The sequence below is a fragment of the Streptomyces sediminimaris genome (assembly GCF_047049295.1).
Taxonomy (GTDB): Bacteria; Actinomycetota; Actinomycetes; order Streptomycetales; family Streptomycetaceae; genus Streptomyces; species Streptomyces sediminimaris.
This window is the reverse complement of sequence record NZ_JBJWOT010000001.1, coordinates 2,623,206-2,848,456: the sequence shown is the minus strand read 5'-3', so window position 1 is coordinate 2,848,456 and position 225,251 is coordinate 2,623,206. Positions and strand designations below refer to the sequence as shown.

Sequence of the window (225,251 nt, the reverse complement as noted above, 5' to 3'; positions counted from 1 at the left end):
ACGACGTGCTCACGTCCGTGCTGGTCCCAGCGGCTCACCTTGCTCGTCCTGATCTCCAGCATGCTGCCTCGCCTCCGACTCAGGAGTGTGCAGCAAGACCAACATCAACAGGGGTTTCTTCACCGTGCGTTGGCCGATCCGTGAGCGGCTCCGCGCGGCCCGGGCGGGTCCCCGGCGCCCGCGCTCAGCCGATCGTCCGCGGCAGCCGCAGGCTCAGCAGCCCGGTCAGCGCCACACAGGCCAGCTGCACCAGCAGCGTGATGACCAGGGCGTTCTGCATTCCGTGGCCCGGCACGAGGGAGAGGAAGAGGGTGCCAAGGGCGGCCACCCCGAGCGCCAGGGCCGACTGCTGTGTGGTCATCATCACGCCGCTGCCGACCCCGGCCCGCGCGGGCGCCACCTCGGAGAGGACGACCCGGAAGATGATGGGGAGCTGGAGCGCCTGCCCGGCCCCCGCGAGTGCCGCTCCGGGAAGCAGTTCGGTGAAGCCGAGGTCCGGCCAGGAGCGCCAGGCCGCCAGCGCCATCAGCCCGACGCCGAGCCCCTGGACCAGCGCACCGGCGGTCACGACCCGGGTGCCGTACCGGGCGACGAGCCGCGGTCCGGCGAGCGAGACGAAGAAGAAGACGACGGCCATCGGCGCGAGCGCCAGCCCCGCCGGTACCGGTCCGAGTCCCGCGCCCCGCTGCAGGGCGACGGCGATCACGAACATGAAGCCGCTGAAGCCGATGGAGAAGGGGACGATCAGCACCAGGCCGCGGCGCAGCGAGGTGAGGGCGAACAGGCTCGGCGGCACCAGGGGCGTACGGCCCCGCCGGTCCGCCCGGCGCTCGACCGCGTAGAACGCCGCCGCCACGGACGGGAACGCCGCCAGCGACAGCCACGTCCACAGCGGCCAGCCCGCCGAGCGGCCCTCGGTGAGCGGGGCCAGCAGCGCGAGCAGGGACGCGGTGAGCAGGACGGTGCCGGGGCCGTCCACCGGCTCCGGGTGCTGCGAGCGGGTCTCGGGCACCCCGCGCACGGCCAGGACCAGGCCGAGGACGACCACGGGCACGTTCACCAGGAACACCGAGCGCCAGCCGGTGCCCCAGACGTCGGCGGCCACCAGGATCCCGCCGAGGATCTGTCCCGCCACCATGGACAGCCCGGCCGTGGCGCCGTAGAGCCCCATGGCCTTGGCGCGGCGCGGTCCCGCGGTGGCCGACTGGATGGTGGCGAGCACCTGCGGCAGCATCGCGGCCGCCGCGGCGCCCTGCGCGACCCGGGCCGCGACGAGGCTCCAGGCACCGGGCGCGAGCCCGCACGCCAGCGAGGTCAGGCCGAAGGCGGCCATGCCGCCGAGGAAGAAGCGGCGCCGCCCGAACAGGTCGCCGAGCCGTCCGCCCAGGACGAGCAGGACGGCGTAGGCGAGCCCGTACCCGGCGACGACCAGTTCGAGGACGGACTCGCTCGCGTGGAGGTCCCTGCCGATGGTCGGCAGGGCCACATTGACGATGAAGAAGTCGACGAGGGGCAGCGCGGCTGCCAGCAGCACGGTGAAGAGTCCGAGGCCGCCGAGCGTGGGTGCCGGGGCCGCTGTCCGGACGGTGCGTGTAGCGATGGTTTCGGTCACGTCGTCGAGCCTGCGGCCGTCCTCAGGCTGGTACCAGAGTCTTCTTATCCTGGTAGCAGGAGTACCTGGCAACAGGATCCGCGAGGCGGCAGTCTGGAGGCATGACGACCATGGCCCAGGACCGGGCGGTACCCGCCCCCGCCACCCCCGCGACCCGCGACGCCGGTTCGGTGCGGCGCCATGAACTCGCCGCCTTCCTGCGGCACCGCCGCGAGCACATCACCCCCGAGCAGGTCGGCCTGCCCCGCGGCCGGCGGCGCCGCACGCCGGGCCTGCGCCGCGAGGAGGTCGCGCAGCTCGCCGCCGTCGGCGTCACCTGGTACACGTGGCTGGAGCAGGCGCGCGACATCCAGGTCTCCGTCCAGGTCCTGGACGCCCTGGCCCGCACGCTCTTCCTGGACCCCAGCGAGCGCGCCCACCTGTTCCAGCTGGCCGGGCAGGCCGACCCCACCCCCGCCGTGGACTGCCCGTCGATCACGCCCGGGGTGCGCGCCATCCTCGCGCAGATGGAGCCGGTCCCGGCCTGCGTGCAGAACAGCCGCTACGACATCCTGGCCTACAACCGCACGTACGGCCTGCTGCTGTGCGACATGGACGCGGTGCCGCCCGAGGACCGCAACTGCATGATCCTGTCGTACACGAACACCGAGTGGCGCTCCTCGATCGTCCACCTCGCCGACGCCCAGCGTCTGATGGCCGCCCGGTTCCGCGCCACGATGGCGGGCCATCTCGCCGAGCCCGCCTGGAAGGTGCTGCTGAAGCGGCTGCGCGCGGAGTCCCCGGACTTCCGCGAGATGTGGGACCGCCACGAGGTCGTCTCCCACCGCTCCAAGCGCAAGGAGTTCGACAACCGCTACGTGGGCCGCATCACGGTCGACCACACCGACCTCTGGCTCGGCCCGGAACTGGGCCCGCGGATGGTGACGTACGCGCCGGCGGACGAGGTGTCGCGGGAGCGTCTGGAGAAGCTGCGGCAGATCGCCGTGGAGAGGTCCGCCGCCCAGGCGGGGTGAGCGCGGGCCTTCAGGGAGGCGGGCAGGCCCACCGTGCGACCGGCTCCCGCCGCGCCCGCACCGGCCGGCCTACGCGGAGACCCCCGCGGCCTCGCGCACCTCGACGGACTCCAGCCGCTCGGCCGTCCGCTCGGCGGTCCCGCGAGCCCACCGCCCACTGGAGACGGCCCCCAGCACCAGCACCGCCGCGCCGCACACGACCAGCACCCACCACCCCGGCACGGAAGCCGGCACGAACGCCCGTTCGTACGACGAGGAGCCCACGCCGGAGGCCAGCAGCGCTCCCACGACGGCGACGCCGAGCGTCTGCCCCAGCTGCCGGCTGGTGGAGGCGACGGCCGCGGCGACCCCCGCCTGGGCGCGCGGCATCCCGGACACCGCCGTGTTGGTGATCGGGGCGTTCACGAAGCCGAACCCGATGCCGAAGACCACGTACCCCGCGAGGAGCGTCACGTCCGACGTCTCCGCGTCGAACGCCGCGAACAGCACCGCGCTCGCGGTCATCGCGATCCCCGCGATCACCAGCGGCAGCCGCGGCCCGCGACTGCCGACCAGCCGCCCGGACACCGGCGCGCACAGGAACATCGGCACCGCCATCGGCAGCATCCACAGGCCGGCGTGCAGGGCGCTCAGCCCCCGTACGTTCTGCAGGTACAGCGTCGACAGGAACAGGAAGCCGCCGAGCGCGGCGAACGCGCTGACCGCGATCACCGTCGCGCCGCTGAACGGCACGGAGCGGAAGAAGCGCAGGTCGATGAGGGGTTCCTCGCGCCTCGGCTCGTACCACAGCAGTCCGGCCAGCGCGGCCGCCGCGAGCAGGGCGAACGGCAGGACGGAGCCGAACGCGGAGTCCGGCGCCTCGATGATCGCGTACGTCAGGGAGCCGAACAGGGCGATGACCAGCAGCTGCCCGACGGGGTCGGGGCGGCGGGACCTCGGCGCGCGGGAGTCGGGCACGAAGCGCAGGGTGAGCAGCAGCGCGGCCAGCCCCACCGGCAGGTTGACCCAGAAGATCGAGCGCCAGCCGACCGACTCCACCAGCAGGCCGCCGATCACCGGGCCCGCGGCCATCGATATGCCGACGACCGCGCCCCACACGCCGATCGCGCGGGCGCGCTCGCGCGGGTCCGTGAAGGTGTTGGTGATGATCGACATCGCGACCGGGTTGAGCATCGAGCCGCCGACCGCCTGGACCATGCGGAACGCGATCAGCGCCTCCAGGCTGGGGGCGAGGGAGCAGAGCAGCGAGCCGGCGGAGAAGACGACCAGGCCCGCCATGAAGACCTTCTTGCGGCCCACCCGGTCACCGGTGGAGCCCGCGAGCATCAGCAGCGAGGCGAGGACCAGGGTGTAGGCGTCGATGGTCCACTGCAGGCCCGAGGTGGTGGCGTGCAGTTCGCGCTGCATCGACGGCAGGGCGACGTTCAGGGCGGTGGTGTCGAGGCTCACGATCAGCAGGCTCATGCAGCAGATCGCGAGCACCAGCAGACGTCGTCGGGGGCTGAGCTCTGGCATGGGGACATCGTACGACTGTTTCGATAGTGCGTCTAACTAATGACCCATACAAGATCACGGCCCCGGCTCCGGGCCGAGTGCGCCACAATGGATGCTCGCCCTGCCCGATCACCGCCGCACGCCCGTCCGGAGCCCGCTGATGCCCCACCCGCTGTCCATCGGTCCGCACACCGTCACGCCGCCTGTCGTGCTCGCGCCCATGGCCGGGATCACCAACGCGCCCTTCCGCACCCTGTGCCGGGAGTTCAGCGGTGGCAAGGGCCTGTTCGTGAGCGAGATGATCACGACCAGGGCGCTGGTCGAGCGCAACGAGAAGACCATGCAGCTCATCCACTTCGACGCGAGTGAGAAGCCCAGGTCCATCCAGCTCTACGGCGTCGACCCGGCCACCGTCGGCAAGGCCGTCCGCATGATCGCGGAGGAGGACCTGGCCGACCACATCGACCTGAACTTCGGGTGCCCGGTGCCGAAGGTGACGCGCAAGGGCGGCGGCTCGGCGCTGCCGTACAAGCGGAACCTGCTGCGCGCGATCCTGCGGGAGGCGGTGTCGGGCGCCGGCGGCCTTCCCGTCACCATGAAGATGCGCAAGGGCATCGACGACGACCACATCACCTACCTCGACGCCGGGCGGATCGCGGTCGAGGAGGGCGTGACGGCCGTCGCGCTGCACGGGCGCACCGCCGCCCAGCACTACGGCGGCACGGCGGACTGGGAGGCGATCGCCCGGCTCAAGGAGCACGTCCCGGAGATCCCGGTGCTCGGCAACGGCGACATCTGGTCGGCCGGGGACGCGCTGCGGATGGTGCGGGAGACCGGGTGCGACGGGGTGGTCGTCGGACGGGGCTGTCTCGGGCGGCCCTGGCTGTTCGCGGACCTGGTGGCGGCCTTCGAGGGGCGCACCGAGGACGTCGCGCGGCCTTCGCTGCGCGAGGTGGCCGACGTCATGGTGCGCCACGCCACGCTGCTCGGTGAGTGGATCGAAAGAGGAGCGGCGGCCCGAAGTGCCACCGTTGAGGGCGGTGGTGGGAGACGGGTGAGCGAGTCCAGGGGCGTCGTCGACTTCCGCAAGCACGTGGCCTGGTACCTGAAGGGGTTCGCGGTCGGATCCGAGATGCGCAGGCGGCTCGCGATCACCTCGTCCCTGGCCGAACTCCGAGCCGGGCTGGACGAGCTGGACCTCGACCAGCCCTGGCCGGCCGGCGCGGACGGGCCGCGCGGCCGGACCTCCGGCAACAACCGGGTCGTCCTGCCGGACGGCTGGCTGAGGGACCCCTACGACTGCGCGGGCGTCGGCGAGGACGCCGAGCTGGACACCTCGGGCGGCTGAGCCCGCCGCGGGCTCAGCCCTTCGTCGGGTGCGGGGTCGAGCCGTACGCCGTCAGGAACTTGTCCCGGAAGGCGCTCATCTTCCAGACCGGGGCGTCGTGGGCGGGGCGCAGGCCGTCCGACCAGCCCCAGCCGTCGATCTTGTCCAGGACCTTCGGGTCCTTGGCGACGATCGAGATCGGGACGTCCCGGTTGGCGTGGTCGCCGCTGACGCGGGCGATGGGCTGGTGGTCGCCGAGGAACACCAGCACGGTGTTGTCCTTGCCGTAGCGCTCCAGCCACTCGGTCAGGGCGGTCACCGAGTACTGGACCGACTTGCCGTACTCCGCCTGCGACTTGGGCGAGCTGGTGATGATGTCCGACGGCTTCCTGCCCGCGTCGTGGATGGCGTCGAAGACCTTGCCGTCGCCGAGCCGGTCCCAGGGGACCATCTTCGGGATCGGCGCCCACGGCTGGTGGCTGGAGGTCAGGATGACGAACGACATCAGCGACTTGCCGTCGGCCGGCTTCCTGCTGTGCACCCGCTGCTGGAACTGCTCCAGGGCGTACTGGTCGGGCATCGTCGACCAGCTGAACTTCGGCCCCTTGTAGCCCAGCTGGAAGGCGTTGTAGACCTTGTCCAGGCCGTACCACTTCGCCTCCGGCCAGCCCTTCTGCACCCCCGGCATGACGCCGACCGTGTCGAAGTCGCCGGTCTTCCGGAACGCCTTGGTGAGCGTGAGGTGCTCGCCGTCGCCCGCGGTGACGGTCCGGTAGCGGTTCTGGTTGTTGATCCACAGGCCGGACATGGTCGTGGAGTGGCCGAGCCAGCTGCTGCCGCCGTACGTCGCCGAGGTCAGCCAGCCGCTCCTGGCGTGGAAGCCCGCCTTGGCGAGGGCCTTGGTGCGCGCGTCGAGCGTGGCGTCGACGCCGGGCGCCTCGACCGGGTCCTCGATCGCGCTGCGGCCGTAGCTCTCGATGAAGGTGAAGATCATGTCCTTGCCGCGCAGGTCCGGCACCAGCTGGCTCGGCGGCGTCGCGCCGAAGGTGTCCGCCCGCGCGGTCTTGCCGAACGCGGCCTCGTCCCGGATCGCGTCGCGGACCCGCGCAGCCCGGTACTCGAGCATCGTGACGGTGTGATCGGCGGACAGCGGGACACCGGCGTTCTGCAGGTTCAGACTGGCGCAGACCATCCAGAGGGCGCTCAGCACGAGCAGGGCACGGGTCGAGCGGCCCCGGTTGCGCCCCACCACCGTGCCGACGCGGAGCACCGCGAGGACCATCACCGCGAGGACGAGCACGACCAGCAGGACGGCGCCGAGCGCCGCGAGCCGGGCCGTTCCCCTGCCGAGCAGGTCCCCGAGGTAGGACTGCGCGTCGGTCAGCAGCGGCCAGTCCAGGATCACGTTGAAGCCGCGGCCGAGGTACTGGTAGAAGCCGATGTCCAGCAGGTTCAGCACGGTCAGCACGCCGAGCGTCAGTCCGAACAGCACCCCCACGACCAGCCGCGGCCGGCGCGGCAGAGCGGTCAGCACGGCCGCCCCGAGCAGCGCCTCCACCGGCAGCCGCAGGAACTCGGCCGTGCGGAAGGTCTCCCACCGGTTCGGCATCACCAGCGCCGCGACGACGACCGCGAGCGCGAGGGCCGTCACCACGATGCCGATGACCCGAGCGGGCCGGGGGTGCGCGGCCCGCCACCGCCGCCAGGCACGCCGGGGGTGGGGACGGGGAAGCGCGCGGAGGCGGGCGAGGAGGGTCGGGGCGGGCGGGCTCACCCTGGAGGCGAGAACCAGTTCCTTGCCGGGTTCCCGTGTTCCGGTCGCCTCGGAGTCCTTGCCCGGCTCCCGCGTCGCGGTCGCCACGGACTCGTCCTCGGGTGCCCCTGCCGTATCAGCCGTCTGGCGCGTGCTCGTGTCGTGAGACAACCCCAAGGTCCTTCCTGCGAGGCCCGGAAAGCGGAGCGGCGGGCCACGCTGGGGAGGCTGGGACCCGCCACCAGTCCGTACGGGCCCCCCGGCGCCCTCGTTCAGGGGCCGACGGCAAACACCCGGCAAACGGTTCGCGCAGGTGCCTTCAGGGGCTCCCGGGCCGCCCGCGGCCTACGCGCCCCCCACGGCGGTGAGCAGCGCCAGCGGGGCCGCCGCCGAACGGGACTCCCGCACACACGCGTGCGGATACGGCACCGGCTCCGTGTGCGTGTCCCGCCCGTACCCCGCCAGCACCTCCGGCAGCCGGTGCCCGGCGGCCGTCGCCGCGTCCACCAGCGCGTGCGCCACCGCCCGCGCCTCGTCGTGCAGCCCGTAGCGCGCGAGCCCCAGCGTGATCAGCGCGTTGTCGTGCGGCCACACCGATCCCCGGTGGTAGGACAGCGGGTGGTACGCCGCCTGACCCGCGGCCAGCGTCCGCACGCCCCACCCGGAGAAGAAGTCCGGCTCCAGCAGCCGCCGCCCCACGGCCTCCCCGTACTCCTTGTCCAGCAGGCCCGACCACAGCAGGTGCCCCGCGTCGGAGGCCAGCGCGTCGACCTGGCGGCCGTCGCCGTCGAGGGCGAGCGCGAAGAAGGAGCGCTCCGGCATCCAGAAGTCCCGCTGGAACCGGTCGCGCAGATCGCCGGCGGCCTGCTCCAGCAGGGCCGCGTACGTCTCGTCCGCCCACGCCGTGCGCGCGAGCCCCGCCGTCCGGCGCAGCGCGTCATAGGCGTAGCCCTGTGCCGCGGCCGCCGTGACGGCCCCGCTCGCCCGCGTCCCGTCGGCGGAGCAGATCGCGCCGGGGGAGTCCTTCCAGTTCTGGTTGGCCAGGCCCCCCTGGTCGGCGCGGTAGACCAGGTAGCCGCGCGAGGTCAGCCCGCCGTGGTCCAGCATCCAGCCGACCGCCGCGCGGGCGTGGGACTCCAGCCGGCGGGCGAGCGCCGTGTCCCCGGTCTGCTCGACGTACGCCCCGAGCAGGACGAGGAACAGCGGCGTCGCGTCCACGGAGCCGTAGTAGCGCCCGTACGGCACCTGCCCGAAGTGCGCCAGCTCGCCGTGGCGCACCTCGTGCACGATCTTGCCGGGCTGGGCCACCGCGTCCGCGCCGGTCTCGGTGGCCTGCGCGGCGGCGAGGGCGGGGAGCGTGGCCGCGGCCAGCTGCGGGCGGTAGGGGAGGGCGAAGAGGGAGGTGAGCAGGGCGTCGCGGCCCAGCAGGGTCAGGAACCAGGGCGCGCCCGCCGCCGGCACCCGCAGTTCCTCGCCGTCCGGGCCGGCCGCGGTGACCTGCAGGGAGGCGAGGTCGGCGAGGCCGCGGGCGCAGGCGGCGGCCAGTTCGGGCCAGCCGGTCGGGAAGGCCACGCCCTCCACGAACTCGCCCTCCAGCGCCAGGAGCCGCTCGTTGGCGGCGCTCGGGGACGCCGGGACGGACGGCTCGCCCGCCGCCCCGTGGGGGCGGGCCGCGACGCGCAGCAGGAGCTCGGTCGTGCCGTGCGGCCGCAGTTCCAGCGTCCACACCAGGCGGCGGGCGCCGGTGCCGGTCTCCTCGACGCCGTCCGGCGCGGGCTCGGCCGTCACGGTGGTGCTCGAGCGCCACTCGCCGCGCCGGTAGCCGAACTCCACGCCGTCGCCGAGGATCCGGCGGGAGCGGACGGCGCCGGTCTTGGCGTAGGTGCGGTAGTCGGAGCGCAGCTCGAACTGGTCGGTGAAGTCGGCGTCGGCGGTGACCGCGAGGCAGACCGTCGTCGGCACCGGGCGGTTGCTGGTCACCCGCAGGGACTCCACGAACGCGCCATCACCGAGGGCCTGTTCACGGAAGACCGTGTACGCGGGCGGCTCCTGGCGGCCGCCGCGCGGGACCAGCACGCAGCGCGTGGTGTCCCCGTCGGCGACCGGCGTGAGCGTCTGGGGCACCGCGCCGTCGACCGTCAGCTGCCAGCGGCTCAGATGCCGGGCGTCCCGCACGAACAGCCCGTCGGGCGGGCCGGATCCCCGCACCCCGCTGATGTCCCCGCCGTCGCCGACGGCCGCGAACGTCGCGCCGTGCACGAGCAGATGCTGTCGGTCCGTCATCCCCGGTCCCCTCCCGTGACTGCCCTGTCTGCGCTGTCGAACGTGCCGGCGCCCGCCGGGGACACGCCGTGTCCGGGGCGCTCGTGGAGCAGATCCAGCGCGAGCGCCGCGGTCCAGCCGAACCCGCTCGCGCCGTATGCCGCGCCGGTGTACGGATCCACGTACTCCGCGAACCCGGAGCCGCCGGCGAGGTCGAGGACGGCCTGCCGCAGCGCGTCGGCCCGTGCCCGCTCGCCGTGCGTGCGCAGCCCGCGCTCCAGCAGCCAGCCGGTGTTGAACCAGGCGGGCCCGCGCCAGTAGCGGTGCCGGTCGAAGGCCTCGCCGAGCAGGTCGTGGCTGGGCACGAGCCGGGTGCTGTCGCCGACCCCGAAGTGCGGGCCGCCCAGGGTGCGCAGCAGCGCCGCCACGACGTCCCGCGGCAGGCCGGGCAGCAGCAGCGGGACGAGGCCGGTGACACCGCGCTCGGGGATCAGGTCACCGGCGGGCGAGCGCAGGTCCCGGCAGAGGAACATCCCGCTCGCCGGGTCCCACAGCCGCTCCACCAGCGCCGCCGTCAGACGTTCCGCGCGCGCGTGCCGGGCCGTCGCGGGGACGCCCAGTTCCTCGGCGATCCGGGCGAGCGCGTGCTCGGAGGCGATGAGCAGGGCGTTGAAGGAGGGGTCCTCCACCGCGAACCGCCCCTCCGGCCGCCGCCCGCGACCGCCCTCGGCCGGGGCCCCGCGGACCGCCCCCTCGTCCCCGTCGGCGTACCCGCGGTCCCGGTAGTCCGCCGCCAGCCGCACGTACCGCCCGTAGTCCAGGTCCGTCGGCCGGTCCTCGGCGGCCCCGTGGTCGAGGTCGGCGCGCCGGAAGGAGCGCGCCGGGGCGGGCGTGACGCGGCTGAGCGGGACGTCCCAGCAGGGGCTGTTGTCCATGCCCTGCTCCCAGGGGTGCACGACGCACGCGAGTCCGCCCCCGCCGAGGTCGCGCCGGTGCAGCAGATAGCGGTGCCAGGCGGCGAGCCGCGGATGGACCCGGGCCAGGAAGCCGCGCGCACGGGACAGCCCGGGGTCGGCGCGGTGCACCAGCCAGGCCGCCAGCGCGTGCACCGGTGGCTGCACGATGCCGGAGGTCTGTACGGTGCGCGGGGCGCCCGCGGCCCGCCCCGCGGTCGAGGAGCGCCAGAAGTCGGGGCTCGGGAAGTAGGCGTCGAACGGCACGGAGGGGTTGAAGACGATGTGCGGCACCCGCCCGTCCCCCCACTGGGCGCCCAGCAGCGTCTCCAGCTCGGTCTGCGCCCGTAACGGCGACACGTGCCGCAGCCCGATGGCGATGAACGCGGAGTCCCAGGACCACTGGTGCGGGTACAGGCCGCGCGAGGGGACGGTGGACGTGCCGGTCCAGTTGGCGTCCAGGACGCGCACGGCCCGGTGGTGCAGGGAACCCGCCGCCGGCGGAGGATCGTATGCAAAAGAGGGCTGCACGGCGTGGCCGGCGAGTTGGGCGGTGCGATCCACGCGGGGCTCCCCGAAAGACGTTCCGGCCGGCTCGTCCGGCCGCGGCCATCGTAGAGTTACGTCTAGTTAACACGCAAAACCCACTATGTAATGCACGCTTGGAAAGCACAAGGGGGTGCTCATGACGGGACGGGGACAGGCGCGCGCCGGCGATCTGCTCGAACTGGTGCGAAGCGGACGCGCGACCACACGCGGGGCGCTCCAGCGGGCCACCGGGCTGTCTCGGGCCACCGTCGGCCAGCGCCTGGACCGCCTCTTCCGCGCGGGCTGGCTGCGCGAGGGCGCCGGCGGCCCGGTCGGCTCGCCCCTCGGCGGGCGCCCCTCCATCACGCTGGAGTTCGACGAGGAGCACGCCGCCGTCCTCGCCGCCGACCTCGACACCCGGCACGCCCGCGCGGCCGTCCTCGACCTCGGCGGCGAGATCCTCGCCGAGCACTCGGGGACGCTGGTGATCGAGGACGGCCCCGAGGCCGTGCTCGGCGAACTGGGCCACTGGTTCGCCGAGTTGCTGGAGAAGGCCGGGAAGCGGGCGGAGGCGGTCTGCGGGATCGGGCTCGCGGTGCCCGGCCCCGTCGACAGCGAGACCGGCCGGGTGGTGCAGCCGCCGATCATGCCGGGCTGGGACGGCCACGACATTCGGGGCCGGCTGGCCGGCGCCTTCACCGAGCGCACGGGCGCCGGGCCGGTGCCGGTGCTGGTGGACAACGACGCGAACCTCATGGCCTACGGCGAACAGCGCGCCGGATACCCCGACTGCCCTGCCTTCGTCCTGGTCAAGGTGTCGACCGGCATCGGCGCCGGGGTCGTGGTCGGCGGGGCGCTCTACCGGGGCGTCGACGGCGGCGCCGGGGACATCGGGCACATCCGGGTGGGCGGGGAGGCGCTGTGCCGGTGCGGCTCCCGCGGCTGCCTGGCCGCCGTCGCCAGCGGGGGCGCCGTCGCGCGGCGGCTGCGGGAGGCCGGGGTGCCGGCGGCCTCCGGCGCGGACGTACGGGACCTGCTGGCGGCCGGGCACCCCGAGGCGGTCGGGCTGGCGCGGGAGGCCGGGCGGCGGGTCGGGGACGTGCTGGCGACCGTCGTCACGCTGCTCGACCCCGGGGTGCTGATGATCGCGGGGGATCTGGCCGGAACCCCCTTCCTCACGGGCGTGCGGGAGCTGCTGTACCAGCGGGCGCTGCCCCGCTCCACGGCCCGTCTGGAGGTGGTCACTTCCCGGCTGGGGGAGCGGGCGGGGCTGGCGGGGGCCGGTGCGCTGGTCGTGGAGCACCTGTACGCCCCGGATCGGGCGGAGGAGCGGCTGCGGGCGATGGGTGTGTGACGTCCGTGTTTCCGTCCCGTCGGCTGTCTCGGGAGCCGTCCGCATGGTGGTATCCGGGCTCCTGTGAGAGCGTGATTCTTGCCACCCTTGATAAGGGTTGCGCTCAGATGAGCGGATCTTGAGCGGCTGCACTTCGCGAAGGGGTGGCACTGGGTGCCACCCCTCGATCGTTCAGCGACCGAAATCAGACGGGCTGAAGGTCGCTCATGTGAGCGACGAAATCGTGCCCGTGGGCACTGCCGTGTTCAAGAAGTGAAAACATCCGGGCCGCTTCGCTTGCCAAGCTTTGACTTTCGATCCGCTGGCGGACGAGTGGTTACAGGCGCATGACGCGTGCGTGGACGTACCCAGACGCCTTCGATCTGGGTATGTTCCTCGCCGTCAGGGCAGCCACCGCCTCCTCGAGGGAGTCGAGACCGTGTCGGAAAACAAAGAACCTCACGTAGCGAAGTTCGTCTACGACTTCACCGAGGGAAACAAGGACCTCAAGGACCTTCTGGGTGGCAAGGGCGCGAACCTCGCCGAGATGACCAACCTGGGACTCCCCGTTCCCCCCGGTTTCACCATCACGACGGAAGCCTGCAAGGTCTACCTCGACAGCGGCGAGGAGCCGGCGGCACTGCGTGACGAGGTGAGTGCGCACCTCGACGCCCTCGAGGCCCGTATGGGCAAGAAGCTCGGCCAGGCCGACGACCCGCTGCTGGTCTCCGTCCGCTCCGGCGCCAAGTTCTCCATGCCGGGCATGATGGACACCGTCCTGAACATCGGGCTCTCCGACACGTCCGTGCAGGGCCTGGCCAAGCAGGCCGGCGACGACCGCTTCGCGTGGGACTCCTACCGCCGCCTCATCCAGATGTTCGGCAAGACGGTCCTCGGCGTCGACGGCGAGCTCTTCGAGGAGGCCCTCGACAAGGCCAAGGGCGCCAAGAAGGTCACGGTCGACACCGAGCTGGAGGCCGCCGACCTCAAGAAGCTGGTCACCGCCTTCAAGAAGATCGTCAAGAAGGAGGCGGGCCGGGACTTCCCGCAGGACCCGCGCGAGCAGATGGACCTCGCCATCCACGCGGTCTTCGACTCCTGGAACACCGACCGCGCCAAGCTCTACCGCCGCCAGGAGCGCATCCCGCACGACCTCGGCACGGCCGTCAACGTCTGCTCGATGGTCTTCGGCAACCTCGGCCCGGACTCCGGCACCGGTGTCGCCTTCACCCGCGACCCCGCCTCCGGCCACCAGGGCGTCTACGGCGACTACCTGCAGAACGCGCAGGGCGAGGACGTGGTCGCGGGCATCCGCAACACCGTCGCGCTCGCGGAGCTGGAGCGGATCGACAAGAAGTCCTACGACCAGCTGATGCAGATCATGGAGACCCTGGAGAACCACTACAAGGATCTCTGCGACATCGAGTTCACCATCGAGCGCGGCCGGCTGTGGATGCTGCAGACCCGCGTCGGCAAGCGCACGGCGGGCGCCGCCTTCCGCATCGCGACCCAGCTGGTGGACCAGGGCCTGATCGACGAGACCGAGGCGCTCCAGCGCGTCACCGGCTCCCAGCTCGCGCAGCTGATGTTCCCGCGCTTCGACGAGGAGGCGAAGACCGAGCAGGTCGGCCGGGGCATCGCCGCCTCGCCCGGCGCGGCGGTGGGCAAGGCGGTCTTCGACTCCTACACCGCCGTCAAGTGGTCCCGCTCCGGCGAGAAGGTCATCCTGGTGCGCCGCGAGACCAACCCCGACGACCTGGACGGCATGATCGCGGCCGAGGGCATCCTGACCAGCCGCGGCGGCAAGACCTCCCACGCGGCCGTCGTCGCGCGCGGCATGGGCAAGACCTGTGTGTGCGGCGCCGAGGAGCTCGAGGTCGACACCAAGCGGCGGCGGATGACCGTGCCCGGCGGACGCGTGGTGGAGGAGGGCGACCTCATCTCCATCGACGGCTCCAGCGGCAAGGTCTACCTGGGCGAGGTCCCCGTCGTCCCGTCCCCGGTGGTGGAGTACTTCGAGGGCCGGATGCACGCCGGCGCCCAGGACGCCGACGAGCTGGTGGAGGCCGTGCACCGGATCATGGCGTTCGCCGACCGCAAGCGCCGGCTGCGGGTGCGCGCCAACGCCGACAACGCCGAGGACGCGCTGCGCGCCCGCCGCTTCGGCGCGCAGGGCATCGGCCTGTGCCGCACCGAGCACATGTTCCTCGGCGACCGGCGTGAGCTGGTCGAGCGCCTGATCCTGGCCGACACGCAGGAGGAGCGCGAGGAGAGCCTGAAGGCCCTGCTGCCGCTGCAGAAGCGGGACTTCGTGGAGCTGTTCTCGGCGATGGACGGCCTGCCCGTCACCGTCCGCCTGCTCGACCCGCCGCTGCACGAGTTCCTGCCGGACATCACCGAGCTGTCGGTGCGGGTGGCCCTCGCGGAGTCGCGCCAGGAGTCCCACGAGAACGACCTGCGCCTGCTGCAGGCCGTGCACCGGCTGCACGAACAGAACCCGATGCTGGGCCTGCGCGGTGTCCGCCTCGGCCTGGTCATCCCCGGCCTGTTCACCATGCAGGTCCGCGCCATCGCGGAGGCGGCCGCCGAGCGCAAGGCCGCCAAGGGCGACCCGCGCGCCGAGATCATGATCCCGCTGGTCGGCACCGTCCAGGAGCTGGAGATCGTCCGCGAGGAGGCCGACCAGGTCATCGCCGAGGTCGAGGCGGCGACCGGCACGCGGCTGAAGCTCTCCATCGGCACCATGATCGAGCTGCCGCGCGCCGCCCTCACGGCGGGCCAGATCGCGGAGGCGGCGGAGTTCTTCTCCTTCGGCACCAACGACCTCACCCAGACCGTGTGGGGCTTCAGCCGGGACGACGTGGAGGCGAGCTTCTTCACGGCGTACCTGGAGAAGGGCATCTTCGGCGTCAGCCCGTTCGAGACGATCGACAGGGACGGCGTCGGCTCACTGGTCGAACTGGCGGCGAAGGCCGGCCGGGAGACCCGCCCCGACCTGAAGCTCGGCGTCTGCGGCGAGCACGGCGGCGACCCGGAGTCGGTGCACTTCTTCCACGAGGCGGGCCTGGACTACGTCTCGTGCTCGCCGTTCCGGATCCCGGTGGCGCGCCTGGAGGCCGGACGCGCGGCCACCCAGTCGGAGGGCAGCGACCACCGCTGATCCTCCCCCGGCCCCGGAGCCGCCGCCCGTCCCCGACCCTCAAGACCGATGGGCGGCGGCTCCGGACCACGAAAGGAGGGGCGGCACCTGTGCGGAGGTGCCGCCCCTTCGTGTTCCGCGTTCCGGAGCGCTCAGAAGACGCCCTGGGTGTTGACCGGTCCGACCCGGAAGGTGCCCGAGCAGACCTTCCAGTGCGCCGGTATGAGCACCGCCTTGTACGAGGCCGGCGGGTAGATCCGCAGATAGCTGCCGGTGGGCTCGCAGGGGCCGCCGACGGGGCCGTTCGTGGTGCGCATGACCGCGGAGGCGGAGCGGCCGGGGGCGAGCACGACGGTGGCGTAGGAACGGCCGCTGCGGGTGGCCGCCGGGCCTATCTGCCGGTGCTGGGAGTCCAGGACGCTGACGCCCGGGTAGCCGCGCAGAGCGCAGCTGCCGCGGCCGGTGTTGGTGAACCTGATCGGCTGGTACAGCGAGCCCGCCGCGCCTTCCTTGCGGCCCAGCGAAAGATGCAGGTCTCCGACCGTGCAGGTGGGCACGGTGCGCGCCGGGGTCCCGGTCCGCGGGGCCGCGGACGCGCTCCAGGTGAGTCCGGTGGTGGCAAGGGCGGCGAGGGCGGCGGTCAGCGACACGGCGGTGCCGCGCCGGAAGAAGTGTCGTGAGCGCGGAAACATGGTGATTCCCCCTTCATCGGCTGAATGGGTGAATGGTGGTCATTGGGTTCGATGCGCCCCCGGCGGGAAAAGTTCGGCGTCACGGCGAACGGCGTCCGTCGCGCCGGGAAAGAGGAAAAGCACCGTCGAGCGCGTGAAGGGAGTCAGGCCATGCCCGGCTGGACCAGAGAGGACATCCCCGACCAGAGCGGCCGCGTCGCCGTCGTCACCGGGGCCAACAGCGGACTCGGGTACGTCACCGCCCGGGAACTGGCGCGCAGGGGCGCGCGGGTGGTGCTCGCGTGCCGGAGCGAGGTGCGGGGGAACGCGGCGGCCGGCGAACTCGCCGGTGAGGTGCCGGGCGCGGACGTCGCCGTCGGCCGGCTCGACCTCGGCGACCTCGGCTCCGTACGGGAGTTCGCGGAGCGCTTCCCGCACGGCCGGCTCGACCTGCTGGTCAACAACGCCGGGGTGATGGCGCTGCCGTACGGGACGACCGCGGACGGGTTCGAGACCCAGTTCGGCGTCAACCACCTGGGGCACTTCGCGCTGACCGGGAGGCTGCTGCCACTGCTGCTGGCGACGCCCGGCGCCAGGGTCGTGACCGTCTCCAGCGAGATGCACGCGCTGGCCAACGTCGACCTCGACGACCTCAGCGGCGAGCGCCGCTACCGGCGCTGGATCGCCTACGCCCGCTCCAAGTCCGCCAACCTGCTCTTCACGCACGAACTCGCGCGCCGGCTGACGGCGCACGGCGCGGACGTGGTGGCGGCCGCGGCCCACCCCGGGTACGCGGCCACCAACCTCCAGGGCACCGCACCCCGCATGGAGGGACGCAGGCTCGTCGGGCGGGCGATGGAGATCGGCAACCGGGTCTTCGCACAGCCGGCGCGGACCGGCGCGCTGCCCGTCCTGTACGCCGCGACGGCCCCCGGCGTGCGGCCGGACTCCTTCACCGGGCCCTCGTTCCTGATGTGGCGCGGGGGGCCCGCGCCGTCGTGGCGGGCGCCCTGGACGCTCAACGACGCGATGGGGGAGCGCCTCTGGGCCGCCTCCGAACGGCTGACGGGGGTGACGTACGACCGGCTGAAGGCGTGACGTGAGCCGGCGCGCGAAGAGGCGCCCTTCGGGCCCTGGCGCCGCTGTCCGCCACCGGTTCCGTACCGGCCGCCGAGGCGGCGTCGGCCGAGGAGCCGGGCAGCGGACCGCGGCGGCGATCCCACCGGTGGACGGGAGCCGTCCGAGGGACGGGGTGACCCGCGCGCACTCGTCACGGGCCGGGCCGGAACGGTCGGTGACCGGGGCGGTCGGCCGGGGTGGTCGGCCGGGGTGGTCGGCCGGGAACGGCCGGTGTGGTCGGCCGGGAGTGGCCGCGCGGTCGGCCGGGGCGGTCGGCCGGGAATGGCCGGGGTGGTCGGCCGGGAGTGCCCGGGGTGGGCCGCGGCCGGTTACGCCGCCCGCGTCTCGTACGCCGTCGTCCGGACCGCGTACGTCGCCACCCGCACCGACTCGTCGTCCAGGCACTGCCCCGACGCCAGGTCGAAGCGCTGCTTCAGCAGGGGCGAGGCGACGTACGGGCGGCCCTGGTGGGAGCCGGTCAGGCCGCGGGAGAGGACCGCCGCGCCGCCGAAGGGGTCGCGGTTGTCCACGGCGTACAGCTCGCCGCTGCGGTCGCGGAACAGGGCGGCCTGGCGGCCGTCGGGCAGCAGCGCGGCCACACCCCGGCCCGGGACCAGCCGGGTCAGGTCGCAGACCGTCAGCCAGCCCTCCTCCAGTTGCAGTTGGATCTTCAGGTCGGTGGTCTCGGGTGCCAGGGTCATCGCTGGGCGCTTCCTTCCAGGAGGTCTTCGGCGGGACGCATGCCGATGGACAGCAGCGGCAGGTCGGGCTTGATCTGGTCGCGCTCGGGGACGAAGCCGACGACCGGGTCGGGGGTGTCCGGCGCGTTCACGAAGGACACGAACCGGGCCAGCTTCTCGGGGTCGTTGATGGTGGTGGCCCACTCGTCGGCGTAGTTCGCCACGTGCGCCGCCATCAGGGACTCCAGCTCCTCGCAGATGCCGAGGGAGTCCTCCACCACCACCTCCCGTACGTGGTCCAGGCCGCCGGCGATGCGCTCCAGCCAGGTCGAGGTGCGCTCCAGGCGGTCCGCGGTGCGGATGTAGAACATCAGGAACCGGTCGATGAGACGGATCAGTTCGGCGTCGGAGAGGTCCTGGGCGAGCAGGTCCGCGTGGCGCGGGGTGGCGCCGCCGTTGCCGCCGACGTACAGGTTCCAGCCGCCCGCGGTGGCGATGACGCCGAAGTCCTTCGACCGGGCCTCCGCGCACTCGCGGGCGCAGCCCGACACCGCGGACTTGAGCTTGTGCGGGGAGCGCAGCCCCCGGTAGCGCAGCTCCAGGTCGATCGCCATACGGACGGAGTCCTGGACGCCGTAGCGGCACCAGGTGGAGCCCACGCAGGACTTCACGGTGCGCAGCGCCTTGCCGTAGGCGTGGCCGGACTCGAAGCCCGCGTCCACCAACCGCATCCAGATCAGCGGGAGCTGTTCGACGCGGGCGCCGAACATGTCGATCCGCTGACCGCCGGTGATCTTCGTGTAGAGGCCGAAGTCGCGGGCGATCTCGCCGATCACGATGAGGCCCTCGGGGGTGATCTCACCGCCGGGGACGCGCGGCACGACCGAGTACGAGCCGTTCCTCTGCAGGTTGGCCAGGAAGTGGTCGTTGGAGTCCTGCAGCGCCGCCTGCTCGCCGTCCAGGACGTAGCCGCTGGCGCCGATCGTCGGGGCGAGGGAGGCGATGATCGAGCCGACGGCCGGCTTGCAGACCTCGCAGCCGTCGCCGCCCCGGGCGCCGTCGCGGCCGTAGCGGTCGAGGAGGTCCTGGTAGGTGTTGACGCGCAGGGCGAGGACGATCTCGTAGAGCTCCTCGCGGGTCTGGGAGAAGCAGCCGCACAGGCCCTTGTCGACCTCGACGCCCGACGCCTCCAGCTCGGCGTCGACCAGCTGTCCCAGCACCTTGACGCAACTGCCGCACGTCGTACCGGCCTTGGTGCACTTCTTCACCTCGGGCACGGTCGTGCACCGGTGCTCGGTCACCGCGCCGCGGATCGTGCCCTTGGTGACGTTGTTGCAGGAACAGATGATCGCGTCGTCCGGCAGCGCGGTCGGGCCGAGCTGGACGGGCTCGCCGGCGCCGGCGGGCAGCACCAGCGACTCGGGCTCGACGGGCGGGACGGAGCCGGTGAACGCCTTCAGCGTGCCGTAGGCCTCCGCGTCGCCGACCAGGATGCCGCCGAGCAGGGTGCCGTCGCGGCCGACGACCAGCTTCTTGTACAGGCCGGCGCGGGAGTCGGAGTAGACGACGTCCAGGCAGCCCTCGGTGGCGCCGTGCGCGTCGCCGAAGGAGGCCACGTCCACGCCGAGCAGCTTCAGCTTCGTCGACAGGTCGGCGCCGGTGAAGGACGCCTCGTCCTCGGCGATCGTCGCGGCGGCCGTCTCCGCCTGCTCGTAGCCGGGGGCGACCAGGCCGTACACCCGGCCGTCGGAGGCCAGCGCGCACTCGCCGATCGCGAAGACGTGCGGGTCGGAGACGGTACGGCACTGCTCGTCCACGGCGATGCCGCCGCGCTCGCCGACGGTGAGGCCGCAGTCGCGGGCCAGCTGGTCGCGGGGGCGGACGCCGGCGCTGAACACCACCATGTCCGTGGCGAGTTCGGAGCCGTCGGAGAGCTTCATGCCGGTGACCGCGCCGTCCCCGCCGACCACGATCTCCTGCGTGCCGACGCCCGTGTGGACGCTCAGGCCCATCTCCTCGATCGTGCGCAGCAGGGCCGCGCCGCCGCCCTCGTCGACCTGGACGGGCATCAGCCGGGGCGCGAACTCCACGATGTGGGAGGTGAGTCCGAGGCCCTTCAGGGCGCCGGCCGCCTCGAGCCCCAGCAGACCGCCGCCGACCACCGCGCCGACCGTAGCCCGCGACGTCGCGTACTCCTCGATCGCGAGCAGGTCCTCGATCGTGCGGTAGACGAAACAGCCCTCGGCGTCCCTGTTCGGCACCGGCGGCACGAAGGGGAAGGAACCGGTGGCGAGGACGAGGGTGTCGTAGTCGAAGGTCCTGCCGGACCGGGCGGTGACCTTCCGCGCCTCGCGGTCGATCGTCTCGGCCGGGTCGCCGACGTACAGCTCGATGCCGTGGTCGGCGATGAACTCCAGGTCGGTCATGGAGAGTTCCTCGGGTGTCCGGCCCGAGAAGTACGAGGTGAGGGCGACGCGGTCGTAGGCGGGACGCGGCTCCTCGCACAGCACGACCACGCGGTGCGTGGCGGTCAGGCCGCGGGCGGCGAGCGCTTCGAGGAAGCGCTGGCCGACCATGCCGTGGCCGACGAGCACGATCGTGGGGGTGGCCTCCGGGGCGGCGGTCATCAGGAGCCTCCATCGTTGGTGAGCAGGTGGAGCAGGGGGCCGTCGTCGGGGAGCGGCTCTGTTCCCTCCCAGGCGCGGGCGAGCGCGCCGACGGTGCCGAGTTCGCCGACGAGGACCCCGCCGACCAGGCGGTCGTCGCGGACGACGACCTTGCGGTAGGTGCCGCGGGTGGCGTCCGTGAGCTGGACGACGTCGTCCCCGGGACGCGGCTCCGTCTCGCCGAACGCGGCGAGGTCGAAGAAGCCCTCACCGGCGAGCGTCAGCCGGGTGAGTGAACGGGTGCCGGTGTAGCGGGCCTCGGCGCGGCCCGAGAGCAACTCGGCGAGCACCTCGGCCTGTTCGAGCGCCGGGGCGGCGAGTCCGTACACCGTGCCGTCGTGCTGGACGCAGTCGCCGATCGCCCGGATGCGCGGATCGGACGTGCGCAGTTCGTCGTCGACGAGGACGCCCTGGCGTACCTCCAGGCCGGCGGTCTGCGCGAGACCGACGCGGGGGTGGACTCCGCAGGCCAGGACGACGAGGTCGGCGTCGAGGGTGTAGCCGTCGTGCATCTCGACCGAGCGGACCGCGCCGCCGACGCAGCGCACGTCCCGTACCCGGCACTCGGTGTGGATCTCGACGGCGAGGCCGGTCAGGTGCCGGCGGACCAGCTGCGAGGCGGCCGGATCGAGCTGGCGCTCCATCAGCCGCTCGGACTGCTGGGCGAGGACGACCTGCGCGCCGCGCAGGGCGAGCGCGCGGGCCGCGGAGACCCCGAGCAGCCCCCCGCCGATGACGACCGCCCGCACCCCCGGCCGCACGGCCCTGGACAGGCCGAGGCAGTCGCCCATGGTGCGGAACGCGTGCACACCCTCGGGCAGCACGTGGTCCGGAGTGAACAGACCGCGCAGCGGCGGCAGCACCGGGTTGGAGCCGGTGGCCAGGACCAGGGTGTCGTACGCGGTCTGCGAGCCGTCCGCGAGGTGTACGGCTCGCACCTCGCGGTCGATGCCCGTGACCCGGCCGCGGACCAGTTCCGCGGGCGCGGGCAGCGCGATGACGTCCGGGCTGTAGCGCCCGGCCAGCACCTCGGCGAGCAGCACCCGGTTGTACGGGCGGTGCTCCTCCTCGCCGATCAGCGTCACGGGCGTGCCGAGCTCACCGAGCCGCCGGGCGAGCCGGACGCCCGCGAGCCCGGCGCCGATCACCACCACACGCGTATTCGAGGTCATGTCCAGGAGCGTGCGGTGCCGGTGTTACCCGGCCGCATCACGTCTGTTTCCCGCGAGGAACGCTGCCCTCAGTGCCGGCGCGGGGCGGGTGTGAGGGTTCGGGGCACACGCCGGGGGCCTGGTGTGAGGCCGGGGCGGGGGGCGGGCGGGAGGATCCCGGGCGGGCATCCGGAGGGCGGTGGGTGAGGCGCGGACCGGTGAGCCCGCGGGCACCGCGTGCGGGCCGGGCCCGCGCCGGCGCTAGCGTGGCCCGGTGACGACTCAGGTGATCGTGCTCAACGGCGGCTCCAGCTCCGGCAAGTCCGGGATCGTACGGTGCCTTCAGGCGGTCCTGCCCGAACCGTGGCTGGCCTTCGCGATCGACACGTTCGTCGAGCAGCTGCCCCCGGCGCTGCGGGACTCGCTCGGCGGGATCGGCTTCGCACCGGACGGGCAGGTGAGCGTCGGCCCGGAGTTCCGGGCGCTGGAGGCGGCCTGGCGCGAGGGCGTCGCGGCGACGGCCCGCGCGGGCGCCCGGGTCCTCGTGGACGACGTCTTCCTCGGCGGCGCCCACTCCCAGCGGCGCTGGCGCACGGCCCTGGACGGCCTGAACGTGCTCTGGGCCGGTGTGCGCTGCGCGCCCGGGACCGCCGCAGGCCGCGAGATCGCGCGAGGCGACCGCGCGCACGGCATGGCCGAGAAGCAGGCGGACCTGGTCCACCGGGGCGTGACCTACGACGTGGAGGTCGACACCACGCACACGGAGGCACTGGAGTGCGCGCGGACCATCGCGGCGGCGGTCGCCGTCAGCGGCTGCCCGTGAGGTGGGCGAAGACGACGACGTTCCCCTGGTAGCCGGTGGCGCGGGAGTAGCCGCCGCCGCAGGTGATCACGCGGAGCTCCGGTCGGCTCGCGGGCCCGTAGACCTTCCGGTCGGGGAAGTGCTCGGTGTCGTACACCTCGACCGCGTCCACCGAGAACACGGCCGTCCGGCCGTCCCGCCGGTCCACCTCGACGCGGCTGCCCCTGCGGACGGCGCCGAGGTCGTAGAAGACGGCGGGGCCCTCGGCGTTGTCGACATGGCCGGCGACCACGGCGGTGCCGCGCTCGCCGGGGGTGGTGCCGGCCTCGTACCAGCCGGCCAGGTTCTTCCTGGCGGCGGGCGGCACGCCGAGGGTGCCGGCCCGGGTGAGCGCGAGGCCCATGAGGGGGGCGTTCACCCCGATCGACGGGATGCGGATGCGGCTCGGCGGCGAGGGCGGCAGCGCCCGCGCGGCGGGCGGTTCGCCGCCCCGGCCGGTGCGGGCCTGCGCCGCCGAGGGCTGCGGCGGGGCGTCCGTCCGGGCGTCCGTGGTGAGCAGCCACGCGCCCGCGCACAGGGCGGCCACGGTGACGGCACCTATCGCGATGTCGCTGACGCGGCGCACACGTGCCTCCTGCAGGACGGGAGCGGGCGGACCCGTTCGGTGGACCCGTTCCCCCCTCCGGGCCGCGAGGGGCGTCGGGCCCGGAGGGGGAGGGACAAGCGGTACCGGTGGACGGACAGCGGAGGGTGTCCGTCAGATCCCGTCGCCTCTCGCCCGGCGATGCAGGAGCCAGGTACCGCCCGCGGCGGCGACGGCGAGGGCCGCCACGCCGGCCGCGGTCTGCACGGGATCGGGGCCCAGAGCGCCGCCGACCCCCGTCTTCACACCTCCGTGGGGCGCCTGCCCGCGCGCCTCCGCCGCCAGGGTCACCACCAGGTCGCCCTTGACCTGCCGGCCGCCCTCGGCGCACTGCGCGACGATCTCGTAGGTCCCCGGCTGCGCGCTCGACGGCACCCGGAACTGCCCGATCGCCTCGTCCTCGTGCGCGCTCGGCGCCAGCGTGAAGGGGCCCGCGCCCAGCGCGCCCGCGTCGCCCGCCGCCGTACCGGCCGCGCAGTCCGCCGTGTTCACCGTCACCTCGCCGCCGGGCAGGGCCGAGGACGGGAAGACGTCCAGGCTGCCGGTGCCGCCCGCGTACGCGGGCGCGGCCACGGAGCCCGCGGCGGCGACGGCGAGCGCGGTGCCGGTCAGCAGACGGGCGGTACGTCGCATCGGTGCTCCTTCGAGCTGTCGAGCTGTCTATCGGTGTCCTCTGTCCCTCCGAGGTAAGTGGCACCGGGCCGGGACCGCTTGCTGAAGGTGCGTCAGAAATGTGCTGAACGGGTGTCAGACCGGCGGCCCGGCAAGCCGCTCGGGCGGACTTCCCGCAGGTCACCGGCGTGTGCCCGGCGCGTGCCGGAAGAGCACCCGTTGGGCTCAGGGCGCGCGTGTGAACGGGTGACCCGGCGATCACGGCGAGGGCTTGCCCCCCCCGCCGGCAGCCAACAGGCAGCAGGCGGGAGGCAGCAGGCGGCAGACAGGCGTCGTCGGTTCCGGCGGAGGCTCAGTGCACGTTGACCGCGCTCCAGGCCGCCCCCACCGCGGCGTACTCGGTGCTCCCCGCGCCGTACAGGTCCCTCGCCGCGTCGAGCGTCGCCGTGCGGGCCCCCGCGTAGTCCGTCGAGGACGTCATGTAGACCGTCAGCGCGCGGTACCAGATCTGGCCCAGCTTGTCGCGGCCGATGCCGGTCACCGGCTTGCCGTCGTAGGTGGGGGAGTCGTACCTGACGCCGTTGACGGTCTTCGCGCCGCTGCCCTCGGCCAGCAGGTACGCGAAGTGGTTGGCGACCCCGGAGGAGTAGTGGACGTCCAGCTTGCCGACGGAAGGGCTCCAGTAGTCGGCGGACTGGCCGTCCCGGGACGGCTTGTCCATGTAGCGCAGGGCGTCCCGGCCGAAGCCGGAGCGGACGATCTTCTCCCCGATCAGGTAGTCACCGGGGTCGGAGGAGTTGTCGGCGTACCACTCCACCAGCGTGCCGAGGATGTCGGAGGTCGCCTCGTTCAGGCCGCCGGACTCGCCCGAGTACGTCAGCCCCGCCGTCTTGGAGGTGACGCCGTGCGTCATCTCGTGGCCGGCCACGTCCAGCCCCACCAGCGGTCCGAACGTCGTACCGTCGCCGTCGCCGTACGTCATGCAGAAGCAGCTGTCGTCCCAGAAGGCGTTGTTGTACCTGTTGCCGTAGTGGACGCGGTTGTAGGAGCCCTTGCCGTCGTTGCCGATCCCGTTGCGGCCGAAGACGTTCTTGTAGAAGTCCCAGGTCATGTCGGTGCCGTACTGCGCGTCCACCGCGGCCGAGGCGCGGTCGGCGCCGGTGCCGTCGCCCCAGTGGTCGTCCGCGTCGGTGAACACCGTCGACGGGGCCCGGCTGACGCAGATGGTGGTCAGGATGCACAGGTCCGACTGGTTCGCGGCGTCACCGGTGTACGTGCCCCCGCGCGTCGGGTCCTTGAGCTGGTACGCCGAGCCCGACTGCGTCGTCCGCAGCGGCACCGTGCCGCTGTAGAGCGACCTGCCGTCGCCCGTCGCCGTCTCGATGTCGTTCCAGGCGTCGATCTGGGCGCCGGTACGCGCGTCGGTGAGGACGGTGCGGGAGACCGGGTTGCCGAGCGAGTCCCGCGCCGCGACGTCCGTCCGCCAGGCCAGCCTGGGCCTTCCGTGCAGGGCGTCGACGACCAGCCGCGGCTCGGCGGTGAGCTTCTTCAGCGTCTCGCCGAGGTTGACCGCCCGCAGCGCGTTCGCCGCGAGGCCGGCGGCCCTCGGCGCCGGTATGGAGGGGTGGGTGGAGGCGAGGGATATCGTGCCGCGCGTCGCCCTGTCCGCGCCGCGGTAGGTCCCGTCGGGCGCCAGGTGCACCACGAAGTCGCCGCCGAGGACCGGCAGCCGGCGGTACGTCCGGTCGTAGCGCACGTGCTGCGTGCCGTCGCCGTCGACGACGACGTCCCGCACCTTCGTGCCCTCGTCGGAGGTGAGCCCGAGGCCCGCGGCGTGCTCGAGCAGCGCCGAGGCGGCGTTCCGGATCGCGCCCGCCCTGGTCGGCCGGTCGTCCGCGACGGCGGCGGGGGAGAGCGCGGCGGCCAGCAGGCCGGCGCTGGTCACGGCCGCGCCGAGGGCGGCGAGACGACGGGAGCCCCGGACGTCGATACGTATCCGACTCATGCATCTCCTCGGAAGGGCGCCAACGGGCGCGTGGGGGAAGGCGCTTGTCGACTCAGATTTAAGGGGCCATGACAGATCGGGGTCCATAGCGCGGACGAGGAGGTATGTGTGGAGAGAGAATCGTTTTTGTGAGTCTCCCTTTCTTCGTCTACGGCACCCTGCTGCCCGGCGAGGCCAACCACGACCTGTTCCTGCGCGGCCGCACCCGGGCCGCGGAGCCGGGCCGGCTGAACGGCGCGGTGCTCTACGCCGGACCGGGCTTTCCGTACGCCGTCGAGGAGCGCGGCGGTGTCGTGCACGGCGCGCTGGTGACCGCACGGCCGCGGGAGTACGAGGAACTGCTCACCGACCTCGACCGGCTGGAGGAGTACGCGCCCGGCGACCCGCGCAACCTCTACGAGCGCGTCGGGCGCGAGGTGCGCCGCGCCGGCGGCGGCCCGCCCGTGCGCGCCTGGGTCTACCTGGCCGCCCCCGCCGTCGCCGCGCGCCTGCGCGCCCGCGGCGAGCTGATCGACGGCGGTGACTGGCGGCTCAGGTGAGGGTGCGGTCCGCGGCCCGGCCGCCCGGCCGCGGCCGCACGGCCTCCAGCCGCACCGCGCACACCTTGAACTCCGGCATCCGCGAGGTCGGGTCGAGCGCCGGGTTGGTCAGGGTGTTGGCGCGGCCCTCGCCCGGCCAGTGGAAGGGCATGAAGACGGTGTCCGGACGGACCGAGGCGGTGATGCGGGCCGGCGCCACCGCGCGGCCCCGGCGGGAGACCACCGCGACCGGGTCGCCCTCGGCCGCCCCGAGCCGTGCCGCCAGCCGCGGGTGCAGCTCCACGAACGGGCCCGGGGCGGCGGCGTTCAGCTCCGCCACGCGGCGGGTCTGGGCACCGGACTGGTACTGGGCGACGACCCGGCCGGTGGTCAGCAGCACCGGGTACTCCTCGTCCGGCTCCTCGGCGGACGCCCGGTGCGAGACGGGGGCGAACCGGGCCCGCCCGTCCGGGGTGGCGAACCGGTCGAGGAACAGGCGCGGGGTGCCTGGGTGGGCGCCGGCGGACCCCTCGTCCGCGGGCCCGCCCCCGGGGCACGGCCAGAACACCCCGTTCTCCTCCGCCAGCCTGCGGTAGGTGATCCCGGAGTAGTCGGCGGGCCCGCCCGCGCTGGCCCGGCGCAGCTCCTCGAAGACCTCCTCGGCGTCGGCCGGGAAACCCTTCTCCACGCCGAGCCGGTCGGCCAGGTCGTGCATGACCTCCAGGTCGCTGCGCACCCCCTCGGGGGCGCTGACCGCCTTGCGCCGCAGCAGGACGCGCCCCTCGAGGCTGGTGGTGGTGCCGGTCTCCTCCGCCCACTGGGTCACCGGCAGGACGACGTCGGCGAGGGCCGCGGTCTCGGACAGCACGACGTCGCAGACGGCCAGGAAGTCCAGCGACCTGACGCGCTCCTCGACATGCGCGGCCCGCGGCGCCGACACCACCGGGTTCGACCCCATCAGCAGCAGGGACCGGATGTCCGTGCCCAGGGCGTCCAGCAACTCGTAGGCGCTGCGGCCCGGTCCGGGCAGGCTGCCGGGGTCCACGCCCCACACCTCGGCGACGTGCCGCCGCGCCGCCGGATCGTCCAGCTTGCGGTAGCCGGGCAACTGGTCGGCCTTCAGGCCGTGCTCGCGTCCGCCCTGCCCGTTGCCCTGCCCGGTCAGGCAGCCGTACCCGGACAGCGGGCGGCCCGCCCGGCCGGTGGCCAGGCAGAGGTTGATCCACGCGCCCACCGTGTCGGTGCCCTTGGACTGCTGCTCGGGCCCGCGCGCGGTCAGCACCATCGCGTTCGCCGGCTCGCAGAACAGCCGCACCGTCTCGCGCAGCAGGGGGACGGGCACCCCCGTGACGCGTTCCACGTACTCGGGCCAGTGCGCCATCGCCGCGGCCCGCGCCTCCTCCCAGCCGGCCGTACGCTCCCGGACGTACGCCTCGTCGACCCGCCCCCCGGCCACGACCAGGTGCAGCAGGCCGAGCGCGAGGGCGAGGTCGGTGCCCGGGCGGGGCGCGAGGTGCAGGTCGGCCTGTTCGGCGGTCTTCGTACGGCGGGGGTCGACGACGATCAACGTGCCGCCGTTCTCCCTGAGTTCGCTGAAGAACCGCAGCGACGGGGGCATGGTCTCCGCGAGGTTCGACCCGACGAGGATCACGCAGCCGGTCCTCGGTATGTCCTGAAGCGGGAAGGGCAGCCCCCGGTCCAGCCCGAACGCCCTCGTGCCGGCGGCCGCCGCCGACGACATGCAGAAGCGCCCGTTGTAGTCGATCTGCGAGGTGCCGAGCACCACCCGGGCGAACTTGCCGAGCGCGTACGCCTTCTCGTTCGTCAGACCGCCCCCGCCGAAGACCCCGACCGCGTCCGGGCCGTGCTCCGCGCGGGTGCGGCGCAGCTCCCCGGCGATCCGGTCCAGTGCCTCGTCCCAGGTGGCGGGCGCGAGGGTGTCCCCGGAGCGCACCAGCGGCGAGGTCAGGCGCACCCGGGACGAGAGCACCTCGGGCGCCGTACGGCCCTTGCCGCACAGCGCGCCCCGGTTCACCGGGAAGTCCGGGCGCTCGCTCACCTCGACCGTGCGCCCCCCGGTGCCTGAGAGGCCCGGGAGCTGCCCCCGCGGTACGGGCGTGAGGTTCATCCCGCACTGCAGGGCGCAGTACGGGCAGTGCGTGGGCGTCGCGGAGGTCTGCATGGCGTCCAGCGTGCTGCGGCCGTGTTTCGTGCGGTCCGGCCCCCTGTTACGCCGGCGGCACGACGGCCTCCCCGCCCCCGTCCGGCCGGCGTGAGGGGCGCCGCGCCCGCCGCGTCACCGGGTGCTCGCCAGGGCCTCGGGCACCGCCGCCTCCTTCGGCCCGAGGAAGCGCGGGTCCGGCTGGAACAGCGCGTCCAGGGCCGCCTTGCCGGCCGCGAAGATCTCCCGGGTGCCGCCGTAGTACCAGGTCACGTCGTGCTTGTCCTGGACCCCGACGCCGTAGGAGCGCACGCCCGCCGCCTGGCACAGCGCGACCGCCCGGCGGATGTGGAAGCCCTGGCTGATCAGCACGGCCCGGTCGACACCGAAGATCTTCCGGGCGCGCACGCAGGAGTCCCAGGTGTCGAAGCCGGCGTAGTCGCTGACGATCCGCCCGTCGGGGACGCCGTGCCGGGTCAGGTAGGCGCGCATGGCGTCCGGCTCGTCGTAGTCCTCGCGGCTGTTGTCGCCGGTCACCAGGACGACCTCCACGCGGTTGTCGCGGTACAGCTTCGCGGCCGCGTCCAGGCGGTGGGCGAGGTACGGGGAGGGCTCGCCGTCCCACAGGCCCGCGCCGAAGACGACGGCGACCTCGGTGCGCGGTACGTCCGCGGTGGTCCGCAGCCGGTCGCCGGTGACGACGTACAGCCACGTCGCCGGCAGCAGCGCCAGTACGCATCCGGCCATCACGGCCTGGACCAGCCGCCGCCGCCCGGCCCGCGTGCGTGGCGGACGCGGTGGGCGCAACGTGGGTCGGCGCATCGGACGGTCCCCTCCCGGGCGGCTCGGGCAGCCCGTGTCGACAGTCAGAGACGTCCTGTCACCCCGCGCGGTTCACGTCCGGGCGGAGTGACCCTTTTCCTCCGGCTTTCACCCGGAGGGTGAACGTCCGGGTGGCGTGAGCTCACGTCGCCCGCGGGCCGCACCGTGAGCGGCCGGAAAACGCCCGTCATGCCCGCGCAACGGGTCCGCAACCCGCGGCACCGATCATCTGTGCATGACGCCGTCGAACCCTCCTCGCGACGAGTCCATGACCGAGCCCGGCGCGGCCGCGCGGTGCGACGCGGCCCACCTGGGCAGCACCGCCCACCTCATGGACCGGATCGGCACCCAGCTCGCCGGGCAGCTCAGCCTCGTCTCCCCCAGCGGCAGGCGGCGCCCGGGCCCTCCCGCCCTCGTCGTCGTGGCGCACGGCAGCCGTGACCCGCGCGCGCTGACGACCGTCCGGGCGCTGCTGGACCGGATCCGGGACGAGCGCCCCGGCCTGCCCGTCCACCTCGGCCACATCGAACTGAACCAGCCGCTGCTGTCCGACACCCTCGCCTCCCTCGGCACCGGCGAGGCCGTCCTCGTCCCGCTCCTGCTCGCCCGGGGCCACCACGTCAAGCGGGACATCCCCGAGACGGCCGCCGCCTCCGGCGTGCACGCGCGCGTGGCCGGCGCCCTCGGTCCGCACCCGCTGCTGGTGCAGGCCCTGCACTCCCGTCTCGTCGAGGCCGGCTGGCGCACCCCCGCCGACGAGGCGGCCCGCCGCGAGAGCGCCGTGGTCCTCGCCGCCGCCGGCTCCCGCGACCCGGAGTCGAAGGTGGACACGGGCCGCACGGCCCAGCTGCTGGCCGACCGCCTGGGCGTCCCGGTGGTCCCCGCCTACGCGAGCGCCGCCGCCCCGACCGTCCCGGACGCGCTGCGCGCCCTGGCCGCGAGCGGCCGCGGGCGGGTCGCCGTCGCCTCCTGCTTCACGGCGCCGGGCCGCTTCGCCACCGAGTGCGCCCGGACGGCCCCGTGGATCGCCTCGGCCCCGCTGGGCACCCATCCGGCGGTGGCCCGCCTCGTCCTGCACCGCTACGACCAGGCGTCGGCGCGGCCCGCCGCGGTGGCACCGCCCGGGCTCGCCTCGGCCTGAAACGGTCACCGACGTCCCGATTGTCGGTCCCGAGCCTTACTGTCGGGTGCATGGAAGGCATCGCAGGCATCGCACCGCAGGCTTACGAGAACCACGTCCCGCCGCCCGGGTACGACACGTCCGCGGTGGAGCGCTGGGCCCCGGAGCCCGACAAGCGCCCCGGACGCACCGCCTTCCAGCGCGACCGCGCGCGCGTGCTGCACTCCGCGGCCCTGCGCAGGCTGGCCGGCAAGACCCAGGTGGTCACCCCCGGGACCCGCAGCCAGGCGTGGGACGCCAGTCCCCGCACGCGGCTGACCCACTCCCTGGAGTGCGCCCAGGTCGGCCGCGAGCTGGGCGCGGCCCTGGGCTGCGACCCGGACCTGGTGGAGGCCGCCTGCCTCTCCCACGACCTGGGCCATCCGCCCTTCGGGCACAACGGCGAGCAGGCGCTGAACGAGTTCGCGCAGGACTGCGGCGGCTTCGAGGGCAACGCCCAGTCGCTGCGGCTGCTCACCCGCATCGAACCCAAGCGCTTCACCGACGGCGGCTCCCGCTCCGTCGGCCTCAACCTCACCCGCGCCACCCTCGACGCGGCCGCCAAGTACCCGTGGCCGCGCGGCGCCCACCCCACCGACCCCGGCTCCGGGAAGTTCGGCGTCTACGAGGACGACCGGCCCGTCTTCGACTGGGTCCGCAAGGACGCCCCCGGCCCCCGCGCCACCTTCGAGGCCCAGGTCATGGACTGGTCGGACGACGTGGCGTACTCGGTGCACGACGTCGAGGACGGCCTGCACGCCGGCCACATCGACCCCGGCTGCCTGCACGCCGAGCCCGAACGGCAGGCGGTCTTCGCCGTCGCCGTCGGCCGCTACGTGCCCGCGGACACCGACCCCGCCGAGCTGTCCGCCGCCCTCGACCGCCTCCAGGCCCAGGAGTGGTGGCCGCACGGCTACGACGGCTCGGCGGTCGCCCAGGCCCGCCTGAAGGACGCCACCAGCCAGCTCATCGGCCGCTTCTGCCTGGCCGCCGAGGCGGCCACGCGCGCGCGGTGGGGCAGCGGGCGCCTCACCCGCTACGGCGCCGAGCTCGTCGTCCCGCACGAGACGCGGCTGGAGTGCGCGGTCCTCAAGGCCGTCGCCGACCGCTACGTCATGCAGCGCGCCGAGCAGGAGCGGCTGCGGGCCGACCAGCGGATCGTGGTCGCCGAGCTGGCCGCGGCGCTCACCGCCCGCGCCCCGGACGGCCTGGACCCGCAGTTCCGCGCCCTGTTCGGCCGGGCCGGCGACGACCGCGCCCGCAAGCGCGTCGTCGTCGACCAGATCGCCTCCCTCACGGACGCCTCGGCCCGGTCGCTCCACGCCCGTCTGACGGGGCATCCATGAGACCGACGGGGCGCGAGTGACACCGAACACGCCCGAATGTGACCCTCCGTGGCCTGATCGGGCCACTCCCTCTTCCCCCATCACGCTGCGTGCGGGACGCTCGCATGTGGCGGCACCCGCTGTGTTATCCGAGGGGACACCCCTCAGACACCCCGTAGGAGGCATCAAGTGGTCGACGCGGATCAGACATTCGTCATCGTCGGAGGTGGCCTCGCCGGCGCGAAGGCGGCCGAGACGCTCCGGGCGGAGGGCTTCAGCGGGCGGGTGATACTGATCTGCGACGAACGCGACCACCCCTACGAGCGCCCCCCGCTCTCCAAGGGCTACCTGCTCGGCAAGGAGGAACGCGACAGCGTCTTCGTCCACGAACCCGCCTGGTACGCCCGGAACGACATCGAACTGCACCTCGGCGAGACCGTCGAGGCCGTCGACCGCTCGGCGAAGACGGTCCGCTTCGGCGAGGACGGCACCGCCGTCCGCTACGACAAGCTGCTGCTGGCCACCGGCGCGGAGCCGCGCCGGCTGGACATCCCGGGCACCGACCTCGCGGGCGTCCACCACCTGCGCCGCCTCGCGCACGCCGAGCGGCTGAAGGGGGTGCTGGCCGCGCTCGGCCGGGACAACGGCCACATCGTGATCGCCGGGGCGGGCTGGATCGGCCTGGAGGTCGCCGCGGCGGCCCGCGAGTACGGCGCCGAGGTGACCGTCGTGGAGCCCCTGGCGACCCCGCTGCACGCGGTCCTCGGCCCCGAGCTCGGCAGCCTCTTCGCGGACCTGCACCGCGAGCACGGCGTCCGCTTCCACTTCGGTGCGCGGCTGACGGAGATCGTGGGCCAGGACGGCATGGTGCTGGCCGCCCGCACGGACGACGGCGAGGAGCACCCCGCCCACGACGTCCTGGCGGCGATCGGCGCGGCCCCGCGCACCGGCCTCGCGGAGGCGGCCGGCCTGGAGATCGCCGGCCGTGAGCACGGCGGCGGCATCGTGGTCGACGAGCGGCTGCGCACCTCCGACCCCGACGTCTACGCGGCAGGTGACGTCGTCTCCTTCCCGCACGCCCTGTTCGGCACCCGGCTGCGCGTCGAGCACTGGGCCAACGCCCTCAACGGCGGCCCGGCCGCGGCCCGCTCGATGCTCGGCCGGGACGTCACCTACGACCGGGTGCCCTATTTCTTCTCGGACCAGTACGACCTGGGGATGGAGTACAACGGCTGGGCGCCCCCGGGCTCGTACGACGAAGTGGTGATCCGGGGGGACGCCGGAAAGCGTGCATTCATCGCCTTCTGGACCAGGGACCGCCGGGTGCTGGCCGGGATGAACGTCAACGTGTGGGACGTCAAGGACCCCGTCCAGCGGCTGATCCGCTCGAAGGCACAGGTGGACACCGAGGCGCTGGCGGACCCGCACGTTCCGCTCGAAAGCCTCGTCTCTTAGGTGTCAGTCCATCCCCGTAGAATTCACGCGTGGCAGGACGGATCAACGACGAGGACGTGAAGGCGGTACGGGACGCGGTCCCGATCGACGCCGTGGTGTCCGAGTACCTCCAGCTGCGGAACGCGGGCGGCGGCAACCTCAAGGGGCTGTGCCCGTTCCACGACGAGAAGTCGCCGTCCTTCCAGGTCAGCCCGGGCAAGGGACTCTTCCACTGCTTCGGCTGCCAGGAGGGCGGCGACACCATCACGTTCGTGATGAAGGTCGACCACCTCTCCTTCTCGGAGGCGGTCGAGCGCCTGGCCGCCCAGGCCGGCATCACGCTGCGCTACGAGGAGGGCGGGTACAACCCGGCCCACCAGCGCGGTGAGCGCATCCGCCTGGTCGAGGCCCACAAGATCGCCGCGCAGTGGTACATGGAGCAGCTGGCCACCAGCCCCGAGGCCGACACCGGCCGCGCGTTCCTCGCCGAGCGCGGCTTCGACCAGGCGGCCGCCGAGCACTTCTCCGTCGGCTACAGCCCGCAGGGCTGGGACCACCTCACCCGCCACCTGCGCGGCAAGGGCTTCACCGACAAGGAGCTGCTCCTGTCGGGTCTCGCCCAGGAGGGCCGCCGCGGTCCCATCGACCGCTTCCGGGGCCGGCTGATGTGGCCGATCCGCGACATCGGCGGCGACGTCGTCGGCTTCGGCGCCCGCAAGCTGTACGAGGCGGACAACGGCCCCAAGTACCTCAACACGCCCGACACCGCGATCTACCGGAAGTCCCAGGTCCTGTACGGCATCGACCTGGCCAAGAAGGAGATCGCCAAGGCGTCCCGCGCGGTGGTCGTCGAGGGCTACACCGACGTCATGGCCTGCCACCTGGCGGGCGTCACGACGGCGATCGCCACCTGCGGCACCGCCTTCGGCGGCGACCACATCAAGATCCTGCGCCGGCTGCTGATGGACAACGGCAGCGCTCGGGTGATCTTCACCTTCGACGGCGACGCGGCCGGCCAGAAGGCGGCCCTGCGCGCCTTCGAGGACGACCAGAAGTTCGCCGCCGAGACCTACATCGCCATCGCGCCGGACGGCATGGACCCCTGCGAGCTGCGCCTGGCCAAGGGCGACGACGCGGTGGCCGACCTGGCCGAACCCCGCACCCCGCTCTTCGAGTTCGCGCTGCGCCAGATCGTCGACCGCTACGACCTGGACACGCCGGGCGGGCGGGCCGCCGCCCTGGACGAGGCGGTCCCGGTGGTGGCCAAGATCAAGGAGTTCACCCAGCGGCGCGAGGTCGCGGTGCAACTGGCGGGACTGGTCGGCATCCGCGACGAGGAGTACGTCGTCGACCGGGTCGGTCACAGGAGCCGCAGGAGCGGCGGGCGGTCGCGTCCGGCGCCCTCCCGCGGCCGTCAGGGATACGAGATGGCCGCCCCGCGCACGGCTCCGTCCGGTCCCTCCCTCACCCTGCGCAACCCCGTCTACATCACCGAGCGCGAGCTGCTGAAACTGGCGCTGCAGCGTCCCGAGCTGGTGTCACCGATCTTCGACGCCTTCGGGGTGGACGAGTTCACCGCCGCGCCCTACGCCGCGGTGCGCCAGGCCGTGCTCGACGCGGGCGGTGTGGAGTACGGCGTGCAGGACCCCCAGAACTACCTGCACCAGGTCCGTGAGGCGGCGCCCGACGAGACCGTGAAGGCGATGGTCACCGAGCTCGCGGTCGAACCCATCAGGCGCAAGAACGTCGACGAACCCTATGCGGGCGCCCAGCTGGTCACCGTCCGGCGCCGCGCCGTGGAGCGGCGGGTGGCGGAGATCCACGTCACCCTCACCCGGCTGGGCCAGCACAGCGACCCCGCGCAACTCGCCGCGGTGCAGAACGAACTGTGGGTGCTCCAGCAGTACGACCAGGCCCTGCGGGAGCACGGCGCCGCCGCCCTCTGAGCGGACGCGTACGGCACGGTAACCGCCCGGTCACGGCACGATTGCAAAAAGTCACCGCACGCCCCTCGTGGCGGCGATGTGTCGTACCCCACACTGGGTCCGGTGCCTGAGTCCTCGGAGCGCGGCCGATCCGTCCCGCACGGGTCCCACAAACCCGCGGTTCCGCTCATCGCGTACGGGACGGACAGCGGCGTGGCCGCAGACTCCGCCCCCGAAGTACCGCTGCCGCTCACCTCTGCAGCGATCATCCTGGAGGTCGCCCCCGTGCAGACCCAGACCCTCACCCAGACCGACACCGGTACGGACACGGAGCCGGACGCCGAGAACGGCGTTCTGGTCGCGGTCCCCCCACAGGCCCGTGTCGTGCACCACCCCGAGGCGGACCCGGAGGGCCCGTCCGAGCCGGCCGAACCGCCCGCCGGGGCGCTGGAGGCCGTCTCCACCGAGCCGGTGGAGACCCCCGTCGTGGAGCGGGTCCGCGCCGACACCGGCGGCCCGTCCTCCGACCTGTTCCGCCAGTACCTGCGCGAGATCGGCCGTATCCCGCTGCTCACCGCGGCCGAGGAGGTCGAGCTCGCCCGCCGGGTCGAGGCCGGCCTGTTCGCCGAGGAGAAGCTGGGCAACACCCCCAACCTCGCCAGCCAGTTGGCCCTCGACCTGGACCGCCTGGTGGTCATGGGCCGGATGGCCAAGCGGCGCCTCATCGAGGCGAACCTGCGCCTCGTGGTGTCCGTGGCCAAGCGCTACGTCGGCCGCGGCCTGACCATGCTCGACCTGGTCCAGGAGGGCAACCTCGGGCTCATCAGGGCGGTCGAGAAGTTCGACTACGCCCGCGGCTACAAGTTCTCGACGTACGCCACCTGGTGGATCCGCCAGGCCATGTCCCGGGCCCTCGCCGACCAGGCCCGCACCATCCGCGTCCCGGTCCATGTCGTCGAACTCATCAACCGGGTCGTCCGCGTCCAGCGCCGCATGCTGCAGGAGCGGGGCTACGAGCCGACCCCGGAGGAGGTCGCCGCCCACCTCGACCTGCCGCCCGAGCGGGTCAGCGAGGTGCTGCGGCTGGCCCAGGAGCCCGTCTCCCTGCACGCCCCCGTGGGCGAGGAGGACGATGTGGCCCTCGGTGACCTGATCGAGGACGGCGACGCCGCCTCGCCGGTGGAGTCGGCCGCGTTCCTGCTGCTCAGGGAGCACCTGGAAGCCGTGCTGTCCACGCTGGGCGAGCGGGAGCGCAAGGTCGTCCAGCTCCGCTACGGCCTGGCCGACGGCCGCCCGCGCACGCTGGAGGAGATAGGCCGCATCTTCGGCGTGACCCGGGAACGGATACGGCAGATCGAGTCCAAGACCCTGAACAAGCTCCGCGACCACGCCTTCGCGGACCAGCTGAGGGGATACCTGGACTGAGCCGGGGGCCGCCTCCCTGCGGCCCCCGGCCCGGCTGATCGACCGGCCCGGCTAGTCGACCTCGGCCACCGCCTGGGCGAACTGCGCCTGGTACAGCCGCGCGTACGCCCCGTCCGCGGCGAGCAGTTCGCCGTGCGCGCCCTGCTCCACGATCGACCCGTTCTCCATGACCAGGATCGTGTCCGCGTCCCGGATGGTCGACAGCCGGTGCGCGATCACGAACGACGTGCGCCCGTGCGCGAGTTTGGCCATCGCCTTCTGGATGAGCACCTCGGTGCGGGTGTCGACGGAGCTGGTGGCCTCGTCGAGCACCAGGATCACCGGGTCGGACAGGAACGCCCGCGCGATGGTGATGAGCTGCTTCTCACCGGCGCTGACGCCCGAGCCCTCGTCGTCGATCACGGTGTCGTACCCGTCGGGCAGCGTCCGGATGAACCGGTCGGCGTGCGCGGCCCGCGCCGCCTCCTCGATCTCGCCCCGGGTCACCTCCCGGGACGCCCCGTACGCGATGTTCTCCGCGATGGTGCCGCCGAACAGCCAGGTGTCCTGCAGCACCATGCCGATCCCGGACCGCAGTTCGTCCCGGGACATGGCCGCGACGTCGACGCCGTCGAGGGTGATCCGCCCGCCGGAGACCTCGTAGAACCGCATGAGCAGGTTCACCAGGGTGGTCTTGCCGGCGCCCGTCGGGCCGACGATCGCGACGGTGTGCCCCGGTTCGGCCTTCAGGGACAGGTTCTCGATCAGCGGCGTGTCGGGGTCGTAGCGGAAGGAGATGTTCTGCAGCTCCACCCGCCCGCGCAGTTCCTCGGACCGCAGGCCCTGCACCGGATCCGGCTCCTGCTCCTCCGCGTCCAGGAGTTCGAAGATCCGCTCGGCCGAGGCGACGCCCGACTGCACCAGGTTCGCCATCGACGCGACCTGCGTCAGCGGCATCGAGAACTGCCGCGAGTACTGGATGAAGGCCTGCACGTCGCCGATGGACAGGGCGCCCGAGGCGACCCGCAGCCCGCCGACGACCGCCACCAGCACGTAGTTGAGGTTCGACACGCACATCATCAGCGGCTGCATGATCCCGCTGTTGAACTGCGCCCTGAACCCGGCCTCGTACAGCGCGCCGTTCTGCTCGGCGAACTGCCGCGCCGACTCCTCCTGCCGCCCGAACACCTTCACCAGCGTGTGGCCGGTGTACATCTCCTCGACGTGGGCGTTCAGCGCACCGGTGGAGCGCCACTGCTGCACGAAGTGCGGCTGCGAGCGCTTGCCCACCCGGGTGGCGACGACGAACGACAGCGGCACGGTCACCAGCGCGACCAGCGCCAGCAGCCACGACACCCAGAACATCACCGCGAGCACACCGATGATCGTCAGCAGCGAGTTGATGAGCTGGCCCATCGACTGCTGGAGCGTCTGCCCGATGTTGTCGATGTCGTTGGTCGCCCGGGACAGCACCTCGCCGCGCTGCCGCTTGTCGAAGTACGACAGCGGAAGCCGCGACAGCTTCGTCTGCACCTGCTCGCGCAGCCGGAACATGGTGCGGTTGACCGTCCGGTTGACCAGCCGGGTCGCCACCGCCATCAGCAGACCGGCGACCGCGAACGTGCCCAGCGCCAGCAGCAGTACACGGCCCACGGCGTCGAAGTCGATGCCCTGGCCCGGCGTGAAGTCGGTGCCGCGCAGCATGTCGGCGACCTGGCCCTGGCCCCGCGCCCGCATCGCGTCGAGGACCTGCTGCTTGCTCGCCCCGGCCGGCATCCGCCGTCCGATGATGCCGGAGAAGACCAGGTCGGTGGCCCGGCCGAGAATCTTCGGCCCGATCACGTTGAGACCGACGCTGATCACCACGCACAGCAGCAGCACGCCGATCGTCAGCCGTTCCGGCTTGAACTGGGCGATCAGGCGCCTGCCCGACGCCTTGAAGTCCATCGAGCGGTTGTCGGGGCCGCCGCCCTGGCCCATCATCCGCGCCATCGGCCCGGCCATCAGGCAGCCTCCGCTTCCGTCAGCTGGGAGAGCACGATCTCCCGGTACGTCTCGTTGCCGGTCATCAGCTCGTGATGGCGGCCGGTGCCGACGACCCGTCCCTCGTCGAGGACCACGATCCGGTCGGCGTCGCGGATGGTCGCCACCCGCTGGGCGACGATCACGACGGTCGCCTCCGCGGTCTCCTCGGCGAGCGCGGCCCGCAGCGCCGCGTCGGTGGCGTAGTCGAGGGCGGAGAAGGAGTCGTCGAAGAGGTAGATCTCCGGGCGCTGGACGAGCGTACGGGCGATGGCGAGCCGCTGGCGCTGACCGCCCGAGACGTTGGTACCGCCCTGCGCGATGGGCGCGTCGAGCCCGCCCTCGAGCCTGGTCACGAAGTCCTTGGCCTGCGCGACCTCCAGCGCGTGCCACAGCTCCTCGTCCGTGGCGTCCGGGTTGCCGTAGCGCAGGTTGGTCGCCACCGTGCCCGCGAACAGGTACGGCTTCTGCGGTACGAGCCCGACCGTCTTGGCCAGCAGCGCCGGGTCGAGCGCGGCGACGTCCGTGCCGTCGACGAGGACCTCACCGGCCGTCGCGTCGAACAGCCGGGGGACCAGCCCGAGCAGCGTGGACTTGCCGCTGCCGGTCGAGCCGATCACGGCGGTCACCTCGCCGGGCCGGGCCACCAGGTCGATCGACCTGAGCACGGGCTCCTCGGCGCCGGGATAGCGGAACCCCGCGCCCCGGATCTCCAGGTGCCCGTGCCGGCGCAGCTCCGTGACCGGGGCCAGGGGCGGCACCACGCTGGAGGAGGTCTCCAGGACCTCCTGGATCCGCTCGGCGCACACCTCCGCGCGCGGCACCATCATGAACATGAAGGTGGCCATCATCACGGACATGACGATCTGCATGAGGTAGGCGAGGAAGGCGGTCAGATCGCCGATCTGCATCCCGCCGCTGTCGATGCGGTGCGCGCCGAACCACACCACCGCGATCGACGACAGGTTCACCACCGTCATCACGATCGGGAACATCAGCGCGAGCATGTTGCCGGTCTTCAGCGCCATCTCGGTGAGATCGGCGTTGGACTTGCGGAACCGGTCCTTCTCGTACTCGTCCCTCACGAAGGCGCGGATGACGCGGTTGCCGGTGATCTGCTCGCGCAGCACCCGGTTCACCGTGTCCAGCCGGGACTGCATGGACCGGAACAGCGGCCGCAGCCGCCGCACGATGAGCGTCACGCAGATGCCCAGGGTCGGCACCACCGCCACGAGCACCGCGGACAGCGGCACGTCCAGGCCGAGCGCCAGCACGATGCCGCCCACGCACATGATCGGCGCGGACACCATCAGTGTGAACGTCATCAGGGCCAGCATCTGGACCTGCTGTACGTCGTTGGTGGTACGGGTGATCAGCGAGGGTGCGCCGAAGTGCCCCACCTCGCGGGCGGAGAAGGACTGCACCCGGTCGAAGACGGCGGCCCGCACGTCCCGGCCGAGCGCCGAGGCGGTCCGGGCGCCGAAGTAGACGGCACCGATGTTGCACACGACCTGCACCAGCGAGATGCCGATCATCAGGGCGCCGAAGGAGAGGATGTAGCCGGTATCACCCTTCACGACACCGTTGTCGATGATGTGCGCGTTCAGCGTGGGCAGGTACAGGGTGGCGCAGGTCTGCAGGAACTGCAGCAGCACCAGCAGGGAGATGGGTTTCTTGTAGGGCCTGAGGTAGGCCCGCAGTAGTCGTATGAGCACACTACGTCTCTCGGAGTCGGCGACGGGGCGGGCGGCTTGCTGCCCGAGGCTCCTATCGTCCGACACTCCACCCGTGTTACCTCAACCGATTAAGCCGACAGCAGTGCGCTTTACCGTCTTACGGGCGGAAAGCGCCGGGGTGCGTCTGGTCCCGGACGGAGATGAACTGCTGCCGCACCGCCTGACCCACCGCCAGTTCGTCACCGGGCTCGCGGATCTGCGCGGCCGCGCCCTGCCAGGCCGGCGGGGTGCGCGGGTCGAGGGTGCCCTGCGAGGCGCCGAGCGCCCAGGCCGCCTGCCGAGCGGCGCCCATCGCCGCGTAGTCCGCGGGCTGCACCACGACGACCTGCGCCCCGAACAGCATCGGCGCCACCGCCTGCACGGCGGGCAGCTCCGCGGCGGCCCCCAGCAGGAAGACCCGTCGCACCTCCACGCCCCGGCCGCGCAGCACGTCCAGCGCGTCCGCGAGCCCGCACAGCATGCCCTCGAACGCCGCCCGCGCCAGGTGCTCCGCCTTCATCGACTCCCGCCGCAGCCCGGCGAGGGTGCCCGCGGTGTGCGGCAGGTTCGGCGTCCGCTCACCCTCCAGATACGGCAGGAGTACGAGTCCGTGCGAGCCCGGCGTCGACTTCAGCGCCAGGTCGGACAGGCTCTCCAGGTCGGGCAGCCCGAGCAGTTCGGCGGTCCCGCGCAGGGCCCGTACGGCGTTGAGCGTGGTGACGACGGGCAGGTGCATGCCGGTCGCGTCGGCCAGGGAGGTGATCATCCCGGTGCTGTCGTAGAGGGCCTCGGGGTGCACCGCCATCACCGACCCGGAGGCGCCCAGCGACACCACGGCGTCACCGAGCCCGATGCCCAGCCCGAACGCGGCGGCCATGGTCTCGCCGGTCCCCGCGGAGATCAGCAGCCCCTCGGGAGTCGTACCGGCCGGCTCGGCCGGCCCGATCACCTCGGGCAGCATGACCTGGTGACCGAGCGCCAGCTCGACCAGATCGGGCCGCCAGGCGCCGGTGGCCGCCGACCAGTACCCGGTGCCGGAGGCGCCACCGCGATCGGTGGTCCTGCGCACCGGCCGCCCGAGCAGCTGCCACACCAGCCAGTCGTGGGCCTGCATGAGCATCGCGGTGCGCAGGGCGGCGTCGGGCTCGCTCTTCGCCAGCCAGCGCAGTTTGGTCACCGGCTGCGCGGCCCCCGGCACGCAGCCCACCGCCTGCGCCCACGCCTCGCGCCCGCCGAGCGCGTCGATCAGATCCGCCGCGGCGACCTGCGCCCGCTTGTCCCCGCCGACCATCGCGGGCCGTACGGTGCCGCCCTGGGAGTCCAGCGGCACCAGCGCGTTCGCCTGCGCCGACACGCCGATGGCCTGAACGCCTTCGAGGAGTCCGCCGCCGGCCGCCTCGCCGAGGGAGAGCAGCCAGGCCTGCGGGTCGACGTCGGCGGGCCGTCCTCCCCCGCCGTCGCCCTCGACCGGATGCGGGGCGTACCCCTGCCTGAGTACGGCACCCGTGTCCGAATCACAGACGACGATGCGAGTGAAATCGGGCGCACTGTCCAGCCCGGCGACTATCCCCATGACGAAAATTCTATGGGCCGGGCGGCGCGGGGGCGCGTGGCCTCACAGGCCCCTCGCAGCCGGGGGGAAACGATGGGCCGCGGACGAAGGCGCGACAGCACCCGGGCGCGGCCTACGTGCTGCTGGTGCCCCAGTCGTCCCGCGCCGCGCCGTCGGTCCCGCGGTCGCGCAGGGAGCGCACCCGCTGCGCCACCGACTCCGGGACGCGGTCTCCGACCTTGTCGCTCACCACGTGGTACGCCTTGCCCGCGAACTCACGGCCCTGCTGCGCGGCCGACTCCGCGGTGTTGCGGACGGCCGGGTTCTGCGCGACCTGACGTGCCGACTTCTTCAGCTGCTCGTAGCGCTCACGCCCGGCGCGCGTGCCCAGTACGTAACCAAGAGCCAGTCCGACGACGAACGTCAGCTTGTAGCGCATGGCGGCCACCCTTTCCTCGTGCAGGTCTCTGGCGCGGTGTCGGTGCCGGGGGAACCGATTGGCGGAGCACCCCCCTGCTTGCGCTAATGTATGTGTCGCAGCGAGCGCCCGCCCTCTGGCGAATACCCAGGCAGGTACGTTCGATGCAACGAGGCATTCCTCCGTAGCTCAATTGGCAGAGCAGCCGGCTGTTAACCGGCAGGTTACTGGTTCGAGTCCAGTCGGGGGAGCTCGGTCCTCCGTAGCTCAATTGGCAGAGCAGCCGGCTGTTAACCGGCAGGTTACTGGTTCGAGTCCAGTCGGGGGAGCATGCTGAACGAGGACCCCTGAGGGGTCCTTTTTCATGTCCGGCCCCGCGCCCGGGAACCGTGCAGGTCACGGCGGAGTCCTCAAGGGCAGGCGAAGTCGACCATACGAAGCAGGAGATCGTATGAGCGGCTATGCTGCGGCAGACGGCGCGCACAAATGTGCGCGACACGCCGCTATGGGGCGGTAGCTCAGCCGGTTAGAGCAGCGGACTCATAATCCGTCGGCCGTGGGTTCGAGTCCCACCCGCCCCACCAGTGCAGGGTCGTGACCCGCGGAAACGTCTCTTCTGAGGTGTTGGAACGGCAATTCGGGCTCATCGGACTGAACGCTGCTCGTGAGCTCGGCGGCGAGGTGACGGATGGGGGCGGGCATTGCGCTGACCTGCGCGAATGCGCCGGAGCGTGGTGGGGGAGGGGCCCCAGGAGCGGCCTCAGCGAAGAGCCGGAGGCGTATGTGAGGACGCTGTGGGCGCGGGTACGGCGAAGTCTGTCTTCGAGGTCACCTCGGGGCGGGGTGCACGGTGCGGGCCCAGTGCTCCATGGGTGCCCGACGCGCATCCGAAGTGCGTCCTCGGCCACCCGGGACCGAGAGCAAGGGGTCACCAGCCAGGTTGACGAACGGTTCGGGCCGCGGTGAGTTCCCGGTTGGCCAGTCAATCCTGCGGCTCGGGCGCCCGGGCTTTGGCTGAGTTCTCGACAGGCCGTTGCCATGGGGCGACCCTGTGCCTCATCGCCGACTGCGCGGCTGTGCAGGCTCTACTGCCTGAGGTCCATCGTGCGGACCGGCTGTCCCGTGGTGCGGGCGATGGTGTCGAAGCCGTGGTCGCAGTGGAGCAGTGTGAGCCCCGCTTCCTCGGCGGCGGCAGCCACCAGCAGGTCGACGGGGCCTGCGCTGCGGTGCTCACCCTTGGCGGTCAGCTGTTCCTGGACGACGCGGGAGCGGCGGTGGACGCCGTCCGGCACGGGGCACCAGACGTAGTGGGCGTCGAGCGCCGCCTTCAAACGCGTACGGTCTGCGGCCGAACGGGCTGAGTAGAGGAGCTCGAGTTCGGTGATGTCGCAGATCGCGACGAGGCCGGCGCCGATCCTGTCATCCCAGTCGGCCGTGTTCTGGCGGAGCAGGACGCGGGCGAGCGCGGAGGTGTCGATGAGGTAATCGGCGACGGTCACTCATGCGCTCCGGCGTCGGGGGTGACGCCGGCCGTGCTCGTGGGCCGGTACCTGCCCTTGTCCAGGAGAAGGTCCATGTCCAGCGCGCCGTCGGCCACCAGCGCGCGGGCTTCGTCGAGTGCGCGCAGACGCCGGTAACGGGCCGTGACCTCCCGCAGGGCGGTGTTGATGGTCTCGCGCTTGGTCGTGGTGCCGAGTTCCTTGGCCGCTTCTTCCAGGGCCTCGTCGTCGAGGTCGATCACGGCGCTGCTCGACGACGGCGACCTGGACGCCGCCTGGCGCGAGGCGGCCGACCGCGCGGACGACCGGCAGTGGGAGCGACTCGCCGGCCTGTCGCGCGAGATGCGTCCGGCCGAGACACCCGGCGTGTACCTGCGGCTGGTCGAGCGGTCGACGGGGTCGACCGGGGACCGTGCCTACGAGCATCTGGCCGGGTCGCTCCTGGCGGCCCGTGACTGCCGTCAAGGGTTGAACCCGTCACGGCCGTGGACACGACCGCCGAGGTCCCGGGACAGCGGAAGCCGGGCGTGCCGCCGGGCGGAACCGTCCGTGTCAGCCCTCGAAGCCCTGGTCGCGCAGGATCTTGTCGATGCGGGTGCGGTGGGCCTCCTGCCAGGCGTCGAGGGTCTCGTCCGCCTCCTTCGCCAGCTTGGCCCGGGCGGCGGCCAGGGCCTCCCGCGCGCGGGCGGAGGGAACGACCACGATGCCCTCCTCGTCGGCGACGACGATGTCGCCGGCGTCCACCGTGACGCCGGCGCAGCGCACCCGGGCATTGAGCGGCTCGACGGCCTTCTTGCTTCCGGGAATGGGGATCACCCCCCGGGCGAACACCGGGAAGCCCAGGTCCCGGACCTCGGCGAGGTCGCGGATCAGCCCGTCGGCGACAAAGGCCGCGACGCCCCGGCGCTGTGCGACGGCGCACACGTTGCCGCCGGCCAGCGCGTAGTCCAGGTCACCCGACTCGACGACGATGACGGCGCCCGGTGCGGCGCGGTGGATGGCCGCGTGCAGCATGAGGTTGTCGCCGGCGGGGCACCGCACGGTGAACGCCGGCCCGGCCACGCGCGGCACCGGCGACCACAACGGCCGGATGCCGATGTCCATGACCTGCTCGCGGCCCAGGACGTCGGCGAGGGTGGTGGTCGGAACGTCCGCGAACGGGGAGGCGGCGGCTTCGGTGGCGTCTGTCATGGCTCCTCTGTCCTTCATCGTCGCTGTGGCTGCGGACGCGCGGCCGCGTCCTTCTCCGGGCTGTAGAACTGCTGCTCCCAGGTCGCGCCGCCGTCCTGCGTCGACAGTACGGTGCCCTCGTCGCCCACGGCCCACCAGTGCCGGTCGGAGGCGACGTGCACGGCCCACAGGGACATGCCCGAACGGGTCGGGGCGGCCTGCCAGGAGGCCCCGCCGTCCCGGGAGATCAGCACCGTGTCGCTGCGGCCCACGGCGCAGCCGACGCGGCCGTCGGGAGCGAAGTGCACGGCGTTGAGGCACTGGGTCGTTTCGCTGTCGTGGCGGCGCCAGTGGGCGCCGCCGTCCGCCGTGCCGAGGACGGTGCCGTCGTCACCCACGACCCAGCAGGTCCGGGCGTCGACGACGTGCAGGCCGACCAGGTCGTCCGTGGTGCCGACGGACTGCGTGCGCCAGGTGGCGCCCGCGTCGCGCGTGGCCAGGACGGTGCCGCCGGTGCCCACGGCCCAGCCGGTCCGGTCGTCCGCGAACGCGACCGTCCACAGGGCGGCCCGGCCCGGCGCACCGGCCTGGTGCCGCCAGGTCGCCCCGCCGTCGTCGGTGGCGAGGATCGTGCCCTGGTCGCCCACGACCCAGCCGGTGCGCCGGTCGGGGCGCACGTGCACCGAGAGCAGGTCCCTGATGGTGCCCGTCTCCTGGGCCCGCCAGGTGGCGCCGGCGTCGCGGGTGACCATCACGGTCCCGCCCCGGCCCGCCACCCACGCCGTGTCGGCGTCCGGTGCCGTGATGCCGTAGAGGTTCGTGGCCGGGCCGATGGGACGTGGACTCCACCGCCCGCCGGATCGGGAGGAGAGGACGGTGCCGCCGTCGCCGACCACCCAACCGCCGTCGGCGCCCGGGAAGATGTGCACGCCGTAGAGGTTCTTGCCGGTGCCGGAGACATGCGCCCGCCAGGTCTCCCCGCCGTCGTCGCTGCCGAGGATCAGACCGCCGTCCCCGGCGGCGCTCACCGCCTTGCCGTCGGGCGAGACCCACACGTCCTTGAGGCTGTCGGTGACCAGGCTGTCCTGGCCGCTCCACCGGGCGCCGCCGTCCGAGGTTGTCAGTACGGTGCCCGAGTCCCCGACGGCCCAGCCGAGTTCGCCCGACGCCGTGAACGCGACGCCCCACAGGGCGGCGTCCGTCCCGCTGTCGCGGCGGGACCAGGTGGCCCCGCCGTCGTGGGTGACCAGGATCGTGCCGCCGCGGCCGACGGCCCAGGCGGTGCCGGCGTCCACGGCGTGCACGTTCGTGAGGGTGACGGTGGCGGGGTAGGACCGGCGGTGCCAGGTGGTGCCGCCGTCGGTGGTGGCGAGGATGACGCCGTGGTCGCCGACCGCCCAGGCGTGCAGGCCGTCGTCCAGCCCGTGCACGGCGTGCAGGTCCTCGGTGGCAGGGATGTCCTGGCGGTGCCAGGTGGTGCCGCCGTCGGTGGTGGCGAGTAGCGTCGCGGCGGTGCCGACGGCCCAGCCGCGCGGCGCCGCCAGGTGGACGGCGTGCAGGTCCTCGGTGGCAGGGATGTCCTGGCGGTGCCAGGTGGTGCCGCCGTCGGTGGTGGCGAGGATGACGCCGTGGTCGCCGACCGCCCAGGCGTGCAGGCCGTCGTCCAGGCCGTGCACCCCCCACAGCACGGTGCCGCTCGAGATGCCGCCGCCCCGCCAGCCGGCGCCCGCGTCGGTGGTCACGGCCACGGCGCCGCCCTGTCCCACCACCCAGCGCACCGGCCCCGCGCCGTGCACGCCCACGAAGTCCTGGTGCATGCCGTTGAGTTGAGGGTGCCAGGTGACGCCGCCGTCCTCGGTCGCCAGGACCAGCCCGTCGTCGCCGGCCGCCCGGCCGCGCATCGCGCCGGGCGTGAAGGCGAGGGCCACGATGTCCTTGCCGGTGCCGCTGGACCGGGCGGAGAAGGTGCGGCCGCGGTCGGCGGAGGCGAGGACCATGCCGTCGTCGCCGGAGACCCGGACCGTGTTCCCGTCCGGTGCCGCCCACACGCCGTAGACGTCCAGTTCGGTGCCGCTGTCGGCCCTGGTCCAGGTGGCGCCCGCGTTCTCGGTCCACAGCACGGTGCCCTCGCGCCCCACGGCCCAGCAGCTGGCGGGGGAGACGGCGAAGACGCCCCGCAGATCGGCCGCTGTGCCGCTCTCCTGGACCGTCCAGGTGCTGCCGGCGTCCGTCGTGGCGAGGATCCGGCCCTTCTTGCCCACGATCCAGGCCACCCGGTCGTCCAGCGCGAAGCAGCGGGTGAAGTGGGCGCCGGTGCCCGTTCGCTGCGGCTGCCAGGTGCGTCCGCCGTCGGCGGAGGCGAGGACGGTGCCGCCGTCGCCGACGGCCCAGCCCGTCCGGCCGGTGGGCGCGAACGAGATGCCGTAGAGGTTGCGTTCGGTACCGGAGTCCTGCCGCCGCCAGTGCCGGCCGCCGTCCTCGGTGTGCAAAATGATCCCGTCGCGGCCGGCGGCCCAGCCCCGCAGCGTGTCCACGAACGAGACCGCACGCAGGTCCTTGTCCGTGTCGCCCTGGGGCGACCATCCGCGGCCGCCGTCGCGGGTCGCGAGGATCATGCCGCCGTCCCCGACGGCCCACCCGTGGTCCTCGTCCACCAGGCAGACACCTTGGAGGTTCACACTGCGCGGCGCGATGTTCCACATGGTCATGGCGGAGCCCTGCCAACCCTTGCGTAGGTGGTGTTCGGAACGGAGACCTTGATCCGGCCGCCGAGGGCTCAGCCGGCCGCGGTCACTTCCCCGGCGTCGGCGTCCGTCTCGTGGGCTGTGCCGGAGGAGGAGCGTCTGCGCAGGCCGCGGGAGACCACGGCCGGCATCGCCGCGCCCAGAGCGGCGAACGCCACGGCCAGGACCACCCACCCGCGCGCTCCGTGGTCGAGCACCAGCCAGGTGAAGACCGCGGGGGCGAGCATCTTGCCGATGTCGGCGCCCATCGCGTGCGTGGCCTGGTACTGGCCCTGGGCGTGGTCCGGGGCCAGTTCGAAGGCGATGCCCCAGCTGCCCGCCGCCTGGCGCACCTCGCCGAGGGCGTGGGCGACGGCGCCCACCACGAGGAGCAGACAGGCCGGCACCAGGGCGGCCCCGTCGCTCAGCGCGAACACCAGACAGGCGGCCGCGACGCAGCCCGCACCCTGGAAGCTGGCCCGCGCGGCGGCCGCCGGGTGGTCCGCGCCACGGGCAGCCCGGGTCTGGACGGTCACCACCAGGATGGTGTTGACCAGCAGGATGGCCGCGCTCATCCACCGGGGCGCGCCCGTGTGCCGCAGCACCCACAGGGGCAGCACCACGTCGAGCAGGATGGCGTGCGTGGTCAGCAGCCCGTCCAGGGCGGCGAAGGCGAGGAACGGTACGTCCCGCAGCACCGCGACCGCGGAACCGGCGGAGGACGGCACCGGCGGCACGGGCGGCTCTTTGATCGTGAGCAGGCCGGTGACCAGGAAGGTGACGGCGATGAAACCCACCGCGCCCTGGTAGGCCGCGCGTGAACCCACCGCGAGCACCAGTCCGGCGAGGCACGCCCCGACCGAGACGCTCGCGTTGGAGGCCGCACGCACCTGGGCCAGGACGGTCACCCGGTCCCCGGAGGGGATGAGGCCCGCGATCATGGCCTTGCGCGCGCTGCGGCCGGACCGGTAGGCGATGTTCTGGGCGGAGATGATGACCAGGTAGGACCAGAACTCGTCGGCGAACAGCAGCGCGCAGGTCAGCGCGGCCAGTACCAGGAACGACCACATCTGCACGGTGCGCGGGCCGGCCCGGTCGGCCAGATGCCCGAGCGGGATGCTGCACAGCAGGACGATCGCGGCGGCGACGCTCACACTGAGGCCCAGTTGACCCACCGTCAGATGCAGGACGGTGACGGCGTAGATCGCGCTGAGCGCCATCCACAGTCCCTGGCCCAGGGTCATCACCATGGTGATGACGGTGAGGAGGCGCGCGGGACCGGGCGGAGGCAGGAGGGATTTCATCCGATGACGCTCCTCGCTCTTTCTCTGCCCGCTCTTCTCTCCCGGCGAGGCTAGGTCACCTCCCGGGCCGCCGAGGCTTGCGCTCACAAAGGGACTTAACCGCGAAAAGACCGTTCTGCTCGTGAACCGCATGCCGCGCAGTACGAGACCTATGAGCAGAAGGGGATTTGCTTGTTTTAGGAGCAGTGCGCTCGCAAGGGACCGGCCCGCCCGGGCTGCGGCTAGCGTCGATCCGGCTTCCCGTCACCGGAGTTCGGACCGACATGACCACAGCACTCGACCGACGCCTGGGCGCCGGCCTGCTCCACCACGCGAGCGCCCTTCCCGACCGCGTCGCCCTCACCATCGGGCGCCGCGACTACACCTACGAGGAGACCGTGGCCACCGCGCTGCGCTGGGCCGCCGCCCTCGTCGAGGCGACCGGCGGCCGCCCCCGCCGGATCGGGGTGTTCGCCCAGCGCAGCGAGGTCTCCTACCTGGGTGTGGCTGCCGCGCTGTTCGCCGGCGCCGCCTTCGTCCCGCTGAACCGGAAGTTCCCGCCGGCGCGGACCCGTGTCATGCTGGCCCGCGCCGAGGTCGACGCCGTCCTCGCGGACGCCGCCTCGGCCGCTCAGCTCCCGCAACTGCTGGAGGGGTCGGACCCCTGTCCGGTCGTTCTGCTGCCTGATGCCGAACGGGCGGAGGTGCCCGGCCTCGACGACTCGTACCGGGTGCTGGACGCGACCGACCTCGCGGCGTTCGCGGCGCCGGCCGAACTACCCGAGCCCGCCCCCGACGACCCGGCCTACCTGCTGTTCACCTCGGGCAGCACCGGCGCGCCCAAGGGGGTGCCGGTCACCCATGCCAACGTGCGCGCGTTCCTCGACGTCAACCAGGACCGCTACCGGCTGACCCCCGATGACCGGCTCACCCAGACCTTCGACCAGACCTTCGACCTGTCGGTCTTCGACCTGTTCATGGCCTGGGAGAACGGCGCCCGCGTGTGCTCCATGGACCCCATCGAGCTGCTCGCGCCCTTCAAGTACCTGGAGCGCAACGGCGTCACCGTCTGGTTCTCGGTGCCGTCCGTCGCCGCCGTGCTCCGCCGGCGCGGGGTGCTGCGACCCGGCACGATGCCGACGCTGCGCTGGAGCCTGTTCTGCGGCGAGGCGCTGCCCCGGGCCACCGCCGAGGCCTGGCAGGCGGCGGCGCCGTACTCCACCGTGGAGAACCTGTACGGGCCGACCGAACTCACCATCGCCTGCACCGTCCACCGCTGGGACCCGGTGGCCGGTCCCGCCGAGTGCGTCCACGACAACGTGCCGATCGGCCGGCCCTACCCGGGGCTGACCGCCGTGGTCGTCGACGAGCGGCTGGCCGACGTGCCGGACGGCGAACCGGGCGAGCTGTGCCTGGCCGGGCCGCAGACCACCCCCGGTTACTGGCGGGCGCCGGAGCTGACGGCCGAGCGGTACTTCGAACGCGACGGACTGACGTACTACCGGACCGGCGACGTGGTGCGGCACCTGGACGGCCGGTACGTCTGCCTCGGCCGCAACGACCAGCAGGTCAAGATCGGCGGTCACCGGGTCGAACTGGGCGAGGTCGAGGCCCTGCTGCGCCGGGCCGGGGCCCTGGAGGCAGTGGCGCTGCAGTGGCCGGACCCCGGCACGATCACCGCCGTGGTGTCCGGCGCCGGCGACACGGCGGCGCTGACCGACGCCTGCACGGCAGGGCTGCCCGTCTACATGGTGCCGAGGTCCGTGCAGGCCGTCGAGGAGATGCCGGTCAACGCCAACGGCAAGGTGGACCGGGCCGCGCTGCGCCGGTGGCTGGCGGAGCGGGCGGCCGACCACGGCTGACGCCCGCCGCACCGCCGAACGTCACCCGCACATGACCAATCGCAGGAGGGGAACCATGAGCAGCGTCGACGCCCTCGTCGCCCGCACCCTGGGCATCACCGAGGACCGGGTCTCCGACGCCCTCGAATATCAGTCGATCCGGGAATGGGATTCGCTCGGCCACATCTCGTTGATGGTGGCCCTCGAGGAGACGTACGGCGTGACGGTCGACGACGAACTCACGCTCGCCCTGCGCTCGGTCGGGGCGATCCGTGAGTTCGCCGAGGGCCGTGCCCCCGTTCCGGCGACCGCCCCCGGGCAACGGCACACCGTGCACCGTGGGCTGGACGGCGTCAGCTTCGACCGGACCACCATCACCCGCATCGACGGCGCCGAGGGGACCCTGGAGTACCGCGGCTACAGCATCCACGACCTGGCCGAGCGCGCGTCCTTCGAGGAGGTGGCCCACCTCCTCGTGCACGGCGAACTCCCGGACGCCGCCGCGCTGTCGGCCTTCGAGAAGGAACTGCGCGCCGCCCGCGCGCTGCCGGCCCCGGTGCTCGACCTGGTCCGCTCGCTGGCGCACGCCCACCCCATGGACGCGTTGCGCACCTGCGTCTCCGCGCTGGGCGCCCTCGAGACCCGGCGGGCGGCCGGCGCGGACGAGACGTACGACCAGGCCCGTGACACCGGCATCGCGCTGATCGCCCGGATGCCGATGCTCGTCGCCGCCCATCACGCCGTCCGCAGCGGCCGCGAGCCGTCCGTCCCGGACGAGGAGACCTCCTACGCCGAGGCGTTCCTCACCGTCCTGCTCGGCGAGCGGCCCACACCGGCCACGGTGCGGTTCCTGGACAAGGGACTCATCGTCCACGCCGACCACAGCTCCAACGCCTCGGCGTTCGCGGCCCGCGTCGCCATCGGCTCCCGGTCCGGGATGGCCGCCGCGGTCACCGCGGCCGTCGCCACCTTCGCCGGTTCCGTGCACGGGGGTGCCGCCGAACGCGTGATGCGGCTCCTCGACGACGTGGGCTCGCCCGAGCGGGCCGAGCGGTACGTGGCCGACCTGCGTGGCCGGGGCGAGCCGGTGATGGGTTTCGGCCACCGGGTCTACCGCACGGAGGACCCGCGAGTACGCCACCTGCGGTCCACCGTCGTCGAGCTGAGCCGGGAGCTGGGCGACAGCCGCGGACTGGACATCCTCGACGCCGTCGCCGAGGCCATGCGGCCCTACGGCCGGCACGGCCTCGCGCCCAACGTGGACCTCTACGCCGGCCTCGCCTACCGGCTGCTGGGCCTGCCCGACGACCTCGCGGCGGCGCTGTTCGCCGTCGGCCGCGGTGCCGGCTGGGTGGCGCAGGCCCTGGAGCAGCAGTCGAACAACGTCCTCATCCGGCCCCTCCTCGACTACGTCGGGCCGCGCGGCCTGGAGTTGCCGGCGGCCCGGGAGGCGGCGGCCCGATGACCACGCCGATCAGGACCCGGCTCGCCGGGCGGGCGGTCGAGTTGTACGGCCTGCCCGAGTGCGCCGACGCGAACGGCTTCGACCTCGGGGCCGTCCCCTACACCGGCCGCGTGCTGATGGAGTCCCTGCTGCGGGCGGGCGACGCCGCGGCGGCCGCCACGCTCGGCAAGCGGCTGGCGGCGGGGGAGGAACCCGGCCTGGAGATGCCGTTCCGGCCCGCCCGCATCCTCGTGCAGGACTACACCGGCATCCCGCTCCTGGTGGACCTCGCGGCGCTGCGCGACCGGGTGGCCGAGCCGCGCCGCGTCAACCCCGCGCTGCCCGTCGACGTGGTCGTCGACCACTCCGTACAGGCCGATTTCGCGGGGCGGCCGGACGCGCTCACCCGCAACGAGGCGCTGGAGACGCGGCGCAACCGGGAGCGGTACGCGTTCCTGAAGTGGGCCGAGGGGGCCTTCGAGGGCCTGCGGGTCGTCCCGCCGGGCAGCGGCATCGTGCACCAGGTCAACCTGGAACGGCTGGCGACCGTCGTCGCGCCCGGACACGGTGACCTGCTCCACCCGGACACGGTGATCGGCACCGACAGCCACACCACGATGGTCAACGGCCTCGGCGTCCTCGGCTGGGGGGCCGGAGGCCTGGAGGCGGAGGCGCTGATGCTGGGCCTCGCCCAGCCGATCCGTGTCCCGCCCGTGGTCGGGGTGCGGCTGACCGGCGCGGTGCGGCCGGGCACCTCGCCGACCGACGTGGTCCTCGCCCTGACCGAGCGGCTGCGCCGGGCCGGCGTCCGCGGCCTGATGCTGGAGTTCACCGGCCCGTCGGCCGCCGCGCTGCCGGCCCCCGACCGCTGCACCATCGCCAACATGGCGCCCGAGTACGGTGCGATGTCCGCCTTCTTCCCGGTGGACGAGGAGACCCTGGACTACCTGCGGCGCACCGGCCGCGCCGAGCGGGACACGGTCCTGGTGGCGGAGTACTGCCGGCGCCAGCGCCTGCTGCGTACGGGCGACGAGCCCCGGTTCGGGCGGGTGATCGAGTTCGACCTGGGGGAGGTCGGGCCCAGCCTGGCCGGGCCCAGCCGCCCCGACCAGCGGATCCCACTGGGCGAACTGCCCGGCTCCTTCGCCGCCTTCCACCCGGCCGCGCCCCGGACGCACGGCGGTGTCACCGACGGCGACCTCGTCATCGCGTCCGTCACGTCGTGCACCAGCACCTCCAACCCGAGGGCGATGCTGGCGGCCGGACTGCTCGCCCGGCGGGCGGTGCGGCGCGGGCTGACCGTGCCCGGACACGTGAAGACGAGCCTGTCGCCCGGCTCCCGGGCCGTGACCCGCTATCTGCGGGACGCGGGGCTCCTCGACGACCTGGAGAAGCTCGGCTTCCACGTCGCGGGGTACGGCTGCATGACCTGCAACGGCGGCAGCGGCCCGCTGAACGAGGGCGTCGGTGAGGCCGTCGACGACGCCGGCCTCACCGTCGCCGCGGTGCTCAGCGGCAACCGCAATTTCGAGGCCCGGGTGCACGCCCAGGTCCGGGCCGGTTACCTGGCCTCGCCCGCCCTGGTCGTCGCCCTCGCCCTCGTCGGGCACGTCCGTGCCGACCTCGACCGCGAGCCCCTGGGCACCGCCCCCGACGGCACTCCCGTCCTGCTGCGCGACCTGTGGCCGGACGACGCCGAACTGCGCGCCCTGGAGGTGGAGTTCGTCACCCCCGAGGTCTTCGCCGAGGACACCGGCGGGCAGCCGGGCTGGGCCGCACTCACCGCACCGGAGGGAGAGGTCTTCCCCTGGGACGAGGACTCCACGTACATCCGTCCCCCCGCCTATGCCGACGCCCGTCCGCGCTCCGGTCCCCTCACCGGCGCCCGCGCGCTGCTCGCGCTCGGCGACGACGTCAGCACCGACCACATCTCACCGGTCGGTGCCATCCCGGCCGGCTCCCCGGCCGGCCGGCACCTGAGTGAGCGCGGGGTGCGCGACTTCAACTCCTACGGCTCGCGGCGCGGCAACCACGAGGTGATGGCCCGCGGCACCTTCAGCAACCCCCGCCTGCGCAACCACCTGGTCGGGGACGGCGAGAGCGGCGGCAGGACCCTGCACCTGCCGAGCGGCGAGCGCCTGCCGGTGTACGAGGCCGCGTGCCGGTACGCCGCCGAGGGCACCCCGCTGATCGTGCTGGCGGGCCGCTCCTACGGCATGGGCTCCTCCCGGGACTGGGCGGCCAAGGGCCCCTGGCTGCTGGGGGTACGGGCGGTCCTCGCCGAGAGCTTCGAGCGCATCCACCGCGCCAACCTCTGCGCCATGGGCGTTCTGCCGCTGCTGCTGCCCGAGGGCCACGGCTGGGCCGGCCTCGGGCTCACCGGGCGGGAGGAGTTCCACCTGGCGCTGGAGCGGGTGCGGGAGACGGGTGAGGCGGAGGTCACCGCCGGCGGCGTCACGTTCACCGCGCGGGCCGACGTCCGGTCCGCGGGCGAGTGGGACGTCCTGCGGGCCGGTGGCACCCTGCCGTACCTGCTGGGCCGGCTGCGGGAGGGAGAGACGCGGTGAACGGTCAGCTCCTCGACGAACTCGGTCTGCGCTCCGCCGCGGAGGCCGACGCGCTCGCCGCCGGCGAGAAGGCCTTCGCGCCGGTCCACGTCGGCACCCGGGACCTGCCGATCGGCGTCCTCCTCGAACTGCTCGGGCGGCACGAGGACCTGGTGCCGCCGCGCACCGGGCACCTCGGCAACTGGGAGGACATCGCGCTGGGGCGGTCCGGGCCGATGGACTTCAACACCGCCGTCTGCGGCGCCGGCCACGGCTATCCGCTGATCTACGGCTTCACCCGCACCGAGGCCGACACCGACGGCGGCGACGAGGCCTACCAGCCCGGCTCGCTGATCGAGCAGGGCAAGCGGGACATCCTGGCGCTGCACACCTGGGACGGACGCCGCTTCGTCCGGCGGGACCGCAGCCGGCCGCTGTTCTGCCCGCTGACCCGGGCGGACGTGGACGGCGAACTGGTCCCCCTCGTCGACCTGCACTGGCGCCGGATGCTGAAGATCCCCGGCTACCGCTTCCGGCAGTGGGCCACGGTGCTGGTGGACCGCGCTCCTCTGGTCACCGACATGCTCACGCTGCTCGTCGAGCAGTCGGACGCCACCGCCCGGCAGGGCACCAGGCTGCCGGAGCTGATCAGCCATGCCGTGCGGCTGGACGGCGAGGTGTCCCGCTGCACCGTGGTGCGCGACGGCACGGGTTACCTGCTGGACGGGCACCGCTACCCCTCGGCCCGCGCGCTCGCCGAGGCCGCGCTGGTGCTGGTGCGTTCCCTGGCCGAGCCGGCCGCGTTCTTCGAGCAGCTGCCCGCGCTGCCCCCGGTGCTGCCGGTGATGTCGCTGCAGCTGACCAATGTGCTGTTCGGCCTGCTGGGCACCCACCGCCCGGACCGCCCGGCCGGCACCCCGGAGAGCCCCTTCGTCACCCATCTGCACTGGGGGGCGCGGGCCATGGCGGGCTGCCCGCCCCGGCGCAGCGGCTACCTGACGCGCCGCTCGACGGTCCGCTCGCTCAGGGCGATCACCGCTCCGCTGGTACGCGGCTTCGACGAGGCCGCCCCGGTGGCTTTCGTGCTGCTGCCGGCCCAGGTCTTCATGCTCTGCCCGCCGAGCACCTCGCCCGCCGACGGCGAACTGCTCACGGGCCTGTTCCGGGCCGTCCTCGCGGCCGCTCCGGACGGCGCCCACGACGTCGCGCTCGACTGGCTGCGCGAGCACCGGGACCGGCTCTCGCCGTATCTGCGGGGACGCTTCGCGAACGGTGCCGGGGTGCCCGCGGACGGCACGTCGCGCGACCCGGCGGTGCCCGTGGAGCCGGAGGGCTTCCGGGAACTGACGTTCCGCCAGGCCTGCATGGTGGTCGGGGCGTTCGAGGAGGCGCTGGGATGAGACTGCGCCACCACACCGTCCGCGTCGCGCTCAAGGAGCCCTTCGTCAGCAACACGGGCACCACCACCGAGGTACTTCAGAGCGTCGTCGAGCTGACCTGGCGGGGGCTGACGGGCCACGGCACCGCGCGCGGCGCTCGCGCCGCGGAGATCGACGCCTGCGCCCCCGTACTGGCCCGGGCGTCGTCGCCGTACGAACTGCGGCACGTCCTCGGCCGGCTGACGGACGCCGGTGTGGGCCCCGTGGCCCGGTCGGCCGTGGACATGGCGCTGCACGACCTGCTCGGCAAGGCCTGTGGTCAGCCTCTGCACCGGCTGCTGGGGCTTGACGGGCTGCCCGTCGGGCCCACGGCGCTGTCCATCGGCGCCTGCCCGGACGGCGAACTCCTCGCCCGGGGCCGGGCGCTGGCCGACTGGCCGGTTCTGAAGCTGAAGTTCACCCCGGACGACGACGGCAGCCGCGCCGGGCTGCTGCGCTCGGTGTACGGCGGGCGCATCCGGGTCGACGGCAACGGTTCCTGGACCCCCGGCCGGGCCCTGGGCGTCGCCCGCGCACTGCACCGGTACGGCGTCGAACTCCTCGAGCAGCCCGTGCCACCCGGCGACGTGGAGGCGCTGCGGTACGTCCACGAGAACTCACCGGTGCCGGTCTACGCCGACGAGGAGTGCTCCGGTCCCGAGGACGTGCCGCGGCTGACCGGCCGGGTCAGCGGCGTCAACGTCAAGCTGGTCAAGTGCGGCGGGCTCCTCGCGGCCCGCGAGACCGTCACGCTCGCCCGGCGCGCCGGACTGCGGGTCATGCTCGGCTGCAAGCTGGAGAGCGCCCTCGGGGTGACGGCCATGGCCCAACTGGCGCCGCTCGCCGACGAACTGGACCTGGACGGCCATCTCGGTCTGCTCGGTGACCCGTTCACCGGCGCGACGGTCGACCGTGGTGTGATCGGCCTGCCGACGGCCCCTGGCCTCGGCGCCGTCATGAACACCGTGAACAGCACGAACTACGGAGACAACTGACATGCGACTGCGCTGTGCCGTGCTCGACGACTTCCAGGACGCCGCGCTGCGGTCCGCCGACTGGACCCCTCTCCAGGACCGGGTCGAGGTCGTCGTGCACCGTGAGCACGTCGTCGGCGACGACGAACTCGCCGCCCTCCTGGCCGACTTCGACATCGTCGTGACGCTGCGTGAGCGGGTGCGGTTCCCGGCCTCACTGCTGGACCGCCTGCCGCGGTTGAGGCTGCTCGTCGCCTCGGGGATGCGCAACTCCGTCATCGACTTCGCGGCCGCGGAACGGAACGGGGTGACGGTCTGCGGCACGGCGAGTTCCCCCACCCCGCCGGTGGAGCTGACCTGGGCGCTGCTGCTCGGCCTCGCCCGCGGCCTGGTGACCGAGAACAACGCCCTGCGTGCCGGCGGTCCCTGGCAGCAGACCGTCGGCGCCGACCTGCACGGCCGCCGCCTGGGGCTCCTGGGCCTGGGCAAGATCGGCAGCCGGGTCGCCCGGGTGGGTCTCGCCTTCGGCATGCGGGTGGGCGCCTGGAGCCAGAACCTCACCAAGGAGCGTGCCGACGAGGTGGGCGTCGAACTCGCCTCGTCCAAGGAGGAGTTGCTGGTGAGCAGTGACTTCGTCTCCGTCCACCTGGCCCTCGGTGACCGTACCCGCCACCTGCTCGGCGCCGCCGAGCTCGACCTCCTCGGGCCCGGCGGCCATCTGGTCAACACCTCGCGTGCCGCCATCGTGGACCAGGAGGCACTGCTCGCCGCCCTGCACGAGGGCCGCATCGCCGGCGCGGGCGTGGACGTCTTCGACGTCGAACCCCTCCCCGCCGACCACCCGATGCGCACGGCTCCCCGGCTGCTGGCCACTCCGCACCTCGGCTACGTCTCGCAGGCCAACTACGCGACGTACTACGGCCACGCCGTGGAGGACATCCAGGCGTTCCTCGCGGGCGAGCCGGTACGCCGCCTCGGCTGACGCAACTCCCCAAGTCCGTATCCCCGTCCCACGGAGGTCCATGTGAGCCCGCAACGCCGCATGATGAAGCTCGGCGCCTTCCTGCCCGCACCGGGCCATCATGTCGCCGCCTGGCGGCACCCCCGCGCCCGTCCCGACGGCGGACTCGACTTCGACTACTACCGCGGCCTCGTGCGGACCGCCGAGCGCGGCCTGTTCGACATGGTCTTCCTCTCCGACGGCGCCGGGGTGCGCACCAAGTACCGGGACGCGGAGGAGCTGAGCCGGCAGGGCCGCATGGTGCACTTCGAGCCGCTGACCCTGCTGTCGGCGCTCGCCGTGCACACCACCCGTATCGGTCTGGCGGCCACCGCGTCGACGACGTACAACGAACCCTTCACCGTGGCACGTCAGTTCGCGTCCCTCGACCATCTCAGCGCGGGCCGCTCGGGCTGGAACGTGGTCACCTCGGCGACCGACGCGGAGGCCCGCAACTTCAATCTGGAGCGGCAGCCGGAGCATGCGGCGCGGTATCGCCGGGCGCGGGAGTTCATGGAGGTGGTCACCGGGCTGTGGGACAGCTGGGAGGACGACGCGTTCCTGTACGACAAGGAGTCGGGGCGTTTCTTCGATCCGGGCAAGCTGCACGTCCTGGGGCACGAGGGGGAGCACTTCCGGGTGCGGGGGCCGTTGAACGTGGCGCGGCCGCCGCAGGGTCACCCGGTGATCGTGCAGGCGGGCTCGTCGCCGGACGGGCAGGACTTCGCCGCCCGCTGGGCCGAGGTCGTCTTCACGGTGCAGCAGACCCTGGACGGGGCGCAGACCTTCTACCGCGGGCTGAAGAAGCAGGCCGCCGACCACGGCCGTGACCCGGACCAGGTGAAGGTACTGCCCGGCGCGTTCATCGTCGTGGGCCGCACCAGGGCGGAGGCCGAGGACAAGTACGCCACCCTCCAGGGCCTGGTCGATCCGGTCGTCGGCCTCGGCATGCTGTCGTACCAGCTCGGCATGGTCGACATCTCCGGCCACCCGCTGGACGGTCCGCTCCCCGAACTGCCGGCCACCGAGGGCTCGACCAGCAAACAGCGGCTGATCTACGAGAAGGCCCGCCGTGAGGGGCTCACCATCCGCGAGCTGTATCTGTCCGTCGCGGCCGGGCGTGGCCACCGCTTCCTGCTCGGCACGCCCGAGACCATCGCCGACGAGCTGGAGGAGTGGTTCGTGCAGGAGGCCGCCGACGGCTTCAACATCATGCCGGACTACCTGCCGGACGGCCTCGACGACTTCGTCGCCCTGGTCGTGCCCGAACTGCAGCGCCGCGGCCTGTTCCGCACCGCCTACGAGGGCGCCACCCTGCGCGAGAACCTGGGGCTGCGCCGGCCGGCGTTCCGCTCCGCGGCGGGGGCCACCCCGTGACCGTCGAGGCGACCGCCCTGCGCTCGGTGCTGCGCGCGCACGCCTCGGGCGTCACGGTGCTCACCGCCCGGGGCCCGGCCGGACCGGCCGGTGTCACCATCACGTCGTTCACCTCGCTCAGCGCCCGCCCGGCCCTCGTCTCCTTCGCACTGGCCGACACCTCCAGCACCTGGGCGCTCGTCCGGGACGCGCAGTGGTTCGGCATCCAGCTGCTGGGCGCCCACCAGACGGAGCTGGCCGAGCGGTTCGCGACGCGGGGTGCCGACCGCTTCGCCCCGCCCACCGGGTGGCACCCGGGCCCGCACGGGGTGCCGTTGCTCGACGGCTGCCTGGGCTGGCTGGTGTGCGCACGGCGGCACCAGGTCGGGGTCGGCGACCACCAGCTGGTGGTCGCCGCCGTCGAACACGTGCGGGAGGGGGCGCCGGGGGAGAGCCTCGTGCACCTCCACGGGCGGCTGCAGCCGGTCACCTCCACCACCGTGTCAAGGATCTGAACCCATGCCGAAAGTCCTGCTCTTCTCCCGTCAGCCGCTCACCGGTCGCCCCCTGCACGAATGGCTCGACGACACCGCCGCCGGCGTCGTCCTGGTCACCACGCCCCGGGCCGTCGAGGGCGCCGAGGACGTGCTCGCCGAGGCCTTCCCGATGCACCGCCTGGTGCCCGACTACCACTCCTGGGCCACCGAGCAGATCGCGGAGGAGGCGGCGCGCACCTACGCCGTCGACCTGGTCGCCAGCACCAGCGAGAGCGATGTCCTGCGGGCCGCCCGGCTGCGCGCCCGGCTCGGTCTGCCCGGCCAGGGCACCGCTTCGGCCACCGCCTACCGCGACAAGGTCGTCATGAAGCGGATCGCCCGGGAGGCCGGGATCCGGGTCCCCGCCTTCGCCGCGGTCGACAGCCCGTCGGACCTGTTCGACTTCCTCGACGCCGAGGGACGGCCGGCGGTCATCAAGCCCCGTTTCGGCGCGGGCTCGGAGGGCGTCGCGGTGCTGCGCGGGCCGGACGACGTCACCGCGTTCCTGGCCCGGCAGCGCACGTCGGACGTGCCCTACCTGCCCGGCCAGTGGATGGCGGAGAGCTTCGTTTGGGGCGACTTCTTCCACGTGGACGGAATGATGCGGGACGGGGCCGCCCTGTACGCCTGGCCGTCGCAGTACGACAGCGGCGGGATCGCCCAGCGCCTGCAGGACCACTCCCACCTGAGCAGCGCCATGCTCGACGCCGGCGACCCGCGCTTCGGCCCGCTGATGCGGCTGACGCACGACGTGCTCGCCGCGCTGCCGGGCTCCCCGACCGCCCTCGCCTTCCACCTGGAGGCGTGGATCGGAGCCGACGGCGAGCCGGTGCTGTGCGAGATCGCGAGCCGGGCCGGGGGCGCGCTGATCGCCGAGGCCCATGAGCGGGTGTTCGGCGTGCACCTCGCCAAGGAGGGGCTGCGGGCGCAGTGCGGCAGCGCGCTCACCCTGACCGGGCAACCGCCGGCCCCCGCGGAGCTGTCCGGCTGGACCCTCCTGCCTGCGGGCCACGGCGCCTTCGTACCGCCCGCGGACCCCTGTCCGGTGCCCGCGGCGGACCTGACGGTGCGGCTGGCGCCGGGGGCGGTGGGCCGCGGGGTGGAGCACCTCACGCAGTCGGCCGCCGACGCGCTGGTGACGGCGGGGTCCGCGGCGGAGGTGCGCAAGTACCAGGAGGAACTGGCCCAGTGGTGGTACGCCGCCGCCGGCTGGGTGCCGACCGCTTCGGCGACGCCCTGATGCGCTACTGAAATGAGTTGCCATGACTGAGCACGTACTGGTCGTAGGGACGGGCCGCGACTTCCCGGCCCGGCTGCGCGCCGCCCGGCCCGGCACCGAGACCTCGGTGATCGTCCACCTGGACTACCTGCACAAGGTGCGCGAACCGGGCGGCAACGCCCGGGTGATCGGGGTGCGCGGCGACGCCCCCGACGAGGAGTGGATCGCGCTGGCCGCCGCCGCCCACGCCCGGCATCCCTTCACCCGGATCGCCACCTTCGGCGAGCGGGACCAGGACCACTACGCGGCGATCGGCGAGGCGCTGGGCCTGGACTGCCACAGCGTCAAGACGGTGTCCCTGGTGCACGACAAGGAGGCCATGCGGGACCGGCTGGCCGAGGCCGGCGTCGACGCCACCGCGCACGCCCGCGTCGCCGACGTGGACGCCCTGCGGGCCTTCGTCCGCTCGCACGGGACCTGTGTGGTCAAGCCGGTCTCGGGGGCGGGCAGCGCCGGGGTCGCCAGGGTGGACGCCGGCAGCGACCTGGCCGCCGCCTTCGACCGGGCCGGCGGCAGCTACCTGGGCCTGAGCAACCCGGGCGTACTGGTCGAGGAGTTCATCGAGGGAACGCAGTTCAGCGTCGAGGCGGTCTCCGAGCGGGGCGAGCACCAGGTGGTGGCGATCACCCGCAAGTACTCCGACCCGGCGGCCTTCGTCGAACTCGGCCATGTCTCGCCCGCCGGTCTCCCCGAGGAGCGGGTACGGGAGATCCACGCCTGCGTCGACGGCGTCCTGGACGCCCTGGGCGTGGCCTTCGGCGTCACCCACACCGAGGTGGTGCTGGGCACGGCGGGCCCGCGGGTGATCGAGACGCACGTGCGGATGGGCGGTGACGAGATCCCGGCGCTCACCCTGGACGCCACCGGCGTGGACCTCGACGAGTGCGCGCTGCGCCAGACGCTGGGGGAGCGGGTGCTGCCGGACGTACGGGCCGCGCTCGCGGTGCCCCGCGAGGCGCGCTTCTCGGCGATCTGGTTCGCGGTGCTCGGTGCCCGCGGAGTGCTGGGCGAGGTCACCGGGCTGGAGGAAGCCCGCGCCGTGCCCGGGGTGACCGAGGTCGCTGCGAGTGTCCGTGCGGGTGCCGAGGTCGGCGGTCTGACCTCGTCGGACTCACGGGTGGCGTACGCCCGTGCTCTCGCCGGGACCGCCGAGGACGCCCTCGAAGCGGCCCGCGGCGCGGTCGCCCGGCTGGAGTTCGGGCTCCGGGTGCGCGACGCGGGTGGCCCGGCGGTGTGACGTCCGGACCACCCGCACCGGGTGCCGCCCGCCAGGCCGGCGGGCGGGCGGCACCGTCAGGCGTTGGAGTAGTGGTGCTCGGGCCGGCCGCTGTCCCCGTACTTCAGGGTGAGGCGCAACCGGCCCTGTTCCTCCAGGTACTTGAGGTACCGCTGGGCTGTGGACCGGCTGACCCTGGCCTGTTCCGACACCTCTTGTGCGGACACCGGGCCACCGGCCCGCGAGACGATCTGCCGGATCAGCTCGGCCGTACGCTCCGTGTATCCCTTGGGCATCGGGGCGGCGGCGGCCGAGGCGCGCAGGGTTCCCAGCACCCGGTCGATCTTGCCCTGGTCCAGCGCCGTGTCGTCGAGGGCCCCGCGCAGTTGCGCGTAGGCCTCGAGCTTGCCGCGCAGGCCCTCGAACGTGAACGGTTTGACGATGTAATGCAGTACGCCGGCCCGCAGGGCTTCCTGGACGGAGGCGGGCCGGTTGTTCGCGGTCACCATGATCACGTCGACCTCCGGGCCCTCGCGACGCAGCCGGCGGGTGAGCGACAACCCGCTCTCGTCCGGCAGGTAGTGGTCGAGGAGCAGCAGGTCGATGCCGCCGTGCTGCACGCAGGAGAACGCCGTGGCCGCGTCGTGCGCCCGCCCCGCCACCCGGAAGCCGGGCACCCGGGAGACGTACCGCGCGTTGATCCCGGCGACGTGGAAGTCGTCGTCCACCACGAGGACGTCGATCACGACGCCTCCCGTTCCCCGGCGCCCGCCCGCGAGGGGAGCCGGACGGTGAACACCGCGCCGTACCCCTCCCGTCCCGTGACCGTCACGGTGCCGCCCCGCTCCCGCGCGAGGCCGGCGACGAGGGCCAGGCCCAGACCGCGGTGGCGGTCGTCCGTGTGGCGTTTGGTGGAGGCCCCGTCGGTGAAGATCCACCGCCGCTTCTCCGGCGGCACTCCGGGCCCGTTGTCCGACACGCGCAGTTCGGTGAGGTTCTCCCGCTCGCGCAGATCCACCTCGATCCGGGGTCCGCCGGGGACGGCCGGGCGATGATCGCGGAGCGCGTCGACGGCGTTGTCGATCAGGTTGCCCAGGATGGTGACCAGATGGTCCGCCCGGTCCTGGCGCCGGTGAAGTGACGAGTCCTCACTGACCGACAGTCGTACACCCCGCTGCGCCGCGACGACGGTCTTGCCCACCAGCAGGGCGCGTACGGGCAGTGCGCCCACCCGGTGTGTGACGGTCCCCCAGTCGTGCCCGGCCAGTTCCAGCAGGCCGACGAGTGTGTGCAGGGCATTGCGCCGTTCGTGTTTTCGTATGTCCTCGCGTATGGGTGGCGGTGTGCACAATGCAGGCGTGCGTTCGGACATGAAACCCCCGTTCCGGTCAATCCGATGCATGGGAATCGGTCAGCGTGGCCGATTCGCGCATCGCTCAGCAGGCGGGCGTGGAGCAGTGGTTGACCGTTTGACCACGCCGGAGTGCGGCTGTTGGCCGCACTCGGCATTCATTGATTCCGACGCGCGCGGGCAGCGGCAATCCAGCTTTGGCAAAGAGATTTGTTTACAAGAGATTTACCAAGGGGAGCTTCCGGGAGAATTCCGGTCACAATCCGTAGAGGACCCTGTCGCGCAGCGCGTCCGGCGGACCGGCTGTCACGCCGGGGCGTCCAGCAGCGCCAGCACCTCGGCCGCAGCCGTCGTGCCGGGGGGCCGCCCCTGCGCCGCCGAGGCGTTCGCCAGCCGCAGCAGCGTCTCGTTGACGGGCGTGGGCACCCCGTGCGTGCGCCCCAGGAGCACGAACTCACCGTTGAGGTAGTCCGCCTCGATGGAGCCGGCCCCGCGGGCCAGGCTCTGCCACGCCGACCCCAGCGCGCGCTCCCCGTCCGGTACCGGTCGCGGCTCCACGGTGCCCCGGCGCAGCGCGGCCAGTTCGGCCGCGTCGGCGAAGTCGATCCCGGCCGCCTTCAGCACCGCCGTGCCCTCGGTCCGTACCCGCTCGGCCAGCTCCCCGGCGGGAGTGCCGGCCGCCACCGGTCCGCACAGGGCCTCGACGGTCTGGGTGAGATTTCCCAGCAGCTTGGCGTACTTGAAACGCATCACGTCCGTCACGACCGGTGCACGGAACACCGACCCCTCCAGGTCGGCGGCGATGCGGCGGGCGGTGCCGTCGGCACCGGACGGGTAGCGGCCGAGGAGCAGCACCCCGGTGTACGGCCCGCACGCCGCGGTGACCGAGCCCGGGCGCAGGAACGAGGACGGCAGAACCACGCACATGCCGTACACCCGGCGGAACAGCCGCAGCGCCAGCCGCTCGTTCTCGACGCCGTTCTGCGCGCAGACCAGAGGCAGCGACTCGCCCGCGAGACCGCCGCCCGCGACCGGCCGGCCCGCCCACCGGGCCAGCGCGGCCGCCGTGTGCTGGGTCTTGACGGCCAGCACCAGGACGTCGTCCGGGCGCAGCGGGAGGTCCTCGGGTCCGTCGGCCACCGGGACGCGCAGGTGACGGGTGCCCTCGGGGGTGGTGAAGCGCAGCCCGTCCGCGCGCAGGGCCGCGCCGTGGGCGCCGCGCGCCACCAGGACGACGTCACGGCCGCTCTCGTGCAGCCGGCCCCCGATCGAGCCGCCTACCGCGCCGGCCCCGACGACGATGTACCGCATCGCTGCTCCTCGTTCCTGCCCGGCGGACCTCTCCGCCGGCGCCTCGCCCGCCGTCCCCGTGCCCGCCGTCACGTCGCCCACCGGACCGAGGCCGCGTACCACTCGGCGAGCTCGCCCACGTGCCGTTCGACCTCGTCGGCGTCCCGGCCCGTCACGACGTAACCGGCCAGGTACACCCCGGACTTCTCGCCGCCCTCGTACCGTGTGCCCACGCTGCCGCGCAGCCGCTGCTCGACGACGTACGACGGCGGCGCGGCGGAGGGCAGCCCGGCGAGCGTGCCGGATGCGGGGTAGAAGACCACCCAGCCGGCAGACCGTCCCGGGGCCGCCCCGTTCACCTTACGCACGGGGTGCGCGGCGCCCTTCACCTGGGCCAGGAACCACTCCTGGTCGAGGTCGAAGCCGGTGGCCGCGCGCACGGCCGGGCTGGTCAGGGCGCCGCCCGTGCGGCTCGCCACCTCGCACAGGACCAGCTCGTCCGCCGGAGTGCGGAAGACCTCCAGGTGGAAGGCGGTGCACCGGGGCGTCGGCAGCCGGCCGAGGACGTGCCGGGCGTAGCCGGTGAGCCGGTCCACCAGCGGGTCGTCCCGGGTCAGCTGCACCGACCCCAGGTGGACGCCCGCACGGTAGGACAGACAGTCGTTGAGGTAGCGGGAGACGAACAGGGCACGTGGCTCGCCCGCCACGACCAGCCCGTCCACGACGTACATGACGCCCTCGACGAACTCCTCCACCTGCGCGTGCTCGGGCAGTCCGGCGGCCAGCAGCGCGGCCAGGTCCGCGTCGTCGCGCAGCACGTGGGTCCCGGTGGAGCCCGAGCCGAAGGCCGGCTTCACCACCACCGGGTAGGGGTGTGCGCGCAGGAACGCGACGAGATCCAGCGGCATGCGCACCGGGGCGAACTCCGGTACGGACACGCCCCGTTCCCTCAGCAGCGTCTTCATCAGCACCTTGTCCCGGAAGGCGAGCGCGCTGGCGAGGTCCTGCCCGGGCACGCCCAGCAGCTCACGCAGCCGGGCCGCGCGCAGCACGTCCGCCTCCGACCGGGCCACCACCACCGCGGGTGCCCCGGCGAGCGCCGCCCGCTCGACGTCGCCGCCGGTGGCGTAGGCGGTGAAGGAGCGCGCCCCGGGGACATGGCGGTACTGCGGATACCGGCGGGCGGACACCAGTAGGGACGGCCGGACGCCGGCCTCGGCGGACCACTTGTCGTACGGCGTGTCGGCATAGTCGCTGTCGACGAGAACGAGGACGGAAGCCGCCTTGTCCATCGGTTCACCTCCGGTTCGCAGGCCCCTGAACAGTAGGTCAAGTACGCGCTCCGCAAACAGTTTTGGGAAAGGCCTCGGCGTAATGGGCACAACGAGTTTTTCGAGGGGAAATCTCGTTGTGCCCACAACCGTGGCCCGGTCCGTCCCCTTGGCTACCGTCCCTTTCGGGTCGCGTATGCAAAGGGGGATTCGGAATGACGCGCACACCGCGCCGCACGCTCCGTCTCGGTGCGTTTCTGGTGGCACCCGGCTACCACATAGCCTCGTGGCGCCACCCGCATGCCCACGCCGACGGGGGACTGGACTTCGGGCACTACCGCGACCTCGTGCGGACCGCCGAGCGCGGCCTGTTCGACATGGTCTTCCTCTCCGACGGGGTCGGTATCCGGATTCCGTTCCGGGACGCGGAGGAGCTGAGCCGGCAGGGCCGCATCGTGCAGTTCGAGCCGCTGACCCTGCTGTCGGCGCTCGCCGTGCACACCACCCGTATCGGTCTGGCGGCCACCGCGTCGACGACGTACAACGAACCCTTCAACCTGGCGCGGCGGTTCGCGTCCCTCGACCATCTCAGCGCGGGCCGCTCGGGCTGGAACGTGGTCACCTCCGTCACGGACGCGGAGGCCCGCAACTTCAATCTGGAGCGGCAGCCGGAGCATGCGGCGCGGTATCGCCGGGCGCGGGAGTTCATGGAGGTGGTCACCGGGCTGTGGGACAGCTGGGAGGACGACGCGTTCCTGTACGACAAGGAGTCGGGGCGTTTCTTCGATCCGGGCAAGCTGCACGTCCTGGGGCACGAGGGGGAGCACTTCCGGGTGCGGGGGCCGTTGAACGTGGCGCGGCCGCCGCAGGGTTACCCGGTGATCGTGCAGGCGGGCTCGTCGCCGGACGGGCAGGACTTCGCCGCCCGCTGGGCCGAGGTCGTCTTCACCGCCGCGCCGGACGTCGACCGGGCGCGCGCCTTCTACCGGAGCATCAAGGAGCAGGCCGCCGGACACGGACGCGACCCGGGACAGGTGAAGGTGCTGCCGGGGATCTTCCCCGTGGTCGGCCGCACCCGGGCGGAGGCCGAGGACAAGTACGCCGCCCTGCAGGAACTCGTCGACCCGGTCGTCGGCCTCGGGCTGCTCAAGCTGCTCCTCGGTGACGTCGACATCTCCGGCCATCCGGTGGACGGTCCGCTGCCCGAACTGCCCCGCACCGAGGGCTCGACCAGCCGCCAGCGGCTGATCTACGACAAGGCCCGCAGCGAGGGCCTGACCATCAGCGAGCTGTATCGGTCGATCTCCGGCGGGCGTGGCCACCGCATCGTCATCGGCACCCCCCGGTCCCTGGCCGACGAGCTCGAGGAGTGGTTCACCACCGGGGCCGCCGACGGTTTCAACGTCATGCCCGCGGTCCTGCCCGACGGCCTCGACGACTTCGTCGCCCTGGTCGTGCCCGAACTGCAGCGCCGCGGCCTGTTCCGCACCGCCTACGAGGGCACCACCCTGCGCGAGAACCTCGGTCTGGACCGCCCCTCCTGGGGCGCGGCACGGGCCTTGACGGCCACCGCCCGCGCGGCCGGCCCCGGCCCCGCCCCGGCTGCCCACGCCAGCCCCGCCACCGCCGACTAGGAGCCGACGATGCCCTCCTTCGGTCGTCCGCTGACCGAGATTCCCCCCTCGCCGCTGGTCGCGGTCGAACGGCTGCTGCGGGCCCACGGGCACCGCACGCCGGTCGGGCTGCACCAGGGGAAGACCGTGTTCCCGCCGTGTGCCGACCCCCGGGTCTGGGAGCGCGCCGAGTTCGGGATCGAGCCGCACCAGCACGCGCCGCCCGCCGGTGTCGCCCTGCTGCGCGAACGCCTCGCCGCCGCGGCGGGAGCACGCCGCGGCACCCCGGTCGACCCGGACCGCATCCTGGTGACCGCCGGAGCCACGCACGCCATCGCCGTGGTGCTGCGGGCGATCCTGCGGCCCGGAGACGACGTGCTCGTCCTCTCCCCGCAGTGGCTGTTCGCCACCGGCCTGGTCCGCGCGGCGGGCGGGGTGCCCCGCGAGGTCCCGGTCTTCCTGGAGCTGTCCGACCCGGCCACGGCACCCGGCTTCGACTTCCTTTCCGTCGTCGAGGCCGCCGTGGGCCCCCGCACCCGCGCGATCTACTTCAACAACCCCAACAACCCCACCGGTTACCGTCTCGACGAGACTCAGCTGGCCCGCCTCGTCGACCTGGCCGAGCGGCACGACCTGTGGCTGATCGCCGACAACGCCTACGAGAACTACGACTTCTCCCCCGACGGCTTCCTCGATCCGGCCACCGTCGGCGGGGCCGACGAGCGCACCTTCGCGGTGCACTCGTGCAGCAAGACGTACGCCATGCCCGGCGCCCGCGCCGGCCACCTGATCTCCCCGCCCGGCTGCACCGAGACGCTGACCAAGTGGTCGCTGCACACCCTGTACTCGGTGTCCACGGCCGCCCAGTTCGCCATGTACGAGGCCCTGTCCACCTCGCCGGCGGAGCTCGCCGCCCGCCGCCGGCTCGCCGCCGAGGCCGGCCGGCTCGCCCACGAGACGCTGGAGATCCCGCACACCGCACTCGCCGGCGGCCTCTACACCTTCCTCGACCTGCGGGCGTACGGCAGCGACGAGGAGTTCGTCCGCCGCTGCGCCGAGGAGGGCGTCGGGCTCGCGCCCGGCAGGGTCTTCGGCGAGCACTGCACGGACCGGGCCCGCCTGTGCTTCACGGCCGCGCCCCCGCAGGACCTGCGCGAAGCCGTCCACCGCATCAACAAGGTCTACCGGGAGGCCACCGCATGAGCGCCGAACTGACCGCGCCGCCCCGGACCGGCGCCCTCGCGCCCTACCTGTGGCGCCACGAGTCGCCGGCCCAGCTCGGCCTGAAGATCAACGCCTACCGGGGCTACGAGATCGAGGGACTGGCCAAGGCGCTGCGGGCGCCCGACCTGGTCGACAGCCCCGTCGAGTGCGTGATGGTCGGCGACTCCTACTTCATGACCCACCTCGGCCGCTCCACCACCGTCATGTCCCGGGCGGCAGAACGTGACTGGGCCCTGTCGACCATGGTCGGCCTGGTCGTCGAGGTGCGGGAGGCGATGGATCGCGAGTTCGCCCGGCCCCGGACCCCGTTCCTGCTCGCCGACCTGCCCGACGGCACCACCGCGGACCCCGCCGCCGCCCACGCGGCGGCCGCCCGGTTCGCCGGGGCCGGCGCCGACGCCGTGAAGATCGAGGTCGGCGGCCCCGACCAGCTGCGCTGCGTGGAGACGGTCGCCGCCACCGGCCTGCCCACCCTCGCCCACCTCGGCTACACGCCTCAGCTCACCGGCCTGGGCCGGCACGGGGAGGCCGTGGACGACGCCCTGGAGCTGTTCGCGCAGGCCCGCCGGGCGCGGGACGCGGGCGCCTGCGGCCTGATCGTGGAGATGGTGAGCGAACCGGTCAACCAGGCGCTGAGCCGCCCCCACCCGGCCGGTCTGCCCGTCTACTCCGTGTTCAGCGGCCGGGCCCGCTGGGGCGGGCAGAGCCTCAACCTGTGGGACGCCGTGGTGCGCCCCGCCAAGCAGGGCCGCTACTTCCCGCCGACGGCCACCCTCGACGCCGCCGACGTGCCCGGGGCCTACACCCCGGACCTCATCGCGGACCGGATGCGCGAACTGATCCGGCTCACCCTCGCGGGCTGGTTCCCGCTCTCCCCGCGTACCGCGCTCGACGCCCGTCAGGCCGCGCGGATCACCGGCACCGATCCCTGGAGCGTGTCATGACCGTCACCGACCCGGCGTCCGCCACCACGGTCTTCGACGAGCTCGAATCGGCCGTACGGACCTACTGCCGCCGCTTCCCGGCCGTCTTCACCCGCGCCTCGGGCCACCGGATGTGGGACGAACAGGGCCACGAGTACATCGACTTCCTCTCCGGCGCCGGCGCGCTCAACTACGGCCACAACCCGCCCGCGGCGAAGGCGGCCCTCGTCGACTACCTGCTCGCCGACGGCCCGGCCCACGGCCTGGATCTCCACACCTCGGCCAAGGCCCGCTTCCTCGAGCGGTTCCGGGACGTCGTCCTCGCGCCCCGCGGGCTCGGCCACCGCGTCCAGTTCACCGGCCCGACCGGTACCAACGCCGTCGAGGCCGCCCTCAAGACCGCCCGCAGGGTCACCGGCCGCACCGACGTCATCGCCTTCACCGGCGGTTTCCACGGCCTGTCGCTCGGCGCGCTGGCCGCCTCCGCCACCGCCTTCAAACGCGGCGCCGCCGGCGTACCGCTCGGTCATGTCACGCGCATGCCCTACGACGGCTACTTCGGCCCGGACACCGACACCGTCGACCACCTCACCCGGCTCCTCGACGACCCGGGCAGCGGCATCGACAAGCCCGCCGCCTTCGTCGTCGAGACCGTGCAGGGCGAGGGCGGGCTGGCCTCCGCGAGCCCCGCGTGGCTGCGCCGGCTCGCCGAGGCCGCCCGCGCCCGGGACATCCTGCTGATCGTCGACGACATCCAGGCCGGCTGCGGCCGCACCGGGACCTTCTTCAGCTTCGAGGAAGCGGGCATCGTGCCGGACCTGGTGTGTCTGTCGAAGTCCATCAGCGGTTACGGCCTGCCCATGGCGCTCACCCTGGTCCGCCCCGAGCTCGACCTGCTCGGCCCCGGTGAGCACAGCGGCACCTTCCGCGGCAACAACCTCGCCTTCGTCACCGCTGCCGCCTGCCTGGAGCACTGGGCCGACCCCGCCTTCACCGCCCGGGTCCAAGGCCGTGCCGCCCTGCTGGAGCGCCTCCTGGGCGACCTGGCCCGGACACACCGGGACCTGGGCTGCGCCGTGCGCGGCCGAGGACTGATCCGAGGGCTGGCCTTCGCCGACGACGGCCTCGCCGACCGCGTCTCCCGGGCCGCCTTCGACCGGGGACTGCTGGTGGAGACCTCGGGCGCGCGGGGCGAGGTCCTGAAGATCATGCCGCCCCTGGTCATCGACGAGGACGGCCTGCGGCACGGCGTGGCGCTCCTCGCCAGCGCCATCGACTCGTCCTCACCGGAGGGGGAACAGTGACCGTCCTCAGCGAGCACGCCCACGAACCGGACGCCGGCGACGGCGAGCCCGGGCACGTCGACGAGGCCGTGCTGCGCCGCATCGCCGACGCCTGGCCACGCCGCGCGACCATCCGCACCGACCTCGACCGGGTCGCCGAGCCCGGGGAGTACGACGAGTCGCTCCCCGACTACCCGCAACGGCTGCTGCCGTTCGCCCGGCACCCGCTCTTCCTGGCCGCCACCCCCGAACAGCGCCAAAAGGTGCTGACGATGGCCTGGCTCGTCTACAACGAGCGCGTCATCGCGGCCGAGGAGTACGTCGCCAACCCCACCTTCACGATGATCATGCACGGTGCTTTCCCGGGTGCCGAAGGCGTGCATCTCAAGCGGGCCGTGCAGCAGACTCACGTCGACGAGGTCTGGCACACGTACATGCACATGGTCGCCATGCAACGCACCCGGGAGATCCGGGCGGTCACCCGCGAGCCGCGCTACCCGCACACCGTCACCTACCGCAGGCTCCTCGAGGCCGACGCGAAGGCGAGCGAGCAGTGGGAGCGGGACCTGCTCAAGCTCGTCTGGACGACCGTCTCCGAGATCAGCGTCAACGCCTACCTGGAACTGCTCTCCCGCGACGAGTCGGTGCAGCCGCTGCACGCCCTCGTCCCCCGGCTGCACGCCCGCGACGAGTCCGCGCACTCCTCCGTGATGGTCGAGGTCGCCAAGGCGCTCTACGTCCACCTCAACGAGGAGCAGCGCAGGGCGTTCACCGACAACCTGCCCAAGGCCCTGCACGCCTTCGTCGCCCAGGACTTCGAGGTGTGGCCCGGCATCCTCGAGCACGCGGGCGTCGAGCGCGCCGCCGACATCGTCGCCGACTGCCGCGCCCAGGCCGGCAACGGACTGCTGGTCCGCGATTTCTCCGGTGTACGGCGGATCGTCCGGGAGATGGAGCTGGAGGACCGCGTGGACTTCGACTTCGGAACGGACTGACATGAGGCTGAGCCGGCTCCCCGCGGGCGGTGGCCGACTGGCCGCTGCCGCCCTGGTCCAGTCGCTGGGCATCGGCCTGTTCATGGCGTCCTCGGTGGCCTTCTTCACCCGCCAGGTGGGCCTGACGGCGAACCAGGTCGGCGTGGGCCTCGCCGGTGCGGGAGCCGTCGCGCTCGCCGTGTCGCTGTTCAGCGGGGAACTCGCCGACCGCTACGGCGCGCGGAACGTCCTCGCGGTGCTGTACGCGGCCCGCGCGGCCTGCTGCGTGACGTACGCGTTCGTGACCTCCTTCTGGCAGTTCCTGGGCGTCACCCTGCTGGCCGTCGCGGTGGACCGGGCCGCGCCGCCCGTCCTCCAGGCCCTGGTCGCCGGGTCCGTGCCGGTCCAGCGGGAGCGGACCCGGGTGCTCGCGACGATCAACGTGGTGCGCAACGTCGGGCTCGGTGTCGGCGCGATGGCCGCGGGCGCGGCCCTGGTCCGCGACACCCTGCTCGCCTACCAGCTCACCCTCGGGACGATCGGCCTCGCCTTCCTCGGGGGCGCGGCCCTCGTGCTGCGGGTCCGGGAGAGCGGGCGTCCGGCAGCCGGGGAGCGGGCCAGGTGGGCGCTGCCGTACCCGCGCTACCTCGCGCTGACCGGGCTGAACTTCCTGCTCACCTTCTTCGACGCCCTGCTGCTCGTGGCGATGCCGGTGTGGGTGCTGGAGCACACGGACGCGCCGCGGGTCACGGTGTCCGTCCTGTTCGCTTTGAACACCGGGCTGGTCGTCGTCCTGCAGATCCCCGTCAGCCGGTTCGCCGACGGGCTGCGGCGCACCAGCCGCCTGCTGGCCTGCGCCGGAGCGGTGCTCGCCGCTGCCGGTCTGTGCTTCGCGGCGGCCGGTGGCGCGAGCGGCTGGGTCGCGATCGGCTGGCTGGGCGCGGCCGTCGTCGCGCTGTCGCTGGGGGAGGTCATGGCCAACTCCGCGGGCTGGGAACTGTCCATCGCGCTGGCACCGGTTCCGGAGCGCGGCCGCTACCTGGCGGTCTTCAACCTGGGGCTGTCCGCGGAGCGGGTGCTCGGGCCGGTGGTGGTCACCGGTCTGCTGCTGGGCTCGGGGCGGCTCGGCTGGGTCGGGGCGGCCGTGGTCTTCCTGTTCGCGGGGGTCGCCGGCGAGCGGGTCGCCCTCGGCGCCGGGGCCCGCGTCCCGGCACCCGTCGAGACCTGAGCCGGGCGCGGGGAACCGGGCGGCGGGGCGGGGCACGGCAGCAGTCGCGTCCCGGGGGAACGAAACGAAGTGCAGGCAGCGGACGGAAGGATGGGTCGGACCATGCGGGTGGGTTTCGCCGGACTCGGAGCGATGGGCGGCGGAATGTGCCGCCGCCTGGCGGACACCGGGCACGAGGTGAGCGTCTTCGATCTCGATGCGGAAGCGGTGCGCCGTGCCGCGGCACACCCCGGTGTCACGGCCGTGCCGGCCGTGCCGGACCTGGCCGCCCCGGTGGTCGTCACGATGCTTCCCGACGGGGCTGCCGTCCGGCAGGTTGCCGAGGCGGTGCTGACCGAGCTCGAACCAGACGCCCTGATCATCGACACCGGCTCCTCGGCACCTGCCGACACCCTCGAACTCGGCCGCAGGGCCGCCCGGTTCGGCGTCGCCGTGGTGGACGCCCCGGTCTCCGGCAGCCCCGCCGCCGCCCGCGCGGGCGAACTCACCCTGATGGCGGCGGGCGACACGGACGTCCTCGACCGCGCCGAGGAGGTGCTGTCCGCCCTCGGCCGGCCGCACCGGGTCGGGCCGCCCGGCGCCGGCCACGCGCTGAAGGCGCTCAACAACCTGCTGTCGGCGGTCAACCTGGCCGCGGTGGCCGAAGTCATGCTCGCGGGGCGGGCGTTCGGCCTGGAGCCGGCTGTCATGCTGGAGGTGATCAACGCCTCCACCGGCCGCAACCACGCCTCGCAGACCAAACTGCCCGACCACGTGCTGACCGGCACCTTCGACTCCGGCTTCGCGCTGCGGCTGATGCTCAAGGACATCCGTATCGCCGCCGGACTCCAGGCCGACGCGGGCGGACCGGCGCCGCTCGGCACCGCGTGCCGGGAGCTGTGGGAGCGGGCCGGGGCGGAACTGCCCGCGGGCGCCGACAACGTCGAGGTCGTGCGCTGGCTGGAAGACGCCGCGGGACGGGAGCTGCGGGCATGAGCGGCACCCGGCGCATCGCGATCATCGGCGGCACCCCGGCCGCCCTGCGCAAGGCCCGCGCCGCCGGCTTCGAGGTGGTCTGGATCCACCAGCCGGGGGAACTGGCCGCGGAGGGTCTCGCCGAGGTCGGCGAGGCCCTGCTGACGGACTACCGGGAACCGGACGCCGTCGTCGCACTGCTGCGTGCGCTGCACGGCCGGAGCCCCGTCGAACGGGTCGTCTCGATGATCGAGGACGGGCTGGAGACGGCCGCGGCGGCGACGACCGCCCTGGGCCTGCCCGGCGCCGGACTCGACATCGTACGGGTCCTCCAGGACAAGCTGGCCTTCAGGACCCTGCTCGGCAGGCGCGGAGTGGACGCCACCGTGGCCCGGCTCGGCCACGGCGAGGACGACCTGCGCGCCTTCGTCGAGACGTACGGCCCCGCGGTGATCAAACCCCGGTACGGCTCCGGCAGCATCGGTGTGCGACGGGCGCACGGGCCCGCGGACGTGCCCGCCGTGGCCGCGTGGGCCCGCGACTTCGGGCTGCACACCTTCCTGATGGAGGAATACCTGCAGGGGCCGGAGATCAGCGTCGAGGCGTTCTCCTACGGAGGACGCCATGTCGTCCTCGCACACACCGCGAAGGAGACCCTCGACTCCCTCGTCGAGATCGGACACGTCCAGCCCGCCGGGCGGGCACCGGAACTCGCCGCGCGGGTGGACGACCTCGTGGTGCGCATGCTCGACGCCGTCGGCCTCCGGGACGGCCCTTCCCACACGGAGATCAAACTCACCCCGGACGGCCCGCGTCTCGTGGAGTCCCACAACCGGCGCGGCGGCGACCGGATCGCCGACCTCGTCCACGAGGTGTACGGCGTCGACATCGACGCCCTGGCCTACCTCTGGTACGCGGGCGCCACCGAGCCGGTGCTGCCCGGCGCCCCCCGGTGCGCGGCGGCCATCCGGTTCCTCACCGCCGAGCCGGGTGTCGTCGAGTCCGTCGACGGGGCCGAGGCCGTACGCGCCGCCCCGGACGTCGTGGACCTGCACATCGGAGTCTCACCCGGGGACACCGTCCACCCCATCGCCTGGTCGTACGACCGCTGCGGGCTGCTCATCGTCCGCGCCGCGGACGCCGACGAGGCGCGGCGCAGGGCGCGCGAGCTGGCCTCGTCGATCACGATCCGGACCGCTGCCCGGGAGGCGGCCGGGCAGGTGCGTCCCATCACGGCGGTGGCCCCCCGCCCGGACCGGCTGATCGGGCCGGCGCAGACGGCGGAGGACATCATGACGACGCGGGAGAGGGGCTGAGGGTTCATGGGCAGGCTCTACGCGTCACTGACCCCGGCGCTGCGGTCCTTCGTCACCCGCGCTCCGATGTTCTTCGTGGCCAGCGCACCACTCGCCGCCGACGGCCGCGTCAACGTGTCGCCGAAGGGCGGCACGGACACCTTCGCCGTGCTCGACGACACCACCGTGGCCTATCTCGATCTCATCGGCTCCGGCGCGGAGACCATCGCGCACCTGAAGGAGAACGGCCGGATCACCCTGATGTTCTGCTCCTTCACCGCTCGCCCGAAGATCGTGCGGCTGTACGGCGAGGGCCGTTGCGTCTTCCCCGGCACGCCCGAATGGGACGGGCTCGCCGGGCACTTCGGCAGCCATCCGATCCCGCGCTCCGTCGTCGTGGTCTCCCTCGACCGCATCGCCGACTCCTGCGGCTTCACGGTTCCGGAGATGACCCTCGTACGGGAGCGGGACCTGCAGGACCAGTGGGGCGAACGCAGGACGCCGGCGCAGCTGGAGGAGTACATGCGCCGGAAGAACTCCCTCAGCATCGACGGCCTCCCGGCCCGGCCGCACCGCGGCTGAGCCGCGTTCGGGAGATCACGCCGCGGGCGTGGGACGGGCGGCCGGCCTCACGGCCGGCCGCCCGTCCGGTGTCGGGTGACGATCGGTGTCCGATCGGTGCCCCGGCTAGAAGGCCTTGTTGTCGCAGCCCATCTTCGAGCCGAGCTGGGAGCTCTGGGCCGCCGGGTCGCCCTCGCCGTTGAGGCCGTTGCCGAGGACGCCGTCGAGCAGCCCGACCGCTCCGAGGATGTCGATGTTCAGGTCGTGGGACCGGCAGGTGGTGCTCTGCTGGACGCTGAACTGGCCGCCGCCCCGGCCCGTGCCGTCGGCGTGCGCGGTGCCGGCGGCCAGGATGCCGACGCTGCCGAGGGCGGCGAGCAGGACGGCGGCCTTGTGAAGCTTGTGCATGTCATCTCCGGTGAAGACGTAGATGCGAGACGCGAAGGATCGACTCCTTACAGCCACCGGAGATTAGTGACAAACGACCTAAATTACCCCAGGGCGCGCCGGTCCACATCCCGGACGTCGGCGGCGTTCCCGGGACGCGGCCTCGGCGGATGGGCCGACGCCTCCCCAACGGGCTTGCCCGCACCCTCGGTTGAGGGAGCGCCGTGGTGAGGACGGTCCTCGGGCGGGGGCGGCACCCGGGTGGCTCGGCGGCGAGGTGGGTTACGCCGTTTCGCCGCGCAGGCCGTCCCGCAGCCGCCGGAGGTCGTCGGCGTGGCGGCCCAGACCGTTGAGGCGCAGCCGGGCGGCCTCGGTGCGCGGGCTGGGGTGGAGGGTGAAGGCCAGGTTGAGGGACTCCCGGAGCATCCAGAGGTCGTAGGCCAGCAGGCGGGCCGCGTGGGCCTGGACCGCCACCAGGTCCGGCTCGGTGAGGTGCAGGTCCTGCAGCCGGGCGCGCAGGCGGTGCAGGGTGATGCTCTGCCGTCCGCAGGAGCGGGCGGTCTGGCTGGAGACGGGGCTCGGTTCGCCGCAGGCCGCCACCGCCGCGTCGGCCGGCGCCTGCGCGGTCACCGCCTCGTCCAGGACCGCGAGCAGGGCGTCCCGCTGGGCGGGGCGCGAGGGGCGGGCCGGGGCGGCGTGGTGATGGAGTCGCGCCAGCGTCCGCATCGCTCGGTGCCACGGGACGGTGCCCGGGGGTGGCCGTCTGCGCATGGTCTCAGTGTGCGCCTCCGGGGGCGGTCCTCGGCAGACGTGGGTGTGGGGCGGGTGCGGGGGCGTGGGTGAGGCCGGGCACGGGCAGGATCCGGCGTCCCGTCTCCCGTACGGGCCGGATGGGCCTCCGCGGTAGTTCTCGGGCGGGTGCGGTGGCGCCCGGGGCAGGGTGCGCCCGGGGACAGGGTGCGCACGGGATGGGCTCGGGTGGGGCCGTCCTGGTGGCCGGTTCGTGCGGGTCGAGCAGGTCGGGCCGGGGCGGGCGCCGCGCCCCGGCGAGTGCCTCGAGCCGCCGAAGACTCTCGGCGCAACGCGTGGGCGGCGTCACCAGGCCGCCCTGCTCGACGATCGCTTATCGGCCAAAGAACGATTGTTGAACGGTCGGCGTGTTACAGCGGGCGGGGCGCAGGAGAAGAAGAGAGGGGAGGCGCCTAGGGGGCGTCTCCTCCCCGGGGAGTAGCGGACGGCGGGCCCGCTCCTGCCGCGGAGGCAGGGTGCGTGCCTCCGCGGGCACGATGTGCCGGAGGGCCGCGCGGACCAGGCTGGTGCACATCAGCCAGTAGGCCGAGAGGCCCGAGGAGGGCGTCATGAACCGCCAGATCCGCGTCCGCGTCAGCCGCCGGCCCAGCACGCCCCGCGACACCCCGATCGACCGCAGGACACCGTCGGGACGGGTGCTGCCGTACTGACCGGACGCACCCCGCAGGTCAGCCCGCGCGGTGCGTGATCGCGGTGCGCAGGGCCAGGCGCAGTTCCTCGGGCGGGTCCGTGCCGTTGGTCGTCGCGAGGGCCGTGACCACCGCGGCGACCGTGCGCAGCTTGGTATTGGACAGCTGCGAGGCCTCGCGCAGGATGTTCCACGCCTCGTCCGAGGTGCAGGAGTGGGTGGCCATCAGCACGCCGCGGGCCTGGTCCACGACCGGACGGGAGACGATCGCCTGGCGCAGCTGCCGGACCTCCTCGCGCAGCGAGCGCAGCTGCTCCTCGCGTTCCTGGGCCACCGCCGAGGCGGCGGGTGTGCCGGAATCCGGGGCGGACGGGGATTCCGAGGCGGCCGAGGTGTCCGGGGACAGCAGCGGATCGGCGGTGTCCAGGCCGGCGAGCTCCAGGATGCGACGCGGCTGGCCGTTCCAGTGGACGGTCCGTATCGGAATGCGGTGCCGGTGGCCGTAGTCGCTCAGCAGGTCCAGGAACTGCAGGCCCGCGGTGTCCATGAAGACGACGCCGCTCATGTCCATGTCGAGTCGGCCGGTGCCGGCCGGCAGGCTCCGCAGAGTTCTGGCCAGGGTGTCCGCGCACCCGTTGACGAGCTCTCCGCGCGGAATGAGAACAGCCCGGCCCGCGTCCATGCGGCCGTCGATGACCAGGGTGTCCAGCCGCGCCACGAGGGGTGTGTGCGTCGCTGAGGTCATGTCTCCGCCTCGGTGGTTCCCGACTGTGTGCGTCGCGTTCGTCACGTTCATCACGCTCTCACGCTGCCGACGCGTATGTCCTGCCGCCGCCGTCTTCCGGCCGGGGAGCCACCTGACGCTCCGCTCCGCGGGGACTCGGCGGTGCTTCCCGTCGCAGTGCCCCGGGTCACGCCTCGTAAACCCCGGCCCGGGGAATGCCTGCCGCCCCGCTGGGTACATGGGCCGTACAGGGACCCGGGGTCCGGCAGCCGGTGGGACAGGAGACGCCGTGGACATCCGGCCCCCGGACCGTGATCGCAGCCGGCCGGAAGCACCGTGACCGGAGCCGACCGCCGCGACACCGTCGACGCGGTGGGCGCGGGGGCGCCCACGGCGCCCCGGACGCTTCAGGACGGCAGGAGAATCGTGTTGCAGCAACGACCGCAGACCCTGCGTCGGCCGCCGGCTCCGTCGCGACCGGAGCCACGGACGACCGGGGTGTTGACGTCATGACCGCGACCGGGCTCCGCACGGGGCCGCTCGGCGGCGTCGGCCCGTTCGCGCATCCGGCCCTGCTCTACGACGGCGAGGACGAGTACCTGGCGGGCACCCTCCCTTTCGTACGTGACGCCCTCGCCGTCGGGGCGCCCGTCGCGGTGGCGGTGCCCACGGAGAACCTCGCGCTGATCCGGGACGGGCTGGGCGCGGACGCCGGCGCCGTCAGGTTCGTGGACATGCGGGAGGCCGGGCGCAACCCCGGCCGGATCATCCCCGGCGTGCTGCGCGCCTTCGCCGACGCCCAGCCGCCCGGCACGCGGGTCAGCATCGTCGGCGAACCGGTCTGGGCGGGCCGTACGTCCGCCGAGTACCCCGCCTGCGCGCAGCACGAGGCGCTGATCAACGACGCCTTCCGCGGCCGCAGCGCGACCATCCTGTGCCCGTACGACACCCGGCGGCTGGCCCCGCACGTCATCGCGGACGCGCACGCCACCCACCCCACCGTCGTGCGCGCCGGGTCCGGGCGCGAGGAGGCCAGCGGCAGCTACGCCCCCGCGGACGTCGTGGCCCGCCACAACCGGCCGCTGCCGCCCGCCGCGGACGGGCCGGCCTTCCGCTTCGTGAAGGAGTCCCTCGGCGAGGCCCGGCACTTCGCGGTCGGCGCGGGCGAGCGGCTCGGCCTGAGCGCCGCCCGGCTGGAGGACCTGGCGCTGGTCACCGCCGAGCTGGCCACCAACAGCGTGGTGCACGGCGGCAGCTCGGGCACGCTCGCGCTGTGGGGCGAGGACGGGCACGTGGTGTGCGAGGTGCGTGACGGGGGCCACCTCACCGATCCGCTGGCCGGGCGCCGGCCCGCGGCGCGCGAACAGCGCGGCGGGCGCGGGCTGCTCATGGTCAACCTCGTCGCGGACCTTGTCCGCGTGCACACCGGACCGGGCGGCACCGCGGTCCGCTGCTGGTTCACCCGCTGACCTCCCGCGACCTCCTGCGACCCCCCGCAACCGCCCGCGGCCTCCCGCGACCTCCCGCGCCCGCCGGTCGCGGCGGCTCACAACGGGGCCTGCCACGTCACGGTCGTACCGGCACACCCGTCCTGTCCGCTCCCGTCCTGCCCGTCCCCGTCCTGTCCGCTGCCGTCCTGCGCGGTGCCGTCCTGCGCGGTGCCGTCGTCGCGCACGGTCAGCCGTACGGCGTCACGGCCGTCCGGGAGTCCGGCCGTGACGTCCACGGTGACCTCGACGCGCGTGACGCCGGGGCGGCGCGAGGCGGTGGCGAGGGCGCGGCGCAGGGCGGCGAGGAGGCGGGCCGCGACCTGGTCGGGGACGCGGCTGTCGACGGCCCCGGTGAACCGCGTGGACGGCCTGAAGCCGAGCAGGGCCGCCGCGCCGGCCGTCTCCCGCAGCACCTTGCCGCGGAAGGTGGCCGGTGCCTCGGCGGGCGGCTGCTGGAGGGCGAAGATCGCGGTGCGGACCTCCTGTACGGTCGAGCGGAGTTCGTCGACGGCCCGGGAGAGGATCGAGCGGACCTCGTCGCCTGCGCTCCTGCGCTGGGTGGACTCCAGCATCATGCCGGTGGCGAACAGCCGTTGGACGACGAGGTCGTGCAGGTCACGGGCGATGCGGTCGCGGTCCTCGCAGACGGCGAGGCGCTCGCGGCTGTGCTGCGCGTCGGCGAGGACGAGGGCGACGGCGGCCTGGTAGGCGAACTGGCAGGCCAGCAGCCGCTCGACCGCGGTGTAGGGCCGGCCGCCGCGGCGCCGGGGCAGGGCGAGGGTGCCGATGAGCCGTCCGTCCGCCTCCAGCGGCAGCATCATGCTGGGCCCGAACCGGTGCCGTACATGAGTGGTCATCCGGGGGTCGGTCGCCGAGTCGTCGATGAACACCGGCTCCCCGCCGAGCAGTTGCTCGAGCACCGGGCTGCCGGGCTGGATGGTGGCGCCGACGATGTCGCCGGGGTCCTCGTGCGTCGACGCGGTCACGATCTCCATGCCGCCCTCGTCGGTGCGCTGGAGGATCACGCCCGCCGCCGCGTCGGCGAGCATCCGGGCGCGTTCGGCGACCGTCGTCAGCGCGTCCGCGGCGCTCCCGCCGGTCAGCAGGGCGGTGGTGACGGCGGCGGCGCCCTCGATCCAGCGCTCGCGCTGCCGGGCGGCCTCGTAGAGGCGGGCGTTGCCGATCGCGACGCCGGCCTGGGTGGCGAGGACGTGCAGCAGTTGTTCGTCCTCGGCGGTGAAGGGCGCCTCGTGCGGCTTTCCGGCGAGATGGAGGTCGCCGAAGTGCTCGTCCCGGACGTGGATGGGCACGCGCAGGGTCCCGGGGCGCGGTGGCACGGCTCCCGGCGGGCGGGCGCGGAGGGGGGTTCCCGCGGGCGACGTCAGGGGGAGGATCCCGGTGAGTCCGTCCCGGCCGGGGTCGACGGTGTCGAGGGCCGCGTGGCGGGCGCCGGTCAGTTCGGCGGCGCTGTCCACGATGTGCTGGAGGGTGGTGCGCAGTTCGAGGTCCGTACCGACGCCGAGCACGGCTTCGAGCAGCGGCGGGAGGCGGGTGCCGGCCATGCCGTGCCGCTTCCGCGGCTCATCTGCCGGCGATCGGCTCGAGCGCCAGCGGCTCGATCTTGCCCTCCAGCATCTGGCCGAGCCCCTGCACGGCACAGACGTCGGGCCGCTCGGCGATGTGCACGGGCAGCTTGGTGGCCTGGCGCAGCATCTGGTCCAGGCCCGGCAGCAGCGCGCTCCCGCCCACCATCGTGATCCCGCTGTCGACGAGGTCGGCGACCAGGTCGGGCGGGCAGCCGCGCAGCACCCGGCCGATGCCGTCGAGGACGGCGGTCAGCGGGGTCTCGATCGCGTCGCGCACCGCGGCGGTGTCGACCCGCACGCTGCGGGCGAGTCCGGTGGCGACGTCCCGCCCGTGGATCTCGGTGGACTCCGGCCCCTGGCGGGTGAGCCCGTTGCCGGACAGGGCGATCTGCAGCGGCCGTACGGACTGGCTGGGCAGCATCAGCTCGTGCTCGTGGCGCAGGTGCTGGACGATCGCGTGGTCGACGGCCTCACCGCCGACGGGGATGCGCTCGGCGGTCACGATCGAGCCGAGGGAGAGCACGGCGACCTGGGTGGCCGCCGCCCCGCACACCATGATCATGGTGGCTTCGGGCTGCTCCACGGGCAGTCCGCACCCCACGGCGGCCGCGATGAGCGTGTCCACGAGTTCCACACGGCGCGCCCCGAGCCCGACCAGCGTCTCGATGGCCGCCCGCCGGGCCAGCGGGTCGGCGTCGTGCGGGGTGCAGGCCGCGGCGCGCAGGAAGGGCTTGCGGCGCAGGGTGCGGCGCATCTTGTCGCCGAGCAGCTGCCGCAGCATGCGCTGGGCCATCTCGATGTCGACGACGGTGCCGCCGGAGACCGGGCGGACGACACGGATGTAGTCCGGGGTGCGGCCCTTCATCTTCTCGGCGAACTCGCCGACGGCGATGAGGGCGCCGGTGCGGGTGTTCACGGCGGCGGCGGACGGCTGGTCGACGACCAGACCGGCACCCTTGACGTAGACGCGGGTCCGGGCCGCCCCCAGGTCGACGGCGAAATGGCAGCGGCGAAGCTGCTCCAGACTGGCGGTCATACAAGGTCCTCCCGAGAACACAGACCGTGGAGGTGCCGCCGGGCGGCGGGCCTCATAGGCATCGTGCGGGAGCGGGGGCGGTGGGCGCCTTTTATGGGGGGCCGGGCGGGGTGCCGCTGAATGGGGGTTTTGCGGCTTATATACCGATGTAAATCCCGGATAAATGCGTGACGGGCGGTTATAGGAGCGGGCGGCGGCTCCCCCGGAAGGGCGGCGGCACACAGGCCGGACGGCGGCACACAGGCCGGACGGCGGCAGGCGGGAATCCGCCAATACGCCGATCCGCCAGGCCAGTTCACCTCCCATACCCCACGATCCCCACGAAACTCTTCGGCAGCACTCGACGAAGAGAGGCGTGGATGAGCAGACGACCAGTCAGACGCGGAGCGACCCTCCTGTCGGCGGGACTCCTGATCGCCGTGTCACCGACCGGCGCGCGAGCCGCGGCCGGCCCCGCACCGACCGCCCCACCGGGCAGGACGCAGGCGCCGGCCGCCCGCATCGTCACCCTCGTCACCGGCGACAAGGTGACCGTCACCGACCTCGGGCACGGCAGGAGGACCGTGACCGTCGAGCGCCCCCGGGGGGCGACGGGCGCGGTGCGGACCCGGACCGCGAACGGCGAGATCACCGTCGTACCGGACGAGGCCCGCCCCTACCTGCGGGCCCACACCCTCGATCAACGGCTGTTCGACGTCAGCGAGTTGATACGCCAGGGGCTCACCGACCGGAAGACCGGCGAGCTGCCGCTGATCGTCACCTACGACACAGGGGCGAAGGCCCTCACGCCGCGGGGCGCCGAGCGCACGCGCAGCCTGGCCAGTGTACGCGGGGCCGCCGTCGAGGCGGACAAGGGGCGCGCGTTCTGGCGGGCGTTCACGCAGCAGGCCGGGATCAAGAAGCTGTGGCTCGACGGGCGCGTGCGCGCCGACATGGCCGAGAGCAACGCGCAGATCGGCACGCGGGCCGCGTGGGACGCGGGACTGACCGGCAAGGGCGTGACGGTCGCCGTCCTGGACTCGGGCGCCGACACCTCCCACCCCGACCTCGCGCAACGCGTCGCGGTCACCCGGTCCTTCGTCGAGGGCGAGGACGCCGCCGACCGCAACGGCCACGGCACGCACGTCACCTCGATCGTCGGCGGCAGCGGGGCCGCCTCCGGCGGCAGGGAGCAGGGCGTCGCCCCGCAGGCCACCCTCGCCGTCGGCAAGGTGCTCGACGACCAGGGGTCGGGCAGCGAGTCCCAGATCATCGCCGGCATGGAGTGGGCCGCGCGGGACGTGCGCGCCAGGGTCGTCTCCATGAGCCTGGGATCCACCGATCCCAGCGACGGCACCGATCCCATGGCGCAGGCCGTCGACACCCTCTCCCGGCAGACCGGCGCCCTCTTCGTCGTCGCCGCCGGCAACACCGGCGCCCCCTCCTCCATCGGCTCGCCCGGCGCCGCCGACGCCGCGCTCACCGTGGGGGCCGTCGACTCGGCCGACCGGGCCGCCTACTTCACCAGCGCCGGGCCGCGCCACGGCGACAACGCCCTCAAGCCCGACCTCTGCGCACCCGGCGTCGACATCCTCGCCGCCCGCTCCCAACTCGTCGACGGCAGCGGCTACTACACCTCCATGAGCGGTACGTCGATGGCGGCGCCCCACGTCGCCGGAGTCGCCGCCCTGCTCGCCCAGGAGCACCCCGGCTGGGACGGCGCGCAGCTCAAGGACGCGCTGATGTCGACCTCCGCGCGGCTCGACGCGTCCGCCTACGTGCTGGGCGCGGGCCGGGTGAGCGTCCCCGACGCCGTGCGGGCGGCGATCACCGCCACCGGAAGCGCCGACCTCGGTTTCCACCGCTGGCCCTACGACGCGAACGAGCCGGTCACCAGGACCCTCACGTACACCAACTCCTCCGACGCCGACGTCCGGTTGGACCTGTCCGTGCAAGGCGCTCCCGCCGGTGTCGCCCGGCTCGCCGGCACCGCCCTCACCGTGCCCGCGCACGGCACCGCGTCCACCACCGTCACCGGGGACGGCTCGAAGGCCGCGGTGGGGAACACCAGCGGGCAGATCGTGGCGTCCGTCGCCGGGACACCCGTCGCGCACACCGTGTTCGGGCTGGTGAAGGAGGAGGAGCGGTACACGCTCACGGTCCGGGTGAAGGACCGGGCCGGAGCCGCGGCCCCCGCCGACCTCGTCGTGCAGAAGCTGGCCGAGGGCGCCGACGCGACGCCCGCGCACGTCGGTGACTCCGGCACGCTGCGGCTGCGGCTGCGGCCGGGCACGTACAGCGTGACCTCCTTCCTCGACGTGCGCGGCAGCCACGGCGCCGACTCCCTCGGGCTGGGCTTCCTCGCCGCGCCCGAGATCGTCCTCGACCGGGACCGTGACGTCACCCTCGACGGGCGGCGGCTGCGGGAGGTCAGGGCCGTGGTGAAGCGGCGCACCGAGACCCGGCAGCTGCTCATGGAGTACGACCGCGACGCCGGCGGCTCCGACCTGTCCGGCGCCGTGCAGGTGCCCGTGAAGTACGACAGCGTCTTCGCGGCGCCGACCGCGAGGGTCACCCGGGGCAGCTTCGAGTACCGGACCGTGTGGCGGCTGGGCAAGCCGCGGCTGGAGGTCAGGGGCATCGGTGACGCGGTCGTCCAGGCGGGCGGCACGCTCCTCGAGGGGCACACCGAACTGCCGCTGGTGGACGCGGGGGACGGCCCCCTCGACGGGGTCCGCGGCAAGGCGGTGCTCGCCCGCCTCGCCGACGACGCCGATCCGTCCGCCCTCGCACAGGCCGCCCAGGACGCGGGCGCGAGGGCGCTGTTCGTGACCGACGACGTCCCCGGGCGGCTCAGCACCTGGTGGGGCACCGACGACAACGGCGACCGGCCGCTGCAGATCGCCACGGTGAACGCCGCCGACGCGGCGCGGCTGCGGGCGGCCGGACGCGTCGACATGACCGGGACGCAGAACACCCCGTACGTGTACGACCTGTCCGAAGGGCACCGCGGAGCCGTGCCGGACCGCGACCTGACCTACGCGCCGGGCCGCCGCGAACTCGCCGTGCTGCGTACCAGGTTCCACGCGGCGAAGCCGGTGGACGGCGGCGAGTTCCGGTACTCGATCACCGGCCGCTTCCCCGTCGGCCTCGGCTTCCAGGAGCCGATCGACTACCCCGCCGAACGGACCGACTACGTCTCCACCGGCCCCGGTCAGCTCTGGCACGAGTCGGTGACGGCCGCGGACGGCGCCCTCGAGGAACGCGGCGGACTCGTCCGCTACGACGGCGGCTCGCACCGGACGCTGAACTGGTTCCGGCCCGTCTGGCACCCGTGGCTGGGCACCGGGCTGGGCTGGGGACAGCAGCGCTCCGGTGACCGGCTGCAGTTCAACACGCCCGGCTGGGGCGACTCGGGCCCCGACCACACCGGCTTCGGGGACGTGTGGAGCGACAGCAGCGGCATGTCACAGTCCACCGCGGTCTACCTGGACGGGACGCTCGTCGACCGGCGCACCGGCTCCGGCGCGTACGTCGACGACGCGCCCGCCGGCGAGCACACCTACCGCCTCGTCACGGACACGGCGCTCGACCCCGCCCGCTGGAAGCTGTCGGTCAGGGGCCGCTCCGAGTGGACCTTCCGGTCCGCGGCCACGCCCGGCGACCGCTGGACCCTGCTGCCCCTGATCAACCTCGGCTTCCGCGTCGGCACCGATCTCGCGGGCGACGTGCCCCGCGGCGAGCGGCTGCCCGTGGGGGTCTTCGCGCAGTACGTGCGGGGCGCGCCCGGCACCGGCACGATCCGGGACCTGAGGCTCCAGGCGTCCTACGACGACGGGGCGTCGTGGCGGCCGGTACCGCTCACCCGCGGGCGCGGCACGCTGACCGTGCCGCGCGACGCCTCGTACGTCTCCCTGCGGGCCTCGGCGGACGACGACCGCGGCGGCTCGGTGACGCAGGAGATCATCCGGGCGGTGGGGACGCGGTAGGCGCCACGACGCCCCGGACGACGCCCAGCTCCACCAGGTCCTGCGGACGGAGCCGGAGCTGGCCGGCCGTGGACTCGACCCGGTCGGGCGGCCGCTTGAGGATGGCGGCCGCCTGCTCGGGCGCGATGACGGAGAAGTAGCTGTCCGGGGTGGCCCAGGTGCCGCCCGGCGCGGCCAGCGCCAGCGCGCCGCCCGAGCCGCCCTCCCCGATGACGAGCGTGGTGATCGGGGTGCGGGCGGCCGCCACCGCGGCGAACACGTCCGCGATCGCGGCGCCCGCGCCCTGCCGCTCCGCCTCCGCGTCGTTGGCCGCGCCCGGCGTGTCCACCAGGGTCAGCACCGGGATGCCGAGCCGGTCCGCGAGGCGGATCAGCCGGGCGGCCGTGCGGTATCCGGCGGGGCGGGTCGCGCCGCCGGTCTGGGCGGCATAGGCGATGGCGCGGCCCTCGTGCTCGCCGAAGCCGCAGAGCATGCCGCCGGGGTCGGTGCCGCCGCAGCGGTCGCCGCCCAGGGAGACACGGTGGGTGAAGTAGGCGTCCAGGTAGGCCCGGGCACGCGGGCGCAGGGGGGAGCGGGCCCGCCGGACCGCCTCCCAGCCGGTCTCCGGGAGGCCGCCGGTGCCGAGGGCGGCGGGCACGGGCGCCCCGGACGCGGGCGAGGTCAGCAGCCGCAGCCACCGTCCCAGCGTCCGGCGCAGTTCCGCCGCGGGCACCACCGCGTCCACCGAGCCCGCCGCGACCTGCGCCTCGGCCGTGTACGCCGCCGGATCCGCGTCCGGCGGCCGCACCCGGGAGCCCGCGAAGCCGACCTGGGCCCCGGGCAGCGCGAGGATCACGTCGGCGCCCGCGCCCAGGGTGGCCCAGCCGCCGCCGGTCGTCGGATCCCGCACCACGGCGATCTGCGCGAGCCCCGCCTCCCGGGTGAGCGCCGACTGCCGTGCCACCCGCTGGAGCTGGGTCAGCGCGAGCATGCCCTCCTGCATCCGGCTGCCGCCCGTGGCGACCAGCGGCACCACCGGCAGCCGCTGCTCACGGGCGTGGGTGTACGCCGCCACCAGCAGGTCGCCGGTGCGTTCGCCGAGCGAACCGCCGAGGAAGCCGAACTCGAAGGCGATGAGCACCGCCCGGGTGCCCGCGACGCGCGCCGTGCCGCACACCACGGACTCCCGCTCACCGGTGCGGTCGGCGGCCCGGGCGCGAGAGGCGCCGTAGCCCTCCCAGCCGAGCGGTCCGTCGGACCCGTAGCCTTCAGCAGGACCGGGGTCCCCCGCCGGATCCGGGAGTTCCACGAAGGTGGAGTCGTCCGCGACGAGCGCGAGGAACGCGCGGGCGGAGAGGCGCTCAGTCACGGGTCAGCGCCCGCTTCATGATCTTCCCCATGTCGTTGCGGGGCAGCGCCGTGAGGTAGTGGACGACGCGCGGGCGCTTGTGCGGGGCGAGACGCCCGGCCACGTGGTCCGCCAGGTCGTCGGCGGACGGCGGTGCCTGGATCTCCGCCGGGACCACCCACGCCACGATCCGCTCCCCGAGGTCCGCGTCCGGCTCCCCGGTGACGGCCGCCTCCCGTACCCCCGGATGCTCCAGCAGCGCGTTCTCGATCTCGCCCGCCCCGATCTTGTAACCACCGCTCTTGATCAGGTCGGTGGCCTTGCGGCCGACGATGCGGACGTAGCCGTCCAGGTCGCGCACCGCCATGTCTCCGGTGCGGAACCAGCCGTCCGCGGTGAACGCCGCCCGTGTCGCGTCCGGGCGGTTGAGGTAGCCGGTGAACAGGTTCGGGCCGCGCACCTGGATCTCGCCCACCGTCTCCGGGCCGCCGGAGGCGATCGGCGACCCGTCCTCCTCCACGAGCCGCAGCTCGACGCCCGGCAGCGGCACGCCGACCGTTCCGGCGCGCGCCTCGCCGTCCGCCCGCACACTGGTGTTCATCAGGGTCTCGGTCATGCCGTACCGCTCCACGACCCGCCGGCCGGTCGCGGCCGCGATGCGCTCGTGGTCATGGACCGGGAGGGCGGCGGAGCCGGAGACGAGCAGCCGGGCCCGGCCCAGCGCCCCGGCCAGCTCCGGGTCCCCCGGCAGGGCCTGGGCGATCCGGTGGTACATCGTCGGCACCCCGAACAGCATGGTCGCGCCGCCGTTCAGCTCCCGCGCCACGCCCTCGGTGGAGAACCGGCCCAGATGCCGCACGCAGCCGCCGCGCCGGAGCGGGCCCAGAACGCCCAGCACCAGGCCGTGCACATGGAACAGCGGCAGCCCGTGCACGAGCACGTCGTCCGCCGTCCACTGCCAGGCCTCGGCCAGCGCGTCCAGCGTCGAGGCGATCGCCCGGCGCGGTATGACGGCGCCCTTGGGCGGACCGGTGGTGCCCGAGGTGTAGACGATCAGAGCGGGGTCCTCGTCCGCCGCGGGAGGGGACGGGGGCGGGGCGGCGGCGGAGCTCCCGGTGCCGGGCACCTCCACGTCGATGTCGATGCGCGGCAAGTCCCTCACGCCGGGCGGGAGTTCGTCGTCCGGCGCCGCCAGCACCGCCGACGGCGCGCTGTCGGACACGATGTGCCCGAGCTCCTTCCCGCCCGACTTCGGGTTGAGCGGCACCGCGGCCGCCCCGGCCCGCAGCGCCGCCACCACGGCCACCGCCGTCCGCAGCGTCGGGGTGGCCCAGACGGCGACCCGGCCCCCCGGCGGGATCCGGGCGGCCAGGGCGCCGGTCGCGGCGGCGAGTTGCGCGTACGTCAGGGTCCGGTCGCCGAAGGCCAGGGCGACGTCCTCGCCCGGGCTCTCCAGGGCGGGAAAGAGAGGGGACACGCGGTGCACTCCATCCGTACGGGCGGCAACGACACCTCCGTTCCTACACCAGCCGCCCCGCCGCCGACGATCAGGCGTCCGCCCGCACCACGTCCGCCACCACGCAGCTGACGTTGTCCGGGCCGCCGGCCTCGTTCGCCGCCTCCACCAGGGCCCGTACGGCGCTGTCCGGGCTGCCGGCGCCGAGGAGCCGCCGTATGCGGGCGTCGGGCAGGACCGCCGGCAGGCCGTCGGAGCACAGCAGGTAGCGGTCGCCGGGGGCCGCGTCGCGCAGGCGCAGGTCCGGGGCGGCGGTGCCCAGGGCCTTGAGGAGGAGGGAGCGCTGCGGGTGGGCCGTGGCCTCCTCCGGCGTCAGACGGCCCTCGTCGATCAGCGACTGGACCACGGTGTGGTCGTGGGTGACACGGAACAGTGCCGTGTCCCGCAGCAGATAGACGCGGCTGTCGCCGATGTGCACCAGGGCGAGCCGGGAGCCCGTCCACAGCAGGGCCGTCAGGGTCGTGCCGTCGTCCTCCGAGCCCTCCGTCGCGTCCCGGACCGCCTCGCTCGCGCCCCGCACGGCGTCCTCCAGGACGTTGAGGACGTCGCCGGCGGGCAGCTCCTCCGCGTCCAGGAACCGCAGCGCCTCGACGGCCGCGCTGCTCGCGGGCGCGCCCGCCGGGCCGAACCCGTCGGCGACCGCGAGCAGCCGCGCGCCCGCGTACGCCGTGTCCTGGTTGACGGGGCGGACCCGGCCGCGGTCGGAGTGGGCGCAGTAGCGGAGTTCCAGCATGGTGGTGTCCTTCCTCGGTTCGTCCAGCAGGTGATCCACGAGGAACGCGGCGAGGTCCCGCCGCACCGCCGTGTCCGCCTCGACCCGCGCCCAGTAGGCGCGGATCTCCCGCGCCGCGTCCGCCGGGCCCAGGGCGCAGACCTCACGGATACCGGTCAGCGGCATGCCCAGCCGCCGCAGCCAGGCCACCAGCCGGGCCCGCTCCAGCTGCTCGGGCGCGTAGTAGCGGTAGCCGGAGCGGGGGTCGACCCGGGCCGGGCGCAGCAGCTCCAGTTCGTCGTACAGGCGCAGGGCCTTCGGCGACAGGCGGCTGGCGCGCGCGAAGGCGCCGATCGTGAGCATGTCCGTCCGCACGGCACGGTCCTCTCCGTGTTCCTGGCGCCGATGCTGGGCCTTCCCCGAAGGGGAAGGTCAATCCGGTCGTCCTGGTTGCGGCCGGCCCGGTTAGCCTGCGAAGCGACCCGCCCCCGCAGACGTACGGGATGCCGTACGGGACTGGAGACCGCCGTGCCCCGCGTCGCACTCGCCACCTACGACCCCGGGCCGCGGCCCGGCAAGGACCGCGACCTTCCCGTGCTGGTGCGGGCGCTGCGGGACGCCGGGGCCGACGCCGTGGCCGTGCCCTGGGACGACCCCGGCACCGACTGGAGCGGGTTCGACCTCGTCGTCATCCGGTCGACCTGGGACTACAGCTGGCGGGCGGGCGAGTTCGTGGCGTGGGCGCAGAAGGTCGCCGCGGTCACCCGGCTCGCCAATCCGGCCGAGGTGGTGCGCTGGAACACCGACAAGCGCTACCTCGGGGACCTGGCTGCGGCCGGCCTGCCCGTCGTGCCCACCCGCTACCTGGCGCCCGGCGACGCGCCCGACCTGCCCGGCGACCACGAGTACGTCGTCAAACCCGCCGCGGGCGCGGGCTCCCGCTACGCCGCGCGTTACACCCCGGCCGGTCACGGCACGGCGCTGCGGCACCTCGCCCGGCTGCACGAGGAGGGGCTGACCGCGATGGTGCAGCCGTATCTGGCCGGTATCGACGTCAGCGGGGAACGGGCGCTGCAGTTCTTCGGCGGCCGGTTCCTGCACGCCTCGCGCAAGGGCGCCGTCCTGGCGCCGGGCACGGCCTACGACGCCGACAAGGTGGCCCACCCGGACCTGGTCCCCTGGACGCCGGCACCGGCGGAGCTCGAGGTCGCCGGGCGGGCCCTGGCCGCCGTACCGGATGCCGGCGGGCTGCTGTACGCGCGCGTGGACATCGTCGACGGGGAGGACGGCCGGCCGGTGCTGATGGAACTGGAGCTCGTCGAGCCGAACCTGTTCCTGCACCTGCATCCCGGCTCGGTGGCCGTGGTCAGGGACGCGATCCTGGCGGCCGCGGGGTAGCCGCCGGAGGCGGTTCAGCCGCTCACGGCCGTGCGCTGGAGCAGCCCCCAGGTGAACTCGGCCACCACCTCGCGCCGCGCCCCCGCCGCGTCCGGGGCGGTGAAGGACAGGCCCCAGCGGGTCGGTGCCGTGCCCTGCAGGGGGCGGGCGGGGGCGAAGGCGCGGGCCGCCTCGTCGACCGTGCAGGACCAGGGGGTGAGGTCCTCCAGAGTCCGCAGGTCCGGGCCCGGGACGCCCGGGGCGCGGATCAGCCACTCGTTCCAGACGGCGCCGTTCGGGGCGAGCAGGACCTCGAGGCGCAGGTCGGGCCAGAGCGGGACGGGGAAGAGCCACGCCTCGCAGTCGAGGTCGCCGACCTTGCGGGTGAGCGTGGACTCGGGGGCGCCGAGGACCGAGCGGTACCGGGAGGCGGCCCCGCGCCCGCGCGGCGCGTGCAGCATCGCCTGCCAGCGCTTGTTGGCCTCTCTCATCTCGGCGACGGACGCGCCCAGCCCACGGCGGGCGTCCTCCACCAGGCCGGGGTTGTGGTCGGCCATGCGGCGCAGCAGGACGAGCTGGAAGTGCAGGGGGGTGAAGGGCTCAGCGGGGCGCTTGGCGGACGGCATGGCAACCATGGTCGCCCATGGCGCCGGCGCCCGGGCGGCGGCCGTCCGGGAGGAAGAGGACGGAGTTGACGTAACGGGGGTGGCCGCGGAAGGGCAGGACGCGGCCCAGCAGCCCCTGGGAGACGACGTGCGACACGGTGGCCTGATGTGCCTCCAGGGGGAACGTCGCCAGCGGCACCCAGGTCGAGCCGGGCAGCACCCAGCCGTCGTAGCGGAGCAGGGAGAGGTAGGTGACGACGGGGGCGATCGGCTGGATGCGGGACTCCAGCTCCACGAAGAGGGCCGGCCGGTCGCGGGCCAGCAGCCCCGTCGCCCCGCGCAGCACCGCGAGTTCGCTGCCGTCCACGTCGATCTTGATGAAGCCGACCTCGCGCAGGCCGAGCTGGTCGAGGGTGACGCAGGGGACGTCCAGGGCGTGGGCGTGGATGTCACGGCGGACCAGGGAGGACACGCCCCGGTCGCCCGCGTCGTCCTCTGGCAGCCAGAGGCGGGCGGTGCCCGGGTGGTCCGAGGCGGCGGCCCGGACGACGCGGACGTTGGGCGGGGCGGTGTCGGACAGCAGCCGCGCCAGGTGCGGGACCGGTTCGACGGTCACCACCCGGCGGGCGCGCCCGGCCAGGCGCCGGGTCCACGGGCCGTACCAGCCGCCGACGTCCACGGCGGTGCCGCAGCCGGGCGGGCACAGCTCGGCCAGCCGGGCCAGTTCGGGCTCGAAGCGCGGGTAGACCGCCCTGGCGGTGGCGGCCACCAGACGGGTGGGCAGCAGCGGGGCCAGCCGGGCGGCGAGGGTGGGGGACATCACCGGGCCATCCGCTCCAGCAGGGCCTCGTGCTCGTCGTCCGACACCTGCTCCCCGGACGAGGGCAGCAGCTGCGGGATGCCGTCGACGATGGGGTAACGGCGGTGCAGACGCGGGTTGTAGAGCGCCTCGTCGCCCGACGGTCCGTCCGGCGGGAGCAGGTGCAGCGGGCCCTTGTCGAGCGGGCACGCCAGGATGCGCAGCAGCGGGTCGTCGGGCTTCATGGAGGGGTCAACTCCTTGGTGGGTATGGGGGGTTCGGTGGCCTGTGCGTCGTGTTTGGGCATGGTCAGCAGGACGGAGACGGCGAGGAGGGTGCCCGCCAGGCGCAGCGAGAGCCGCAGCGGGTCGTGCGGGAGCGCCTCGCCGAAGGAGAGCGTGCCGAGCACGGCCGTGTACAGACAGGTCACGGTGGTGCACACCGGCACGATCAGCGAGGCCCGGCAGCGCTGCAGCGCGGCCTGCGACATCACCAGGCCGAACGCGCCGGTGAACAGCAGCAGATACGGGTACGGCGAGCGGAGCACGCCCGCCACCGCGTGCGTGAGCCCGCCGGTGGTCAGATAGCTGGAGACGCCCTTGATGGCGAGCGAGCTGACTCCGTAGAGCAGGCCCACGGCCACCCCGTACTCCACGCCCGTGGTCGGCGCGCGGTGCCGGTGGCGGGTGCGGCGCTCGGCGGCGCCGTAGAGCCACACGCCGCAGGCCAGCGACGGCACGCACACCAGCAGGATCAGCGGGTACGGCGCGCCGCGGCCGACCGTGTCGGCGCCCGCGCCGCCCTCCTTCAGCGACAGCACGACCATGAGCAGCGCGGCGAGGATCGCGCCGAGCGCGTACCGCTCGCGTCCCGTGGTCTCCTCGCCCAGCAGCCGGGCCGAGAGCAGCACGAGCAGGACCAGGCCGGAGACGAAGATGCCCTGGGCGGCGGCGATCGGCAGGGTGCGGTAGACGACGAGCTGGGCGCCGAAGCCGGCGGCCAGCGCCAGCGAGCCGCCGATCCACAGCGGGCTGCCGAGCACCAGCCGCAGCAGCCGGGCGGGCTCGCGGATCGTCACCTCGGGGAGGGAGGTGAGCGCCCGTTTCTCCAGGACGAAACCGAGGCTGTACAGGGTGTTCGCCATCAGCGCCGCGGCCACTCCCCACCACATGGTGTGTCCCTTCCAGGTCTTCTCTAGGTCTTCCGCGCGTGCAGGAGAAGGATCGAGGCGAGGGACGGTCTGGAGCAGGCCAGCCGGTCGAGGGCGCGCAGCGGGCGGGGCACGCCGTGGAAGGGCGCGCCCTTCAGCCCGACGACCTCGAAGCCGGACGCGGCGACGAACTCCCTGAGCGCGCGGGCGGTGTAGAGCCGCAGGTGCCCCACGACCTCCCGGCCCGGACGGCCGTGCACGGCGCGCAGGCTGACCTCGGAGAAGACGGGCTGCACTCCGGCCAGCAGCAGGGCGCGGTTGTACCAGGCGGCCAGGTTGGGGGTGGAGAGCATCAGATGGCCTGCCGGGCGCAGCACCCGGCGGATCTCCTCCAGCGCCGAGTCGGGGTCGACGAGGTGCTCGACGACCTCGCTGAACAGCACGGCGTCGGCACAGCCGGACCTGAACGGCAGCCCGCCGCCGGTCAGTTCGCCGCGGATGGCGTACGGCAGGCGGGTCCGGGCGCGGACCAGCGCGTCCTGGGACCAGTCGACGCCGACGACGCGGTGGCCGGGCAGCAGGGGGGCCGCGGTGGCGGCCGCGGTGCCGTCGCCGCAGCCGATGTCGAGGACGGTGCACGGGGTGCGCGTGGCCGGGCCGAGGGCGGCGGCCAGCACGCGGGCCTGGCGGCGGCTGCGGGGGGTGCCGGAGGCGACGGGGACGGCGGGGTCCTCGTAGAAGTCCCGCAGGTCCGGGTGGTGCAGGGGGGCGGTGGTCACGGGGTCGCCTCCGTGGAGTGCAGGTAGTGCTCGAACAGGTCCCTCAGATGGGCGCCGTCGCCGTGGCCGAGCAGCGCGCGGGACCAGCGCAGGGCGAGGTGCAGGCGGCCGGCGGTGGAGGCGGTGGTGACGGTGAGGCCGCGGGGCATGCGCGCGGGCGCCGAGAACCAGACCGCGTGCGCGCGGCCCGCATCCGCGCCGAAGTCCAGCGGGTAGGGGACGCGGCCGATGTTGCTGAGCAGGGTCGTCGACGTCCAGGGCGCGGCGGCCCTGCGCAGGCCCCGGGTGAGGGCGGCGCGCCAGGCCACCGGGGTGACGGGGGCGGTCAGCAGGGCCGCACCGTGGCCGAGTTGGGGGCGGGGGAGGGACTTGAGGGCGCGCGTGCGGGTCGCCGTGCGGCGCAGCAGCGCGGGCATGTCGCCGGTGCCGTGCGCCGCCAGCTCCTCCGGAGCGAACGGGACCTCCACCAGCCGGGTGCCGTTGCCGATCGGCATGGTGGCGTCCCGGGGGCGGTCGTCCACGGGCATGGTGATGCGCAAGGGGCGCGGACGGGCGCCGTGTTCGCGGTTCCAGTGGGCGACGGTGAGCGCGGTGGTGACCATGAGCTGGTCGTTCACCGTGTACGGGGAGCCCTTGGGCCGGTGCGGGAGGGGCAGCTCGGTGACGAGCAGGCCGTTGCCGGGGAAGGGCTCCGGGGCGCCGCGGGCGACCCGGGCCGGCGGGGACCAGTTGGAGGGCGTGTCGCCGGGGTCCTGGGGGACTTCCGGAGCGCGTACGGGCGGCGCGGCGGGGGAGTTGTCGCGACCGCCGTAGATCTCGGCGGCGGTCGCGAGGACACGGAGGCAGGCGGGGCCGTCGAGGGCGGTGTGGTTGATGGTGAGGAAGAGGACGGTGCCGGCTCCCTGGCGGGGGTTGCCGGTTCCTTGGGCGCTGCGGGTTTCCCGGCCGGGGGCGCCGCTGGGGGGCGGGTCGGGGGGCGTGCTCGTTGGGCCGGGGGGCGCGCTGTTCGGGTCGGGGGGTGTGCTTGTTGGGCTGGGGGGCGCGCTGTTCGGGTCGGGGGGTGTGCTTGTTGGGCTGGGGGGCGCGCTGTTCGGGTCGGGGGGTGTGCTTGTCGGGCTGGTCGGCGTGCTTGTCGGGCCGGGGGGCGCGCTGTTCGGGGCGGGGGGCGCGCTCGTTGCGCCGGTGGCCGCGCCCGTCGGGCTGGGGAGCGTGCTCGATGGGTCGGGGGGTGTGCTTGTCGGGGCGGGGGTCGCGTTCGTCGGGCCGGAGGCTGCGTTCGTCGGGCCGGGGGCCGCGTCCGTCGGGCCGGGGGCCGCCCCGGCGCTGCGATCGTCCGCGGCCGTGCGGGACTCGCCGACGGCATCGGTGGCCTCGCTGCCCTCCGCCGGGCCCGCTCCCTCGACCACCTCCAGGCGTATGGGCGGGGAGAGCGACAGCGGTGGAGCCGCCGTCAGTGCCCGCGTCCGCGCGTCCCGGAGGGCACAGCGTCCCGCGGCGGGGAAGCTCACCACCTCGACGTCCGGCTCGGAGGTCAGTTCCCACTCGTAGCGGCGCCGGTACCAGTGGCCTGCGGCCTCCCGCATCAGGATGCGCGGATGGCGGCGCAGCGCCTCCGCGAACGCCGCGCGCAGCCGTTCGCGGTCCAGCCGTCCCGGCAGGTGCACCTCGATGTGGACGGTCTCCGGCTCTTCCTCCTGGAGGCAGTGCCGGGCCACCTCGTCGACGACCGGGAACGGGATGCGTCCGGACGGAAGCGCCGGGCCGTCGGCGCGGGTGGGCCGGTCGAGTGCGGTCATGACGGGCCGCCCTTCCTGGGGAGCCGCGTGCTCGGCGGGTCCGGCTCGGACGGTCCACGACCACGCGCCGACACCGTCGGCCCGGCGACCGGCCGTGAACGCGGCACCGGTGCGCCGGCGCCACCGGCGGGGGCCGGGTCGTTCTCGGGGGCCCGTTCGCTCTGGGACGCTGGTCCGGCTTGAGGCGCCCGTCCGGCCACAGGCGTCGGTCCGCTTTCGGGCGCGGGGCCGACCCTCGGTGCGGGACGGGTCTTCTCGTATGCGGAGCCGGTCTCGGGTGGTGGGCCGGTCTCGGGTGGTGGGGCATGTCGGGGTGCCCCTCCGCTCCGGGAGCCCGGTCCGGCCCCGGGGGTCGGTCCGGCGGCCCCGGGTGCCGGTCCGTTCTGGTGGACCGAACCACTCTTGTGATCCGGTCCGCCGCCGGGTGCCGGGCCGTCCCCCGGTGCCTGGCCGGCTGCCGGTGCCGGGCCGTTCTCGCCGCGGATCCGGTGCGGCAGTGGGCGGGTCGGGGCCTCGGAGGCGGGGGGACGCCCGGTCGCGGGGGGTTCTCCGGTCGTCGGTGGCGGTGCGGTCGTGGGTACGGTGGGCAGCACGGCTGTGGAGCCGGGCCCCTCGTCGGGCTCGCGTACGCTCACCGCGCCCGCGAACAGGCCGGTCAGCGCCAGCAGTTGCGCGGCGTGCCCGAACGCGCCGTGACCCGCGCCCGGGGGCTCGCCTGCGCCGGTCGCCGCCGCGATGCCCGCCCCCGCGAGGGCGGCGAACGCGATCGGCACGAGCAGGGCGTGCCGCCGGTACGCGAGCAACGCCAGCACGGGCACCAGCAGCGCCGGCCACCCGGCGATCACGATGCCCACCGCGGTGAGCGCCACCGTGCCCAGCCACAGCCCCGGCAGCGGCGGCACCGGCTGCCGCGGGTCGGGGTTCGGCGCCCGGCGGCGCCACACGACCAGGCCGATCAGGACGGCGAGGCCCACCGCGCCGCCGATCAGCCCGCCCTTGTAGGTCGTCGCGGGCTCGTAGGACAGCTTGACCGTGCCGCCCGCCCCGGCCGGGACGCGCCAGCCCTGCTGCCAGCCGTCCAGCCGGACCGGGGTCAGCTCCTTGCCGCCCAGGGTGGCCTTCCAGCCGTCGTTGTAGTTCTCGTACGTCGTCAGGTACATGGCCGCACCGGAGCCGACGGTCACCTCGCGGCGGTCGCCCAGCCAGTCCCTGATCGTCAGCTGCCGGGCCGCGGCGGCGGGTCGGGTGACCGTGCCGCGGGTCAGCGTCACGTCCGTCAGGACGAGCGGTCCGGCGTCCCCGGCCTCGAGCCGGTGGCTGCCCCCCGACAGCCGGAGCGCCGTGTCGGTCCGACCGCGCCGGCAGAGCGTCACCGCCACCTGCCGGCGCTCCCGCAGGTCCCGCACGGTTCCCTTCGCGCTGGTCTGGTACAGCGTGCCGTCCACCGCCACGTCCGGTCCCCGCCCGCACGGCAGCGAGAAGGTCCGGCTGCCGCTCGGCTGCGGGGTGCGGTACTGCTCCAGGGCCGGGATGTAGGCCTCGGTCAGGCCCACGGGCAGTTGCAGGTCCTCGTCGGCGACCGGGTTGTGCAGGGTCAGCGGCGCGGTCCGGGTGATCGTGATGTCCAGCCGGTCGGTGGTGATCGGGTCGAAGCGGACCACGCCGTTGTCGTCGACGCCGGCGATCGTCGAGCCGTCCGGTGAGCTGATGTCGACCTGGGTGGGACGGGTGGACAGTCCGCCCGCCGGGGCCAGCACCACTTCACCGATGGGCTGCTTGCCGCTCCAGCTGAGATGGATGGTGGGCCGGTCGCCGGCGATCCACGCCGTCGTGAGGTCGCCGTCGGTGAGGTTGCGGGCCGACAGGCCCGCGCCGAGCGACGCCGTCGAGTCGGCGGTGGCGACGATGCGGTTCTGCTGGTCGGGGGCGACCTCGTAGAGCATCCTGGCGAGCGCCTCGCCGGGGACCGGCACCGCGCTCGCCCGGATCTCGTACGTCCCCGCCGTGGCCGTGGAGAAGCGCCGGTGCAGGCCCGCCTCCATGCCCGTCGCGGAGAGACCGGTGGGGTCGGCGGAGCGGTGCAGCGAGATCTGCTCGGCGGCCGCGTCGCCGGACCGCGCGTCCGTCGGCAGCCGCAGCAGCCGGGTCACCCGCACCCGCGGCAGGGCGATCTCCGAGAAGCCGGCGCCGGTCAGGCCCGAGCGGCGGGCCACCGACTCGGTGATCGTCAGTTTCATCCAGCGCGTCGCGCCCTTCGGCGCCTTGATCTTCTGCGTCTGGCCGTTCGGGCGCAGGAAGCTGGTCGCCGACCCCTTCTCGGTCTCCACCCGCACCTTGGTCGCCGCCGCGCGCACGCTCTCCTGCGGCAGCGGGGTCACCTTGAAGGAGGACGGCATGTCGTAGCGGCCGGTGAAGCCGATGCGCAGCCACTGCCCGTCCGCCGATCCCGGCGCGCCCTCCGCCCAGGCCGTGCCCGGGTCGCCGTCGAAGGCGTTCACCGGGTCGTACTGGGGCAGGTGGAAGAGCCAGTTGCCGCTGGAGGACGCCGTCACCGACCGGGCGCCGCGCAGCTGGGCCACCGTCTGGTGGTCGAGGCCCTTGACGGGCAGGATCTGGTGCGGCTTCCCGCCCGGGTCCTGTACGGCGTCCGGCGCGTTGCGCTCCGTACTCGTGTACGTGTAGGACGTGTTGGCGGTGACCAGCCCGAACCGGGTGTCCGCGCGGCGCAGCCCGTCGCCGGTGATCTGCAGCGGCGGGGAGCCGAGGCCGGGGTGGTTGTCGCCGGTCAGCACGGCCGGCCGGCCGCGCAGCTCGGCGGCGAGGGGCAGCAGTGCCTCGGGGCCGCCGGAGACGACGGCCGTGTCGGACACGGGCAGCAGATGGGCCTGGCCCGGTCGCGGGACGTCCGCGCCGGTCGGCTGGTAGATCTCGACCGCGCGCCGGCGCGGGTACAGCCCCTCGACCTGGAGCGGCGCGTCGTGGGCGATGACGCCGCCGGTCATGATCGGGCCGAAGCCCGTCACCCGCTCGTAGCCGGACTGCTCCAGCGTCCGCTTCACGATCGAGGTCGGCACCGAGTCGGCCTGGGCCGGGTCGAGGTCGTTGCGCACGACGACGTAGTGGATGCCGGCCCGGCTCAGGTAGTCGGCCAGGCCCGGGACCTCGCTGCCGGTGGCCAGGGCCTGCTCGACGGCGTCCGTCGCGCGCCGGTTGCCGGGCGTGCCGAAGGGGACGAAGTCACGCTGCGCCCAGCGCGACTTCGCCAGGACGTCCAGGGGCTCGTCGATGGGCGCGCCCCAGCTGTAGAGGCCGTGCGCGGTGGCCGGGACCACCAGCGCGCGGGAGTCGGGGGAGTACTTGTGCAGCCAGTCGGCCGTGGTCTTCCAGTACGTGGGCAGCTGCTGGAAGGAACCGGGCCCGAGGATGGAGCCGTTCAGATACGGCCACAGCAGGCCCGGCAGGACGAGGACCGCCGCGACCAGCGGGGCGAAGCGGCGCCCGCGCACCCGCCGGGCCCCGCGCGGCTCGCCGGCCACGCCCACCAGGTGGGCGAGGCCGAGGGCCAGCGCCAGCGCCAGGCCGGTCTGGAACTTGTAGATGTTGCGGAAGGGGACCAGCCAGCCGTTCAGCCAGTCCCGCACGACCCCGTGGAAGGGGGCGCCGAACGCGCCGCCGTACCCGGCGAACAGCACCAGCGCGACCGAGATCACGGTCAGCACCAGCCACCGCCGCTCCGGCATGTCGCGCCGGGCGAGGCCGGCCAGTCCCAGCCCGGCCGCCAGCGCCGAGCAGACGATCACGACCACCGAGGAGGCGACGGTCCAGCCGGCCGGCAGCCACGCCTCGCCGAAGTGCAGGTACGCGACCCAGTTGCCGGCCCCGCGCAGCCCCTCCGTCGCCGACATCGTGGACGTCGTGGTCTGCGCGCTCTCCACGTACGGCAGGAAGTTCTCGCCGTAGACGCCGAGCAGCAGCAGCGGTATCCACCACCAGGCCGTCGCCACGATCACGCCCGGCACCCACCAGGCGATCAGCTTGCGCTGCCGTGGTCCGGGCGGCCGGGAGAGCAGGTACAGGCCGACCGGCAGCAGCGAGGCCAGCGTGGAGGCGCCGTTGACGCCGCCCATGAACGGCACGACCAGCGCCGAGCGCAGGGCCGCGACCCGTGCCGTGTACCGCTCGTCGGTCAGCGGCAGCAGCACCCAGGGCAGGAAGGCGCCGGGCAGCACGGCCGCCGAGGTGGATCCGACGACGACGGTGAACACCGGCCACAGCGCGTACGCCACCGCGCCGAGCAGCCGGGAGCCCCGGCTGCCCACGGTGAGCCGCTCGGCCAGCCGCAGCGCACCCCAGAAGGCGACCGACACCAGCAGCGACATCCACAGCCGCTCCGCCAGCCACACCGGCAGGTGCACGGCGTGCGCCAGCCAGTAGAAGGGCAGCATCGGCCAGAGGTAGCCGGCGTACTGGTCCTGGATCCCCCCGAAGGAGCCCTGGTCGTGCCAGAGTTGGCCCAGGTCGGAGAAGAAGGCGCCCGGGTCCACCGTGACACCGAGCTTGGTGTCGAAGGTCTGCCGGCCGGGGTGCACCGCGACGAACAGCACGAACGCCACGGTCCAGAACCCCAGCAGCCAGCGCCGCGACCGCGGGCCCTCCGGCGGGCCCGGGGCGGCCGCGGTGGTGGGGACGGCTGCCGGGGGAGGAGCCTGGACCGTGGTCGTCATGGGGGACACCGCCGGAGGATGAGGAGGAGGTTCCAGGTGGCCACCTCGCGGATCCCGGGCGCCTTGACGACCGTCTCCGCGAGGAAGGGCCAGTAGCGGGAGCGCGCCGAGACGACGGTGACGTCGTCGCGGGCGCGGACCTGCCGCAGGGTGGCGCCGATGTGCACGGGGAAGAGGTTCTCGCCGAGGGTGTGCTTGGCGGGCCTTCCGGTCCGGCGCAGATAGCGGGCGCGGGCCCGCTCGGCGCCGAAGTAGTGCCAGGGGGCCCACTCGTGGCCGCCCCACGGGGAGAGCCAGTTGGTGAACGAGACGTAGATCAGCCCGCCGGGCCGGGTCACCCGCGCCAGCTCGCTCAGGAACGTCTGCGGATCGGCCACGTGCTCCAGCACGTTCGACGAGAAGGTCACGTCGGCGGCCCCGTCGGACAGCGGCAGCAGATAGCCGTCCGCGATCACCGCCCCGGCGGGCGGCTTCCCGCCCAGTTCCCGCGCGTCGGGCTCGAAGAGGTACGCGTGCGCGCCGCGCCGCCGGAACTCCTCGGTGAAGTACCCGCCGCCCCCGCCGACGTCCACGACGGTCCGCCCTTCGACGGGCCCGTCGTAGGCCTCGACCTGGTCGGCGGCGTCCCGCGCCAGCAGCGCGTAACAGGCGACGGGATCGTCCTGTTCGTGCCGGAAGGCGCGGAAGAGGGCGAGCGACCGCCGCACGGAGGGGTCCTTCCCGCGCGGGTTCTCCGCGACGCCCCGGCGGGGGCGCAGCAGACCGCGCGGCCGGCCACGGCGCGCCCGCGGCCGCGCACCGGCCGCACCGGTACGGAGCAGCCGCGTCATGGCGCGAAGCCCCTCACCGCCTCGGCGGCGACCGCGCGGAACTGTCTCACCGTCCGGTGCCAGCGGTAACGCGCCGCGCGGTCGCGGGCCGCCTTGCCCATGAGCTCCCTGCGGTGTCCGGAGAGGGCGAGCGTGCACCAGGCCGCCGCGAAGGAGGACTCCCCGTGCGCGAGCACACCCGTCTCCCCGTCCACGACGGAGTCCCGCAGCCCCGGCACGTCGAAGGCGATCGTCGGTGTCTCGCGGGTGGCCGCCTCGGTGACCACGAGCCCCCACCCCTCCACGGCGGACGGGTGCAGCAGCAGCCAGGCCGCGCACAGCAGCCGGTGCTTCTCCGCCTCCGGGACATGCCCGGCGAACTCGACGCCGGGCCCCGCCGCCTGCTCGAGCCGGCCTCGTTCGGGGCCGTCGCCCACGATCACGAGCCGGCCGCCGGTGACCGGCCGCACCCGCTCCCAGAGTCTGAGCAGCAGATCGATCCGCTTGTACTCGACGAGTCTGCCCACCGCCACGAACAGCGGCTCGGGCGAGCGCTCGGCGCGCGGGCCGGGCTCCTCCACGCCGTTGTGCACGACGCGGATGCGTTCCCGTGCCACGCCGATCGCGCGCAGGGCGTGGGCCGTCGAGGGGGAGACGGCGACCAGCAGGCTCCGGTGCTGGGCGCCAGCCAGCGCCCACTGCTCGAGTCTTCGGCCGAGCCGCGCGGCCGGCAGCAGGGGGCCGCCGAAGCGCATCTGCCACTGGTCGGTGTGGACGTGGTTGACCAGGCACAGGGTGGGCCCGCGGTGCCAGTAGGGCGCGAGATACGGCACTCCGTTGCAGACCTCGACCAGCAGATCGGTCTCGCCGACCTGACGGGCGAAGGCGGAACGCGCGCGCAGGTAGTGGCCGAACTCCCCGCCGGCGGACACGACGCGGTAGTCCCGGAACGCCGCGGGACCGCCGCAGAGCAGTGTCACCTGGTGGCCGAGGGCGGTGAGCCCCTCGGCCAGCCGGTCGACCAGCAGCTCGGAGCCGCCGGCGGCCGGATTGCCCAGATCGCGGTGGGCGAGGAAAACGATTCGGCGCGGTGGTGGGGGGTGCGCCGGACGGTGCTGCGGCGCCCGGGACTGACCGGTGCGCAGCCGGGAAGGCACGTGCTGGGGCATAGGAGCTCCAACTCGTCTCAGGGTGCGGAACTCAGCGGTGGTTTCCGGACTTGCTGTGGGGGGACTGAGCTCTTCATGGGCGGGGCTTGTGGACGGCTTGTGCTCGGGTGGGGTGGGACAGTTTTCGCCCGCCCGTCCGTCACGGCTACTCACCGGGATGACAATTTGCGGCTTTATTAGAACTGACGTCATGTCAGTTCGTGAGTCCGGCCTGTGAAGTTCCGCCCATGTCGGGGTGATTCCGGCTTTCCCGTCCTCGTAGCACCAAAACCACGCCTACGGCCGCCAGGACGAATCCGGCCACGGCCGCACCGATCGGCAGCGTCTGCCCCACCAGGCGCAGTTGGCCGCTCTCCTTCTTGGCCTGCTTCACCTGGTCCTTCTGCGTCGCCGTGGTGAACGCCAGCTTCCGGCTGTCCAGCAGGACCACCGCGTCCTTCGTGGAACCCGGCGCGCGCAGCGTGCGGCGCGGGCCGACCTGGGCGTAGAGCACCCGGCCGGTGCGCTGGTCGACGACGAGCCGGACGCCGTGGTTGGAGTACCACTCCTCGGCCAGCACCTGCGGCTTGCTCTTCTGCCCGACGATCGCCCCCGGCACCAGCCGCGTCCCGATCTTCGTCGGCGGGACGGAGCCGGTGAACCGGTAACCCCGGTAGCCCTGGACCTTCGCGGTGCCCGCGTAGTGCAGCACGATCGTGTCGCCGAGGGAGTTGTCCCACCAGGTGTAGGAGCGTTTGTGCACGTCGAAGGGGAACTTCAGATAGGAGTCGCCCTCGAAGTAGGGGTTCTCCCCGCAGCAGTGCACCGGCCGGTTGGTGTGCCGGTCGGTCACCCACCGGTTCAGGAAGAACTCCAGCGCGTCGTGCGGATCGGCGGCCGGCAGCGTCTTGTCCGTGTCGACCGCCGTCGTCACGTCCCACACCGCCCGCCCGCTCTTCTCGCTGTCCTTGACGTTCCCGCGCACCTGCTGGGTGACCGTGATCCGCTTGCCGTGGACGGTCTCGACCGCTTCGGTGTCGAAGTAGCTGCCGGTGCCGCGGTAGACGGCCGTGGTGTCGATGTCGATCGGGTTCACGGCGGCCCGCGGTTCCACGTACCACACCAGCATCGGCGCCAGGACCAGCAGAAACGTGCCGAGTCCCAGAAGGATCAGCGAAAGGGGGGAGGCTGTACGGCGCATCCGGACTCCAGGGGGATGGATGTCTCCAGTTCGGGCCGCTCCATGTGGCCGGAGACCGTAGGCGCCTCTTGACGCGGTGTCAATGCTTGTCGAGACTGGCTCGACAGGCAGGGTGGGACCGCCGGGCGGGAACGACCTTTCGGACAGAGAGGCTGACCCTGCGATGTCCAGACTGCTCGCCGCCGCGCTGACCGTCGTGGCCGCCGCGGCCCTCGCCGTGGGCGCGGCCCTCGGCATCGTCGCGCTGCTCGGCGCGACCCCCGACCAGCCCAACACCCCCTTGATCACCTACCAGCAGGCCCAGCGGGGGAGCTGACGGTGCCGCCCACCCACTCGCCGGCCGTCACCACCCGCTCGGCCTGGCACGACGTCCCGCGGCTCCAGGTCCGCCGCTTCGCCGCCATCGCCATGGCGGAGGCGCCCTCCCTCGCCGAGGAGATCCTGCGCGAGATCCGCCGCGAGTACCCCCATCTGCCCGTCGTCCTCGACGAGTCGGGCGAGCCGATGGCCCTGGTGGGCATCCGCCGCGCCATCGAGGTCTTCGTCCAGCACCTGGAGCGGTCGGAGGGCCGGCCCTCGGTCCCGCCGGGCGTGTTCCAGGAGTTCGGACGCGGCGAGGGGCTGCACGGCCGGTCGCTGGACTCGCTCCAGGCGATCTACCGGATGGGCGTCCGCCTGGCCTGGCGCCGCTTCGCCGACATCGGCCAGCGCGTGGAGATCCCGCCGCCCGCGATGTACGAGCTCGTCGACGCGGGCTACGAGTACCTGGACGGCCTGGTCGACCAGTCCGTACGGGGCTACGCGGAGGCGGCGGCGCGGCAGGCCGGGGAGCGGCTGAGGCTCCAGCGCCGGCTGATGGAGCTGCTGCTGGCCGAACACCACCGGGGCGATCCGGCCGAGGCGCTGACCGAGCGGGCCGCGCGGGTCGGCTGGTCGCTGCCGCGCAAGGTCGCGGTGGGCGTGCTGCTGCGTCCGGCCCGGGAGGCGGTCGCACCCGCCGTCGGGCAGGGCGTGCTGCTCGACATGGAGTACGAGCAGCCCCGCATGGTCGTCCCCGAACCGGACGCGGCGGGCCGGCCCGAGTTACTGCACCGGGCGCTGACCGGCTGGTCCGGTGCGATCGGACCGCCCGTGGCGCTGGCCGACGCGGCGAAGTCGCTGCGCTGGGCCGAGGCGGCCGTACATCTGATGGAACGGGGGCTGCTGCCCGCGGGCGGCGTCCTGTACTGCACCGAGCACACCGAGGCGCTGGTGCTGCTCCAGCCGGAGGAGCTGATCGACGACCTGGCGGTGCGGTGTCTGGCGCCCCTGACCCACTGCGGGCCGACGCACGGGCGCCGGCTCGCCCAGACGTTGCTGGCGTGGCTGGAGACGCGGGGCGGGGCGCCGGAGGTGGCCGCCCGGCTCGGCGTCCACCCCCAGACGGTCCGCTACCGCCTGCGCCAGATCCGCGAGCTGTGGGGCGACGAGATCGACGACCCCGACCGCCGCTTCGAGCTCGAACTGGTGCTGAGGGCACAGAGGTTGCGGGGGGTGCTGGGGGAAACCGGGGCGACGGGGGCGACCGGGGAGACGGGGGCGACCGGGGAGACGAGGGAGACGGGGCGACGGTGAAACGGTTCTGCCCGTGAGGGCCCGGAGGCCCTGGCGGGCGGTGGCCCGCAGACCGCGGCGCGTGGGGGCCCGCAGACCGCGGCGGCTCCTCGTGCGCCGCCCCGCCGGGCGCGCGTCACGCGGCCCGCTGTGCCCGCTGTGCCCGCTGCCCCCGCTGTGCCCGCCAGGCGGCGTAGTGGTCCAGCAGGGTCTCCTCCACGGGCCGGTAGCTGATGCCCAGCTCCCGCACCCCGCGGCTGTTGTCGACCTCGAACCTGATGCCGAGGTGCTTGCGGATGTAGTCCTGGGTCAGCCCGAAGGCGGGGCCGAGGATCCGGACGGGCCAGTGCGGAAGGCGGGTCCGGGGAAGCCGCAGATCCGCGGGATACCGCCGCCGGATGACGCGTGCCATCTCGTGGAAGGAGGTCATCCGCCGCGCCGCGACGATGTAGCGCCCGCGCGCCTGCGGCCTCTCGGCGGCGGCGATGTGCGCGTCGGCCAGGTCCCGGACGTCCACCGTGGTGAAGCTGAAGTCGGGAGCGCCGTAGAAGAAGTAGCCCTTGAAGAGCTCGTCGAGCAGGAAGAGGCTGCCGGAGCGGGAGGCGGGGGTGAGGGAGGGCCCGAGGACGAGCCCGGCGTTCAGGGCGACCATGCGCCACCGCTCCTGCGCGTCCGCGGCCTCCCAGGCGGCCTGCTCCGCGACGGTCTTGGCGTAGTGGTACGGATTGTTCTCGACGGTGCTGGTGGTGTTGAAGCAGCTCTCCCTCAGGACCCGCCCCTCCATCTCCAGCACGTCGGCGTAGTCACCGAAGACGGCGCCCACCGTCGAGGTGAACACGAACCTCCGCACCCCGGGAGTCCGCTGCACGCTCCCGACCACGTTCCGCGTGCCGACGAGCGCGGGCTCGACGACGTCCCGCCACGGGTCCTTGATCTTCTCCGGCATCAGGAACGGCGAGGCGACGTGGAAGACGACCGCGCACCCGTCTGTCGCCTCGTCGAAGGAGCCCTCGACGAGCAGGTCGGCCTCGAAGAGTTCGAGCCGCCCCGGAAAGCGCTCCCGCATGTCCACGAGGGGCCGTATCCGCGCGCCGCCGGCGGCGGCGCGCACCGTGGTCCGCACCCGGTACCCGCGCTCCAGCAGCCGCAGCACGAGATGACTCCCCACGAAGCCCGTGCCGCCCGTCACCAGGACGGGTTCCGCCTCAGGGCCGTCACCGACACCGTCCACCCGCACTCCGATCATGTCAGGCCGGTCGAAGGGGACCGCGCTGTCCGGCATTGTGACCGGTTCCCGCGCCCACCGGAACTCCTGGAACGCGCAGAACCATTGCCGGGGCAAACGCTCTATGACTAGCCTGTGTTCGTCATGCCGATCGTCTGTTGAAATATCGAACACAGACGCCTCAGATAACAAGGGAGGGGGCCGGTCGTGGGACGCCTCGTACCTGCCGTGACCCGGGCTCTCGACATTCTCGAGCTCTTCCTCGACGGGGACGGTACGCTCTCCGCCCCCGACATAGTGCGCAGGCTGCAGCTGCCGCGCACCACCGTGCACGAGCTGGTGACCACGCTCGCCGCCCGGTCCTACATCGTCCAGGTGCCGGGGCAGCCGGGACGCTACCGGCTCGGGGTGCGGCCGTACCAGCTCGGCAGCCGGTACGCCGAGCAGCTGGACCTCGCCGCCGAGGGCCAGCAGGTCGCCCGGTCCGTCGCCGAGACCTGCGACGAGACCGTGCACGTGGCCATCCTCGAGGGCACCGACGTCATCTACATCGCCAAGGTGGACTCCACGCACGCCGTGCGCATGGTCTCGGCCGCCGGCCGCCGGCTGCCCGCCCACTGCACCTCCGTCGGCAAGATGCTGCTGGCCTCCCTTCCGGAGCCGGAACTCACCTCGCGCATCCCGGACGACGCCGAGCTCGTCGCGATGACACCCAACAGCATCACCGACCCGTCCGCCCTGCGCGAGGCTCTCGCCGGGATCCGCCGCAACGGGATCGCGGTCGAGAGCCGGGAGTCCAATCCGGACGTCAGCTGCGTGGCCGCGCCGGTCCGCGACCGCACCGGGCAGGTCGTCGCCGCCCTGTCCATCTCCGTCCCCATGATCCGCTGGAGCGAGGAGCGCCGCGGCGAGCTGGAGCAGCTCGCCGCGAAGGGCGCGGCCGAGCTCTCGGAGCGACTCGGGCACCGGAGCGTGGCATGACGTCCCGGTACGAGGTGGCGGTGCGGGCCGGGGCCGCGCTGGGGGAGGGCCCCACCTGGGACGCCGCCCGCGAGCGGCTGATCTGGGTGGACATCCTGGGCGGGCGGGTGCACACCTACGAACCCGGCTCCGGGCGTCGCACGGTCCGCACCACCGGGCAGCACGTCGGCGCCGCGAAGCCGCGTGCCGGCGGCGGGCTCGTGCTGAACCTGCGGGACGGGGTCGGCCTCGTCGACCTCGACGGCACCTTCCGCTGGCTGCACCGCGATCCCGTGCCCGGCCGCCGGGGCAACGACGCCGCCGTCGCCCCCGACGGCTCCCTCTGGGCCGGCACCATGCGCTACGACGAGGCGCCGGGCGGCGGCACGCTGTCCCGGATCACCGGGGACGGCTCCACCGAGACCGTCCTCGACGACGTGGCCGTCAGCAACGGCACCGGCTGGAGCCCCGACGGCCGGCTGATGTACTACATCGACTCGCCGACCCGGCAGGTGGACGTCTTCCATCACCAGGACGGCCGCGTGGCGGACCGGCGCCGGTTCGCCCAGATCGAGCAGGAGGCGGGCTTCCCCGACGGGCTGACGGTGGACGCCGACGGCTGTGTGTGGGTGGCCCTGTGGGACGGCGGCGCGGTCCGCCGCTACACCCCCGACGGCGAACTCGACCGCGCGATCGAGCTCCCGACGCCCCGCGTCACGGCCTGCGCCTTCGGCGGCCCGGACCTGACGGACCTCTACATCACGACGGCCCGTGTCGGCCTCGTCCGGCCCCACCCGCTGGCCGGGTCCCTGCTGGTCGTGCCCGGCGCCGGAAAGGGCCTGCCGCACCCGGCGTTCGCGGGCTGAGCGGCGCACCGGGGAAGGGGGGGAGCGTCCTGCCGCTCCCGCCCCGCCCCCCACCGCCGGCAGCCGGTCCTGTCTCGTCGCCGGCTGCAGGGGGCCGGGCCGGTCTCGTCGCCCACCGCCGGCAGCCGGGCCTGTCTCGTCGCCGGCCGCAGGGGGCCGCGCCCGTCTCGTCGCCGGCCGCGGCGGCGCCTCCCGGACCCGGTGGCACCAGCGGTCGTCGGCCTGCCGATCGGCCGCGCACCCGGTCGCTCAGGGCCTGCTGGAAGGGGCCCGCCGGCGGTGGCCGGGCGCCGCTTTCGCGTCGCGCCCGGGCAGCAGCGGCCTGAGCGCCGCGGCGAGCCGGTGCCCGAAGTCGTCGGCCTCCGCCTCGTCGGACACGCGGGAGCCGTCGCGCGCCGCGACGGACAGCGCCAGGTCGGTCCACGCGCGCCGGCCGGCCAGGGCCGCCCCCGCCACGTGGTGATGGATGTGCCCGACGTGCAGGTGCCACAACTCGTGCCCGAGTATGACCAGTTGCTGCACCGCCTCGGCGCGCTCCTCGACGATGACCAGGTCGAAGTCCTGGAACTCCACCCACAGCCCGGTGACTTCGATCTCGTCGGGGAAGCGCTCGAAGCGCAGCTCGACAGGCCGTCCGTCGCGCAGCGCGCTCATCTCCCCGCACAGCACCCGGCACAACTCGTGCGCACCGGACGGCGGTCGGGGCCTCGCCCGTACGGCGGCGCCGAGGCCGTCGGCCAGTTCCCGCATCCCGGAGACCCTCCGCGAGCGGCGCAGCCCAGCAGCGATCCGCGCCGCCGTCCTCCGTGCGCCCGCGATCTCCACCGCTCCCCCTTCCGAGGCCTCTCGCCGCACAACAGGCGGTCCGAGACTACGCGGCCGGTCCGGTTCACGTCAGGCGATCCCGCGCCGGAAATTGAACCCGGAACGATCTTCCTGGCCGGAAAGTCACGTCCGGACCATTGACTGGTAAGCGCTTCCTCCTTACGGTCCCGTTCGAAGTTACGAGCACAATCCGGTATGCCGAACGTCATCGGGTATCGAAGCGGCACGGGATCTCGAACGGACGGGGCAGCCAGATGGGGCAGGCGGACGGGCGGGCAGTGGGACGACCCGGCCTGAGCCGCGGGCACCCGCCGGCGGCCGTCGGCGGACCCACCGGCGCGACCGGCTTCGCCGCACCCGTATCCGGCCCGGACATCCGGGCGCGCCCACGACGGCCCGCAGCCGCCACCGATCCAGGAACCCACCCACCCCGAAAGGCGACCATGCACAGCGCCCGCTTCACCCTCGACCCCGCCTTCACCGTCGGCGAGGTCAACCCCCGTCTCTTCGGCTCCTTCGTCGAACACCTCGGACGCTGCGTCTACACCGGCGTCTTCGAACCGGACCACCCCGCCGCGGACGAGGCCGGCCTGCGCCGGGACGTCCTCGACCTCGTGCGCGAACTGGGCGTCACCGCGATCCGCTACCCCGGCGGCAACTTCGTCTCGGGCTACAGGTGGGAGGACTCGGTCGGTCCGGCGGCAGAGCGCCCGCGGCGCCTCGACCTGGCCTGGCACTCCACCGAGACCAACCGCTTCGGCCTGTCCGAGTACATCGGCTTCCTGCGCAAGATCGGCCCCCAGGCCGAGCCCATGATGGCGGTCAACCTCGGCACCCGCGGCGTGGCCGAGGCCCTTCAGCTCCAGGAGTACGCCAACCACCCCCACGGCACGGCCCTTTCGGACCTGCGCGTCTCCCACGGCGACAAGGACCCCTTCGGCATCCGGCTGTGGTGCCTGGGCAACGAGATGGACGGCCCCTGGCAGACCGGCCACAAGACGGCCGAGGAGTACGGCCGCGTCGCCGCCGAGACGGCCCGCGCCATGCGCCAGCTCGACCCCGGCGTGGAACTGGTCGTCTGCGGCTCCTCCAGCCAGGCCATGCCGACCTTCGCCGAGTGGGAGGCGACGGTCCTGAAGGAGACGTACGACCTCGTCGACCACGTCTCCCTGCACGCGTACTACTGGCCCGAGGACGGCGACGTCGACTCCTTCCTCGCCTCCGCGGTCGACATGGAGTCCTTCATCGAGAACGTCGTCGCGACCGCCGACCACGTGGGCGCGCGGCTGAAGTCGAAGAAGAGGATCAACCTCTCCTTCGACGAGTGGAACGTCTGGTACCTGCCCGAGTGGGAGGCGCGCGCCAAGACCTTCGAGCGGCACGACTGGCCCGAGGCCCCGCGCCTGCTGGAGGACAACTACAGCGTCACCGACGCCGTCGTCCTCGGCTCGCTGCTCATCGCGCTGCTGCGGCACGCGGACCGCGTCACCGTCGCCTGCCTCGCCCAGCTCGTCAACGTCATCGCCCCGATCATGACCGAGCCCGGCGGTCCGGCCTGGCGCCAGACGACCTTCTTCCCCTTCGCCCAGGCCGCACGGCACGGCCGCGGCCAGGTCCTCGACGTCCGGGTCGACTCCCCGACGTACGAGACGAGGAAGTACGGCGAGGCGGACCTGCTGCACGCCACCGCCGTACGGGCGCAGGACGGCACCGTCACCGTCTTCGCCGTCAACCGCTGCCGCACCGAGCCGCTGCCGCTCGAAGTCGCGCTGAACGGACTGCGGTTGACGTCGGTCGTCGAGCACAGCGTCCTTGCCGACGCCGACCCGGACGCGCGCAACACCCTCGACGACCCCGACCGGGTCGGGCCGCACGCGGCCGAGGGCACCACGCTCGCGGACGGCACCCTGAACGCCGTACTCGAACCGCTGTCGTGGAACGTGATCCGGCTGGCGTAGCGGCTCACACCCCGAGCCGGCGCCCTCGGCGGCCCGCGCCGCTGCCGCCGAGGGCGTGGTCATGGCGGGCGGCCCCGGCCAGCACAATGGGCGTATGAGGATCTCGGCACGGGCGGATTACGCGGTACGGGCGGTTCTGGAACTCGCCGTTCGGCAGGACGGCGGACCGGTGAAGGCGGAGTCGATCGCCGCCGCGCAGGACATTCCGCACAAGTTCCTCGAGGGCATCCTCGGTGATCTGAGGCGGGCCGGCGTCGTCGAGAGCCGGCGCGGGGGCAACGGCGGCTACCGGCTGGCGCGCGAGGCCTCCCGGATCACGGTCGCGGACGCCATCCGGGCCGTCGACGGCCCAATCGTGTCCGTGCGCGGCGAGCGGCCCACGGGCCTCGAGTACACCGGCTCCGCGCGGCCGCTGCTGCCGCTGTGGATCGCGCTGCGGGCCAATGTGCGCCGCATTCTGGAAGGGGTCACGATCGCCGACATCGCGGCGGACGCCCTGCCGGAGCCGGTACGGCGGCTGGCCGCGGAGCCGGCCGCGTGGGAGAACCCGTAGCCGGGACACCGTCCCGACCGACACCGACACCGACACCGCTGCCGTCGCTGTCTCAAAGGGTGTACTCAGGTTGACGTCCTAGCCTCGACTGCCGTTGATTCCTACTTAGCCGGTGGGAATACCAGGAAACCAACGGGACGACGACAGACGACGGGACCTCCTATGCAGACGCTGATCCTGCTCGCCCTCGCGGGCCTGGGCGCCCAGCTCGTGGACGGCAGCCTCGGGATGGCGCACGGGGTGATCTCGACCGTGCTGCTGCTGGCCCTGGGCGCGAGCCCGGCCGCCGCCTCGGCCGTCGTCCACTTCGCCCAGATAGGGACGGGACTGGTGTCCGGCGTCTCGCACGCGCGCTTCGGCAACGTCGACTGGCGGGTCGTGGCGCGGATCGGGGTGCCGGGGGCGGTGGGGGCGTTCCTGGGGGCGACCCTGCTGGCGGGGATGTCGACGGCGGTGGCGGAGCCGGTGATGGCGGTGATCCTGCTCGCGCTCGGACTGTATGTGACGTACCACTTCACCGTGCACGGGGTTTCGCGCGGCAGGCTCGGCCGCCCCCTGCGCAAACGGTTCCTCGTCCCCGTCGGCCTCGCCGCCGGCTTCCTCGGTGCCACCGGCGGGGGCGGCTGGGGTCTGATCGGCACCCCGGCCCTGCTGGCCAGCGGGCGCCTCGAACCGCGCAAGGTGATCGGCTCGGTCGACGCGAGCAAGGCGCTGGTGGCGGTGGCCGCGAGCCTGGGCTTCCTGCTCTCCCTCGGCTCGCACGGCGTGAACTGGCCGTGGGTGCTCGCGTTCCTCCTCGGCGGCATGGTCATCGCGCCGGTCGCCGCCTGGCTGTCCCGCTTCGTCGCCCCGCGCATCCTGGGCTCGACGGTCGGCGGCCTCATCGTGCTGCTCAACGCCCGCACCCTGATGGCCGCCTGGAGCGCCGCGCCGGGTGCGATCGGCGTGGGCGTGTACGTCGTCCTCCTCGCCCTGTGGGCCGCCGCCCTGACCCACTCGGTGCGCGCGCACCGCCGGGAGAAGGCGGGCCGGCCCCAGCCGGTCGGGGAGCGGCAGCCCGTCGGGGCGTGACCGCCCGGCGCGAACGCCCTCCCGGCCCGCGCCGGGTGGTCACGGAAAGGTGTGCGGCTGCGAACCCATGACCGGCGAAGATGCCAACGGCCTTTGCCGTCAACGGAGTTCGGCAACCCGCGCGTCCTGTGAAATCCACGACTGTGAATGGCTTGAGTTCGCCCTGACCGCCGGTGGCGCGCTTTCCTACGATGCGTTCGCCTCCGGTCTTCACAGGAACCTCACGGGTTCTCCATGGGCCGCGGGCTGGACACCCCCCACTCACAGAAGCAGGAGAGACCATGGCTGGTGGACTCCTTCTGAGCGGCGCGGTAGCCGCTCTGCTCACCACAGCGATACCCGCGCACAACCCCTCGGGCGGGTTCGAGGACCCGCCCCCGGACAAGATCATCATCAAGATCGCCACGGTGAACGGCTCGGGGTGCCCGCAGGGCACGACCGCGATCGCCGTCTCCGAGGACAACACGGCCTTCACGGTGACCTACAGCGACTACCTCGCCCAGGCGGGCGGCAGCTCCGACCCCACGGCGTTCCGCAGAAACTGCCAGCTCAACCTGGTCGTGCACGTCCCGCAGGGCTTCACCTACGCGATCGCCAGCGCCGACTACCGGGGCTTCGCCTCGCTCCAGTCCGGCGCGAGCGGCGTCCAGAAGGCCTCGTACTACTTCCAGGGCTCGCCGAACACCGCGCAGAAGACGCACTCCTTCAACGGCCCCTACGACGACAACTGGCAGGCCACCGACTCCACCGACTGGGCGCAACTGGTCTGGGCGCCCTGCGGGGTCCAGCGCAACTTCAACATCAACACCGAGTTGCGGGTGAACGCCGGCTCCACCTCCGCCGACAAGGTCAGCTTCATGACCATGGACTCGACGGACGGCGACATCAGCACGGTGTACCACATGGCGTGGAAGGAGTGCCCGGCGTCCTGACGCACGCACGCACGGAAGAGGGGTGGTCCGCGCCGCGGGCCACCCCGAGCGGCGTCCCGGCGACGAACGACGCCGGGACGCCCGGGCCCGGCGTCCGCCCGCTGGGCCGGAGCGCCGCGTCGCGGTTCAGCCCGTCTGTCCCATCCCGGCGGCGTTCGGCCAGCTCTGGGCGTTGGGCCAGCCGGTCGCCGGGGCGGGGGAGAGGTCCTGCGGGGGCCCGGTGGTGCCGCGTACCTGCGCCGCCGTGAGGCCCCCACGGGCGGGGACGCCCGGTGGCGTCGGGCCGGTCGGCATGGCGGGCGTCATGGGCGCGGGCTCCGGAGCCGCCGCGGGAGCGGGCGGCTGGGGCATCGGTGCGAGCACGGGAGCCGGCGGCTGCGTCATCGGCGCGGGCACGGGCTGCATCGCCGCGGGTGCGGGGGTGGGGAAGCCGGGGAAGCCGATGACGGGCTGGGGGCCGGTCTGGGTGGTCTGCGCGGTCATCGGGGTGGGGGTTCCGGGGTCGGTTCCGGCGTGCCGCGCCGCGGCGGGTGCGGGGGTGGGGAAGCCGATGAGGGGCTGGGGGCCGGTCTGGGTGGTCTGTGGGGGCATCGGGGTGGGGGTTCCGGGGTCGGTTCCGGTGTGCCGCGCCGCGGCGGGTGCGGGGGTGGGGAAGCCGATGACGGGCTGGGGGCCGGTCTGGGTGGTCTGCGCGGTCATCGGGGTGGGGATTCCCGGGTCGGTTGCCGCGTGCCGCGCCGCCGCGGGCCGGGGCATGCCGGACTCCGCGGGCGCACCGCCGGAGGCCATCGCGGCGAGACCGTGCACACCGGATCCGTTGGTGGCGCTGACCAGCCGGTCCACGGCCGCCGTGCCCGAGCTGTAGCTGGTCCCGGTGCTCGGCTCCGGCACGGCGGCTCCCCTCCTGGTCCCGTAGAGCACCTGCTCCAGGCCGGACACCAGGCGACGCACGTCCACCTGGGGGCGCACCACGAGTCTCAGGAAGCGGCTGGACGAACCGATCTTGTTGCCGCACTCGCGGACCAGGATGCGGTGCTCGGTGAGCATCCGGTCCCGGACCACGGTGCCCTCGGCGCCCACGGGGAGGCGCACGAAGAGGAAGTTGCCCTGGGAGGGGTAGACGGTCAGGCCGGGGAGGGAGGAGAGCCGGCTCGCCATGTCCAGCCGGTCGCGGCGGACCTGCTGGAGGCTCTGCGTGTACTCGGCGCCGTGCTCCTTCAGCATGAACACCACGTGTTCGGCCAGGGAGTTGAGGTTCCACCTGGGGAGCATCGAGCGGACCCGGCCGGCGAGGGCGGGGTTGGCGACCAGGTAGCCGAAGCGTATGCCGTGCAGTCCGAAGTTCTTGCCGAGGCTGCGCAGCACGACGACGTTCGGGCGGATCAGCGCGTCCTGCACGACGGACGACTCGGCCTCGGCGTCCGCGAACTCCAGGAAGGACTCGTCGACGACGATCAGGTCGAGGTCGGCCATGGCGTCCATGAACTGCACCAGCGTGTGGCGCTGCAGACAGCCGCCGTCGGGGTTGTTCGGGTTGCAGACGACCGCGACCCGGGTGCCGCGCTTGCGGATGAACTCGGCGTACTGGGCGAGGTCGAGGGCGAAACCGCTGGACTCCTGCAGCGGGAACATGTCGACCCGCTTGCCGGTCTCCATCGGCTGGTCGGTCCAGCGGCCGAAGGTGGGGACGGGGATGGCGAGGGACTCGCGGACCATCAGGTGGTCGAGCCAGGTGATCAGTTCCGTCGATCCGTTGCCCATCGCCACGCACTGCGGCGGCAGCTGGAGCAGGTCGCACAGCTCGGCGGTGATCGTCTCGGCGCTGCTCGGGTAGTACGTGACGATCTCGCGGAGGCGGGCCGCCATCTCCTCGAACATCGCCGGGGTGGGGAAGTAGGGATTGCAGGGAATGCAGAAGTCGACCGGACCGGTCCCGTCGCCGCCCTCCCGTGCCAACGCCGCCATCGAAGGGCTGTGTGCCGCGGTGCCGCGGAACAGCGAGGTGACGTTGTCGGCCATGGAACCTCCGTATGAGGCGGGCCCGGTGGTCGGGTCCGGGCCCGTCGTGTTCGGGTGGCCCGCGCGGGGGAGCGCGGGCCGCCCTTACATACGAGGTGGTGCGTGGCGCTGTTCAACGGTTGTGAAACCTGTGTGACCGCGGGAACCGGAGGGATCCGCCCGTCGTCCCCGCGCGGTGCCCGGCGTCACACGCCGAACGAGTGCACCGTCGTCGTCCGGTAGGTCTGGCCCGGCCGCAGCACGGTCGACGGCCACGACGGCTCGTTCGGGGAGTCCGGGAAGTGCTGCGTCTCCAGGCACATCCCGTCGCCCTGCCGGTAGGTGCGGCCGGAGGTGCCGACGAGGCTGCCGTCGAGGAAGTTCCCGGAGTAGAACTGCACACCGGGCTGGTCGGTGGCGATCCTCAGGGTGCGGCCCGACCGCGGGTCGCGCAGGGTGGCGATGTGCTCGGGCCGCGCCGTGACGCCCTTGTCCAGGACCCAGTTGTGGTCGAAGCCCTTGGCCCGCACCTGCTGGGGGTGGCCCGCGCGGATGTCCCGGCCGACCGGCTTGCACCGGCGGAAGTCGAAGGGCGTGCCGGCCACCGGCGCCAGTTCGCCGGTGGGGATCAGACCGGTGTCGGTGGGCGTGTAGCGGGAGGCGGCGATCGTGAGCTCGTGGTCCTCGATGCTGCCGCTGCCCTCGCCGGCCAGGTTCCAGTACGTGTGGTTGGTGAGGTTGACCACGGTCGGCTTGTCGGTGGTGGCCTCGTAGTCGATGCGCCAGTCGCCGTGCCGGTTCAGCGTGAAGGTGACCTTCGTCCGCAGTGTGCCGGGGTAGCCCATCTCGCCGTCGACGCTGGTGTAGTACAGGTGCAGGCCGACGTCGGAGCCGGAGGTGAAGCCCTCCACGTCCCACACCTTGGTGTTGAAGCCCTTGGCGCCGCCGTGCAGGCTGTTCTCCCCGTCGTTGACGTTGAGCTGGTACTTCTTGCCGTCCAGGGTGAACTGGCCCTTGGCGATGCGGTTGCCGTAGCGGCCGATCGTCGCGCCGAAGAAGGTGGTGCCGGCGACGTAGGCGGCGAGGTTGTCGTAGCCGAGCGCGACGTTGGCGTGGCGGCCGTGCCGGTCGGGGATCTCCAGGGACTGGACGATGCCGCCGTAGGAGAGGACCTTCAGCCGGGTGCCGCCGTTCTCCAGGGACCAGCGGTAGACCTTGGTGCCGTCGTCCAGTTTGCCGAAGAGCTCCTTGACCGGGCCCCGTCCGTGGTGCCCGGAGGAGGCCTCGGCGGTGCCCGTGCCGAGCGTGGTGGCGGCGATGCCCGCCGCCGCGGCGCCCGCGATGACTGTGCGTCTGTTCAGTTCCATGTGCGGCTCCCGTGAAGGGGTGGGGCCCCGCCGTGGTGACGGGGCCCGAGCTGACGTACTACGAACCGGACTTGCGCTTGTTCCACACGTCGAACCCGACGGCGGCCAGCAGGGCGAGGCCCTTGATGACCTGCTGCCAGTCGGTGCCGACGCTGAGGAGGTTCATGCCGTTGTTCAGCACGCCGAGGACGAGGCCGCCGATGATCGCGCCGAGGACGGTGCCCACACCGCCGCTCATGGACGCGCCACCGATGAACGACGAGGCGATCGCCTCGAGTTCGAAGTTCAGGCCCGCCTTCGGAGACGCCGCGTTCAGGCGGGCGGCGACCACCAGACCCGCCAGGGCCGCGAGCACGCCCATGTTCAGGAAGACAAGGAAGGTGACCTTCTTGTCCTTGACGCCGGACAGCTTGGCCGCCGGCAGGTTGCCGCCGATGGCGTAGATGTGGCGGCCGAAGACCGCGTTGCGCATGACGTAGCCGTAACCGACCACCAGCACACCGAGGATGATCAGGATGATCGGCGCGCCCTGGTAGCTGGCGAGCAGCAGGGTGACCGCCAGGATCGCGGCGGTGATGGCCGCGAGCTTGAGCAGGAAGGCGTTGCGCGGCAGCACGTCCAGCGAGAACTCCTGCTCGCGCCTGCGGTCGCGGACCTCCTGGTAGATCGCGAAGGCCAGCAGTACGACGCCGAGCAGCAGCGTGAGGTTGTGGTAGTTGGTGTTCGGGCCGACCTCCGGCAGGAAGCCGTTGCCGAGCTTCTGCAGACCGTTCGGGAACGGGCCGAGGGTCTGGCCCTGCAGGAAGATCTCCGTCAGACCGCGGAAGAGCAGCATGCCCGCCAGGGTCACGATGAAGGAGGGGATGCCGAAGTACGCGATCAGATAGCCCTGTACCGCGCCCGCGACCGCGCCGACCGCCAGGCACAGCACCAGGGCGAGGGGCCAGGCCACATGGTGCTGGACCGTCAGCACCGCCGCGGTCGCGCCGACGAACGCGGTCAGCGAGCCGACCGACAGGTCGATGTGGCCCGCGATGATCACGAGCATCATGCCGATCGCGAGGATCAGGATGTAGCTGTTCTGCAGCACCAGGTTGGAGACGTTGCGCGGCAGCAGCAGGTCGCCGCCGGTCCACACCTGGAACAGCACCACGATCAGGCCGAGCGCGATCAGCATGCCGTACTGCCGCATGTTGCGCTTCAGGCCGCCCAGCATCAGCTGCAGCAGGCCCTCACCGGAGCCCGGACCCCCGCTCCCGCCGGGCGGCGCCGAGGCCGGGACCTTGTCCGTCACATCCGTGCTCATCGGGTTACCTCTTTGTCCTTCGTCATCTGGCGCATCAGCACTTCCTGCGTGGCCTCGGCCCGCGGAACCTCACCGGTGAGCCGCCCGGCGGCCATGGTGTAGATGCGGTCGCACATGCCGAGCAGTTCGGGCAGCTCGGAGGAGATGAAGACGACCGCCTTGCCCTCGGCGGCCAGCTGGTCGATGACCGTGTAGATCTCGTACTTGGCGCCCACGTCGATGCCCCGGGTGGGCTCGTCCAGGATCAGCACCTCGGGGCCCGCGAAGATCCACTTGCTGAGGACGACCTTCTGCTGGTTGCCGCCCGAGAGCTTGCCCGCCGGCTCGAAGACGGTCGGCGCCTTGATGTTCATCGACGTGCGGAAGCCCTCGGCGACCTGCCGCTCCTCGTGCTCGTCGACCACACCCCGCCTCGCCACCTTGTTCAGCGCGGTCAGCGAGATGTTGCGGTTGATGGTGTCGATGAGGTTGAGGCCGTAGTGCTTGCGGTCCTCGGTGACGTAGGCGATGCCGTGCCCGACCGCCTCCGCGACGGTCCTGGTGCGGATCTCGCGGCCGTCCTTGAGGACCGTGCCGCTGGCGTGCCGGCCGTAGGCCCGCCCGAAGACGCTCATCGCGAGCTCGGTGCGGCCGGCGCCCATCAGGCCCGCGATGCCGACGATCTCTCCGCGCCGCACATGGAGCGAGACGTCGTCGACGACCTTGCGCTGCTGGTCGATCGGGTGGTGCACGGTCCAGTTGCGGATCTCCAGCGCCGGGGCGGCCTCCGTCTCCCCCTCGTACGGTGTGCGCTCGGGGAAGCGGTGGTCGAGGTCGCGGCCGACCATGCCGGAGATGATCCGGTCCTCGGTGGTCTCCGGGTCCTTGACGTCGAGGGTCTCGATCGACCTGCCGTCGCGCAGGATGGTCACCGAGTCGGCGACCTTGCGGATCTCGTTCAGCTTGTGGGAGATGATGATCGAGGTGATGCCCTGCTTCTTCAACTCCAGGATGAGATCGAGGAGTTTGCCGCTGTCCTCGTCGTTCAGCGCCGCGGTCGGCTCGTCGAGGATGAGCAGCTTCACCTTCTTCGACAGTGCCTTGGCGATCTCCACCAGCTGCTGCTTGCCCACGCCGATGTCGGCGATCCGGGTCTCCGGGTGGTCGTTCAGACCGACCCGGCGCAGCACCTCGGTGGCGTGCCTCAGCGTCTCCTTCCAGTTGATCAGCCCGCGCGAGGCGTGCTCGTTGCCGAGGAAGATGTTCTCCGCGATCGACAGGAAGGGCACCAGCGCCAGTTCCTGATGGATGATCACGATGCCGCGCTGCTCGCTCGCCCTGATGTCCCTGAACTCGCAGACCTGGCCCTCGAAGAGGATGTCGCCCTCGTACGTGCCGTGCGGATGGACGCCGGAGAGCACCTTCATCAAGGTGGACTTCCCGGCGCCGTTCTCGCCGCAGATGGCATGGACCTCGCCCTGACGGACCGTCAGTGTGACGTCCGACAGCGCTTTGACGCCGGGAAAGGTCTTGACGATCGAGCGCATTTCCAGGACGGGTCCCGCCATGGTCGTGCCCTTTCAATCCGTAGGTGTGACCGACAACGAGGGGTCCTACTGGAGCTCGCTCGCCTTGTAGTAGCCGGTGTCGACCAGTTCCTTCTTGTAGTTGGTCTTGTCGACGCTCACCGGCTGCAGCAGCATGGCGGGCACGACCTTGGTGCCGTTGTTGTAGGTCTTGGTGTCGTTGACCTCGGGCTTCTTGCCGTTGAGCACGTCGTCGACCATGCCCGCGGCGACCTCGGCGAGCTTGCGGGTGTCCTTGTAGACGGTCTGCGTCTGCTGGCCGGCGATGATCGACTTCACCGAGGCGAGCTCGGCGTCCTGGCCGGTGATGACCGGCAGCGGCTTGCTCGCGGAGCCGTAACCGTCGGACTTCAGCGCGGAGATGATGCCGATGGAGATGCCGTCGTAGGGCGAGAGCACCGCGTCGACCCTGCCGCTCTTGTACGACGAGGTGAGGATGTCCTCCATGCGGTGCTGGGCGGTGGTGCCGTCCCAGCGCAGCGTGGTGACCTTGCTGAGCTGGGTCTGGCCGGACTTGACGACCAGCTTCTTCTTGTCGATGTACGGCTGGAGCACGCTCATCGCGCCGTTGAAGAAGTACTTGGTGTTGTTGTCGTCGTTGGAGCCGGCGAACAGCTCGATGTTGAACGGGCCCTTGCCGTTCTTCAGCCCCAGCTTGTCGACGATGTAGTTGGCCTGCAGCTCGCCGACCTTGGTGTTGTCGAAGGAGGCGTAGTAGTCGACGTTCTTGGTGCCGAGGATCAGGCGGTCGTAGGAGATCACCGGTATCTTGGCGTCCGCGGCCTGCTGCAGCACGTTGTTCAGCGACTTGTTGTCGATGGCCGCGATGATCAGGCCCTTGACGCCCTGCGTGATGAGGTTCTCGATCTGCGAGACCTGCTGGTCGGGGTCGTCCTCGCCGTAGACCAGCTTGGTCTTGTAGCCCTTGGCCTTGAGGTCCTTGACGACGTTGTTGCCGTCCGCGATCCACCGCTCGGAGGACTTCGTGGGCATCGCGATGCCGATGGTGCCGCCCTTGGCGCTGCCCGCGTCCTGCTTGCTGCCGCCGTTGCTGTTCTGACCGCAGGCGGTCAGCGTGAGAGCGAGGGAGGCCGCTCCGGCCATGAGGGTGAGGGCGCTTCTACGAGTACGCATAGTGATCGTTCCTTGGTCTTCTCGTCGTGGAGAGGCGGTTCAGGCTTCGGTGCTGAAGCGGTTGAGCGGTCCCGGCAACCGGGAGCCGAGCGGCGCCATGTCACCGTCCGCCCCGTGCCGGGCGAGCAGGTCGAGCGCCAGGCGGCCCCGCCGCACCCGCTCCCGGGCGGTGTCCAGGGTCACGTCCCGCAGGTGGGTGCCCCACGGGTAGATGCCGGGGGCCTTGGACAGGCCGAACTTCAGATAGAGCGGTGCGCCGCGCCGGATCAGCTCGGCGACCTCGTACATCCGGACGTAGCCTCCGAGGTCGTCGGGTGCCTCGATGTACATGTCCATGGGGGCGGCGGAGACCCGCCGTATCTCGGTGAGGTGATCGAGCGTCAGGTCGCTCGGCACGTTGAGCGAGTCGGCGCCCAGGTGCTCGAAGACGGCGTAACTGGCCGGGTTGACCGGCCCGATGAGCGCGGAGACCTTCAGCGTGGTGTCGGCCGGGATGATCCCGGCCGTGCGCGCGCGGTGCAGCGTCCACAGCACGCCCTCGTCGGCGACGAGCAGGCACTTGACGCCCAGTTCCGTGGCCCGGACGGCGTCCTCGACGCAGCCCGCGACGGCGTCGTGGCCCCGTGCGCGCAGTCCGGCCCCCCGCGAGTCGGAGCGCACGGAGCCGCCGATGTCCCAGGTGCCGCGCGGACCCGTGAACAGGCAGAGCTCGATGTCCCGTTCGGCCGTGGCCTCGACCATCTCGGTGATCTCGGCGTCGGTCAGCATCCACACGCCGCTGCCCTGGCTGATCCGGTGGATCGGCACGTCCAGGCGCGAGGACTCCTTGAGCACGACGGCCAGCGCTTCGGGACCCTCGCACGAGGGGATCTCGGTGCGCCAGCGGCCGCCGCCGGGGAAGGTGTGCGGCGAGGCGTCGGCTGGGTCGAGGGCGGGGGCGCCCAGACCGAGCGCGGTGAGGGCCTGGTCACCGGGTCGGCGGGCCGCCGTGGCGGAAGCGTCGGTCGTCACTGGCTGTCCTTCGTGTTCGATATTTCGGACGAGGTTCGCGGCTCGGGGCAGAAAAAGGGCCTGGGTGTACGCCGGTACGGGGACCGTCAGGTCGCCCCCGTACCGGCGTACGGCTAGGGGCGGAGCAGCACCTTGCCCACCTTCGGATCGCCGGCCCCGACCAGCTCGATGGCGTGCGGGAACTCGTCCAGCGGCAGTTCGTGCGTGACGAGCGGAAGCGGATCGAGCAGACCGGCCGCGAACACCCGCACCGTGTGCGCCCAGGCGTCCGGCGGTGCCCCGAAGACGGTGTGCACCTCCAGCTGCCGTACGACCAGGTCGGTCGGGTCGAGTCCCGCGGCGCCCGGCGCCGGGATGCCCGTCAGCACCAGGCGCCCGCCGCGCCGCAGCAGGGAGGCGGCGGTGCGGGCCGCGTCCGCGGATCCGGCGGTCTCGATCACGACGTCGAGGTCGCCGGGCAGCTCCTGGTCCTTGGTGCGGAATCCGGTGGCACCGAACGTCCTCGCGAGCCCGGCCCGGTCGGGCCGGGTGCCCACCACGAGCAGTTCTCCCGGCGATCCGGCCCGCAGGAACTGCACGGCGAACATGCCGAGCGTCCCGGTCCCGACCACGGCGACCCGCTCGCCCGGCAGGGCATTGGCCTTGAGCGCCGCGGCGGCGATGCAGGCGGCCGGCTCCAGCAGGGCGGCGGCCGTCAGGTCCGCGTCGTCCGGCAGGACGTGCAGCAGCCGGGCCGGCAGGGTGAGCGTGGCGGCCATCGCGCCCGGCTGGGTGAACCCGGTCTCCTCGTATCCCGCGGTGCACAGCGTGGTCTCGCCCGCGTGGCAGCGGTCGCACACCTGGCAGTTGCGGAACCCCTCGCCGACGACCCTGCGGCCCACGAGGGCCGCGGGCACCCCGGCGCCGACCGCCGCCACCGTCCCGGACCACTCGTGGCCGGGGGTCAGCGGGTAGCGGACGTACCCCTCGGGCCGGTTGCCCTGGTACACCTCGCGGTCGCTGCCGCAGATGCCGACGGCGTGGACGCGGACCAGGGCCTCCCCGGCGCCCGGCTCACGGGGCGTGTGCGGGGCGAGCCGGTGCTCGCCAGGCCCCTCGACGACGACGGCGGTGCTCACTGGGTGCCCTTCGGGCTGCGCTTCTCCCAGCCCTCGGCCCACAGGTCGAACCGGGCCTGCTGCTGCGGGAACTCCGCCGCCGCGTCGACGTCGAGCTCGACCCCGAGGCCGGGCGCGTGGGAGAGGTGGAAGCAGCCGTCCTCCGGGTCCACCTGGGGCGCCCCCTTGACCACCTTCTTGATCTCCGCGTCCGCGAAGTCGTTGAAGTGCTCGAGGATCTTGAAGTTGGGTGAGGTGAAGCCGACCTGGAGCGAGGCGGCGGTGAGCACGGACCCGCCCACGTTGTGCGGCGCGACGAGCATGTAGTGGGTCTCGGCGGTCGCGGCGAGCTTCCGGGTCTCCCAGATACCACCGATATGGCCGACGTCCGGCTGGATGATGTCGACGGCCTGGCTCTCGAACAGCTCGCGGAACTCGATGCGGTCGTGGATGCGCTCGCCGGTGGCGACGGGCATGTCGACCTTGGCGGCGACCTTCTCCAGCGCCTTCAGGTTCTCCGGCGGCACCGGCTCCTCCAGCCAGGCGGGCCGGAAGGGCGCGAGCTCCTTCGCCAGCCGTACGGCGGTGGCCGGGGAGAACCGTCCGTGCATCTCCAGCATCAGCTCGGCCTCGGGCCCGATGGCGTCGCGCACGGCCTCGATCAGGGAGACGGCGTAGAGCGTCTGCTCGTGGTCCAGCTCGAAGTGCCCGGTGCCGAAGGGGTCGATCTTCAGCGCCCGGTAGCCGCGCTCCATGACGCCCTGGGCGGCCTTGTGGTACGCCTCCGGGGTCCGCTCGGTGGTGTACCACCCGTTGGCGTACGCCTTGACCCTGTCGGTCACCCTGCCGCCCAGCAGCTGCCAGACGGGCACGCCGAGGGCCTTGCCCTTGATGTCCCAGCAGGCCGTCTCGATCACCGCGATGCCGGACATGACGATCTCACCGGCCCGGCCGTAGTCGCCGTACTTCATACGGCGGACGAGGTCTTCCACGGCGAACGGGTCGGAGCCCAGAATGTGGTTGGCCTCCGCCTCCCGCAGATAGCCGATCAGTGCGTCGGTGTGGCCCAGCATCCGGGTCTCGCCGACTCCCGTGATCCCCTCGTCGGTGTGCACCTGGACGTAGGTCAGGTTGCGCCACGGCGTCCCGACCACGTGTGTGCTGATTCCGGTGATGCGCACGGCAGTTGTCCCTCGCTGGAGTCGACGTCTCTTCGCGTGTGTTCGAAATTTCGTCACACGTTCGAAATGCTGGCGTGACAGTAAGGACGGGGTGGTGGGGGTGTCAATGGGTCGCACGCATAACGGTTTCGACACCGCTTTCGACGCGCTTTCCGGCGACGGTTTCGGTGCGATGGCGGGAGATGCCCGACACGCCCTGCCGGACGGACTCAACTCGCCGCACCCGAACGGGTAGTTCCGCACACAACTTTCACAGCTGTGGCTATGACCGTTACCGGCCGGGAACTTAGTCTTCCGGCGTCATGGATTACTGCCACCCGTGCCGACGGCACCTCAATGGCGCCCTCGCCTGCCCCGGGTGCGGCGCACCGGTCGAAGAACCCCCCGCGTACGCGGAGCGGGACGGCGCGCGCGGGCACGGGGGCACGGCGTACGGCGCGGGTCACGAGGGCCCGTACGGCGGCGCGGAGGCCCCCGCCGGCGAGGACGCCGCCGAGGACGACGGCGAGGGCTCCGCCGGGGACGCGGACGACGCCGAGGACGCCGGTGCGCCGGTGGGCCGCGCCGCCGCCCGGCGCGCCCAGGGGCGCGGCCGCGGGCGCGGCCGCGGCGGCCGGGCCGCCGAGGGCCCCGAGCGCGGCGGAAGCCGCCGCGACCGCAAAGCCGCCGCCCACCGCCGGCGCCGCCGCCGGATCCTGTTGATCACCACGGCCTGCGCGCTCGCCGCCGGCGGCCTCAGCCTGGCCGAGCTGGGCGTCGACGCCCCCTTCACGACCCCCAGGCAGGCCGCGGCCGGGGACCGGTCCGCGGACGGCGGCGGGGCGTCGGGGAACGGCGGCAAGAGCAAGCCGGGCGGCGGGGCGCACGCGGGCTCGGTGACGGGCTCGCCGTCGGCGGGGACGTCCCCCTCGCCCTCGGCGTCCTCCACGGACAAGGCGGCGAAGGACAAGTCCACCCGGGACCCCCGGTCCGCCACGGCGACCGCGGACCCGGCCCCCCGCACCACGCCCCCGGCGGCCACGCCACCGCCCTCGGCCCCGGCCCCGACCGCCGCGCCCACGACGTCGGACCCGAGCCCGACGCCGACACCGTCACACACGTGCAAGCGGTTCCTCTGGTGGTGCGGCTGAGTCACGGCGGCGCGCCCGGGGCGTGCTCCCCGCGCCGAGCGGGTCCGGCGAGGTTCGCTGCGGTCTGAAGGGGCGCGGGGAACTGCGCGACCAGCCGCGACGGGGCCGCAGCCGATCGACGGCCCGTCGCCGTACATCCGGCGGAGCGCTCAGGCCGTCAGCATCCGCCGCAGCAAATCCCGCAAACACCGCCGCTCCTCGTCCGACAGGCCGGCCAGCGGCTCCCGTGCGAAGCGCAGGCCGTCGCGCAGTTCGCGGGCGACCCGCACGCCGTCCCGCGTCGCGGCGGCCAGCTTCACGCGGCGGTCGGCCGGGTCGGGGCGGCGCTCGACGAGGCCGCGGGACTCCAGCCGGTCCACGATCCCGGTGACGTTCGACGGCTCGCACTTCAGCTTCTGCGCCAGCTTCCGCATCGGCAGCGGCTCCAGTGACAGCAGGCTCAGCAGCCGCGCCTGCGCGCCGGTCAGCGTGTGCTCGCCGGCCGCTTCCTCGTAGTCCGCGTAGAACCGGGCCACGACGTCGCCGATCAGCTCGACGACCTCCATGGTCAGCGCGTCGGGGCGGCGGGTCTTGTCAGGGGTGGACATCGCACCAGGATACCCCGTTACTTGACAACCTGAAATATTCAGGAGCATGGTTGTTTCAGGTACTGAAGTATTTCCCCCATGCCCGAAAGGCGCTCGACATGATCAACCGCGAATGGCACCTGCTCAGCCGGCCCGTCGGCTGGCCCAGGCCCGAGGACTTCGCCCTGGTCGAGACGGAGGTCCCGGCGCCGGGTGAGGGTCAGGTGCTGGTGCGGAACACGTACCTCTCCGTCGACCCGTACATGCGCGGCCGGATGAGTGACGCCAAGTCCTACGTCGCCCCCTTCGAGCTCGGCAAGGTCATGCAGGGCGGCGCGGTCGGCGAGGTCGTCGCCTCCAACGCCGACGGGGTGGCGGTCGGCGACCACGTCCTGCACGTCTTCGGCTGGCGCGAGTACGCGGTCATGGACGCCGGGCACGCCGTCAAGATCGACCCGGAGGCGGCGCCGCTGAGCACGTACCTCGGGGTGCTCGGCATGACGGGCCTGACGGCGTACGCGGGCCTGCTGCGGGTGGGCGCCTTCAAGGAGGGCGACGCGGTCTTCGTCTCCGGCGCGGCGGGCGCCGTCGGCAGCCAGGTCGGCCAGATCGCCAGGCTGAAGGGCGCCTCGCGGGTCATCGGCTCCGCCGGCTCCGACGAGAAGGTCAAGCTGCTCGTCGAGGAGTACGGCTTCGACGCCGCCTTCAACTACAAGAACGGCCCCGTCCGCGAGCAGCTGAAGCAGGCGGCCCCGGACGGCATCGACGTCTACTTCGACAACGTCGGCGGTGAGCACCTCGAGGCCGCGATCGGCGCGCTCAACCTCCGCGGCCGTGCCGTGATCTGCGGCATGATCTCGCAGTACAACGCGACCGAGCCGGCCCCCGGCCCGCGCAACATGGTCAAGATCCTGCAGAACCGGCTGCGCGTCGAGGGGGTGCTCGTCGGCGACCACTACGACCTGCAGCCCCAGTTCGTGCGGGAGGTCGGCCCCTGGGTCGCCTCGGGCGAGCTGAAGTACCGCGAGACCGTCGTCGAGGGCATCGAGAACAACCTGGAGGCCTTCCTCGGGGTCCTGCGCGGCGACAACACCGGGAAGATGATCGTCAAGCTCTGACCCTCTTCTGCTGCTTTCCGGTATGCGATAACTTCTTTCCGAAACCGTCGTCGACCGTGGGCGCGAGTCGCGGCGGACCCGAGGAGGAAGACAACCGCATGTCCATCCAGCAGACCGACGTCCTCTACACCGCCGTCGCCACCGCCGAGAACGGCCGCGACGGCCGGGTCGCCACCGACGACGGCACGCTCGACGTCGTCGTGAACCCGCCCAGGGAGATGGGCGGCAGCGGCGCCGGCACCAACCCGGAGCAGCTGTTCGCGGCCGGCTACAGCGCCTGCTTCCAGGGCGCGCTGGGCGTCGTCGCCCGCCAGGAGAGCGCCGACGTCTCCGGCTCGACGGTCACCGCGAGGGTCGGCATCGGCCGGAACGACGACGGCTTCGGCATCATCGTCGAGATCGCGGCCGAGATCCCGAACGTCGACGCCGCGACCGCGCGGGCCCTGCTGGAGAAGGCCCACCAGGTCTGCCCGTACTCGAAGGCGACTCGCGGCAACATCACCGTGACGCTGGTCTGACACCGCTCGTTGCGTACGACGGGGCCGCACCCTTGGACGTGGGGTGCGGCCCTGCCGTGCCGTGATCCGGCGCTCCCGCCGCGGTCAGACGCCCAGCGCGGCCGTGTGCACCGCCCGCACCAGTCGCTCGTTCTCCGGGGCCGGCCCGTCCGGGCAGGCGCGGCGCCGCCGGGTGTAGCCGTAGGCGAGGCCGCTGCGCGGGTCCGCGAACGCCTGCGACCCGCCCGACCCGCTGTGCCCGAACGCCCCCGCGCCCAGGAACGGGTACCAGGCCTCGGCCGTCGCCTGGAAACCGAGGCCGAAGGCCAGATGGGTGCGGGTGACCAGGTCGTGGCCGACCGAGTGGACCTGCCCGACCTCGGCGAGGGCGTCCGGCTTCAGCAGCGGCGGCCGCCCGGCCACCTCGCTGATCGCCGCCGCGTACATTCCGGCGAGCCCGCGCGCGGCGGCGACGCCGCCCGCCGACGCCGGCCCCCTGGCGCGCACGGTACGGGAGTTGGGATGCTCCGCCGGCTCGCCCGTGCCGGGCACATGCGTGTTGTACGCGATCGAGGAGAGCGTGTGCGGCCCCCGCCGCGCCGCGTCCAGCACCGCCTGCTGCTTCGGCGTGGGCGCCATCGGTTGCACGGACCGGAAGCGCGGCTCCAGGGCCTCGGGCAGCCCCAGGTGGAAGTCGATTCCGTACGGCGCCCGTACCCGTTCCTCGTAGACGGCCTGGAGGGTGTGGCCGGTGGCCCGGCGGACGACCTCCCCGGTGAGCGCGCCGATGACGAGCGCGTGGTGGCCGAAGGCCGTGCCCGGGCGCCAGAACGGCCGCTGGTCGGCGAGGCGTTCGGCGATCACCCGGTCGTCGGCCAGCTCCCAGGCGGTGAACCCGGAGTCCAGGCCGACGAGTCCGGCGCGGTGCGTGAGCAGGTCGCGCAGCGTCAGCGCGGCCTTGCCCTCCGCCCCGAACTCCGGCCAGTAGTACGTCACTCTGCGGTCCAGTTCGAGCGTGCCGTCCTGCACCAGCAGCGCGACGACCAGATGGGCGGCGCCCTGGGTCGAGCAGTGCACGCCGTACAGCGACGCGGCGTCGCTGCCCTCGCCCACCCACAGGTCGACGACCCTCCTGCCGTGCACATGGGCGCACAACTGTCCCTCGTAGTCCGGCAGTTCCCCCGCGACGAACGCGGCGAACTCCTCGCGCACCGCTTCGAAGCCGGTCGCGACGGTGCCGTGAATCTCTCGCGTCATCCGTTCTCCTCAACCTCGGCCGCCGTTCACCTGCGCCGGGCAGCACGTAGATCCGTACGGCGAGGCGGGCCGGTTCGACTCAACCGTGACAAGCCGGAGTTCACGGCACGGACGCCCCGCAGGCCGCCTCGCCGGATGGGCGGGCGGGGGCGACGCGGCCGGCGGGACGGGGCATGCTGAGGTCGACCGCCGGCCGCCCACCGTGAGCCGAGGAGAGCCCATGGCAACGATCCCTTCGCTTCCGAGCAGGGACGACGTGCTGCGCGTGGCACGCAGCACCACCGACATCACCGGCCAGCTCCTGGACACGGCCGGGAACATCACCAGGATCGCCGTCAACACCTTCGACCCGCGCGACGGTTCGGGTGCCGAGGTGCTGCGCGTGCTGCGCGAGACCACCGCGGAACTGGCCGAGGCGAGCGCGTCGCCCCAGGCGCAGGAGGCCTTCTACCGGATCGTCGACACCCTCACCCGGCTCGGCACGAGCGGGGCGCCGCTGGCCGCGCACCCGGTGAGCGAACCGGCGCGGGCGCTGCTCACCGCGCTCGGCGACAGCCTGCTGCCGGTGCTGGACGCGGTGGAGCCGGCCGTCGAGGAGTTCGCGGACGCGCTGGGCGACCTGGTCGAGGCGACCTCGCCGCTGCTGCCCGCCGCGGCGGGGGTGGCCGCGGGAGCGCTGCTCGCCGTGACGCCTGTGCTGCGCTCGGCGGCGGCCGTGCTGCGCGACTCGTCGCCCGAACTGCACCGTGTCGCCGACGCGTTGACGGCCGCGCTGGCTCCGCTGATGCCGCTGCAGGTGGCCCTCGCGGAGCGGGCGGCCGCCGCCGGGGCGGGGCTGGTCAGGGCCGCGCTTCCGCCGGTCGCCGACCTCGCGGAGGCGGCCGCCGCGTCCGCGGGGGCGGCCCGGCCGGTACTGGTGGCGGGGGAGGAGCTGCTGGTGTCGGGACTGGAGCGGATCCAGCCGGCGCTGCTGGCCGCGGCGTCCCGTGCGGGGCGGTTCGTGCGGGCGGGCGCGGTACGGGTGTCCGCGGCCGTCTCGCCCGCGGCGGAGCAGGGGGTCGTGGTGGCCGTCACGCCGGTGTAGCGCCGGTGCCCGCGGGTGCCGCCGCCGGCCTGGGTATGGTGCCCCCATGCGTGATCTCGGGGCCGGCTTCGGCCATCTCCTGAAGGGCCAGCGGTGGGTGGTCCGGCACGGCAGGCAGTACGGGTTCGGGCTGCTGCCCGGGCTGATGACCCTCGTGCTGTACGCGGCGGCGCTGCTCGCGCTCGGCCTGTGGGGGGAGGACGGGGTCGCCTGGGCGACCCCGTTCGCGGACGGCTGGGCGAGCCCGTGGCAGGGGCTGTTCCGCGGCTTCCTCACCGCCGTCCTGTTCGCCCTCGGCCTCCTCCTCGCGGTCGTCACCTTCACCGCGGTCACGCTGCTGATCGGCCAGCCCTTCTACGAGAACCTCTCCGAGAAGGTCGACCGTGACGTCTCCCCGGACGGCACCGCGCCCGAGTCCGGCCTCCCCCTCTGGCGCGAACTGTGGATCTCGGCCCGCGACAGCCTGCGGATCGTCGTCCGCGCCCTGCTCTGGGGCCTCCTGCTCTTCGCCGCGGGTTTCCTGCCGTTCGTCGGGCAGACCGCCGTGCCGGTGATCGGCTTCTTCGTCACCGGCTTCTTCCTCACCGAGGAACTCGCCTCCGTCGCCCTCCAGCGCCGAGGCGTCGAACTGCGCGACCGCCTCGCCCTGCTGCGCGCCCGCAAGACCCTGGTGTGGGGCTTCGGCACGCCCCTCGGCCTGGCCTTCCTGGTCCCGTTCGCCGCGGTGTTCCTGATGCCGGGCGCGGTCGCGGGCGCGACGCTGCTGGCGCGGGAGCTGCTGGGCGAGGAGACGGAGGACGGCGCGGACGGCGTGGAGGGCGGACCCGGCGCCGAGCAGGTCACGTCCTGACGCCGCGGAGTGATTCATTCCGGGCGATACTGCCGCCCATGAAGGCTGCGAACCTCGGCGTCCTCTTCCTCATCGAGCTCGGCGCCCTCGCGGCCGTCGGCCACTGGGGCTTCACCCGCGACGTGGCGACCCCGCTGAACTGGCTGCTGGGCCTCGGCGCCCCGGCGGTGCTCATCGTGCTCTGGGCGCTGTTCGGTTCGCAGAAGGCGGCGTACAAGACGCGCGGCGCGGGCCGTGCCGGCTTCGAACTGCTGTGGTTCGGGGCCGGGGTGGCCGCGCTGGTGGCCGCCGGGGCGGTGGGCTGGGCGGTCGCCTTCGCCGCCGTGTGCGCCGTGAGCAAGACCCTCGCCGTCGTCTGGCACCAGTAACGGGCCGGGCTCAGGCCCGCTCGCCGAGCAGGGCGAGGAAGTCCCGGAAGGCGCCCGGCATGTCCACCGACTCCGGGTCCAGCAGCCACTGGTACTGCAGGCCGTCCATGACCGCGACGAGGAGCGGGGCCGTGCGCTCCGGGGTGAGGCCGTTCGGCAGCCGCTCCCCGTATTCGGCGCGCAGCATCCCCGCCATGGTCTCGCGCACCCGGCGGTAGCGGCCGGTGAAGTACTCCCGCGCCGGATGCCCCTCCGTGACGCTCTCGCCGAGCAGCGCGGAGAAGGTCTGGATGATGGCGGGCCGCATCGCGTTGTACTCCACCAGCGAGGCCAGCAGGTCCACCCGCCACCGGGTGGCCGGCATCGCGTCCCACTGGTCGCGCTCCTGGAGGACGGCGACCAGCAGCGCCTCCTTGGTCGGGAAGTGGTGCAGCAGCCCCTGCTGGGTCAGCCCGACCCGCTCCGCGACCGCGGCCAGGCTCGCGCCCCGGTAACCGCGCTCGGCGATCACCTCCAGCGCCGCCCGGACGATCTCCGCGCGCCGTTCCCCGCTCCTGACCCTGGCGTTCATGGCGTCACCGTACGGCATCCGCGCCCACCGAATATCACGGCACGGTAACGAAACCTACCGCATTACAGGTAACGGGTGCACGATGTGTCCCGGAACCACAGGACTCGTCGAGGAGGCATCCCGATGGCGGCACAACCCGGACCCGCTCCGGCCGACCGGGCGCGCGAGGCCGCCGTCGAGGCGGCGCTCGGCAAGCTGGACCTGGACGCCAAGACCCGGCTGCTGGCCGGCCGGGACACCTGGTCGCTGCCCGCCCTGCCGGAGATCGGCCTGACCTCCCTCGTCATGTCCGACGGCCCGATCGGCGTCCGGGGAGTGCGCTGGACCGCCGACGACCCCTCCGTCGCGCTGCCGTCCCCCACCGCGCTCGCGGCCGCCTGGGACCCGGAGCTCGCCCGCCGCGCCGGCACCCTGCTCGCCCAGGAGGCCCGCCGCAAGGGCGTGCACGTGCTCCTCGCCCCGACCGTCAACCTGCACCGCTCCCCGCTCGGCGGCCGCCACTTCGAGGCGTACAGCGAGGACCCGTACCTGACCGGCGTGATCGGCGCGGCCTATGTGAGCGGCGTGCAGGCGGGCGGCGTCGGCACCACCGTCAAGCACTTCGTCGCCAACGACGCCGAGACCGACCGCTTCACGGTGAACAACCTGGTCTCCGAGCGCGCCCTGCGCGAGCTCTACCTCGCCCCCTTCGAGTTCATCGTCGCCAACGCCCGCCCCTGGGGCGTCATGACCGCCTACAACACGGTCAACGGCACGACGATGACCGAGCACCGCCGGCTGGTGAACGAGGTGCTGCGCGGCGAGTGGGGTTTCGACGGCTGCAACGTCTCGGACTGGACGGCCGCCCGCTCCACGGTCGGCGCCATCGAGGGCGGCCTCGACGTCGCCATGCCCGGCCCGCACACCGTCTACGGCGCGCCGCTCGCCCGGGCGGTGCGGGACGGCACGGTGGCGGAGGCCGTCGTCGACGGGGCCGTGCGCAACGTCCTGCGGCTCGCCGCCCGCGTCGGCGCCCTGGAGGGCGCCGAGCCGGCCGTCACCGAACCGCCCGGGCCCGTGGACGGAGCCGCACTGGCCCGCGAGATCGCCCGCCGCGCCTTCGTCCTCGTGAAGAACGACAGCGGGGCGCTTCCGCTCAGGCCGGGCACGGTCGCGCTCATCGGCGCCGCCGCCCGGGACGCCCGGGTCCTCGGCGGCGGTTCCGCCACCGTCTTCCCCGCCCACGTCGTCTCCCCGCTGGACGGCCTCACCGCCGCCCTCCCCGAGGGCACCCTCAGCTACGCCGTCGGAGCCGACCCCGTCACCGAACTCTCCGTCGCGGGGCAGGGTTTCGAGCTGCGCGCCGTGTGCCGGGACGCGGCCGGGGACGTCATCGGCACCGGCTCGGCCCCCAACGGCGCGATCCAGTGGATGGGTTCCGACCTCCCCGAGGGCGTCACCCACGACCGGCTGCACACCGTCGAGCTGACCGGCACCTTCACCCCGCGCGAGAGCGGCCCGCACACCTTCGGCATCAAGGGCAGCGGCCACTTCACCCTCACCGTCGCCGGCACGACGTACTACGACGAGACGCAGCACCCCGCCGAGGACGGCGACCGCTTCGAGGCGTTCTTCGGCGCGCCGGTGCCCCGCGCCGAGGTCGCCCTCACCGCGGGCGAACCGGTCGCGGTCTCCCTCACCTTCGTCGTCGCGCTCCCGGACGACATCCCCTTCGAGGTCGTCGCCTTCGCCCTCTGCCACCAGCAGCCGCGGCGCGACGCCGACGAGCTGATCGCCGAGGCCGCCGAGGCCGCCCGGGCCGCCGACACGGCCGTCGTCGTGGTCGCCACCACCGAGCGGGTGGAGTCCGAGGGCTTCGACCGCACGGACCTCGCCCTGCCCGGCCGCCAGGACGACCTGGTCCGCGCCGTCGCCGCCGCCAACCCCCGCACCGTCGTGGTCGTCAACTCCGGCTCCCCGGTGGAACTGCCCTGGCGCGACGACGTGGCCGCGGTCCTGCTCAGCTGGTTCCCCGGCCAGGAAGGCGGCGCGGCTCTCGCGGACGTCCTCACCGGCGCGCACGAGCCGGGCGGCCGGCTTCCCACCACCTGGGGCCCCCTCGCCGACGCCCCGGTCACCCGGGTGGTGCCGGAGAACGGCGAACTCGCTTACACGGAGGACCTCTTCATCGGCTACCGGGCCTGGGAGAAGGAGGGCCGGACACCCTCCTACCCCTTCGGTCACGGACTCGGCTACACCGACTGGACGTACGAGTCCGTCGAGGTCGACGGCACCACCGCCAAGGTCCGGGTCCGCAACACCGGTGAGCGTCCGGGCCGCGAGGTCGTCCAGGTCTATCTGGCCCCGGCCGGGAGCGGCCCCGGCCGCCCGGCCCGCCGGCTCGCCGGCTTCGCGGGCGTCCAGGCCGGGCCCGGCGAGAGCGCCGAGGCGGTCGTCGAGCTGCCGCGCCGCGCCTTCGAGGTCTGGGACGAGGCGAGTGACACCTGGTCGTTTGTGAAGGGTTCGTACGAGATCCAGGTCGGGCGCTCGATCACGGACCGCAGGATCACCGTGACCATTAACGTCTGATCCGGGACAAGTCTCTCCCACGGACAGCCCCGGCCCGGGACCTGACCCCTGGGCCGGGGCTCGTGACGTCCGCGGCCCGGTCAGCGGGAGGCGAAGCGGTAGACCGTCCGCGACCGGAACACCTCGCCCGGGCGCAGCACCGTGCTCGGGAAGTCCGGGTGGTTCGGGGAGTCGGGGTGGTGCTGGGTCTCCAGCGCGATGCCGTCGCCGGGGGCGAAGGGGCCGCCCAGGTGGTCCGCGGTGTAGAGCTGCAGGCCCGGTTCGGTGGTCTCCACCGTCATCACCCGCCCGGACGCGGGATCGTACAGCTCGGCCACCTCCCGGGGCGCCTCGGTGACCCCGCCGTCGAGGACGAAGTTGTGGTCGTAGCCGGCGCCGACCTTCCGCGCCCGGCGGAAGTCGAAGCGGGTGCCCGTGACGTCGGCGAGCTCGCCGGTGGGGATCAGGTCCTCGTCGACCGGGGTGAAGCGGGAGGCGGCCAGGCGCAGTTCATGGCCGCCGGCGTTCCCCGAGCCGGCGAGGTTGAAGTAGCTGTGGTTGGTCAGGTTCACCACCGTCGGCGCGTCGGTGACCGCCTCGTACGAGATCGCGAGCCCGCCGTCCGGCTCCAGCGTGTACGTGGCACGGACCTCGAGGCGGCCCGGGAAGCCCTCCTCGCCGTGCGGGCTGACCCGGCTCAGCCGCAGCCCGTGCGGGCCGGCCTCGTCCGCCAGGGGGGTCACGTCCCACACCCGCTTGTCGAAGCCGCCGTCGCCGCCGTGCAGCGAGTTCGGGCCGTTGTTCCGCGCGAGCGCGTAGAGCGCGCCGTCCAGCGGGAAGCGGCCGCCGGCGATCCGGTTGGCGTACCGGCCGATGAGGGCGCCCAGGTACGGCTCCGGGTGCGCCAGGTAGCCCTCCAGGTCGGCGAACCCCAGCACCACGTTCGCGGCGCGCCCTCCGCCGCTCCCGGCTTCGCCCGGGCGCGGGGTCCCCCACCGGTCCGGGACCTCCAGCGACTGCACGATCCCGCCGTACGACAGGACCCGGACCCGTATGCCCGCCCGCTCCAGGGTCCAGCGGTGGACCTCGGTGCCGTCGGAAAGTGTGCCGAAGAGTTCGTTCATGTTCGGAACTTTAGGACACGACCCGGTGCGGCGGCCGCCTCAGTCCCCCTTCGCGGTGACCTTCCGGTAGGCGATCTCCGCGAGCCGCGCCTGGCCGTTCACACTCGGGTGGAACCAGTCCCACTTGCTCAACTGGTCCGTGCCGAAGCGGTAGTCGTAGACCGCGTCGTCGTCGAAGCGGCACCGGCGGTCCTTCGCGCAGACCTCCTTCAGCACGTCGTTGTACGCCTCCACCCGCTTCTGCACCGTGTCGCGCCGCAGCTTCGCCGCCGGGTCCACGGCGTCCGCGTCGGCCAGCATCGAGGGGCAGATGCCGAGCTTCCACACCTGCTTGCCCAGCGGATCGGTGCGCCCCTGCGACCACAGCCGCTTCAGGTTCGGCACGCTCGCCACGTAGACCTGCGCCTTGGGCAGGGACTGACGCAGTGTGCTCAGCGCGTCCTCGAAGTCGGCGCGGAAGCTCGCCACCGAGGTCATGGCCGAGGTGCTGGCCCGGCAGGCGTCGTTCGCCCCCGCCATGACCGTCACCAGCTGGGGCCGGCGTGTCGCCGCCTGGGCCATCTGGCCGGGGAGGTCGGCCATACGGGCCCCCGTCACCGCGTAGTTCCAGCTGTGCCCGGCCGCCCCCGCCCTGCCCAGCAGCCGCACCGCGAGGCTGTCCACCGCGGAGCTGGTGCCGGTCGCCCAGGACACCTCGGGGCAGTCCGACAGGACCGTACAGGCGTCGAAGCCGCGCGTGATGGAGTCGCCGACCGCGGCGATCGAACGGGGGCTGACGTCCCAGGCCGGCGCCCGCCTCGCCGTGTGCGCCGTGGCGCTCGCCGGTCCGGAGGAGCTGCCACCGACGGCGTCGCACCCGGCGAGGCCCAGCACGGTCGCCGCCGCGGCGGCGAGAACGGACCGTGAGCGGTGGCTTGTCTTCCGCATGCGCCGGTGATCCCCTCGGTGGTCGTACGGACGGTGGTCGTACGGACTCTGGTCGTACGGACGTGTTCCCCTCATGACAACGTGCGAGGGTTCCCGTTTCACGCCTCCTGGAACGGTGCACACCCGTACAGGCGTCCTGCCGGGTGAATGGCGGGTGTTTCAGCGCACCGGGACCGACGGTACGTCACACTCCTTGCGCCGCCGCACGGTAGCCTCGCCATCAACGTGGCCGCCCGGCCACGCGTCCGCCAGTTCGCCAGATCGACCTGCTCTGCCCGGAGGTGCCGGTGACGACACGTGGGGTTCTGTACGTGCACTCCGCGCCGCGCGCGCTGTGCCCGCACGTCGAATGGGCCGTCGCCGGGGTGCTCGGCACGCGCGTCAACCTCGACTGGATCCGGCAGCCCGCCGCGCCCGGCACCTGGCGCTCGGAGTTCTCCTGGCAGGGGGAGGCCGGCACCGCCTCCAAACTGGCCTCCGCGCTGCGCGGCTGGCACCTGCTGCGCTTCGAGGTGACCGCGGAGCCCTGCCCCAGCGCCGAGGGCGAGCGCTACAGCTGCACCCCCGACCTGGGCATCTTCCACGCCGTCACCGGCATCCACGGCGACATCCTGATCCCCGAGGACCGCCTGCGCGCCGCCCTGGTCCGCGCCCAGCAGGGCGAGACCGACCTCGAGGCCGAGATCGCCAAGCTCCTCGGCAAGCCCTGGGACGACGAGTTGGAACCGTTCAGGTACGCGGGCGAGGGCGCGCCGGTGCGCTGGCTGCACCAAGTGGTCTGACGCCACGGACCGGCGCCACGGACCGAACCACGGTCATCTGAACCGGCGCCACGGACACCGGAAGGGCCCCCACCGGCCGGTGGGGGCCCTTCCGGTGTCCGTGGCGCCGGTTCAGACCGTGCGGAAGGCCAGCACCACGTTGTGCCCGCCGAACCCGAAGGAGTCGTTCAGCGCGGCGATACGGCCCTCGACCGGGAGCTTGCGGGCCTCGCCGCGGACGATGTCCGCGGCGGCCTCGGCCTCCGGGTCGAGGTTGTCGACGTTGATGGTCGGCGGGGCGACGCGGTGGTACAGCGCCAGGATCGTCGCCACGGACTCCACGCCGCCCGCGCCGCCCAGCAGATGACCGGTCATCGACTTCGTCGCGGAGACCGCCATGTGGTCGGCGTCGTCGCCGAAGACCTTGCGCAGCGCCTTCAGCTCGGCCACGTCACCGGCCGGCGTCGAGGTGGCGTGCGCGTTGACGTGCACGATCTCGGCCGGGTTCAGGTCGGTGCGCTCCAGCAGGTTCTGCAGGGCGTGCGAGATGCCGCGGCCCTCGGGTTCCGGCTGCACGATGTCGTGGCTGTCGGCGGAGATCCCCTGCCCGACCGCCTCGGCGTACACCCGGGCACCGCGCCGCGCGGCGTGCTCGGCGGACTCCAGCACCAGCACGCCGGCGCCCTCGCCGAGGACGAAGCCGTCCCGGTCGACGTCGTAGGGGCGCGAGGCGCCCTCGGGGTTCTCGTTGTTCTTGGACATCGCCATCATGTTGCCGAACGCGGCGATGGGCAGCGGGTGGATCGCCGCCTCCGTGCCGCCCGCGACGACGACGTCCGCGCGGCCGGTGCGGATCATCTCAATGGCGTAGCCGATCGCCTCGGCGCCCGAGGCGCACGCGGAGACCGGCGTGTGCACGCCCGCACGGGCGCCCACCAGCAGGCCCACGTTGGCCGAGGGGCCGTTCGGCATCAGCATCGGGACGGTGTGCGGGGAGACGCGGCGGACGCCCTTCTCCTTGAGCACGTCGTACTGGTCGAGCAGGGTGGTCACGCCGCCGATCCCGGAGGCGATGACGGCGCCGAGCCGGTCGGGGTCGACGCCCGCGTCGTCCCCGGCCTTGTCGGTGAAGCCGGCGTCCGCCCAGGCCTCCTTGGCCGCGATCAGCGCGAACTGCGCCGAGCGGTCCAGCCGGCGGGCCTGCGGCCGCGGGATGACCTCGGTGGGCTCCACGGCGACGGGCGCGGCGATGCGGACCGCCTGCTCGGCGGCCCACTCCTGCTCGATGGGCTTCACGCCGGACCTGCCGGCGATCAGGCCTTCCCAGGTAGAGGCTGCGTCGCCACCCAGCGGTGTGGTTGCGCCGATACCGGTGACGACCACGGTGCGATTGGTCGGGCTCACGGGAATTCTTTCTCCAACGGATCGGGATTCAGCGGCGCCACCGCCGGGTGGCGGGGCCAGGCAACCGGACCTGGAGGATCAGGCCTGGTGCTTGAGGATGTAGTCGGTCGCGTCGCCGACGGTCTTGAGGTTCTTGACGTCCTCGTCGGGGATCTTGACGTCGAAGCGCTCCTCGGCGGCGACGACGACCTCGACCATGGACAGCGAGTCGACGTCCAGGTCGTCGGTGAAGGACTTGTCCAGCTGGACGTCCTCAACCGGGATGCCGGCGATCTCGTTCACGATGTCGGCGAGACCGGCGACGATCTCTTCCTGAGTGGCGGCCATGTCAGGCGCTCCTTCGTTGTGATCCAGAGGGTTTGGCAGTGTTCCTCCGTGCCGGATGCGGTGTCGATCCGGCACGGAGTGCCTAGGGGAGGGTAACGACCGTCGCGGCGTACACGAGACCCGCCCCGAAGCCGATGACGAGCGCGGTGTCGCCGCTCTTCGCCTCGCCGGTCGCCAGAAGCCGCTCCATCGCGAGCGGGATCGAGGCGGCCGAGGTGTTGCCGGTGGTGCGCACGTCGCGCGCGACCGTGACGTGCTCCGGCAGTTTCAGCGTCTTCACCATCGAGTCGATGATCCGCTCGTTGGCCTGGTGCGGGATGAAGACGTCCAGGTCGTCCGGGGTGATCCCGGCCGCGTCCAGCGCCTGCTGGGCGACCTTCGCCATCTCGAACACGGCCCAGCGGAACACCGCCTGGCCCTCCTGCGTGATCGCAGGGAACTTGCCCGTGGAGCTGTCGTACTCGGTCCACGGCACGGTCTGCTTGATCGTCTCCGACTTGTCGCCCTCGGAGCCCCAGACGGTCGGGCCGATCGCGGGCTCCCGGGACGGGCCCACCACCACGGCGCCCGCGCCGTCGCCGAACAGGAAGGCCGTGGCCCGGTCCTCGAGGTCGGTGAGGTCGGACAGCCGCTCCACGCCGATGACGAGGACGTACTCGGCGGAGCCCTCGACGATCATGCCCTTGGCGAGGGTGAGGCCGTAGCCGAAGCCGGCGCAGCCCGCGGAGATGTCGAAGGCGGCGGCCCTGGCCGTGCCGAGCTTGTCGGCGATCTCCGTCGCCACCGCCGGGGTCTGCTTGAAGTGCGAGACGGTCGAGACGATCACACCGCCGATCTGCTCGGCGGAGATCCCGGCGTCGGCGATCGCCTTGCCGGACGCCTCGATCGACATCGCGGCCACGGTCTCCTCGTCCGAGGCCCAGTGCCGGGTCTCGATGCCGGAGCGCGAACGGATCCACTCGTCGGAGGAGTCGATCTTCTCGAGGATCACCTCGTTCGGCACGACCCGGGTCGGGCGGTAGCCGCCCACGCCGAGGATGCGCGCGTACGGGGCGCCCTTGCTGGGCTTGATCTTCGACATGTTCGTACGGCTCCTTAGGGCGTCAGGCGTTCGCGTGCTCGGCGGCGAGCGCGCGGGCCGCGTCGAGGTCGTCGGGGGTCTTCAGCGCCAGGGTCCGCACCCCCGGCAGTGCGCGCTTGGCGAGGCCGACCAGCGTGCCGCCGGGGGAGACCTCGACGATCGCGGTCGCGCCGAGCTCCTTGAAGGTCTCCATGCACAGGTCCCAGCGGACCGGGTTGGCGACCTGGCCGACCAGGCGCTCGACGATCTCGGCGCCGGTGGCGACGGCCCGGCCGTCCTTGTTGGAGACGTAGGTGACCTGCGGGTCGGCGGGGGAGAGCTCCTTGGCGGCCCCGGCGAGCACGTCGACCGCGGGCGCCATGTGGTGCGTATGGAAGGCGCCGGCGACCTTCAGCGGGACGACCTTGCGCACGCCCTCCGGCTTGTCCTCGGTCAGCGCGGCGAGCTGCTCCAGCGTGCCGGCGGCGACGATCTGGCCCGCGCCGTTCACGTTCGCCGGGGTCAGGCCCAGCTTCTCCAGGTGCGCGACGGAGACCTCGGGGTCGCCGCCGAGCAGCGCCGACATGCCGGTCTCGGTGACCGCGGCGGCGTCGGCCATCGCCAGACCACGCTTGCGTACGAGGGTCAGCGCGGCCGTGTCGTCCAGGACGCCGGCGAAGGAGGCGGCGGTGATCTCGCCGACGCTGTGGCCCGCGACGGCGCCCGGCGTGATGGCACCGAGTGCCGCGGCGGACAGCAGGCCGGCCGCCACCAGCAGCGGCTGGGCCACCGCGGTGTCGCGGATCGCGTCGGCGTCGGCCTGGGTGCCGTAGTGGGCGAGGTCCAGTCCGATGGCGTCCGACCACGCGCCGACGCGGTCGGCGGCGCCGGGCAGTTCGAGCCAGGGAGTCAGGAAGCCGGGCGTCTGGGCGCCCTGGCCGGGAGCGACGAGTACGAGCACTCTCACACTCTCTCTTGAGGGCGGCCCGGGCCGCCCGTGGGGACAGGGACGAAGAACACGAGGGGGTTTTGTGGACCCCCGACAAAAGCCTAGGCCGGGAGATCTCCGTCGGCCAGACGCCCCAGGATCAGCGCGATCCGCAGCGTGAACGCGGAGCGTACATCGGAGGGTGACCAGCCGGTGACGTCAGTCACACGTCGGAGCCGGTAGCGCACGGTGTTGGGGTGAACGAAGAGCATCCGCGCGGCGCCCTCCAGGCTGCTCGCCTGCTCCAGATAGACCGAGAGCGTCTCCAGCAGAGCGGACCCGGCCTCCTCCAGCGGTCTGTAGATCTCCTCCACCAGCTGCTCGCGTGCGCTCGGGTCGCCGGCGATGGCGCGCTCCGGCAGCAGATCGTCGGCGAGCACCGGGCGCGGGGCGTCCTGCCAGGCGGAACACGCCTTGAGCCCGGCCGCGGCGGCCTGCGCGGAGCGGGTCGCGGCGAGCAGGTCGGCCACCACGGGCCCGGCCACGACGGGCCCGGCCGCATACGGCCCGATCAGGGACTTGGCCACGCCGAGCGGGTTGTCGCTCCCGCCGGCGATGACCACGAGCCGGTCGCCGAGCACCCCGGTGAGCACCTGCAGCTTGGCGTGCCGGGCGGCCCGCCGGATCGCCTCCACGGTCAGCTCGGAGTCGCCGTCGGGGGCGGTGCCGAGGACCACGCACACGTGCTCGGGCGCGTTCCAGCCCAGGGCCGCGGCCCTGCTGACCGCGCCCTCGTCGGCCTCCCCGCTCAGCACGGCGTTGACGACGAGGGACTCCAGCCGGGCGTCCCAGGCACCGCGTGCCTCGGCGGCCTGGGCGTAGACCTGGGCGGTGGCGAAGGCGATCTCCCGGGCGTAGACGAGCAGGGCCTCGCGCAGGACGCGCTCGTCGCCCGGCGCGGCCACCTCGTCGATGGCGCTCTCCATGACCTCGATGGTGGTGCGCACCATCTCCACGGTCTGCCGCAGCGTGATCGCCCGGGTCAGCTCGCGCGGAGCCGTACCGAACACGTCCGTGGAGATGGCCTGCGGCGTGTCGGGGTGCCGGAACCACTCGGTGAAGGCGGCGATACCGGCCTGGGCGACCAGCCCGATCCAGGAACGGTTCTCCGGCGGCATCGCCCGGTACCACGGCAGCGTCTCGTCCATGCGCGCGATGGCCTGCGCGGCGAGGGAACCGGATGACTTCTCCAGTCGCTTCAGCGTTCCGGCATGCGGGTGCGCATCGGGAGCAACGGTTTCGGGCTTGCTCGTTTCGGGTTCGGGCACGGGGACAAGACTGCCTTATCCGGACGGGAGTGCGTGCCGCCGGGTCGCCGGTGCGCCCCACGGCGGGGTCCGCGCGCGGCTACGGTGGGGTCCGTGATGGACGTACGGCGCGCTGCGGAGCGCTACCCGGGGGGCGACCCGGCGGCCGGCATCGAATCCCGGCACGCCTTCTCCTTCGGCCCGCACTACGACCCCGAGAACCTCCGCTTCGGCGCGATGATCGCGTGCAACGAGGAGCGCCTCGTCCCCGGCGCGGGCTTCGACGAGCACCGGCACAGCCACACCGAGATCGTGACCTGGGTGGTCGAGGGCGAACTGACGCACCGGGACTCCACGGGCCACGAGACGCGAGTCCGCCCCGGCGACGTGCAGCGCCTGAGCTCTGCGGCGGGCGTACGGCACGTGGAGCGCAACGACGGCGAGCGGCCCCTGGTCTTCGTGCAGATGTGGCTGGCCCCCCGCGAGCCGGGCGGCGACCCCGCGTACGAGATCGTCCACGGCATCGCCGACTCGACGCCGTACGCGGTGCCGGAGGCGGGCGCGATGCTCCACGTACGGCGTCTGCGGGCCGGGGAGCGCACGGCGGTCCCGGACGGCGCGTACGTCTACGTGCACGTCGTGCGCGGCGGGATCCAGCTCGACGCCGAGCGGCTGACCGAGGGCGACGCGGCCCGCGTCACCGACGCCAAGCACCTGGAGGCGGAGGCGCTGACGGAGGCGGAGCTGCTGATGTGGGAGATGACGGCCACGCCCTGAAGGGGACACCGAACCGACGGCCCCTCGCGGCGCTCACCGGCGCGACGTCAGCGCGCCTCCGCCAGGACCGCGTCCGTGAAGGCCGGCCACACCTCGACCGCCCACGGCCCGAAGTCCCGGTCCGTCAAAGCAGCGCACGCGACCCCGGCGTCGGGGTCGACCCACAGGAAGGTGCCCGATTGGCCGAAGTGGCCGAAGGTGCGGGGCGAGGAGGAAGCGCCGGTCCAGTGGGGCGACTTGGCGTCGCGGATCTCGAGACCGAGGCCCCAGTCGTTCGGGTTCTGGTGGCCGTAGCCCGGCAGGACGCCCTTCGTGCCCGGGTACTGGACCGTCATCGCCTCGGCGACCGTGCGGGGGTCGAGCAGGCGCGGCGCCTGGAGCTCGGCCGCGAACCGCAGCAGGTCCGTCACCGTCGAGACGCCGTCCTTGGCCGGGGAGCCCTCCAGGGACGTCCCCGTCATGCCGAGCGGCTCCAGCACCGCCTGGCGCAGATACTCCCGGAACGGGATGTCCGCCGCCTTGGCGATGTGGTCGCCGAGCTGCTCGAAACCGGCGTTGGAGTACAGCCGGCGCTCGCCGGGCGGGGCCGTCACCCGGTGCTCGTCGAAGGCCAGGCCGGAGGTGTGGGCCAGCAGGTGGCGGACCGTCGAACCGGCCGGGCCGGCCGGCTCGTCGAGCTCGATCGCCCCCTCCTCGTACGCGACGAGGGCGGCGTACGCTGCGAGCGGCTTGGTGACCGAGGCCAGCGGAAAGCGCCGGTCGACGGGTCCGCGGGCGCCCAGGACGGTCCCGTCGGCACGCACCACGCCCGCCGCGGCAGCGGGAACCGGCCAGTCTTCGATCAACGCGAGGCTCTGCAAGGACATGGCGACGAGCCTAGGCGGCCCGTCGGCCCGGCGGCATCCAGGGGGCGGCCGCTGGCGCTCCGGGAGGAGCCGCCGTGCCGGTTTCTTGCCCGTTCCGCTTGCTTGGAGTGCACTCCAAGGCCATAGCGTTGAGGACATGACGGTGATGGAGACCACGCCCACCAGGACCGATGTCTGTGGCGCCGCGCCGCACCCGCACCGGCGCCCCGAAGGACAGGACAGCTACACGATCAGCGAGGTCGTCGCCTTCACCGGGCTGACCGCGCACACCCTGCGCTGGTACGAGCGGATCGGTCTGATGCCGCACGTCGACCGCTCGCACACCGGTCAGCGGCGCTACAGCAACCGCGACCTCGACTGGCTCGACCTCGTCGGCAAGCTCCGGCTCACCGGCATGCCGGTCGCCGACATGGTGCGGTACGCGGAGCTGGTGCGCGAGGGCGACCACACGTTCGGCAAGCGGTTCGAGCTGCTGGAGGCCACCCGCCGGGACGTGCTGACCCGAATCGACGAACTCCAGGACACCCTCGCGGTGCTCGACCGGAAGATCAGTTTCTATGCGGACGCCGAACGCGCCCGCGCCCACGAGGCGGAGAAGGTTCGATGACGGACAGCAGGATCCCGACCGCACGGCTCGGCGAGAACGGCCCCGAGGTCGGCGTACAGGGCCTCGGCTGCATGGGCATGAGCTTCGCCTACGGGCCCGTGGACGCGAAGGCCTCGCGCGCCACCCTGGAGCGGGCCCTGGAACTGGGCGTCACGCTGTACGACACCGCGGACGCCTACGGCATGGGCGAGAACGAGAAGTTCCTGTCGCCGTTCTTCAAGGCCCACCGCGACCAGCTGGTCATCGCCACCAAGTTCGCCCTCTCCATCCCGCCGGACGAGCCGACCCGCCGGGTCATCCGCAACGACGCGCCCTACATCCGCCAGGCCGCCGAGGCCAGCCTGAAGCGCCTCGACGTCGACGTGATCGACCTCTACTACATGCACCGGCGCGACGTGAACGTGCCGATCGAGGAGACCGTCGCCACCATGGCCGAGCTGGTGCGCGAGGGGAAGGTCAGGCACCTGGGGCTGAGCGAGGTCACGGCGGGGGAGCTGCGCGCGGCCCAGGCCGTGCACCCCATCGCCGCCGTGCAGTCGGAGTGGTCGCTGTTCAGCCGGGACATCGAGACGAACGTGGTGCCGGCCGCGCGTGAGCTGGGTGTGGCCCTGGTGCCGTACTCGCCCCTCGGCCGCGGTTTCCTCACCGGCTCCTTCACCAACGCCGACAACGAGCTCTCCGCCGACGACTTCCGCCGCCAGCAGCCCCGCTTCACCGGCGAGAACGCCGCCGCGAACGCCGCCCTGCTGGAGCCGGTCCGCTCGGTGGCCGAGGCGCACGGCGCCTCACCGGGCCAGATCGCCCTGGCCTGGGTCCAGCAGCGGGCTGCGGTGCACGGCCTGCCGGTGGTCCCGATCCCCGGCACCCGCAAGCCGGGCCGCGTCGAGGAGAACGCCGCGGCGACCCGCATCGTGCTGACGGAGGCGGAGCTGGCCCTGCTGGAGCCGGTCGCGGCCAAGGTGGCGGGCGACCGGTACGCGGACATGTCGTTCTCTTCCGCGGGCAGGGAGTAGCGGGCAGGCAGGAGCGGGCCGGGCCGGGCGGCGCCCTGAGGGGCGCGGAGCACCCGCATCCCGCGACGGAACTCAGAGTTCCGCCAGCAGCTCCGCCTTCTTCACCGAGAACTCCTCGTCCGTCACCAGCCCCGCCTGATGCAGTTCCCCCAGGTGACGGATGCGCTCGGCGATATCGGCGGGGTCGCGGCGCGGGGCCGCGGCGGGAACGACCGCCGCGGCCGCGTTCTGCCGTACGGCTGCCAGCACGGCCGCGGCGAACGGCAGCGACTCGTGCACGGGCCCGTATCCGAGCCCGAACACCACGGCCCCCGGGTCCTGGTCGGGCTGCGCGGGCGCCGCCGCCCCGTCACGCCGTACCAGCCGCAGATGTCCTTCGAAGGCCTCGGGCGAGCGCCATTCGACCCCGCTCAGCTCGGCGACCGGGAAGCTCTGGTCGCCCGCCTTCCACTTCGCCGACGACGCGCCGGTCCAGAACCAGCGGAAGTGCACCGTGCCGCCGTCGAAGGACGCCTTCGCGTCGTAGGCCTTGAACTGCCGGGGCGCCCCGGGGGCGTCCACCAGATACCGCTCGGCCGGCTCCGCGTCGTCCTTCAGCCGGGTCCGCAGCTCGTCGGCGTAGTACTCGGCGAGGGTCCCGCGCTCGGCGGGCAGCACCAGCCGGTACGGGTCGCACCCTTCCTTCAGCTGTCCCGCGGCCGCCTCCAGGAGGGGATCGGCGCCGGGGCGCAGCTCGGCGCGCAGGACGACCGAGCCGCGCCTGCCGGGGGTCAGCGTCACCCCGGAGATCGCCTCGATCGGAACACGACGCTCCCCCAGCGCCTGGAAGAGCTTGGGTGTTCGAATCCCCCGTTCGTAACGGATGAGCACGGAGTCGGACTCGAACTCCCAGGCGGCATGAAATCCGGCCAGTACGTCACCCATGCGGCTCATCGTATGCGGGTCCTGCTCTTTCGTCGCCATCCTGCGCAGACCGCAGTTTCTGCGCCTCTACGCGCGTCCGGCGGCGGCCGTGCCGGACAAACCCGCCCGGCACCCGCCGTCGTCCGGCGCGCAGCGCACCGACCGGTATGCGCCAACTCCGATGTCCGCGAAGTTCCGCAGACTCTGCGTGCCCGGCTCGAAATAACCGGCGTGTCCCTTCGCACCCCGCGCCGACAGCACCCGCGCCCCGAACCCGGCCGACACCGGATCGGCCCCGTGGCCGAGCCCGCCGACCTCCAGGTACGGCACGTCCCTGATCCAGTCGGTGGCGTCCCGCATCGCCCACACCTGCGCGGAGGTGTGCAGGTGGGAGGCCTTCTCCACGCGCATGCCGGGGCTGGCGGCCACCGCGATGTCGGCCACCCGGCGCGGCAGCCGGTGTGCGGCGATCCCGCACAGCACGGAGCCGTAGCTGTGGCAGAACAGCGACACCGGGGCCCTGCCGGGCAGGGCGCGCACCAGCGCGTTCAGCCGTACCGCGCCGTCCTGCGCGCGCATGGCCGTGGCCGACTCGATGCCGAGCCCGGCGGGCGCGGTGTAGTCGGCCCAGGCGATCACGGCCGTGCGCGTCGCCGGGCTCGTCGCCCGCTCGGCGGCGTAGAGGGACTCGGCCATGCCGACCGGCGCCCGGTACGGGCGGTTGGTCCGCTGGAAGGTGAGCAGGTCGGTGTCGACACCGGGGACGACGACGGACACGCGCTGCGCCCTGCCGAGGTCGCCGAACACCTCCGCGACCCGTCCCGATCCGGCGGGGTCGAAGGCGAGGATCTGCCGGCCGTCGCTCATCAGGGCCTCGTAGCGGTGCATACGGCGGCCCGCCTCCTGCTGCCCGGCGGGGGAGAGGCGGCTGTCGTGCATGCGCTTGAGCTCGACCCTGCGCTGTTCGGCGAGCGCGTGGCGGTTGGCGCGGTAGCGCAGCCGGACGGGGGCGCCGTTCATGTTGCCGACCGCCAGGGAGTAGCGGCGCGCGAGGTGCGCGCGCTCCCGGGCGGTGAGCGAGGCGAAGAAGTGGGCCAGGCGGGCGGGGGAGGCGTCGGGGTCCGGCAGGTGGTGTCCGTGCAGGCGGCCGTGCTGCCACGAGGAGACCGAGGCACGCAGCGGGGTTTCCACGCGGTGGCTGCGCAGGGCCGTCCAGCCGGTGGTGGCGAGCATCACGAACACGACCGCCAGGGCGAGCAGTGCGCGCCCGACGCTCAGTTGCGGGGGAGTTTCGAAGGAAGTCACTGGGAGGACACACTAGGAGAACGGACGGGTCTCGCGTGAGCCGAGTGACAGGGATCACGTTTCGATAACGCGGCGTGGCCTCGGCGTGTCCGTATGTGTATCAGGTTGTCCGCCAGTTCTGTGTAAGGGCGGGTCCCACCTGTTCGAGGTAGGTGATGGTGAGCGCCCGCATGGCGTCGAGGCCCAGCTCCCCGCCCGCGCTCCACCGCCGCTCCGTCACCCGCATCACCCCGCCGAACACCGCCACGGCCAGCCGCGGCCGCGGGTCGGCGTCGACGTCGACGCCCTCCCGCTCGGCGAGCACGCGCGCGAGGGTGTCCTCGGTCTCCTCGTTGCGCCGCAGGTGGGCGGCGAGCAGCGCCGGCGTCGACTCGATCACCCGGTACATGCGCAGGTACAGCTCGACCGGTACGACGGCTTCGATGATCTCGCCCAGCGTGTCCCACCCCTCCAGGACCGCCTGGCGCAGCGCCTGCATCGGCGCCTCCCCGGCCGGCCGCTCGCGCACGGCCGCGACGAACCGCGCCACCGCCAGATCCCGCAGGGCGAGGGCGGCCTCCTCCTTGCCGGTGAAGTAGCGGAAGAAGGTGCGCTGCGAGACGTCGACGGCCTCGGCGATCTCGTCGACGGTCGTCCGCTCGTAACCGCGCGTGGTGAACAGTTCGACGGCGGCCCGCAGCAGCGCGTCCCGGGTGCGCTGCTTCTTGCGTTCGCGGAGTGTCTCCATAGGTGTCAGTTACTGACTTGTGAACAGGTTTGTCAATTGTCAGCGGCTGTCATTAGCCTCGAACGCATGACTAGTCAGACCACCCTCGACAAGACGGGTCCGGGGGACCGGGGACCGGCGGCCGCGTCGGACGCGTCGCACGCCTCCGGGCTGCGCGGACACCCCTGGTTCACGCTCATAACCGTCGCCGTCGGGGTCATGATGGTGGCCCTCGACGGCACCATCGTGGCCATCGCCAACCCGGCCATCCAGAAGGACCTCGAGGCGAGCTTCGCCGACGTCCAGTGGATCACCAACGGCTACTTCCTCGCCCTCGCGGTCTCCCTGATCACCGCGGGCAAGCTCGGCGACCGCTTCGGCCACCGCCAGACCTTCCTGATCGGCGTGACCGGCTTCGCCGCGGCCTCGGGCGCCATCGGGCTGTCGAGCAGCATCGCCGCGGTCGTCACCTTCCGCGTCTTCCAGGGCCTGTTCGGCGCCTTGCTGATGCCGGCCGCGCTCGGCCTGCTGCGCGCGACCTTCCCGGCCGAGAGGCTCAACATGGCCATCGGCATCTGGGGCATGGTCATCGGCGCCTCCACCGCGGGCGGCCCGATCCTCGGCGGCGTCCTGGTCGAGCACGTCAACTGGCAGTCGGTGTTCTTCATCAACGTCCCGGTCGGCGCCCTCGCGCTGATCCTGGGCCTGCTGATCCTGCGCGACCACCGCGCCGAGAGCGCCCCGCGCTCCTTCGACCTGCTGGGCATCGCCCTGCTCTCCGGGGCGATGTTCTGCCTGGTCTGGGCCCTGATCAAGGCCCCCGCATGGGGCTGGGGCGACGGCCGGACCTGGGCCTTCATCGGTGCCTCGGTGGTCGGTTTCGTCCTCTTCTCCTTCTGGGAGACCAAGGTCGGGGAGCCGCTGATCCCGCTCGGCCTGTTCCGCTCGGTCCCGCTGTCCGCGGGCGTGGTGCTGATGATCCTGATGGCCATCGCGTTCATGGGCGGCCTGTTCTTCGTGACGTTCTACCTGCAGAACGTGCACGGGATGAGCCCGATCGAGGCCGGTCTGCACCTGCTGCCGCTCACCGGCATGATGATCGTCGCCTCCCCGCTCGCGGGCGCCGCCATCACCAAGCTCGGCCCGCGGGTCCCGCTGGCCGGCGGGATGATCGCGACCGCGGTCGCCATGTACGGCATGTCGACGCTGAAGGCCGACACCGGCAGCGGCCTGATGTCCGTCTGGTTCGCCCTGCTGGGGCTCGGCCTGGCGCCGGTCATGGTCGGCGCCACCGAGGTCATCGTCGGCAACGCGCCGATGGAGCTCTCCGGCGTCGCCGGCGGTCTCCAGCAGGCGGCGATGCAGGTCGGCGGCAGCCTCGGTACGGCCGTGCTGGGCGCCGTCATGGCCTCCAAGGTCGACAGCGACCTGGCGGGCAACTGGACGGACGCCGGGCTTCCGCCGCTCACCCCCGCCCAGCTGCACCAGGCCTCCGAGGCGGTCCAGGTCGGTGTGGCCCCGGTCGCCAAGGGCACCCCGGGGGCGGTCGCCGCGAAGATCGCCGATGTCGCGCACGACACGTTCATCTCCGGCATGAGCCTCGCCTCGCTGGTCGCCTGCGGTGTCGCGGTCGTGGCGATCTTCGTCGCCCTGCTCACCAAGCGGGGCGAGAACGCGGAGGCGGGCGCGGGCGCGGGCCATATCTGACGGGGTGGCCCACGTCTGACGGGGTGGCCCACGTCTGACGGGATGGCCCCACGTCTGACGGGGCGGCCACGTCCGACCGAGCCGCCCACGCCCGACCGGCCGGTCCGCGCCGGGCCCGGCGACCCACCTCGCGCACGGCGCCGGACGACCCCCGGCATACGCACACGTTCCGGCGGATTTCAAACCGACTTCGCCTATCAGGGTGAAGAGGCTAAAGATCCGCCGTCCCGGTGTGCGCCGCAGGTCACAGTGGTTCAGCTCCCCGTGCGGCATGTTCCGACGGCACGTTCGTACGGTGCTCGGGGCGACGGGTGCCGCGGCGCGCTGCCGGAGGGGGACAGCGCGCCGACGGCCCGGGGGTTACCGGGCGGATCGGGGGTACCCGCTTGTTTGAACCCCGAACAGACCCCGGGGTTCAAGGAGTTGATGATGGCGGGCTTCGGACACGGAACGCGCAGGCACCCCCGCTCACGTGGCCGGACGTGGTCACGGACCGGGCCGGATCGCGCGACGCTCGGGATCATCGGAGTCATCTGCGCAGTCGCGGGATTCTTCGTGCTGGGGATCATCCTCGGCCCCGTGGCGATGGTCTGCGGCTGGCTCGCAATGGGCCGCCGATGGGCACGCTCCGGTCCCGTACCGGCTCTGGTCGCCCTGGTACTGGGCGCCATCGACACGCTCCTGGCGGTCATCTGGCTGGCGGGAGCGGCCACCCCGGGCAACGGGCTGTTCTGACCCGGGGAGTGTGAGGGAAGGGCCCCCGGTGGGACGACCGGGGGCCCGCCTTCAGCTCTCGGCCCTTCCGGCGGGCGTCCTCCTCAGCTCCGCCACCTCGGCCCGCAGCGCCCGTACCTCCTCGGTCAGCGCCTCGATGGCCTGAGTCTGCCGCCGCTCCTCCACGTCGTCCTTCTCGAAGCGGGCGAGGAACCACGCGGCGATGTTCGCGGTCACCACACCGAGCAGCGCGATCCCGGACAGCATCAGCCCCACGGCGATCACCCGGCCCAGACCGGTCGTCGGCGCGTGGTCCCCGTACCCCACGGTCGTCATCGTCGTGAACGACCACCACAGCGCGTCACCCAGCGTGCGGATGTTCCCCTCGGGCGACTCCCGCTCCACCGAGAGCACGGCCAGCGACCCGAACATCAGCAGCCCGACGACCGAGCCGGCGACATACGTGGTCAGCCTGATCTGGTTCGCCATCCGGGCCCGCCGCCCCACCAGCAGCAGCGTCGCGACCATGCGCAGCAGCCGCAGCGGCTGGAGGACCGGCAGCACCACCGCGCACAGGTCCGGCCAGTGCGCGCGCACGAACCCCTTGCGGTCGCCGGTCAGCGCGAGCCGTGCCAGGTAGTCCGCGGCGAACGCGCCCCACACCACCCACTCGACCACCGTGCAGACCGCGGTCAGCGAATGGCCCGCCGACGTGTCCACGATCGGCACGGCGTAGGCGAGTGCGAACACCACGGCGAGCGCCAGCAGCGGACGCTGGGTGCGGTGTTCCCAGCGCGCTTGCGCCGTTTGCTGCTCCATGCCCGCATCGTAAGGAAAAAGTGAAGGGCGACGGACCCGCCGGATCCGCCGCCCCTCAGCCGTCGCGTCGTGGCTACGCGTCGCCCCCGGCCGCGCCGGGGTCCGCCGCCGCCACGTCGAGCAGCTGGTACCGGTCGATCGCCTGCTTGAGCACGGAGCGGTCCACCTTGCCCTCCCGGGCCAGCTCCGTCAGCACCGCCACCACGATCGACTGCGCGTCGATGTGGAAGAAGCGCCGCGCCGCACCCCGCGTGTCCGCGAAGCCGAACCCGTCCGCGCCCAGCGACTGGTACGTTCCCGGCACCCACCGGGCGATCTGGTCCGGAACCGAACGCATCCAGTCGGAAACGGCCACGAACGGCCCCTCCGCCCCGCTCAGCTTCCGCGTCACATACGGCACCCGCTGCTCCTCCTCGGGGTGCAGCAGGTTGTGCCGCTCGACCTCGACGGCCTCGCGCCGCAGCTCGTTCCAGGAAGTCGCCGACCAGACGGCCGCCCTGACGTTCCAGTCCTCGGCGAGGATCCGCTGCGCCTCGATCGCCCACGGCACGGCCACGCCCGACGCGATGACCTGCGCCGGGATCGAGCCCGACGGGCCCTCGCTCAGGCGGTGGACGCCCTTGACGATGCCCTCGACGTCCACGTCGGCCGGCTCGGCCGGGTGCCGGATGGGCTCGTTGTAGACGGTGAGGTAGTAGAAGACGTCCTCGCCGTGCGGGTGCTCCTCGGAGCCGCCGTACATCCGGCGCAGACCGTCCTGGACGATGTACGCGATCTCGTACGAGTACGCCGGGTCGTAGGCGACGCAGGCCGGGTTGGTGGAGGCGAGCAGCTGCGAGTGGCCGTCCGCGTGCTGGAGCCCCTCGCCGGTCAGCGTCGTACGGCCGGCGGTCGCACCCAGCACGAAGCCGCGCGCCATTTGGTCGGCCATCTGCCAGAACTGGTCACCGGTGCGCTGGAAACCGAACATCGAGTAGAAGACGTAGACCGGGATCAGCGGCTCGCCGTGCGTGGCGTAGGCCGAGCCCGCCGCGATCAGCGACGCCGTGCAGCCCGCCTCCGAGATGCCGTCGTGCAGCATCTGGCCGGTCGGCGACTCCTTGTAGGCGAGCAGCAGGTCGCGGTCGACCGACTCGTACTGCTGGCCCAGCGGGTTGTAGATCTTCGCGCTCGGGAAGAACGAGTCCATGCCGAAGGTGCGGTACTCGTCCGGCGCGATCAGCACGAACCGCTTGCCGAACTCCTTGTCCCGCATGAGGTCCTTGAGCAGCCGTACGAAGGCCATGGTCGTGGCGATCGACTGCTGACCCGAGCCCTTCTTCACGGTCGCGTACGCCTTGTCGTCCGGCAGCGCGAGCGGCTCGGAGCGCACCACGCGGGTGGGGACGTAGCCGCCGCAGCCCTTGCGGCGGTCGTGCATGTACTGGATCTCCTCGGAGCCGCGCCCCGGGTGGTAGTACGGCGGCGCGCCGCTCTCCAGCTCCTTGTCGGAGATCGGCAGGTGCAGCCGGTCGCGGAAGCCCTTGAGGTCGTCGACCGTCAGCTTCTTCATCTGGTGCGTGGCGTTGCGGCCCTCGAAGTTGGGGCCGAGCGTCCAGCCCTTGATCGTCTTGGCCAGGATCACGGTCGGCTGGCCCTTGTGTTCCTGGGCCGCCTTGAACGCCGCGTAGATCTTGCGGTGGTCGTGGCCGCCGCGGCCCAGCATCAGGATCTGGTGGTCGGTCATGTTCTCGACCATCGCGCGCAGCCGCTGGTCGTCGCCGAAGAAGTGCTCGCGGATGTACGCGCCGGACTCGGTGGCGTACGTCTGGAACTGGCCGTCCGGCGTCGTGTTCATCTTGTTGACCAGCACGCCGTCCCGGTCCTGCGCGAGCAGCGGGTCCCAGGAGCGGTCCCAGATCAGCTTGATCACGTTCCAGCCGGCGCCGCGGAAGACGGACTCCAGCTCCTGGATGATCTTGCCGTTGCCGCGCACCGGGCCGTCCAGGCGCTGCAGGTTGCAGTTGACGACGAAGGTCAGGTTGTCCAGGCCCTCGCGGGCGGCGATGGACAGCTGGCCGAGCGACTCCGGCTCGTCCATCTCGCCGTCGCCGAGGAAGGCCCACACGTGCGACTTCGAGGTGTCGGCGATCCCGCGCGCGTGCATGTAGCGGTTCATCCGCGCCTGGTAGATCGCGCCGATCGGGCCGAGGCCCATGGAGACCGTCGGGAACTCCCAGAAGTCCGGCATCGAGCGCGGGTGCGGATAGCTGGACAGGCCGTCGGGGTACTTCGACTTCTCCTGGCGGAAGCCGTCCAGCTGCGCCTCGCTGAGCCGGTCGAGCAGGTAGGCGCGGGCGTAGATGCCGGGGGAGGCGTGCCCCTGGAAGAAGACCTGGTCACCGCCGAGGCCGTCGTCCTTGCCGCGGAAGAAGTGGTTGAAGCCCACGTCGTACAGCGACGCGGAGGAGGCGAAGGTCGCGATGTGGCCGCCGACGCCGATGCCCGGGCGCTGGGCGCGGGAGACCATCACCGCGGCGTTCCAGCGGGTGGCGTTGAGGATCTTGCGCTCGATCTCCTCGTTGCCCGGGAAGAACGGCTCGTCCTTGGTGGCGATCGTGTTGACGTAGTCCGTGCTGCGCATCTCGGGCACGGCCACGCGCTTCTCGCGGGCCCGCTCGATCAGCCGCAGCATCAGATACCGGGCGCGCTCACGTCCGCGCTGGTCGACGGCGGCGTCGAGGGAATCGAGCCACTCCTGGGTCTCCTCGGGGTCGAAGTCAGGAACCTGACTCGGAAGGCCGCCAATGATGATCGGGTTGCGATCGGATCCGGAAGCCACGCTGATCCTTACCTGTCAGAGGGCTGTTCGAGCTGTATGTCGGTATGCGTGCACCGTTCCCCATCGTGTACCTCGGGCGGGCAAACGTCATCTCTACTGCGAGGTAACCGAGGCCCGCGTGGGCGACTTCGGGTTCCCAAAGACGCAAAGCGGGCACAAGGGTGTGGTGCGGGTCACGAGCGGCGGCGACGGAGTGCCTGGAGTTGCGGTGAGACGGCCGGGATCGTCACCGTTTCGGCGGTCTGAACGGCCGGGTACTTGCGCGATCCGTCCCGCCCGTGTGGACTACGGCCAATGCTTCGCGCACGCGCGTGGCTGAGATTCCCCCAGGCTCCGGAGGGAGCACGGGGGGACACCCCCATCCAAGACATGATCAGGAGGCAACCCGTGAGCGCGACCGCGGACCACGCGGAGACGAGCCCTGCCGTGAGGCTGGGGTTCCAGCCCGAGCAGGTGGTCCAGGAGATCGGCTACGACGACGACGTAGACCAGGAACTCCGCGAGTCCATCGAGGAAGTCATCGGCAGCGACCTCGTGGACGAGGACTACGACGACGTCGCCGATGCCGTGGTGCTCTGGTTCCGCGACGACGACGGCGACCTGACGGATGCGCTGGTGGACGCCACCACGTACATCGAAGAGGGTGGCTCGATCCTGCTCCTCACGCCGAAGACCGGGCGTGACGGCTACGTGGAGCCGAGCGACATCTCCGAAGCCGCGACGACGGCGGGACTGTCCGCCTCCAAGAGCGTCAGCGTGGGCAAGGACTGGAGCGGCAGCCGGCTGGTGACGCCGAAGGCGGCCAAGTCCAAGAGGTGACCCTGCCGGGCGGGCCGAGCGGTGTGCTCGGCCCGTCCGCCGGCCCCCGGTGATCGCTGCGTAGGGTGGAGGCCACCCGAACAGCCCCACCGAAAGGGACGTAGCGCGATGGCGATCCAGGTCGGCGAAAAGGCCCCCGACTTCGAGCTCAAGGACAACCACGGCGCCACGGTGGCGCTCTCCGACTTCCGCGGCCGGAAGAACGTGGTCCTGCTCTTCTACCCGTTCGCCTTCACCGGCGTGTGCACCGGCGAGCTGTGCGAGGTCCGCGACAACCTGCCGAGGTTCGCCGACCGCGACACCCAGGTGCTCGCCGTCTCCAACGACTCCATCCACACCCTGCGCGTCTTCGCCGAGCAGGAGGGCCTGGAGTACCCCCTGCTGAGCGACTTCTGGCCGCACGGCGAGGTCAGCCGCGCCTACGGCGTCTTCGCCGAGGACAAGGGCTGCGCGGTGCGCGGCACCTTCGTCATCGACAAGGAGGGCCTGGTGCGCTGGACCGTCGTCAACGCGCTGCCCGACGCCCGCGACCTGAACGAGTACGTGAAGGCGCTCGACACCCTCTGAGCCGCCTGATCCGCCGGCACCCGGACTCCGATCCGCCGACACCCGGTGATTCTTCGGCGTCAAGGCCTGCGTGGTCCGGGAACCCCTCACTAGGATCGACTCGTTGATCCGATGTCAGACGCACGGCGGGGCACTCCGCCCCTGGACACCAATGGAGGGACTCGTGGGAGTCAGCCTCAGCAAGGGCGGCAACGTTTCGCTGACCAAGGAGGCCCCGGGCCTGACGGCGGTCATCGTCGGTCTGGGGTGGGACGTCCGCACCACGACCGGCACCGACTTCGACCTGGACGCCAGCGCCCTGCTGCTGAATGCCTCGGGCAAGGTCGGCAGCGACGCGAACTTCGTCTTCTTCAACAACCTCAAGAGCCCGGACGGCTCGGTCGAGCACACCGGTGACAACATCACCGGTGAGGGCGAGGGCGACGACGAGCAGATCAAGATCAATCTCGCCGCCGTCCCGGCCGACATCGACAAGATCGTGTTCCCGGTGTCGATCTACGACGCCGAGAACCGCCAGCAGTCGTTCGGCCAGGTGCGCAACGCGTTCATCCGCGTGGTCAACCAGGCGGGTGAGCAGGAGATCGCACGCTACGACCTCTCCGAGGACGCCTCGACGGAGACCGCCATGGTCTTCGGCGAGCTGTACCGCCACGGCGCGGAGTGGAAGTTCCGCGCCATCGGCCAGGGCTACGCCTCGGGCCTGCGCGGCATCGCGCAGGACTTCGGCGTGAACGTCTGAGGCCGGACGGCACACGGCACGGGCTCGCACCGGCCGGCGCCGCACCTCCGCGTGCGGCGCCGGCCGCGCAGGACAACCAAAAAAGCACCATCTCGGGGAGGACCAGCATCATGGGCGTCACGCTCGCCAAGGGGGGCAACGTCTCCCTGTCCAAGGCCGCACCCAATCTCACGCAGGTGATGATCGGGCTCGGCTGGGACGCACGCTCCACCACAGGGGCACCCTTCGACCTCGACGCCAGTGCCCTGCTGTGCAACGGCGGGCGGGTGCTGGGCGACGAGTACTTCGTCTTCTACAACCAGCTCAAGAGCCCGGAGGGCTCGGTGGAGCACACGGGCGACAACCTCACCGGTGAGGGCGAGGGCGACGACGAGTCGATCCTGGTCGACCTCGGGCAGGTGCCCGCCCAGTGCGACAAGATCGTCTTCCCGGTCTCCATCCACATGGCCGACGAGCGCGGACAGACCTTCGGGCAGGTCAGCAACGCGTTCATCCGCGTGGTCAACCAGGCCGACGGCCAGGAGCTCGCGCGCTACGACCTCAGCGAGGACGCCTCCACCGAGACCGCGATGATCTTCGGTGAGCTCTACCGCTACCAGGGCGAATGGAAGTTCCGAGCGGTAGGTCAGGGGTACGCGTCCGGACTGCGGGGCATCGCTCTAGACTTCGGAGTCAATGTTTCGTAAAGCCGAGTACGGCGTGGGGGACACCCTCCCCCGAGCCTTGCTGCGGGGGACCCCCGGACAGGATGTGGGTAGCCAGTGCTTGTGAAAACCTTCGGCTGGTCGTTCGCGATTACCGCGGTCGGCCTGGTCGCGGCGGTCTTCTACGGGGGGTGGGAGGCCTTCGGCATCGTGGCGATCCTCGCCGTCCTCGAGATTTCCCTGTCGTTCGACAACGCGGTGGTCAACGCCGGGATCCTGAAGAAGATGAACGCCTTCTGGCAGAAGATCTTCCTCACGGTCGGCGTCCTCATCGCGGTCTTCGGCATGCGACTGGTCTTCCCCGTCGTCATCGTCGCCATCACGGCCAAGATGGGCCCCATCGAGGCCGTCGACCTCGCGCTGAACAACAAGGACCGCTACCAGCAGCTGGTCACCGACGCCCACCCGGCGATCGCGGCCTTCGGCGGCATGTTCCTGTTGATGATCTTCCTCGACTTCATCTTCGAGGACCGTGACATCCAGTGGCTGCGCTGGATCGAGCGCCCGCTGGCCAAGCTCGGCAAGGTCGACATGCTGTCGGTCTGCATCGCCCTGGTCGTCCTGCTGATCACGTCGTTCACCTTCGCCGCCCACGCCCACCAGCACGGCGGCGCGCACGTGGACAAGGCGCAGACGGTGCTGATCGCCGGCATCGCGGGCCTGATCACGTACATGGTGGTCGGTGGTCTCTCGGGCTACTTCGAGGACCGGCTGGAGGCCGAGGAGGAACGCGAGCACGAGGAGGAGGAAGAGGCCGAACGCACCGGCAAGAAGAAATCGCCGGTCGTGCTGGCGGGCCAGGCCGCGTTCTTCATGTTCCTCTACCTGGAGGTCCTGGACGCCTCGTTCTCCTTCGACGGCGTGATCGGCGCGTTCGCCATCACCAACGACATCGTGCTGATGGCGCTGGGCCTGGGCATCGGCGCGATGTACGTCCGCTCGCTCACGGTCTACCTGGTCCGCCAGGGCACCCTGGACGACTACGTCTACCTCGAGCACGGCGCCCACTACGCCATCGGCGCGCTGGCCGTGATCCTCATGGTCACCATCCAGTACCAGATCAACGAGGTCATCACCGGCCTCGTCGGCGTCATCCTGATCGCCTGGTCCTTCTGGTCCTCCGTGCGCCGCAACCGCGCCCTCGCGGACGCCGAGGGGGACACGGGCTCCGAGGAGAAGACCGAGGTGTCGACCCGCCTGTAGCGGGGATCGGCGCACCTCGTTCGACCCGCCGGGTGTGTCGCACCCGCGGGTGAGGGAACGCTCTGTGCGGGGCGGCCGGCCTCCGGCCGCCCCGCCGGTTGTTTCCAGGGAAGGCCGGGCCCGCCGGGGCCCGGGTGACGGTGGGGGCGGGAATGGGTTTCTTCGACGGACTGTGGCGCGGACGCGATGCCGACTTCGACTCGGGCAGCGCGGCCTCGAACTCCATCGAGCTGACGAAACGGCACCACCAGGTCTCGCTCACCAAGCAGGGCGCGGCCACGGGCCATCTGCGGGTCAACCTCAGCTGGCGGATGCGGACGTCCGACATAGGCGGCTCCCCGCGGGAATCGCTGCTGCGCCACCCCTTCAAGGCGCTCAAGCCCGCGGAGATCATGGGCCACGGCCAGAGCATGGTCAACGTCGACCTCGACCTGGGCTGCCTGTACGAGCTCATGGACGGCGCGAAGGGGGTCGTGCAGCCGCTCGGCGGCTACTTCGGGGACGTCAACGCGGCGCCGTACGTCAAGCTCAGCGGCGACGACCGGTTCGGTTCGGCGTCCGGCGAGACGATGTACGTCAACCTCGACCACCGGGAGCAGATCAAGCGCCTGCTCGTCTTCGTCTACATCTACGACCAGACCCCTGCCTTCGACCGCACGCACGCCATCGTCACGCTGTACCCGAGCAACGGCCCGCGGATCGAGATCCACCTCGACGAACGGCACCCCCAGGCCCGCTCCTGCGCGGTCGTGATGATCGAGAACGTCAAGGGCGAACTGGTCGTACGCCGTGAGGTGAAGTTCGTCTATGGCTTCCAGGCCGAGCTGGACCGCCTGTACGGGTGGGGACTGCAGTGGGGCCGCGGCTACAAGTCCAAGGTGGAGCGCTGACGGCCGCCAGGAGCGCCCCGCGGGGGCGGCGCCGCAGCGCCGCCCGCAGCGGGGCGCTCAGCGCCCGATGAACTGCGGGCCCTGCGGCGGCAGCCGGAAGTCGGGGTCCGGGGCCGTCGCCGCCGGCGGATAGCCGTAGCCGGACCGGGTGCCCGCCGCGGCCGCCGCGGGCTGCGGATAGCCGTAGGCGGGCTGCGTGGTGGCCGGCGGCTGCGGATAGCCGTACGCCGGCTGGGCCGGGACCGCGGTCGGCTGCTCCGGGGGCAGCGGCTGGGAGAAGTCGGGCGCCGCCGTGGTGGCCGGCGGGGCCTGCGCGGGCTCGGGCGCGGCCTCCGACTCGTCCACCGAGATGCCGAACTCCGTGGCCAGCCCCTTCAGGCCGTTCGAATAGCCCTCGCCCAGCGCGCGGAACTTCCACAGCCCGTCCCGGCGGTAGAGCTCGCCGCAGATCAGGGCCGTCTCCCGGCCGGTCTGGGGCTTGATGTCGAAGTGCAGCAGCGCCTCGTCGTCGGAGCCCGCCGCGTCGTACAGCAGGATGCGCAGCCCCTGCACACGGTCGAAGGTGACGTCGTCGGCCGACGCGACCAGGAGGATCCGGCTGACATCCGGCTCGACGCCGGCCAGATCTGTCTGGATCGTGTCGGTCAGGCCGTCGGTGACCCGTTTCTTACCGAGCCACCTCGCCTTCCCGGAAGGGTGCCGGGGTTGGTTGTAGAAGACGAAGTCCTCGTCGGAGCGCACGCGGCCGTCGGGCCCGAGGAGCAGCGCCGAGGCGTCGACGTCCGGCACCCCCTGCCCGGGCGTCCAGCGAACCACCGCGCGGACCGTGGCGGCCTCGAGCGGGACGTTCGACCCCTTGAGCATCGCGTGCGTCATGCGGTCATCCTGCCTTCTCGGTCCTGGCCACGACAATGCGGGGTGTGCGGAGCGCGACCGTGTCCCGCGGTGTGCGCCGACACGGCCGGGTTACCGGAAATTCATGCCCTGCGGGAACCTCTGACACGAGTCCCTACGTACTATTACCGGCCACCTCTTTACGAATCCATAGCTTTACCTTGCGCCACGGGGGAGTCCTATGCGTCATTTCGGGCACATCGCCCCTGAGGTGCGGCAGCGCCTCTTCCACCAGCAGCCGTGCGAGTTCGACGCGGACTCCCCGGCCCGGCTGCTCGCCGCCGCCCTGGGCGCCACGCTCTACAGTCCGGCCACCCGGCCACAGCTCGCCGACGACGTCGTCAAACAGGCGGCCCGGGGCGTGGTCTCGATGGTGCTGTGCCTGGAGGACTCGATCGACGACGCGGACGTGGCGGCGGGGGAGGAGAACCTCGTCCGCCAGTTCGCCGACCTCGACACGCGGGACGGCGCCGGTCTCCCGCTGCTGTTCGTCCGGGTCCGCACCCCCGAGCAGATCCCCGACCTGGCGCAACGGCTCGGCCCTTCGGCGCGCCTGCTCTCCGGATTCGTGCTCCCCAAGTTCACCGAGGAGCGCGGCATCCCCTTCCTGGAGGCCCTGGCGAGCGCCGAGGCCGCCAGCGGGCGGCGGCTGTTCGCGATGCCGGTCCTGGAGTCGCCCGAACTGCTCTACCGCGAGTCGCGGGTGGAGAGCCTGGAGGGCATCGCCGGCGTCGTCGACAAGTACCGCGACCGCGTGCTCGCCCTGCGCCTCGGCGTGACCGACTTCTGCTCCTCCTACGGCCTGCGCCGGGCCCCCGACATGACGGCGTACGACATCCATGTCGTCGCCTCCGTGATCTCCGACGTGGTGAACCTGCTGGGGCGGGTCGACGGCACCGGATTCACCGTGACCGGGCCGGTCTGGGAGTACTTCCGGGTCCCGGAGCGCATGTTCAAGCCGATGCTGCGGACCAGCCCCTTCCTCGAGGGGCAGGCCGTCGGACTGCGCGAGAGACTGATCGAGCACGCCATGGACGGGCTGCTGCGGGAGATCTCCCTGGACCAGGCCAACGGCCTGCTCGGCAAGACCTGCATCCACCCCTCCCACGTCCTGCCCGTGCACGCGCTGTCCGTGGTCAGCCACGAGGAGTTCGGGGACGCCTCGGACATCCTGCGCCCGGAGTCCGGCGGCGGGGGTGTACTGAGGTCGGCCTACACCAACAAGATGAACGAGGTGAAGCCGCACCGCGCGTGGGCCGAGCGGACCATGCTGCGGGCCGAGGTGTTCGGCGTCGCACGCGAGGACGTCAGCTTCGTGGACCTGCTCGCCGCCGGCGTCACCGGCTGAACCCCACTCCTCAGGGCTTTAGGGACACATGATCAACGCAGTGAACGACGGAGTCTGGTCCGGCAGCTGGGTCGCGGAGCGGCTCGGCGTCGAACTCCTGGGCGACGGCAAGCTGACCGGCCTGCTGGGGCTGGCGCTCCGGCGCAACCCCCGGCGGGCGCACCTGCTGGTGTCCAACGTGCTCGGCAAGCACGTACCGCAGTCGCCCTCGATCGTCTACGGGTACGGCTTCGCGCTCGGGCGCCGGGTGCGGGAGCTGCTCGGCGACCGGGCCGGGTCCGCGGTCGTGCTCGGGTACGCGGAGACCGCGACGGGCCTCGGGCACTCGGTGGCCGACGGCCTCGGGCCCGCTCCGTACCTGCACTCCACGCGCCGCCCCGTCGCGGGCGTGGAGGCCGCGGGCGGCTTCGAGGAGGCGCACTCGCACGCCACGTCCCACCTGCTGCTGCCGGAGGACCCGGCGCTGCTGGCGGGGGACGGGCCGCTGGTCCTGGTCGACGACGAGTTCTCCACCGGCAACACGGTGCTGAACACGGTCCGGGACCTGCACGAGCGGTATCCGAGGCGGCGGTACGTCGTGGTCGCGCTGGTGGACATGCGGTCGCCCGCCGACGCGGAGCGCCTGGAGCAGTTCGCGCGGGAGATCGGTGCACGGGTGGATCTCGTGGCCGCCGCCTCCGGGACGGTGCGGTTGCCCGAAGGGGTGCTGGAGAAGGGGCGGGAACTGGTGGCGCGGTACGAGGCCGACAGCGCCGCGTCAGGTGGTTCACCGGCTGCGGGTGCGCCGTGGCGACCGGCCCCCACTCGCCCGCGCCCGGTCACGCGCGTGGAACTGAACTGGCCCCGCAACCTGCCGGACGGCGCCCGGCACGGGTTCACGCCCGCGCACCGCGAACGCCTGGAGGGCGCGCTCCCCGCCATGGCCGCCCGGCTCGCGGAAGCGCTCCCGGCGGACGCGCGCCGGGTACTGACCCTCGGCTTCGAGGAGCTGATGTACGCGCCGCTGCGGCTCGCCCGCGAGCTGGAGCAGGTCGTCGACGCCGAGGTGCGCTACTCCACGACCACCCGGTCACCGGTCCTCGCGGTGGACGACCCCGGCTACGCGATACGCAGCCGCATCGTGTTCCCCGCCCACGACGACCCGGCCGACGGCCCCGGCGAGCGCTACGCCTACAACGTCGCCGGCGCCGGGTTCGACGCCGTGATCGCCGTCGTCGACTCCGCCGCCGACACCCCCCGGCTGCACGCCCCCGACGGCCTGCTGGCCCGGCTGGCGGAGCACACCCCGCACGTCGTCCTCGCGGTCGTTCCCTCGTACGTCCCCGAAAGGCCCGCCATGCTGCCCGAGCCCCTCCGCGGCCCCGCCTTCTCCTCGTACCCGCCCGAGGAGGTCGGCTGGCTGCTGCAGGACCTCTCGGACGTCACGCTGGAGGCGCCGACCGAGGAGCGGGAGGAGGCCATCCAGAGCGGGGGCGCGCACTACGCCGAGTCGCTGCCCGTGGAGTACCAGCCCAGCGAGCAGTACCAGGAGCTGTACCACGCGGCGCTGGAGACGACCGCCGCCCGGCTGGCGCAGGCGGTGGGCGCCGTCACGGAGATCGTGCTCACCGAGCGCCCCCGCACCCGGCCCGGCGCCGGCTGCGGGACCACCGCGCCCCGGCCCGTCCTCGTCTCACTCGCCCGCGCCGGCACCCCCGTCGGAGTCCTGATGCGGCGCTGGGCGCGGTTCCGGCACGGACTGGACCTGCCGCACTACGCCGTCTCCATCGTGCGCGGCCGCGGCATCGACGCCAACGCGCTGCGCTGGCTGGCCGCCCACCACGACCCGGCCGACGTCGTGTTCGTCGACGGCTGGACCGGCAAGGGCGCGATCACCCGCGAACTCGCCGACGCCATCTCCGAGTTCGAGGCGTCCGACGGGATCACCGGGTTCGATCCGGAGATCGCGGTGCTGGCCGACCCGGGCTCCTGCGTGCGGACCTACGGTACCCGGGAGGACTTCCTGATCCCCTCCGCCTGCCTCAACTCCACCGTCTCCGGCCTGATATCGCGCACCGTGCTGCGCGCGGACCTGGTCGGCCCCGACGACTTCCACGGCGCGAAGTTCTACCGCGAACTCGCGGGCGCCGACGTCTCGGTGGACTTCCTGGACGCCGTCGCCGCCCGCTTCCCGGAGGTCGCCGACGCCGTCGACGTCCAGGCCAAGGAACTGCTGTCCGGCGACCGCACGCCGACCTGGGCGGGCTGGGCGGCCGTGGAACGCATCAGCGAGGAGTACGGCATCCACGACGTGAACCTCGTCAAGCCGGGCGTCGGCGAGACCACACGCGTGCTGCTGCGCCGGGTGCCCTGGAAGATCCTGGCGCGGGCCGGTGCGGGCGCCGACCTGGACCACGTACGGCTGCTGGCCGGGCAGCGCGGCGTCCCCGTCGAGGAGGTCGGCGAACTGCCCTACACCTGCGTGGGGTTGATCCACCCGCGCTACACCCGCGGCGCCACGGGTGCCGACGGCCGGGCGGTGAACCTCTGATGCCGGTGCTGGTGGCGAGCGATCTCGACCGTACGCTGATCTACTCCGCGGCGGCCCTCGCGCTGACCATGCCCGACGCGCGGGCGCCCCGGCTGCTCTGCGTGGAGGTGCACGAGAGCAGGCCGCTGTCGTTCATGACGGAGACGGCGGCAGCGCTGCTGACCGACCTCGGTGACGCGGCCGTCTTCGTGCCGACGACGACCCGGACCCGCAAGCAGTACCAGCGCATCAACCTGCCGGGCCCGCAGCCGAAGTACGCGATCTGCGCCAACGGCGGCCATCTGATGGTGGACGGCGTCTCCGACCTCGACTGGCACGCGCGGGTGACGGCACGGCTCGCCGAGCACTGCGCGCCGCTGGACGAGGTGCGCGGGCACCTGCTGGCGACGGCGGACCCGGCGTGGGTGCGCAAGCATCGGGTCGCCGAGGACCTCTTCGCCTACCTGGTCGTCGAACGCGAACTGCTGCCCGAGGACTGGCTGAAGGAACTCGCGGTCTGGGCGGAGAACCGCGGCTGGACCGTCTCGCTCCAGGGCCGCAAGATCTACGCCGTCCCCAAGCCGCTCACCAAGAGCGCCGCGATGCGGGAGGTCGCCCGCCGTACGGGCGCGCACCTGACCCTGGCCGCGGGCGACTCCCTGCTCGACGCCGACCTGCTCCTGGCCGCGGACAAGGGCTGGCGCCCGGGCCACGGCGAACTCGCCGACGCGGGCTGGAGCGCCCCGGCGATCGCCGCGCTGCCGGAGCGGGGCGTCCTGGCCGGCGAGCGCATCCTGAGGGAACTGCTGAAGGAGACCCGCGGAACGGCCCGCTAGAGAATCCAGCCCGGGAGGAACGTGCCCGACCTGCGGCTACCGCCGCGCGGGCACGATCAACCCACGAACACCCGCGCCGGGTGACATGCCGCGTCCGGCGACGTGCTGTCTGGCGACCCGCGGCCGTCGCGCGGCTGTCTGGCGACATGCCGCGTCCGGCGACGCGCCGGCGACGTGCTGCGTCTGGCGACATGCCGCGTCGGGCGACGCGCTGCGTCGGGCGACGGGTGGCCGTCTGGCGACGTGCCGCGGGTGACGCGCTGCGTCGGGCGACGGGTGGCCGTCTGGCGACGCGCCGCGGGTGACGTGCTGTGTCTGGCGACGTGCCGCGATGACGCGCGGTGTCCGGCGACCCGCGGCATCCGGCGACATGCCGCGTCCGGCGACGTGCTGTCTGGCGACCCGCGGCCGTCGCGCGGCTGTCTGGCGAAGTGCTGTCTGGCGACATGCTGCGCCCGGCGACGCGCTGCCGTCTGGCGACGCGCCGCGATGACGTGCCGCGTCCGGCGACCTGCCGCACCCGGCAACCCCCGCGCCCGGCAACGCACCCGGCCCCACCTAGCCGCAGCAACCCCCACCGCAGCAACCGCCCCCGCCCCCGGCTGTGCCCCGCGGCGCCGCGGGGGCGGGGGCGGATCCGCCCACCGCCACCGTCGACAGCAGCTTCACCGTGTCGTCATGCCCGGCGGGGCACACGGCGGGGGCCGACGACTCCGCCATGGGGCGGCTCATCTCGAACGTGTCGCCGCAGGTCCGGCAGCGGTACTCATAACGAGGCATGCGCCCAGGCTAACGGCCCGCGCGGACAACGGATGTGATCCGCGTCCCACAGCCGCGGGACGTGCACAGGCCCAAGACCCCGGAGCGGCCGCGCGGACGGCGCACGCGCGCACCCGCGCAGCCGTACGAGTGGCCGACGGCCGCGAGACGAGACACCCCCCACCGCAAGGAGAACCCCCAGTGAGACCGAGCAAGTCCGTCGCCGGAGCGAGCCGGCGCGCCGTCCTCGCCGCGATGCCCCTGTCCGCCGCCCTGATCCCGCTGTCCGCCACCCACGCGGCCGGCGGCACCCCCCGCGACGGAGCACCGGCCCTGACGGCCGCGACCGCGACCACCGCCGCCTTCCGCCGCGCCGCCGACGCCCTGTTCCGCGACCGCACAGCGGCCCTGGTCCGGGGGACCCCGCCCCGGACCACGGCCCTGAGAACGATCGGCGGGGTGCGGCCGGCGCCCGCGGCCGCGAGGTCCGAGGCCGGGACCCTGGCGGCCCTGCACGGCACCCGCTCCCGGCTCGCCTCCCTCGGCGAGGCCTACACCGGCTCCGACACCGAGGTCACCGTCGACAGCGTCCGGCTGCAAGGCCGCACCGCCACCGTCCAGGTCACCGAGAGCACCACCCTGACGTACGCGAAGATCCGCGGCGACGAACCCGACACCACCGCCTTCGTCGCCCACCACGAACTCACCTTCGCCGCTGACCCGGACGGCACCTGGAGACTGACCGGTGAACACCTCACCGACAAGGGACCCCGCCCGGTCAACGCCCCCCTCCCGGTCGGCATGGGGGCCGCCGCCCACCCGGCCGACATCATCGACGCACCGCGGTCGGCCATCGCCTACCCCGCCCCCGCGCGGCCCAAGAACCTCGGCGGCGGCGCCCGGTACGACTACGCGGCGATGGCGGCGTACGCCGAGAAGTACTGGAAGGACTACAACACCGCCTACCGCCGCTACAACAGCGACGGCGGGGACTGCACCAACTTCCTCAGCCAGGCCCTCCGCGCCGGCGGCTGGAAACAGGTGACGCACTCGGCCGCGGACTACGGCACCTGGTACTCCAGGCCCTCCGGCGACTCCGGCACCTGGATCGGCGTCAACGAGTGGTCCTGGTTCACCCAGACCACCAAGCGGACCACGGCACTGGCCTACGCGTACCAGATGGGCGTCGGCGACGTGCTGCAGATCGACTTCGACCGGGACGGCGCCAAGGACCACTCGATGCTGACCACGTACCGCAGCGCGAGCGGCGTGCCCTACCTGACCTACCACAGCAACGACACCTACCGGCGCTCGCTGCCGAGCGTGATCGCCGCGTACCCGAACGCGGCGTACTACGCCTACCGCAGCTGACCGGACCCGCGCGGGGGACGGCGGCTCAGTGCCCGCCCCCGCGCTCCCCCCGGATCTGCGCGACCACCCCTGCCACCGTCTGCCGTACGGCCTCCGTCTCGGTCAGGAAACGCCAGTAGTCGGGGTGACGCCCCTGGAGGCCGCCGATCGCCCGCTCCAGCCGCGCCACCGACTCGTCCAGCGGACGCGCGTGCCGCGGGTCGGGCGTGGTCCGCCCCGTCATGGCCAGCCGCTGCGCGTCGCGGATCGCGAACCGGGTGCGGTCGATCTCCTGCTGCGGGTCCTTCTGCACGGCGTTCAGCCGCTGCAGCCGGTCGCGCGCCGCCGACACCGACTCGTCGGTGTCGTTCAGCAGCGCCCGTACCGTCGACAGCAGCGAGGTCGCGTCCGGCCAGCGCTGGCCGTCCCGCGCGGCCTGCGCCTCCTTCAGCTTCAGCTCCGCCTGCCGCACGCTCTCCCCCGCCTGCTCCGGCACGTGCTGAAGATCCTGCCAGCACGCGGCGACGAACCGCCGCCGCAGCTCGCTCAGCACCGGCTCCACCTGCCCGGCGCGCGTCGTCAGCGCCTGCGCGCGGGTACGCAGCGAGACCAGCCGGTGGTCGATCTCGGCGGCCTTCTCCGGCAGCCGCTCGGCCTCCGCCCGGACCGCCGCGGCCTCCCGCGCCACCCGCTCGGCCCGCTCCACCGTCTGCGGCACACCGTGCTGCCCCGCACCCTGGTTGAGCTTCGTCAGCTCGGGGCCGAGAGCGGCGAGACGGGCGGCGAGATCGTCCGCCCGCAGCCCCGTCTCCCGCACGGCGTCCAGGGCGTTGGACGCGGCGAGCAGCCCCTGCCGGGCCCGCTCGACCGCCGGAGCGAGCCGGGCGAGCTGGGTCTCGGCCTTGCCCAGCAGCGGCCCGAGGCTGTCACCGAAACGATCCAGCTCCCGCTTCACGTTGCCGAGCTCGTCCTTGGCCCGGGTGAGCCCGGCGCGCGCCTGCGCCGCGACCGATGCCTCCAGGTCGTCCCGGTCGAGGTCGTGCGCGTCGACGGCCTCGATGTACCGGTTGCTGACCTCGTCGATACGGCGCCCCAGCGCCTCGAAGTCGGACACCGCGCGCCGGGCGGCCGGCGAGTCGTCGACCGCCATGATCGTCTCGATGGAGATCCGCAGATCGCGCTGGGCGGTGTCCAGTTCGTAGAAGGCGGCCGCCGCTGCGTCCTTCGCGGCCTGCGCCTCGGCCCGCTGGCTCTCGGCCCGGCCGCCGAACCAGCGCCGGGTGCCGCCGCCGGCGAACGCGGCGGCCAGCACGGGCGCGGCGAGGAGCGGCAGCGCGAGGAGTGCGAGGGTCTCCCCGACCGCCTGACGGTGTGCGCGCGGCACCGACGGCCGGTACGGCTGCGAAGGTGTCGCCGTCACATCCCTCTCCTGTGCTGTCATCCGTCCCTGGCCGGTGCCTCGCTTCATTCTCCCACCGGTTGAGGACGAACACACAGGCCGGTCAGTTCGCCGTTTCGAGAACGACTTTCCCGTCGCCGGTACGGGCGGACACGACGTGCTCGCTGGAGTCGGAGCGCGGCACCGACACGTCCACCGAGCCGTCGGCGGACTTCGTGGTCACGCGGTAGGTGGCCCTCGGCAGCGCCACGGTCACGGAGCCGTCGTGACTGACGGTGTCCACCAGGTCCGGTACGGCGCCGAGCCGCAGGTGCACGGAGCCGTCCCCGGTCTCGGCGCGCACCCGCCGCGAGGAGACGTCCGCGTGCACCGAGCCGTCGCCGCTGCGCACGGTGAGCGGCCCGCTGGAGTCGCTGACGCGCACCGACCCGTCGCCCGTACGAATGCTCAGCGCGTCCTCGAAGCCCCGCGCCCGTACGCTCCCGTCACCGTCCTCCACCTTCACGGTGACCCCGCGCGGCACCTCGATCCGGTGCCTGGCCGAGCAGTCGGCGACGACACCGGAGCACTTCATGCGCAGCGTCAGCCGGTCGTCCTTCATGGACCAGGACACCTCGGGATGCTTGCCCAGCGCGACCGAGCCCTGGAACCAGCGGGTGACCTCCACCTTCCCCGCCAGGTTCCGGTCCGCGGCGACGATCTCCAGCGCCGAGTCGTCGGAGTCGACGGTGAGGGTGTGCCCCGCCAGCCCGAACGACCGGTGATCGGGATCCTTGTCGTCCCCCGCGGAAGCGCCGCAGGCGGTGGCCGCCCCGGCGAGAACCACGACGGCCCCGGCGGCGAGGGCGGCGCGGGCGGTGACGGTACGGACCATGACGATCTCCCCCTGAGACACTGGTGCGAGGCCCATCGGAACGTGCTGCCGATGCTGCCGACGGCGGTCCTCCGACCGTACGGACCACAGGCCCCCGACGGGATCCGGGCCGCTCCCGGATCGGGGGTGGGGTAAACCCCCGCACCGGCCGGCGCCGATACGGGTTTGCGGGGCACTGGCCCGCGCAGGGTAGGCTGTCGGCTGGTCACGGGTGCGTAGCTCAGGGGTAGAGCGCCTGCCTTACAAGCAGGATGTCGGCGGTTCGAAACCGTCCGCGCCCACTTCGGAGAAGACCCCGGCCGATCGCGGCCGGGGTCTTCTCGTCTCAAGAGTCGTGCGCGTGCTTCAGGCTCGTGCGGGCCTCGACCCGGTCGGTGCCCGTGATCTGCGTCCAGAAGCGGTGGGTGCTGACGAAGACGGCGAGTTCGTGCTCGCGCTGCCGGAGCTTCTCCACCTCGGCCTGCTCGTCGGCCGTCCAGCCCGGTGAGGCGGGGCGCTCCACCTTGCGCCAGCCGCCCTCGTCGCTGAATCCGTCCAGGGGCTCCACCGACCAGGGGAGCCGCTTGAGCAGGGCCGACAGCTCGGCCCGGACCTGATGCAGCTCCTCCTGACCGGCCAGGAGGTCACTCGGAAAGTCATAGGTCGCTGCCACGGCCCAATGCTACGCCTGTTCGATTTTGGGATGCGAGTTCCTTCCCGGGGTTCACGCGAACAGGTCGGGTGGGACCGGGTCGGGCCGGGGTGAATGCCGGCGGTCCTCCTCGAACCGCTCCACCGTGCCGGCGCGTTCGGCGCTGTGGGTGTGCGGGCCGGTGGTCACGTCGTCGACGGCGCGTCGCCGGGGACGCAGGCGACCGCCTTCGGGGTGTGTGGGACATCGCCGGCCGGCCGGTGCGGCAGGCGTGGCCGTCCGGGGTCCGCGGTAGGGCGGGCGGCGGATCGTCGCGGCCGTGGGGGAGTTGGGCGAGACTTGTCCCATGTGCCGAAGCATCAGGACACTCCGCCCGCCCGCGCTGCCCGAGGAGGCGACGGAGGACGAGATCAGGGCCGCCGCCCTGCAGTACGTCCGCAAGGTCTCCGGTTTCCGGGCCCCCGCCGCCCACAACCAGGAGGTCTTCGACCGCGCGGTCTCCGCGATCGCGGAGGCGACCGGGGAACTGCTGGCGGGGCTGGAGGTACGGGGGCAGAAGGCGCGGTCCTGAAGCGCGCCGGACGGCGTCCGCCCGGAGCCGGGCCGTGCGGCTGCCTGGCCGTTGGGGCCGCCTCGGCCCCGTCAGGCTTTCGCCGGGCGGCGCACCACGAAGGCCGCCCCGGCCCCCGCCGCGAACAGCGCCAGTACGGACACGCCCGTCGCCAGCCAGGTCGTGCCGAGCCACTGGCCGCCGTAGTAGCCGAGGGCCACGCTGTAGGTGGCCCAGGCCAGGCCGGCCAGGGCGGACCAGGGCAGGAACTCGCGGGCCCGGCGGTGGGCGGCGCCGGCGCCGAGGGAGACGACCGAGCGGCCGGCCGGGGCGAAGCGGGCGAGGATGACCAGGGCGCCGCCGCCTCGGGCGAGCGCCGCGCCGAGACGTTCCTGCGCGCCGGTCAGCCGGCGCGAGCGGGCGATCGCCCGGTCCAGGCGTTCGCCGCCGCGCCAGGCCAGCCGGTAGGCGACCAGGTCACCGAGGACGGAGGCGACCGCCGCGCAGAACGTCAGGGACAGGATGTCGGGGACCGTGTGCGGTACCTTGCCGGTCGCCGATCCGGCGGCCGCCGCGGTGGCCGCCGTGATCACCAGTACCCCGCTGGGCAGCACCGGCAGGAAGACGTCGAGCAGGACCGACAACGCCACCATCGCGTAGATCCATGGGCCGTCGGTCAGCGACTCCACACTTTCCAGCACCGCGTACTCCCCGTGACTCCCCCGTAGCCGGACCCGTGCCGCGACGTCGCGAGGGAGCGGCAGGGGCGGCCATGACAGCCATACAGCGTACGCCTGGAGTGCGGCTGGAGATTCACGGGGTCGGGTGTGATCGGCACGGGTCGTTCACTTGCCCGCCCGATCGGACGGACCCGCCCCCGGCGGCTTGGGACCTGGCAGCTTCGGACCTGGTCCCGGGTGGCTTCGGACCTGGTCCCGGGCGGCTCCGGACCCGGCTGCCGGGCGGCTCCGGACCGGGCAGCTGCGGGCCCGCCCCCGGCAGCTTGGGGACCCGGCGGCTCCGGGCCGGCCCCCGGGCCGCCCGGGCGCGGACCCGCTCGCGCGCCCGGACCGCTCGCGCGCCCGGACCGCTCACGCCGGTGTCAGTGTCGTGTCCCGTACCGTCGCCAGTTCCCCGTCCCCGCGCGCCTGTTCCAGCCGCAGCCGCGCCGAACGGCCGGTCAGCGTCAGCGTCATGAGCTGGTTGCCGAACCAGGGGCCGCCCTTCTTGCGCCATGTGACCGGCGGGCGTGCGCAGCGGCCGTGCCGGGCCAGGCGGCGGCCGAGGGCGCGGGCCGGCGCGCTCCAGCCGAAGCGGAAGCCCCAGCGCATGTACCCGGGCACGGAGTTGTGGACCGGGGAGCAGGTCAGCTGCAGGACGCGGGCGTCCGGGCCGTCGGCCCGCCACGTCGGCTCGGCCACGTAGGCGTGGTGGACGTCTCCCGACAGGACCAGGACGGACGCCGGCGCCCCCGGTCCGGAGCCCGCCTCGGCGACCAGGTCCGCCAGCGCCGCGAAGGACGCGGGGAAGGCCGCCCAGTGCTCCAGGTCGGCCGCCCGCCGGAGCTTCTCCCCGAACCGCGCCCAGCGTGCCCCGCGCTCCCCGCGGCACAGGGCCGCGTCCCACGCCTCGGCGTCGTGCACCAGGTGCGGCAGCAGCCAGGGCAGGGAGGTGCCGACGAGGAGGTGGTCGTAGGAACCGCGCTCGTCCAGCACCTGCTCGCGCACCCATCGGGCCTCGCCCGGGTCGAGCATCGCGCGGCTGTCCTCCTGCAGGACGCGGGCCGCCCGTGAGTCCACCATCACCAGCCGTACGCGGCCGAAGTCGCGCCGGTAGCTCCAGCGCACGGAGGATGAGTCGGCGTCCGCCCGGGACGCGAAGGCCCGCAGCAGGTCGGTGCCGTCGGGAACCTCCCGTACCGCCGTGTAGAGGGGGTCGGCGGCGAGTTCGGCCGGCGTGAGGTTGCCGAGGTGCTGGTGCACCCAGTACGACATGAGTCCGCTGAGCAGCCGCTCCCGCCACCACGGCGTGGCCCGCATGTCCTCGAGCCAGGCGGCGGAGGTGTTCCAGTCGTCGATGACGTCGTGGTCGTCGAAGATCATGCAGGTCGGCACGGTGGACAGCAGCCAGCGGATCTCGGGGTCGAGCCACGATTCGTAGTAGAGCCGGGTGTACTCCTCGTAGTCCGCGACCTCGCTGCCCGGCGGGTCGTTCAGATCGCGTCGCGCGGCCAGCCAGCGCCGGGTCTCCTCGGAGGTCTCGTCGGCGTAGACCTGGTCGCCCACCAGCAGCAGCACGTCCGGGCGTTCGCCGTCCGGGTCGGCCGCCATGCGCACGGCGAGGGTGTCGAGGGCGTCGGGGCCGACGGGGTCGTGCGCGTCGGCGGCCGGCGCGGCCCAGCGGCAGGAGCCGAAGGAGACGCGGAGGCCGTCGCCCTCCGGCGGGGTGCGGATGACGGAGGGCGGGAAGGGGGAGTCCGGCGGCGGCCACACGTGTGTGCCGTCCAGGAGGACCTCGTACGGCGTGGCCGTACCCGGGGTCAGTCCGGTGACCGGTACCAGCGCGTAGTGATGGCCCGCCACCTGGAAGGTGCGGATCTCGCCGCGGGCGCCGTCCGCGCAGCGCACCTCGGCGGTGCAGGGACGGCTCGCCTCGACCCAGACGGTCGCGGACGCGCCGTCGGCGTACCTCAGCAGTGGACCCAGGCGCAGTTCGGCCACGTGATCACTCTCCTCCGTCGACCCGTACGGTACGGAACGACGAAGGAGAGCGGGGAGATCCCGTGCGTAACGATCAGCGGGACGACGGGTGGTCCGTGAGCGCCGCCTTCGCGGCGGAGTCGTGCAGGAGCGGGTCGACCGGCGCTCGGAACGCGCTCGCGACGCGCTCGGAACGCCGGTCGGGGCCGGGCCGTCCGGCCCGGGCGTGGCACCGGCGGGTGACACCCGGCGGAGGGGGCGGCACCCGCCGGGGCCGTCGTCTCAGCCGATGCCGGTGACCTGCAGTGCGGTGGTCCAGTCGGTCCTGATGGCGGAGCGGGCGGCCGACAGGGTGATCCTGCCGTCGCACACGGCGTTCTTGAGCCTGGTCTCGACACCGTCCTTGGTGTAGGCCGTCGGGCTGCCGTAGTGCGGCTCGGGCCAGAGGTTCGCCGGGTCCTTCGGGGCGCCTCCGAGCTCCAGGGGGACGAGGTGGTCCTCCTCGTAGTCGGACATGCTGGTGTCCGAGTAGCCGTAATCGGCGATGCCCTGGGCCTTGAGGGGGTTGGTGTAGCTGGTGGACGGGCGGACGGTGCTGGTCCATCCGGAGACGCATATGGTCGAGCCTATGGTCGACTGCGTCACGTCCGGGTTGTAGGCGCCGGGAGTGCAGTACGAGTCGGGCAGCGGCAGGTAGGCCCGCGAGCAGGTGGCGGCCTGCGCGGTGCCGGCGCCGGCACCGAGGACGAGGCCGCCGACGGCCAGGGAGAGAGCGGCGGTGGCGGCAGCCGAGGTTCGGGTGATGGAGCGCATGGAGTTCCTTCCGGGCGTGGGGGTGGCGCTGGACGGGAGTTGACGCGCGTAGAGTGGTGAGATGCGAACTCCCTTGGTCTGTGGGGGTGTTGGCGGGCGAGCGAGGGAATGCTCGCCGTGCCGTGTTGCGGGAGAGTGTGTGCTCGGTTAGAAGCTAATGACGTGTGCATGACACGACAAGGTTCATGTTCGAACTTCCGTCGCGTACGATGGGCGGCGCAGAAGGGGAGTAGCTCTTCGCCGGACCGTCGACACACTGCTCAGCTCGTCTGAGCCGGCGCCCGGAGGCAGGCCCGACGTCAGGGGCCGGCCAGCGAGACCTTCGGCAGCAGTGCACGTCCATGTGTGCTGCCGTGCCGAGGTGTCGTACCGTGATCAAGCACTCTCGGCGGGGCGGCCCCGACCGATTGAGGACCCTTGATCAGCATCACCGTCACCGCGCTCGTGTTCGGCGTGATCTTCCTGGCCGAACTGCCGGACAAGACCGCACTCGCCGGGCTCGTGCTCGGCACCCGCTACCGCGCCTCCTACGTCTTCGCCGGCGTGGCCGCGGCCTTCGCGCTCCACGTCGTGCTGGCCGTCGCGGCCGGCAGCGTGCTGACGCTGCTGCCGCAGCGGATCGTGCACGCGCTGACGGGCGTCCTCTTCCTGGGCGGTGCCGCGGTGCTGCTGATGAAGAAGGGCGAGGACGACGAGGAGATCCGCAAGCCCGAGAACCAGACCTTCTGGAAGGTCGCGAGCGCCGGGTTCATGCTCATCCTGGTCGCCGAGTTCGGTGATCTGACGCAGATCATGACGGCGAACCTGGCCGCCCGCTACGACGACCCGCTCTCCGTCGGCCTCGGTGCCGTGCTGGGTCTGTGGGCCGTGGCCGGGCTCGGGATCGTCGGCGGGAAGGCGCTGATGAAGCGGGTGCCGCTGGTGCTCATCACCAAGATCGCGGCGCTGCTGATGCTGGCGCTCGGCGGGTGGAGCCTGTGGGAGGCCGTGGCCGGCTGAGCTGAACGGCGGGTGAACTGTTGCCGGAAGCGGTGGCGGATCCGGGCCCGGTTTTGTACCGTGTAGGAACAAAGTGGCTCCCGCCCGTTTTCCCTGACCGGCGGGCGGGGCGCTTTGTCCCCCCGGGGCCCATTCGCGTCCCCCTCGCCCCCGCCTTGGAGCTGCCGATGACGGTCACCACCGTGCCCACCGTCCTCACCGCCCGCGCCCTCCTGCTGGACATGGACGGCACCCTCGTGAACTCCGACGCCGTCGTCGAGCGCGTCTGGCGGCGCTGGGCCGAGCGGCACGGTCTTGACGCGGGCGAGGTCATGAAGGTGGTGCACGGGCGCCAGGGCTACGCCTCCATGGCGCTGCTGCTGCCCGACCGCCCCATGGAGCACAACCTCGCGGACAACGCGCGCATGCTCGCCGAGGAGACCGCCGACACGGACGGCGTCGTCGCGATCCCCGGCGCCCCCGAATTCCTGGCCTCCCTGCGCGGCCTTCCGCACGCCCTGGTCACCTCGGCCGACGCGGCCCTCGCCACGGCCCGTATGACCGCGGCCGGGCTCGGCCTCCCCGACGTGCGCGTCACCGCCGAGTCGGTCGGCGCCAGCAAGCCGGACCCCGAGGGCTTCCTCAAGGGCGCCGCGGAACTGGGCGTCGAGCCGGCCGACTGCGTCGTCTTCGAGGACTCCGCGGCGGGCATCCGGGCGGGGCGTTCGGCCGGGATGCGGGTCGTGGGGGTGGGGCCGCGGGCCGATCTGCACGAACCCGACGTGGTGGTGCCGGACCTGACCCGGGTACGGGTCGGCTCCGCGGGGGACGGGACGCTCCGGCTGTACGTGCGGTGACGGTCGGGCCGGTGGTTTCTACGGCTGCCGTGTCTCCGACTCCAGCCGCGCCCGCGTCTGCGGCCCGTACACCCCCTGCCCGTCCCCGTGGATCCCCCGGGCCCACTGGTAGCGGCTGACCGCGCTCTCGACCCACCGGTCGTAGTGGCCGCGCGGCTTCCTCGGGTAGAGGCCGAGCTGGGTCAGGCGCAGTTCGAGCTCCGTCACCTCCGGGCCCTGTGAGCCGAGCGCCAGCACGGGCGCCGAGGTCGTCTGCCGGCCGGACGGGCCCGGGCCGGGTGTCCCGGTGGCCGCCGGGGAGGTCCGCCCGCCTGAGCCGGACGGGCTCGGTGGGGGGCTCGCCGAGGGGGCGGCGGAAGCGGAGGCGGGAGCGGAAGGGGACGCCGGGGGCGCGGGGCTCGCGCTGCCGGCCGGTGTGGTGGACGGCGGCGGGGAGGGGCGGGCCGGGGACGCGTTCTCGGGCGACGGGGCCGAGGCCGCGCTCGTCGAGGCGTCCGGCACGCTCGCCCGTACGTCGTCGGGCAGGGCGCCGTCCCGCGACGGCTTCTGGTAGGAGAACATCCCGCTCGCCAGCCCGGCCGCGGCCGTCACCGCGACGACGGCACCGCCCGCGCCGAGCAGCACGGCGCGGCGCCGCCCGCGCGGCCGCCGCGCCGCGCCGTCCGCGCGGGCGTGCCCGGCTCCGGGGTCCGCCCCTTCGAACAGGCGCAGGTCGGCGGAGCTCGGTGTGCCGGGGGGCACGGCCCGCAGCGGCATGGTCGTCCCGGTCGTGGGAACGGCGGGGGCCGTGGTGGGTGTGGGGTGTACGGCCGCGTCCTGCTCCAGCTCCACGTACGGCCGAATGCGCAGCGGATCGAAGTCCTCCGCGGCGGCCTGCTCCGCCGAGCGGGCGGCGCGCAGGGCGTCGGACGCCCGCCGGGCGCAGCCGCAGGACGGGGTGTGGTCCGCCCCTCTGGGCGCACCGCACTCCGGGCACCGGTGACCTGCCGGGTCCGTCACGCGTCCGCCCTTCCCTCTTCACGCTCTCCCCCCACAAGCTCCAGAGGTTATCCAGGTGATTCCGGGACGGTTCTCGCCGACCCCCGGAATATTGCGTTCCAACAGGACTCGACAGGCCGTAAACGGTCATACCGATCACCATGGACGTGTAACGAGAGCCTCGGGAGGTCTTCATGGCCGGGGATGCGCACGGTAGGACGGGAGACGTGCGAGACGCACAGCCACCCGCCGAGCCCCCGCGAAAGGGCAGCGCCGCTCAGGAGCACGTGTCCGGGAACGTGCTGGTCTCGATCGGCGCGCTGCTCCTCGGGATGCTGCTCGCCGCCCTCGACCAGACCATCGTGTCGACCGCGCTGCCCACCATCGTCAGCGACCTCGGCGGCCTGGAGCACCTGTCCTGGGTGGTCACCGCGTATCTGCTGGCCTCGACGGCCGCCACCCCGCTGTGGGGCAAGCTCGGCGACCAGTACGGGCGCAAGAAGCTGTTCCAGACCGCGATCGTGATCTTCCTGGTCGGCTCGGCACTGTGCGGAATGGCACAGAACATGCCCGAGCTGATCGCCTTCCGGGCGGTGCAGGGCCTGGGCGGCGGCGGGCTGATGGTGCTGTCGATGGCGATCGTCGGGGACGTCGTCCCACCCCGCGAACGCGGCCGCTACCAAGGGCTGTTCGGCGCCGTCTTCGGCGCCACGAGCGTGCTGGGCCCGCTGCTCGGCGGCCTGTTCACCGAACACCTCAGCTGGCGCTGGGTCTTCTACGTCAACCTGCCCGTCGGCGTCGTCGCCCTCGCGGTGATCGCGACCGCCCTGCGCATCCCGCGCAGGTCCACGCGGCACGTCATCGACTACCTCGGCACACTCCTCATCGCCTCGGTCGCCACCTGCCTGATCCTGGTCGCCTCGCTCGGCGGGACCACCTGGGGCTGGGGCTCGCCGCAGATCATCGGCCTGATCGTGCTGGGCGTCGTGCTGGGGGCGGCGTTCGTGGCCGTGGAGCGCAGGGCGGCCGAGCCGGTGCTGCCCCTGAAGCTGTTCCGCATCCGCACCTTCGCCCTCTCCGCGGTCATCAGCTTCATCGTCGGCTTCGCCATGTTCGGCGCGATGACCTATCTGCCGACCTTCCTCCAGGTCGTCCGGGGCGTCACGCCGACCATGTCCGGCGTGTACATGCTGCCGATGGTCTTCGGCATGCTGCTGTCGTCCACCGTGTCCGGGCAGATCGTCAGCCGCACCGGCCGCTGGAAGGTGTTCCCCATCGCCGGCACGGCGGTCACCACGATCGGACTTCTGCTGCTGCACCGGCTCGAGGAGAACAGCTCCACCGCCGTGATGAGCGCGGACTTCTTCGTCTTCGGCCTCGGACTCGGCCTGGTCATGCAGGTGCTGGTGCTCATCGTGCAGAACGCGGTCTCCTACGAGGACCTCGGCGTCGCCACCTCGGGCGCGACCTTCTTCCGCTCCATCGGCGCCTCGTTCGGCGTCGCCATCTTCGGCACCGTCTTCGCGAGCCGGCTCAGCACCCAGCTGGCGGACGCCTTCCGGGGCGTACGGCTGCCGGCGGGCGTCTCGCCGGACGCGCTCAAGTCCGACCCGCGCGGCATCGGTTCGCTGCCGCCCGCGCTGCGCCCGGCCGCCCTGCACGCCTACGCGGCGTCCATCACCGACGTCTTCCTCTACGCCGCGCCCGTCGCCCTGCTCGGCTTCGTGCTGGCCTGGTTCCTCAAGGAGGACAAGCTGCGCGGCTCGGTCACCGCACCGGACATCACGGAGACGCTCGCCAGCAACCCGGTCGAGCGCTCCTCCGCCGACGAGGTGTGCCGCGCCCTGTCCGTGCTCGGCACCCGCGAGGGCCGCCGGGAGATCTACGTCAGGATCACCGAGCGCGCGGGCTACGACCTGCTGCCCGCGGCGAGCTGGCTGCTGCTGCGGATCAAGAAGTACGGCTGGGTCGAGCCGGCCGTGCTCGCCGAGCGCACCTCGGTGCCGATCCAGGTCGTCATCGCCGCCGCCCGGCAGGTCGAGGAGCGCCGCCTGGCCGAACGGGAGGGCCTGGACCTGGTCCTGACCCCGCCCGGCCTGGCGACGGCCGAACGGCTCGCGCGGGCACGCGAGGAGTCGCTGGCGGAGCTCCTCGGCGACTGGTGGGGCCCGGACCGTCCCACCGACCTCACCCAGCTGGTCGGCGAGCTCAACGAGGAGCTGTGCGGCTCGGATCGTGAGCAGCCGCACAGCGGTGCGCCGGAACAGGCCGGGTGAGGTCCTTGCGGAACCAGTGCTCGGCGTAGACGTCGTCGTTGTGCGGCTCGGACTCCGCGTAGCCGAGCCGCGCGTACAGGGCGCGGGCCTCGACGAGATCGCCGCGGGTGTCCAGGACCATCAGCCCCGCGCCGAGGTCCCGGGCGGCGTCCTCGGCGGCGCGCACCAGGAGCGGGGCGCCGCCCCTGCCGCGCCTCTCCTGGTCCACGAAGACCCTGGTCAGCTCGGCGGTCGCCGCGTCCAGCAGCCGCACCCCGGCACAGCCGGCCGGCTCACCGTCGTACCACGCGACGAGCAACTGACCGGTGGGCGGCGCGAGTTCGGACCCGGAACGGGCGGCGATCTCCCGTTCCAGCTCCTCCGGGCCGGTCCGCCGCCCCTCGTGCAGCAGGTACCACCGGTCGCTGACCTCGGTGTAGTAAGCCCGCCAGAGGGCGAGGGCGGCGGGGGAGCCGTAGGGCTCGGGGGCGATGGTCCAGCTCATGCCCGCCATTGTCGGCGGGCGCGGCGCACCGCCCGCAACCGAATAAGCGGGACCGGGACCGTGGGGGATGTGCGGGACGGGGACCGTGGGGTCCGTCGCCCGGGTCTCCGTTTCGCACGCCCGTTTGGGCGGGGCCTTCCGGGCAACCCGAACGGAGAACCGGCCCGATCGGGCCGACCCCATCGGAAGGCACCCATGTCCACAGGCTTGATCATCGCTTTGATCGTGATCGCGGCGGCCGTGGTCGTAGTCGCGGCCGCCCTCACCCTGCGTGCCCGCGGCGCGCACGGCGGCCGGGACCTGAAGCGGCGCTTCGGCCCCGAGTACGACCGGACGCTCGCCCGGCACGACGGGGACACCACGGCAGCCGAGCGCGAGCTGGCCGAGCGCGTGGAGCGGCACGGTTCGCTGCGCGAGCGGCCCCTGGAGCCGGCCCAGCGGGAGCAGTTCGCGGCCCGCTGGACGGCCGCGCAGGAGCGGTTCGTCGACGCGCCGCGGGAGGCGGTGACGGAGGCGGACCGGCTGCTCGCGGAGCTGGCCGCCGTGCGCGGCTTCCCGGACGGCGGCAGGTACGAGGAGCAGCTCGCCGCGCTCTCCGTCCACCACGCGCACCACGTCCACGGCTACCGGCACGTCCACCGCGTCGCCCGCGCCGGTGTGAGCGGGCAGGACGGCGACCGGGCCGACACGGAGGAGATGCGCGAGGCCATGGTCGAGGCCCGGGCGCTCTTCGAGGAACTGACCGCGCCGGAGGGCCGCACCGCCGGCCACGACGGCGGTACGGCGACCGAGAGGCCGCCGGCGCGGACCACGGACCGCACGGACCGTGCGCACGGCCGGCGCGAGAGCCGCAGCCCTCTGCCGTGGGCCCTCAACCGACGTCACGCGAAGGGGAGTTGAACGACATGACGGACGCGACGACCGGGCCCGGCACGGGCGGGGCCGCGGACCGCGGGACCCCGCCGGGACACGACAGGATCGTGGCCCCGACCCCGCACGAGGTGAGCGACCCCGAGGCGCCGGCTCCCGGCACCAGGGCGACGACGGACTTCGAGGACGCCGGGCACGTCGGCGACGGCTCTTCCGCCCGTCTGCTGGCGCACGACGAGTGCGACAAGCTCGAACTGCGGCTGCGCAACGCCGTGTCCGGGTTCGTCGACGGCCCCAGGGAGGCCGTGGCGGAGGCCGACCACGTGGTCGAGGAGATCGCCGGCCGCTTCACGGAGGCGCTCACCCGGCGCCGCCGCACCCTGCGCACGTCGTGGCAGGAGGACGAGGCGGAGCAGGTCACGCACCCCGACACCGAACAGCTCCGGCTGGCCCTGCGGGACTACCGGGAACTCGCGCAACGACTTCTGCACGGTTGATCCGTGCGTAACGGCCGATCCGTGCGGCGGCCGGCCCGGCTGCGCCGGCCGGCGGTCGCCTCGGCCACGGCCCCGGGCTACGCGGGTGACCCGTCCGCCGCCGTCCGGCGCTCCCGCCACTGCCGTACGACCTCTTCGACGTCGTAGGGCTTCATCCCGAGCGGGGGGCCGGGCGGCGGCTTGAACATCATGTCGCGGATCTTGACGTTGACCTCGGTGACGATCTTCCGCGCGATCCGCTCCGAGGGCGCCGCGTACGCCGCCGCGAGCGCGTCCTCGGCCTCCTTGCGCAGGGCAAGGGCAGGTGGCAGCACCGAGAGGCCCTCGCGGGCCATCTTGGCCTTGATCCACCACAGCTCGTCGTACGAGGTGTCGGCGGGCAGCGGCTTGCCCGCGCCGGGCAGCCGGGCGAACTCTCCGCGCCCCTCGGCGTCACGGATCTGCTTGTCGACCCAGGACTCGAACGGGACGCCCGGTGGCTTTCGCTCGGTCATGACTCCATTGTGCCGGACGCGGCGTGGCCGGGCGATTTAGTATGCCGCCGCTGTGTCACGACACTTCAAGAGGAGCAGCGCGTGCTCGAACTGACCATGGCCACCGTCTCCGGGGAAGAGGGGGCCACGGCAGGCATGCTGATGGCCGATGCGCCGAGCGAGGCGGGTGCCGTGCTGCGGGTGGGCCGGGACAAGTCCGTGTGCCGGCTGGCCACCCCCGACGACTGGCTGTTCGTCTCGCGGGTCCACCTGGAGTTCCGGTGCGGCCCGGAGGGGACCTGGCAGGTGACCTGGCTGCGCGGCTCGCAGCCCGACCCCTCCTCCGAAGTCCGCCTGGTCGTCGGGGAGTACGCCCAGCCTCTGGTCTACGGCGGGGCCGTGGCGCTGCCCCGGGGCGGCCACGGTGAGATCGTCGTGCAGGACCGCAGCGCGCCGCGCAGCGTCAACATCGGCTTCTACCACGAGTTCTGAACGGGGCGGTCCCGGACCGGATCCGCGGGCAGGGTCACGCCAGCACGCGCGCGAGCGCGAAGCCGTCGTGGCCCTTGCTGCCGACCGTCTGGATCGCGGTGCCGGTCAACCGCGGGTGACGGGCGATCAGTTCGATGGCGGCGCGGCTGCCGACGACGTCCGGGTCGGTGCTGTCCGCGTCGGCGACCCGGCCGTTCCGTACGACGTTGTCCACGACGATCAGGCTGCCCGCGCGGGTGAGCCGCAGCGCCCAGTCGACATAGTGCGGGTTGTTGGCCTTGTCGGCGTCGATGAAGACCAGGTCGAAGGGCGCGGGGTTCTCGTCGGCCAGTTTGGGCAGCGACTCCAGGGCGGGGCCCACCCGCACCTCGGCGATCCGGTCGAGGCCCGCGCGGGCGATGTTGCGGGCGGCGATCTCGGCATGCCGGGCGCTGTACTCCAGCGAGACCAGCCGGCCGTCCCCGGGCAGCGCGCGAGCCAGCCAGATGGTGCTGTAGCCGCCGAGGGTGCCGATCTCCAGGATGGTGCGGGCGCCCTGGATCTGCGCGAGCAGCTGCAGGAACTTGCCCTGCGGCGCGGTGACCGCGACCTGTGGGAGGCCGGCCGCCGCACTGTCGCGCGCGGCCGCGTCGAGGGCCTCGTCGTTCGGCGCGAGCTGGGCGGTGAAGTACTCGTCGACGTCGTCCCACAGCTGCGGCTGGCTCATGCACCTGCGCCTTTCGTAGGGCTCGGCCCGGCCTCCGGGCAGCCGGGCCACCGCGTCCCAGTATGCGCCGGTCGGGGCCCGCGGGAGCGGCACGAGTCGTTGCGCACGGCATCCGAATGCCGTGCCACCGGCCCGTACGCCTCCGTGTCGCTCCCCGGTGCCGGTCCTCCGGTGTGACGCTTCTCGCGTCCGACGCGGGCAACCGGCCCCCCGGCGCACTATCGTCTTTCCGACAAAAGGAGGACGGACGCCAGGTGAAGGCGGAGTAGCGTGCGTCTCTCCCAGGGGGCACAGAACACAGCGACGAACGGGGCGGGAGGCCGACGGGGCGTGGCGGACGTGGAGCACAGCGGGCGACCGGCGGAAGTCTTCGGGGCGACGGCCGTCGGCGGCGTCAGAGGCCGCGTGCGCGCGGCGCGCCTCGGTCTGTGGCTGATCGCCGCGGTCCTCGCCGTGCGGCAGGTGGCCGTGGTCCTCGGCACCCCGAGAGGCGACCGGCTGACGGACCTGGAGACCTGGGTCGGGCCGAACGGCGTCCTGCACGTGAACGGGTCGCTCTACGACTCCACGCAGTTCACCGGCACACCCTTCGCCGGTCTCGTCCTCAAGCCCCTCACCCGCGCCGCCGCACAGGCCCTCGGCTGGGGCTGGACCTTCGGCACGCTGCTGCTGGTCGTCGCGCTCGGCCTGGTGGCCGGCCGTGCGCTGCCGCAGCCGGTGAGCAGACGGGCCTCGCTGCTGGCCGCGCCGGTCGCGGTCAGCCTGCTGATGCTGTCGCTGCCCGTGCGCAACGCCCTCTGGCTCGGCCAGATCAGTATCCTGCCGGTGCTGCTGGTCCTGGTCGGCTGCTTCATCGTCCGCGGGGAACGCGCCAGCGGCCTGCTCATCGGCGTCGCCGCCGCCCTCCAGCCGACCGTGCTGCTCTTCGCTCCCCTGCTGTGGTTCACCGGCCGCCGCCGGGCCGCCGTCTCCACCGGCGTCACCTTCGCCGCCTGCACCGCGCTCGCGTGGGCGGCGATGCCGCACGACTCGTACGCCTACTGGGTGCACCACATGGCGGGCACCGGCCTGGGCGGACCGGCCGACGACCTCGCCAACCAGTCCCTGCACGGCGGCCTGCTGCGGCTGGGCCTGACCGGCCCGCTGGAGATCGCCCTCTTCTTCACCCTCGCCGCCGCGGTCGCCTTCCTCGGCGTGCGCCGCGCCGTGCGCTACGCCCGCGACGGGCAGCTGCTCCTCGCGGTCGCCGTCACCGGCTGCGCGGCGATCGCCGTGTCGCCGACCACCTGGCAGCACCAGCTGCTGTGGGTGCTGCTCGCGGTCGTCGGGCGGGTCGGCAGGCGCGCCTCCGACCGGTACGTGTGGCCGGTCGCGGTCGTGCTGGTGATGACGCTGCCCGCGAAGATGATCCTGCCGAACATGTCGGCGCTGTACACCCTGCGCGACGACGTCGTCCTGCTCGCCGCCCTCGCCGCGGCGACCGTCGTGCCGTTCCTGTCCCGTACCTCGCCGTACTACCAGGCGCCGGTCCCGACCGAGTACGCCGCCCCGGTGCCGGCGCGGCTGAGGCACGTACCGCTGCTGCCGTTCCTGCGCCGGGTCCTCAGCCGCCCGAACCTGCTGCTGGAACTGCTGCTGATCCGCGTCACCTACGCCGCGTACCAGCAGGTCAGGCTCGCGGCGACCGGTGGCTCCAACGAGGCCGGGCGGGTGCGCGCGGAGCACCACGGCCACCAGATCCTCGGCATCGAGCGCTTCCTGCACATCGACATCGAGCACTGGGTCAACCACGCCGTGGCCAAGGTCGACTGGCTGCGCGGCTTCTTCGACTTCTACTACGAGTCCTTCCACTTCGTCGTCCCGCTGACCGTGCTCGCGGTCCTGTACTGGCGCCGCCCGGTCGACTACCGCTGGGCCCGCTCGTCCCTGGGCTTCGCCACGCTGCTGGCCCTGGTCGGCTTCTGGCTCTACCCGCTGGCCCCGCCGCGCCTGCTGCCCGGCCTCGGCATCATCGACACGGTCCACGGCGTCCAGGACTTCTCCAAGCCGAACTACGGCACCCTCACCGCGCTGACCAACCAGTACGCGGCGATGCCCTCGCTGCACTTCGGCTGGTCGCTGTGGTGCGGGGTGGTGATCGCGGTCATCGCGCCCAGGTGGTGGATGAAGGCGCTCGGCCTGCTGCACCCGCTCTTCACGGTCTCGGCGATCGTGGCGACCGGCAACCACTGGGTGCTGGACGCGGTGGGCGGCGCGGCGGTCGTGGCCGCGGGCCTGGGCCTGTCGTACCTCTTCCAGGGACCGCGGGCGCGACCGGCCGTCTCCGTGGCGGTCCGCGGGGAACCGGTGCCGGCGAAGGAACCCTCGCCCGGCTGACCGACCGCACAGCCGTGCGGAAACGGGCCGGCGGCTCCGGGACGCCGCCGGCCCGAGATCGTCAGCCGGCCCGCACCCGGAGGTGCTTGACGCCGTTGATCCAGGCGGACCGCAGGCGGTCGGGGTCGCCGGACAGGGTCAGGCCGGGCAGGGCGTCGGCGATGGCGTCGAAGATCAGGTCGATCTCCAGGACGGCCAGGGACTTGCCGAGGCAGTAGTGCGGGCCTCCGCCGCCGAAGCCGAGGTGGGGGTTGGGGTCGCGGAGGATGTCGAAGGCGCCGGGGTCGGTGAAGACCTCGGGGTCGTGGTTGGCGGCGGCGTAGAAGATGCCGACGCGGTCGCCCTTCCTGATCCGCTTGCCGCCGAGTTCGAGGTCCTGGGTGGCGGTGCGCTGGAAGGCGTTGACGGGGGTCGCCCACCGCACGATCTCCTCGGCGGCGGTCCGCGGCCGCTCCCGCTTGTACAGCTCCCACTGGTCGGGGTGGGTCAGGAAGGCGTGCATGCCGTGGGTGATGGCGTTGCGGGTGGTCTCGTTGCCCGCGACGGAGAGCATCAGCACGAAGAAGCCGAACTCGTCGGAGTTGAGGTTCCCCTCGTCCTCCGCCGCCACCAGCGTGGTCACGATGTCCTTGGCCGGGCACTGCTTGCGGTCGGCGGCCATGTTCATGGCGTAGGCGATGAGCTCGGTGGCCGATTCGGCGCCGATCTCCTCGGTGATGGCGTACTCCGGGTCGTCGTAGGAGATCATCTTGTTGGACCAGTCGAAGATCTTGGCCCGGTCGTCCTGCGGGATGCCGATGAGCTCGGCGATGGCCTGCAGGGGCAGTTCGCAGGCGACCTCGGTGACGAAGTCGAAGGTGCCGTCCTGGGCGCGGGCGCCGCGCGCGATGGCGTGGGCGCGGTCGCGCAGCCGCTGCTCCAGCGCCCGGATGGCGCGCGGGGTGAAGACGCGCTGCACGATCTGGCGGACGCGGGTGTGCTCGGGCGGGTCCATGTTGAGCAGGATCAGCCGCTGCATGTCGATCGCGTCGCGCTCGATGTGCTCGTTGAAGCGGATGATCGCCGTGTTGAGGTACGAGGAGAACAGCTCGGGGTGGGTGGAGACGTACTTGACGTCCGCGTGCCGGGTGACGGCCCAGTACCCCTCGTCCCGGAAGCCGGCGACGTTGTCCGGCTGGGGGATCCAGCGGACCGGTTCGGCCCGCCGCAGCTCGGCGAACTCCGGCAGGGGCACGCGGCGGTGCAGCAGGTCGGGATCGGTGAAGTCGAACCCTTCGGGGAGAGCTGGACAGGGCATCGGCGACTCCCGCCTGTGTTCTGACGCTCCATCAGGTTTGCCGTGAAGGTAATAACGGGTTCTATAAGAGGCAAGAGGTGCGGCGCGCTGAATTACGTGCACGACCCTTGCGGTTGTGACCGCGGGGTCAGCAGACTGCACTCAGAACTAGAACACGTACTAGTTCAGCGTGGCGGGGCCGGCCGGGACGCCCCCGCGCCGCGCGGGTACCGGAGGAGAGGATCCCCCACCATGGCCGCGGAACCCGTGATCGTCGAAGCCGTACGCACCCCCATCGGCAAGCGCGGCGGAGCGCTCGCCAACCTGCACCCCGCCTACCTCCTGGGCGAGACCTACCGTGAACTCCTCGGCCGCACCGGCATCCCCGCCGACGCGGTCGAACAGGTCGTCGGCGGCACGGTGACCCACGCCGGCGAGCAGTCCATGAACCCCGCGCGCACGGCCTGGCTCACCATGGGGCTGCCCTACGAGACGGCGGCGACGACGGTCGACTGCCAGTGCGGGTCCTCGCAGCAGGCCTCGCACATGACGGCCAACATGATCGCGGCGGGCGTCATCGACGTGGGCATCAGCTGCGGGGTCGAGGCGATGTCGCGGGTGCCGCTGGGATCGGGTTCCAAGCACGGACCCGGCAAGCCGTTCCCCGACGAGTGGAACGTCGACCTGCCCAACCAGTTCGAGGCGGCCGAACGCATCGCCCGCCACCGCGGCCTGACCAGGGAGAACGTAGACTCGCTGGGCCTGATCTCGCAGGAGCGGGCCGCCGTGGCGTGGGCCGAGGAGCGGTTCAAGAAGGAGACGTTCGCCGTCCAGGTCCCGACCACCGAGGACGAGCAGCGGGCCGGAGGGGGCATGTGGCGCCTGGTCGACCGCGACGAGGGGCTGCGCGACACGTCGATGGAGGCGCTGGCCCGCCTGAAGCCGGTCATGCCCACCGCCGTCCACACGGCGGGCAACTCCTCGCAGATCAGCGACGGCGCGGCCGCCGTCATGTGGGCGTCGAAACGGATGGCGCGCGCCCTGAGGCTGCGGCCGAGGGCGCGGATCGTGGCCCAGGCGCTGGTCGGCGCCGATCCGCACTTCCATCTGGACGGCCCGATCGACGCGACGCGCGCGGTGCTCGGCAAGGCCGGCATGTCGCTCAGGGACATCGACGTCGTCGAGATCAACGAGGCGTTCGCCTCCGTGGTGCTGAGCTGGGCGCAGGTCTTCGAGCAGGACCTGGAGAAGGTCAACGTCAACGGCGGCGCGATCGCCCTCGGGCACCCCGTGGGCGCGACGGGGGCACGGCTGATCACCACCGCCCTGCACGAACTGGAGCGCACCGGCAAGGAGTTCGCCCTCGTCACGATGTGCGCGGGCGGCGGCCTGGCCACCGGGACGATCCTCCAGCGACTGTGACAAACGACTTGCCGGGCTTGACGCGGACTGCTCAACTTGGCCGGTGCTGATCAACGTCATCCTCCGCGTCCTGCCCTTCTACATCCGCGAACCGCTCGTCCTCGCGATCTGCCTCTCCTTCTCCGGCCTCGCCTTCTACTGGTTCTTCACGGCGGGAGGCCTGGCCAGGGGCGGCATCGGCCTGCTGTTCCTGGCGGTCGGCGCCCTGCGCGTGTACGTCTTCCGCAAGGAGTGGAGATCGCGCAGAACGGCGAAGGAGGGCGGTGTGGCGCAGCAGGCGTAGGACCGGCCAGTCGCGCCGGGAGCGCCGTCCCACGGCCGGGACGGCGCGCCGCGCGCACTACCCTGGCCGCCCGCAGGGAACGGACGCGCGGGGCGGGTGAACCACCATGGAGGAGATCGCGGCCGCGGACGGCGGCCCGGTGACCGTACGGGAGATGCGGCCGGAGGACGAGGCGGGCGTGGGACGGCTGTTCGCCGCCTGCGAGGACTACTTCGTCGCGGCCACCGGGGCACCGGCGCTCCCGGCGGACGTGCAGAGTCTGTACTACGCGCTGCCCGAGGGCGCGGACTTCGAGCAGAAGCGGCTGCTGGTGCTGTGCCGGGGCGGGGACGTCGTGGGCCTGGCCGACCTCGTCGACCGCTTTCCCGAGGCGGGCAGCTGCTCGGTCGGGGTGTTCCTCGTCGCGCCCGGGGCCCGGCGGCGGGGAGTGGGGGCGGGGGTCGCGCGGCGGCTGATCGGGGAGGCCGCCGGGCGCGGCATGCGGACCGTCGTCGCCACGTGCCCCGGCACCTGGGAGCCGGGGCTGGGCTTCCTGCGGAGCCTGGGCTTCGAGATCGGCCGCCCCGAGGAGACCGCGGGCGCGACGGTGGGCAACCGCACCCGGCATCCCGGCGAGCGGGACCTGCGCACGGCGCGGCTGGAGCTGCCGGACCGATGAGTTCCGCGCGCCGCCGGCGTCTGTCCTGTGACAGGGAGGTGGTCGCGGTGGATGCGACGGAACGGCAGGCAGCGCTGGACCGGCTGGACGTCCTGGTCGGGGAGTGGGTGGTGGAGGCGGAGTTTCCGGGGCTGGAGGTGCCGCCCGGGCGGAGCGTCTTCGAGTGGGCCCTGGGACGGCAGTACCTCGTCCAGCGGACGGAGGCACCCGCTCCGGCGCCGGACGCCATGGCGGTCATCGCCGTGGACCCGGAGACCGGCGGCTACACGCAGCACTACTACGACTCGCGCGGCGTCGTACGGCTGTACGCCATGACCTTCGCCGACGGTGTGTGGCAACTCCTGCGCGAGAAGCCGGACTTCTCACCGCTCGCGTTCCGGCAGCGGTATGTCGGGCACCTGAGCCCGGACGGCGGCACGATCCGCGGCGCCTGGGAGACGGCCCAGGACGGCACGGCCCCCTACGAGCGGGACTTCGGCCTCACCTACCGCAGGCGCGGCGGCTCATGAGGCCGGCCGCGACCGTACGGCCGGCCGAGGGCGGCCGGGGGACCACCGGATCACGGTCGGGCCGGACCGACCCGGGCGGGACCCGGGCTCCCCGTGCCGGATCGGTACGGGGCTGATCGGTGCGGGGCTGATCTGGGCGGGGCTGATCTGGGCGGGCCGGATCGGGGCGGGGCGGCTCAGTACCAGCCGTGCGTCTGCCAGAAGGACCAGGCGCCGACGGGGCTGCCGTAGCGGGAGTTCATGTAGTTCAGGCCCCACTTGATCTGGGTCCTGGCGCTGGTCTTCCAGTCCGGGCCGGCCGTGGCCATCTTCGAACCCGGCAGGGCCTGGACCAGGCCGTAGGCGCCGGAGGAGGAGTTGGTGGCGGTGACGTTCCAGCCGCTCTCGTGCTCGACGATCTTGCTGAAGGCGTTGTACTGCGCGGCGCTGGGGATCATCTGGTGCGCGATCGACCTGGCCTGGGCGGCGGAGGCGGTGGTGGCGGCGTGGGCGGGAGCCGCGGTCAGCACCATGCCGGCGGTGGCGGCGGCCACGGCGGCGGAGGCGAGGGCCTTCTTCGGCGAGGAGAAGCGGCGGACGATGCGGGAGACAGTCACGGGGAACCTTTGCGTCGGGGACGGGATGCCGCTCGCAGGCCGGGGCATGCGTCGGCGCCGAGGCCCTGGGGGCACGTCGGCGCCGTGCGACGCCGTCCAGAGAAACAGGCCCGGATGGCGTCCGCAATGCCCCCTTTTACTAGTTGTCGTCGCATCTGGGGGGTGCGGGGCGGGTGTGATCGGCCTCTCAAAGTGCAGGTCAGGCGCTATTTTGCCGTGGACATGGCGTCCGAAATGCACTACTAAGGGAAGTAGTGAGTGACGTGGGTCATGTGGGGCGGTTCACCGTTCAACGGGGTTCGAATGTGACCGCGGTCTCGAAGGCGGCCCGGCGGGTGGCCCTGCGCAGCGCCTTGAGCACGGTCGGGCCGAGCGTGAGCGTGAGCACCACCGTGACGACGGCCCGGCCCGTGTCCCAGCCCAGCGAGGTCGCCGCGCAGTACGCGAGGAAACGGGCCAGGTTGGCGGGGACGGGCGCGTGCGGGTCGAAGGCGATGCCCGAGGCGAGCGCCCCCATGAAGGGCCAGCCGGCCAGGTTCATGATCGTGCCGTAGGCGAAGGAGGCGAAGAAGCCGTAGGCGGCCAGGAGGCCGGTCTCGCCGCGGCCGCGCAGCCGGTCCGGGCCCGGCAGCAGCCCCGCGCCCATGGTGAACCAGCCCATCGCCAGCATCTGGAACGGCATCCACGGGCCGACCCCGCCCGTCAGCAGCGCCGACGCGAACATCGTGACCGAGCCCAGGGTGAAGCCGAACCCCGGGCCCAGGACCCGCCCGCTCAGCACCATCAGGAAGAACATCGGCTCGATGCCGGCGGTTCCGGCGCCGATCGGGCGCAGGGCGGCGCCGGTCGCCGCGAGCACGCCCAGCATGGCCACGGCCTTCGGGCCGAGCCCGGACTCGGCGATCGTGGCGGAGACGACGGCGACGAGCAGGACCAGAAGGCCCGCGAAGAGCCACGGGGCGTCCTGGGCGTGGGCGCCGAGCCGGGAGTCGGGCGGGGCGAGGAAGGGCCAGCCGAAGGCGGCGACGCCGATGGCGCTCACCAGCGCGAGGGCGATGACGGACCGGGGGCCCAGGCGGATGGCTCTGGCCCGGGGAGCCTGTCCGGCTCGCGCGGTCATCGCAGCGCCTCGCGTACCTGGGCGACCGTGAGCCACTCCTGGGGCGCCAGGATCTTGGTGACCTGGGGGGCGAAGGAAGGGGAGGAGACGACCACCTCGGCGGTCGGGCCGTCGGCGATCACCTCGCCCTCCGCGAGCAGCACCACCCGGTGGGCCAGTTCGGCGGCCAGTTCCACGTCGTGCGTGGCGAGCACGATCGCGTGGCCCTCGGCGGCGAGAGCGCGCAGCAGGGTGACGAGGCGGGCCTTCGCCGCGTAGTCCAGGCCCCGGGTCGGTTCGTCCAGGAGGAGCAGGGACGGGTGCGCGGTGAGGACGACCGCGAGCGCGAGGGTGAGGCGCTGGCCCTCGGAGAGGTCGCGCGGGTGGGTGTCGTCGGGGATGCCGGGCAGCAGGTCCGAGACCAGGGCGCGGCAGGTGCCGGCCGCTGCCCGGGCGTCGCGGTCGGCGGCGGCGCACTCGGCTCCCACCGTGTCCGCGTAGAGCAGGTCGCGGGGTTCCTGCGGGACGAGGCCCACGCGGCGCACGAGGTCCTGGGGAGCCGTGCGGTGCGGGGTCACGCCGGTGGTCAGGACCTCGCCTGCGGTGGGGGCGACCAGGCCCACGAGGGCGTTGAGGAGGGTGGACTTGCCCGCGCCGTTGCGGCCCATGAGGGCGATGGTCTCGCCGGGGGCGACGGTCAGGTTCACGTCGCGCAGGGCCTGCACGGGGGACCGGCGGACCGAGAGGGAGCGGACGTCGGCGACGGCGGACGGCGTGTCGGAGGGGGCGGTGCGCCCGCGGCGGGTGATGCGCCACCGGCCGGCGGGGGCCCGGTGCGGGGACGCGGCGCCGGCCGGCGCCGGACGGGTGGCGACCGCCTCCGGGCCGGGAGTCGCCCCGGAGGCGCCGTCGCCCGCGGGCCGGGCGAGCCGCGCGCGCAGCTCGGGCGCCCGGCGCCGCGCGTCCCGCACCGTCAGCGGCAGCGGGGACCAGCCGGCCAGCCGGCCCAGGGCCACCACCGGGGGGCAGACCGGTGACACGGCCATCATCCCGGCCGGAGTGCCGAGCCGGGGCGGTGCTCCCGGCGACGGCATCACAGCGACCTGGTCCGCGTACTGGATGACGCGCTCCAGGCGGTGTTCGGCCATGAAAATCGTCGTGCCCAGGTCGTGGACCAGGCGCTGCAGGACGGCCAGGACCTCCTCCGCGGCCGCCGGGTCCAGCGCCGAGGTCGGTTCGTCCAGGACCAGCACCCGCGGATGCGGGGTGAGCACCGAGCCGATGGCCACACGCTGCTGCTGGCCGCCGGAGAGGGTGGCCAGGGCGCGGGCGCGCAGGTCGGTCAGGCCGAGCAGGTCGAGGGTCTCCTCGACCCGGCGGCGCATCACCTCCGGCGCGAGACCGAGCGACTCCATCCCGTAGGCGAGTTCGTCCTCGACCGTGTCCGTCACGAAGTGGGCGAGCGGGTCCTGGCCCACCGTGCCGACGACGTCGGCCAGTTCGCGGGGCTTGTGGGTGCGGGTGTCGCGGCCGTCGACCGTGACCCGGCCGCGCAGCGTGCCGCCCGTGAAGTGCGGCACCAGGCCGCTGACCGTGCCGAGGAGGGTGGACTTGCCGACCCCCGACGGGCCGACCAGCAGCACCAGTTCGCCCTCCGGTACCTCGAAGTCGACGCCGCGCACGGTGGGTTCGGCCGCGCCGTCGTACGTCACGGAGACATCCTCGAACCGGATCACGACGGCTCCTCGGGGGCGATGAGGGCGGGAAGCAGGCCGAGCAGGACGGCCGCGGCGGGCCACAGCGGGAGGGCGGGGGCGGAGAGCGGGACGACGCCCGGGTGCAGCGCCGCCGGATCGCCGGCCGCGGCGAGGGTGAGCAGCGCGGCGACCGCGGCGCCGGAGGCGGCGACCAGCCAGGCGCGCGCGTCCCAGCGGTCGGGGCGGTAGCGCGTGCGCAGACTGCGGCGGCCGCCCAGGCTGAGGCCGGCCAGCGCCGCGGCGACCCCGGTGAGCAGCAGCGGCAGGCCGTAGACGCCGCCCTCGGCGGTCAGCAGTCCGTACGTTCCCACGCAGACGCCGAGCAGGCCGCCGAGGGTGAGGGCGGCGGTGGTGCGGCGTACGGCGGGTGGGACGTCGGCGGAGCGGCCGTAGCCGCGGGCGTCCATCGCGGCGGCCAGGGCGACCGACCGCTCCAGCGCGCCCTCCAGGACCGGCAGTCCGACGTGCAGCAGGCCGCGGATGCCGCTGTCGGGGCGGCCGCGCAGCCGGCGGGCGGCGCGCAGCCGCTGGACGTCGGCGATGAGGTGCGGGGCGAAGGTGAGCGCGACGACCACCGCGACCCCGGTCTCGTACAGGGCGCCCGGGAGGGACTTCAGCAGGCGGGAGGGGTTGGCGAGGGAGTTCGCGGCGCCGACGCAGATCAGGAGCGTGGCCAGCTTCAGGCCGTCGTAGCAGGCGAAGACGAGTGATTCGGCGGTGATCCGGCCGCCCAGGCGGATGCCCTGCGCCCAGTGCGGCAGGGGGACTTCGGGGAGGGTGACGATCACGTGCGTGCCGGGAACGGGGGAGCCGAGGGCCACCGCGAAGAAGAGGCGGACGGCGAGGACGGCGAGGGCGAGCCTGAGGAACGCGGAGTAGGAGCGGGCCCAGGGGGCGCGGGAGCGGCAGGCGGCGACGACGTAGGCGGACGTCGCTATGAGCAGGGCGAGCAGGAGGGGGTTGGTGGTGCGGGTGGCCGCCGTGCCGAGCCCGAGCGACCACAGCCACCAGGCACCGGGGTGCAGCGCCGGCCGGCCAGGGCGTGTTTCGAAAGTCCCGCCTGCCCGGCGACGCCTGGCACGCACGCTCGCCGCGTTGCCGGGATCACCCCGATACCTCCAGTGTCGGGGCGACCCTCCGCCCTGCGATCGCACGCACCGGACGCCGCCGGGCCCGCCCTGCGGGCGGACGGCGCCACTTTCGGAACACGCCCTAGCCATGCCGGCGTCGCCGCGCCTGCCACACCGCTGCCGCAGCCAGCAGCACGACCGCGCCCGCCCCGGCGAACAGGCCCACGGACGGGCCGCTGCCGCCCTTCGCCGCCTTCGCGGGGGCGGCCGCCGGCTCGCTCCCGCCGCCGACCTGCTCCCCGCACCCCTTGCGCGGATACCCGGCGATCGCGCACAGCAGGGCGTTGGTGTCGTAGCGCAGCGGCTTCGCCACCGAGGCCAGGGCGTCGGCCGTCGTGGCGCCGGCGGGCACTCGCGCGCAGGCCGTACGCCCCGCCGGGGGCGTCTCACCGGACGGGGCGTCCGCCGCCGTGCCGAAGTCGAGGACGAGCGCCACGCGCTTCTCGCCCTCCCGGGCCGGGGTCCGCGCGCAGATCTCCCGGAACGACGTCGTCCCGCGCGGCTTCGACGCGTCGCCCGAGTCCTCGCTGACCGAGAAGCGGAAGCCCTGGACGTCGCCGTCCGAGGGGCGGGCGGTGGCGGGGCCCTGGGTGGCGTAGGTCCAGTGCCCGGCGGCGTGGTCCCAGAAGGACCAGTAGCGGTAACCGGTGGCGTGGGCCTGACCGCTGGCGGCCAGTGCCAGCAGCAACGCGGTGAACAGGACGGCGCAGCGGCGGATCACGGCCGTCACCTCTTGCCGCGGCGGCAGAACAGGAAGCCGGCGCCGGCGCCGATGGCGACGAGGAGGAGCCCGCCGAGGACCCACCAGACGGTGAATCGGAAGCCGGAGTCGGAGTCGGAGGCCGAGGCCGCCTTCCTGCCGGAGGACGCGGCCGGGGCGGCGGAGGAGGCCGGCTGCGGACCCGTCGCGTTCAGCAGCCGCACCAGGTCCCGCCCGCCGAAGTCGTGCACGTCGGCCCCGTACGCCCGGGCGGCGAGGATCAGTTCCGCGTACGCGGCCGGTCCGGCCTGCTTCGCCCACGGCCCGGCGTTCGCCTCCAGCCAGCGCACGGCGCCGGCCGCCCGGTCGCCCTGGCCGGCGGTCGCGAGGGCGAGGACGGCGTCGGCGGTGTTGCCGTAGTCGGGCTGGGGCTTGGCGCCGGGCAGCGCCGTGGTCAGGTGGTGGTCCTTCGCCAGGGCCCTGGTGAGGTACGCGGCGCCGTTGCGCGCCGCCTGCCCGGGATCGTGGGCGTCCCGGCACGCCGTGGCGGTGCCGGACGGCTTGACGGCCGCCCCGGTCAGCCCCTTGCCGAGCGCGCCCACCACGGCCGCGGCGGTCGCGTCCGCGTTGGCGGCGAGCCCGCCCTTCTTGTCCGGCTGGAAGGCGAAGGCGCCCGCGTCCTGGCCGCCGCAGGGCAGGGCGAACGTCAGCAGGGCGTCGTAGGGGGACTTGCCGCCCTTGGTGACCCGCGCGGGCTGCTCGCCCGCGGCGGCGAGCGCGCCGATGACGACGGCGGTGGAGTTGGCGTCGCTCGGACCGCCCGGCGCGTAGCCCCAGCCGCCGTCCTCGTTCTGCGCGGTCCTCAGCCAGGCGACCGCCTTGCCGGTGGTGGCGCCGTGGCCGCCGAGCGCCGCGAGGGCCTGGACGGCGGCGGCCGTGCTGTTGGTGTCGACCATCGCCTTGGCGTCGCAGGCGTGGGCGGCGTCCGCGCGGAACGGCGCGAACGCCCCGTTCGCGCACTGCTGCCCCACCAGCCAGTCCACGGCCTTCGGCGCCGGCCGCACGCCCACCGCGTCCTGCGCGAGCAGCGCCAGCGACTGGCGCCAGACGCCGTCGTACTTCGGGTCGGTGGTGCCGTAGAGGCCGTCGGGCAGCGCGGCCGACGGCGACGGCGAAGGGGACGCGGCGACGGCCGGCGCGGCGGCGCCGATCACGGCTATGGCTGCCAGGGCAGCTGCGCTGCGGCGGACGACGTTCATGATCGGCGGGTGCCTCTCCCTGCGGGAGCGGGCAGCACGGGACACCCCGGGCGGCTCGGCTCCGTATGCCTCGACGGTGCCGTGCGCCGGCGGACTGCCGGCACACGTGAGCCGGTCACGACCGTACGGGGCAGTCCGGCTGACCGCCCTCGGCGGACGGTTCACGGTTGCGGGTCAGCGCCGGAATTGCACCGGCTTCCCCCCGTACGGGTGTGATGACGACCCGGCTACTGTACCGGGCCGTAGGAACGGCCCCGGCGGCGGCCGGGGGTGGGCCCCGTCACCCCAGCACGGCCACGGCGTCCACCTCCACCAGCACCCCCTCGCGCACCGGCCGCACCACCACCGTCGTCCGCGCCGGAAGCGGTGTGCAGTCCGCGAAGAAGTCCGCGTAGACGCGGTTGAAGTCACCGAAAGCGGACCGGTCGGCCAGATAGCAGGTGCAGCGGGCGATCGAGCGGCGGTCCCCGCCCGCCGCCGCGACGACGGCCTCGACGTTGGCGAGCACCTGCCGCGCCTGCGCGGTGAAGCCGGCCGGCATGTCGCCGGTCGCCGGGTCCAGCGGGCCCTGTCCGGAGGTGAACAGCAACGGGCCGCTGCGCACGCCCTGGGACAGCGGCGGCAGGGTGCCGTCGGGGAAGGGGATGAAGGGGGCGCGGTCGGTGCGGACGGCGTCGAGGACGCCGCGCCCCTCGCGCGGGGTGGGGCCGCCGAAGGGCAGGCGCAGGGTCCGGGAGGCGAGCAGCCACCGGCCGTCGACGCGGCGCAGGACGTCCTCGTAGTGGCCCACCTGGGTCGGCGGGCCGGCCGGCACCATGCCGCCCGACCAGCCGTCGACGCGGTACGTCGTGAAGCAGGAGGTGGCCTCGGCGGTGTCCTCGGACGTCACCGTGACCCGGATGTTGGACATGATCCGGCGCGAGAGCCGGTCAGCGGGCCGCGCGCCGAAGTACTCCCGCAGCGCCGCCCGTCCCACGGACCGGCGCCCGTCACCCGGCGGCGGCCACTCCCACACCCCGTCCACGGTGAACAGCTCGGCAACCGAGGCGGGTTCGCCCAGGTCGAGGCGGTGGACGAAGTCGAGGATCAGGTGTTCGCAGGCGCGTTCGGCGAGAAGCCGGTGCAAAGGGTCCATGGTCATGGGGTATCAGTGCGCGCTCCCGTGCGGCGAGTGGATCACACCGCCGCGTACGCCACCGGATCGCTCCCCGCCACCGCTTCCGCCCGGCCCAGCTTCACCAGGCGCCGCAGGTGTGCCTCGGCCTCCGAGACCGCGATGTTCCGCGATCCGTACGGGATCTGGCTCCAGGGCCGGTTCCACTCCATGCGCTCGGCCAGCTGCCAGGGGGTGAGCGGTTCGGCCAGCAGGGCGTGCAGGCCGGTGAGCCGGTCCTCGTGGTGTGCGAGCAACTCCCGTACCCGGGCCGCCGCGTCGGAGAAGACGTGCTGGTGGGCGGGGAGCACCTCCGAGGGGGCGAGCCGGCCGACGCGTTCGAGGGAGTCGAGGTAGTCGCCGAGGGGGTCGGTGACGTTACCCACGCTCGGCTTCGCTCGCACGGGGGCGCCCCCGTCGTCGTCGGGGTCCTCGTAGAGGCCGATGTGGGGGGTGATCCCGGGAAGCAGGTGGTCGCCGGAGAACAGCCGTCCGTGGCCGGGCAGTCGAGCCGGATGCTCCTCCTCCAGGTGCAGGCAGACGTGGCCGGGGGTGTGGCCCGGCGTCCAGATCGCGCGCAGGCGCCTGCCCGGGAGGTCGAGGAGTTCGCCGGGGACGATCTCGCGGTCGGGCAGGGCGGGGGAGAAGCCCGGAAGGGTGGTGCGGGGGGCGGCGTCGCGCAGGGGCGCGACGTGCTCCTCGGGGGCGCCGGCGGCGGTGAGCTTTGCGGCCATGTAGGAGAACCAGCGGCCGGGCCGGGTGCCGCGGGTGCGCCGCACGATCGCGGTGTCCGCGGCGTGCATGGCGATCCAGGCGCCGGACGCCTCGCGGACCCTGCCGGACAGGCCGTGGTGGTCGGGGTGGTGGTGGGTGATCACCACGCCGTGGATCTCGCCGACGGACGTGCCGCAGGCGGCCATTCCGTCCGCGAGGGTCTCCCAGGAGGCCGGGTCGTCCCATCCGGTGTCGACCAGGACCGGGCCGCGGTCGGTGTCGACGACGTACACGAGCGTGTGCCCGAGGGGGTTGTCCGGGATGGGTACCCGGACGGACCGTACGCCTCCGCCGTGGTCGGTGACCTGTGCCATGGGTTCCCCTGTCGCCGCGTTCCCGTCACTATAACTAGAACCAGTTCCAATGGGAGCCTGGGTCACCTTTCGCCGCCCTGTGGACTCCTCCGAGGGGAACTGGTATCAGTTCCGGTATCTGATGCACCGTCAGAGTCAGCTCCGGGGAGGCATTCGGCCATGACCGAGCTCGTGGAACACGGACAGCTGTTCATCGGCGGGGAGTTGACCGACCCCCTCGGCGAGGACGTCATCGAGGTGATCTCGCCGCACACCGAGGAGGTCATCGGGCGGGTGCCGCACGCCTCGGCCGCGGACGTGGACCGGGCGGTCCGGGCCGCGCGCCGCGCCTTCGACGAGGGGCCCTGGCCGCGGCTGCCGCTGCGGGAGCGGATCGAGGTCGTCACCCGGATCAAGGACGCGATCGCCGTGCGGCACGAGGAGATCGCCCGCGTGATCTCCTCCGAGAACGGCTCGCCGTACTCCTGGAGCGTCCTCGCGCAGGCGCTCGGCGCGATGATGGTGTGGGACGCCGCGATCACGGTCGCGCGGGACTTCACCTACGAGGAGACCCGCGACGGCGTGCTGGGCAGGATCCTGGTGCGCCGCGAACCGGTCGGGGTGGTCGCGGCCGTGGTGCCGTGGAACGTCCCGCAGTTCGTGGCCGCCGCCAAGCTCGCGCCCGCGCTGCTGGCCGGCTGCGCGGTGATCCTCAAGCCGTCGCCGGAGTCGCCGCTGGACGCGTACATCCTCGCGGAGATCGCCCGGGAGGCCGGGCTGCCGGAGGGCGTGCTGTCCGTCCTGCCCGCCGACCGCGAGGTGAGCGAGTACCTGGTCGGGCACCCGGACGTCGACAAGGTCTCCTTCACCGGTTCGGTGCCGGCGGGCAAGCGCGTGATGGAGGTCGCCTCCCGCCATCTCACGCGCGTGACACTGGAGCTGGGCGGAAAGTCGGCGGCGGTCGTGCTGCCGGACGCGGACGTGGAGACCACCGTCGCGGGGGTCGTCCCGGCCGCCTGGATGAACAACGGGCAGGCGTGCGTGGCCCAGACCCGCATCCTCGTCCCGCGCACCCGCTACGACGAGTTCGCCGACGCCTTCGCCGCCGCCGCGGGCGCGCTCGTGGTCGGGGACCCGCTGGACGCGGCGACCCAGGTCGGCCCGCTCGTCGCCCGGCGGCAGCAGCAGCGCAACCTCGACTACATCCGCATCGGCCAGGAGGAGGGCGCCAAGATCCTCACCGGGGGCGGCCGCCCGCCGGGCCTGGACCGCGGCTGGTACGTCGAGCCGACGCTCTTCGGCGACGTCGACAACTCGATGCGGATCGCCCGGGAGGAGATCTTCGGCCCCGTCATCTGCCTGCTGCCCTATGGCGACGAGTCCGACGCCGTGAAGATCGCGAACGACTCCGACTACGGGCTGAGCGGCAGCGTGTGGACGGCCGACGTCGCCCACGGCATCGACGTGGCGCGGCAGGTCCGTACCGGCACCTACTCGGTGAACACCTTCAGCCTGGACATGCTCGGACCCTTCGGCGGCTACAAGGACTCCGGCCTGGGGCGGGAGTTCGGCCCCGAGGGCTACGGCGAGTACCTCGAACACAAGATGATCCACCTGCCGGCCGGCTGGGAGGGGTGAACGGTGGAGGCACCTTCCGCGCGAGCGTATTCGGGCGTCGGGGCGGGCGACCGCTGGCGCGTCGAGGTCGACCGCTCCCTCTGCATCGGCTCGGCGCAGTGCACCCACCGCGCCGAGGGCGCCTTCCGCCTCGACTCCGCCATGCAGTCCCACCCCGTGGAGGCGGAGACCAACGCCAACGAACGCATCCTGGACGCGGCGGAGAACTGCCCGGTCGAGGCCATCGCGATCACCCTGCTGGGCAGCGGGGAACCGGTGTTCCCACCCGAGGACTGAGCCGAGCCCTCCGGGGGGAGCGCCGCCGCGTGCGACCTGCCGCCCGTCGGCTGCCGCCCGTCGGCTGCCGTCCGCCGCCTGCCGTCCGTCGCCTGCCGGCCGCCGGCTGCTGTCCGCCGCTTACTGCAGCCGTCTGCGGGCCGTCGCCTGCCGTCTGCGGCCTGCTGCTCGCGGCCTGCCTGCCGTCGCCGCCTGCCGCCGTCTGCGGCCTGCCTTGCCGCCGACTGCCTGCCGTCGGCTGCCCGCCGCCCGCCGCCTGTCGTCGCCCGCTGCTCGCGGCCTGCCCGCCGCCTGCCTACCCTCGCCTGCCGCCGCCCGTCGTCACCCGCCGCTCGTGGCCTGCCTGCCGCTGCCCGCCGTGCGCGGCCTGCCCGGCGCCCGTCGGCTGCCGTCTGCGGGCCGTCGTCTGCCGTCTGCCGTCTGCCGTCTGCGGCCTGCTGCTCGTGGCCTGCCTGCCGCTGCCCGCAGCTCGCGGCCTACCTACCCGCTGCCCGCAGCCCGCTGCCGCCGCTGCCCGCCGCAGCCCGCTGCCGCCGCTGCCCGCAGCTCGCGGTGCCCGCCGTCGCCCGTCGCCCCCGCGCCGCCGTGGCCGGTCGTGCCGTTCGCCGTGTCTCTTCAGGGCGCGGTGCCGAACCGCGGGGGACCCGTCCGGTCGCTCAGGCGGCGCGGAGGGTGGCGAACAGGCCCCTGGTGCGGGTGCCGTCCGGCTGTTCCCAGGCGCCGGTGACATGGCCGACGGTGTCCTGAGGGGGTGCGTCGGCCGCGGCCGGCGTCAGCACGCGGTGCACGCGCAGGGCCAGGCCGCCCGCCACGGCGAACCCGGTGCTCTCCGTGGTGTCCTCGGGCGCGCCGAGCGCGCCGATCGGCCCTTCGCCGGTGTAGCAGCGGCCGACCTCCCGGTCGGGGGTGTCGCTGACGCTCTGCGCCTGCGCTTGGACGCGGCCCTCGACGAGGGCCGTCAACTGCGCGGTCAGCACGGGGTCGTGGCAGCCGTCGTAGACCCAGCGCGGACCGAGCACACCGTGCTCCATGGTGCCGACGAGCGCGTGCCCGGCGCCCTCGAGCGGGGCGCCGCGGTACGTCAGCGGCACCAGGTACGCCCCCGAGGCCGCCTCCCCGACGACCATGAACTCGATCCCGACCTCCCCCTCGGGATCGTCCAGCCGGAACCCGCCGGCCTTCGCCAGGTCCGGCTCGGCGGAGCCGTGGTACCAGGGACGGGCCGGCAGCCACGTCCGCAGGAGCTCGAGCTTGGTGGGCCGCACGGTGGTGCGGTGGATGATCGACATGGAGGCATTGTCCGGTCCGGCCGGCGGGCCGCGCCAGGCGGTTTCAGCGGTGCCTCACCCCTGCGCCGCGGGGTCCGTCAGGTCGATCAGGCGGCACACCGTCTCGATGTCGATCTTGACCTGGGCGATGGAGGCGCGCCCCGAGAGCCAGGTGATCAGGGCCGAGTGCCAGGTGTGCTCGATCACGCGGACCGCGGAGAGCTGCTCGGGGCCGGGGTTCTCCAGGCCCATCGCGTCCAGGATGATCACCGTGGTCTGGCGGGAGACCTGGTCCACCTCCGGCGAGACGCTGCGGTCGGCGAAGGTGAGCGCGCGGACCATCGCGTCGGCCAGGTGCGGCTCGCGCTGCAGCGCGCGGAAGGCCCGCATCAGGGTCTCCGCGACGCGCTCGGCCGCGGTGTCACCCGTCGGCGGCTTCTTGCGCAGCGTGCCGTGCATGTGCTCCAGCTGGTCCTGCATCGTGGCGACCAGCAGATGGATCTTGGACGGGAAGTACCGGTACAGCGTGCCCAGGGCGACCTGCGAGGACTCCGCGACCTCGCGCATCTGCACCGCGTCGAAGCCGCCCCGGCTGGCCAGTTGCGCGCTCGCGTGCAGGATGCGCCGGCGACGCGCCTCCTGCCGCTCGGTGAGGGGCGGGGAGGCCTGCCGCGAGGTACTGGCTTCCACCTTGGCCTCCTTGGCTTGCGCAGGCATGGATCCCGTTCCGTGACAGTCGGTGAGGGCTGGTGATCGCACCGAGCATGACAGGGTGTCCGCCGTGGCGCGAATCACCCGACCCACCGCTCACAGCGCCCCTACCTGCCGGTAGATTCAGAGCCTCCTGGACGATCAAGTCTGAAACTTGTTCTAGATTAGCGTCCCGGCGTAACCTCGCGGGACAGTGCATGCAGAAGGGGGCCCAGAGTGACCGCTGAGGCCAGTCTGGCGGGGCCCCGGGAGGACCCCGCCGCCGACGGCGAGCGACCGCTCCACATCGCACTCCTCACCTATAAAGGGAACCCGTTCTGCGGCGGCCAGGGCGTCTACGTCCGCCACCTCTCGCGCGAGCTGGCCCGCCTCGGCCACCGCGTCGAGGTCATCGGCTCGCAGCCCTACCCCGTCCTCGACGAGGCCGGGGACCACGCGGGCGGCCTCACCCTCACCGAGCTGCCCAGTCTCGACCTCTACCGCTCGCCCGACCCCTTCCGCACCCCGAGGCGGGACGAGTACCGCGACTGGATCGACGCCCTCGAAGTCGCCACGATGTGGACCGGTGGCTTCCCCGAACCGCTGACCTTCTCGCTGCGCGCCCGCCGCCATCTGCGCGCCCGGCGCGGCGAGTTCGACGTCGTGCACGACAACCAGACCCTCGGCTACGGCCTGTTGGGCGACGTCGGCGCGCCGCTGGTCACCACCGTCCACCACCCCATCACCGTCGACCGCCGGTTGGAGCTGGACGCGGCCGTCGGCCGGTGGCAGCGGCTGTCCAAGCGGCGCTGGTACGCCTTCACCCGCATGCAGAAGCGCGTCGCGCGCCGCCTGCCCTCCGTCCTCACCGTCTCGGGCACCTCACGCGCCGAGATCGTCGATCACCTGGGCGTCCGCGAGGACCGTATCCACGTGGTGCACATCGGCGCGGACACCGACCTGTTCTCACCCGATCCGTCCGTGCCCGTCGTGCCGGGCCGGATCGTGACGACGTCCAGCGCGGACGTACCGCTGAAGGGGCTGGTGTTCCTCGTCGAGGCGCTGGCGAAGGTCCGCACCGAGCACGCCCGGGCGCACCTCGTCGTCGTCGGCAGGCGTCCCGCCGAGGGCCCGGTCGCGCGGGCGATCGAGCGCTACGGCCTGGAGGGCGCCGTCGAGTTCGTCAAGGGCATCTCGGACGCCGAACTGGTCGACCTGGTTCGCTCCGCCGAGGTGGCGTGCGTCCCGTCCCTGTACGAGGGCTTCTCCCTTCCGGCGGCCGAGGCGATGGCCACCGGGACGCCGCTCCTCGCGACGACCGGCGGCGCGATCCCGGAGGTCGCCGGGCCCGACGGCGAGACGTGCCTCGCGGTGCCGCCCGGGGACGCGGGGGCGCTGGCCTCCGGCCTGAGCAGGCTGCTGGGGAACGCGGAACTGCGGGCGCGGCTCGGCCGGGCGGGACGGGAGCGGGTGCTGGCCCGCTTCACCTGGGCCCGCGCCGCCGAGGGCACGGTGGCCCACTACCGCGAGGCCATGGCCCGCTCCCCGCGCAGGCCCTCCGGCCGCCCCGCGGCCCCGCGGAGCACCGCGGCCGGCGCGGCGGCGCCCGTACCAGAACTAGCCGTATCCAACCCCGAAAGCAGGGCCACGTGCTGACCGTCGACTTCTCCCGGTTCCCGCTCGCCCCGGGCGACCGTGTCCTGGACCTCGGCTGCGGGGCCGGCCGGCACGCGTTCGAGTGCTACCGGCGCGGCGCGCGGGTCGTGGCCCTGGACCGCAGCGCCGAGGAGATCCGCGAGGTCGCCAAGTGGTTCGCGGCGATGAAGGAGGCCGGCGAGGCGCCCGAGGGCGCGAGCGCCACGGCGATGGAGGGCGACGCCCTCGCGCTGCCCTTCCCCGACGAGTCCTTCGACGTCGTCATCATCTCCGAGGTGATGGAGCACATCCCGGACGACAAGGGCGTACTCGCCGAGATGGTACGGGTGTTGAAGCCCGGCGGCCGGATCGCCGTCACCGTCCCGCGCCACGGCCCCGAGAAGGTCTGCTGGGCGCTGTCCGACGCCTACCATGAGGTCGAGGGCGGCCACATCCGCATCTACAAGGCGGACGAACTGCTCGCCAGGATGCGGGAGGCGGGCCTGAAGCCGTACGGCACGCACCACGCGCACGCGCTGCACTCGCCGTACTGGTGGCTGAAGTGCGCGTTCGGCGTCGACAACGACCAGGCGTTGCCGGTGAAGGCGTACCACAAGCTGCTGGTCTGGGACATCATGAAGAAGCCGCTGGCCACCCGGATCGCCGAGCAGGCGCTGAACCCGCTGATCGGCAAGAGCTTCGTGGCCTACGCGACCAAGCCGCACCTGCCGGCGGTGGACGCCCGGTGACCACTCCCCGGACAGAACACCTGGTCCTGCCCGGGGTCCTCACCGCCGGGCAGGCCGCCGCCACCGTGCGGGGCATCCTCGCCGCGCAGCGGGAGGACGGCGCGATCCCCTGGTTCCGGGGACACCACCTGGACCCCTGGGACCACACCGAGGCCGCCATGGCACTCGACGCCGCGGGCGAGCACGACGCCGCCGAGCGGGCCTACGCATGGCTCGCCCGGCACCAGAACGACGACGGCTCCTGGTACGCGGCCTACGCCGACGGGGACTTCGCCGACGTCACCGACCGCGGCCGGGAGACGAACTTCGTCGCCTACATCGCGGTGGGCGTGTGGCACCACTACCTGTCGACCGGCGACGACACCTTCCTCGACCGCATGTGGCCGCCGGTGCACGCGGCGATCGAGTACGTGCTCGGGCTCCAGCAGCCCGGCGGGCAGATCGGCTGGAAGGGCGAGGACGACGGCGGCTTCACGCGTGACGCGCTGCTGACCGGCTCGTCCTCCATCCACCACGCGCTGCGCTGCGCGCTCGCCATCGCCGACCAGCGGGAGGAGCCGCAGCCCGACTGGGAACTGGCCGTCGGCGCCCTGCGGCACGCGATCCGCCGCCACCCCGAGCGGTTCCTGGACAAGGACCGCTACTCGATGGACTGGTACTACCCGGTCCTGGGGGGCGCGCTGACGGACGCGGAGGCCAAGTCCCGTATCGAGGAGGGCTGGGAGCGCTTCGTCGTGCCCGGCCTCGGCGTGCGGTGCGTCGTGCCCAACCCCTGGGTCACCGGCGGGGAGTCGGCCGAACTCGCCCTCACGCTCTGGGCGATGGGCGAGTCCGACCGCGCGCTGGACATCCTGAAGTCCATCCGGCACCTGCGCGATGCCGGCACCGGCCTGTACTGGACGGGCTACGTCTTCGAGGACGAGGCCGTCTGGCCCCGGGAGCTGACCACGTGGACCGCAGGCTCGGTCCTCCTCGCCGTCGCGGCCCTCGGGGGCCACGAGGCGACCTGCGCGGTCTTCGCGGGAGAGGGACTGCCGCGGGGGCTCGACCCGGACTGCTGCTGAGCCCCCGGCGGCGGAGAGGCCTTCCGCGGCCTCAGTGACGGTGGACGCGGTTGGCGATGGCGTGGCCCACGAACAGGTAGACGACCGCTGCGAGACCGTAGCCGGCGACCACCCGGGCCCATGCCGCGTCGAAGGTGAACAGGTCGTGCGACCAGCCCGCCAGCCACAGGGCCGCGTTGTGGATGAACTGCACGAACTCGTTCGCGCGGTTCGCGTCCAGCAGGTACATCAGGATCCACAGACCCAGGATGAGGGCCATGATGTCGGCGACGACAGCGATGACCGTTCCGGCTTGGTTCGCACCGTTGCGATATCGAGGGGACATACCTGACGGGTTGCCGCCGAAACGCGGGCGAAACCCGGGTGGTTGAAACACGCGTACGACCGGACGGTTGAAACACGCGTACGGATCCGCCGGCCGATCGTCCCGGGCCCCGCTCAGGGGACGAGTTCCGCCAGTACCCGCAGCGACTCCCGGTCCGGGGAGAGCGCGAGCAGGTCCGTGACCGGTCCCTTGCGCCACGACTCCAGCCGCTCCGCGATCCGTTCGCGCGGGCCGACCAGGGAGATCTCGTCCGCGAAGGCGTCCGGGACGGCGAGCACGGCCTCCTCGCGCCGCCCCTCCAGGAACAGCCGCTGAATGCGCCGCGCCTGCCCCTCGTACCCCATGCGTGCCATCAGGTCGGCGTGGAAGTTGCGGGAGGTGTGGCCCATGCCGCCGATGTAGAAGCCGAGCATGGTCTTGACCGGCAGCAGGCCCTCGGCGACGTCGTCGCAGACCTGGACGCGGACCAGGGGGGCGACGGTGAAACCGGGGCGCAGCCGCCCGACGGCCGGTCCGTAGACCTCCGGACGCGTCGGCGACCAGTACAGCGGCAGCCAGCCGTCGGCGATACGGGTCGTCTGCTCGACGTTCTTCGGCCCCTCCGCTCCGAGCAGGACGGGAAGGGCGGGACGCAGGGGGTGGGTGATGGACCTGAGCGCTTTCCCCAGCCCCGTGCCGTCCTCGCCCCGGTACGGATGCGAGTGGTACCGCCCGTCCAGCTCGACCGGTGCCTGCCGTCGCAGCACCTGCCGTACGACGTCGACGTACTCACGCGTGGCGGTCAGCGGTGACGAGGGGAACGGCCGCCCGTACCATCCCTCCACCACCTGCGGCCCCGACAGCCCCAGCCCCAGCATCATCCGGCCGCCGGAGAGATGGTCGAGGGTGAGCGCGTGCATCGCGGTGGCCGTCGGCGACCGGGCCGCCATCTGCGCGACCGCCGTACCCAGCCTGATCGTCGACGTCCGTGCCGCGATCCAGGTGAGGGGCGTGAAGGCGTCCGACCCCCACGACTCGGCGGTCCACACCGAGTCGTACCCGAGCCGCTCGGCCTCCTGGGCGAGCGGCACGTGGTCCGCGGAGGGGCCGCGGCCCCAGTAGCCGAGGGCGAGACCGAGTCGCATCGACGCCTCCTGACGAACCGTCAGTTGCCGGGCTGTGGGCTGCGACTGTACGGCAACGGCCCCCCGCCCGGAAGGGCGAGGGGCCGCGCGGGGGCCCGGCGCGGGTCAGCCGCGCTGGATCCCCGACGTGTCCTGCAGCACGCCGCGACGGCCGTCCTGGGTCTGCGCGACCAGGCCCGGACCGCGCTGCTCGACGGCCAGGTACCAGGTGCCGGGCGCCAGTTCGGCGATCGGCGTCGGCGACCCGTCCTCCGCGAACAGCGGCCGCGGCACAGGCACCGCGAACCAGAACGGCGAGAAGTCCCCGGCGGGCGCCTGCGGCTGCCCCGCCTGCGCCGCCCCGGCCTGCGGCTGGGCCCCGTAGGGCTGCCCCGGCTGCGGCTGTCCGCCGTACTGCGGCGGCTGGGCACCCGGGTAGCCGTAACCGCCCTGCGGCTGGGCGCCGTAGGGCTGGGGGGCCTGGGGCTTGGGGGCGGGGACGAGGCCGGCCTTGAGCGCGGGGACGAGCGGAGTGGCGACGGCGGCCGCCGCCATGACCAGGGTCGCGACGAGAGCGAGGATCAGACCGGAACCGGCGCCGACGCTGTCCGTGGCGGCACCGCCGTTGTTCATGCCGCCGAGCGGGTCGAAGATGTTGCCGAGCGCGCACCACGCGGCGAAGACCGTGAACGCCGTCCCGAACTGGCCGAGTTCGAGGCCGGCCACCTTGGGCACCTGCGGCAGGCCGTGGGAGACGACGACGAGTGCGGCGCCGAAGATGCCGGCGAGGACGACTCCCATCAGGACGGGGCCGCTCTCCCACGAGTTGGGGAGGTTGGCACTGTCAGGTGCCCCATCGACCGAGTAGATGTCGAGAAACGACGCGATGAACAGCAACACCGCTGCTCCGATCACCACGCCGTCGCCTCGAGTGAGGGAGCGGATATTCACTTCAGTTCCTTCGTAGGTCGTCTCGTCGTCGGTAGACACTATCGTCCCCCCGGCCAGGGTGTCCGCCGGGATCAGCCCGCCTGTCACGAAGCGCGCAGGAAACTCACGATTCCCTCAGAGATCCCTTGCGCCGCCTTCTGCCGCCAGGCGCCACTGGTGAGCAGCGCCGCGTCCTTGCTATCGCGCATGTTGCCGCACTCGATGAAGACCTTGGGAACTGTTGACAGATTGAGACCGCCAAGGTCCTTACGCGTGACGAGACCGGTGCCGTCGCCGACGTAGTTGGAGGGTGCGCTGCCGGTCGCGTGCACGAAGTCGCCCGCGATGTGCTCGCCCAGGTCGGCGGAGGGGCCGACGATCTTGCGGGTGTCCGCGGCGCCCGCGTGCACGAAGCCGGGGAGGATGACGTGGAAGCCGCGGTTGCCGGGGGCGGAGCCGTCCGCGTGGATGGAGATCGCGGCGTCGGCGCGGGCCCGGTCGCCGATCTCGGCCCGCTCGTTCACACAAGGGCCCCAGGCCGGGGAGCCGTTGTCGTGGGTCAGCCGCACCGTGGCGCCCTGCTTCTCGAGAAGGGCCTTCAGCCGGTGGGAGACGTCCAGCGTGAACTGGGCCTCGGTGTAACCCGCGTTGGTGGACGTGCCCGTGGTGTCGCACTCCTTGCGGTTCGTGCCGATGTCCACCTGGCGGTTGATCTCGGCCGTGTGCCGGAAGTTGCCGGGGTTGTGGCCGGGGTCGATGACGACGACCTTGCCCTTGAGGGCGCCGGAGGCCGCGGGTGCCGAGGGGGCGGGGGAGGCGGGCGTCGCCGGGGAGCCCGGCTGCTTGCCGTCGCCGGTGGCGGAAGCGGGAGCGCTCGGCGCCGCCGGCGCCGGCGCCGACGTGGACGCCGACGTCCGCGCGCCCGCCCGGTCCGCGCCGCCCCCGCCTCCCGTTCCGCCCACCGCCTCGTACACGAGCCAGCCCAGCAGAGCGCCGGGCACGAGCGCGGCGACCGCGACGGTCAGGGGGCCGCGGCGGGGGCGGCGGGGCTGGGGAGGATCGAATTCCGGGCCTACGTACGACACGTCAGCGACTCTAACCGGGCCCTCAGATCCCCGCGCCCGTTCGCCGCAGGACGCGCAGCGAGTCGGTCACCGAGACCTCTGTGAAGGCACCGGACGCAAGGGCCCGGAGGTAGACGCGGTACGGGGCCTGGCCGGTGAACTCGTCCCGGGGGTCGGGGAAGACGTCGTGGACGAGGAGCAGGCCGCCCTCGGCGAGGTGCGGGGCCCAGCCCTCGTAGTCGGCGGTGGCGTGCTCGTCGGTGTGGCCGCCGTCGATGAAGACCAGCCCCAGCGGGGAGCCCCAGACCGACGCCACCCGCGGCGAACGCCCGACGAGCGCGACCACGTGCTCCTCCAGCCCGGCCCGGTGCAGGGTCCGCCGGAAGGTGGGCAGCGTGTCCATCAGACCGATCTCGGGGTCCACCGTCTGCGGGTCGTGGAAGTCCCACCCCGGCTGCTGCTCCTCGCTGCCGCGGTGGTGGTCGACGGTCAGTGCCACGACCCCGGCCTCACGGGCCGCGCCGGCGAGCAGGATCGTGGAGCGGCCGCAGTAGGTGCCGACCTCCAGCAGCGGCAGTCCGAGCCGCCCGGCCTCGACGGCCGCGTCGTACACTGCCAGCCCTTCCGCCAGGGGCATGAAGCCCTTCGCCGCCTCGAACGCGGCGAGGATCTCGGGCTTGGGTGCGGCCGCGGCCATGGGCGTCGGTCCTTCCGGTCGTGGGCAGGTCTGCGGCCCCATGCTGCCGCACCCCTCGCCGGGCCCCGACAGGGGGTGCGCCGACGGGTGGCCGCCGCCCTGACCGGCGCGGGGAACCCGGTGACCGGCCACCGTGGCCCTGCGGGGCCGCAGCCGCGTGGTCCTGCGGTCGTGTGGTCCTGCGGCCGTGTGGTTCTGCGGTCCTGCAGACCTGCGGTCCTGCGGCTGTGCGGTCCTGCGGCCGTGCGATCCTGCCTGCGGTCCTGCGGTCCTGCGGTCCTGCGGTCCTGCGGTCCTGCGGTCCTGCGGTCCTGCGGTCCTGCGGTCCTGCGGCCCTGCAGTCCCCGCGCGCCCCCGGCCCCGCGCGCCCCCGGCCCGCGGGACCGCGCGCCCCCGGCCCGCGGTCCCGCGCGCCCCCGGCCCGCGGTCCCGCGCGCCCCCGGCCCGCGGTCCCGCGCGCCCCCGGCCCGCGGTCCCGCGCGCCCCCGGCCCGCGGTCCCGCCGAACGGCGAGCCGCGGCCCCGCGACCCCCGCGGCCCCGCGCGCGTCGGCCCCCGGCCCCGCCGAACGCCGAGCCGCGGCCCCGCACGGCGTGCTACGCCGTCACCGACTCCCCGGGCAACGAGAGATCCAGGCCCTCCGCCCGCTCCGCCCCGGAGTGCGTCGCGGCGGAAGCCGACGGCCCGTGCCCCGCGGCCCGTGCGGCCAGCACGTACGCCCCCTCGGCCGGTACGGCCAGTGCGTAGCTGCCGTCCTCCGCGGAGACGGTCGCCCCCGCCTGCCGTCCGCGCCGGTCGATCAGCGTGACCTTGGCCCGGGCGACGGGAGCGCCGTCGGCGCCGAGCACCCGCCCCCGGAAGCCCCGCAGCGCCTCCTCGGCGCGGGCGATACCGGCCTCCTCCTCGCTGCTCGCCCGCAACCGCGGCGCACGGTTCGGGCCGGGCAGGAACACGGCCATCAGCAGGCCCACCGCGACCGCGGCGGTCGCGATCAGGAAGGAGACGCGGAAGCCGTGCATGGTCGGGATCGCGACGCCGCCCGCGTCCTGCGCGGTGTTCGCCAGCACCATGCCGATGACGGCGCTGGAGACCGACGTGCCGATCGACCGCATCAGGGTGTTGAGACCGTTCGCCGCGCCCGTCTCCGAGGCCGGCACCGCGCCGACGATCAGCGCGGGCAGCGAGGAGTAGGCGAGGCCGATGCCCGCGCCGAGGATCACCGCGATGAGGGCGCTCTGCCAGGGCGCGCTCATCAGGCCGAGTCCGGCGCCGTAGCCGATGCCGATGATCAGCATGCCGAGGATGAGGGTGGCCTTCGGGCCGTACTTCGCGGACAGCCGGGCGTAGACCGGCGCCGTGAACATCATCGTCAGCCCGAGCGGGGCGACCAGCAGGCCGGCGGCGACCATCGACTGGCCGAGGCCGTAGCCGGTGGCCTTCGGCAGCTGGAGCAGCTGGGGAAGGACGAGCGAGACGACGTAGAAGGAGACACCGACCATGATCGAGGCCAGATTGGTGAAGAGGACCGCCGGGCGGGCCGTGGTGCGCAGGTCGACCAGCGGCGCCGCCTTGCGCAGTTCCATCACGCCCCACAGGAGCAGCACCACGGCCGAGGCGCCGAACAGGCCGAGGGTGGTGCCCGAGGTCCAGCCCCAGTCGCTGCCCTTGGTGATGGGCAGCAGGAACAGGACGAGGCCGGCGGAGAGGCCGAGCGCGCCCAGGAGGTCGAAGGTGCCCTCGGCGCGCATCGGGGACTCCGGTACGACGGTGAGGGTGAGCAGGATGGAGAGGACGCCGAGGCCCGCGGCGCCGTAGAAGAGGGCGTGCCAGTCGGCGTGCTGGGCGACCAGGGCCGCGAGCGGCAGGGCGAGTCCGCCGCCGACGCCGATGGAGGAGCTCATCAGGGCCATGGCCGAGCCGAGCTTCTCGCGGGGCAGCATGTCGCGGATCAGGCCGATGCCGAGCGGTATCGCGCCCATCGCGAAGCCCTGCAGGGTGCGGCCGGCGATCATCGTGAGCAGGTCGCTGGTGAGCGCGCTGATCAGGGCGCCGACCACCATCACGGCGAGGCTGAGGACCAGCATGCGCCGCTTGCCGTACAGGTCGCCGAGCCGTCCCATGATCGGGGTGGCCACGGCGCCCGACAGCAGGGTCGAGGTCAGGACCCAGGTGGCGTTGCTGGGCGCGGTGTCCAGCAGCTGCGGCAGGTCCTTGATGACCGGGACGAGCAGGGTCTGCATCACCGCGACAACGATGCCCGCGAAGGCGAGCACGGGGACGACGCTCCCGCTCGCTCTCCGGGTGGGCTCTTCGGTCGTCGTGTGTGTCATTGCGTGAGGCCTCCCGTTGGATAAGTGCTGGGTAAACCTCGTATGCACAGGCAACTATTCCGTTGCTTCGGGTCTCTAATCAATTCTTGACCTCGTGTTGGGTAACTGACATGCCGTCAGGTCTGGTCGGTAAATGAAACGTGTTCTAGTCTGCGCGCCATGAAGGCCTACGTCGCCGGTGTCGGCATGACCCGGTTCGAGAAGCCCGAGACGCGTGCGTGGCAGTACTGGGACATGGTCCGGGAGGCCGGCGGCGCCGCCCTGGCCGACGCGGGGATCTCCTACGAGGACGTGGAACAGGTTGCAGCCGGCTACTGCTTCCAGCCCTCGACCGCCGGACAGCGCGCCGCCTACGAACTCGGTCTGACCGGCGTCCCCGTCTACAACGTCAACAACAACTGCGCGACCGGTGCGACCGCCCTGATGCTGGCGCGGCAGCTCGTCGAGGGCGGGGCGGCCGACTGCGTGCTGGCGCTGGGCTTCGAGAAGATGCGGAAGGGCGCGCTGGGCGGCGGGGCCGACGGGGGCGACTTCTCGGCCTCGCCGGTAGCCCGGCACTACGGGATCATGGCCGCCCGGCACGGCTTCGAGATGACCCCGCCCACCGCGCAGATCTTCGGCGCCGCGGCCCGCGAGCACATGGAGAAGCACGGCACGACCGAGGCGCAGCTCGCCGCCGTCGCCGCGAAGAACCACCGGCACTCCGCGCACAACCCGTACGCGCAGTTCCGGGACGTGTACGAGGTGGACGAGGTCCTCGCGGCCCCCGCCGTCCACCGGCCGCTGACCAGGCTGCAGTGCTCGCCGACCTCGGACGGGGCGGCGGCCGCGGTGGTGGTCTCGGAGCGGTTCGCCGAGCGGCGGGGGCCGGCCGGCGCGGTGGAGATCGTCGCGCAGGCGATGACCACGGACACCGAGGAGTCCTTCGCCTCCGGCTCCTGTGTCGACGTCGTGGGACAGCCGATGTCGCGGGAGGCGGCCCGGCGGGTCTACGAGCGCGCCGGGCTCGGGATCGAGGACGTGGACGTCGTGGAGCTGCACGACTGCTTCTCGGTCAACGAACTGCTGACCTACGAGGCGCTGGGGATGTGCGCGGCGGGGGAGTCCGGGGAGCTCGTGGAGTCGGGGGCGACGACGTACGGGGGGCGGTGGGTGGTCAACCCCTCCGGCGGCCTGATCTCCAAGGGGCACCCGCTGGGGGCGACCGGGATCGCCCAGGTCGCCGAGCTGGTGTGGCAGCTGCGGGGCGAGGCGGGGGAGCGGCAGGTGCCGGACGCCCGGGTCGGGCTGGCGCACAACATCGGGCTGGGCGGGGCGGCGGTGGTGACGCTGCTGCGGGCGTCCCGCGCCGGGCTCGGCTGAGCCCGCCCGGCCGTCGCGGCGGGTCTTCGCGCGTGCCCGTGTGCCGGTGCGCCGTGGCCGGTCGCGCGGTTCCCCGGGCCCCCTCGGGGCGCCGCCGGCCTAGGTCTCGCGGCCCACGGCGCTGTCGGGCGAAATCCCGATGCAAGGACCGTAACCGGGCTGAGAGCATGACAGGCATGCTCGAAGCCACCGATGTCGTCCCGGTCACCCGCCGCCCCACGCCGCCCATGTGGCTGGTCGTGGCGCTGGCCTGTGCCGGGCAGTTCCTGGTCGTGCTCGACGTCTCGGTCGTCAATGTGGCGCTGCCGTCGATGCGGACGGACCTGGGACTGAGCGCGCAGGGGCTGCAGTGGGTGGTGAACGCCTACGCGATCGCCTTCGCCGGGTTCATGCTGCTCGGCGGGCGGGCCGGCGACCTGTACGGGCGCAAGCGGATGTTCCTGGTGGGGCTCGCCCTGTTCACGCTGGCCTCGCTGGGCGGCGGGCTGGCCCAGGAGGGCGGCCAGCTGCTGGTGGCGCGGGCCGTGCAGGGGCTCGGCGCCGCGGTGCTCGCGCCGTCGACGCTCACCATCCTCACCTCCGCCGTGCCCGAGGGCGCGGCGCGGGCACGGGCGATAGCGACGTGGACGGCGGTCGGCGCGGGCGGCGGGGCGGCGGGCGGTCTGGTCGGCGGGGCGCTGGTGGACGGGCTGTCGTGGCGCTGGGTGCTGCTGATCAACGTGCCCATCGGGGCGGTGGTGCTGGCCGGCTCGACGCGCTGGCTGGCGGAGAGCCGCAACCGCGGCGGGCGGCGGCTGGACCTGCCGGGCGCGGTGCTGGTGACGGCGGGGCTCGCGACACTCGCGTACGGGATCTCCCAGACCGGGGCGGAAGGCTGGACCGCGGCGGCGACGCTGCTTCCGCTGGCCGCCGGAGTGGCGCTGACCGCGCTGTTCCTGCTCGTCGAAGCGCGTACGGCGGCGCCGCTGATGCCGCTCGGGCTGCTGCGCGTGCGGTCGGTGTCGTCGGCGAACGCGGCGATGTTCCTCAGCGGGTCGGCGATGTTCTGCATGTGGTACTTCATGACGCTGTACGCGCAGAACGTGCTCGGCTACTCCCCGCTCCAGGCCGGCCTCGCGCTGGTGCCGAGCTCCCTGGCGGTCCTCCTCGGCTCCAAGTCGGCGCCCCGCTTCATGCCGCTGCTCGGCGCCCGCAACGTGGCCGTGCTCGGCGCCGTCGTGGCGGCCGCGGGCTTCGGCTGGCAGTCGGCGATGACGCCGCGGGGCGCGTACCTCACGGAGATCATGTTCCCCGGCATCCTGATGATGCTCGGCGCCGGCCTGATGGCGACCCCGCTCGCCGCCCTGGCCACGTCGGGGGCCGCGCCCGGGGAGGCCGGACTGGTCTCCGGCCTGATCAACACCTCCCGCACCATGGGCGGTTCACTCGGCCTCGCGGTCCTGTCGACGATCGCCGCGGCACGCACGGGCGGCAGCGGCGCGCCGGCGGCACTGACCGCGGGGTACGCGCTGGCGTTCCGGGTCGGCGCGGTGGTGCTGCTGGCGGGCGTCGTGCTGATGCTGGCCTGGCTGCCGCGCAGGCCGTCCGGGCGGTGACGGAGGCCGGCCTCTCCTCGCTCCGGCGGGACGGGGAAGCCGCGCGCCGATGTGCGGAGCCGGGCTCCGGCAGCCAAGGAGCGCCTCCTCGGCGGTCCGCCGGGGCCGGTCCGCCGCCGGGGCCGGCGGAGGGATCAGAGCCAGCCCTGCTGCCGGGCCTCCCGCATCGCCTCCATCCGGTTCCGCGTCCCCGTCTTGCCGATGGCCGATGACAGGTAGTTGCGCACCGTCGACTCCGACAGGTGCAGCTTCGTGGCGATGTCGGAGACCGTCGCTCCGTCCACCGACGCCTTGAGCACCTCGCACTCGCGGGCCGTCAGCGGGTTCGGGCCGGCGCTGAGCGCGGCGGCGGCGAGGGCGGGGTCGATGACGGTCTCGCCGCTCAGGACGCGGCGGATCGCGGCGGCCAGGTCCTCCACGGGACCGTCCTTGACGAGGAAGCCGGCGGCCCCGGCCTCCATGGCGCGGCGCAGGTAGCCGGGCCGGCCGAAGGTGGTCAGGATCAGCACCCGGCAGTCCGGGACCTGCCGGCGCAGTGCGGCCGCCGCGTCCAGGCCGCTCATGCCGGGCAGTTCGATGTCGAGCAGGGCCACGTCCGGCCGGTGCGCCAGCGCGGCGTCCACGATCGCGTCGCCCGTCGCGACCTGGGCGACGACCTCCAGGTCGTCCTCCATGCCGAGCAGGAGGGCGAGTGCGCCCCGCATCATTCCCTGGTCCTCGGCGAGCAGGACCCGCACGGACGTCGACGGCCGGTGATCCCGGGGCATCTCGTTCACGGCACCAGAGTAGGGCCGGCTCCGGGCCGGGACGTGGGCAGTGCCCCGGCCCGCCGCTCGCCCAAAGAATTGTCACCGTTCCGTTCCGTACGTCTTGACGGCCCCCCGGAATCACCCCAACAATCGCCTCTGCATTGGGAGTTCACCTCTGCAATTTCTGTGCCTCTGCCCCCACCCGCAATTGTTCGGCATTTCGATCGAGAGAATTGGTTCGGCATTTCGGCCGAACAATGTTCGGCATGTCGGACGTGAAGGAGGTCCACCGTGTCCACCAGGCTCAGAACCACGGCCCTGGCCGTGTTCTCGGCACTCGTCACCGTGCTCGCGCTCGCCGTCGGCGTCCCGCAGCCCGCCCAGGCCGCGGGCTCCCTGCCCTGCGACGTCTACGCCGCCGCGGGCACCCCCTGCGTCGCCGCGCACAGCCTCGTCAGGGCGCTCTACTCCTCCTACGGCGGCTCCCTCTACCAGGTGCGGCGGGCCTCCGACGGCGCCACCAGGAACATCGGTCTCTCGGTCGTCGGCGGATACGCCGACGCGGCCGCCCAGGACTCCTTCTGCGCCGGCACGACCTGCATCATCACCGAGATCTACGACCAGTCCCCGCGCCACAACGACCTGACGGTCGAGGGCGCGGGCGGCGCCGGCGCGGCCGACGTCGGCGCGCCCGCCGACGCCCTGCCGGTGACGGTCGGCGGACACCAGGTCTACGGCCTGGAGATCTCGGCCGGCATGGGCTACCGGGACAACTCCACCTCCGGCGTCGCCGTGAACGGCCAGGCCGAGGGGATGTACATGGTCACCTCCGGCACCCACGTCAACGGCCGCTGCTGCTTCGACTACGGCAACGCCGAGACGAACAACATGGACACCGGCAACGGCCACATGGACGCGATCAACTTCGGTACGGAGTGCTGGTTCTCCCCGTGCTACGGCGGCGGCCCCTGGGTGCAGGCCGATCTGGAGAACGGTCTGTTCCAGTCGGACGCCGGCTACAGCAAGAACTCCTCGAACACCGGCACCGGCGCCATGCCGTTCGTCACCGCTTTGCTGAAGAACAACGGTCAGAACCATTTCGCGCTGAAATACGGCAATGCGCAATCGGGCGGACTCACCACGACCTATTCCGGCGGTGAACCCACCACCAGTGGCTACTCGCCCATGCACCAGGAGGGCGCGATCGTCCTCGGCACCGGCGGCGACAACAGCAACGGCTCCATCGGGTCCTTCTTCGAGGGCGTCATGACCTCGGGCATCCCGACCGACGCCGCCGACGACCTCGTGCAGTCCAACATCGTCTCCGTCGGCTACGGCGGCTCCACCGGTTCCACCGGTTCCCTCACCCCGGGCTCGGAGATCTCGCTGCGTGCCACCACCGCCTGCTGCACCGGCGACTACCTCCGCCACCAGAACGACGACGCGGTCCTGTCGACGATCACGTCGAGCAGTCCGGCGCTGGACAAGGGCGACGCCACCTGGATCGTGCGCCGGGGCCTGGCGGACAGCTCCTGCGTCTCCTTCGAGTCGCGCAACTACCCCGGTGACTTCCTGCGGCACTCGAACTACCAGCTGTACCGGCGGCCGATGGACGGCACCGCGCTGTTCAGATCCGACGCGACGTTCTGCCCGACCGCCGGCAAGAGCGGCACGGGGACCTCGTTCGCGTCGTACAACTACCCGACGAGGTTCCTGCGGCACTACGACTACACCGCCTACATCGCCAGCGACGGCGGCTCCCACGCCTTCGACAGCGCTACCTCCTGGGCGGACGACGTGAGCTGGGTGGTCAGCGGGCCCTGGGCGCCGTAGCCAGCGCCACGTCCGCCAGGTCGCCGGCGTCCCCGGGGAGTTCGGCGGCGACGGTGAAACCGCCGTGTGGCGACGGGCCGGCCCGCAGGGAGCCGCCCGCCGCCGCGAGGCGCTCGGTCAGGCCCTTCAGGCCGGTGCCGCCGCTGCCCTGCACCGGCGGCACCGACGGCCCTTCGCCCCCGGTGCCGTCGTCGGTGACCGTGAGGCGGACCTGCTCGGACGTGCTGCGCACGGTGATCTCGCAGCGCGTCGCGCCGGAGTGCCGTACGACGTTGGTGACCGCCTCGCGCACCACCCAGCCCAGCAGCACCTCGGTCTGCGGGGCCAGGGGCGTGCCCGAGCGGACCACCACCGGCTCGACCGACGCCGCGGACAACGCCGAGCGCGCCCGGTCCAGTTCGGTGGCGAGACTGCCCTCGCGGTAGCCGGTGACCGCCTCGCGGATCTCGGTGAGCGCCTGCCGGCCGACGGACTCGATGTCGGTGATCTGGGCGATCGCGGCGTCCACGTTCCGCGGCGCGAGCCGCCGGGCCGCCTCGGACTTCACCACGATGACCGACATGGTGTGCCCGAGCAGGTCGTGCAGATCGCGGGAGAAGCGCAGGCGCTCCTTCTCGACCGCCTGCCGGGCCAGTTCCTCGCGGGCCTCGCGCAGTTCCCGCACGGCCTCGGACAGCGACAGGATCGCGGCGGTCACCATCGTCGACAGGAAGGTGCCGTAGGCGACGTTCACCGCGTCCCAGCCCGCCCGGAAGACGGAGACCGCCGCCGCGAGCGCGGTCAGTCCCAGACCGATCTGGCCGAGCCACGGGCCGCGCAGGACCGCGCCGGTGGCCAGGCCCAGCAGCGGGAAGAAGTACAGCCAGCTGCCGCCGTAACCCAGGGCGAGACCGACGGTGACCAGCGCCATCAGGACCAGCGCCACCTTGGTGGCGGTCGCCTCCCGCGTCTCCTTCACGAAGGCGCGGAAGGTCACGTAGATGTAGAGGGAGTTGAAGGCGAACAGTCCTGCGGCGCCGATCCAGGGGTTCGCCGTCTTGCCCTGGAAGAGGTTGGAGAAGGCGCCCATCCCCATCAGCAGCCAGGGCAGCAGCGCGAAGCCGCTGGGCGGGGGGCCGGGGTTCTCGGGCATCTTCCCGCCGGTCCTGCGGGCCTCCTTCTGCGCGGCCCGGAAGCGCTCCATCTCCGCGCGCCACTGCGCCCGCGCCCTGCGCCACTGGCGCACCTGGCAGGTGACCCCTCGCATCAAGGACACGTCCTCACTCCCCCCGTTCAGACGGTCCGGCCGGACCGTCGGTACGACAGCACAGCGTACGAACCGAAGGCCAGCAACCAGAGGGTCAGCACCGCGACCGCCCCGAGCGCGGGGGCGTGGCCCTCGGCGACCGAGGTGCCGAGCTCGGCGAAGCGGTTCGTGGGCGTGTACCGCGACAGGCCGCGCAGCCAGCCGGGGAACAGGGTGATCGGGAACCACAGGCCGCCGAGCACCGCCAGGCCCAGGTTGCAGGCCATGTTCGCGACACCGGTGGTCTGCCCGGTCAGCCGGTAGCCGTTGCCCAGGCCCAGCAGGGTGAAGGGCACCGAACCCAGCCACAGCAGCGCCGCGATCGCCGCCCACTGCCAGAGGGCCAGCCGTACGCCGTTGATCAGGCCGCCCGCCGCGAGCACCGCGAGGATGGCCGGCAGCACGGTCACCGAGCCGGTCAGCGTCCGGCCGACGACGACCTGGCGCGGGGTCATCGGGGTCACCCTCAGCTGCCGCAGCCAGCCGATGGCCCGGTCCTCGGCCACTCCGCCGCCGGTGTTCAGGGCGGAGCCGACGGCGCCGTAGCCGGCCATGCCGACCATCGCGCCGGTCCGCCAGCCGCCCTCGTCCGCGCCGAGGTTGGTGAACAGCAGGTACATCAGCACCGGCATCGCCACCCCGCCGACGACGAAACCGACGTCGCGCAGTGTCCGGCGCACCTCCAGCCGCAGGTAGTCGAACATCGCGATGCCTCCTTGACCGAGGGGATCCGTGAGTGTGTCCGGCGATTGAGGACGAGGCCCTTCGGACCGAACGGGGCCCGGGGCCGAGCCCCGGGCGGGCCCGGGCAGCAGTCGGTGCCGCATCACGCCGCCTCCCCCACCGGCGAGGTCAACGCCAGGAACGCGTCGTCGAGCGAGGCCGGGACGACCTCGAGGCCGCGTATCGCGTTCAGCTCCGCGAGGGCGATCACCGTCGCGTCCGGGTCGTCGCTGCGCAGCCGCGCCCGGTCCCCGCGCACCTCCACCGACCGTACGCCGGGCAGCAGCTCCAGGCCCGCGGTCGAGCGGCCGGCCAGGTCGAAGGCGACCAGGCTGCCGCCGACGGCCCGTTTGAGCTGGTCGCCGGTGCCGTCGGCGACGATCCGGCCCTGGTCGATGACGAGGATGCGGTCGGCGTGGGCGTCGGCCTCCTCCAGGTGGTGGGTGGAGAACAGCACGGTGTGGCCGAGGCGGGCGTAGGAGCGCATCGACGTCCAGAAGGCGTGCCGCGCCTCGACGTCCAGGGCGGCGGTGGGTTCGTCCAGGACGATCACCGAGGGGTTCCCGGCGAGCGCGACGGCGAACCGCACGCGCTGCGTCTGGCCGCCGGAGAGCCGGTCCACGCGCCGCCCCGCCAGCTCGGCGATCCCGGCCAGCCGCAGGGCGCGCTCGACGGGCATCGGGTCCGGGTAGCGGCGGGCCACGAAGGAGACCAGCTCCCGCACGGTGACCCGGGGCACCGCGCGCCCCTCCTGGAGCATGGCGCCGACCCGGCCGGCCCGCACCGCCTGCCCGGGGGGCGCCCCGAACAGCAGGACGGTGCCCTCGTCGGGCTCGTTCAGGCCGAGCAGCAGCGAGATCGTCGTCGACTTGCCCGCGCCGTTGCGGCCGAGCAGGGCCACGGTCTCGCCCGGCTCGATCCGCAGGTCGACGCCCCGCACGGCACGCACGGCGCCGAAGTTCTTGACCGCCCCCGTGAAGGACACGGCGGGTGGCGTCCCGTCCGCGGTCCCGTTCCCCGTCCCCGTCGTTCCGGTCGTTCCGGTCGTCCCCGTCGTCCCGGTCGTCCCCGTCGTCTTCGTCATGACCACGACGCTACGGAAAGGGGGTGCCGCCCGGCAGATGCGCTTGTACGGACTCGGGCAGGACAAATGTCACTGCCCGAGCCGTGGCCCGCTCCACCGAAGCCCCGCGAGCGCATCTGACATACCGTCAGGAGACTTCACAAGTGCAGGGCGCTGGGTTATACCTAGGGCGCCGGACTGGAACGCGTTCTAGATCGGCCCGCAGCGACCTCGGTGCGGCCGACGGTGCGGACGGCCGCGCCGGGGTCTTGACACCGCACGCAGGCGACCGGCGTCCACCGCCCGGCCAGGACGCCCGCAGCCCGAGCAACAGGAGCCGTATGCCCATCGACGCAGCGCAGGCCCTCGCCGCCGAGCCCCACACCGGCGAGATCACCTGGGACCGCAAGGACGTCCAGCTCTACCACCTCGGCGTCGGCGCCGGCATCCCCGCCACCGACCCCGACGAGCTGCGCTACACCCTGGAGTCCCGGCTGCACGTCCTGCCGAGCTTCGCGACCGTCGCGGGCGCCGGCTCGCCCGGCGTGATCAGCGGGCTGTCCGTGCCGGGCGTCGAGGTCGACCTCGCCAAGGTGCTGCACGGCGGCCAGGCGCTGACCCTGCACCGCCCGATCCCGGTGGCGGGCACGGCCACGGCCACCGGCCGCATCGCCGCCGTGTACGACAAGGGCAAGGCGGCCGTCCTGGTCATGCGCACCGAGGTCGCCGACGCCGACGGGCCGCTGTGGACCAACGACGCCCAGATCTTCGTACGGGGAGAGGGCGGCTGGGGCGGCGAACGCGGTCCGTCCGTCCGCCCGGACCCGCCCGCGGGCGACCCGGACCGGACCGTGGAGCGCCCCGTCCGCGAGGACCAGGCCCTGCTCTACCGCCTCTCCGGCGACTGGAACCCGCTGCACGCCGACCCCGACTTCGCCAAGCTCGCCGGGTTCGACCGGCCCATCCTGCACGGCCTGTGCACCTACGGCATGACGCTCAAGGCGGTCGTGGACACGCTGCTCGGCGGGGACGTGAGCCGGGTGCGGTCCTACGCCACCCGGTTCGCGGGCGTCGTCTTCCCGGGCGAGACCCTGCGCATCGGCATGTGGCGGGGGGAGGGGCGGGTGCGGGTGGCCGTCGGCACCGTCGAGCGGGACGCACCCGTCCTCACCGACACGATCCTCGAACACTCCTGACACAGACGACAGTTGAGGGGAGCGGCAGCATGCGCGCAGCCGTACTGCACGAGATCGGCCAGGACAAGCTGGAGGTCCTCGACGACGTCGAGGCGACGGGCTTCGGGCCCGGCAAGGTGCGGATACGGGTGCGGGCCACCGGTCTGTGCCACTCGGACCTGTCCGCGATGAGCGGGGTGCTGCCGCAGCCCGCGCCGTTCGTGCCCGGACACGAGGGCGCCGGCGAGATCCTCGAAGTCGGCGAGGGAGTGCGGAACGTGCGGGCCGGCGACCGGGTGGTGGTGTGCTGGCTGCCCGCCTGCGGGGCCTGTCCCGCCTGCAGGCGCGGGCAGACCGAGCTGTGCCTGGCCGGGTTCATGAACGCCGGCACCCCCAACTTCAAGCGCTCCGGCCAGGACGTCTTCGGCTTCGCGGGCACCGGCACCTTCGCCGAGGAGGTCGTCGTCGACGCGGGCTGTGCGGTGCCGATCCCCGACGACGTGCCCTTCGACATCGCCGCGCTCATCGGCTGCGGAGTGACGACGGGACTGGGTGCGGCCCTCAACACCGCCGATGTGGAGGCCGGTTCGTCGGTCGCCGTCATCGGCTGCGGCGGCGTCGGCATCTCCGCGATCCAGGGCGCACGGCTCAAGGGCGCCGCCGAGATCGTCGCGGTCGACCCGGTCGCCACGCGCCGCGAGGCCGCGCTCGGGTTCGGCGCCACGAGGGCGATCCCGCCCGGCGAACTGGCCGACGCCAAGCAGCAGGTCACCGCCGGCGAGGGCTTCGACTACGTCTTCGAGGTCGTCGGGAAGTCCGCCACCGCCCGCACCGCCTACGAGAACACCCGGCGCGGCGGCACCCTCGTCGTCGTCGGCGCGGGCGCCATGGACGACTTCCTCCAGCTCAACATGTTCGAGCTGTTCTTCGACGAGAAGCGCATCCTGCCGTCGATGTACGGCGGCGGCGACGTCCTGCGCTCCTACGAGCGCACCATCGCCCTGTGGCGGGCGGGCCGCATCGACCTGGCGGGTCTGATCACCCACCGGGTGCCGCTCGCCGGCATCAACGAGGCGCTGGACCAGATGCGTTCGGGCACGGCCCTGCGCACCTGCATCGAGATCTGACCCTGCCCGTGTGCGTCGGGATCTGACGGGAGTGTCCGTGTCACTGCCACTCGAGGGACTGTCCGCGATCGTCACCGGTGCCGGCCGAGGTCTCGGCCGGGCCGAGGCGCTCGAACTCGCCCGGCTCGGCGCGGCCGTCGTCGTCAACGACTACGGCCAACCGGGCCGCGACGGCTCGGGGGCGGCCTCCGCGACTCCCGCCGCGGAGGCCGCCGCCGAGATCCGGGCCGCGGGCGGCACGGCGCTGGCGCACACCGGTGACGTGGCCGACTTCCAGCAGGCCGGGGAACTCGTCGGGCTGGCGGTCGCCGAGTTCGGCAAGCTGGACATCCTCGTCAACAACGCCGGCATCCTGCGCGACCGCATGGTCTTCTCGATGACCGAGGACGAGTGGGACTCGGTGATCCGCGTCCACCTCAAGGGGCATTTCAACACCACCCACTTCGCCGCCGCACACTGGCGTGAGCGGTCGAAAGCGGCGGGCGGGCCGGTCTACGGCCGGATCGTGAACACGTCGTCCGAGGCGTTCCTGGCGGGCTCGGCGGGCCAGCCCAACTACGCGGCCGCCAAGGGCGGAATCGTCGGCCTGACCACCTCCACGGCCCTCGCCCTCGCCAAGTACGGCGTCACGGCCAACGCGATCTGCCCGCGGGCCCGCACCCGGATGACCGAGGACGTCTTCGCCGGGTTCGGGCAGCCCGCCGACGCCCTGGACCCGCTCGCCCCGGAACACGTCGCCCCGCTCGTCGGCTACCTGGCCTCGCCCGCCGCGGCCCGGGTCAGCGGCCAGCTGCTCGTCGTGCACGGCGGCATGGTCGCGATCGTCGAACGGCCGCGCGTACGGGCGCAGTTCGACAGCAAGCAGGAGACCTTCACGTACGGCGAACTCGACGCGCTGCTGACCCCGCACTACGCGGAGCGGCCGGAGGGGGAGACGTTCGCGGCGGCGGAGGTGCTGGGGCTGAGGCGGGGCTGAGCGCGCGAAGAGGGGGGTGCCCCACCGGGCACCCCCCTCTCCACAACCGTCAGGCAGCCGCCTCGGCGCTCTCCCCGGCCGGCTTGCGGTGCCGGCCGTGCGGGGAGGACTCGCTCTCCTGGGCCGAGACCGGGCCCCGGTGCCGGCCGTGACCGGTGTCCTCCTGGGAGTCGGCGGACAGCTGCTCCGTCGTGCTGATGTCGCTCATCGGACGTATTCACCCCGTCAACAACTGATCTTTCCTACAGCCCGGCGAGCATAACCATTCCCCCGTTGTTCGATTCCACACGGGCACGCCCATCGGCACTACTTCGTTACAAGACGCCCCAGCGGCGCCTCCCGCAACGGCACGGGACGCCGCGCGACG

The 225,251-nt window shown here is 73.0% G+C and carries 196 protein-coding genes, 4 tRNA genes, 1 pseudogene and 1 riboswitch (2 of these 202 cut by a window edge); of the genes and pseudogenes, 92 read left to right on the top strand and 109 right to left on the bottom strand.

All coding sequences use genetic code 11. The features are described 5' to 3' along the window. On the bottom strand, positions 1-62 hold the start of the coding sequence (locus tag ACJ9NR_RS13275) for a hypothetical protein (RefSeq protein ID WP_412487756.1). 166 nt of this gene lie to the left of the window's left edge; only the first 62 of its 228 coding nucleotides appear in the window; it begins with the start codon at positions 60-62; its stop codon lies off the left edge, out of view. A gap of 122 nt (positions 63-184) precedes the next feature. Then, positions 185-1,612: an MFS transporter gene (locus tag ACJ9NR_RS13270; RefSeq protein ID WP_412487755.1), complete on the bottom strand. Its 1,428-nt coding sequence runs from the start codon at positions 1,610-1,612 to the stop codon at positions 185-187. A 101-nt stretch (positions 1,613-1,713) separates the two neighbouring features. Here ACJ9NR_RS13270 and ACJ9NR_RS13265 point away from each other — a divergent pair, with 101 nt between their 5' ends. Further along, entirely contained in the window at positions 1,714-2,625 is a 912-nt protein-coding gene (locus ACJ9NR_RS13265; protein ID WP_412487754.1) for a helix-turn-helix transcriptional regulator, read from the top strand. Positions 2,626-2,694: 69 nt separating this feature from the next. Here ACJ9NR_RS13265 and ACJ9NR_RS13260 read toward each other — a convergent pair whose 3' ends face one another. After that, the gene (locus ACJ9NR_RS13260; RefSeq protein ID WP_412487753.1) at positions 2,695-4,140 is read right to left on the bottom strand and encodes an MFS transporter; all 1,446 of its coding nucleotides are present in this window, start codon (positions 4,138-4,140) and stop codon (positions 2,695-2,697) included. Between the two features lie 139 nt (positions 4,141-4,279). Between ACJ9NR_RS13260 and dusB the strand changes: the two genes are divergently transcribed. Next, the gene (gene dusB, locus ACJ9NR_RS13255; protein ID WP_412487752.1) at positions 4,280-5,467 is read left to right on the top strand and encodes a tRNA dihydrouridine synthase DusB; all 1,188 of its coding nucleotides are present in this window, start codon (positions 4,280-4,282) and stop codon (positions 5,465-5,467) included. A gap of 13 nt (positions 5,468-5,480) precedes the next feature. Here the strand turns inward: dusB and ACJ9NR_RS13250 are convergent, their stop codons facing one another. The 3 genes from ACJ9NR_RS13250 to ACJ9NR_RS13240 form a co-directional block, all read right to left on the bottom strand. Continuing rightward, positions 5,481-7,103: an alkaline phosphatase family protein gene (locus ACJ9NR_RS13250; protein ID WP_412488821.1), complete on the bottom strand. Its 1,623-nt coding sequence runs from the start codon at positions 7,101-7,103 to the stop codon at positions 5,481-5,483. 441 nt (positions 7,104-7,544) lie between these two features. Further along, complete coding sequence (locus ACJ9NR_RS13245) at positions 7,545-9,482, bottom strand: amylo-alpha-1,6-glucosidase (protein ID WP_412487751.1); 1,938 nt, start codon at positions 9,480-9,482, stop codon at positions 7,545-7,547. Continuing rightward, positions 9,479-10,978 carry an MGH1-like glycoside hydrolase domain-containing protein gene (locus ACJ9NR_RS13240; RefSeq protein WP_412487750.1) on the bottom strand — a complete coding sequence of 500 codons (1,500 nt, stop codon included), beginning with the start codon at positions 10,976-10,978 and terminating at the stop codon, positions 9,479-9,481. The genes ACJ9NR_RS13245 and ACJ9NR_RS13240 overlap by 4 nt, the downstream gene beginning before the upstream one ends. Positions 10,979-11,099: 121 nt before the next feature. On the opposite strand from ACJ9NR_RS13240, the gene ACJ9NR_RS13235 reads away from it, so the two are divergent. Together ACJ9NR_RS13235 and ppdK are read left to right on the top strand one after the other, a co-directional pair. Continuing rightward, the gene (locus tag ACJ9NR_RS13235) at positions 11,100-12,296 is read left to right on the top strand and encodes an ROK family protein (protein ID WP_412487749.1); all 1,197 of its coding nucleotides are present in this window, start codon (positions 11,100-11,102) and stop codon (positions 12,294-12,296) included. A gap of 418 nt (positions 12,297-12,714) precedes the next feature. After that, positions 12,715-15,435 (top strand): pyruvate, phosphate dikinase, encoded by a 2,721-nt coding sequence (ppdK, locus tag ACJ9NR_RS13230; protein WP_412487748.1) that lies wholly within the window; start codon positions 12,715-12,717, stop codon positions 15,433-15,435. A gap of 131 nt (positions 15,436-15,566) precedes the next feature. Here the strand turns inward: ppdK and ACJ9NR_RS13225 are convergent, their stop codons facing one another. Further along, positions 15,567-16,106 carry a DUF4232 domain-containing protein gene (locus ACJ9NR_RS13225; RefSeq protein WP_412487747.1) on the bottom strand — a complete coding sequence of 180 codons (540 nt, stop codon included), beginning with the start codon at positions 16,104-16,106 and terminating at the stop codon, positions 15,567-15,569. A gap of 150 nt (positions 16,107-16,256) precedes the next feature. Between ACJ9NR_RS13225 and ACJ9NR_RS13220 the strand changes: the two genes are divergently transcribed. Then, a complete protein-coding gene (locus ACJ9NR_RS13220; RefSeq protein WP_412487746.1) occupies positions 16,257-17,183 on the top strand; it encodes an oxidoreductase in 927 nt (308 codons plus the stop codon). A 350-nt stretch (positions 17,184-17,533) separates the two neighbouring features. Here the strand turns inward: ACJ9NR_RS13220 and nirD are convergent, their stop codons facing one another. Genes nirD through ACJ9NR_RS13205 form a run of 3 tightly spaced genes read right to left on the bottom strand, consistent with a single transcriptional unit; the run spans position 17,534 to position 21,722 of the window. After that, entirely contained in the window at positions 17,534-17,905 is a 372-nt protein-coding gene (gene nirD, locus ACJ9NR_RS13215; protein WP_412487745.1) for a nitrite reductase small subunit NirD, read from the bottom strand. Then, positions 17,902-20,511: a nitrite reductase large subunit NirB gene (gene nirB, locus ACJ9NR_RS13210; protein ID WP_412487744.1), complete on the bottom strand. Its 2,610-nt coding sequence runs from the start codon at positions 20,509-20,511 to the stop codon at positions 17,902-17,904. The genes nirD and nirB overlap by 4 nt, the downstream gene beginning before the upstream one ends. After that, entirely contained in the window at positions 20,511-21,722 is a 1,212-nt protein-coding gene (locus ACJ9NR_RS13205; protein WP_412487743.1) for an NAD(P)/FAD-dependent oxidoreductase, read from the bottom strand. Before ACJ9NR_RS13205 ends, nirB begins: the two co-directional genes overlap by 1 nt. Before the next feature lie 253 nt (positions 21,723-21,975). Between ACJ9NR_RS13205 and cpt the strand changes: the two genes are divergently transcribed. Next, positions 21,976-22,524 carry a chloramphenicol phosphotransferase CPT gene (cpt, locus tag ACJ9NR_RS13200; RefSeq protein ID WP_412487742.1) on the top strand — a complete coding sequence of 183 codons (549 nt, stop codon included), beginning with the start codon at positions 21,976-21,978 and terminating at the stop codon, positions 22,522-22,524. Here the strand turns inward: cpt and ACJ9NR_RS13195 are convergent. The 3 genes from ACJ9NR_RS13195 to ACJ9NR_RS13185 form a co-directional block, all read right to left on the bottom strand. Continuing rightward, the gene (locus tag ACJ9NR_RS13195) at positions 22,508-23,128 is read right to left on the bottom strand and encodes a class F sortase (RefSeq protein ID WP_412487741.1); all 621 of its coding nucleotides are present in this window, start codon (positions 23,126-23,128) and stop codon (positions 22,508-22,510) included. The two genes, cpt and ACJ9NR_RS13195, sit on opposite strands and share 17 nt — an antisense overlap. A 132-nt stretch (positions 23,129-23,260) precedes the next feature. Continuing rightward, entirely contained in the window at positions 23,261-23,779 is a 519-nt protein-coding gene (locus ACJ9NR_RS13190; protein WP_412487740.1) for a GVDTG sorting domain-containing protein, read from the bottom strand. A 331-nt stretch (positions 23,780-24,110) separates the two neighbouring features. Beyond that, positions 24,111-25,763 carry a M4 family metallopeptidase gene (locus tag ACJ9NR_RS13185; protein ID WP_412487739.1) on the bottom strand — a complete coding sequence of 551 codons (1,653 nt, stop codon included), beginning with the start codon at positions 25,761-25,763 and terminating at the stop codon, positions 24,111-24,113. Positions 25,764-25,891: 128 nt separating this feature from the next. Here ACJ9NR_RS13185 and ACJ9NR_RS13180 point away from each other — a divergent pair, with 128 nt between their 5' ends. Continuing rightward, positions 25,892-26,302, top strand: coding sequence for a gamma-glutamylcyclotransferase family protein (locus tag ACJ9NR_RS13180; RefSeq protein ID WP_412487738.1), 411 nt, complete (start codon positions 25,892-25,894; stop codon positions 26,300-26,302). On the opposite strand, the gene ACJ9NR_RS13175 is transcribed toward ACJ9NR_RS13180, so the two are convergent. Further along, entirely contained in the window at positions 26,295-28,463 is a 2,169-nt protein-coding gene (locus ACJ9NR_RS13175) for a molybdopterin oxidoreductase family protein (RefSeq protein WP_412487737.1), read from the bottom strand. The genes ACJ9NR_RS13180 and ACJ9NR_RS13175 overlap by 8 nt on opposite strands. Before the next feature lie 114 nt (positions 28,464-28,577). Beyond that, the gene (locus ACJ9NR_RS13170; protein WP_412487736.1) at positions 28,578-29,264 is read right to left on the bottom strand and encodes a SanA/YdcF family protein; all 687 of its coding nucleotides are present in this window, start codon (positions 29,262-29,264) and stop codon (positions 28,578-28,580) included. 235 nt (positions 29,265-29,499) lie between these two features. Here ACJ9NR_RS13170 and ACJ9NR_RS13165 point away from each other — a divergent pair, with 235 nt between their 5' ends. The 5 genes from ACJ9NR_RS13165 (at position 29,500) to ACJ9NR_RS13145 (ending at position 36,532) form a co-directional block, all read left to right on the top strand. Next, positions 29,500-30,405 carry a sirohydrochlorin chelatase gene (locus ACJ9NR_RS13165; RefSeq protein ID WP_412487735.1) on the top strand — a complete coding sequence of 302 codons (906 nt, stop codon included), beginning with the start codon at positions 29,500-29,502 and terminating at the stop codon, positions 30,403-30,405. Positions 30,406-30,455: 50 nt separating this feature from the next. Then, positions 30,456-31,769 (top strand): deoxyguanosinetriphosphate triphosphohydrolase, encoded by a 1,314-nt coding sequence (locus ACJ9NR_RS13160; RefSeq protein ID WP_412487734.1) that lies wholly within the window; start codon positions 30,456-30,458, stop codon positions 31,767-31,769. 168 nt (positions 31,770-31,937) lie between these two features. Beyond that, entirely contained in the window at positions 31,938-33,203 is a 1,266-nt protein-coding gene (locus ACJ9NR_RS13155) for an NAD(P)/FAD-dependent oxidoreductase (protein ID WP_412487733.1), read from the top strand. 29 nt (positions 33,204-33,232) lie between these two features. Then, a complete protein-coding gene (gene dnaG / locus ACJ9NR_RS13150) occupies positions 33,233-35,128 on the top strand; it encodes a DNA primase (protein WP_412487732.1) in 1,896 nt (631 codons plus the stop codon). Between the two features lie 102 nt (positions 35,129-35,230). Continuing rightward, positions 35,231-36,532 carry an RNA polymerase sigma factor gene (locus ACJ9NR_RS13145; RefSeq protein WP_412487731.1) on the top strand — a complete coding sequence of 434 codons (1,302 nt, stop codon included), beginning with the start codon at positions 35,231-35,233 and terminating at the stop codon, positions 36,530-36,532. Positions 36,533-36,583: 51 nt separating this feature from the next. Here ACJ9NR_RS13145 and ACJ9NR_RS13140 read toward each other — a convergent pair whose 3' ends face one another. From ACJ9NR_RS13140 to ACJ9NR_RS13125, 4 genes are all read right to left on the bottom strand, one after another. Continuing rightward, the gene (locus ACJ9NR_RS13140) at positions 36,584-38,515 is read right to left on the bottom strand and encodes an ABC transporter ATP-binding protein (protein WP_412487730.1); all 1,932 of its coding nucleotides are present in this window, start codon (positions 38,513-38,515) and stop codon (positions 36,584-36,586) included. Continuing rightward, complete coding sequence (locus ACJ9NR_RS13135) at positions 38,515-40,248, bottom strand: ABC transporter ATP-binding protein (protein WP_412487729.1); 1,734 nt, start codon at positions 40,246-40,248, stop codon at positions 38,515-38,517. Before ACJ9NR_RS13135 ends, ACJ9NR_RS13140 begins: the two co-directional genes overlap by 1 nt. 118 nt (positions 40,249-40,366) lie before the next feature. After that, a complete protein-coding gene (locus ACJ9NR_RS13130; protein ID WP_412487728.1) occupies positions 40,367-41,821 on the bottom strand; it encodes an FGGY family carbohydrate kinase in 1,455 nt (484 codons plus the stop codon). A gap of 112 nt (positions 41,822-41,933) precedes the next feature. Beyond that, a complete protein-coding gene (locus ACJ9NR_RS13125; RefSeq protein WP_412487727.1) occupies positions 41,934-42,239 on the bottom strand; it encodes a YtxH domain-containing protein in 306 nt (101 codons plus the stop codon). Between the two features lie 157 nt (positions 42,240-42,396). Here ACJ9NR_RS13125 and ACJ9NR_RS13120 point away from each other — a divergent pair. The 3 genes from ACJ9NR_RS13120 to ACJ9NR_RS13110 all read left to right on the top strand — a co-directional run bounded on the left by ACJ9NR_RS13120 (position 42,397) and on the right by ACJ9NR_RS13110 (position 42,802). Further along, positions 42,397-42,469: transfer RNA gene (locus tag ACJ9NR_RS13120), tRNA-Asn, on the top strand. Positions 42,470-42,474: 5 nt separating this feature from the next. Continuing rightward, positions 42,475-42,547 (top strand) — tRNA-Asn (locus tag ACJ9NR_RS13115). Between the two features lie 178 nt (positions 42,548-42,725). Continuing rightward, positions 42,726-42,802: transfer RNA gene (locus ACJ9NR_RS13110), tRNA-Ile, on the top strand. Between the two features lie 501 nt (positions 42,803-43,303). Here ACJ9NR_RS13110 and ACJ9NR_RS13105 read toward each other — a convergent pair. The 5 genes from ACJ9NR_RS13105 to ACJ9NR_RS13085 form a co-directional block, all read right to left on the bottom strand. Next, positions 43,304-43,717: a PIN domain nuclease gene (locus ACJ9NR_RS13105; RefSeq protein WP_412487726.1), complete on the bottom strand. Its 414-nt coding sequence runs from the start codon at positions 43,715-43,717 to the stop codon at positions 43,304-43,306. Further along, positions 43,714-43,959 carry a type II toxin-antitoxin system VapB family antitoxin gene (locus ACJ9NR_RS13100; RefSeq protein WP_412487725.1) on the bottom strand — a complete coding sequence of 82 codons (246 nt, stop codon included), beginning with the start codon at positions 43,957-43,959 and terminating at the stop codon, positions 43,714-43,716. Before ACJ9NR_RS13100 ends, ACJ9NR_RS13105 begins: the two co-directional genes overlap by 4 nt. 310 nt (positions 43,960-44,269) lie before the next feature. Then, entirely contained in the window at positions 44,270-44,908 is a 639-nt protein-coding gene (locus tag ACJ9NR_RS13095; RefSeq protein WP_412487724.1) for an RraA family protein, read from the bottom strand. A 14-nt stretch (positions 44,909-44,922) separates the two neighbouring features. After that, a complete protein-coding gene (locus tag ACJ9NR_RS13090; protein ID WP_412512693.1) occupies positions 44,923-47,595 on the bottom strand; it encodes a WD40/YVTN/BNR-like repeat-containing protein in 2,673 nt (890 codons plus the stop codon). A 68-nt stretch (positions 47,596-47,663) separates the two neighbouring features. After that, positions 47,664-48,914 (bottom strand): MFS transporter, encoded by a 1,251-nt coding sequence (locus ACJ9NR_RS13085; RefSeq protein WP_412487722.1) that lies wholly within the window; start codon positions 48,912-48,914, stop codon positions 47,664-47,666. Between the two features lie 263 nt (positions 48,915-49,177). Here ACJ9NR_RS13085 and ACJ9NR_RS13080 point away from each other — a divergent pair, with 263 nt between their 5' ends. The 10 genes from ACJ9NR_RS13080 to ACJ9NR_RS13035 are packed head-to-tail and all read left to right on the top strand — an operon-like array spanning position 49,178 to position 62,524. Then, complete coding sequence (locus ACJ9NR_RS13080) at positions 49,178-50,755, top strand: amino acid adenylation domain-containing protein (protein WP_412487721.1); 1,578 nt, start codon at positions 49,178-49,180, stop codon at positions 50,753-50,755. Positions 50,756-50,810: 55 nt separating this feature from the next. Further along, a complete protein-coding gene (locus tag ACJ9NR_RS13075; RefSeq protein ID WP_412487720.1) occupies positions 50,811-52,199 on the top strand; it encodes a citrate/2-methylcitrate synthase in 1,389 nt (462 codons plus the stop codon). After that, positions 52,196-54,745: an aconitate hydratase AcnA gene (gene acnA / locus ACJ9NR_RS13070; RefSeq protein ID WP_412487719.1), complete on the top strand. Its 2,550-nt coding sequence runs from the start codon at positions 52,196-52,198 to the stop codon at positions 54,743-54,745. The genes ACJ9NR_RS13075 and acnA overlap by 4 nt, the downstream gene beginning before the upstream one ends. After that, positions 54,742-56,124 carry a DUF6025 family protein gene (locus ACJ9NR_RS13065; RefSeq protein ID WP_412487718.1) on the top strand — a complete coding sequence of 461 codons (1,383 nt, stop codon included), beginning with the start codon at positions 54,742-54,744 and terminating at the stop codon, positions 56,122-56,124. The genes acnA and ACJ9NR_RS13065 overlap by 4 nt, the downstream gene beginning before the upstream one ends. Further along, positions 56,121-57,137, top strand: coding sequence for an enolase C-terminal domain-like protein (locus tag ACJ9NR_RS13060; RefSeq protein ID WP_412487717.1), 1,017 nt, complete (start codon positions 56,121-56,123; stop codon positions 57,135-57,137). The genes ACJ9NR_RS13065 and ACJ9NR_RS13060 overlap by 4 nt, the downstream gene beginning before the upstream one ends. Position 57,138: 1 nt before the next feature. After that, positions 57,139-58,098, top strand: coding sequence for a D-2-hydroxyacid dehydrogenase family protein (locus ACJ9NR_RS13055; RefSeq protein ID WP_412487716.1), 960 nt, complete (start codon positions 57,139-57,141; stop codon positions 58,096-58,098). Positions 58,099-58,140: 42 nt separating this feature from the next. Beyond that, the gene (locus ACJ9NR_RS13050; protein ID WP_412487715.1) at positions 58,141-59,493 is read left to right on the top strand and encodes an LLM class flavin-dependent oxidoreductase; all 1,353 of its coding nucleotides are present in this window, start codon (positions 58,141-58,143) and stop codon (positions 59,491-59,493) included. Further along, on the top strand, positions 59,490-59,987 hold the full coding sequence (locus ACJ9NR_RS13045; RefSeq protein WP_412487714.1) for a flavin reductase family protein: 498 nt from the start codon (positions 59,490-59,492) through the stop codon (positions 59,985-59,987). Before ACJ9NR_RS13050 ends, ACJ9NR_RS13045 begins: the two co-directional genes overlap by 4 nt. Positions 59,988-59,991: 4 nt before the next feature. Beyond that, positions 59,992-61,248, top strand: coding sequence for an ATP-grasp domain-containing protein (locus ACJ9NR_RS13040; RefSeq protein ID WP_412487713.1), 1,257 nt, complete (start codon positions 59,992-59,994; stop codon positions 61,246-61,248). Positions 61,249-61,270: 22 nt separating this feature from the next. After that, the gene (locus ACJ9NR_RS13035) at positions 61,271-62,524 is read left to right on the top strand and encodes an ATP-grasp domain-containing protein (protein ID WP_412487712.1); all 1,254 of its coding nucleotides are present in this window, start codon (positions 61,271-61,273) and stop codon (positions 62,522-62,524) included. 56 nt (positions 62,525-62,580) lie between these two features. Here the strand turns inward: ACJ9NR_RS13035 and ACJ9NR_RS13030 are convergent, their stop codons facing one another. The 4 genes from ACJ9NR_RS13030 to ACJ9NR_RS13015 all read right to left on the bottom strand — a co-directional run bounded on the left by ACJ9NR_RS13030 (position 62,581) and on the right by ACJ9NR_RS13015 (position 66,436). Then, a complete protein-coding gene (locus ACJ9NR_RS13030; protein WP_412487711.1) occupies positions 62,581-63,249 on the bottom strand; it encodes a DUF7342 family protein in 669 nt (222 codons plus the stop codon). Beyond that, positions 63,246-63,875 carry a sensor histidine kinase gene (locus ACJ9NR_RS13025; RefSeq protein ID WP_412487710.1) on the bottom strand — a complete coding sequence of 210 codons (630 nt, stop codon included), beginning with the start codon at positions 63,873-63,875 and terminating at the stop codon, positions 63,246-63,248. Before ACJ9NR_RS13025 ends, ACJ9NR_RS13030 begins: the two co-directional genes overlap by 4 nt. A gap of 285 nt (positions 63,876-64,160) precedes the next feature. Then, positions 64,161-65,165 (bottom strand): ketopantoate reductase family protein, encoded by a 1,005-nt coding sequence (locus tag ACJ9NR_RS13020; protein ID WP_412487709.1) that lies wholly within the window; start codon positions 65,163-65,165, stop codon positions 64,161-64,163. A 68-nt stretch (positions 65,166-65,233) separates the two neighbouring features. Then, complete coding sequence (locus tag ACJ9NR_RS13015) at positions 65,234-66,436, bottom strand: ATP-grasp domain-containing protein (protein ID WP_412487708.1); 1,203 nt, start codon at positions 66,434-66,436, stop codon at positions 65,234-65,236. Positions 66,437-66,630: 194 nt separating this feature from the next. On the opposite strand from ACJ9NR_RS13015, the gene ACJ9NR_RS13010 reads away from it, so the two are divergent. The 9 genes from ACJ9NR_RS13010 (at position 66,631) to ACJ9NR_RS12970 (ending at position 76,491) form a co-directional block, all read left to right on the top strand. Next, a complete protein-coding gene (locus ACJ9NR_RS13010; protein ID WP_412487707.1) occupies positions 66,631-68,049 on the top strand; it encodes an LLM class flavin-dependent oxidoreductase in 1,419 nt (472 codons plus the stop codon). A gap of 9 nt (positions 68,050-68,058) precedes the next feature. Next, entirely contained in the window at positions 68,059-69,231 is a 1,173-nt protein-coding gene (locus tag ACJ9NR_RS13005; protein ID WP_412487706.1) for a pyridoxal phosphate-dependent aminotransferase, read from the top strand. Next, positions 69,228-70,196, top strand: a complete 969-nt coding sequence (locus tag ACJ9NR_RS13000; protein WP_412487705.1) for a 3-methyl-2-oxobutanoate hydroxymethyltransferase — start codon at positions 69,228-69,230, stop codon at positions 70,194-70,196. The genes ACJ9NR_RS13005 and ACJ9NR_RS13000 overlap by 4 nt, the downstream gene beginning before the upstream one ends. Then, a complete protein-coding gene (gene ectB / locus ACJ9NR_RS12995; RefSeq protein WP_412487704.1) occupies positions 70,193-71,479 on the top strand; it encodes a diaminobutyrate--2-oxoglutarate transaminase in 1,287 nt (428 codons plus the stop codon). Before ACJ9NR_RS13000 ends, ectB begins: the two co-directional genes overlap by 4 nt. Then, positions 71,476-72,453, top strand: a complete 978-nt coding sequence (locus tag ACJ9NR_RS12990; protein WP_412487703.1) for a diiron oxygenase — start codon at positions 71,476-71,478, stop codon at positions 72,451-72,453. Before ectB ends, ACJ9NR_RS12990 begins: the two co-directional genes overlap by 4 nt. A 1-nt stretch (position 72,454) precedes the next feature. After that, on the top strand, positions 72,455-73,660 hold the full coding sequence (locus tag ACJ9NR_RS12985) for an MFS transporter (protein ID WP_412487702.1): 1,206 nt from the start codon (positions 72,455-72,457) through the stop codon (positions 73,658-73,660). Positions 73,661-73,762: 102 nt separating this feature from the next. Continuing rightward, a complete protein-coding gene (locus ACJ9NR_RS12980; protein ID WP_412487701.1) occupies positions 73,763-74,635 on the top strand; it encodes an NAD(P)-dependent oxidoreductase in 873 nt (290 codons plus the stop codon). Then, positions 74,632-75,930, top strand: a complete 1,299-nt coding sequence (locus ACJ9NR_RS12975) for an ATP-grasp domain-containing protein (RefSeq protein WP_412487700.1) — start codon at positions 74,632-74,634, stop codon at positions 75,928-75,930. Before ACJ9NR_RS12980 ends, ACJ9NR_RS12975 begins: the two co-directional genes overlap by 4 nt. A 6-nt stretch (positions 75,931-75,936) precedes the next feature. Beyond that, positions 75,937-76,491, top strand: a complete 555-nt coding sequence (locus ACJ9NR_RS12970) for a pyridoxamine 5'-phosphate oxidase family protein (protein WP_412487699.1) — start codon at positions 75,937-75,939, stop codon at positions 76,489-76,491. Between the two features lie 105 nt (positions 76,492-76,596). On the opposite strand, the gene ACJ9NR_RS12965 is transcribed toward ACJ9NR_RS12970, so the two are convergent. The 3 genes from ACJ9NR_RS12965 to ACJ9NR_RS12955 all read right to left on the bottom strand — a co-directional run bounded on the left by ACJ9NR_RS12965 (position 76,597) and on the right by ACJ9NR_RS12955 (position 79,040). Next, the gene (locus tag ACJ9NR_RS12965; protein ID WP_412487698.1) at positions 76,597-76,878 is read right to left on the bottom strand and encodes a hypothetical protein; all 282 of its coding nucleotides are present in this window, start codon (positions 76,876-76,878) and stop codon (positions 76,597-76,599) included. 261 nt (positions 76,879-77,139) lie between these two features. Further along, positions 77,140-77,628, bottom strand: a complete 489-nt coding sequence (locus tag ACJ9NR_RS12960) for a hypothetical protein (protein ID WP_412487697.1) — start codon at positions 77,626-77,628, stop codon at positions 77,140-77,142. A gap of 707 nt (positions 77,629-78,335) precedes the next feature. Then, the gene (locus ACJ9NR_RS12955) at positions 78,336-79,040 is read right to left on the bottom strand and encodes an ANTAR domain-containing protein (RefSeq protein WP_412487696.1); all 705 of its coding nucleotides are present in this window, start codon (positions 79,038-79,040) and stop codon (positions 78,336-78,338) included. 488 nt (positions 79,041-79,528) lie between these two features. Between ACJ9NR_RS12955 and ACJ9NR_RS12950 the strand changes: the two genes are divergently transcribed. Continuing rightward, a complete protein-coding gene (locus ACJ9NR_RS12950) occupies positions 79,529-80,488 on the top strand; it encodes an anti-sigma factor RsbA family regulatory protein (protein WP_412487695.1) in 960 nt (319 codons plus the stop codon). A 77-nt stretch (positions 80,489-80,565) separates the two neighbouring features. Here the strand turns inward: ACJ9NR_RS12950 and ACJ9NR_RS12945 are convergent, their stop codons facing one another. Beyond that, positions 80,566-82,071, bottom strand: a complete 1,506-nt coding sequence (locus ACJ9NR_RS12945) for a GAF domain-containing sensor histidine kinase (protein WP_412487694.1) — start codon at positions 82,069-82,071, stop codon at positions 80,566-80,568. A gap of 19 nt (positions 82,072-82,090) precedes the next feature. After that, a complete protein-coding gene (locus ACJ9NR_RS12940; RefSeq protein ID WP_412487693.1) occupies positions 82,091-83,131 on the bottom strand; it encodes a rod shape-determining protein in 1,041 nt (346 codons plus the stop codon). A gap of 359 nt (positions 83,132-83,490) precedes the next feature. Between ACJ9NR_RS12940 and ACJ9NR_RS12935 the strand changes: the two genes are divergently transcribed. Continuing rightward, complete coding sequence (locus tag ACJ9NR_RS12935) at positions 83,491-87,099, top strand: S8 family serine peptidase (protein WP_412487692.1); 3,609 nt, start codon at positions 83,491-83,493, stop codon at positions 87,097-87,099. Here the strand turns inward: ACJ9NR_RS12935 and ACJ9NR_RS12930 are convergent. From ACJ9NR_RS12930 to ACJ9NR_RS12920, 3 genes are all read right to left on the bottom strand, one after another. Further along, positions 87,074-88,447 carry a carboxyl transferase domain-containing protein gene (locus ACJ9NR_RS12930; RefSeq protein ID WP_412487691.1) on the bottom strand — a complete coding sequence of 458 codons (1,374 nt, stop codon included), beginning with the start codon at positions 88,445-88,447 and terminating at the stop codon, positions 87,074-87,076. The two genes, ACJ9NR_RS12935 and ACJ9NR_RS12930, sit on opposite strands and share 26 nt — an antisense overlap. After that, positions 88,440-89,903, bottom strand: coding sequence for an acyl-CoA synthetase (locus ACJ9NR_RS12925; protein ID WP_412487690.1), 1,464 nt, complete (start codon positions 89,901-89,903; stop codon positions 88,440-88,442). The genes ACJ9NR_RS12930 and ACJ9NR_RS12925 overlap by 8 nt, the downstream gene beginning before the upstream one ends. A gap of 70 nt (positions 89,904-89,973) precedes the next feature. Next, complete coding sequence (locus ACJ9NR_RS12920; protein ID WP_412488820.1) at positions 89,974-91,017, bottom strand: MerR family transcriptional regulator; 1,044 nt, start codon at positions 91,015-91,017, stop codon at positions 89,974-89,976. 165 nt (positions 91,018-91,182) lie between these two features. Between ACJ9NR_RS12920 and ACJ9NR_RS12915 the strand changes: the two genes are divergently transcribed. After that, positions 91,183-92,052, top strand: coding sequence for an ATP-grasp domain-containing protein (locus ACJ9NR_RS12915; RefSeq protein ID WP_412487689.1), 870 nt, complete (start codon positions 91,183-91,185; stop codon positions 92,050-92,052). Between the two features lie 14 nt (positions 92,053-92,066). Here the strand turns inward: ACJ9NR_RS12915 and ACJ9NR_RS12910 are convergent, their stop codons facing one another. From ACJ9NR_RS12910 to pgfA, 10 genes are all read right to left on the bottom strand, one after another. After that, complete coding sequence (locus ACJ9NR_RS12910) at positions 92,067-92,666, bottom strand: hypothetical protein (protein WP_412487688.1); 600 nt, start codon at positions 92,664-92,666, stop codon at positions 92,067-92,069. Next, positions 92,632-93,456 (bottom strand): FkbM family methyltransferase, encoded by an 825-nt coding sequence (locus ACJ9NR_RS12905; RefSeq protein ID WP_412487687.1) that lies wholly within the window; start codon positions 93,454-93,456, stop codon positions 92,632-92,634. The genes ACJ9NR_RS12910 and ACJ9NR_RS12905 overlap by 35 nt, the downstream gene beginning before the upstream one ends. Continuing rightward, positions 93,456-93,680, bottom strand: coding sequence for a Trm112 family protein (locus tag ACJ9NR_RS12900; RefSeq protein ID WP_412487686.1), 225 nt, complete (start codon positions 93,678-93,680; stop codon positions 93,456-93,458). The genes ACJ9NR_RS12905 and ACJ9NR_RS12900 overlap by 1 nt, the downstream gene beginning before the upstream one ends. Beyond that, positions 93,677-94,594, bottom strand: coding sequence for a hypothetical protein (locus ACJ9NR_RS12895; protein WP_412488819.1), 918 nt, complete (start codon positions 94,592-94,594; stop codon positions 93,677-93,679). Before ACJ9NR_RS12895 ends, ACJ9NR_RS12900 begins: the two co-directional genes overlap by 4 nt. A 35-nt stretch (positions 94,595-94,629) precedes the next feature. After that, complete coding sequence (locus ACJ9NR_RS12890; RefSeq protein WP_412487685.1) at positions 94,630-95,364, bottom strand: class I SAM-dependent methyltransferase; 735 nt, start codon at positions 95,362-95,364, stop codon at positions 94,630-94,632. Continuing rightward, on the bottom strand, positions 95,361-97,160 hold the full coding sequence (locus tag ACJ9NR_RS12885) for a hypothetical protein (protein WP_412487684.1): 1,800 nt from the start codon (positions 97,158-97,160) through the stop codon (positions 95,361-95,363). The genes ACJ9NR_RS12890 and ACJ9NR_RS12885 overlap by 4 nt, the downstream gene beginning before the upstream one ends. Continuing rightward, complete coding sequence (locus tag ACJ9NR_RS12880; protein ID WP_412487683.1) at positions 97,157-101,884, bottom strand: alpha-(1->3)-arabinofuranosyltransferase domain-containing protein; 4,728 nt, start codon at positions 101,882-101,884, stop codon at positions 97,157-97,159. The genes ACJ9NR_RS12885 and ACJ9NR_RS12880 overlap by 4 nt, the downstream gene beginning before the upstream one ends. Further along, positions 101,881-102,714 (bottom strand): class I SAM-dependent methyltransferase, encoded by an 834-nt coding sequence (locus tag ACJ9NR_RS12875; protein ID WP_412487682.1) that lies wholly within the window; start codon positions 102,712-102,714, stop codon positions 101,881-101,883. Before ACJ9NR_RS12875 ends, ACJ9NR_RS12880 begins: the two co-directional genes overlap by 4 nt. Continuing rightward, positions 102,711-103,862, bottom strand: coding sequence for a glycosyltransferase family 4 protein (locus tag ACJ9NR_RS12870; RefSeq protein WP_412487681.1), 1,152 nt, complete (start codon positions 103,860-103,862; stop codon positions 102,711-102,713). The genes ACJ9NR_RS12875 and ACJ9NR_RS12870 overlap by 4 nt, the downstream gene beginning before the upstream one ends. 193 nt (positions 103,863-104,055) lie before the next feature. Next, positions 104,056-105,042 (bottom strand): cell envelope lipid trafficking protein PgfA, encoded by a 987-nt coding sequence (pgfA, locus tag ACJ9NR_RS12865; RefSeq protein ID WP_412487680.1) that lies wholly within the window; start codon positions 105,040-105,042, stop codon positions 104,056-104,058. A gap of 163 nt (positions 105,043-105,205) precedes the next feature. Here pgfA and ACJ9NR_RS12860 point away from each other — a divergent pair, with 163 nt between their 5' ends. Together ACJ9NR_RS12860 and ACJ9NR_RS12855 are read left to right on the top strand one after the other, a co-directional pair. Further along, complete coding sequence (locus tag ACJ9NR_RS12860; protein WP_412487679.1) at positions 105,206-105,358, top strand: hypothetical protein; 153 nt, start codon at positions 105,206-105,208, stop codon at positions 105,356-105,358. A gap of 2 nt (positions 105,359-105,360) precedes the next feature. Continuing rightward, positions 105,361-106,656: a PucR family transcriptional regulator gene (locus ACJ9NR_RS12855; protein ID WP_412487678.1), complete on the top strand. Its 1,296-nt coding sequence runs from the start codon at positions 105,361-105,363 to the stop codon at positions 106,654-106,656. Between the two features lie 115 nt (positions 106,657-106,771). Here ACJ9NR_RS12855 and ACJ9NR_RS12850 read toward each other — a convergent pair whose 3' ends face one another. After that, positions 106,772-107,881, bottom strand: coding sequence for an NAD-dependent epimerase/dehydratase family protein (locus tag ACJ9NR_RS12850; RefSeq protein ID WP_412488818.1), 1,110 nt, complete (start codon positions 107,879-107,881; stop codon positions 106,772-106,774). Between the two features lie 186 nt (positions 107,882-108,067). On the opposite strand from ACJ9NR_RS12850, the gene ACJ9NR_RS12845 reads away from it, so the two are divergent. Both ACJ9NR_RS12845 and ACJ9NR_RS12840 read left to right on the top strand, forming a co-directional pair. Then, positions 108,068-108,841 (top strand): IclR family transcriptional regulator, encoded by a 774-nt coding sequence (locus tag ACJ9NR_RS12845; RefSeq protein WP_412487677.1) that lies wholly within the window; start codon positions 108,068-108,070, stop codon positions 108,839-108,841. Then, the gene (locus ACJ9NR_RS12840; protein ID WP_412487676.1) at positions 108,838-109,686 is read left to right on the top strand and encodes an SMP-30/gluconolactonase/LRE family protein; all 849 of its coding nucleotides are present in this window, start codon (positions 108,838-108,840) and stop codon (positions 109,684-109,686) included. Before ACJ9NR_RS12845 ends, ACJ9NR_RS12840 begins: the two co-directional genes overlap by 4 nt. A 249-nt stretch (positions 109,687-109,935) precedes the next feature. Here the strand turns inward: ACJ9NR_RS12840 and ACJ9NR_RS12835 are convergent, their stop codons facing one another. Then, a complete protein-coding gene (locus ACJ9NR_RS12835) occupies positions 109,936-110,511 on the bottom strand; it encodes a toxin-antitoxin system, toxin component family protein (protein WP_412487675.1) in 576 nt (191 codons plus the stop codon). A 443-nt stretch (positions 110,512-110,954) separates the two neighbouring features. On the opposite strand from ACJ9NR_RS12835, the gene arfA reads away from it, so the two are divergent. From arfA to ACJ9NR_RS12815, 4 genes are all read left to right on the top strand, one after another. Then, on the top strand, positions 110,955-112,469 hold the full coding sequence (gene arfA, locus ACJ9NR_RS12830) for an arabinosylfuranosidase ArfA (protein WP_412487674.1): 1,515 nt from the start codon (positions 110,955-110,957) through the stop codon (positions 112,467-112,469). Positions 112,470-112,563: 94 nt separating this feature from the next. Continuing rightward, positions 112,564-113,022, top strand: a complete 459-nt coding sequence (locus tag ACJ9NR_RS12825) for an RrF2 family transcriptional regulator (RefSeq protein WP_412487673.1) — start codon at positions 112,564-112,566, stop codon at positions 113,020-113,022. A 162-nt stretch (positions 113,023-113,184) separates the two neighbouring features. Next, a complete protein-coding gene (locus tag ACJ9NR_RS12820) occupies positions 113,185-114,093 on the top strand; it encodes a sulfite exporter TauE/SafE family protein (protein ID WP_412487672.1) in 909 nt (302 codons plus the stop codon). A gap of 281 nt (positions 114,094-114,374) precedes the next feature. Then, the gene (locus ACJ9NR_RS12815; RefSeq protein WP_412487671.1) at positions 114,375-115,025 is read left to right on the top strand and encodes a DUF4360 domain-containing protein; all 651 of its coding nucleotides are present in this window, start codon (positions 114,375-114,377) and stop codon (positions 115,023-115,025) included. A gap of 126 nt (positions 115,026-115,151) precedes the next feature. On the opposite strand, the gene ACJ9NR_RS12810 is transcribed toward ACJ9NR_RS12815, so the two are convergent. The 8 genes from ACJ9NR_RS12810 to ACJ9NR_RS12775 all read right to left on the bottom strand — a co-directional run bounded on the left by ACJ9NR_RS12810 (position 115,152) and on the right by ACJ9NR_RS12775 (position 125,684). Further along, entirely contained in the window at positions 115,152-117,044 is a 1,893-nt protein-coding gene (locus ACJ9NR_RS12810; RefSeq protein ID WP_412487670.1) for a pyridoxal phosphate-dependent aminotransferase, read from the bottom strand. 185 nt (positions 117,045-117,229) lie between these two features. Then, the gene (locus ACJ9NR_RS12805) at positions 117,230-118,390 is read right to left on the bottom strand and encodes an aldose epimerase family protein (protein WP_412487669.1); all 1,161 of its coding nucleotides are present in this window, start codon (positions 118,388-118,390) and stop codon (positions 117,230-117,232) included. A 58-nt stretch (positions 118,391-118,448) separates the two neighbouring features. Further along, a complete protein-coding gene (gene mmsB / locus ACJ9NR_RS12800) occupies positions 118,449-119,696 on the bottom strand; it encodes a multiple monosaccharide ABC transporter permease (RefSeq protein WP_412487668.1) in 1,248 nt (415 codons plus the stop codon). Beyond that, entirely contained in the window at positions 119,693-121,243 is a 1,551-nt protein-coding gene (gene mmsA, locus ACJ9NR_RS12795; RefSeq protein WP_412487667.1) for a multiple monosaccharide ABC transporter ATP-binding protein, read from the bottom strand. The genes mmsB and mmsA overlap by 4 nt, the downstream gene beginning before the upstream one ends. Positions 121,244-121,288: 45 nt before the next feature. Then, positions 121,289-122,395, bottom strand: coding sequence for a multiple monosaccharide ABC transporter substrate-binding protein (chvE, locus tag ACJ9NR_RS12790; RefSeq protein ID WP_412487666.1), 1,107 nt, complete (start codon positions 122,393-122,395; stop codon positions 121,289-121,291). A gap of 39 nt (positions 122,396-122,434) precedes the next feature. Further along, complete coding sequence (locus ACJ9NR_RS12785; protein WP_412487665.1) at positions 122,435-123,406, bottom strand: hypothetical protein; 972 nt, start codon at positions 123,404-123,406, stop codon at positions 122,435-122,437. A gap of 113 nt (positions 123,407-123,519) precedes the next feature. Continuing rightward, a complete protein-coding gene (locus ACJ9NR_RS12780) occupies positions 123,520-124,524 on the bottom strand; it encodes a zinc-dependent alcohol dehydrogenase (RefSeq protein ID WP_412487664.1) in 1,005 nt (334 codons plus the stop codon). Further along, on the bottom strand, positions 124,521-125,684 hold the full coding sequence (locus ACJ9NR_RS12775; protein WP_412487663.1) for a mandelate racemase/muconate lactonizing enzyme family protein: 1,164 nt from the start codon (positions 125,682-125,684) through the stop codon (positions 124,521-124,523). The genes ACJ9NR_RS12780 and ACJ9NR_RS12775 overlap by 4 nt, the downstream gene beginning before the upstream one ends. 302 nt (positions 125,685-125,986) lie before the next feature. Between ACJ9NR_RS12775 and ACJ9NR_RS12770 the strand changes: the two genes are divergently transcribed. Next, positions 125,987-126,814, top strand: coding sequence for an SCO2400 family protein (locus ACJ9NR_RS12770; protein WP_412512692.1), 828 nt, complete (start codon positions 125,987-125,989; stop codon positions 126,812-126,814). A gap of 149 nt (positions 126,815-126,963) precedes the next feature. On the opposite strand, the gene ACJ9NR_RS12765 is transcribed toward ACJ9NR_RS12770, so the two are convergent. Then, a complete protein-coding gene (locus tag ACJ9NR_RS12765; protein ID WP_412487661.1) occupies positions 126,964-127,401 on the bottom strand; it encodes a MarR family winged helix-turn-helix transcriptional regulator in 438 nt (145 codons plus the stop codon). Between the two features lie 98 nt (positions 127,402-127,499). On the opposite strand from ACJ9NR_RS12765, the gene ACJ9NR_RS12760 reads away from it, so the two are divergent. Then, positions 127,500-128,498: an NADP-dependent oxidoreductase gene (locus tag ACJ9NR_RS12760; RefSeq protein ID WP_412487660.1), complete on the top strand. Its 999-nt coding sequence runs from the start codon at positions 127,500-127,502 to the stop codon at positions 128,496-128,498. Between the two features lie 98 nt (positions 128,499-128,596). Beyond that, positions 128,597-129,016, top strand: a complete 420-nt coding sequence (locus ACJ9NR_RS12755) for an organic hydroperoxide resistance protein (protein ID WP_412487659.1) — start codon at positions 128,597-128,599, stop codon at positions 129,014-129,016. A gap of 84 nt (positions 129,017-129,100) precedes the next feature. Here ACJ9NR_RS12755 and ACJ9NR_RS12750 read toward each other — a convergent pair whose 3' ends face one another. Beyond that, a complete protein-coding gene (locus ACJ9NR_RS12750) occupies positions 129,101-130,252 on the bottom strand; it encodes a serine hydrolase domain-containing protein (RefSeq protein ID WP_412487658.1) in 1,152 nt (383 codons plus the stop codon). A 220-nt stretch (positions 130,253-130,472) separates the two neighbouring features. Between ACJ9NR_RS12750 and ACJ9NR_RS12745 the strand changes: the two genes are divergently transcribed. The 3 genes from ACJ9NR_RS12745 to ACJ9NR_RS12735 are packed head-to-tail and all read left to right on the top strand — an operon-like array spanning position 130,473 to position 132,554. Further along, entirely contained in the window at positions 130,473-131,336 is an 864-nt protein-coding gene (locus ACJ9NR_RS12745) for a hypothetical protein (RefSeq protein WP_412487657.1), read from the top strand. A gap of 46 nt (positions 131,337-131,382) precedes the next feature. After that, positions 131,383-132,186, top strand: coding sequence for an EI24 domain-containing protein (locus ACJ9NR_RS12740; RefSeq protein WP_412487656.1), 804 nt, complete (start codon positions 131,383-131,385; stop codon positions 132,184-132,186). 38 nt (positions 132,187-132,224) lie between these two features. Next, positions 132,225-132,554 carry a YrdB family protein gene (locus ACJ9NR_RS12735; protein WP_412487655.1) on the top strand — a complete coding sequence of 110 codons (330 nt, stop codon included), beginning with the start codon at positions 132,225-132,227 and terminating at the stop codon, positions 132,552-132,554. 10 nt (positions 132,555-132,564) lie between these two features. Here ACJ9NR_RS12735 and ACJ9NR_RS12730 read toward each other — a convergent pair whose 3' ends face one another. Next, complete coding sequence (locus ACJ9NR_RS12730; RefSeq protein WP_412487654.1) at positions 132,565-133,143, bottom strand: TetR/AcrR family transcriptional regulator; 579 nt, start codon at positions 133,141-133,143, stop codon at positions 132,565-132,567. A gap of 105 nt (positions 133,144-133,248) precedes the next feature. Between ACJ9NR_RS12730 and ACJ9NR_RS12725 the strand changes: the two genes are divergently transcribed. Beyond that, positions 133,249-135,693 (top strand): beta-glucosidase family protein, encoded by a 2,445-nt coding sequence (locus tag ACJ9NR_RS12725; RefSeq protein WP_412487653.1) that lies wholly within the window; start codon positions 133,249-133,251, stop codon positions 135,691-135,693. 80 nt (positions 135,694-135,773) lie between these two features. On the opposite strand, the gene ACJ9NR_RS12720 is transcribed toward ACJ9NR_RS12725, so the two are convergent. Both ACJ9NR_RS12720 and ACJ9NR_RS12715 read right to left on the bottom strand, forming a co-directional pair. Next, positions 135,774-136,796, bottom strand: coding sequence for an aldose epimerase family protein (locus ACJ9NR_RS12720; protein ID WP_412487652.1), 1,023 nt, complete (start codon positions 136,794-136,796; stop codon positions 135,774-135,776). Positions 136,797-136,835: 39 nt separating this feature from the next. Further along, positions 136,836-137,723, bottom strand: a complete 888-nt coding sequence (locus ACJ9NR_RS12715) for an SGNH/GDSL hydrolase family protein (RefSeq protein ID WP_412487651.1) — start codon at positions 137,721-137,723, stop codon at positions 136,836-136,838. A 287-nt stretch (positions 137,724-138,010) separates the two neighbouring features. Between ACJ9NR_RS12715 and ACJ9NR_RS12710 the strand changes: the two genes are divergently transcribed. Further along, positions 138,011-138,505 (top strand): DUF3145 domain-containing protein, encoded by a 495-nt coding sequence (locus tag ACJ9NR_RS12710; protein WP_412487650.1) that lies wholly within the window; start codon positions 138,011-138,013, stop codon positions 138,503-138,505. Positions 138,506-138,616: 111 nt separating this feature from the next. Here ACJ9NR_RS12710 and fabF read toward each other — a convergent pair whose 3' ends face one another. The 5 genes from fabF to fasR form a co-directional block, all read right to left on the bottom strand. After that, entirely contained in the window at positions 138,617-139,888 is a 1,272-nt protein-coding gene (gene fabF / locus ACJ9NR_RS12705; protein WP_412487649.1) for a beta-ketoacyl-ACP synthase II, read from the bottom strand. A 78-nt stretch (positions 139,889-139,966) separates the two neighbouring features. Beyond that, positions 139,967-140,215: an acyl carrier protein gene (locus ACJ9NR_RS12700; protein ID WP_015660680.1), complete on the bottom strand. Its 249-nt coding sequence runs from the start codon at positions 140,213-140,215 to the stop codon at positions 139,967-139,969. Positions 140,216-140,297: 82 nt separating this feature from the next. Continuing rightward, entirely contained in the window at positions 140,298-141,296 is a 999-nt protein-coding gene (locus tag ACJ9NR_RS12695) for a ketoacyl-ACP synthase III (protein WP_412487648.1), read from the bottom strand. 22 nt (positions 141,297-141,318) lie between these two features. Continuing rightward, positions 141,319-142,236, bottom strand: a complete 918-nt coding sequence (locus ACJ9NR_RS12690) for an ACP S-malonyltransferase (RefSeq protein ID WP_412487647.1) — start codon at positions 142,234-142,236, stop codon at positions 141,319-141,321. Between the two features lie 89 nt (positions 142,237-142,325). After that, the gene (gene fasR, locus ACJ9NR_RS12685; protein WP_412487646.1) at positions 142,326-143,531 is read right to left on the bottom strand and encodes a fatty acid biosynthesis transcriptional regulator FasR; all 1,206 of its coding nucleotides are present in this window, start codon (positions 143,529-143,531) and stop codon (positions 142,326-142,328) included. 96 nt (positions 143,532-143,627) lie between these two features. Between fasR and ACJ9NR_RS12680 the strand changes: the two genes are divergently transcribed. Further along, complete coding sequence (locus ACJ9NR_RS12680; protein WP_412488817.1) at positions 143,628-144,287, top strand: pirin family protein; 660 nt, start codon at positions 143,628-143,630, stop codon at positions 144,285-144,287. A 47-nt stretch (positions 144,288-144,334) separates the two neighbouring features. On the opposite strand, the gene ACJ9NR_RS12675 is transcribed toward ACJ9NR_RS12680, so the two are convergent. After that, a complete protein-coding gene (locus ACJ9NR_RS12675; protein WP_412487645.1) occupies positions 144,335-145,153 on the bottom strand; it encodes a serine hydrolase domain-containing protein in 819 nt (272 codons plus the stop codon). A gap of 136 nt (positions 145,154-145,289) precedes the next feature. Between ACJ9NR_RS12675 and ACJ9NR_RS12670 the strand changes: the two genes are divergently transcribed. After that, positions 145,290-145,760 (top strand): MerR family transcriptional regulator, encoded by a 471-nt coding sequence (locus tag ACJ9NR_RS12670; protein WP_412487644.1) that lies wholly within the window; start codon positions 145,290-145,292, stop codon positions 145,758-145,760. Continuing rightward, positions 145,757-146,773: an aldo/keto reductase gene (locus tag ACJ9NR_RS12665; RefSeq protein WP_412487643.1), complete on the top strand. Its 1,017-nt coding sequence runs from the start codon at positions 145,757-145,759 to the stop codon at positions 146,771-146,773. The genes ACJ9NR_RS12670 and ACJ9NR_RS12665 overlap by 4 nt, the downstream gene beginning before the upstream one ends. 72 nt (positions 146,774-146,845) lie before the next feature. Here ACJ9NR_RS12665 and ACJ9NR_RS12660 read toward each other — a convergent pair whose 3' ends face one another. The 3 genes from ACJ9NR_RS12660 to ACJ9NR_RS12650 all read right to left on the bottom strand — a co-directional run bounded on the left by ACJ9NR_RS12660 (position 146,846) and on the right by ACJ9NR_RS12650 (position 149,708). Beyond that, complete coding sequence (locus ACJ9NR_RS12660) at positions 146,846-147,706, bottom strand: DUF4429 domain-containing protein (RefSeq protein WP_412487642.1); 861 nt, start codon at positions 147,704-147,706, stop codon at positions 146,846-146,848. Between the two features lie 57 nt (positions 147,707-147,763). Next, a complete protein-coding gene (locus ACJ9NR_RS12655) occupies positions 147,764-148,981 on the bottom strand; it encodes an alpha/beta hydrolase (protein WP_412487641.1) in 1,218 nt (405 codons plus the stop codon). Between the two features lie 100 nt (positions 148,982-149,081). Continuing rightward, positions 149,082-149,708: a TetR family transcriptional regulator gene (locus ACJ9NR_RS12650; RefSeq protein ID WP_412487640.1), complete on the bottom strand. Its 627-nt coding sequence runs from the start codon at positions 149,706-149,708 to the stop codon at positions 149,082-149,084. Between the two features lie 66 nt (positions 149,709-149,774). On the opposite strand from ACJ9NR_RS12650, the gene ACJ9NR_RS12645 reads away from it, so the two are divergent. Further along, positions 149,775-151,394, top strand: coding sequence for an MFS transporter (locus ACJ9NR_RS12645; protein WP_412487639.1), 1,620 nt, complete (start codon positions 149,775-149,777; stop codon positions 151,392-151,394). A gap of 426 nt (positions 151,395-151,820) precedes the next feature. Further along, entirely contained in the window at positions 151,821-152,129 is a 309-nt protein-coding gene (locus tag ACJ9NR_RS12640) for a small hydrophobic protein (RefSeq protein ID WP_412488816.1), read from the top strand. 51 nt (positions 152,130-152,180) lie between these two features. Here ACJ9NR_RS12640 and ACJ9NR_RS12635 read toward each other — a convergent pair whose 3' ends face one another. Both ACJ9NR_RS12635 and aceE read right to left on the bottom strand, forming a co-directional pair. Further along, the gene (locus ACJ9NR_RS12635; protein ID WP_412487638.1) at positions 152,181-152,927 is read right to left on the bottom strand and encodes a potassium channel family protein; all 747 of its coding nucleotides are present in this window, start codon (positions 152,925-152,927) and stop codon (positions 152,181-152,183) included. 73 nt (positions 152,928-153,000) lie between these two features. Next, entirely contained in the window at positions 153,001-155,748 is a 2,748-nt protein-coding gene (gene aceE, locus ACJ9NR_RS12630) for a pyruvate dehydrogenase (acetyl-transferring), homodimeric type (RefSeq protein ID WP_412487637.1), read from the bottom strand. 387 nt (positions 155,749-156,135) lie between these two features. On the opposite strand from aceE, the gene ACJ9NR_RS12625 reads away from it, so the two are divergent. The 6 genes from ACJ9NR_RS12625 to ACJ9NR_RS12600 all read left to right on the top strand — a co-directional run bounded on the left by ACJ9NR_RS12625 (position 156,136) and on the right by ACJ9NR_RS12600 (position 160,670). Further along, positions 156,136-156,567 carry a DUF3052 domain-containing protein gene (locus ACJ9NR_RS12625; RefSeq protein WP_181362360.1) on the top strand — a complete coding sequence of 144 codons (432 nt, stop codon included), beginning with the start codon at positions 156,136-156,138 and terminating at the stop codon, positions 156,565-156,567. 108 nt (positions 156,568-156,675) lie between these two features. Further along, positions 156,676-157,134 carry a peroxiredoxin gene (locus tag ACJ9NR_RS12620; RefSeq protein WP_412487636.1) on the top strand — a complete coding sequence of 153 codons (459 nt, stop codon included), beginning with the start codon at positions 156,676-156,678 and terminating at the stop codon, positions 157,132-157,134. A gap of 163 nt (positions 157,135-157,297) precedes the next feature. Beyond that, complete coding sequence (locus ACJ9NR_RS12615) at positions 157,298-157,873, top strand: calcium homeostasis/redox stress adaptation protein (protein WP_412487635.1); 576 nt, start codon at positions 157,298-157,300, stop codon at positions 157,871-157,873. Between the two features lie 110 nt (positions 157,874-157,983). Further along, on the top strand, positions 157,984-158,559 hold the full coding sequence (locus tag ACJ9NR_RS12610) for a TerD family protein (protein ID WP_275775097.1): 576 nt from the start codon (positions 157,984-157,986) through the stop codon (positions 158,557-158,559). 75 nt (positions 158,560-158,634) lie between these two features. Continuing rightward, positions 158,635-159,780 (top strand): DUF475 domain-containing protein, encoded by a 1,146-nt coding sequence (locus tag ACJ9NR_RS12605; protein ID WP_412487634.1) that lies wholly within the window; start codon positions 158,635-158,637, stop codon positions 159,778-159,780. A gap of 152 nt (positions 159,781-159,932) precedes the next feature. Continuing rightward, positions 159,933-160,670: a TerD family protein gene (locus tag ACJ9NR_RS12600; RefSeq protein ID WP_412487633.1), complete on the top strand. Its 738-nt coding sequence runs from the start codon at positions 159,933-159,935 to the stop codon at positions 160,668-160,670. Between the two features lie 57 nt (positions 160,671-160,727). On the opposite strand, the gene ACJ9NR_RS12595 is transcribed toward ACJ9NR_RS12600, so the two are convergent. Then, positions 160,728-161,546, bottom strand: coding sequence for a TerD family protein (locus ACJ9NR_RS12595; protein ID WP_412487632.1), 819 nt, complete (start codon positions 161,544-161,546; stop codon positions 160,728-160,730). 199 nt (positions 161,547-161,745) lie between these two features. On the opposite strand from ACJ9NR_RS12595, the gene ACJ9NR_RS12590 reads away from it, so the two are divergent. The 3 genes from ACJ9NR_RS12590 to ACJ9NR_RS12580 are packed head-to-tail and all read left to right on the top strand — an operon-like array spanning position 161,746 to position 166,257. Next, a complete protein-coding gene (locus ACJ9NR_RS12590) occupies positions 161,746-162,912 on the top strand; it encodes an HpcH/HpaI aldolase/citrate lyase family protein (RefSeq protein ID WP_412487631.1) in 1,167 nt (388 codons plus the stop codon). A gap of 28 nt (positions 162,913-162,940) precedes the next feature. Next, positions 162,941-165,442 carry a phosphoribosyltransferase gene (locus ACJ9NR_RS12585; protein ID WP_412487630.1) on the top strand — a complete coding sequence of 834 codons (2,502 nt, stop codon included), beginning with the start codon at positions 162,941-162,943 and terminating at the stop codon, positions 165,440-165,442. Continuing rightward, a complete protein-coding gene (locus ACJ9NR_RS12580) occupies positions 165,442-166,257 on the top strand; it encodes an HAD family hydrolase (RefSeq protein ID WP_412487629.1) in 816 nt (271 codons plus the stop codon). Before ACJ9NR_RS12585 ends, ACJ9NR_RS12580 begins: the two co-directional genes overlap by 1 nt. A gap of 558 nt (positions 166,258-166,815) precedes the next feature. Here the strand turns inward: ACJ9NR_RS12580 and ACJ9NR_RS12575 are convergent. After that, positions 166,816-167,037 (bottom strand): FmdB family zinc ribbon protein, encoded by a 222-nt coding sequence (locus ACJ9NR_RS12575; RefSeq protein WP_412487628.1) that lies wholly within the window; start codon positions 167,035-167,037, stop codon positions 166,816-166,818. Between the two features lie 180 nt (positions 167,038-167,217). Between ACJ9NR_RS12575 and ACJ9NR_RS12570 the strand changes: the two genes are divergently transcribed. Then, the gene (locus tag ACJ9NR_RS12570) at positions 167,218-168,387 is read left to right on the top strand and encodes an amidase domain-containing protein (protein WP_412487627.1); all 1,170 of its coding nucleotides are present in this window, start codon (positions 167,218-167,220) and stop codon (positions 168,385-168,387) included. A 25-nt stretch (positions 168,388-168,412) separates the two neighbouring features. On the opposite strand, the gene ACJ9NR_RS12565 is transcribed toward ACJ9NR_RS12570, so the two are convergent. Together ACJ9NR_RS12565 and ACJ9NR_RS12560 are read right to left on the bottom strand one after the other, a co-directional pair. Then, positions 168,413-169,786 carry a hypothetical protein gene (locus ACJ9NR_RS12565; RefSeq protein ID WP_412487626.1) on the bottom strand — a complete coding sequence of 458 codons (1,374 nt, stop codon included), beginning with the start codon at positions 169,784-169,786 and terminating at the stop codon, positions 168,413-168,415. An 82-nt stretch (positions 169,787-169,868) separates the two neighbouring features. After that, positions 169,869-170,639 (bottom strand): DUF4097 family beta strand repeat-containing protein, encoded by a 771-nt coding sequence (locus ACJ9NR_RS12560; RefSeq protein ID WP_412487625.1) that lies wholly within the window; start codon positions 170,637-170,639, stop codon positions 169,869-169,871. Between the two features lie 209 nt (positions 170,640-170,848). On the opposite strand from ACJ9NR_RS12560, the gene ACJ9NR_RS12555 reads away from it, so the two are divergent. Then, positions 170,849-170,920 (top strand) — tRNA-Val (locus tag ACJ9NR_RS12555). Positions 170,921-170,964: 44 nt separating this feature from the next. On the opposite strand, the gene ACJ9NR_RS12550 is transcribed toward ACJ9NR_RS12555, so the two are convergent. Further along, positions 170,965-171,291 carry a DUF8825 domain-containing protein gene (locus ACJ9NR_RS12550; protein ID WP_412487624.1) on the bottom strand — a complete coding sequence of 109 codons (327 nt, stop codon included), beginning with the start codon at positions 171,289-171,291 and terminating at the stop codon, positions 170,965-170,967. A 51-nt stretch (positions 171,292-171,342) separates the two neighbouring features. Next, positions 171,343-171,618 carry a hypothetical protein gene (locus ACJ9NR_RS12545; RefSeq protein WP_412487623.1) on the bottom strand — a complete coding sequence of 92 codons (276 nt, stop codon included), beginning with the start codon at positions 171,616-171,618 and terminating at the stop codon, positions 171,343-171,345. Between ACJ9NR_RS12545 and ACJ9NR_RS12540 the strand changes: the two genes are divergently transcribed. Then, a complete protein-coding gene (locus tag ACJ9NR_RS12540) occupies positions 171,617-171,841 on the top strand; it encodes a DUF2277 domain-containing protein (RefSeq protein ID WP_412487622.1) in 225 nt (74 codons plus the stop codon). The genes ACJ9NR_RS12545 and ACJ9NR_RS12540 overlap by 2 nt on opposite strands. A 71-nt stretch (positions 171,842-171,912) precedes the next feature. On the opposite strand, the gene ACJ9NR_RS12535 is transcribed toward ACJ9NR_RS12540, so the two are convergent. The 3 genes from ACJ9NR_RS12535 to ACJ9NR_RS12525 form a co-directional block, all read right to left on the bottom strand. After that, positions 171,913-172,521 (bottom strand): DedA family protein, encoded by a 609-nt coding sequence (locus tag ACJ9NR_RS12535; protein WP_412487621.1) that lies wholly within the window; start codon positions 172,519-172,521, stop codon positions 171,913-171,915. Between the two features lie 390 nt (positions 172,522-172,911). Next, on the bottom strand, positions 172,912-174,540 hold the full coding sequence (locus ACJ9NR_RS12530; protein WP_412487620.1) for an alkaline phosphatase D family protein: 1,629 nt from the start codon (positions 174,538-174,540) through the stop codon (positions 172,912-172,914). Positions 174,541-174,801: 261 nt separating this feature from the next. Then, the gene (locus ACJ9NR_RS12525) at positions 174,802-175,332 is read right to left on the bottom strand and encodes a hypothetical protein (protein ID WP_412487619.1); all 531 of its coding nucleotides are present in this window, start codon (positions 175,330-175,332) and stop codon (positions 174,802-174,804) included. 417 nt (positions 175,333-175,749) lie between these two features. Between ACJ9NR_RS12525 and ACJ9NR_RS12520 the strand changes: the two genes are divergently transcribed. Both ACJ9NR_RS12520 and ACJ9NR_RS12515 read left to right on the top strand, forming a co-directional pair. Then, complete coding sequence (locus tag ACJ9NR_RS12520) at positions 175,750-176,331, top strand: TMEM165/GDT1 family protein (RefSeq protein WP_412487618.1); 582 nt, start codon at positions 175,750-175,752, stop codon at positions 176,329-176,331. A 167-nt stretch (positions 176,332-176,498) separates the two neighbouring features. Then, entirely contained in the window at positions 176,499-177,167 is a 669-nt protein-coding gene (locus ACJ9NR_RS12515; protein ID WP_412487617.1) for an HAD family hydrolase, read from the top strand. An 18-nt stretch (positions 177,168-177,185) separates the two neighbouring features. Here the strand turns inward: ACJ9NR_RS12515 and ACJ9NR_RS12510 are convergent, their stop codons facing one another. Continuing rightward, positions 177,186-178,166 carry a peptidoglycan-binding domain-containing protein gene (locus tag ACJ9NR_RS12510; protein ID WP_412487616.1) on the bottom strand — a complete coding sequence of 327 codons (981 nt, stop codon included), beginning with the start codon at positions 178,164-178,166 and terminating at the stop codon, positions 177,186-177,188. A gap of 173 nt (positions 178,167-178,339) precedes the next feature. Here ACJ9NR_RS12510 and ACJ9NR_RS12505 point away from each other — a divergent pair, with 173 nt between their 5' ends. Then, positions 178,340-180,421, top strand: a complete 2,082-nt coding sequence (locus ACJ9NR_RS12505; RefSeq protein WP_412487615.1) for a DHA2 family efflux MFS transporter permease subunit — start codon at positions 178,340-178,342, stop codon at positions 180,419-180,421. Here the strand turns inward: ACJ9NR_RS12505 and ACJ9NR_RS12500 are convergent. Then, positions 180,354-180,905 (bottom strand): GNAT family N-acetyltransferase, encoded by a 552-nt coding sequence (locus tag ACJ9NR_RS12500; protein WP_412487614.1) that lies wholly within the window; start codon positions 180,903-180,905, stop codon positions 180,354-180,356. The genes ACJ9NR_RS12505 and ACJ9NR_RS12500 overlap by 68 nt on opposite strands. Before the next feature lie 195 nt (positions 180,906-181,100). Here ACJ9NR_RS12500 and ACJ9NR_RS12495 point away from each other — a divergent pair, with 195 nt between their 5' ends. Both ACJ9NR_RS12495 and ACJ9NR_RS12490 read left to right on the top strand, forming a co-directional pair. Beyond that, positions 181,101-181,805, top strand: coding sequence for a hypothetical protein (locus ACJ9NR_RS12495; RefSeq protein WP_412487613.1), 705 nt, complete (start codon positions 181,101-181,103; stop codon positions 181,803-181,805). Positions 181,806-181,810: 5 nt separating this feature from the next. Then, positions 181,811-182,272: a hypothetical protein gene (locus ACJ9NR_RS12490; RefSeq protein WP_412487612.1), complete on the top strand. Its 462-nt coding sequence runs from the start codon at positions 181,811-181,813 to the stop codon at positions 182,270-182,272. 77 nt (positions 182,273-182,349) lie between these two features. On the opposite strand, the gene ACJ9NR_RS12485 is transcribed toward ACJ9NR_RS12490, so the two are convergent. Continuing rightward, complete coding sequence (locus ACJ9NR_RS12485; protein ID WP_412487611.1) at positions 182,350-182,766, bottom strand: DnaJ family domain-containing protein; 417 nt, start codon at positions 182,764-182,766, stop codon at positions 182,350-182,352. A gap of 81 nt (positions 182,767-182,847) precedes the next feature. On the opposite strand from ACJ9NR_RS12485, the gene ACJ9NR_RS12480 reads away from it, so the two are divergent. Then, the gene (locus tag ACJ9NR_RS12480; protein WP_412487610.1) at positions 182,848-183,237 is read left to right on the top strand and encodes an FHA domain-containing protein; all 390 of its coding nucleotides are present in this window, start codon (positions 182,848-182,850) and stop codon (positions 183,235-183,237) included. Between the two features lie 34 nt (positions 183,238-183,271). Here ACJ9NR_RS12480 and ACJ9NR_RS12475 read toward each other — a convergent pair whose 3' ends face one another. After that, the gene (locus ACJ9NR_RS12475) at positions 183,272-183,943 is read right to left on the bottom strand and encodes an O-methyltransferase (protein ID WP_412487609.1); all 672 of its coding nucleotides are present in this window, start codon (positions 183,941-183,943) and stop codon (positions 183,272-183,274) included. 330 nt (positions 183,944-184,273) lie between these two features. Between ACJ9NR_RS12475 and ACJ9NR_RS12470 the strand changes: the two genes are divergently transcribed. Next, complete coding sequence (locus tag ACJ9NR_RS12470; RefSeq protein ID WP_412487608.1) at positions 184,274-186,319, top strand: bifunctional glycosyltransferase 87/phosphatase PAP2 family protein; 2,046 nt, start codon at positions 184,274-184,276, stop codon at positions 186,317-186,319. A gap of 61 nt (positions 186,320-186,380) precedes the next feature. Here the strand turns inward: ACJ9NR_RS12470 and ACJ9NR_RS12465 are convergent, their stop codons facing one another. Continuing rightward, positions 186,381-187,616 (bottom strand): cytochrome P450, encoded by a 1,236-nt coding sequence (locus ACJ9NR_RS12465; protein WP_412487607.1) that lies wholly within the window; start codon positions 187,614-187,616, stop codon positions 186,381-186,383. A 231-nt stretch (positions 187,617-187,847) separates the two neighbouring features. Between ACJ9NR_RS12465 and ACJ9NR_RS12460 the strand changes: the two genes are divergently transcribed. From ACJ9NR_RS12460 to ACJ9NR_RS12445, 4 genes are all read left to right on the top strand, one after another. Beyond that, a complete protein-coding gene (locus tag ACJ9NR_RS12460; protein ID WP_412487606.1) occupies positions 187,848-189,017 on the top strand; it encodes a steroid 3-ketoacyl-CoA thiolase in 1,170 nt (389 codons plus the stop codon). A 43-nt stretch (positions 189,018-189,060) separates the two neighbouring features. Then, complete coding sequence (locus ACJ9NR_RS12455) at positions 189,061-189,300, top strand: hypothetical protein (RefSeq protein WP_412487605.1); 240 nt, start codon at positions 189,061-189,063, stop codon at positions 189,298-189,300. Between the two features lie 106 nt (positions 189,301-189,406). Next, positions 189,407-189,958, top strand: a complete 552-nt coding sequence (locus ACJ9NR_RS12450) for a GNAT family N-acetyltransferase (protein WP_412487604.1) — start codon at positions 189,407-189,409, stop codon at positions 189,956-189,958. Positions 189,959-190,005: 47 nt separating this feature from the next. Beyond that, complete coding sequence (locus ACJ9NR_RS12445) at positions 190,006-190,467, top strand: hypothetical protein (RefSeq protein ID WP_412487603.1); 462 nt, start codon at positions 190,006-190,008, stop codon at positions 190,465-190,467. Positions 190,468-190,643: 176 nt separating this feature from the next. On the opposite strand, the gene ACJ9NR_RS12440 is transcribed toward ACJ9NR_RS12445, so the two are convergent. The 9 genes and pseudogenes from ACJ9NR_RS12440 to ACJ9NR_RS12400 form a co-directional block, all read right to left on the bottom strand. Next, the gene (locus ACJ9NR_RS12440) at positions 190,644-191,063 is read right to left on the bottom strand and encodes an aggregation-promoting factor C-terminal-like domain-containing protein (RefSeq protein ID WP_412487602.1); all 420 of its coding nucleotides are present in this window, start codon (positions 191,061-191,063) and stop codon (positions 190,644-190,646) included. Between the two features lie 289 nt (positions 191,064-191,352). After that, the gene (locus ACJ9NR_RS12435) at positions 191,353-192,183 is read right to left on the bottom strand and encodes an ECF transporter S component (RefSeq protein WP_412487601.1); all 831 of its coding nucleotides are present in this window, start codon (positions 192,181-192,183) and stop codon (positions 191,353-191,355) included. Further along, on the bottom strand, positions 192,180-193,898 hold the full coding sequence (locus tag ACJ9NR_RS12430; RefSeq protein ID WP_412487600.1) for an ABC transporter ATP-binding protein: 1,719 nt from the start codon (positions 193,896-193,898) through the stop codon (positions 192,180-192,182). The genes ACJ9NR_RS12435 and ACJ9NR_RS12430 overlap by 4 nt, the downstream gene beginning before the upstream one ends. Beyond that, positions 193,895-195,004 (bottom strand): energy-coupling factor transporter transmembrane component T, encoded by a 1,110-nt coding sequence (locus tag ACJ9NR_RS12425; protein WP_412487599.1) that lies wholly within the window; start codon positions 195,002-195,004, stop codon positions 193,895-193,897. The genes ACJ9NR_RS12430 and ACJ9NR_RS12425 overlap by 4 nt, the downstream gene beginning before the upstream one ends. A gap of 127 nt (positions 195,005-195,131) precedes the next feature. Next, entirely contained in the window at positions 195,132-195,770 is a 639-nt protein-coding gene (locus tag ACJ9NR_RS12420) for an SCO2322 family protein (RefSeq protein ID WP_412487598.1), read from the bottom strand. Between the two features lie 5 nt (positions 195,771-195,775). Further along, a complete protein-coding gene (locus ACJ9NR_RS12415) occupies positions 195,776-197,008 on the bottom strand; it encodes an SCO2321 family membrane protein (RefSeq protein WP_412487597.1) in 1,233 nt (410 codons plus the stop codon). A gap of 120 nt (positions 197,009-197,128) precedes the next feature. Continuing rightward, positions 197,129-197,258: riboswitch (cobalamin riboswitch) on the bottom strand. 30 nt (positions 197,259-197,288) lie between these two features. Continuing rightward, positions 197,289-197,624 carry a RidA family protein gene (locus tag ACJ9NR_RS12410; protein ID WP_412488815.1) on the bottom strand — a complete coding sequence of 112 codons (336 nt, stop codon included), beginning with the start codon at positions 197,622-197,624 and terminating at the stop codon, positions 197,289-197,291. A gap of 72 nt (positions 197,625-197,696) precedes the next feature. After that, positions 197,697-198,143, bottom strand: a pseudogene (locus ACJ9NR_RS12405) (nuclear transport factor 2 family protein); the annotation flags it as partial. Between the two features lie 41 nt (positions 198,144-198,184). Further along, a complete protein-coding gene (locus ACJ9NR_RS12400; protein WP_412487596.1) occupies positions 198,185-199,249 on the bottom strand; it encodes a Strvi_7410 family MBL fold metallo-hydrolase in 1,065 nt (354 codons plus the stop codon). A gap of 159 nt (positions 199,250-199,408) precedes the next feature. On the opposite strand from ACJ9NR_RS12400, the gene ACJ9NR_RS12395 reads away from it, so the two are divergent. Then, the gene (locus ACJ9NR_RS12395; protein ID WP_412487595.1) at positions 199,409-200,866 is read left to right on the top strand and encodes an aldehyde dehydrogenase; all 1,458 of its coding nucleotides are present in this window, start codon (positions 199,409-199,411) and stop codon (positions 200,864-200,866) included. 3 nt (positions 200,867-200,869) lie between these two features. Beyond that, a complete protein-coding gene (locus ACJ9NR_RS12390) occupies positions 200,870-201,142 on the top strand; it encodes a ferredoxin (RefSeq protein ID WP_412487594.1) in 273 nt (90 codons plus the stop codon). 656 nt (positions 201,143-201,798) lie between these two features. Here the strand turns inward: ACJ9NR_RS12390 and ACJ9NR_RS12385 are convergent. Next, positions 201,799-202,431, bottom strand: coding sequence for a maltokinase N-terminal cap-like domain-containing protein (locus tag ACJ9NR_RS12385; RefSeq protein WP_412487593.1), 633 nt, complete (start codon positions 202,429-202,431; stop codon positions 201,799-201,801). Between the two features lie 54 nt (positions 202,432-202,485). Beyond that, positions 202,486-203,127 carry a TetR family transcriptional regulator gene (locus tag ACJ9NR_RS12380; protein ID WP_412487592.1) on the bottom strand — a complete coding sequence of 214 codons (642 nt, stop codon included), beginning with the start codon at positions 203,125-203,127 and terminating at the stop codon, positions 202,486-202,488. Positions 203,128-203,337: 210 nt separating this feature from the next. Between ACJ9NR_RS12380 and ACJ9NR_RS12375 the strand changes: the two genes are divergently transcribed. The 3 genes from ACJ9NR_RS12375 to ACJ9NR_RS12365 are packed head-to-tail and all read left to right on the top strand — an operon-like array spanning position 203,338 to position 206,548. Further along, positions 203,338-204,756, top strand: coding sequence for a glycosyltransferase family 4 protein (locus tag ACJ9NR_RS12375; RefSeq protein WP_412487591.1), 1,419 nt, complete (start codon positions 203,338-203,340; stop codon positions 204,754-204,756). Further along, positions 204,750-205,484: a class I SAM-dependent methyltransferase gene (locus tag ACJ9NR_RS12370; RefSeq protein WP_412487590.1), complete on the top strand. Its 735-nt coding sequence runs from the start codon at positions 204,750-204,752 to the stop codon at positions 205,482-205,484. The genes ACJ9NR_RS12375 and ACJ9NR_RS12370 overlap by 7 nt, the downstream gene beginning before the upstream one ends. After that, the gene (locus ACJ9NR_RS12365) at positions 205,481-206,548 is read left to right on the top strand and encodes a prenyltransferase/squalene oxidase repeat-containing protein (RefSeq protein WP_412487589.1); all 1,068 of its coding nucleotides are present in this window, start codon (positions 205,481-205,483) and stop codon (positions 206,546-206,548) included. The genes ACJ9NR_RS12370 and ACJ9NR_RS12365 overlap by 4 nt, the downstream gene beginning before the upstream one ends. A 31-nt stretch (positions 206,549-206,579) precedes the next feature. On the opposite strand, the gene ACJ9NR_RS12360 is transcribed toward ACJ9NR_RS12365, so the two are convergent. The 6 genes from ACJ9NR_RS12360 to ACJ9NR_RS12335 form a co-directional block, all read right to left on the bottom strand. Further along, positions 206,580-206,873: a hypothetical protein gene (locus ACJ9NR_RS12360; RefSeq protein ID WP_384249100.1), complete on the bottom strand. Its 294-nt coding sequence runs from the start codon at positions 206,871-206,873 to the stop codon at positions 206,580-206,582. Positions 206,874-206,986: 113 nt separating this feature from the next. Then, complete coding sequence (locus tag ACJ9NR_RS12355) at positions 206,987-207,997, bottom strand: LLM class F420-dependent oxidoreductase (RefSeq protein WP_412487588.1); 1,011 nt, start codon at positions 207,995-207,997, stop codon at positions 206,987-206,989. A gap of 105 nt (positions 207,998-208,102) precedes the next feature. Then, entirely contained in the window at positions 208,103-208,927 is an 825-nt protein-coding gene (locus ACJ9NR_RS12350) for a hypothetical protein (RefSeq protein ID WP_412487587.1), read from the bottom strand. Between the two features lie 83 nt (positions 208,928-209,010). Continuing rightward, positions 209,011-209,991 (bottom strand): N-acetylmuramoyl-L-alanine amidase, encoded by a 981-nt coding sequence (locus ACJ9NR_RS12345; RefSeq protein ID WP_412487586.1) that lies wholly within the window; start codon positions 209,989-209,991, stop codon positions 209,011-209,013. Positions 209,992-210,013: 22 nt separating this feature from the next. After that, positions 210,014-210,667, bottom strand: coding sequence for a class I SAM-dependent methyltransferase (locus ACJ9NR_RS12340; protein ID WP_412487585.1), 654 nt, complete (start codon positions 210,665-210,667; stop codon positions 210,014-210,016). 595 nt (positions 210,668-211,262) lie between these two features. Next, positions 211,263-212,996, bottom strand: a complete 1,734-nt coding sequence (locus ACJ9NR_RS12335; protein ID WP_412487584.1) for an MFS transporter — start codon at positions 212,994-212,996, stop codon at positions 211,263-211,265. 159 nt (positions 212,997-213,155) lie between these two features. On the opposite strand from ACJ9NR_RS12335, the gene ACJ9NR_RS12330 reads away from it, so the two are divergent. Together ACJ9NR_RS12330 and ACJ9NR_RS12325 are read left to right on the top strand one after the other, a co-directional pair. Beyond that, positions 213,156-214,358 carry a thiolase C-terminal domain-containing protein gene (locus tag ACJ9NR_RS12330; RefSeq protein ID WP_412487583.1) on the top strand — a complete coding sequence of 401 codons (1,203 nt, stop codon included), beginning with the start codon at positions 213,156-213,158 and terminating at the stop codon, positions 214,356-214,358. A 176-nt stretch (positions 214,359-214,534) separates the two neighbouring features. After that, positions 214,535-215,953, top strand: coding sequence for an MFS transporter (locus tag ACJ9NR_RS12325; protein WP_412487582.1), 1,419 nt, complete (start codon positions 214,535-214,537; stop codon positions 215,951-215,953). 134 nt (positions 215,954-216,087) lie between these two features. Here ACJ9NR_RS12325 and ACJ9NR_RS12320 read toward each other — a convergent pair whose 3' ends face one another. Continuing rightward, positions 216,088-216,720, bottom strand: coding sequence for a response regulator (locus tag ACJ9NR_RS12320; RefSeq protein WP_412488814.1), 633 nt, complete (start codon positions 216,718-216,720; stop codon positions 216,088-216,090). A gap of 273 nt (positions 216,721-216,993) precedes the next feature. Here ACJ9NR_RS12320 and ACJ9NR_RS12315 point away from each other — a divergent pair, with 273 nt between their 5' ends. Then, a complete protein-coding gene (locus ACJ9NR_RS12315) occupies positions 216,994-218,535 on the top strand; it encodes an alpha-L-arabinofuranosidase B (RefSeq protein WP_412487581.1) in 1,542 nt (513 codons plus the stop codon). On the opposite strand, the gene ACJ9NR_RS12310 is transcribed toward ACJ9NR_RS12315, so the two are convergent. From ACJ9NR_RS12310 to ACJ9NR_RS12300, 3 genes are all read right to left on the bottom strand, one after another. Beyond that, positions 218,513-219,781, bottom strand: a complete 1,269-nt coding sequence (locus ACJ9NR_RS12310) for a sensor histidine kinase (RefSeq protein WP_412488813.1) — start codon at positions 219,779-219,781, stop codon at positions 218,513-218,515. The genes ACJ9NR_RS12315 and ACJ9NR_RS12310 overlap by 23 nt on opposite strands. A 26-nt stretch (positions 219,782-219,807) precedes the next feature. After that, positions 219,808-220,524: an ABC transporter permease gene (locus tag ACJ9NR_RS12305; protein ID WP_412487580.1), complete on the bottom strand. Its 717-nt coding sequence runs from the start codon at positions 220,522-220,524 to the stop codon at positions 219,808-219,810. A 122-nt stretch (positions 220,525-220,646) separates the two neighbouring features. Continuing rightward, positions 220,647-221,528 (bottom strand): ABC transporter ATP-binding protein, encoded by an 882-nt coding sequence (locus ACJ9NR_RS12300; protein WP_412488812.1) that lies wholly within the window; start codon positions 221,526-221,528, stop codon positions 220,647-220,649. A gap of 419 nt (positions 221,529-221,947) precedes the next feature. Here ACJ9NR_RS12300 and ACJ9NR_RS12295 point away from each other — a divergent pair, with 419 nt between their 5' ends. From ACJ9NR_RS12295 to ACJ9NR_RS12285, 3 genes are read left to right on the top strand one after another with little or no spacing between them, the layout of a single operon-like run. Next, positions 221,948-222,802, top strand: coding sequence for a MaoC/PaaZ C-terminal domain-containing protein (locus ACJ9NR_RS12295; protein WP_412487579.1), 855 nt, complete (start codon positions 221,948-221,950; stop codon positions 222,800-222,802). A 29-nt stretch (positions 222,803-222,831) separates the two neighbouring features. Continuing rightward, entirely contained in the window at positions 222,832-223,908 is a 1,077-nt protein-coding gene (locus ACJ9NR_RS12290; protein ID WP_412487578.1) for a Zn-dependent alcohol dehydrogenase, read from the top strand. Between the two features lie 37 nt (positions 223,909-223,945). Beyond that, entirely contained in the window at positions 223,946-224,884 is a 939-nt protein-coding gene (locus ACJ9NR_RS12285; protein WP_412487577.1) for a 3-oxoacyl-ACP reductase, read from the top strand. A gap of 49 nt (positions 224,885-224,933) precedes the next feature. Here ACJ9NR_RS12285 and ACJ9NR_RS12280 read toward each other — a convergent pair whose 3' ends face one another. Both ACJ9NR_RS12280 and ACJ9NR_RS12275 read right to left on the bottom strand, forming a co-directional pair. Continuing rightward, complete coding sequence (locus ACJ9NR_RS12280; protein WP_412487576.1) at positions 224,934-225,092, bottom strand: hypothetical protein; 159 nt, start codon at positions 225,090-225,092, stop codon at positions 224,934-224,936. A 98-nt stretch (positions 225,093-225,190) separates the two neighbouring features. Further along, positions 225,191-225,251: the 3' portion of a hypothetical protein gene (locus ACJ9NR_RS12275; RefSeq protein WP_412487575.1), read on the bottom strand. 1,304 nt of this gene lie beyond the right edge of the window; only the last 61 of its 1,365 coding nucleotides appear in the window; the start codon falls outside the window, past its right edge; the stop codon is at positions 225,191-225,193.

Excerpts from the sequence above, each read along its gene's own strand:
- ACJ9NR_RS12760 (WP_412487660.1), top strand. The coding sequence starts at position 127,500 with ATGATCAACCGCGAATGGCACCTGCTCAGCCGGCCCGTCGGCTGGCCC.
- ACJ9NR_RS12475 (WP_412487609.1), bottom strand. The coding sequence starts at position 183,943 with ATGAGCCAGCCGCAGCTGTGGGACGACGTCGACGAGTACTTCACCGCC.
- ACJ9NR_RS13005 (WP_412487706.1), top strand. The coding sequence starts at position 68,059 with ATGCCCTCCTTCGGTCGTCCGCTGACCGAGATTCCCCCCTCGCCGCTG.
- ACJ9NR_RS12595 (WP_412487632.1), bottom strand. The coding sequence starts at position 161,546 with ATGACGCACGCGATGCTCAAGGGGTCGAACGTCCCGCTCGAGGCCGCC.
- ACJ9NR_RS12465 (WP_412487607.1), bottom strand. The coding sequence starts at position 187,616 with ATGCCCTGTCCAGCTCTCCCCGAAGGGTTCGACTTCACCGATCCCGAC.
- pgfA (WP_412487680.1), bottom strand. The coding sequence starts at position 105,042 with ATGCGCCGTACAGCCTCCCCCCTTTCGCTGATCCTTCTGGGACTCGGC.
- ACJ9NR_RS12415 (WP_412487597.1), bottom strand. The coding sequence starts at position 197,008 with ATGAACGTCGTCCGCCGCAGCGCAGCTGCCCTGGCAGCCATAGCCGTG.
- ACJ9NR_RS12305 (WP_412487580.1), bottom strand. The coding sequence starts at position 220,524 with ATGTTCGACTACCTGCGGCTGGAGGTGCGCCGGACACTGCGCGACGTC.
- ACJ9NR_RS12810 (WP_412487670.1), bottom strand. The coding sequence starts at position 117,044 with ATGGCCGACAACGTCACCTCGCTGTTCCGCGGCACCGCGGCACACAGC.
- ACJ9NR_RS12680 (WP_412488817.1), top strand. The coding sequence starts at position 143,628 with ATGGACGTACGGCGCGCTGCGGAGCGCTACCCGGGGGGCGACCCGGCG.
- ACJ9NR_RS12980 (WP_412487701.1), top strand. The coding sequence starts at position 73,763 with ATGCGGGTGGGTTTCGCCGGACTCGGAGCGATGGGCGGCGGAATGTGC.
- ACJ9NR_RS13075 (WP_412487720.1), top strand. The coding sequence starts at position 50,811 with ATGAGCAGCGTCGACGCCCTCGTCGCCCGCACCCTGGGCATCACCGAG.
- ACJ9NR_RS12500 (WP_412487614.1), bottom strand. The coding sequence starts at position 180,905 with ATGAGCTGGACCATCGCCCCCGAGCCCTACGGCTCCCCCGCCGCCCTC.
- ACJ9NR_RS12335 (WP_412487584.1), bottom strand. The coding sequence starts at position 212,996 with ATGACACACACGACGACCGAAGAGCCCACCCGGAGAGCGAGCGGGAGC.
- ACJ9NR_RS12495 (WP_412487613.1), top strand. The coding sequence starts at position 181,101 with ATGTCCACAGGCTTGATCATCGCTTTGATCGTGATCGCGGCGGCCGTG.
- ACJ9NR_RS12950 (WP_412487695.1), top strand. The coding sequence starts at position 79,529 with ATGACCGCGACCGGGCTCCGCACGGGGCCGCTCGGCGGCGTCGGCCCG.
- chvE (WP_412487666.1), bottom strand. The coding sequence starts at position 122,395 with ATGCGTACTCGTAGAAGCGCCCTCACCCTCATGGCCGGAGCGGCCTCC.
- ACJ9NR_RS12815 (WP_412487671.1), top strand. The coding sequence starts at position 114,375 with ATGGCTGGTGGACTCCTTCTGAGCGGCGCGGTAGCCGCTCTGCTCACC.
- ACJ9NR_RS12280 (WP_412487576.1), bottom strand. The coding sequence starts at position 225,092 with ATGAGCGACATCAGCACGACGGAGCAGCTGTCCGCCGACTCCCAGGAG.
- ACJ9NR_RS12715 (WP_412487651.1), bottom strand. The coding sequence starts at position 137,723 with ATGCGGAAGACAAGCCACCGCTCACGGTCCGTTCTCGCCGCCGCGGCG.
- ACJ9NR_RS12395 (WP_412487595.1), top strand. The coding sequence starts at position 199,409 with ATGACCGAGCTCGTGGAACACGGACAGCTGTTCATCGGCGGGGAGTTG.
- ACJ9NR_RS12650 (WP_412487640.1), bottom strand. The coding sequence starts at position 149,708 with ATGGAGACACTCCGCGAACGCAAGAAGCAGCGCACCCGGGACGCGCTG.
- ACJ9NR_RS12490 (WP_412487612.1), top strand. The coding sequence starts at position 181,811 with ATGACGGACGCGACGACCGGGCCCGGCACGGGCGGGGCCGCGGACCGC.
- ACJ9NR_RS12725 (WP_412487653.1), top strand. The coding sequence starts at position 133,249 with ATGGCGGCACAACCCGGACCCGCTCCGGCCGACCGGGCGCGCGAGGCC.
- mmsA (WP_412487667.1), bottom strand. The coding sequence starts at position 121,243 with ATGGCGGGACCCGTCCTGGAAATGCGCTCGATCGTCAAGACCTTTCCC.
- ACJ9NR_RS12905 (WP_412487687.1), bottom strand. The coding sequence starts at position 93,456 with ATGTCCCCCACCCTCGCCGCCCGGCTGGCCCCGCTGCTGCCCACCCGT.
- ACJ9NR_RS12825 (WP_412487673.1), top strand. The coding sequence starts at position 112,564 with ATGAGGATCTCGGCACGGGCGGATTACGCGGTACGGGCGGTTCTGGAA.
- ACJ9NR_RS12355 (WP_412487588.1), bottom strand. The coding sequence starts at position 207,997 with ATGCGACTCGGTCTCGCCCTCGGCTACTGGGGCCGCGGCCCCTCCGCG.
- ACJ9NR_RS12380 (WP_412487592.1), bottom strand. The coding sequence starts at position 203,127 with ATGCCTGCGCAAGCCAAGGAGGCCAAGGTGGAAGCCAGTACCTCGCGG.
- ACJ9NR_RS12560 (WP_412487625.1), bottom strand. The coding sequence starts at position 170,639 with ATGGTCCGTACCGTCACCGCCCGCGCCGCCCTCGCCGCCGGGGCCGTC.
- ACJ9NR_RS12755 (WP_412487659.1), top strand. The coding sequence starts at position 128,597 with ATGTCCATCCAGCAGACCGACGTCCTCTACACCGCCGTCGCCACCGCC.
- ACJ9NR_RS12860 (WP_412487679.1), top strand. The coding sequence starts at position 105,206 with ATGTCCAGACTGCTCGCCGCCGCGCTGACCGTCGTGGCCGCCGCGGCC.
- ACJ9NR_RS12840 (WP_412487676.1), top strand. The coding sequence starts at position 108,838 with ATGACGTCCCGGTACGAGGTGGCGGTGCGGGCCGGGGCCGCGCTGGGG.
- ACJ9NR_RS12745 (WP_412487657.1), top strand. The coding sequence starts at position 130,473 with ATGGCAACGATCCCTTCGCTTCCGAGCAGGGACGACGTGCTGCGCGTG.
- ACJ9NR_RS12295 (WP_412487579.1), top strand. The coding sequence starts at position 221,948 with ATGCCCATCGACGCAGCGCAGGCCCTCGCCGCCGAGCCCCACACCGGC.
- ACJ9NR_RS13225 (WP_412487747.1), bottom strand. The coding sequence starts at position 16,106 with ATGTTTCCGCGCTCACGACACTTCTTCCGGCGCGGCACCGCCGTGTCG.
- ACJ9NR_RS12590 (WP_412487631.1), top strand. The coding sequence starts at position 161,746 with ATGCGTCATTTCGGGCACATCGCCCCTGAGGTGCGGCAGCGCCTCTTC.
- ACJ9NR_RS13035 (WP_412487712.1), top strand. The coding sequence starts at position 61,271 with ATGACTGAGCACGTACTGGTCGTAGGGACGGGCCGCGACTTCCCGGCC.
- ACJ9NR_RS12385 (WP_412487593.1), bottom strand. The coding sequence starts at position 202,431 with ATGTCGATCATCCACCGCACCACCGTGCGGCCCACCAAGCTCGAGCTC.
- ACJ9NR_RS12515 (WP_412487617.1), top strand. The coding sequence starts at position 176,499 with ATGACGGTCACCACCGTGCCCACCGTCCTCACCGCCCGCGCCCTCCTG.
- ACJ9NR_RS12620 (WP_412487636.1), top strand. The coding sequence starts at position 156,676 with ATGGCGATCCAGGTCGGCGAAAAGGCCCCCGACTTCGAGCTCAAGGAC.
- arfA (WP_412487674.1), top strand. The coding sequence starts at position 110,955 with ATGCACAGCGCCCGCTTCACCCTCGACCCCGCCTTCACCGTCGGCGAG.
- ACJ9NR_RS12660 (WP_412487642.1), bottom strand. The coding sequence starts at position 147,706 with ATGAGCCGCATGGGTGACGTACTGGCCGGATTTCATGCCGCCTGGGAG.
- ACJ9NR_RS12940 (WP_412487693.1), bottom strand. The coding sequence starts at position 83,131 with ATGACCGCCAGTCTGGAGCAGCTTCGCCGCTGCCATTTCGCCGTCGAC.
- ACJ9NR_RS12485 (WP_412487611.1), bottom strand. The coding sequence starts at position 182,766 with ATGACCGAGCGAAAGCCACCGGGCGTCCCGTTCGAGTCCTGGGTCGAC.
- ACJ9NR_RS13015 (WP_412487708.1), bottom strand. The coding sequence starts at position 66,436 with ATGGACAAGGCGGCTTCCGTCCTCGTTCTCGTCGACAGCGACTATGCC.
- ACJ9NR_RS12805 (WP_412487669.1), bottom strand. The coding sequence starts at position 118,390 with ATGGAACTGAACAGACGCACAGTCATCGCGGGCGCCGCGGCGGCGGGC.
- ACJ9NR_RS12600 (WP_412487633.1), top strand. The coding sequence starts at position 159,933 with ATGGGTTTCTTCGACGGACTGTGGCGCGGACGCGATGCCGACTTCGAC.
- ACJ9NR_RS12635 (WP_412487638.1), bottom strand. The coding sequence starts at position 152,927 with ATGGAGCAGCAAACGGCGCAAGCGCGCTGGGAACACCGCACCCAGCGT.
- ACJ9NR_RS12640 (WP_412488816.1), top strand. The coding sequence starts at position 151,821 with ATGATGGCGGGCTTCGGACACGGAACGCGCAGGCACCCCCGCTCACGT.
- ACJ9NR_RS12695 (WP_412487648.1), bottom strand. The coding sequence starts at position 141,296 with ATGTCGAAGATCAAGCCCAGCAAGGGCGCCCCGTACGCGCGCATCCTC.
- ACJ9NR_RS12750 (WP_412487658.1), bottom strand. The coding sequence starts at position 130,252 with ATGACGCGAGAGATTCACGGCACCGTCGCGACCGGCTTCGAAGCGGTG.
- ACJ9NR_RS12435 (WP_412487601.1), bottom strand. The coding sequence starts at position 192,183 with ATGACCGCGCGAGCCGGACAGGCTCCCCGGGCCAGAGCCATCCGCCTG.
- ACJ9NR_RS12850 (WP_412488818.1), bottom strand. The coding sequence starts at position 107,881 with ATGATCGGAGTGCGGGTGGACGGTGTCGGTGACGGCCCTGAGGCGGAA.
- ACJ9NR_RS12330 (WP_412487583.1), top strand. The coding sequence starts at position 213,156 with ATGAAGGCCTACGTCGCCGGTGTCGGCATGACCCGGTTCGAGAAGCCC.
- ACJ9NR_RS12585 (WP_412487630.1), top strand. The coding sequence starts at position 162,941 with ATGATCAACGCAGTGAACGACGGAGTCTGGTCCGGCAGCTGGGTCGCG.
- ACJ9NR_RS12880 (WP_412487683.1), bottom strand. The coding sequence starts at position 101,884 with ATGACGACCACGGTCCAGGCTCCTCCCCCGGCAGCCGTCCCCACCACC.
- ACJ9NR_RS13185 (WP_412487739.1), bottom strand. The coding sequence starts at position 25,763 with ATGAGTCGGATACGTATCGACGTCCGGGGCTCCCGTCGTCTCGCCGCC.
- ACJ9NR_RS12645 (WP_412487639.1), top strand. The coding sequence starts at position 149,775 with ATGACTAGTCAGACCACCCTCGACAAGACGGGTCCGGGGGACCGGGGA.
- ACJ9NR_RS13020 (WP_412487709.1), bottom strand. The coding sequence starts at position 65,165 with ATGCGGTACATCGTCGTCGGGGCCGGCGCGGTAGGCGGCTCGATCGGG.
- ACJ9NR_RS13160 (WP_412487734.1), top strand. The coding sequence starts at position 30,456 with ATGGAAGGCATCGCAGGCATCGCACCGCAGGCTTACGAGAACCACGTC.
- ACJ9NR_RS12340 (WP_412487585.1), bottom strand. The coding sequence starts at position 210,667 with ATGGCCGCGGCCGCACCCAAGCCCGAGATCCTCGCCGCGTTCGAGGCG.
- ACJ9NR_RS12970 (WP_412487699.1), top strand. The coding sequence starts at position 75,937 with ATGGGCAGGCTCTACGCGTCACTGACCCCGGCGCTGCGGTCCTTCGTC.
- ACJ9NR_RS13095 (WP_412487724.1), bottom strand. The coding sequence starts at position 44,908 with ATGACAGACGCCACCGAAGCCGCCGCCTCCCCGTTCGCGGACGTTCCG.
- nirB (WP_412487744.1), bottom strand. The coding sequence starts at position 20,511 with ATGACCGCCGCCCCGGAGGCCACCCCCACGATCGTGCTCGTCGGCCAC.
- ACJ9NR_RS12910 (WP_412487688.1), bottom strand. The coding sequence starts at position 92,666 with ATGGTTGCCATGCCGTCCGCCAAGCGCCCCGCTGAGCCCTTCACCCCC.
- ACJ9NR_RS12675 (WP_412487645.1), bottom strand. The coding sequence starts at position 145,153 with ATGTCCTTGCAGAGCCTCGCGTTGATCGAAGACTGGCCGGTTCCCGCT.
- ACJ9NR_RS12985 (WP_412487702.1), top strand. The coding sequence starts at position 72,455 with ATGAGGCTGAGCCGGCTCCCCGCGGGCGGTGGCCGACTGGCCGCTGCC.
- ACJ9NR_RS13010 (WP_412487707.1), top strand. The coding sequence starts at position 66,631 with ATGACGCGCACACCGCGCCGCACGCTCCGTCTCGGTGCGTTTCTGGTG.
- mmsB (WP_412487668.1), bottom strand. The coding sequence starts at position 119,696 with ATGAGCACGGATGTGACGGACAAGGTCCCGGCCTCGGCGCCGCCCGGC.
- ACJ9NR_RS12525 (WP_412487619.1), bottom strand. The coding sequence starts at position 175,332 with ATGCGCTCCATCACCCGAACCTCGGCTGCCGCCACCGCCGCTCTCTCC.
- ACJ9NR_RS12320 (WP_412488814.1), bottom strand. The coding sequence starts at position 216,720 with ATGCCCCGGGATCACCGGCCGTCGACGTCCGTGCGGGTCCTGCTCGCC.
- ACJ9NR_RS12965 (WP_412487698.1), bottom strand. The coding sequence starts at position 76,878 with ATGCACAAGCTTCACAAGGCCGCCGTCCTGCTCGCCGCCCTCGGCAGC.
- ACJ9NR_RS12960 (WP_412487697.1), bottom strand. The coding sequence starts at position 77,628 with ATGCGCAGACGGCCACCCCCGGGCACCGTCCCGTGGCACCGAGCGATG.
- ACJ9NR_RS12820 (WP_412487672.1), top strand. The coding sequence starts at position 113,185 with ATGCAGACGCTGATCCTGCTCGCCCTCGCGGGCCTGGGCGCCCAGCTC.
- ACJ9NR_RS12870 (WP_412487681.1), bottom strand. The coding sequence starts at position 103,862 with ATGCCCCAGCACGTGCCTTCCCGGCTGCGCACCGGTCAGTCCCGGGCG.
- ACJ9NR_RS12975 (WP_412487700.1), top strand. The coding sequence starts at position 74,632 with ATGAGCGGCACCCGGCGCATCGCGATCATCGGCGGCACCCCGGCCGCC.
- ACJ9NR_RS13060 (WP_412487717.1), top strand. The coding sequence starts at position 56,121 with ATGAGACTGCGCCACCACACCGTCCGCGTCGCGCTCAAGGAGCCCTTC.
- ACJ9NR_RS12325 (WP_412487582.1), top strand. The coding sequence starts at position 214,535 with ATGCTCGAAGCCACCGATGTCGTCCCGGTCACCCGCCGCCCCACGCCG.
- ACJ9NR_RS12700 (WP_015660680.1), bottom strand. The coding sequence starts at position 140,215 with ATGGCCGCCACTCAGGAAGAGATCGTCGCCGGTCTCGCCGACATCGTG.
- acnA (WP_412487719.1), top strand. The coding sequence starts at position 52,196 with ATGACCACGCCGATCAGGACCCGGCTCGCCGGGCGGGCGGTCGAGTTG.
- ACJ9NR_RS12955 (WP_412487696.1), bottom strand. The coding sequence starts at position 79,040 with ATGACCTCAGCGACGCACACACCCCTCGTGGCGCGGCTGGACACCCTG.
- nirD (WP_412487745.1), bottom strand. The coding sequence starts at position 17,905 with ATGACCCTGGCACCCGAGACCACCGACCTGAAGATCCAACTGCAACTG.
- ACJ9NR_RS12610 (WP_275775097.1), top strand. The coding sequence starts at position 157,984 with ATGGGCGTCACGCTCGCCAAGGGGGGCAACGTCTCCCTGTCCAAGGCC.
- ACJ9NR_RS12885 (WP_412487684.1), bottom strand. The coding sequence starts at position 97,160 with ATGACCGCACTCGACCGGCCCACCCGCGCCGACGGCCCGGCGCTTCCG.
- ACJ9NR_RS13140 (WP_412487730.1), bottom strand. The coding sequence starts at position 38,515 with ATGGCCGGGCCGATGGCGCGGATGATGGGCCAGGGCGGCGGCCCCGAC.
- ACJ9NR_RS12665 (WP_412487643.1), top strand. The coding sequence starts at position 145,757 with ATGACGGACAGCAGGATCCCGACCGCACGGCTCGGCGAGAACGGCCCC.
- ACJ9NR_RS13085 (WP_412487722.1), bottom strand. The coding sequence starts at position 48,914 with ATGAAATCCCTCCTGCCTCCGCCCGGTCCCGCGCGCCTCCTCACCGTC.
- ACJ9NR_RS13130 (WP_412487728.1), bottom strand. The coding sequence starts at position 41,821 with ATGGGGATAGTCGCCGGGCTGGACAGTGCGCCCGATTTCACTCGCATC.
- ACJ9NR_RS13245 (WP_412487751.1), bottom strand. The coding sequence starts at position 9,482 with ATGACGGACCGACAGCATCTGCTCGTGCACGGCGCGACGTTCGCGGCC.
- ACJ9NR_RS12730 (WP_412487654.1), bottom strand. The coding sequence starts at position 133,143 with ATGCCGTACGGTGACGCCATGAACGCCAGGGTCAGGAGCGGGGAACGG.
- ACJ9NR_RS13260 (WP_412487753.1), bottom strand. The coding sequence starts at position 4,140 with ATGCCAGAGCTCAGCCCCCGACGACGTCTGCTGGTGCTCGCGATCTGC.
- ACJ9NR_RS13080 (WP_412487721.1), top strand. The coding sequence starts at position 49,178 with ATGACCACAGCACTCGACCGACGCCTGGGCGCCGGCCTGCTCCACCAC.
- ACJ9NR_RS13165 (WP_412487735.1), top strand. The coding sequence starts at position 29,500 with ATGACGCCGTCGAACCCTCCTCGCGACGAGTCCATGACCGAGCCCGGC.
- ACJ9NR_RS12735 (WP_412487655.1), top strand. The coding sequence starts at position 132,225 with ATGAAGGCTGCGAACCTCGGCGTCCTCTTCCTCATCGAGCTCGGCGCC.
- ACJ9NR_RS12935 (WP_412487692.1), top strand. The coding sequence starts at position 83,491 with ATGAGCAGACGACCAGTCAGACGCGGAGCGACCCTCCTGTCGGCGGGA.
- ACJ9NR_RS13025 (WP_412487710.1), bottom strand. The coding sequence starts at position 63,875 with ATGTCCGAACGCACGCCTGCATTGTGCACACCGCCACCCATACGCGAG.
- ACJ9NR_RS12460 (WP_412487606.1), top strand. The coding sequence starts at position 187,848 with ATGGCCGCGGAACCCGTGATCGTCGAAGCCGTACGCACCCCCATCGGC.
- ACJ9NR_RS13190 (WP_412487740.1), bottom strand. The coding sequence starts at position 23,779 with ATGCGACGTACCGCCCGTCTGCTGACCGGCACCGCGCTCGCCGTCGCC.
- ACJ9NR_RS12670 (WP_412487644.1), top strand. The coding sequence starts at position 145,290 with ATGACGGTGATGGAGACCACGCCCACCAGGACCGATGTCTGTGGCGCC.
- ACJ9NR_RS12505 (WP_412487615.1), top strand. The coding sequence starts at position 178,340 with ATGGCCGGGGATGCGCACGGTAGGACGGGAGACGTGCGAGACGCACAG.
- ACJ9NR_RS12575 (WP_412487628.1), bottom strand. The coding sequence starts at position 167,037 with ATGCCTCGTTATGAGTACCGCTGCCGGACCTGCGGCGACACGTTCGAG.
- ACJ9NR_RS13040 (WP_412487713.1), top strand. The coding sequence starts at position 59,992 with ATGCCGAAAGTCCTGCTCTTCTCCCGTCAGCCGCTCACCGGTCGCCCC.
- ACJ9NR_RS13125 (WP_412487727.1), bottom strand. The coding sequence starts at position 42,239 with ATGCGCTACAAGCTGACGTTCGTCGTCGGACTGGCTCTTGGTTACGTA.
- ACJ9NR_RS13265 (WP_412487754.1), top strand. The coding sequence starts at position 1,714 with ATGACGACCATGGCCCAGGACCGGGCGGTACCCGCCCCCGCCACCCCC.
- ACJ9NR_RS12580 (WP_412487629.1), top strand. The coding sequence starts at position 165,442 with ATGCCGGTGCTGGTGGCGAGCGATCTCGACCGTACGCTGATCTACTCC.
- ACJ9NR_RS12450 (WP_412487604.1), top strand. The coding sequence starts at position 189,407 with ATGGAGGAGATCGCGGCCGCGGACGGCGGCCCGGTGACCGTACGGGAG.
- ACJ9NR_RS12290 (WP_412487578.1), top strand. The coding sequence starts at position 222,832 with ATGCGCGCAGCCGTACTGCACGAGATCGGCCAGGACAAGCTGGAGGTC.
- ACJ9NR_RS13090 (WP_412512693.1), bottom strand. The coding sequence starts at position 47,595 with ATGACCATGTGGAACATCGCGCCGCGCAGTGTGAACCTCCAAGGTGTC.
- ACJ9NR_RS12545 (WP_412487623.1), bottom strand. The coding sequence starts at position 171,618 with ATGGGACAAGTCTCGCCCAACTCCCCCACGGCCGCGACGATCCGCCGC.
- ACJ9NR_RS12720 (WP_412487652.1), bottom strand. The coding sequence starts at position 136,796 with ATGAACGAACTCTTCGGCACACTTTCCGACGGCACCGAGGTCCACCGC.
- ACJ9NR_RS13235 (WP_412487749.1), top strand. The coding sequence starts at position 11,100 with ATGACGGGACGGGGACAGGCGCGCGCCGGCGATCTGCTCGAACTGGTG.
- ACJ9NR_RS12740 (WP_412487656.1), top strand. The coding sequence starts at position 131,383 with ATGCGTGATCTCGGGGCCGGCTTCGGCCATCTCCTGAAGGGCCAGCGG.
- ACJ9NR_RS13170 (WP_412487736.1), bottom strand. The coding sequence starts at position 29,264 with ATGCGCCGACCCACGTTGCGCCCACCGCGTCCGCCACGCACGCGGGCC.
- ACJ9NR_RS12360 (WP_384249100.1), bottom strand. The coding sequence starts at position 206,873 with ATGTCCCCTCGATATCGCAACGGTGCGAACCAAGCCGGAACGGTCATC.
- ACJ9NR_RS13000 (WP_412487705.1), top strand. The coding sequence starts at position 69,228 with ATGAGCGCCGAACTGACCGCGCCGCCCCGGACCGGCGCCCTCGCGCCC.
- ACJ9NR_RS13175 (WP_412487737.1), bottom strand. The coding sequence starts at position 28,463 with ATGCAGACCTCCGCGACGCCCACGCACTGCCCGTACTGCGCCCTGCAG.
- ACJ9NR_RS12900 (WP_412487686.1), bottom strand. The coding sequence starts at position 93,680 with ATGAAGCCCGACGACCCGCTGCTGCGCATCCTGGCGTGCCCGCTCGAC.
- ACJ9NR_RS12875 (WP_412487682.1), bottom strand. The coding sequence starts at position 102,714 with ATGACGCGGCTGCTCCGTACCGGTGCGGCCGGTGCGCGGCCGCGGGCG.
- ACJ9NR_RS13055 (WP_412487716.1), top strand. The coding sequence starts at position 57,139 with ATGCGACTGCGCTGTGCCGTGCTCGACGACTTCCAGGACGCCGCGCTG.
- ACJ9NR_RS12310 (WP_412488813.1), bottom strand. The coding sequence starts at position 219,781 with ATGCGAGGGGTCACCTGCCAGGTGCGCCAGTGGCGCAGGGCGCGGGCG.
- dusB (WP_412487752.1), top strand. The coding sequence starts at position 4,280 with ATGCCCCACCCGCTGTCCATCGGTCCGCACACCGTCACGCCGCCTGTC.
- ACJ9NR_RS12540 (WP_412487622.1), top strand. The coding sequence starts at position 171,617 with ATGTGCCGAAGCATCAGGACACTCCGCCCGCCCGCGCTGCCCGAGGAG.
- ectB (WP_412487704.1), top strand. The coding sequence starts at position 70,193 with ATGACCGTCACCGACCCGGCGTCCGCCACCACGGTCTTCGACGAGCTC.
- ACJ9NR_RS12765 (WP_412487661.1), bottom strand. The coding sequence starts at position 127,401 with ATGTCCACCCCTGACAAGACCCGCCGCCCCGACGCGCTGACCATGGAG.
- ACJ9NR_RS13220 (WP_412487746.1), top strand. The coding sequence starts at position 16,257 with ATGCCCGGCTGGACCAGAGAGGACATCCCCGACCAGAGCGGCCGCGTC.
- ACJ9NR_RS12400 (WP_412487596.1), bottom strand. The coding sequence starts at position 199,249 with ATGGCACAGGTCACCGACCACGGCGGAGGCGTACGGTCCGTCCGGGTA.
- ACJ9NR_RS12770 (WP_412512692.1), top strand. The coding sequence starts at position 125,987 with ATGGATTACTGCCACCCGTGCCGACGGCACCTCAATGGCGCCCTCGCC.
- ACJ9NR_RS12920 (WP_412488820.1), bottom strand. The coding sequence starts at position 91,017 with ATGCTCACGATCGGCGCCTTCGCGCGCGCCAGCCGCCTGTCGCCGAAG.
- ACJ9NR_RS12945 (WP_412487694.1), bottom strand. The coding sequence starts at position 82,071 with ATGGCCGGCACCCGCCTCCCGCCGCTGCTCGAAGCCGTGCTCGGCGTC.
- ACJ9NR_RS13205 (WP_412487743.1), bottom strand. The coding sequence starts at position 21,722 with ATGACCTCGAATACGCGTGTGGTGGTGATCGGCGCCGGGCTCGCGGGC.